The sequence below is a fragment of the uncultured Chitinophaga sp. genome (genome assembly GCF_937898475.1).
Lineage (GTDB): Bacteria > Bacteroidota > Bacteroidia > Chitinophagales > Chitinophagaceae > Chitinophaga.
Genome location: NZ_CALEJS010000039.1, coordinates 115344 through 309760, shown reverse-complemented (window position 1 = coordinate 309760; position 194417 = coordinate 115344). Strand labels below are relative to the sequence as shown.

Annotated in this window: 156 protein-coding genes, 1 tRNA gene and 1 riboswitch (1 of these 158 only partly in view); of the genes, 69 read left to right on the top strand and 88 right to left on the bottom strand. The window is 49.1% G+C overall.

Going from position 1 to position 194417, the window contains the following annotated elements:
* The first annotated feature begins 140 nt into the window (after window positions 1-140).
* The 6 genes from Q0577_RS23230 to Q0577_RS23205 all read left to right on the top strand — a co-directional run bounded on the left by Q0577_RS23230 (window position 141) and on the right by Q0577_RS23205 (window position 4568).
* Entirely contained in the window at window positions 141-515 is a 375-nt protein-coding gene (locus Q0577_RS23230; RefSeq protein WP_298740551.1) for a DUF4974 domain-containing protein, read from the top strand.
* Window positions 516-763: 248 nt separating this feature from the next.
* Window positions 764-1291, top strand: coding sequence for a sigma-70 family RNA polymerase sigma factor (locus Q0577_RS23225; RefSeq protein ID WP_298740549.1), 528 nt, complete (start codon window positions 764-766; stop codon window positions 1289-1291).
* Between the two features lie 17 nt (window positions 1292-1308).
* Window positions 1309-2478: a FecR domain-containing protein gene (locus Q0577_RS23220; RefSeq protein ID WP_298740548.1), complete on the top strand. Its 1170-nt coding sequence runs from the start codon at window positions 1309-1311 to the stop codon at window positions 2476-2478.
* A 149-nt stretch (window positions 2479-2627) separates the two neighbouring features.
* Window positions 2628-2852 (top strand): hypothetical protein, encoded by a 225-nt coding sequence (locus Q0577_RS23215; protein ID WP_298740547.1) that lies wholly within the window; start codon window positions 2628-2630, stop codon window positions 2850-2852.
* Window positions 2853-3096: 244 nt separating this feature from the next.
* Window positions 3097-3750 carry an alpha/beta family hydrolase gene (locus Q0577_RS23210; RefSeq protein WP_298740545.1) on the top strand — a complete coding sequence of 218 codons (654 nt, stop codon included), beginning with the start codon at window positions 3097-3099 and terminating at the stop codon, window positions 3748-3750.
* A 524-nt stretch (window positions 3751-4274) separates the two neighbouring features.
* Window positions 4275-4568: an NIPSNAP family protein gene (locus Q0577_RS23205; RefSeq protein ID WP_298740544.1), complete on the top strand. Its 294-nt coding sequence runs from the start codon at window positions 4275-4277 to the stop codon at window positions 4566-4568.
* Window positions 4569-4811: 243 nt separating this feature from the next.
* Here the strand turns inward: Q0577_RS23205 and Q0577_RS23200 are convergent, their stop codons facing one another.
* Entirely contained in the window at window positions 4812-5378 is a 567-nt protein-coding gene (locus Q0577_RS23200) for a carboxypeptidase-like regulatory domain-containing protein (RefSeq protein ID WP_298740543.1), read from the bottom strand.
* 44 nt (window positions 5379-5422) lie between these two features.
* Window positions 5423-6313 carry an alpha/beta hydrolase gene (locus tag Q0577_RS23195; protein ID WP_298740542.1) on the bottom strand — a complete coding sequence of 297 codons (891 nt, stop codon included), beginning with the start codon at window positions 6311-6313 and terminating at the stop codon, window positions 5423-5425.
* A 143-nt stretch (window positions 6314-6456) separates the two neighbouring features.
* Here Q0577_RS23195 and Q0577_RS23190 point away from each other — a divergent pair, with 143 nt between their 5' ends.
* Entirely contained in the window at window positions 6457-6588 is a 132-nt protein-coding gene (locus Q0577_RS23190) for a hypothetical protein (protein WP_298740541.1), read from the top strand.
* Window positions 6589-6652: 64 nt separating this feature from the next.
* On the top strand, window positions 6653-7576 hold the full coding sequence (locus Q0577_RS23185; RefSeq protein WP_298740540.1) for an alpha/beta hydrolase: 924 nt from the start codon (window positions 6653-6655) through the stop codon (window positions 7574-7576).
* A 6-nt stretch (window positions 7577-7582) separates the two neighbouring features.
* On the opposite strand, the gene Q0577_RS23180 is transcribed toward Q0577_RS23185, so the two are convergent.
* The 5 genes from Q0577_RS23180 to Q0577_RS23160 form a co-directional block, all read right to left on the bottom strand.
* The gene (locus tag Q0577_RS23180; protein WP_298740538.1) at window positions 7583-7996 is read right to left on the bottom strand and encodes a hypothetical protein; all 414 of its coding nucleotides are present in this window, start codon (window positions 7994-7996) and stop codon (window positions 7583-7585) included.
* A 13-nt stretch (window positions 7997-8009) separates the two neighbouring features.
* Window positions 8010-9047: an Atu2307/SP_0267 family LLM class monooxygenase gene (locus tag Q0577_RS23175; protein WP_298740536.1), complete on the bottom strand. Its 1038-nt coding sequence runs from the start codon at window positions 9045-9047 to the stop codon at window positions 8010-8012.
* Window positions 9048-9186: 139 nt separating this feature from the next.
* On the bottom strand, window positions 9187-9567 hold the full coding sequence (locus Q0577_RS23170; RefSeq protein WP_298740534.1) for a VOC family protein: 381 nt from the start codon (window positions 9565-9567) through the stop codon (window positions 9187-9189).
* A gap of 69 nt (window positions 9568-9636) precedes the next feature.
* On the bottom strand, window positions 9637-10449 hold the full coding sequence (locus tag Q0577_RS23165; protein WP_298740533.1) for a helix-turn-helix domain-containing protein: 813 nt from the start codon (window positions 10447-10449) through the stop codon (window positions 9637-9639).
* A gap of 6 nt (window positions 10450-10455) precedes the next feature.
* The gene (locus Q0577_RS23160; RefSeq protein ID WP_298740532.1) at window positions 10456-10824 is read right to left on the bottom strand and encodes a hypothetical protein; all 369 of its coding nucleotides are present in this window, start codon (window positions 10822-10824) and stop codon (window positions 10456-10458) included.
* Between the two features lie 12 nt (window positions 10825-10836).
* On the opposite strand from Q0577_RS23160, the gene Q0577_RS23155 reads away from it, so the two are divergent.
* Complete coding sequence (locus tag Q0577_RS23155; protein ID WP_298740530.1) at window positions 10837-11229, top strand: AraC family transcriptional regulator; 393 nt, start codon at window positions 10837-10839, stop codon at window positions 11227-11229.
* Here the strand turns inward: Q0577_RS23155 and Q0577_RS23150 are convergent, their stop codons facing one another.
* Window positions 11230-12258 (bottom strand): aldo/keto reductase, encoded by a 1029-nt coding sequence (locus tag Q0577_RS23150; protein ID WP_298740528.1) that lies wholly within the window; start codon window positions 12256-12258, stop codon window positions 11230-11232.
* Between the two features lie 169 nt (window positions 12259-12427).
* Here Q0577_RS23150 and Q0577_RS23145 point away from each other — a divergent pair, with 169 nt between their 5' ends.
* The gene (locus Q0577_RS23145) at window positions 12428-14593 is read left to right on the top strand and encodes a molybdopterin cofactor-binding domain-containing protein (protein ID WP_298740527.1); all 2166 of its coding nucleotides are present in this window, start codon (window positions 12428-12430) and stop codon (window positions 14591-14593) included.
* A gap of 13 nt (window positions 14594-14606) precedes the next feature.
* Here the strand turns inward: Q0577_RS23145 and Q0577_RS23140 are convergent, their stop codons facing one another.
* The 8 genes from Q0577_RS23140 to Q0577_RS23105 form a co-directional block, all read right to left on the bottom strand.
* Window positions 14607-16406 carry a c-type cytochrome gene (locus tag Q0577_RS23140; RefSeq protein ID WP_298740526.1) on the bottom strand — a complete coding sequence of 600 codons (1800 nt, stop codon included), beginning with the start codon at window positions 16404-16406 and terminating at the stop codon, window positions 14607-14609.
* A 108-nt stretch (window positions 16407-16514) separates the two neighbouring features.
* Window positions 16515-18053 carry a DHA2 family efflux MFS transporter permease subunit gene (locus tag Q0577_RS23135; RefSeq protein ID WP_298740525.1) on the bottom strand — a complete coding sequence of 513 codons (1539 nt, stop codon included), beginning with the start codon at window positions 18051-18053 and terminating at the stop codon, window positions 16515-16517.
* A 54-nt stretch (window positions 18054-18107) separates the two neighbouring features.
* Complete coding sequence (locus Q0577_RS23130) at window positions 18108-18692, bottom strand: TetR/AcrR family transcriptional regulator (RefSeq protein ID WP_298740524.1); 585 nt, start codon at window positions 18690-18692, stop codon at window positions 18108-18110.
* Between the two features lie 58 nt (window positions 18693-18750).
* The gene (locus tag Q0577_RS23125; RefSeq protein ID WP_298740523.1) at window positions 18751-18951 is read right to left on the bottom strand and encodes a KTSC domain-containing protein; all 201 of its coding nucleotides are present in this window, start codon (window positions 18949-18951) and stop codon (window positions 18751-18753) included.
* A 186-nt stretch (window positions 18952-19137) separates the two neighbouring features.
* Complete coding sequence (locus Q0577_RS23120) at window positions 19138-19428, bottom strand: hypothetical protein (RefSeq protein ID WP_298740522.1); 291 nt, start codon at window positions 19426-19428, stop codon at window positions 19138-19140.
* 76 nt (window positions 19429-19504) lie between these two features.
* Window positions 19505-20293 (bottom strand): DJ-1/PfpI family protein, encoded by a 789-nt coding sequence (locus Q0577_RS23115; RefSeq protein ID WP_298740520.1) that lies wholly within the window; start codon window positions 20291-20293, stop codon window positions 19505-19507.
* A gap of 144 nt (window positions 20294-20437) precedes the next feature.
* Complete coding sequence (locus tag Q0577_RS23110; RefSeq protein ID WP_298740518.1) at window positions 20438-23677, bottom strand: TonB-dependent receptor; 3240 nt, start codon at window positions 23675-23677, stop codon at window positions 20438-20440.
* A gap of 187 nt (window positions 23678-23864) precedes the next feature.
* A complete protein-coding gene (locus Q0577_RS23105) occupies window positions 23865-24248 on the bottom strand; it encodes a helix-turn-helix domain-containing protein (protein WP_298740517.1) in 384 nt (127 codons plus the stop codon).
* Window positions 24249-24353: 105 nt separating this feature from the next.
* On the opposite strand from Q0577_RS23105, the gene Q0577_RS23100 reads away from it, so the two are divergent.
* On the top strand, window positions 24354-25040 hold the full coding sequence (locus Q0577_RS23100) for a DsbA family oxidoreductase (protein WP_298740516.1): 687 nt from the start codon (window positions 24354-24356) through the stop codon (window positions 25038-25040).
* Window positions 25041-25064: 24 nt separating this feature from the next.
* Here Q0577_RS23100 and Q0577_RS23095 read toward each other — a convergent pair whose 3' ends face one another.
* The 13 genes from Q0577_RS23095 to Q0577_RS23035 all read right to left on the bottom strand — a co-directional run bounded on the left by Q0577_RS23095 (window position 25065) and on the right by Q0577_RS23035 (window position 41378).
* Window positions 25065-26315, bottom strand: coding sequence for an SGNH/GDSL hydrolase family protein (locus Q0577_RS23095; protein ID WP_298740514.1), 1251 nt, complete (start codon window positions 26313-26315; stop codon window positions 25065-25067).
* A gap of 79 nt (window positions 26316-26394) precedes the next feature.
* Window positions 26395-27069, bottom strand: a complete 675-nt coding sequence (locus tag Q0577_RS23090) for a chitosanase (protein WP_298740513.1) — start codon at window positions 27067-27069, stop codon at window positions 26395-26397.
* A gap of 21 nt (window positions 27070-27090) precedes the next feature.
* Window positions 27091-28362 (bottom strand): MFS transporter, encoded by a 1272-nt coding sequence (locus Q0577_RS23085; RefSeq protein WP_298740512.1) that lies wholly within the window; start codon window positions 28360-28362, stop codon window positions 27091-27093.
* A 79-nt stretch (window positions 28363-28441) separates the two neighbouring features.
* Complete coding sequence (locus Q0577_RS23080; protein WP_298740511.1) at window positions 28442-29032, bottom strand: TetR/AcrR family transcriptional regulator; 591 nt, start codon at window positions 29030-29032, stop codon at window positions 28442-28444.
* Window positions 29033-29177: 145 nt separating this feature from the next.
* Window positions 29178-30308, bottom strand: a complete 1131-nt coding sequence (locus tag Q0577_RS23075) for a bile acid:sodium symporter family protein (protein WP_298740510.1) — start codon at window positions 30306-30308, stop codon at window positions 29178-29180.
* 18 nt (window positions 30309-30326) lie between these two features.
* The gene (locus Q0577_RS23070) at window positions 30327-31250 is read right to left on the bottom strand and encodes an RraA family protein (protein WP_298740508.1); all 924 of its coding nucleotides are present in this window, start codon (window positions 31248-31250) and stop codon (window positions 30327-30329) included.
* Between the two features lie 29 nt (window positions 31251-31279).
* On the bottom strand, window positions 31280-32566 hold the full coding sequence (locus tag Q0577_RS23065) for an amidohydrolase/deacetylase family metallohydrolase (RefSeq protein ID WP_298740506.1): 1287 nt from the start codon (window positions 32564-32566) through the stop codon (window positions 31280-31282).
* An 18-nt stretch (window positions 32567-32584) separates the two neighbouring features.
* Window positions 32585-33811: an aminotransferase class V-fold PLP-dependent enzyme gene (locus Q0577_RS23060; protein WP_298740503.1), complete on the bottom strand. Its 1227-nt coding sequence runs from the start codon at window positions 33809-33811 to the stop codon at window positions 32585-32587.
* Window positions 33812-33970: 159 nt separating this feature from the next.
* On the bottom strand, window positions 33971-34432 hold the full coding sequence (locus tag Q0577_RS23055) for a RidA family protein (protein ID WP_298740501.1): 462 nt from the start codon (window positions 34430-34432) through the stop codon (window positions 33971-33973).
* Between the two features lie 128 nt (window positions 34433-34560).
* Window positions 34561-36117, bottom strand: a complete 1557-nt coding sequence (locus Q0577_RS23050) for a SusD/RagB family nutrient-binding outer membrane lipoprotein (protein ID WP_298740498.1) — start codon at window positions 36115-36117, stop codon at window positions 34561-34563.
* Between the two features lie 27 nt (window positions 36118-36144).
* Window positions 36145-39630 carry a SusC/RagA family TonB-linked outer membrane protein gene (locus tag Q0577_RS23045; RefSeq protein ID WP_298740497.1) on the bottom strand — a complete coding sequence of 1162 codons (3486 nt, stop codon included), beginning with the start codon at window positions 39628-39630 and terminating at the stop codon, window positions 36145-36147.
* A 27-nt stretch (window positions 39631-39657) separates the two neighbouring features.
* Window positions 39658-40710: a FecR domain-containing protein gene (locus Q0577_RS23040; RefSeq protein WP_298740495.1), complete on the bottom strand. Its 1053-nt coding sequence runs from the start codon at window positions 40708-40710 to the stop codon at window positions 39658-39660.
* A gap of 44 nt (window positions 40711-40754) precedes the next feature.
* Window positions 40755-41378, bottom strand: a complete 624-nt coding sequence (locus Q0577_RS23035; RefSeq protein ID WP_298740493.1) for a sigma-70 family RNA polymerase sigma factor — start codon at window positions 41376-41378, stop codon at window positions 40755-40757.
* A 68-nt stretch (window positions 41379-41446) separates the two neighbouring features.
* On the opposite strand from Q0577_RS23035, the gene Q0577_RS23030 reads away from it, so the two are divergent.
* The 3 genes from Q0577_RS23030 to Q0577_RS23020 all read left to right on the top strand — a co-directional run bounded on the left by Q0577_RS23030 (window position 41447) and on the right by Q0577_RS23020 (window position 46105).
* The gene (locus Q0577_RS23030) at window positions 41447-42226 is read left to right on the top strand and encodes an SDR family oxidoreductase (protein WP_298740492.1); all 780 of its coding nucleotides are present in this window, start codon (window positions 41447-41449) and stop codon (window positions 42224-42226) included.
* A 231-nt stretch (window positions 42227-42457) separates the two neighbouring features.
* Window positions 42458-43264 (top strand): phytanoyl-CoA dioxygenase family protein, encoded by an 807-nt coding sequence (locus Q0577_RS23025; protein WP_298740490.1) that lies wholly within the window; start codon window positions 42458-42460, stop codon window positions 43262-43264.
* A gap of 210 nt (window positions 43265-43474) precedes the next feature.
* Entirely contained in the window at window positions 43475-46105 is a 2631-nt protein-coding gene (locus Q0577_RS23020) for an ATP-binding protein (protein ID WP_298740566.1), read from the top strand.
* Here Q0577_RS23020 and Q0577_RS23015 read toward each other — a convergent pair.
* The 3 genes from Q0577_RS23015 to Q0577_RS23005 form a co-directional block, all read right to left on the bottom strand.
* Window positions 46047-47372 carry a sigma-54 dependent transcriptional regulator gene (locus tag Q0577_RS23015; RefSeq protein WP_298740488.1) on the bottom strand — a complete coding sequence of 442 codons (1326 nt, stop codon included), beginning with the start codon at window positions 47370-47372 and terminating at the stop codon, window positions 46047-46049. The two genes, Q0577_RS23020 and Q0577_RS23015, sit on opposite strands and share 59 nt — an antisense overlap.
* A gap of 135 nt (window positions 47373-47507) precedes the next feature.
* Window positions 47508-47810, bottom strand: a complete 303-nt coding sequence (locus Q0577_RS23010) for a hypothetical protein (RefSeq protein ID WP_298740486.1) — start codon at window positions 47808-47810, stop codon at window positions 47508-47510.
* A gap of 169 nt (window positions 47811-47979) precedes the next feature.
* The gene (locus Q0577_RS23005; RefSeq protein WP_298740484.1) at window positions 47980-48525 is read right to left on the bottom strand and encodes a YceI family protein; all 546 of its coding nucleotides are present in this window, start codon (window positions 48523-48525) and stop codon (window positions 47980-47982) included.
* 252 nt (window positions 48526-48777) lie between these two features.
* Between Q0577_RS23005 and Q0577_RS23000 the strand changes: the two genes are divergently transcribed.
* From Q0577_RS23000 to Q0577_RS22985, 4 genes are all read left to right on the top strand, one after another.
* Window positions 48778-49470: a response regulator transcription factor gene (locus tag Q0577_RS23000; RefSeq protein WP_298740481.1), complete on the top strand. Its 693-nt coding sequence runs from the start codon at window positions 48778-48780 to the stop codon at window positions 49468-49470.
* On the top strand, window positions 49454-50818 hold the full coding sequence (locus tag Q0577_RS22995) for a HAMP domain-containing sensor histidine kinase (protein ID WP_298740476.1): 1365 nt from the start codon (window positions 49454-49456) through the stop codon (window positions 50816-50818). The genes Q0577_RS23000 and Q0577_RS22995 overlap by 17 nt, the downstream gene beginning before the upstream one ends.
* Window positions 50819-50940: 122 nt before the next feature.
* Window positions 50941-51417: a hypothetical protein gene (locus Q0577_RS22990; RefSeq protein ID WP_298740473.1), complete on the top strand. Its 477-nt coding sequence runs from the start codon at window positions 50941-50943 to the stop codon at window positions 51415-51417.
* Between the two features lie 40 nt (window positions 51418-51457).
* The gene (locus Q0577_RS22985) at window positions 51458-52375 is read left to right on the top strand and encodes a bestrophin family ion channel (RefSeq protein WP_298740470.1); all 918 of its coding nucleotides are present in this window, start codon (window positions 51458-51460) and stop codon (window positions 52373-52375) included.
* An 80-nt stretch (window positions 52376-52455) separates the two neighbouring features.
* On the opposite strand, the gene Q0577_RS22980 is transcribed toward Q0577_RS22985, so the two are convergent.
* The 3 genes from Q0577_RS22980 to Q0577_RS22970 all read right to left on the bottom strand — a co-directional run bounded on the left by Q0577_RS22980 (window position 52456) and on the right by Q0577_RS22970 (window position 55650).
* The gene (locus tag Q0577_RS22980) at window positions 52456-53559 is read right to left on the bottom strand and encodes a Fic family protein (protein WP_298740468.1); all 1104 of its coding nucleotides are present in this window, start codon (window positions 53557-53559) and stop codon (window positions 52456-52458) included.
* A gap of 139 nt (window positions 53560-53698) precedes the next feature.
* Entirely contained in the window at window positions 53699-54934 is a 1236-nt protein-coding gene (locus tag Q0577_RS22975; protein ID WP_298740466.1) for an MFS transporter, read from the bottom strand.
* 32 nt (window positions 54935-54966) lie between these two features.
* A complete protein-coding gene (locus Q0577_RS22970) occupies window positions 54967-55650 on the bottom strand; it encodes a FadR/GntR family transcriptional regulator (RefSeq protein ID WP_298740464.1) in 684 nt (227 codons plus the stop codon).
* A gap of 73 nt (window positions 55651-55723) precedes the next feature.
* Here Q0577_RS22970 and Q0577_RS22965 point away from each other — a divergent pair, with 73 nt between their 5' ends.
* The 7 genes from Q0577_RS22965 (at window position 55724) to cobC (ending at window position 62707) form a co-directional block, all read left to right on the top strand.
* The gene (locus Q0577_RS22965) at window positions 55724-56374 is read left to right on the top strand and encodes a hypothetical protein (protein ID WP_298740462.1); all 651 of its coding nucleotides are present in this window, start codon (window positions 55724-55726) and stop codon (window positions 56372-56374) included.
* Between the two features lie 414 nt (window positions 56375-56788).
* A riboswitch (cobalamin riboswitch) is annotated at window positions 56789-57012 on the top strand.
* Between the two features lie 114 nt (window positions 57013-57126).
* Window positions 57127-59079: a TonB-dependent receptor gene (locus Q0577_RS22960; protein WP_298740461.1), complete on the top strand. Its 1953-nt coding sequence runs from the start codon at window positions 57127-57129 to the stop codon at window positions 59077-59079.
* 100 nt (window positions 59080-59179) lie between these two features.
* Entirely contained in the window at window positions 59180-59773 is a 594-nt protein-coding gene (locus Q0577_RS22955; protein WP_298740459.1) for a DUF6580 family putative transport protein, read from the top strand.
* Between the two features lie 9 nt (window positions 59774-59782).
* Window positions 59783-60289, top strand: a complete 507-nt coding sequence (cobU, locus tag Q0577_RS22950) for a bifunctional adenosylcobinamide kinase/adenosylcobinamide-phosphate guanylyltransferase (RefSeq protein WP_298740457.1) — start codon at window positions 59783-59785, stop codon at window positions 60287-60289.
* Window positions 60286-61311 carry a nicotinate-nucleotide--dimethylbenzimidazole phosphoribosyltransferase gene (gene cobT / locus Q0577_RS22945; protein ID WP_298740456.1) on the top strand — a complete coding sequence of 342 codons (1026 nt, stop codon included), beginning with the start codon at window positions 60286-60288 and terminating at the stop codon, window positions 61309-61311. The genes cobU and cobT overlap by 4 nt, the downstream gene beginning before the upstream one ends.
* A gap of 77 nt (window positions 61312-61388) precedes the next feature.
* Window positions 61389-62165 carry an adenosylcobinamide-GDP ribazoletransferase gene (locus tag Q0577_RS22940; RefSeq protein ID WP_298740455.1) on the top strand — a complete coding sequence of 259 codons (777 nt, stop codon included), beginning with the start codon at window positions 61389-61391 and terminating at the stop codon, window positions 62163-62165.
* Window positions 62150-62707: an alpha-ribazole phosphatase gene (gene cobC / locus Q0577_RS22935; RefSeq protein WP_298740454.1), complete on the top strand. Its 558-nt coding sequence runs from the start codon at window positions 62150-62152 to the stop codon at window positions 62705-62707. The genes Q0577_RS22940 and cobC overlap by 16 nt, the downstream gene beginning before the upstream one ends.
* A gap of 13 nt (window positions 62708-62720) precedes the next feature.
* Here the strand turns inward: cobC and Q0577_RS22930 are convergent, their stop codons facing one another.
* Window positions 62721-63302 (bottom strand): XRE family transcriptional regulator, encoded by a 582-nt coding sequence (locus Q0577_RS22930; RefSeq protein ID WP_298740453.1) that lies wholly within the window; start codon window positions 63300-63302, stop codon window positions 62721-62723.
* A 135-nt stretch (window positions 63303-63437) separates the two neighbouring features.
* On the opposite strand from Q0577_RS22930, the gene Q0577_RS22925 reads away from it, so the two are divergent.
* The 33 genes from Q0577_RS22925 to Q0577_RS22765 all read left to right on the top strand — a co-directional run bounded on the left by Q0577_RS22925 (window position 63438) and on the right by Q0577_RS22765 (window position 109630).
* Window positions 63438-64007: a MarC family protein gene (locus Q0577_RS22925; protein WP_298740451.1), complete on the top strand. Its 570-nt coding sequence runs from the start codon at window positions 63438-63440 to the stop codon at window positions 64005-64007.
* Window positions 64008-64077: 70 nt separating this feature from the next.
* Window positions 64078-64149, top strand: a tRNA-Arg gene (locus Q0577_RS22920).
* A 514-nt stretch (window positions 64150-64663) separates the two neighbouring features.
* Window positions 64664-65473: an AraC family transcriptional regulator gene (locus Q0577_RS22915; RefSeq protein WP_298740449.1), complete on the top strand. Its 810-nt coding sequence runs from the start codon at window positions 64664-64666 to the stop codon at window positions 65471-65473.
* A gap of 81 nt (window positions 65474-65554) precedes the next feature.
* The gene (locus Q0577_RS22910) at window positions 65555-67210 is read left to right on the top strand and encodes a serine hydrolase (RefSeq protein ID WP_298740447.1); all 1656 of its coding nucleotides are present in this window, start codon (window positions 65555-65557) and stop codon (window positions 67208-67210) included.
* 201 nt (window positions 67211-67411) lie between these two features.
* Window positions 67412-67738 carry a hypothetical protein gene (locus tag Q0577_RS22905; RefSeq protein WP_298740446.1) on the top strand — a complete coding sequence of 109 codons (327 nt, stop codon included), beginning with the start codon at window positions 67412-67414 and terminating at the stop codon, window positions 67736-67738.
* A gap of 164 nt (window positions 67739-67902) precedes the next feature.
* Window positions 67903-69342: a serine hydrolase domain-containing protein gene (locus Q0577_RS22900; protein ID WP_298740443.1), complete on the top strand. Its 1440-nt coding sequence runs from the start codon at window positions 67903-67905 to the stop codon at window positions 69340-69342.
* A gap of 434 nt (window positions 69343-69776) precedes the next feature.
* Complete coding sequence (locus Q0577_RS22895) at window positions 69777-70376, top strand: DUF4255 domain-containing protein (RefSeq protein WP_298740440.1); 600 nt, start codon at window positions 69777-69779, stop codon at window positions 70374-70376.
* A gap of 9 nt (window positions 70377-70385) precedes the next feature.
* Window positions 70386-71633, top strand: coding sequence for a hypothetical protein (locus Q0577_RS22890; protein WP_298740437.1), 1248 nt, complete (start codon window positions 70386-70388; stop codon window positions 71631-71633).
* Window positions 71634-71651: 18 nt separating this feature from the next.
* Window positions 71652-73058, top strand: coding sequence for a phage tail sheath family protein (locus Q0577_RS22885; protein ID WP_298740434.1), 1407 nt, complete (start codon window positions 71652-71654; stop codon window positions 73056-73058).
* A gap of 41 nt (window positions 73059-73099) precedes the next feature.
* Window positions 73100-74059: a hypothetical protein gene (locus Q0577_RS22880; RefSeq protein ID WP_298740432.1), complete on the top strand. Its 960-nt coding sequence runs from the start codon at window positions 73100-73102 to the stop codon at window positions 74057-74059.
* Between the two features lie 42 nt (window positions 74060-74101).
* A complete protein-coding gene (locus Q0577_RS22875) occupies window positions 74102-74923 on the top strand; it encodes a hypothetical protein (protein WP_298740430.1) in 822 nt (273 codons plus the stop codon).
* 39 nt (window positions 74924-74962) lie between these two features.
* Complete coding sequence (locus tag Q0577_RS22870; protein WP_298740428.1) at window positions 74963-75406, top strand: phage tail protein; 444 nt, start codon at window positions 74963-74965, stop codon at window positions 75404-75406.
* A gap of 4 nt (window positions 75407-75410) precedes the next feature.
* Window positions 75411-75890 carry a phage tail protein gene (locus Q0577_RS22865; protein ID WP_298740426.1) on the top strand — a complete coding sequence of 160 codons (480 nt, stop codon included), beginning with the start codon at window positions 75411-75413 and terminating at the stop codon, window positions 75888-75890.
* 45 nt (window positions 75891-75935) lie between these two features.
* Window positions 75936-76106 carry a DUF5908 family protein gene (locus Q0577_RS22860; RefSeq protein WP_298740424.1) on the top strand — a complete coding sequence of 57 codons (171 nt, stop codon included), beginning with the start codon at window positions 75936-75938 and terminating at the stop codon, window positions 76104-76106.
* Window positions 76106-76810 carry a hypothetical protein gene (locus Q0577_RS22855; RefSeq protein ID WP_298740422.1) on the top strand — a complete coding sequence of 235 codons (705 nt, stop codon included), beginning with the start codon at window positions 76106-76108 and terminating at the stop codon, window positions 76808-76810. Before Q0577_RS22860 ends, Q0577_RS22855 begins: the two co-directional genes overlap by 1 nt.
* Before the next feature lie 3 nt (window positions 76811-76813).
* Window positions 76814-78592 (top strand): type VI secretion system tip protein VgrG, encoded by a 1779-nt coding sequence (vgrG, locus tag Q0577_RS22850; protein WP_298740421.1) that lies wholly within the window; start codon window positions 76814-76816, stop codon window positions 78590-78592.
* A gap of 11 nt (window positions 78593-78603) precedes the next feature.
* Complete coding sequence (locus Q0577_RS22845) at window positions 78604-78894, top strand: PAAR domain-containing protein (protein WP_298740419.1); 291 nt, start codon at window positions 78604-78606, stop codon at window positions 78892-78894.
* Window positions 78895-78910: 16 nt separating this feature from the next.
* Window positions 78911-79366 carry a GPW/gp25 family protein gene (locus Q0577_RS22840; RefSeq protein ID WP_298740417.1) on the top strand — a complete coding sequence of 152 codons (456 nt, stop codon included), beginning with the start codon at window positions 78911-78913 and terminating at the stop codon, window positions 79364-79366.
* Entirely contained in the window at window positions 79366-83175 is a 3810-nt protein-coding gene (locus tag Q0577_RS22835; RefSeq protein ID WP_298740416.1) for a baseplate J/gp47 family protein, read from the top strand. Before Q0577_RS22840 ends, Q0577_RS22835 begins: the two co-directional genes overlap by 1 nt.
* A gap of 62 nt (window positions 83176-83237) precedes the next feature.
* Complete coding sequence (locus Q0577_RS22830; RefSeq protein ID WP_298740415.1) at window positions 83238-84944, top strand: tail fiber domain-containing protein; 1707 nt, start codon at window positions 83238-83240, stop codon at window positions 84942-84944.
* Window positions 84945-84954: 10 nt separating this feature from the next.
* Window positions 84955-91308 (top strand): hypothetical protein, encoded by a 6354-nt coding sequence (locus Q0577_RS22825; protein ID WP_298740414.1) that lies wholly within the window; start codon window positions 84955-84957, stop codon window positions 91306-91308.
* Between the two features lie 19 nt (window positions 91309-91327).
* Window positions 91328-94549: a hypothetical protein gene (locus Q0577_RS22820; protein WP_298740412.1), complete on the top strand. Its 3222-nt coding sequence runs from the start codon at window positions 91328-91330 to the stop codon at window positions 94547-94549.
* Complete coding sequence (locus Q0577_RS22815) at window positions 94549-96363, top strand: contractile injection system tape measure protein (RefSeq protein ID WP_298740411.1); 1815 nt, start codon at window positions 94549-94551, stop codon at window positions 96361-96363. The genes Q0577_RS22820 and Q0577_RS22815 overlap by 1 nt, the downstream gene beginning before the upstream one ends.
* 33 nt (window positions 96364-96396) lie before the next feature.
* Window positions 96397-101133 carry a DUF4157 domain-containing protein gene (locus Q0577_RS22810; protein WP_298740410.1) on the top strand — a complete coding sequence of 1579 codons (4737 nt, stop codon included), beginning with the start codon at window positions 96397-96399 and terminating at the stop codon, window positions 101131-101133.
* Window positions 101134-101164: 31 nt separating this feature from the next.
* A complete protein-coding gene (locus Q0577_RS22805) occupies window positions 101165-101653 on the top strand; it encodes a hypothetical protein (RefSeq protein ID WP_298740409.1) in 489 nt (162 codons plus the stop codon).
* Window positions 101654-101675: 22 nt separating this feature from the next.
* Window positions 101676-103079 (top strand): DUF4157 domain-containing protein, encoded by a 1404-nt coding sequence (locus Q0577_RS22800; RefSeq protein WP_298740407.1) that lies wholly within the window; start codon window positions 101676-101678, stop codon window positions 103077-103079.
* Between the two features lie 78 nt (window positions 103080-103157).
* A complete protein-coding gene (locus Q0577_RS22795) occupies window positions 103158-104558 on the top strand; it encodes a DUF4157 domain-containing protein (protein ID WP_298740405.1) in 1401 nt (466 codons plus the stop codon).
* Between the two features lie 92 nt (window positions 104559-104650).
* Entirely contained in the window at window positions 104651-105181 is a 531-nt protein-coding gene (locus Q0577_RS22790; protein WP_298740404.1) for a hypothetical protein, read from the top strand.
* 15 nt (window positions 105182-105196) lie between these two features.
* On the top strand, window positions 105197-106246 hold the full coding sequence (locus Q0577_RS22785; protein WP_298740403.1) for a polyprenyl synthetase family protein: 1050 nt from the start codon (window positions 105197-105199) through the stop codon (window positions 106244-106246).
* 17 nt (window positions 106247-106263) lie between these two features.
* On the top strand, window positions 106264-106884 hold the full coding sequence (locus tag Q0577_RS22780) for a YkgJ family cysteine cluster protein (protein WP_298740401.1): 621 nt from the start codon (window positions 106264-106266) through the stop codon (window positions 106882-106884).
* 2 nt (window positions 106885-106886) lie between these two features.
* Complete coding sequence (locus Q0577_RS22775; protein WP_298740400.1) at window positions 106887-107654, top strand: ParA family protein; 768 nt, start codon at window positions 106887-106889, stop codon at window positions 107652-107654.
* A gap of 62 nt (window positions 107655-107716) precedes the next feature.
* A complete protein-coding gene (locus Q0577_RS22770; protein WP_298740399.1) occupies window positions 107717-109084 on the top strand; it encodes an ATP-binding protein in 1368 nt (455 codons plus the stop codon).
* A gap of 102 nt (window positions 109085-109186) precedes the next feature.
* A complete protein-coding gene (locus Q0577_RS22765) occupies window positions 109187-109630 on the top strand; it encodes an SRPBCC domain-containing protein (RefSeq protein WP_298740398.1) in 444 nt (147 codons plus the stop codon).
* A gap of 4 nt (window positions 109631-109634) precedes the next feature.
* On the opposite strand, the gene Q0577_RS22760 is transcribed toward Q0577_RS22765, so the two are convergent.
* Window positions 109635-109931, bottom strand: a complete 297-nt coding sequence (locus Q0577_RS22760) for an antibiotic biosynthesis monooxygenase (RefSeq protein WP_298740397.1) — start codon at window positions 109929-109931, stop codon at window positions 109635-109637.
* 114 nt (window positions 109932-110045) lie between these two features.
* On the opposite strand from Q0577_RS22760, the gene Q0577_RS22755 reads away from it, so the two are divergent.
* From Q0577_RS22755 to Q0577_RS22745, 3 genes are all read left to right on the top strand, one after another.
* On the top strand, window positions 110046-110624 hold the full coding sequence (locus tag Q0577_RS22755) for a Crp/Fnr family transcriptional regulator (protein ID WP_298740396.1): 579 nt from the start codon (window positions 110046-110048) through the stop codon (window positions 110622-110624).
* A 106-nt stretch (window positions 110625-110730) separates the two neighbouring features.
* Window positions 110731-111612, top strand: coding sequence for an SDR family oxidoreductase (locus tag Q0577_RS22750; RefSeq protein ID WP_298740395.1), 882 nt, complete (start codon window positions 110731-110733; stop codon window positions 111610-111612).
* Window positions 111613-111622: 10 nt separating this feature from the next.
* Complete coding sequence (locus Q0577_RS22745) at window positions 111623-112114, top strand: DinB family protein (RefSeq protein ID WP_298740393.1); 492 nt, start codon at window positions 111623-111625, stop codon at window positions 112112-112114.
* 53 nt (window positions 112115-112167) lie between these two features.
* Here Q0577_RS22745 and Q0577_RS22740 read toward each other — a convergent pair whose 3' ends face one another.
* From Q0577_RS22740 to Q0577_RS22655, 18 genes are all read right to left on the bottom strand, one after another.
* Window positions 112168-114279 carry a glycoside hydrolase family 97 protein gene (locus Q0577_RS22740; protein ID WP_298740392.1) on the bottom strand — a complete coding sequence of 704 codons (2112 nt, stop codon included), beginning with the start codon at window positions 114277-114279 and terminating at the stop codon, window positions 112168-112170.
* A 15-nt stretch (window positions 114280-114294) separates the two neighbouring features.
* A complete protein-coding gene (locus Q0577_RS22735; protein WP_298740391.1) occupies window positions 114295-116100 on the bottom strand; it encodes a RagB/SusD family nutrient uptake outer membrane protein in 1806 nt (601 codons plus the stop codon).
* A 30-nt stretch (window positions 116101-116130) separates the two neighbouring features.
* Entirely contained in the window at window positions 116131-119166 is a 3036-nt protein-coding gene (locus Q0577_RS22730) for a TonB-dependent receptor (protein WP_298740390.1), read from the bottom strand.
* Between the two features lie 258 nt (window positions 119167-119424).
* The gene (locus Q0577_RS22725) at window positions 119425-121023 is read right to left on the bottom strand and encodes a DUF6377 domain-containing protein (protein WP_298740389.1); all 1599 of its coding nucleotides are present in this window, start codon (window positions 121021-121023) and stop codon (window positions 119425-119427) included.
* A 144-nt stretch (window positions 121024-121167) separates the two neighbouring features.
* Window positions 121168-122034, bottom strand: coding sequence for a sigma-70 family RNA polymerase sigma factor (locus Q0577_RS22720; RefSeq protein ID WP_298740388.1), 867 nt, complete (start codon window positions 122032-122034; stop codon window positions 121168-121170).
* A 1-nt stretch (window position 122035) separates the two neighbouring features.
* The gene (locus Q0577_RS22715) at window positions 122036-122938 is read right to left on the bottom strand and encodes a DMT family transporter (protein ID WP_298740386.1); all 903 of its coding nucleotides are present in this window, start codon (window positions 122936-122938) and stop codon (window positions 122036-122038) included.
* A 12-nt stretch (window positions 122939-122950) separates the two neighbouring features.
* Window positions 122951-123409, bottom strand: a complete 459-nt coding sequence (locus Q0577_RS22710; protein WP_298740385.1) for a carboxymuconolactone decarboxylase family protein — start codon at window positions 123407-123409, stop codon at window positions 122951-122953.
* Between the two features lie 93 nt (window positions 123410-123502).
* Window positions 123503-124297, bottom strand: a complete 795-nt coding sequence (locus tag Q0577_RS22705; protein ID WP_298740383.1) for a PhzF family phenazine biosynthesis protein — start codon at window positions 124295-124297, stop codon at window positions 123503-123505.
* A 7-nt stretch (window positions 124298-124304) separates the two neighbouring features.
* Window positions 124305-125099: a PhzF family phenazine biosynthesis protein gene (locus tag Q0577_RS22700; protein WP_298740381.1), complete on the bottom strand. Its 795-nt coding sequence runs from the start codon at window positions 125097-125099 to the stop codon at window positions 124305-124307.
* A gap of 148 nt (window positions 125100-125247) precedes the next feature.
* Window positions 125248-125445: a hypothetical protein gene (locus Q0577_RS22695; protein WP_298740380.1), complete on the bottom strand. Its 198-nt coding sequence runs from the start codon at window positions 125443-125445 to the stop codon at window positions 125248-125250.
* Entirely contained in the window at window positions 125432-125845 is a 414-nt protein-coding gene (locus Q0577_RS22690) for a hypothetical protein (RefSeq protein ID WP_298740379.1), read from the bottom strand. The genes Q0577_RS22695 and Q0577_RS22690 overlap by 14 nt, the downstream gene beginning before the upstream one ends.
* On the bottom strand, window positions 125772-126035 hold the full coding sequence (locus Q0577_RS22685; RefSeq protein ID WP_298740378.1) for a hypothetical protein: 264 nt from the start codon (window positions 126033-126035) through the stop codon (window positions 125772-125774). Before Q0577_RS22685 ends, Q0577_RS22690 begins: the two co-directional genes overlap by 74 nt.
* Before the next feature lies 1 nt (window position 126036).
* A complete protein-coding gene (locus tag Q0577_RS22680) occupies window positions 126037-127491 on the bottom strand; it encodes a carboxypeptidase-like regulatory domain-containing protein (RefSeq protein ID WP_298740564.1) in 1455 nt (484 codons plus the stop codon).
* Window positions 127492-127594: 103 nt separating this feature from the next.
* Window positions 127595-128740 carry a helix-turn-helix domain-containing protein gene (locus tag Q0577_RS22675; RefSeq protein ID WP_298740377.1) on the bottom strand — a complete coding sequence of 382 codons (1146 nt, stop codon included), beginning with the start codon at window positions 128738-128740 and terminating at the stop codon, window positions 127595-127597.
* A 133-nt stretch (window positions 128741-128873) separates the two neighbouring features.
* A complete protein-coding gene (locus Q0577_RS22670; protein WP_298740375.1) occupies window positions 128874-129893 on the bottom strand; it encodes a polyprenyl synthetase family protein in 1020 nt (339 codons plus the stop codon).
* A 59-nt stretch (window positions 129894-129952) separates the two neighbouring features.
* Window positions 129953-130966 carry a Hint domain-containing protein gene (locus tag Q0577_RS22665; protein WP_298740374.1) on the bottom strand — a complete coding sequence of 338 codons (1014 nt, stop codon included), beginning with the start codon at window positions 130964-130966 and terminating at the stop codon, window positions 129953-129955.
* A 90-nt stretch (window positions 130967-131056) separates the two neighbouring features.
* Complete coding sequence (locus Q0577_RS22660) at window positions 131057-132226, bottom strand: histidinol-phosphate transaminase (RefSeq protein ID WP_298740373.1); 1170 nt, start codon at window positions 132224-132226, stop codon at window positions 131057-131059.
* Window positions 132227-132339: 113 nt separating this feature from the next.
* On the bottom strand, window positions 132340-133920 hold the full coding sequence (locus Q0577_RS22655) for a flavin monoamine oxidase family protein (RefSeq protein ID WP_298740371.1): 1581 nt from the start codon (window positions 133918-133920) through the stop codon (window positions 132340-132342).
* 290 nt (window positions 133921-134210) lie between these two features.
* On the opposite strand from Q0577_RS22655, the gene Q0577_RS22650 reads away from it, so the two are divergent.
* Entirely contained in the window at window positions 134211-134558 is a 348-nt protein-coding gene (locus Q0577_RS22650; RefSeq protein ID WP_298740370.1) for a hypothetical protein, read from the top strand.
* 83 nt (window positions 134559-134641) lie between these two features.
* Here Q0577_RS22650 and Q0577_RS22645 read toward each other — a convergent pair whose 3' ends face one another.
* From Q0577_RS22645 to Q0577_RS22535, 23 genes are all read right to left on the bottom strand, one after another.
* Window positions 134642-138421, bottom strand: a complete 3780-nt coding sequence (locus tag Q0577_RS22645) for a glycosyltransferase family 2 protein (protein ID WP_298740369.1) — start codon at window positions 138419-138421, stop codon at window positions 134642-134644.
* Window positions 138422-138440: 19 nt separating this feature from the next.
* Window positions 138441-139733, bottom strand: coding sequence for a glycoside hydrolase family 2 TIM barrel-domain containing protein (locus Q0577_RS22640; RefSeq protein WP_298740368.1), 1293 nt, complete (start codon window positions 139731-139733; stop codon window positions 138441-138443).
* A 99-nt stretch (window positions 139734-139832) separates the two neighbouring features.
* Window positions 139833-143633 (bottom strand): glycosyltransferase, encoded by a 3801-nt coding sequence (locus Q0577_RS22635; RefSeq protein WP_298740366.1) that lies wholly within the window; start codon window positions 143631-143633, stop codon window positions 139833-139835.
* Window positions 143634-143693: 60 nt separating this feature from the next.
* A complete protein-coding gene (locus Q0577_RS22630) occupies window positions 143694-144839 on the bottom strand; it encodes a glycoside hydrolase family 2 TIM barrel-domain containing protein (RefSeq protein ID WP_298740365.1) in 1146 nt (381 codons plus the stop codon).
* A gap of 283 nt (window positions 144840-145122) precedes the next feature.
* Entirely contained in the window at window positions 145123-147021 is a 1899-nt protein-coding gene (locus Q0577_RS22625) for an ABC-F family ATP-binding cassette domain-containing protein (RefSeq protein WP_298740363.1), read from the bottom strand.
* 560 nt (window positions 147022-147581) lie between these two features.
* Window positions 147582-148517, bottom strand: a complete 936-nt coding sequence (locus tag Q0577_RS22620) for a GDP-L-fucose synthase (RefSeq protein ID WP_298740361.1) — start codon at window positions 148515-148517, stop codon at window positions 147582-147584.
* A gap of 8 nt (window positions 148518-148525) precedes the next feature.
* Entirely contained in the window at window positions 148526-149638 is a 1113-nt protein-coding gene (gene gmd / locus Q0577_RS22615; RefSeq protein WP_298740360.1) for a GDP-mannose 4,6-dehydratase, read from the bottom strand.
* 9 nt (window positions 149639-149647) lie between these two features.
* The gene (locus Q0577_RS22610; protein ID WP_298740359.1) at window positions 149648-151219 is read right to left on the bottom strand and encodes a hypothetical protein; all 1572 of its coding nucleotides are present in this window, start codon (window positions 151217-151219) and stop codon (window positions 149648-149650) included.
* Between the two features lie 61 nt (window positions 151220-151280).
* Window positions 151281-151943, bottom strand: a complete 663-nt coding sequence (locus tag Q0577_RS22605; RefSeq protein WP_298740358.1) for a sugar transferase — start codon at window positions 151941-151943, stop codon at window positions 151281-151283.
* A 4-nt stretch (window positions 151944-151947) separates the two neighbouring features.
* Window positions 151948-153165 carry a UDP-N-acetylglucosamine 4,6-dehydratase gene (locus tag Q0577_RS22600; protein ID WP_298740357.1) on the bottom strand — a complete coding sequence of 406 codons (1218 nt, stop codon included), beginning with the start codon at window positions 153163-153165 and terminating at the stop codon, window positions 151948-151950.
* A 19-nt stretch (window positions 153166-153184) separates the two neighbouring features.
* Complete coding sequence (locus Q0577_RS22595) at window positions 153185-154075, bottom strand: NAD-dependent epimerase/dehydratase family protein (protein ID WP_298740356.1); 891 nt, start codon at window positions 154073-154075, stop codon at window positions 153185-153187.
* Window positions 154076-154105: 30 nt separating this feature from the next.
* Entirely contained in the window at window positions 154106-154936 is an 831-nt protein-coding gene (locus tag Q0577_RS22590) for a glycosyltransferase (RefSeq protein WP_298740355.1), read from the bottom strand.
* 115 nt (window positions 154937-155051) lie between these two features.
* A complete protein-coding gene (locus tag Q0577_RS22585; protein ID WP_298740353.1) occupies window positions 155052-156221 on the bottom strand; it encodes an acyltransferase in 1170 nt (389 codons plus the stop codon).
* Window positions 156222-156269: 48 nt separating this feature from the next.
* Window positions 156270-158048 carry a DUF4838 domain-containing protein gene (locus tag Q0577_RS22580; RefSeq protein ID WP_298740352.1) on the bottom strand — a complete coding sequence of 593 codons (1779 nt, stop codon included), beginning with the start codon at window positions 158046-158048 and terminating at the stop codon, window positions 156270-156272.
* A 161-nt stretch (window positions 158049-158209) separates the two neighbouring features.
* Complete coding sequence (locus Q0577_RS22575) at window positions 158210-159010, bottom strand: glycosyltransferase family A protein (RefSeq protein ID WP_298740351.1); 801 nt, start codon at window positions 159008-159010, stop codon at window positions 158210-158212.
* On the bottom strand, window positions 158994-160322 hold the full coding sequence (locus Q0577_RS22570; protein WP_298740350.1) for a hypothetical protein: 1329 nt from the start codon (window positions 160320-160322) through the stop codon (window positions 158994-158996). The genes Q0577_RS22575 and Q0577_RS22570 overlap by 17 nt, the downstream gene beginning before the upstream one ends.
* Window positions 160312-161454, bottom strand: coding sequence for a glycosyltransferase (locus Q0577_RS22565; protein ID WP_298740348.1), 1143 nt, complete (start codon window positions 161452-161454; stop codon window positions 160312-160314). Before Q0577_RS22565 ends, Q0577_RS22570 begins: the two co-directional genes overlap by 11 nt.
* Before the next feature lie 12 nt (window positions 161455-161466).
* The gene (locus tag Q0577_RS22560; protein ID WP_298740347.1) at window positions 161467-162474 is read right to left on the bottom strand and encodes a glycosyltransferase; all 1008 of its coding nucleotides are present in this window, start codon (window positions 162472-162474) and stop codon (window positions 161467-161469) included.
* Between the two features lie 12 nt (window positions 162475-162486).
* A complete protein-coding gene (locus tag Q0577_RS22555) occupies window positions 162487-163476 on the bottom strand; it encodes a polysaccharide pyruvyl transferase family protein (RefSeq protein WP_298740346.1) in 990 nt (329 codons plus the stop codon).
* A gap of 24 nt (window positions 163477-163500) precedes the next feature.
* Window positions 163501-164913: an oligosaccharide flippase family protein gene (locus Q0577_RS22550; RefSeq protein WP_298740345.1), complete on the bottom strand. Its 1413-nt coding sequence runs from the start codon at window positions 164911-164913 to the stop codon at window positions 163501-163503.
* 46 nt (window positions 164914-164959) lie between these two features.
* The gene (locus tag Q0577_RS22545) at window positions 164960-166042 is read right to left on the bottom strand and encodes a lipopolysaccharide biosynthesis protein (RefSeq protein ID WP_298740344.1); all 1083 of its coding nucleotides are present in this window, start codon (window positions 166040-166042) and stop codon (window positions 164960-164962) included.
* A 43-nt stretch (window positions 166043-166085) separates the two neighbouring features.
* On the bottom strand, window positions 166086-167381 hold the full coding sequence (locus Q0577_RS22540; RefSeq protein ID WP_298740343.1) for a nucleotide sugar dehydrogenase: 1296 nt from the start codon (window positions 167379-167381) through the stop codon (window positions 166086-166088).
* A 5-nt stretch (window positions 167382-167386) separates the two neighbouring features.
* On the bottom strand, window positions 167387-169816 hold the full coding sequence (locus tag Q0577_RS22535; RefSeq protein ID WP_298740342.1) for an SLBB domain-containing protein: 2430 nt from the start codon (window positions 169814-169816) through the stop codon (window positions 167387-167389).
* A 291-nt stretch (window positions 169817-170107) separates the two neighbouring features.
* Here Q0577_RS22535 and Q0577_RS22530 point away from each other — a divergent pair, with 291 nt between their 5' ends.
* A complete protein-coding gene (locus Q0577_RS22530; protein WP_298740341.1) occupies window positions 170108-170605 on the top strand; it encodes an RNA polymerase sigma factor in 498 nt (165 codons plus the stop codon).
* Window positions 170606-170620: 15 nt separating this feature from the next.
* Window positions 170621-171745 (top strand): DUF5009 domain-containing protein, encoded by a 1125-nt coding sequence (locus Q0577_RS22525; RefSeq protein WP_298740340.1) that lies wholly within the window; start codon window positions 170621-170623, stop codon window positions 171743-171745.
* Window positions 171746-171834: 89 nt separating this feature from the next.
* Here Q0577_RS22525 and Q0577_RS22520 read toward each other — a convergent pair whose 3' ends face one another.
* From Q0577_RS22520 to ligA, 8 genes are all read right to left on the bottom strand, one after another.
* Window positions 171835-173034: a sterol desaturase family protein gene (locus Q0577_RS22520; protein ID WP_298740339.1), complete on the bottom strand. Its 1200-nt coding sequence runs from the start codon at window positions 173032-173034 to the stop codon at window positions 171835-171837.
* 115 nt (window positions 173035-173149) lie between these two features.
* Window positions 173150-174544, bottom strand: coding sequence for an RtcB family protein (locus Q0577_RS22515; RefSeq protein ID WP_298740338.1), 1395 nt, complete (start codon window positions 174542-174544; stop codon window positions 173150-173152).
* Window positions 174545-175293: 749 nt separating this feature from the next.
* Window positions 175294-175860 carry a DinB family protein gene (locus Q0577_RS22510; protein WP_298740337.1) on the bottom strand — a complete coding sequence of 189 codons (567 nt, stop codon included), beginning with the start codon at window positions 175858-175860 and terminating at the stop codon, window positions 175294-175296.
* Between the two features lie 977 nt (window positions 175861-176837).
* On the bottom strand, window positions 176838-177923 hold the full coding sequence (locus Q0577_RS22505) for a PA0069 family radical SAM protein (protein ID WP_298740336.1): 1086 nt from the start codon (window positions 177921-177923) through the stop codon (window positions 176838-176840).
* A gap of 205 nt (window positions 177924-178128) precedes the next feature.
* Window positions 178129-179907 (bottom strand): hypothetical protein, encoded by a 1779-nt coding sequence (locus tag Q0577_RS22500; RefSeq protein WP_298740334.1) that lies wholly within the window; start codon window positions 179905-179907, stop codon window positions 178129-178131.
* 68 nt (window positions 179908-179975) lie between these two features.
* On the bottom strand, window positions 179976-181409 hold the full coding sequence (locus Q0577_RS22495) for a glycoside hydrolase family 125 protein (RefSeq protein ID WP_298740333.1): 1434 nt from the start codon (window positions 181407-181409) through the stop codon (window positions 179976-179978).
* Window positions 181410-181542: 133 nt separating this feature from the next.
* The gene (locus Q0577_RS22490) at window positions 181543-181980 is read right to left on the bottom strand and encodes a nucleoside deaminase (protein WP_298740331.1); all 438 of its coding nucleotides are present in this window, start codon (window positions 181978-181980) and stop codon (window positions 181543-181545) included.
* A gap of 46 nt (window positions 181981-182026) precedes the next feature.
* Window positions 182027-184183 (bottom strand): NAD-dependent DNA ligase LigA, encoded by a 2157-nt coding sequence (ligA, locus tag Q0577_RS22485; protein ID WP_298740562.1) that lies wholly within the window; start codon window positions 184181-184183, stop codon window positions 182027-182029.
* Between the two features lie 172 nt (window positions 184184-184355).
* On the opposite strand from ligA, the gene Q0577_RS22480 reads away from it, so the two are divergent.
* The 3 genes from Q0577_RS22480 (at window position 184356) to Q0577_RS22470 (ending at window position 188580) form a co-directional block, all read left to right on the top strand.
* Window positions 184356-186005 carry an amidohydrolase gene (locus tag Q0577_RS22480; protein WP_298740330.1) on the top strand — a complete coding sequence of 550 codons (1650 nt, stop codon included), beginning with the start codon at window positions 184356-184358 and terminating at the stop codon, window positions 186003-186005.
* A gap of 102 nt (window positions 186006-186107) precedes the next feature.
* Complete coding sequence (locus Q0577_RS22475) at window positions 186108-186806, top strand: NUDIX domain-containing protein (RefSeq protein WP_298740329.1); 699 nt, start codon at window positions 186108-186110, stop codon at window positions 186804-186806.
* 442 nt (window positions 186807-187248) lie between these two features.
* A complete protein-coding gene (locus Q0577_RS22470) occupies window positions 187249-188580 on the top strand; it encodes a vanadium-dependent haloperoxidase (RefSeq protein WP_298740328.1) in 1332 nt (443 codons plus the stop codon).
* Between the two features lie 5 nt (window positions 188581-188585).
* Here the strand turns inward: Q0577_RS22470 and Q0577_RS22465 are convergent, their stop codons facing one another.
* Window positions 188586-191912 carry a methylmalonyl-CoA mutase family protein gene (locus Q0577_RS22465; RefSeq protein WP_298740327.1) on the bottom strand — a complete coding sequence of 1109 codons (3327 nt, stop codon included), beginning with the start codon at window positions 191910-191912 and terminating at the stop codon, window positions 188586-188588.
* A gap of 667 nt (window positions 191913-192579) precedes the next feature.
* On the opposite strand from Q0577_RS22465, the gene Q0577_RS22460 reads away from it, so the two are divergent.
* Together Q0577_RS22460 and Q0577_RS22455 are read left to right on the top strand one after the other, a co-directional pair.
* A complete protein-coding gene (locus Q0577_RS22460) occupies window positions 192580-193065 on the top strand; it encodes a hypothetical protein (protein ID WP_298740325.1) in 486 nt (161 codons plus the stop codon).
* 13 nt (window positions 193066-193078) lie between these two features.
* Window positions 193079-193837 (top strand): SOS response-associated peptidase family protein, encoded by a 759-nt coding sequence (locus Q0577_RS22455; RefSeq protein ID WP_298740324.1) that lies wholly within the window; start codon window positions 193079-193081, stop codon window positions 193835-193837.
* On the opposite strand, the gene Q0577_RS22450 is transcribed toward Q0577_RS22455, so the two are convergent.
* Window positions 193823-194417, bottom strand: the final stretch of a protein-coding gene (locus Q0577_RS22450) for a serine hydrolase domain-containing protein (protein WP_298740322.1). It continues 803 nt past the right edge of the window; only the last 595 of its 1398 coding nucleotides appear in the window; its start codon lies beyond the right edge, outside the window — the gene reads right to left on this strand; its stop codon occupies window positions 193823-193825. The genes Q0577_RS22455 and Q0577_RS22450 overlap by 15 nt on opposite strands.

Here is a 194417-nt window from a genome sequence, read left to right as displayed (position 1 = left end):
GCAAAGTTAGAAGAACCACTGTACCGCTAAAAGATGTACTTCGTCGTTAGCTTACGGATGGTTTAACTTCCAGAAAGGAGAATACGTACATCAAGCTGGAATTAAAACATAATGCCGAGGCTAGACAGCTAGAAGAAGATTTGAAGGAAACCTATCCAGGCGAAAACATTTCGCCTCCAAGAATTCGGAGAACGAAAGTCTTTACGGCTATCATTATCGTATTGGTACTGGCAGGTAGTGGATATTTGTTTTCGCTTGGCAGGAAATGGCAAACTGTTCCAGCAAGAGAAGAAGCAACCTACCGTTTTGAAAATAAGGCGCTTTCTGAGTTGTGCGAGGTGATTGAAAAGCGGTATTCGGTTATAGTGACTTTTGACAGGCAGGAGGTAGGAAACTATCATTTTACCGGAATGCTCGATACCGAGGCACCGCTGACAGAGTTTCTGAAAAAGCTAAAAACGACATCCGGCATTGAATATTACTATGATGAAGGTGGGATATTGCACTTTAGATAGAGAATAATTTGTCGAATGGAGTCACTGCCAGGTCCATAATATGAAAGCGTTGGAATATATCCTTGACGAGGCGGAGATATGCTCATCAGTATAAAGAAACCACTGAGTGCAGGCTCCATAGCTGCAAAACTGCTTGTTTCTCGGAGGGGAATAGCACAAAAGTGTTATTTTGTTAAGCTGATGTTAATGATTAGGCAAAGAATTTTAAATTGTGGCTAGTGCTTCATTAACAAATCCAACCTTTATTTATGAATGGACAACCTCATTCTCAGTCAAAGTCGGCAAAAAGTAGAGATAAGGTATTTGAAGTAGCGTATAAATATTACGACTATGTTCTATGGGTTGCTAAGAATAGAGTAAAAAATGAGCAGGTGGCCGAGGATATTGCGCAAACGGTATTTATTAAGTTTTGGCTAAGTACCACTTTTAGGGAAGGGGGATCGATTCGGAATTACCTTGCGCAGATATGCCATCATGAATGCTTGACCTATCTTAATAGCCAAAAGGCGAAGATAGTTGACCTTAATGAATCAGATAGTAGTTCTTTTATTGTAAATGAACATTTTTCAGAAGGGTTTCAAATTCGGGAATTTATCAATCATGTAATAGCAGATTTGCCGGATCGCTGGCGTGAGGCGTTTAGCTTGGTATTCTACCAGAATCATTCTTATCAGGAAGGCGCTCAGGCGATGAATATAAGCATCAACACTTTCAAAGATATTATGAAGCTCACCTTAAAGAGGGTGAGAAAAAAACTCGTCCATCTAAGAAGCTAGTCCATTTAAAATAGCATATGGAATATAACGACGATTATTTTTATGATCTGGTTCAGAAAAAACTAGCAGGAAACGCCAACCTGGACGAAGAGAACTATATTCATGAAGTACTCAGCCGGTATCCTCAAGCGCGAGAATTATATGATGACCTGGTAGCCATGCATGAAGACAAAAATTTTCAGGAATACCTGAAAAGTCCTGATTATGTCCACAGCAAGCAACAGTTGATGAATCGTATTCTTCACGCTGAGCATCAGCATCAGAAGAGAAAATCGTGGCTACTTGCTGCTGCGGTTATAGCCACTTTTGCTATTACTGCAAGCGTTTATTTTTTTCTGAGCTATCAGAAATCTTCTACTGAGATCCTCGTTGGTAATCAAATCACCCTACAACTGGCAGACGGTAAACAAATCAAGTTACCCACATCCAGTAATAGCGGACCTGTTTCCTTAACGGCTGCAGGAGCAATTCTCCGTGCGGATAGCACCACGCTGAATTTTACCGCCATTGAAACTGGCTCAGCTAATACGTGGAATACGTTAACAGTACCTATTGGTAAAACGTACTCCATTGTGCTCGAAGATAGTACAATTGTGCATTTGAATGCTGCTTCAAAGGTCCAGTTTCCGTTCGCTTTCACAGGGCATACGCGTGAAATAATGGTTGATGGAGAGGCATATATCAACGTTACTCAAAAGTCAAACCATTCTTTCATTGTCTATACTCCCCATAGCATCATAGAAGTACTGGGAACTCAATTTAACGTAAACACCTATGACTCTGGTGTGGTACGTGTGGCTCTGGTTAAAGGAGCGCTACGTGTTAAAGGAGAGAACCAGCAGGTCACGATCCATCCCGGCCAGGAAGCCATTTATGAGGCTGGCCGTGGCATGACGGTTCAATACTTTGAGGAAGATATCAGGATAGGCTGGCTAAAGGGCCTCTATTATTTTGAAAATCAAAAACTAGAAGATATTGCTGTTGTTATCAAACGATGGTATGGAGTAGACGTAGTTTTTGATAATGCTGCTTTAGGCAAGAAGACGTTTCAAGGTGTGCTTGATAAAAATAAGAGTCTTTCAACGTTCTTGACCAATTTAACTAGCGCTGGTTTTAGTAATGGCCTTGAAATGGAATATTATTACGAGAATGCTGTTTTGCACATTCGCCAAAAGGTAGAGAAGTAAATAAATTCCACCAACAGTTAAAATTCTACCAATCCGAGGAGCAATTTCTCCAAACCATTATTTTATTATTGACCACCGGATGGCAACTGAACGCTCAAACCATCTTTGTTGATCCGTCGAAAGGAAAGGATACCCAAACAGGCGCCGAGATGGCTCCATTGGCAACACTGGATAAGGCTGTGGCGATGGCCGCTGCTTTTTCCGGTAAAGAGCCGGTTAAGATCAAACTTTTTCCCGGACTATACGTGCTGCCGGAAAAGCTGATGATCCAGTCGCCCGCCCGCATTGAGGCCGTCACGCTTCCGGATGATGCGGACTGGCTGTCCGCAAAAATGCATTCCTCCCCGGGCGGCCGGTCCGAAAGCACGATTTGAAAATCCAGTTTTTCTCAATGTAGCCCACATTGCCGGTAACTGGAACGATGGGGTGGTTCCTGCCAGCGATGCTAGTTTTGTTTTTGACCATGTTCAGCAGGTTAAAAAGGAGAAAGTATTAGTGGTACCTGCTGAAGCATCAGGGAACAAGGCGGGACTCCCTTCGATACCGGAGGCCGATAATGTGGGAGCGGGATTGTTTAAAATCCGAGGTAGATGAATATCCCGTATTTTTGAGCTCATCATGAGTACACAATCCTTCAAAATAGACGTCTCCCCTTCCATCGGCACGGTATCTGCCAGGTACACTGCCCCTGGCAAGCCCGTCTGCATCTTCACACTGGCGCATGGAGCCGGTGCAGGGATGGATCATTCGTTTATGGAAACGCTGGCTGAGGCATTTTCAAATGCCGGTATCGCCACTTTACGGTTCAACTTCCCTTTTGCAGAAGGTAAAAAGGGCAGGCCAGATACACCAGCAGTAGCGCATGCCACCATTGCAGCAGCTATCACAAAGGCGCATGAGTTAAATCCCAAACTGCCGCTGTTTGCTGCCGGAAAATCTTTTGGAGGAAGAATGAGCTCGCAATACCTGGCTGCTAACCCGGAGGGCAATGTAAAGGGAATTGTGTTCTATGGTTTCCCTTTACACCCTTCTGGTAAGCCTTCCACTGAGCGGGCCGAACATCTGAAAGCTTTGAAAATACCCATGCTGTTCCTGCAGGGTACGAAAGATACACTGGCTACCTGGGACCTGATCGAGTCGGTATGCGGTGCTTTGAAGAAAGCTACCCTGGTGAAACTGGAAGGTGCGGATCACTCTTTTAAAGCAGGGAAAAAAGATACGATGTCGTTGTTGGTGAGTGAAACGGAGAAATGGGTAAAGAAGGTACTTTAAAGCTTTCTGAACTGCCATCCCGTACAATATTGCTACATCAGCAGCATTTTTATACGAATGTTCATATGCATGCGCACTGTTTTTTTACTAGGAGAGAAAGAGCGCGTTCCTTTACCTCTCTGCAGGATAGTAATCCTGCCGGAAACCGGGATACGCCCTTCTCAACATTACCGAAGCATTAACATGCCAATACACTCGGGCATCCCATCGCACTGCATTTCATGGCAACCGTAGTAGGACGCGCGTTAGCAGTTTCATGCGTATTTACGCTCAGCTTTGCAACTTTAATCTTATCAAGAAGCAGTTTTTTGGAGGTCTTACTTTTCATAATCGTATGTTTTTTATAAGCAGGTGAGGTGATGAATGTTTATTAAAAGTAAGTGAAATCCCATTACCTAAAATCCCGTCAAAAGGGGATTTCCGCCTGTTGTTTGGCGTGATAAGCCCCTTTATAAGTCCTGATAGGCACCCTTGAAATTGATACAGTGACGATAACTTTGTAAGCACAATAAAACAATTCCACCATGATCCTCGTTCACGACATCTTCATTGCTAAACCGGGCAACGGTTCAAAACTTGCCAAACTGTTTAAAGAAGTGATGAGTGAGAGCAAAGAGTTAGTTAACGTGATGACAGACGTTACAGGGCAGTTTAATAAAGTAGTTGTGGTGACCAAATTTGATAACCTGACTGCTTACGAAAACAACTGGGAAGAGATGCAGAAAGATACCGCGCTTATGGAAAAGATGAATAAAAAAATGGCCGGGTATCATGAAATGTATCTTACCGGGTCAAGAGAGATATACCAAATCTGGTAAGCCGGTGTTTTTAATGGCTACATTTTTCCTTCTTTTTAAAGAGGTGGGCTATCTTTTCCCACCAGGTAAGGTGATCACGCCTAAGATGGCCAGGCAGGTCCACTTTCTCATAGATGACAACTGCGCCCGTTTGATGTGATGTTGGTTTTGTTGCATACCCGGTCACAACAATCTCCTGCAGATCAGTTGCCGATTGATGCAAGGAGATAGTAATGGGAGCTAAGAGCTGTTCCGCACTTAACGTTATTTCTTTTGTGTTGTACCCCGGCTGCTAATTCTGCATGTCACTGCTGCAGCACCGGCAGGTATGGTAAACCGGAATTTCCCTGCGGCATCGGTAACGGCGCCAACTCCATTGCTTCCTGACAGGGTAATGGTAACCCCTTGTAACGCTTCATTAGTGAGCGCGTCTATCACCTGGCCTTCACAAAATCGTGGTGTATGCTCTCTGGGAACAGGGATGGTTGTCAATTGTTCCACTCCCAAGTCAGCAGCATGTGCCTTGCTATTAGCAGGAACAATGGCTGCTACCAGCGAGGCAAACAATGCAGCGGGCAGGAAAGCATGCCGTGGTTGTTGTACCGCTGCTACCAAAGCACGATTTAGCTGTACAGGCTGAAAACGTCCACAGAGTGTTCCCGGATGCTTACTGATCACAGCCAGTATTTCCTGGTCTGTCATTGCCGAGAAGTCAATTACATGCTTTTCGCAATGCAAACAAAAGCGCCCATTTGCTGCAGGTCTCATCTCATTCCAGGGCTGCGAACAGGGTTGAGGAATATCAAGGTGTAGGGAAGCTTTCCTTTTCATAGCTTACTAAATATAGTAAAAATACGATTACAAGGAAAGCGGAATTAACCGGGCAAACGGGTATGATTGAAAAATCTGAACATTTGCTGCACCGTAGGGTCAGGCGCTTCTTCCATCAGGAAATGTCCGCCTGGAAGGGCCGCACCAGATGCATCGTCCGCCCATTGTTTCCAGACAGACAGCGTATCTTCTTCGCCGCCCGGGTTGTCTCCTGCAGACCATAGTACCAAAAGCGGACATTGTATACGACGATTGTTTTCCCGGTCTTGCCGGTCGTACTCCGCATCCAGGAGGTTGCAGCGGTACTCGGCACACATGGCTGCTATCACGGTTTCCTTCTCAAAGCAACGCAGGTATTCAGCACGGGCTTCAGGCGTGATCTGTTCCGGGTCTGCCGCCCAGCTATCCAGGATGTGGTTAAGATAAAGCGCCGGACTTACACCTATCAGCTGTTCAGGCAAAGGGGCCGGCTGGCCCAGTAAGATCCAGTTTCCCATTTTGAGGGCGGTTTCGAAGGTAAAGCGCTCCATCACTTCCAGGGTGGGAATAATGTTCAGTACGGCCAGGCGGGATACTATCTCCGGGTGATCCAATGCCATACGGTAAGCTACCCTTCCTCCCCTGTCGTGTCCCGCTACAGCGAAAGTATCAAAGCCCAGTTCAGCCATCAGCTGAACAAAGATGTTGCCGTAAGCCCGTTTGGTGTGGCATTCCTGCCCCGCATCCGGATCAGGACCTGTTGAATCTCCATAGCCCGGAAGGTCGGGGAGGATCACTGTATATTCTGTGGCCAGCTGGGGAGCTACTTTATGCCATGCGGCCCTGGTCTCGGGGAAACCGTGCAGCAGTAGTAAAGGAGGCCCGCCGCCGGCCATCAGCAGATCGATAGTGCACTTATCAATTTCAAAGCTTTTATGGGTAAATGCATCAAACATGATCGAAGGATATTTCGTGAATGAACACAAATATCCCGCCACTCCTGTTTTAAAGAGATCAGTGATTTTTATATTTCCAGACCTGCAGCGGGTCTATTTTTGCTGAAAATCAAACAACATGAAAATACTACCGCCTGGATAATGTGAACACTGCACAACACAATAAAGTAGTAAAGAAGGTCTATGAAGAAGCAATGAACAATATGCCGGCTATGCTGAAGCGACTGAATATCACAATGGACCGGGGCTTATATACGGCGCTGAAAGAGCAGTAAGTTACTTGTAAGGCTATTAGCTTTTTCCTCATTTTTCTGTTATATTCAGGGAAATATTTCCGATATGAATATAAGGCACTACTTGCGGCCGCTCCTTCTACTGGCGACCGTTATTGCGCTAAGATTCCACGGTTACGCCCAGACTTCGCCGGTACAAAAGATATTCCCGGAAGGAACGATTGTCCATCCCAATATATCCTATGCCAATGATACGCTGAAAAAGCATCTGCTGGATATTTATCTTCCGCCTAGTGCGGGCAATAATACCCCGCTTATTGTATGGATACATGGAGGCGCCTGGATGCTGAATGATAAGTATGCGGATATGAGCTACATGAAGGAAACCATCCGGGGATTTATTAACAAGGGCTATGCGCTGGCTTCTATTGATTACCGCTACAGTACAACAGCGGTCTTCCCTGCGCAGATACAGGATTGCAACGAGGCCCTTGAATACCTGTATCAGCATGCAGGCGAGTATAAAATAGACAAGCATAAGATAGCGCTGATCGGGTTTTCTGCGGGTGGTCACCTGGCCTCTCTGCTGGCATTATCGGCCAATAACCAGGTAAAGGAGTTTTATCCTGCTGGTATGGCGCCTCATTTTAAGATCAAATGTGTGCTGGATTACTACGGCCCTGCAGATCTGATTGCCTTGGCAGGCAGTACTGCAGCGCCGCCGGATAATGAACCAAATCCGCTTGCCATACTGCTCGGGGCTGCTCCCTTGAAAAGGCCAGACCTGGCAAAGAAGGCGAGCCCGGCCTCCTATGTTGATAAAGATGATCCTCCTTTCTTTATAGTACAGGGTGAAAAGGATGCATCTGTGCCGTATACACAGTCTGTATTGTTAAGTTCGTGGCTGACTGTCAGCGGGGTAAAAAATCAGCTGACGATTGTTCCCGGTGCGCCGCATTATGGAGTCATGTTCGATGCGGAGAATATACGGCAACAGCTGTTTGCTTTCCTGGAAACGCATCTGAAGTAAGTGCGGTTATCCCCTTTCTTTCAACTCCTTTAACCGCTGCCTTTGCGTATCGCGGTTAAAGGAGAATACTTTCAACGCTTTTTCTTTATTGTCCGTACAGGTAATCAACCAGTCTGCTTTTGCTATCAGCATGGTCACATGCGTAGTATTGCCGGTATCCAGGCGGATCTCTATTTCTTCCAGCAGCAGATCAGTGATCACATCAAGTGCGCGATAGTCCATATTGTGCTCATCAACGAAGGCTGCAAGCTCGTCTATGGTCATCCCGTCAAAGACGTCTTTATCTTTGAACTTTGTGCCTCTGAATGCAACGCGGACCTCTTCCAATGCCTTGGAGGGATTGGATTTTTTCATGTTTATGATAGTCCGGAGGATCCTCCCCAGTTCTTCCACGATCTCTAAAATGTAATCCTGTCGCATGTTACGCCGGTTATCATTTCACGCCCAATGCCTGCTTTACGGCCGGCACCACTTTAGTGCCAAACAGCTCTATTGCCCGCAGTATTTTATCATGTGCAATATAGCCTTTTACCAATTGTCCCAGGAAACGGGTATGTCCAAACAGTTTATGCTGATACAGTATCTTATCGATCACTTCCTGTACGCTGCCAACAAACAGCGGTCCTTCAGGCATGCGCATGTGCTCAAAATGTTCCCTGGTAAGCGGCGGCCAGCCCCTGTCTTTTCCAACACGGTTCATCAGTATCTCGTAGGAGGGGAAGAATTCATCTGCCGCCTGGTCGGAATCTTCCGCTACATAGAACTGCGAGTTAATGGCCAGTTGCAGTTGCGCAGGATCGTGCCCTGCTTCCCGGGCACATCTGCGATAGAGTTCAACAAGGGGAACAAACTGGCTGGGTTTACTCCCCAGTATGGCCAGCACCAACGGAAGGTTCAGGCGCCCTGCCCGCCTGGAAGAGGCAGGTGTGCCGCCTGAGCCAATCCATATGGGTAAAGAAGACTGATAAGGCCGGGGATACACACCGCGCTCATGCAGCGGTGGTCTGAATTTGCCTTTCCACGAAACGATCTCATGCTGGTTGACGTGCAGCAGCATGTCCAGCTTTTCTTCAAAAAGCGCATCATAATCAGCGAGGCTGTATCCATAGAGCGGAAAGGATTCTGTAAATGAGCCTCTGCCTGCGAGGATTTCTGCCCGTCCGCCGGAGAGCAGGTCTACCGTTGCAAACTGTTCAAACACCCGCACCGGATCTGATGAGCTGAGCACCGTAACGGAGCTGGATAAACGGATTTTCTGTGTAACGGCGGCTATCGCTCCCAACACCACTTCGGGAGATGAGACCACGAAGTCAGGCCGGTGATGCTCGCCTACCGCATACACATCCAGGCCTATTGCGTCGGCCAGCCTGGCTTCGGCTATTATTTCCTGCATCCGCAGGTAGGATTCTTTTGCATTCCCGGAAACACCCTCCGGTTGTACTTCTCCAAATGTGCTGATACCAAATTCCATGTGCCTGTATTTTTCCTGTCCTGCAATATTAAAGCAATATGCTGAGATGTAGGACTACCCATTGCCATAAAGCGCTCCACCCTTTGGAATTTGGTATTTGAAATTTGGAATTTGGCGCTCGGTACCTGGCACTTCCCATTTACCCCTGTGGTTCCTGGTAACGTACAAAGTCTATACCGATGCCGTTGGGGTCGATGATGGCGAAATGACGGTCGCCCCAGGGCTCGTCTTTCATCTCTACGCTAATGGGTATGCCTTTGCTTTTGATGGTTTCATACCAGGCATCCACTTCATCCATTTCGATAGTGAGGTAAACACCACGGCCATTGAAGGGCTGTTGAAAGATGGGGGCCTGGGCAGGTAATCCCGGCTTCAGGAAAGCGATCTCGGAACTATGGCCGGGTGTATGCAGGAGCAGGTACCATTCGTTTTCAAATGTTACGCCAAAGCCCAGTTGCGCTACATAAAAGTGCTTAGTAGCCTGTAAATTGTCGGTGATAATACCAGCGTTCAGTTTCATAATGTTTAATTTTGACTGCTGCAAAACTACGCCGGTACAGAGGGCATACATTGTAAAAAACGGACAAACTTAATCCAGCGCTATAGCAGGCGTTAAACCGTACATGTGTTTAAACTCCCTGATAAAATGCGCCTGGTCATGATAGCCATAGTCAAAGAAAAGCTTGTTCCTGCGCAGCGCCTGACGGGATGGTTTAGCATGCAGGATCTGCTGAAAGCGCACCACTTTGCTGAACATCTTGGGTGTGTCGCCAACATAGCGCTCAAAAAGACGCCTGAGCTGTCGCGGACTGATGCCTGTCTGCAATTCTTTTTCGATAGACAATACGCCCTGTGAGCGGAGAATGATATCTACCGCTGCATATAAACGGTTATCAGGTTGGGGGTTGATACCAGCCAACAGGTGCAGCAGCAGTTGGTCCAGTGAGTGTTTTACAGATTGCAGGAAATGCTTTTCACCGGCAATATTCTCCAGCTGCTTTGCCACGCGGGGCAGAAAGGTGGATAATGCTTCTACTTTATCTGTGAGATCTCCTGCATTAATCTTAAACAATAATGGCAGGGCAGTAGGCAGGAAACGGATTCCGATGTAGTTAAACGCCCGGCCCAGCGGGAACTCCGTAAAGGCGGTGGAAAATCCCATGAGGTAGGGGTTACATGGGGCAGCTGCTTCAAAAAAGATATCCATACAGCCATCGGCCACCACCCGGTATTGGAACGCCTCTTCCAAAGGGCTGGTAGTGCTTAGCTGCCAGTAACAGAATATGTAATGCGCCAGGCGGGTATCGGGTGGGTACTCATGATAGCGCACACCGTCCATCCCTGCTTTTACGGCAGGCTGAGAAGGCCTGAAACGGTCCTTTATGACGGTGAGCGCTTTCATGTGTGTTTACAAAACTACGGATTGTTGCCGCATTTCACGCAGGTGTTTACCGGTGAGTGAATGTGGCGACCGGAGCAGGCCTGCGGGCCTTCCTTCATGGAGGATGGCGCCGCCTTTTGCGCCGCCTTCCGGCCCGAGGTCAATGATCCAGTCGGCATTACAAATCACATCCGTATTGTGTTCTATGACGATAACGGTGTTACCGGCATCCACCAGGCGGTCTATGATCTCCAGCAGGTGCCCGGTATCCGACATGTGCAGTCCCGTGGTGGGCTCATCCATGACATAAATGCTGCCTTTCTTATGCAGCTCGCCGGCCAGCTTGATGCGTACATCCCTGTTCATGAAACGGCCGGTGAGTGTGTTGGACTGCACGAATCAAAAATCATGGAACTGTTCCTGCTGCAGGCCGAACAAGCCGAGCGGCTGGCAGGCGGCGCCGCAGTAAGCCTGCACCCCGCTGACAAGGAACGTTTATATGCCGCCCGTGAATATGTAAAAGAACACATGTTTGATCCTATCAGCCTGATGCAGGTGGCCAGGCATTGCGGACTCAATGACTTTAAGCTGAAGAAGGGATTCAAGGCTTTGTTTGGAACTACCGTATTCGGTTACCTGAATGAGCTGAAGATGGACTACGGCAGGCAGATGTTGTTAGCATCTGCCTGCACGGTAGCAGAAGCAGGTTATGTGCTGGGGTATACTGACAGCTATAATTTCTCCAAGGCTTTTAAGAAATACTTTGGCTATCCGCCCGGCAAATTAAAGCAAAAGCACTGATCATCTGGCGCCCAGGGTTTCCTTGTGCAGCGGGTCTGCCATGTTCTGTACAAACCAGTGCGGATACTGTATAGCAGGCTGGGTAAGATCATCCAGTGTTTTGAGCGCTTCCGCACTGAGCGTTATATCCACTGCTTTCAGGTTGTCTTCCAGCTGATGGATCTTGCTGGCGCCAACAATGATGCTGGACACTACCGGTTTGCTGAGCAGCCATGCCAGTGCAACCTGAGCCGGGGACGCATTGAGGCCAGCGGCTATTTCTTTCATCACATCCACTATCTTGAAACCTGTTTCCCTGTCATAAGGGATGATATCGAAACCAGCGAGGCGATTGTCCTGGTCTTTCAGGTTCTCACGTGTATATTTACCACTAAGGAAGCCGCTGGCCAGGGGACTCCAGATGGTCATACCAATTCCCGCATGCTGCATGAAAGGAACCATGTCATGCTCCACATCGCGGCCCAGCAGGGAGTAGTACAGCTGGCCATTGCAGAAAGGCGCCCATCCCCGCTCCCTTTGCATTTGCCAGGCCAGGGCGGCCTTCCAGACAGTCCAGTTGGAGAAACCCACATATCTCACCTTGCCGGTCACTACCAGGGAATTCAGCGCTTCGAGGGTTTCTTCCAGCGGCGTATAGGGATCTTCCTTGTGCAAAATGTAGAGGTCTATATAATCGGTATTGAGTCGTTTCGGGCTTTGCTCACAGGAGTAAAGGATATGACGGCGGGAAAGTCCTGCCTGGGTAAGCGGCTGACCGGTGCGGAAGCCTGCTTTAGTGGCAATCACCACATCCTGTCTGCGCTTAGCCAGGGTTTTGCCCAGCATTATTTCTGACTGGCCACCGGCATAACCGTCGGCTGTATCAAAGAAGTTAATACCGGCGTCCAGCGCTTTGTCTACCATGGTTTGTGCGTCTTCCTGCGTTACTTTATATACAGCAGCCAGTGAGGGGTCATTACCGAAGGTCATAGATCCGAATGACAGCCTGGAAACAATAAGGCCTGTATTACCCAGTTTAGTATACTTCATCTGTGCGGGTTTTTAATATTAAGATAAGTTATGCTACTACAAGGGTTACGGTGGTGAATTTAAAGTACCTGTCGTGAAATAACAATAAGATAAGATTAAGCTTTGCCCCTGCCTGATTATTTTTTACTTTTAAGTACCTTGATAGCAGCTACACCTAAACCCATTCACTATGGATCAGTCCAGAAGAGATTTCCTGAAAACAGCCGGCTGCCTGACAATAGGATTTTCCCTCAGCGCTCTTTATCCTGCAGGTTCCACGATGCCCCTGCAGGAGCTTCCCGGTTCGCTGCAAAGATATCCCGGGATAGACGCCTGGCTGGAAGTACTGGCCAATGGCAGCGTGCGCGTGTTTACAGGTAAAATAGAACTGGGACAAGGCATCCGCATTGCCATTGCACAGGTAGCGGCAGAAGAGCTGGACCTTGCTATTGACAGGGTGAGCGTATCACTGGCAGAGACCGGCGTAACACCCAATGAATCTTATACTGCGGGCAGCGCTTCCATTGAAACCAGCGCCATGTCTGTTCGCTATGCCGCAGCAGCGGCCAGGCAAAAACTGCTGCAGCTGGCTGCTATGCGTTTAGGGGTACCGGCAGCGGAATTGCAGCTATCGGACGGAAAGATCCATACAAAAGACAAAAAGCGCACGCTTACATTTGCCGAAGTGCTGGACGGTAAAAAGCTGGATGGCGAGATCAAAATGCCGGTGCCACTGAAAGCGAAACAGGACTACCGGTATTCCGGTAAGCCTGTTCCCAGGCAGAACCTTGCCGCAATGGTTAATGGAGGGCCCATATTTGTGCATGACCTCCGCTTCCCGGGTATGCTGCATGCCCGCATTGTACGGCCACCGGTTTATGAGGCCCGGTTGGATCATTTCAACGAAGCGAATGTGAGATCAAAAGTACCGGAGCTGCAGAAAGTAGTTGTGAATGGCAACTTCCTGGCCGTTATCGCGAAGGGCGAATACGCGGCCATGCAGGCGCAAAAGATATTATCAGAAAACACGAAATGGACCTTTACAAAACCGCTGGAAGGCGGTAATGACCTGCCGGCCCATCTCAGAAAACTACCTGTTAAATCAGAGAGCGTACAACAAAAAGGCGAGATGCTGACCGGCGGCGCCACCATGCGTGCCAGTTATTTCAAGCCCTATATCATGCATGGCGCTACGGGCCCTTCATGTGCGGTGGCGCTGTATGATAAAGACCAGCTGCATATCTGGACGCACAGCCAGGGCGTATACCCACTGCGAGAATCCCTGAAAGATATGCTGCAGCTGCCTGCTGAACGCATCCACATCAAAGGAGTACCCGGAGCCGGCTGCTTTGGGCATAACGGCGCTGACGATGTTGCTGCCGAAGCTGCGCTGCTGGCTATGCAGGTACCGGGAAAGCATATACGTTTGCAATGGTCCCGCCAGGAAGAACATGGATGGGAGCCCTATGGCAGCGCTATGCTGATGGATGCAGCTGCCATACTGGATGCCAGGGGCAGGATCAGCCACTGGCAATATGCGCTGTGGTCTGACACCCATAGTACGCGCCCCGGCGGCAAAGCAGCCAACCTGCTACCTGCACGGTACCTGCAAAAACCCTTTGCGTCCGGCGGCTCTACCTATAGCGGAGGCGCTTCCCGCAATTCGGAACCTTACTATAATTTTCCCAACCTCGATATCAAAGCGCACACCTTCCGGGGACCGCTGCGCGTATCTGCACTGCGCAGCCTGGGGGCCTTTGCCAACATCTTTGCGATAGAATCTTTTATGGAAGAACTGGCAGTGGCCGCAGGGAAGGATGCCTATACCTTCCGGCTGATGCACCTGGAAGATGAACGGGCTATTGCCGTGCTGCAAAAGTTGCAATCAATAGCAGTGGCAAAGGAACATGGTAAGGATCATGGCATGGGCATTGCCTTTGCCCGGTATAAGAATACGGCCGCCTATGCCGCCGTAGCGGCACAGGTGCAGGTTACCCGTGGCCAGGTAACGGTACAAAAGATGTGGGCGGTGATCGATGCAGGAGAGATCATCAACCCGGATGGTATCAAAAACCAGACAGAAGGCGGTATGGTACAGGCGGCCAGCTGGACGCTGCGTGAACAGGTGCAATATGATACGCAGATCAGGAGCCTTGACTGGTTCTCTTACCCTGTACTGCCCATCAGCGAGGCGCCAGAAGTGGAAGTAGCGCTGATAAACCGCCCGACGGAAGAGCCCCTGGGTGCCGGCGAAGCGGTACAAGGGCCCGCGGGCGCAGCGATTGCCAATGCGGTGTATCATGCCACCGGGAAACGGGTGCGGGCGCTGCCGATATTGCCTGAAAAATTATTGTAATGATAGAACGCCCTTACTTCCTTGCGGTGGCCTGACGCACTTTGTTCACTTCTTCCAGTGTGAAAGGTTTGCTTTCATCTGCAAAACGGCTGGTGAGAAAAGTAAGGATGGAAGCTACAGCATGATCATCCAATACATCTCTATGGGCAGGCATTACACCGTTGTAAGTTTTTCCGTTCACTTTAATCTCTCCCTGCAGGCCGTTGAGTACAATGCTGATCAGGCGATTACGATCACCATTCACCCATTCAGATCCCACCAGTGGCGGGTAACGGTTGTTATCTCCCTTGCCATCGCGCTGGTGGCAGCTGGTACAATAAGCATTATAAAGCATATGGCCGTGCATCTGCCCCCCTTTACCCAGGTTGTCATTTATTTCGTGGGGCGTTTTGATATAACTGCGGGATTTGCGCGCTTCCATGGCTGCTAACTGTGTTTCCCCAAATTGGGTCTTGTCTCCTTTATACATCACCCGCCAGATCTTTCCCTTGTTGGATTCGGAAATATACAAGGAGCCATCAGGACCTTCTGCAAGGCCCATTGGCCGGTATACCGCATCGCTGGTATTCACGACGGTATCCACACCGGTAAAGCCATCTGCAAAGACTTCCCATTTCCCGGTTGGCTTTCCGTTCTCAAAAGGCACAAAACAAACAATATAACCGGCCTGCGGATAAGGAGAACGGTCTGTTGAACCGTGGAAAGCTACAAAAGCGCCTTTCTTATATCTTTCAGGAAACTGGTTACCACGATAGAACAGCAGATCCATAGGCGCCCAATGCCCGGGAAAACCCAATACCGGCACATCAAATTTTGAGGCGCGCCCTATTATTTTCCCATCGCCGCCATAACCTGGCTGCAACACGTTCTTCCCCTGCATATGATCAAAGTAAGCATAGGGCCATCCAAAATCGGAACCTTCTGTGACTTTCAGCAACGGCTCTGAAGGCAGTACGGCGGCCTGCCAGGAAGTGAATACCTGCGGGTAACGGGTATGAAAATTATCCATGCCGTTCATCACCACGTACAGGCAATCATCGTCCTGGTTCCAGGCGATGCCTAATACGCTGCGGATGCCGGAGGCATATTTGTAGCCATCCTGCTGCGTCTGGCCCTCCTTATCTTCATCAAAACGCCAGATACCGCCATGCCATTGCAGATCGGGAGCGGGGTCCAGACCCTTTCCACCCGGCATGCCTCCGGGACCTGCTTTGTCAATATCCTGCGCGGCATCAGTAGGCGCGCCAAAGGGCACGTACATATGCCCCTTGTTATCAAAGGCCATGGGTTTGGCCGTGTGCCAATGCCGCCGGATGTTCCCACTGGTATCATTCAGGATGATCTCTGTTCTGCTATCGGGTATAAGCTGTCCCGGTTTGAGCTTGTTCCGCAGCACCTGCCGCAACGTGGATGTGTACAGGTAACCTTTGTGGATCATCATCCCTACAGGCAACCCTCCTTCATCTTTATAGCCGCCAAAGTAAGCGATAATATCTGCCTTACCATCGTTATCCGTGTCACGGAGGCCTACCGTACCGCCGGCGCCCTGCATTACATCATTATAGACCAGCTTTACATATATATCGCCATTGGTATTTACGGTAAGGTGCCTGGCACGGCCGATACTATCCGCCACTACCACTGCCTGGAAATTGCCGGGAAGGATAAGGCCCCCGTTGTCTGGATCGCCGGGAGGCAGAACTAACGAAGTTTCATTTTTACATTGTACCAGGCTGCTGAAAATAACACAACACAAACACCACACGAGCAAGGGACGACATATTCCAAAGGCAGGAAAGGAAGATCTGTACATGCGCTTCACGTTTTAGGGTAAATCAGAAAGTGCTGCTGCATTTCTGGTCTACACTAATATACGCGAATCCGCCTGCTCTTTTAAGAAGATTTGATGAACGTAAAGCGATCAGTGATCAGATAATACCACGGCCGGTTTGGCGCCCTTTTTACGTGTGGCCATCAGCAGTAAGGGTAAGCCTAACAGGAAGATCAGGCCTACTACCAGGTAAGCATCATTAAAGCTCATCAGGTTGGACTGTTTTGTTACGCTCAGATCCAGCAGCTGCAATCCCTGGTGATAAGCCTGATCTGCAGGGGCGCCTTTGCTGGCGAAATAATGGGTATATGCAGACAGGCGTTGCACCGCAGCAGGATTATCCGGTGTGAGGTTGGACACAAGGTCTGAGCGGTGCACTGCATTGCGGTGATGCAGGTAGGTGTTGACCAGGGCAATGCCAAAAGAGCCACCCAGCTGGCGCATCATGTTATTAAGTGCAGCGCCCTGCGGTATATCTTTAGGTTCGAGCGAAGATACAGCCAGGGTGGTTAATGGTACGGTTACCACCGCCAGTCCAACTGCGCGCCACAGCAGGGCCACGGTAATATTTCCTGCACCGGCGTCCAGGTTCAGGGAAGACATCTGCCAGCTGAACAAGGCAAAAAGAAAGATACCGGATGCGATCATATACAAGGGCGACACACCCCGCTGCAGCAAGCGGGCAGATACCATCAGGCCACCGATAGCGAGACATGCGCCTGGCAATAACAATAATCCTGTTTGCGTAGGTGTAAAACCCAGTAAACGCTGTGCAAAAACAGGCGTAAGAAAAACGGAACTAAAAAGGGCAATGCCTGAAACAAATGTAAGTATGGCAGCAATGCTCAGGTTACGGCTTTTCAGCACGCGCAGGTTCACTACGGGATACGATACCCGCAGTTCCCACCACACAAAGAGGATGGTACCGAACAACGAGATCACCGTTAACCAGGTAATATAGCTGGTTTCGAACCAGTCTTCCGTTTCCCCTCTTTCCAGCACCGTTTGCAGGGCGCTGACCGCTACCGCCAGCAGGAATATGCCAAGCCAGTCTATTTTTGCAGGCGCCTGTTTGATCTTAGGCTCACCCAGCAGGGCAAAACACAACGCTGCAACAGTGATACCTATCGGCACGTTGATATAAAAAATCCAGGGCCAGGAATAGTATTCTGTGATATATCCGCCCAGGGTGGGGCCAATAGTAGGTCCTATGAAAACACCGATCCCAAATAATGCGCTGGCCACATTCTGTTTCTCTTTGGGAAACAACTCAAATACAACCGCCTGCGATACGGATAGGAGCGCTCCGCCGCCAATACCCTGCAGGAAGCGAAAGGCCACCAATACCCAGATGTTGGTGGCTTGTCCGCACATAAAGGAAAAGAACGTAAATGCAATGATAGAACCAATGTAATAATTGCGCCTGCCCAGTTTATTGGTGAGGAAGCTGGTGATCGGGATGATGATCACGTTGGCGATGGCATAGGCCGTAATTACCCAGGAAGTATCTTCTACCGTAGCGCCCAGGTTACCGCTCATGTGCGACAAGGCTACGTTCACGATGGAAGTGTCAATAAGCTCCATGATGGCCGCTACAATAACGGTCACTAAGAGTAGTGTTCTTTTCATTGCTGTAAATATTAAATTATACCGATTGGTATATTCCTGTGCAAAAAAAATTTATCACAGGTTGTTGATCAGTTGCTCTACTGACTGCATGATTGTTTTACGGTAATTCAATCTGCCGGTAAGCTTGGTGATCATGATAGCGCCTTCCAGTAAGGCGATCATGGTAAGCGCTGTTTGTTCGGCGTCTATATCTGCTTTTAACTCTCCGTTCTCAATGCCTTTGCGAACCAGGGCAGTAAGGCTGTTCTTCCAGACTGTCAAAGCCGCGGCGGCTTTCTCTTTTAATGCCTCATGTGTATCATCTGCTTCTATGGCGGTATTCAGTATGGGGCAGCCTCCTTCAGGAAAGGGACCTTTCAGGAAGTCGTTATACACTTTTACATATACCTGCAGTTTTTCCCTGACAGTGTTATACCTGCTCATCTCAGCTCTGATGAGCTGTTGTACCTGTTGAATATTATGATCAAATGCAGCGAGGGCCACTTCGTCTTTATCAGAAAAGTTTCCGTAGATACTGCCCTTTGTTAAGCCGGTGGCGGCGGTAATATCGTTCAGGGAAGTACCGGCGTACCCCTTCTTATTGAAGAGGGGCGCTGTTTTTTCAATGATAAAAGCTTTTGTCTTTTCTGCTTTGGACATGATCTCCCTTACTTTGACAGTACAAAAATATACCGTTTGGTATTATCTGCCAAATATTTTATCCCTCTACCTTCTCGAAGTCGTATCTGCCCTTGATGTAGCGGTTCAGGTATCTGCCTTTTGAGGTGGCTTTTTTCATGGCTTCGTATACTTTTCCGGGCACTCCCTTATAGTCGTATACCATACCGGATACATATACTATCCTGAGTGTAGCGGTATCAGGATCATACCTCATGCGGGCAACAACGGAAGAGGGCATAGCTATGGTATTGTTCCGTTATTGTACTATCAAAAATAAGGCCCTGGTAAAGTGTGGGAATATGGGGATCTGTTGGGACTGCCAGGGTGAGGATGGGAATACGGTTCAGGCAATTGATGGCCCCAATGACCGGGGCCACCAATCACAAGATGAAAATCAAATGTTTAGAAATATCCGGGCAGGACACTATTCTTCTTCCTCATCATCTTCATCGTCAAAGCCATCTTCATCCAGCCACTCCATGTAGGAGTAGTACCAGTCCTCCAGCTGTTCAAGCAGTTCCTGCTTTTTATCAGGGTCATTATGGAAGAACTCATCTACGTTGTCCAGCTCTTCCACGATATCTATATAGGCAGTTTCTTCGTCTTCTTCCACACGTTTGGCAAAAAAGCGGGGTTTTTCCGTGTGAAAAATGTATTCATTGTCAGGATCGGTAATAGGATCGTCGGCGATCATAAACTTAGGTAACTGTGCCATTTCAATTCATTTAGTACTCAAAAATACTCGATTCCTTGATTATGCAATCCAACAATAAAAAAATCCATGGCAGATCCTACTTGGTGAGTACCAATCCCGCTGCCGGCACCCATTTATCGTACTCCATATAAGCCGCTACTCTTCTGGCCGCTTCTTCGCCGCGTAACTTTGCCACCAGGTGTAATGCGCCATCAATGCCGGCTGATATACCAGCCGTGGTAATGACTTTGCCGTTATCTACAAAACGTACGTCGGATAACACTTTTGCCTGTGGTACGGCCTGGCGGAGGTTGTCTATGCTTTCATGAAAAGTGGTGACGGTTTGCCCATTCAGTATCCCGGCCCTGCCCAGGATGAAAGCGCCGGTGCAAACAGAAAAATAGTGCATTACGTTTGTCTGCCTGTTTATCCAGCCAATAACATCCGGATCGTTAACGGCCCTGCCCGCATTACCGCCAAAAAAGGCCAGTACATCTGCTGCGGGCGCATCGTCCAGGGTGTAATCCGGCAGTATTTTCAGCACACCCTGGGAGGTAATAGGTCCTTTTGTTTTTGACACCGTGAAGATCTCAAAATTGGCATAGTTGAACACCTCCATAGGACCGGCAAAATCCAGTACTTCTACCCCATCCTGCAAATAGAAGGCAATTTTAAGCCGCTTGCGGGTAAGGCGTTTATGTTCTTCTTCTGATTGTCTCACCAGCTCCATATTACAGTGAGGGCAGTTGCCCGGGCTGTCAAAAGCAATGGTATCACATGCATTGTTGCAGGGTGTGCAGTAGTAATGGATCCTGGACTGGGCCAACCCGTTGCTGGCCGCCAATAGCAGACAGCAAACTGCGGCATGGAAGATTAAAGATTTCATGTGGGTGGTATTTTGAGCTCAAGGTAGGATAAGCGCAAAACAATTACCGGACAGGATAGCGACATATCGGGACATTCTTTAAATGCGCATGGTCCATAACATACGGGATGCTATGGACCATGCGCTATTATTGAAGGGATGAAATCAGAATGAATACCTCAACCCCACCTGCATCTGCCAGCGGGAAGGCAGATCCGGGCTGGGGGTAAATGTTGACTGCAGGGAAGGATCGAACTGGTAAGTGGGCACATCGTTTTCGTAAAAGAAACGCAGCGGCTGGAAGTAGCCGGAGGTAGTAGCATATTTAACCACGCCCCATTTACTGCTGATCAGGTTACCGATGTTCACAAAGTCGATACTCAGCTGTATGGTCTGGTTCCGTTTGGTGCCTTTAATGACAAAGTCCTGGAGGATACGCAGATCCAGCTGGTTCAGCCAGGGGTTCTCTCCTGCATATTTCTCTGTGTACTGTCCCCTGCGGCTGCGCAGGTATTTATCCTGGTTGATGAACTGCTTGAATGCAGTACGCTGGGCGGCGGCATTCTGCATAACGCCGTTCACATCTACCAGGGGAGAGAACTGCATGATATCGATCTCTGCATCTGTGGGCACATACATCAGATCGTTGGTGTTGGTGCCGTCGTTGTTGATATCGCCGCCATACACATAGGCAAAGCGGTTGCCGGATGTGAGAGAACCAAAAAGAGAAACGGTGGTGGCCAGTTTCTTGTCTTTACCGTAGCTCCATCTTTTAGACGCGGCGGCTATGATACGGTGCGTGTTGCCATACAACGAAGTAGACAACACCGCTTCATTGGCATTGTTAAGGATCGGGTTACGGTCAAATGCATCGCTGGATATTTCAGCAGAGATAGAGCTGGCATCTTTTGCGATCAGGAAGTTATAACCCGCCATGAGAAAGAGGCCATTCCGGAAATTCTGCTGCGCCTGGAAGCTGACATTAAATTGGTAACCTACGCTGGTATTGGTAAATGCATAGACATTGTTGGCGCCCTGGTCTGCTGGCAGGTAGATCTTGCGGTTATCGCCGATGCCTGAGTTAAAAGTACCGGAGGGTGTACCCAGCTTATAGTTGCGCACCATCATGCCTTTTACGTCTTTGGTATACGCCACGTCGGTGCTGAATACTGTCCCGAAAGGTATCCGCACATCCAGTCCCAGGTTAGAGCGCCATACCTGGGGCCATTTAAAGTTCCTGGCCGTTACGTTGTAGAATGAGCTAAAGGGATTGCCGATCTGGTTACCGATCCATACAAAGGGGAAACGGCCGGTAAACAGCCCCGAGCCGCCACGTACCTGTAAGGTCTTATCTCCTTTTACATCCCAGTTAAAACCAAGGCGCGGCGAAAAGAGGGGGCTCCTTGAAGGGAAACGCGTATTGTCAACATCTTTTCCTACACCATTGGTGAGGCGGTTGCCATCTTCATCAAACATAACAAGATCATCATTATTGGCAAACGTGGGTTCTCCCTCGGTATAGGAACCTATGAAGGTGCCGTCATCATTGAAATCGGGCTGGCTGAAGCGGGCATTGAAGTAGAAGGGCATATCTACCCGCAGGCCGTATGTTAGCCTGAAGCTTTCAGACAGCTGCCACTCGTCCTGTGCATATGCAGATGCCTGGCCTACTGTCAGATAGTACCACAGCCATTTGTCGGCCGCAGCCCTGTTCCTGGCATAAGTTACAAAGGGGTCCAGCGGTGCTGAGCCAAAGATCACATTACCGCCACGGGGCACTTCCGTCAAAAAGGCATCAATATCAATATCTGCAAATATGGTTGGTCCGTAACCGGTCAGGTTGAAGGAGTTGCCAAACTTGAACGATTCAAAGGAGGCGCCCAGCGTAACGGTATGTTTATTGAAGAACAGGTTGAAGTTATTGGTGATCTGCAGCGCGTCCTGATTCAGGCGGTTATTGATAGAGAAGGGCTCGTGTCCGGCTATAATGTAACGTACGCCGTACTTGGTAATATTTATCACCGGGAAGGGATCAGAGAAGGGATTACGTTTATCCCTGAAGGTAGTGTATACTACCCTGAGCTTATTGGCTGCAGAGCTGCCGAAGCTGGATTTCAGTTCAGCACCAAAAGAATGCAGTTTGTTCACAATCTCATAACCGGCGTTCTCGAACTGCAGGGTGGTATAATCTGGTCCGCGGCGGCCGATGGCACTGGGGTGAGCGGGTTTACCTTTAGTGGCGTCCAGTCCGTTGTAGGTAAAAGAAAGGCGGTGATCGCTGGTAATGTTCCAGTCCAGTTTTACCAGCCATTTGTAACTTTTCTGGTCAAGGGTAAATCCCTGGTAAGGGCCGGTATTATATCCAAAACGGGTATTCAGTATGCTGCTTACCTGCTGCAGGTCTGACTCCAGCACGCGGGAGGTATTGCTGTTACCTGCATTGGAGCTGTTGCGTGCCACATAGCTGCTGGCCTGATCTTTACGTTGTTCAGTTTCAAAGTTGACGAAGAAGAACAGCTTATCTTTCACAACCGGACCGCCCAGAGAGAAACCTGTTTGCAGCTGGCTGAGATCCGGCACTACCTGTTTGTTCTTATCTACTTTTTTACCGGTCATGGATTCATTGCGGTAAAAGCCATATACGGTGCCCGAGAAGTTATTGTCGCCTGATTTGGTCACCGTATTTACACCGGCGCCGGTAAACCCTGCCTGTGTAATATCATAGGGGGCAATGTTCACCTGTATCTGGTCTATAGCGTCCAGTGAAATAGGCTGCGCACCGGTTTGTCCGCCGGGGGTAGGCGCATCCAGGCCAAAGGGATTATTGAACACAGCGCCGTCCAGCGAGAAATTATTATACTGACCGTTACGTCCTGCAAAGGAAAGCCCGTTGTAGGTAAAAGAAGCTGAAGGGGTTAAGCGCAGATAATCATCTGCAGAACGGGAAATGGTAGGAAGCGACCTGATGGTACGGTTGGTAATGTTGGTAGAAGCCCCTGTCTTTTTATTATCAAAAATGGCAGAACGGCCGGTAACCGTAACGTTCTTCAATTCTACCGCCTGCTCCTGCATCTGTATTTCCAGCACATTGTTCAAGCCCAGTTCAAGGAAGATATTATCCGTTACATTTTCCTGATAACCCAGGAAGCTCACTGTTACTTTATACGGCCCCCCAACCCTGAGGTTGGGAACAGTGAAACGGCCGTCTCCCTTTGTAAGCTGTCCCTGCCTGATACCGGCGTTGGCATATTCAACGGTAACAGTGGCGGCAGCAAGGGCTTGTCCTTTGGGGTCTTTTACAATACCACTCAAAGTAGCGGTAGTAACCTGTGCAAAAAGGTGTAATACGCTTAATAACAGCAATGGAAGGCCCATCAGGAACTTGTACTTCGTTTTACGTAGCATAGCGATTTATTTTCGGTTGATCGGTTGATATGCGATTGGTTGATACAAGATGGTACAGGGTTCCGTATAGATGATGACACCGGAACCTATTTGAGATTACGCCGCTTCCTATAGACTACTCCAGATAATTACAGCAAGGATTATTAGATTTTGATTGTTGATGATCACCGAATATAAGGAAAATAGATCAAACCGCTTCCGCTTTTTTCTCCTTCACACTGCTGCGTATTTTATGCCGATGCGCCTCACCCCATTGCCTTAAAGACTCTATAACATGACTTAAGGTATCACTGTAAGGGGTCAGTTCATATTCAACTACCACAGGCATGGTATCGCACACCCTGCGTTCAATGAACTCATTCATTTCAAGGTGTTTCAATTCATGAGAAAGTACTTTGGCCGATATGCCTTTTACTGCTTTCTGTAATTCCCCGAATCGTTTATGACCTTCCCGCAGGGCAATAATGATGGGGATCTTCCATTTGCCATTTAACACATACAGCGCATCCTGTACGGCGCCCAGCGCGCCCAGGCATTCTTCTGAATCTGGTTTTTCGTTACGCTTCAACATAACAGGAGGTTTTAATTTATCTGTCTTAGGGCAGTTACCTTTGGGCAAGCACTTACCTTTTGTAAGCAAATATACGTACTTTTGATGTTACAACACCTAACTAATATGAAAGTAGAAATATGGTCAGATGTAATGTGCCCGTTTTGTTATATCGGTAAACGGAAGTTCGAGAAAGCACTGGCACAGTTCCCGGGGAAGGAGCACATCACAGTAGAATGGAAAAGCTTTCAGCTGAACCCAGAGCTGGTGAATAACAGCGGACAAAGCATCCATGAATACCTGGCAGAACATAAGGGCTGGACATTGAGCTACGCCAAACAGTTAAATGAGCAGGTAAGCGGCATGGCAGCTGCGGTGGGACTGGAATACAATCTTGACAAGGCAGTAGTGGCCAACTCTTTTGACGCGCACCGCTTTGTGCACCTGGCCGCCCAACACGGACTGGGAGACGCGGCTGAAGAAAGCCTGTTCCGGGCGTACTTTACAGAAGGAAAGGATATTTCAGACCGGGAAGTATTGGCCCAACTGGGCGCCGGTATAGGTCTTGATGCGGAAGAAGTAAGACGCACCCTTTCCGGCAACACCTACGCCCGGGAAGTGCAGCGGGATATAGCAGAAGCAGCTGCACTGGGCGCAAGGGGCGTACCTTTCTTTGTGATAGACCGTAAATACGCAGTATCAGGCGCACAACCGGAAGAAGTATTCCTGAAAGCCCTTCAGCAGTCTTACAATGAGCAAGCCGCTACGGATAATAATGGCAATGCCTGTTCTATAGACGGCGACTGTGCATAATCATAATGCGGATAGGCGGCGGACTTATTGCAGTAAGCTGCCTACCACCATTATCTTACCGATGTACAGATCATTCTCCTTATACTTTGCCGGATCCTGCCCTGCGGCCGGCTTAACCAGTTTGAATTTATCGACCGGGGTAGGATCGGGCTTGAATACCACTGTATGCGTACCCTCTCCCAGTGAATCCAGTACAAAGTAATGCCTGCGGTAGTTAACGCCATATTTGTCAAAGCGGATCCTGCGGACAGGCGGCTTCCCGTCAACCGTGATCAGGGCTGCGCCCGAACTGGGTCCGATAATATCCTGCACGCCGATCGCGGTTCCTTTAAAACGGACAACCAGACTATCCTGCGGATCACCTGAGTAGATCAAATCCGGAAAAGCCGTAGCAAAACTTTTAAGCGCCGGGTCTCCTTTCCCGCTCTTCCAGCCGTTGGTTTTCTTAAAGGTGGCGGGTGAATTCTGGGCGGTTTGCTCATAACAGCCGGGCGTACGCGGTGCTGGAAGGCCATCTGACACCTGCACCCTTGCACTGTTCTTTTCCATGTCTGTAAAAGCCCTGGTAATAGTAGCGGTGTATACCTGGTGCCCGTCCACTGTAGGATGTACGCCGTCAAATGTAAACACCGTCTGGCTGCCATAATCAGTGCCTTTCTGTCCGCGGAAAACCAGCCTATGCTGCTGCAGCTGCTCCATCACGTCCCAGCTCAGGTTGATGGAGGGTAAGCCGTAGTATTGGGCCACCTGCTCGGTATATTTTACGGAACGTATCTCCTGTCCCTGCTGCAGCACTTTCAGCATTGGTTCTGAAACGGTGTAGAGAAAGCAAATATCGGTGTGCGGGTCATGTTTTTTTATCTGCCGTACAATGCCTTCCATCGATCTGTGGATGGCCACTGAATCTCCTCCATCGTTGACGGCATATTCTATGAATACCAGGTCGGGGTTATACTGCAGCACATCCTCCTGCAGGCGGAACACACCCAGGTCTGAGCCGGTGCCGCCAACGCCTGCATTAATGGCTTTGATGCGTGCCTTTGGATATTGCTGGCGGAACCACTGTTCTGTTTGTACCCGATATCCCGGGGCGGCTGTAATGCTGCCACCCAGGTAGGCAATCACCACCGGGCCACCATTCTTCAATTTAGTGAGCACATTGGGCAATCCGCGCCGGGCATGTAAAGCCGGCGGCTCGTCTGTCTTATCATACTGCTTTTCGCCATGCACTGCCATAGAAAAAGCCAGCGCCAGTACCAGGAAAATTCTGTTCATACCTGAAGTTACGGCAGCTGTTAAGAAGCTGCCATAACTCATTTCAGTACAAATATGATGCTGTTTTTCAGCGAACCTGTTAAGGTATTGTTACACCGTTGGCGCGTAGCGGTTTATCCAGCTGCCAGTTATCCTTTTTGATGGCTTCCAGGTAAGCTTTGGTACGGTATACCGTGGGATGCAGGATCTTCCTGGGGTGATTGGCCAGCCAGTTTTGCCGTACCCGCAGGTATTCAGCTATCCAGGTTTTTTCATCGCCGCCGCGTACCGGCGTGGCTTCGGGGAAGCGGCTGCGGAGGAAGGCAGGAATACTGCCTGAATGGATGTAGCTGTCGTAGATCACCAGCATACTGAGTGGAAGTGTAAACTTTTCCTGGTCAAAAAAATGAGCGGCCGGTACATAATAGAGGATCTCAAAAGTTTCATCCTGCGCGGTTCTCATCAGCGGATCTTCTTTCGCACTATCCTTTAAGAGCTGCTTAAACCGGGCGTCGTTCACCAGTGGCTTCTTGCCGATCAGGGGCAGGTATGGACTGAATTCCGCGGCATATTTGCCGCCGGCATTCACGTATCGCTGAACAATATTCTTCAGGTTACCCTGCTCTGTAGCCTGGCTTCTGCCATAAGTGATCTGCTTTGTACCATTCTTGCCATCTGCAAATATGGAGATCTGGTCATAACGGCCATCCGGTGTCCCGGTTTCCATGACGTTCACGATCTGGATGATCTTCTTTTTCTGTTGATCTGTGATCATATAGGGGTAGGGGTTTAAGGGTTATACTTCAGCTGGCAAATCTACCGTTTTTTCTGTTTGTTTTTTACCTGCGGAAGAACTAACCATGTTATTCACCAGGCGCATCATAATGATGGTGATGATCATGGCGCCGATCACTACGTCGCCCAGGTAGTTATAGTGCTCCAATGCTCCGCTGCTGGTTTGCACTACTATCAGGCCGGCTACCGCGGCGCCAATGCCGCCGGAAATCTGCTGCACGGAAGCGTTGATGCTCATAAAGGCGCCCCTGTCCTGCGGGGCAGGAACGGCTGTTGTCAATGCCGAAGCAGAGATCATACGGGTAGATACACCCAGGAACATCAGCACATTGATCACGGCTACCAGCGCAAAAGGCGTAGTGCCAAGATTAGTGTAAATGGCCACCATGGTCATGGTGATCAGGGTACCTGCCACAAAGACGTTAAACTTCCCGAACCTATCGCTCAGGCGCCCGGCCAGCGGGCCGAATATCATGGAGAATACCCCGGTAATACCATACAGCCATGTCAGCTGGTTTAATGTAATACCAAGATTGTGGGTGGTAAAGGCACTGGCAAAAGGCATCAGCATAAAGCCGCCCGTAGCCAGTAAGGTAGTAGCGGCAAACGCTAACTGGTGGCGGGGCGAAGCCACTGTTTTAAACAAGTGGGAAAAGGCATTCCTTTCTGACCTGATCTGGAGATGTGCCGTAACCGGCTTTATATATACTGCGATCACAATGCCCAGCAATACACCGAGAGCGGTGATCATCAGGAAAGGGGCATGCCAGCCAAAATGATTTGCCAGCAACAACCCGATGGGTATACCTAACACCTGGCTGGCGGCAAAGGCTGTTTGTACATACCCCATCACCCGGCCTCTTACTTCCAGCTTAAAAAGATCTGTAATGATCGCAAAGCTTACTGCGCCTACTACCCCTCCAAACAGGCCTGTAACGATCCTGGCAATAAGCAGAAAATAGTAATCAGGCGCAATGCCGCAAAGAAAAGTACCGATGATAAAACCGGTGTAAAAGAACATGAGCAGCTTCTTGCGGTCAAATTTGTCGGCAAATCCCGCTGCAAGCAGACCTGATACTCCTGCGCTGAATGCATAGGCAGATACCACCAGGCCGAATTGTGATGTATTGATCTTTAATTTTTCCAGCAGCAATACGCCCAGGGGAGACAGCACCATGAAGTCCAGCACGATGGTGAACTGCAGGATGGCCAGGACGGCTATTACAAACGCCTGGTAGGAGGTGAAGGTTTTAGGTTTGGCGGATAAAGTCATAACGTTGTTATTTTAAGATGATGTACGACGAAAGCACTCCTTAAGTGAGCGCTCATTTAGTTAACGCGGCAAAAAAAGCTTATGGCTTTAAAGCTTTCAGTACAAGCTGCAATGTTTGCAGGATCGTTTTATCATTAAGGGAAAACTTTCTGCCGGTAAAGGTTTTGCCCTGGTTATGAAATTTTATCAACTGGTACATAGGCGCGTAGGCAACGCTCCAGTATACTTCAAAGGGGAGCGGTATCAACTCTTTGCGCTCAATGGCATTGTGTACAAACTTTCCCATTACCTCCCTGAAACCTTTGCTTAATTCAGCCTGGATCTCTTCATAGTAATTGGAGTACCTGATCTGTTCAATGAACTGCACCTCCAGCGGGTGCTTCAGGTAAAACTGCATACGGTTCAGCCATTGCTTCTTTAAGCCTTCCGCAAAAGATGCATCCGGGTCAAAATCCTGTAGGCTGTCTGCCAGCATTCTTTTTGAAATATCCGTTCCCAGCTGGAAAATGAGATCTTCCTTGTCTTTGTAATAAATATAGATGGTGGCAGGAGAAACGCCCGCTGCTTTAGCCAGTCTGTTCACGCCAAAACCGTCCAGCCCTTGTTTTACCACCATCTCAATGGCCTTCTGGCGGATCATGCGTTCTTTATTTTCATCTCTTGCCCTCATGCTGGCACAAAGGTAAGTGAGCGTTCGCTCATTTAAAAATATATTTCTGAATGGATATAAAAAATGCCCTGAGTTATTGCCAGGCAACAATTCAGGGCAGCGAAAAAATATGGCTGCTGTCTCTGCTGGTAAAACGATCAACCCATCACTGAAAGATGGCCGCTTCTGCTACAGCCTCGGACTCTTCCGTGCCTTCAGGCGGCCTGCGATGCCACCAGGACGCCAGCAGGGAGCCAGTAATATTCATCACCGGCCCAAAAATGGCGGGCGCCAGTCCAACTGTAGCGATCTTTCCCATTTCTTTGGCAATGGCAGACGCCAGGCCGCCATTCTGCATACCCACCTCAATAGCAATAGTACGGCAGTCCTGCTCCTTCATGCGTATTAAACGGCAAAACCAGTAGCCCAGCGTGTAACCGGCCAGGTTATGCGCAAGCCCTGCCAGCACCAGCAATAGACCCACATTCAGCAGGCTCTCGCGGCCATGAGCGGTGATGATCACAATAATAAATGCAATAGCGGCCATGGAGAGCTTTGGCATCAGCTTGTCCAGCCAGCCGATACGGCCGCTCAGGAAATGGTTGAACACCAGTCCGCCCGCCACGGGAATGATTACCATCTTGGCGATGTCCCACATCATTTTCTGTACACTGATCTCAATGTAATTACCTGCCAGCCATTGCATCAGCAACGGTGTTAAGAAGGGCGCCAGCAGCGTAGATACTGCCGTCAGTGTAACAGAAAGCGCCAGGTTGGCCCTGGCCAGGTAAGAGATTACATTGGATGCCATGCCGCATGGCGCAGACCCTATCAGGATCACCCCTGCGGCAATCTCCGGCGGGAAACGCAGGGTAGTGGCCAGGAGCAGGCCTACCAGCGGCATAATCGTAAAATGACAGGTAATGCCAATGAACACGCCGGCAGGCATTTTTACAACGCCATAAAAATCGCGCAGGCTCATGGAGGTGCCCATGCCAAACATAATGACCTGGATCAATGGTGTGATCAATAAAGACAGGTCCCAGCCATTAGGCTTTGTAAAAGGCTGTGGGTAGAATAAAGCTGTTGTTACAGCCGTAAATATCATCAAAGTGTATACAAATCCTTTGGTAGCGGTATGCCTGTTGAACAGGATGGCCAGCACCGCCCAGAATGCGATCATGAAAGGCCCTGCCTTGGTGGTGTTACCGGTACTGAACAGGATGATATTAACCAGCAGCAGCACTGCGGCGACAATAGCCATGAACAGGCTGGGTTTATTGGAAGAGAATGACATAACGTGCGATTTAAATGCTTACCAGGTTCTTCCCTGTAAATATTGATCGAGCTTTTCTTTATTCAGCTGTATAGGCCCCGGATGCTGCTGCAGCCATTGCAGGAACTCTTCCTTGATCTTTTCCGTCCACTGGTTGTCTATTTCGCCGGGTGTGTATTTACCGGACTTCAGCATGGCGTGCCCAAACTGATCTTTCATACCAATAAAGATCGCCGTGTTGATCACCTTTTCAGCCATATGGGCCGGTATGAAGAGAATACCTTCCCGCTGGGCCAGCACCAGGTCGCCCGGCAGCACTACCGCCCCGCCTATACGAATGGGCGTGTTCAGTCCCATAAGCACCGCGTTCTTCAGATAAGAAGGGTGCCAGTCGCGTACAAAGGCATTGAACCCGTTTATATCTGCCAGCCCTTCAATGTCGCGGGCGGATGCATCGAATACCACCCCATTGCCTGTGCGGCTGAAGATGGCATTACCCAGGTTATCCCCTATCAGCGTACCTTCTGCTATCTTGCCAAAACCATCTGCCACATAGATATCGCCTTTGGTTAGCTGCTGTATGGGCCAGGAATTGGTATTGCCTTTAAATCCCTGGTTATGCCCTCTCTCCAGGATGTTCTTTTCCACATCCGGGCGGGCGGGCATATACATAGCGGTTACAGCCCTGCCCACCATGGGCGTTTCGGGGTGCAGTATTTTCCAGCCGCCTTCAAACTGGCAGTGGTAGCCATCGTTATCCAGTATGGTCCATGCTTCCTCTATGCCAATATGCTTTGCCTTTTCCAGCAGGCTGTCTGGTACCTTAGGGCGCCCATCCGGAAAGCGCGCTCCCTTCCAGGCAGATGTGAGAAAGATCAACTCTTCTTTTGAAAGGGTTTGCCCTGACAGCAGGCCAGGCAGGCAAACCAGCAGTAATAATGTTAACAGGTATGTTATCCTCATAATGGCTATCGTGTATCAGTTTAATGGAATCAATGATCTCCGGGTTCTTCTGTGGATATGGTTGCAGCAGGGTTGTAAGGCGTACCAGCCAGGCCGTTCAGATCATACACCACTTTACCGGCGCGTATGGTCAGCTCGCATTCCAGTTTCTGGTTACCATCCATACGGCTGTTAATGGCGTCAATAAAACCAAACTTCCCTTTCATTACCTGCAGGATGGCAATGTCAGCCACAGCTCCTTTTGACAGGTGCCCCAGCTCTTCATGCTGAATGGCTTTAGCCGGCTCCCAGGTAGAGGCCCTTATAACGGCTGCCACATCCATGCCCAGGTTCAGGCATTTGGACATTACGTTCAGCATATCTTTCATCCCTGCATTCATACTGGAAGTATGTATGTCTGTGCTGATAGTAGTAGGGAAAAAGCCGGCCTTCATGGCAGGCACTGCCTGTGAAAAAGCAAAGCTGGCACCGCCGTGCCCTACATCAAAAATGATCCCTTTCTTGCGGGCTTTTTCTGCAAAAGGCTCCAGTATCCCTTTTTCATTCACGATCGCCTGGCGGCTTTTCAATTGCGCATAGGCGTGCGTGAATATATCGCCTGGTCGCAGGTGCTCCATGAACAATGCTTCCAGTGATAAGGGGGGCTGCTGTGAGCCAAAGTCTACCATTACCGGTACATTGGCTATCTTACCTGCTTCTACGGCACGGTCTACCGGCGTCCATTCTGCACCTACATAATGCGCCAGCTTAATGCCCACCAGGTACGGTTTATTATGCAGGATGGTGAGGGCGGTCATTTTGGCATCCATATCTGCTGCGTTCTGTTCATACACGCCGCCACGCATGCCTTCTCCCACTATGTTCAGGAATGCCAGCACCCTGGTTTGAGAATGCAGGATGGTTTGCCGCTTAAAAAGCTCGAAGTTCTTCCAGCCGGAGCTGCCTGCATCCACCACGGTGGTAACCCCGCAACGGAAGGTAAAGCCATCCGGCGCCACTGCCACATAGCTGTTATTGAGATAACGGCCGTCTTCCGTGCCCGCAAAATTATGCGTATGCATGTCTATCAATCCGGGTGTTACGTACAGGCCTTCGGCATTGATCACTTTCTTTGCGGCAGAGGGGTTGATGCTGGCTGCTACAGCAGCGATGGAATCACCGTTAATGGCAATATCCATTACCCGGTCAATGTTGTTCTTCGGGTCTATCACATGGCCGCCTTTGATAAGCAGGCTGTATTGCTGGGCAATACATGCTCCGCTGAAAAACAGCATGCCTGCGAAGAGCAGGCACCCGTTCTTCATGAATCTTTTCATCCGATATATTTTTAAACGTTAGGACTCTGCAGACAGCGCTTCCTTCAATTTTGCCGCTACGATCTTTTCCTGTCCCGGTACCAGCATCCAGGTTGTGATGCTGATGGCGTATTTATTACCATGCTGTCCGTCTGCTACTTCGATAGATGGGGTGCCTTTGCGCAGTTTTTCCCTTAGCTGGGCGGCGGTGAAAGGCAGTTTTTGTGCATCCCATGAAACATGGAGGGTGGGAATATGATTGGCTACCGGCGGCACTTTTGTTTCCACCGTTACGCCGGGTACCGATTTAGCGGCATCGCCGATCTGGGCAATCTGTGCTTCCCATTGCTTCCATTCTTTGGCATGGTCGCGGGCTACATACAGTTCCAGTGCTACCATCATGCCCAAAATCTCTTCCTTATTCACTTTCATTCCACGCCCAATGGTATTACCCCTGGGGGGCATGCTTAACCTGGCTGCCTTCAGGTACTTTTCCTTACCCAGCAGCAGGCCGGCGCTCTGCGGGCCGCGAATACCCTTGCCGCCGGAAAAACAAACCATGTCGTATCCCATTTCCGTATACCGCCAGAGGTTTTCCACCGGCGGCACATCTGCTGCGCAGTCTATCATGGCGGGCAGGTTATGATCTTTGGCAACCTTGATCCATTCTTCCACCTGTATCTTGCCGTCATAGTTGTTGGCATTCACAAAAAAGAGCATGGCCGTCTGGTCGTTGATGGCCTTCTCCAGCTCTTCCCTTGTTTCTATCATAATCACCTTTACACCTGTGTTCTTCAGGGCATGTGCATAGGGAATGTCATGTGCTTTCTGCATGATCACTTCCGTTTTCATACCGGTACCTTCCAGTTGCGGCACCATCGCCACCTTCTTTTCGTCCATTCCTGCCAGTACGCCGGTAAGGCCAAGGGTAATGGCCGAGAAGGCGCCGGAGGTTACCACCGCATACTCGCTGCGTACCAGGGAGGCAATACGCTGGCCTGCTTTATCCTGTATCTCATCCAGCATTACATACTCTTTAGATGCATACCGGATGGCTTCCAGCACTTCGGGCAGCATCAGTGAGCCCGTCATCGCGGTATAGGTACCGGCAGCATTGATGAATGTGCGTACACCCAGTTCCCTGAAGTAGTCCTTGCCGGCTGCCGGCGCTGCTTCCAGGAAGGGAAGCACTTTGGTGGTGCCCGCCAGTCCACCCAATAGGGGAACGGCAGAAAGATTTTTTATTAAATTTCTGCGAGAGATCATACAAAAAGTTTTAAAGTTTGAAGGTTTGAAAGCCTGAGCGTCTGAAAGTTTGAACGTTTGGGATTTGAAAGTTTGAAGGACCGCTTACCTGGTAAGACCTTCTTCAAACGTTCAAACGCTCTAACGGTTAAACCTTCAAACAGTTAAACTTTCAAACGTTTACTGAGCGGCAATGCAGTCCATTTCCACCAATGAGTTACCCGGCACACCGCCATATACTGCCACCGTAGTGCGTACCGGCGGATTATTGCCAAAGCGCCCGCGGAACACCTCGTTCATACCTTTGTAGTCATTCAGGTCATGCAGGAAAACGCTTACTTTCAGTACTTTATCCATAGAAGTACCGGCTTTCTTCAGCTGCGCTTCCATTTCCTTCAGCACATGGTCTGTGTGGGACTTAATATCGCCTTCAAAATGCGCTCCTATACCGGCAATGAAAACAAGGCCATTGTGCTTGGTAATGCTGGAGAACAGGGGTACTTCCTGGTCATACACCACCCCCTCGGCCTGTTTGTCAAATGTTGCTGTACCTGAGGCAGCTTTGGCTACAGCGCCAAAACCGGCAATACCTGCGATAGACGTGAACAGTTTTTTAATAACGCTTCTTCTTTCGTTTATCATAGTTCCAAAGTTTGAAGTCTGAGGTTTGAAGTTTGAGGTGTGTTTCTGGTTGTTGCGGATAAGTAAATTTACTTAAATCTCCCTATCCGAACATCAACCTTTCACCCTCAAACTTCAGACATGTTGTATTATTTATCCCACCATACACGGGTGGTAAACTCATTCGGACCCTGGCGCTGAACCGCCTGCTGGAAGTTGGCATTGTTAACACTTTCTTCAGAAGGTGGATAGATCAGGCGCCGGGGGATGGTCCCGTTAGTAATATTGCCCGGGATGTTCACCGGTGTCAGTACCGGGAAGCTGGTACGCCGCCAGTTAGCCCATGCCTCCTGCTCGTCAATCAGTAGGGCCACCCACATCTGCGTGTGGATCTGGTTCAGTTTCTCATTCAGGCTGCCGCCGCTGTTAAAGGTATGGCTGGCCAGGTAAGCGCTGATACGCTCATTGCTGATCACGCCACCGGCACCGAATAAAGACCAGTTGCGCATGGCGGCGCTGATGCCATTCTCATAGGCTGCTGCCGCATCGCCCGCGTACCATCCGCGGGCGGCAGCTTCGGCCAGCAGCAGGTTCGTTTCAGCCGCGCTCATAATGATGAACGGCGCTGCTTTGAGCAGTATGGTATTGGGATTAGGCTCCGAATAGCTCACAAAATCAGCCGGCTTGCCCAGCAGGCCGTTAGGCATTCCCTTCTGCAGGGTAGTGCTTGTATCCGGTTTACCATTTACCCATACTACTGCAATGACATTGAGACGTGGATCGTTATTGGTTTTCAGGTAGTCGATCAGTGTTTTGGCAAACTTGCCGCCCTCCGTATTACCATCCCCATTTGCCACTGCAAAATTGTTGCTCAGCATATCATAAGAGGCGGGGTTCTGGTTATAGGTTTGCGGGCCATCGGCATACTTCATGGTGGCCCTGTCGCCATCCGTGGTAATCACACCGCCGGCAATGGCTTTCTGCACCCATGTTTGCGCCGCCGCCGGGTCTACCTTGCTCAGGCGCATGCCCAGGCGGAGCATCAGGGAGTAAGCCAGCTTTTTCCATTGTGTGATATTACCGTTGTACACAAAGTCGCCGGCCGCGAAGCTGGGTTGTGCGGCATTAAAAGCAGCGGCAGCTTCGTCCAGCTCTTTCAGCATGTCGGGATAAATGGCCGACTGCTGGTCGTAAGAAGGGGTGAAATGATTATCTGTATACCCTTTCACCGCATCACTATAAGGCACATCTCCAAAAAGGTCGGTAATGCGGTGCATGATGTACACGCGCCAGATACGGGCAATGGAAAGCTTGTTTACATTGACCTCCGCATCCTGCTGTAGCGCATTGATAACGGAATTCACTTCGTTTACCGCGCCCGGGTAAGTATTCTCAAAATACGCATAGGGGTAACTACCCTGCTGAAAATAGTATTTATCGCCCAGCCCGGGTACATCCTTGTAAGTGGCATAGTGTTGTATGGCGCCGCCTGCGCATACCATGCTGGTAGAATACCAGGTGGTGATGGTGGTGCCATAGCCACCGCTTACCCCATCCATCAATGCTTTGCTGAACAGGAATTCCGGCTGCACATTGGGTGATGCGTCTGGATTGGTATTCATTTCCTCAAAACCTTTATCACAGGCCTGTAATGCCAACACCCCCATTACAGCAACATATATCAGTTTGTTAATACTTCTTAACATATTCTCTTTGATGTAAGCGTGAAGAAATCAGAATTTCACCATCAGGTTCAAGCCATAGCTCCTGGTGCGCGGTACGCCAAAGGCTTCGAATCCTTGTGCGTTTCCGCTGGTATAGCTGGACTCCGGATCAAAATTGTCTGTCTGTTTGTATAAGATGAGCAGGTTACGCGCCACAAATGACACGGCTGCAGATTCCATTTTCAGCCGCCAGATATGAGAGATGGGCAGCTGATAGCTCAGGATCACCTGGCGCAGTTTCACGAAACTCCCGTCTTGTACAAACAGCTCCGTATAGTTCTTCAGGTTATCGTAGTAGAGGCGCAGTTCTGATACCGGTATGGTATGCGGGTTGGCATTGCCGGAAGCATCCACGCCATCCAGCACCAGGCCAGATTCCCTGCCCGGCAGCGTTTGTTTATGCAGTCCAAAGCGGGTAGCATATACATCCATGGTCGAGAATACCTTGTTACCGAACTTACCGTCTACCAGGAATTCTAAGGAAAGACGTTTGTAGTTAAATGTATTGGTCAGGCCCATGGTCCACGGTGGTACGCCGCTGCCCAGCTCTGTCAGCTCGCTTTTCAGCGGATAGCCGTTAGAGCCGTAAATGATCTGGCCCTTTTCATTACGCTGTATCTTATACCCTTTGATAATGCCATACGGGCGGCCTACTGCGTTGTGCACAAAGGCCCATCCGCCTACGCTGGCAGCCATTTCTATGGTATTCAACCCTTCTGCCAGTTTTACCACTTCGCTTTTATTATAAGCAACGTTATAGCTCACATCCCAGGAAAAGTTCTTACGTTTCACCGGTGTGCCGGTAAGCAGTAATTCCACACCTTTGTTGGTCAGTTCGCCCACATTCAGCAGGGCGTCGTTATAACCGGAAGCGCGGGATATAGCTGTACGTACAATGTCGTTGGTGGTTTTACGATTGTAAAAGGTAAGGTCCATACCCAGCCGGTTGTTCAGGAACTGTGCCTCCAACCCGGCCTCATAGGTAGTGGCGGTAAGCGGTTTCAGGCTGGAATTGGTCACCAGGTTTACGTTGTTAGACGTGGTGATCTGTTGCACGGGCTGCCCAAGGTGCCCGCCCTGAACACTGGTATATGTCTGGTTGAGGATGTAAGGATCAGGTGTTGCGCCACCTACCTGCGCCCAGGATGCACGCAGCTTTGCAAAGTTCACAAAGGAGGGCAGCTTAACGGCGTCTGACAGAATAAAGCTGGTACCTATGGCCGGGTAGAATATGCTGTTATTCTTCGGGCTCAGGGTAGAGAACCAGTCCTGCCTGCCGGTGAGCGTCAGGAATATGATGGACTTATAATCCAGATCTGCAGAGGCAAACCAGGAATTGGTGCCGGTACGGTTCCTGGTAGGTTTGGTAGTTACCGTAGCCAGGTTGGTATAGCTGTAGAAGAACGGTATTACAAACTGCGCACCGTCTATTGCGGTCATATCGCTGGAATACCTGCGGCGGTTGCCGCCTGCCAGGAAGTTCAGGCCTACCGTGTTCCAGAATTTCTGGTTGTAGTTCAGGGTAAGCATGGCATTGGTTTCTGCCACGGAGATCTTCCTGCCGCTATACTCGCCGGCGGCACCCTGCGTATATACAGTACCGGTAGGAATGATGCCGGTGAAATCGTAGTTAAAGAAATCACGCGCTACCGTACCTTTTACAGACAGGTTGCTCAGCAGATCGTACTTGATACTGGCCTGGCCTATAAAACGGTTCTTGTTGTCGTTATTCTGAAAACGGTTCACCACAAAATAGGCGTTGGAGGCGTAGGGTGTTTCGTTCCACTGTATCTCGCGGCCGCTGGCGTCATAACCGGGATCCATAGAGCGTATGTCCACGGTATTGGCAATCATGTATACGGCCCAGTTGGGGTTGCCGGGCGCATCGCCCGAGCTGGGCCTGTTCTTGGCTTCTTCCACGTTGTATTGCGCCACTGCCTCAATGCTGATGCGTTTCCCGAGGTAGGCATTCACATTCAGGTTGGCGATCTTCTTATTAAGAGAAGAGTTAGGCAGGATGCTTTTGCTGTCTGTATTAGACAATGAGAAGCGGTAGTTGATGGATTCAGTACCACCGGTAAAGGCAATGGTATTGATCCAGGTGCTGCCCGTGTTGTAGAAGTTCTTGATATTGTTTTTCTGCGGTGAATAGGGATGTTGTTTACCATCAAACTGTGTATACAACTGGCCATCCATAGGGGTGCCGAATGAACGGCGCCCCCAGTCAATGGCCTGCTGCTGTGTGGCCGGCTTTACTCCTCCGTCGCCTTGTCCGTACTCATACTGCCAGTCGGGAATAACCGCGGGGTCTTCCAGTGTCAGGGTGGTGTTGTAGTCAACCCCTATACCTTTTCTTGCCTTTCCTTTTTTAGTCGTGATGAGGATCACACCATTTGCCGCACGGGAACCGTACAGCGCCGCTGCAGCGCCCCCCTTTAATACGCTCATGGATTCTATATCATCCGGGTTAATGCCGGCAATACCATCGCCCCGGTCTACGTTCAAACCGCCACCGTTGGTGGTGGGACTTCCGCCCGGATTGGTGTTGTCAATAGGCATACCGTTTACCACATATAAGGGTTGGTTATCGCCATTCAGCGAGGTATTACCACGGATGATCACGCGGCTGGAACTACCGGGGCCGCTTGCCAGGCTGGTAGCGTTCACACCGGCGATCTTCCCGCTCAGGGCATTGGCCACGTTGATCTCTCTAGCACGGGTAAATTCGCTGCCGCTTACTTCGGTTACTGCAAATGGCACCGCTTTCTTTTCTTTTCGTATGCCCAAAGCCGTTACTACCACTTCTGAGAGCGATTTGTTTGTATCCTCCAGCTGGATGGTCACCATGTCATCGGGATTACTCACCGTGAACTCCTGCTGTTTAAAGCCGATGGAAGAAATGATCAGCACCAGTGAGCCTGTCTTGTTCCCCTCTTTGAGGGTCAGCTCAAAGTTGCCGTCTCCATCTGCCATGGTAGCTGTGCTGGGGTTACCCTTCACATAAACGGTGGCGCCTGGTATGGGGCTATTGTCTTTGGATGACAGTACACGACCCTTTACCTTATCTGCAAAGAGCAGGATACTGAACAGGCTTGACAGGCTGTCAGCATTTACACTCGGGTTGAATATGGAAAATTGTTTGTCGTTAATACGTTTGAATTCCAGGCGCTGATCCATCAGCAGTTGTTTAAGGGCTGCTTCCGGCTGCATTTTCTCTGCTTTGTCCAGCACATCGGCCGGGACGGTCTTTCCGTCCAGCAGGCCTTCGCGGTAGGCAATCCGGATATTATGAAAGCGCCTTAAACGGTCCAGTGCTTCTTTTAAAGAAATGGACGCCCTGTTGGATCTTCCACCCTGGGAAGAAACAATGTGAAACGGAGAGGATGGACGGGAGGCATACACTTTATCATTTTGCGCAATTACAGGTTTTCCCATACCAAACGTGAGGGCACAGCAAAGGATGCCCAAAAAAAGATTTTGGTCTGTTCGTCTCATGTCTTTTTTTTTAGCAGATAATTCCCGCTACCTACCTAAATAAAACACCAGATGTTTTTCTGAAGATTTGTTCACCTTTACGTTCAGCGTAGTTGAGATAACAGTCAGTAATTCGTCTACATTGGCAACATTGATCTCACCCTCAATATTCAGTTGCCGGATTTGGTTGTTGTCTGTCTCAACTGTGTAGCCATAGTTGTCTTGCAGTGTTTCGATAATTTCTCCTAACGAGGCATCGGTAAAAATAATTTCCTTCCTGGTCCAGTCCTTTAGCTTTTCTGGCCTTTGTAATTTTTGGTTGCTTAGCAGCGATTTGCCGCCGTATTCTACATAATCTCCCGGTAGCATCACGATAGCCGGCCTATCGGAATTACCGTGGTTTTCAACTTTTATCTTTCCGGTGATAAGTCCGATATTGGTCTTTCCGCGGCGGCTTTTCACATTGAAAGAGGTGCCCAATACCTCTATGGTGATGCCCTCGCTGTGCACGATGAAACGCTGGTAGGGTTTTACGTGCTGTGTGTCTTTGTTAATATGGGCCACATCAAAAAAGGCTTCGCCTTCCAGCCATACTTCACGCGGTGTAGTAGTATCCCATTTGTCTGCATAATGCAGGCTTGAATTTGCATTTAGTATTACAACAGATTGATCGGGCAGGGTGATGGTGCGCTTCTCACCATAATCTGTTGCGATCACCTGTTTGCGGTTCAGCAGCTGCAGGGCCAGCAGGCCGGTGGCTGCTATCAGCAGCAGGGAGGCTGCGATCTTCATCCAGGGCCGCAGCCATTTTACTTTTCCTGTTGTGGCAATAACAGGCTGTTCCTGTATGGTGGCCGTGATCCTGGACAGCAGCTGCGCCTTACGGTTGTCTGCTGTTACCGTATCCTGTGTACGGTAGGCCTGTATAAACTGCAGCGCCTGTCTGTAATGTTCTGCGCTGTCAGGGTATGCCTGGGGGAAAGTCTCCCAGAAGCGGGCAGTTTCCGGATCATTTTCCACCACGCCGCCAGCCCATTTGACAAAAGCATCATCGTCCAGAAAATCCTGTATTGTATATGAGATGTATCTGTCCTTTTGCATGCACGAATGAGCTGTTTAATACTAATAGACAAAAAGAGGAAAAATTATCCCTCCGAATCCGGAAAAAATTTAAAAATAATTTCACCTTGGAGTAAAATGCAGCACAGCAGGGCGAAAGAGCGCTTACTTAAAATACGCTGCAGGTTCTCCAGGGCCTTATATAATAGTTTATAGGCAGAGTTGGTGCTGATACCCATAATGTCTGCTATTTCATCATAAGAAGCGCCTTCATAAAAGCGCAGGAAGACGATCTCCTGCTGGCGGTCTGACAACTGGCTTATCATGGCAGCCACCTGCATCCGCAGTTCCTGTTCTTCCACTTTTAAGGGCAGCTCCTGGTTAAAGGTTACGTTAAAGCTGCCGCTGGATATGGCGCCGTCCAGGTTCACCAGTTTTGACTGCAACTGCATCTTTCGGAACAACATGGTACGGAGAGACTTAAACAGGTAATTTTTAACAGATGCCGGTGCGCCCAGATTATTGCGGGAAGTCCACAGCTGTACAAAGAGATCATGGATAGCGTCGTGTACCTGGTCGGTATCCCCGGTGAATTTGGCGCCGTAGTTATTCAATGGCGCATAAAATTCCTCATACAAAGCCGTATAAGCTTCCCAATCGCCTTGTTTAAACGCATTCCACCATATTATATGGCTATCAGCTGCATGCACCGGCCTTAATAATTAAGTGTTTGAAAAGGAGGATGGATAATAATACAAAAAAATTCTAAATTACCAGCATGTCTTCGTATGCCCTTATTACAGGTGCCAGCAGAGGAATTGGCCGTTCACTGGCTACATTGCTGGCCCGCCGCAAATACAACCTCTTACTGGTAGCCCGCTCCTCCGATGAATTGGCAACGCTGGCTGCAACGCTGGCTGCAGAAAATGGCATTGAAGCACATTACCTGGCGCTGGACCTCAGCCTGCCCGGCGCCGCACAACAGGTATACAACTGGTGCACTGCGCAGCAGTTCAGCGTAAGCCTGCTGGTGAATAATGCCGGCTACGGTGTATGGGGGTATTTTGATGAACTGCCGTTGAACGACCAAAGTAATATGCTGCAGCTGAATATGCAGTTAGCAGTGGAACTTAGTTATTATATCATCCCCCTGCTGAAACAACATCCCAAAGCATATATATTAAATGTAGGCAGTACCGCTGCTTACCAGGCAGTGCCTACCATGACTTTGTATGCAGCCTCCAAATCGTTTATGCTGAGCTTCAGCCGTGGATTACGCTATGAGCTGAAACGCACGCAGATCAGCGTAAGCTGCCTCTGTCCCGGACCAGTGAACACTCATTTTATAGAAAGGGCTAAAATGCAGGCCATACAGGCTACTGCAGAAAAATTCGGTATGACGCCCGACCTGGTGGCAGCGCAGGCACTGAAAGGATTATTTGCAGGGAAAGCGGAGATCATCCCCGGCACGCTCAATGCCATCAGCGCGCTGGGCGCCCGCCTGCTGCCCAAAGCCATGATCGAACGGATTGCCGCAAACCTCTACAAAACCAAATAAGTTTCCGAAAAAATATTTACCCCCTGATTGTTTTCTGAAATATTTACTTACCTTTACCCTACAAAACAAGTAGACTAATAGATGTACCCAGCTACTACCATACGCTTACTTACATTAACAGCCAGGCAACACTGCAGCACTGGTTGTTGTTGTTGTTAATTCCCATACTCCACCACTCGCCGGCCCGGCGAAACACTCATCTTTTACAAAATCATTAAACCAATCATTCAAATGAACACACAGTATCCAAGGTTTACCTTGTCAGGAACACTCACCAGTGAACAGCATGATTTTTTTGAAGAACATGGATTCATCCATTTTAAGCATTTTATTGACCCCGGCACCGTACAGGCCATCATAGATGCCGCTGAACAGGTGCAGCGCAAATGGATAGCCGGTAATGTCACTAAAGTAAATGGCGTACCCATCAAATATGGCCGTGACCTCAACGGCAATACTATTGTACAGCGATTTGCATTCATTAACCAGCATGCGCCCCTGCTGGCTGAACTGCTGCGCGATCAGCGGTTTGAAGCACTGCTGGACCTTATAGGCCCGGGCGCCCGCATTGGTGCGCATGAAAAGGATGGTATGGTGTTTAACCATTATGTAAACGGGCCCCTGAGCAAGTTTACCAAAATGGGCTGGCATACAGACGGTCTGCGCGACCTGTTCTACGGCACCCGCCTGAACCCCATGCTGAACGTTGGCCTGCACCTGAGCACGCAGCAGGCGGAGAACGGCGGTCTGCGCATCATTCCCGGCACACAGCGCCAGAACCTTTTTAACTTCCTGTTCCGTAAACTATATTTCCTGGATCATACCGAAGATCCGGCAGAAGTGGCGATCCTGCCCGAAGCCGGCGACCTTACCGTACACGATGGCCGCCTGTGGCACCGCGTAGCACAATCACAACGCAGCGGGGAAGAAAGCCGCCGCCGCGTGATCTACATACCGATCATTGCAGGTAAGTATGCCCCCAAGAATGAAAGCAGCCCTACCCAGTTCTACCAGCGCTTTGCAGGCCTCGTGAGGTAAAGGGAGAACCGATGGTCCATGGCCATAGTCCATAGTAATGTCTTGCATGATAATTGCGGGAAAAGCATTTGCCAGGCATATAGCTAAACGTCCATGGACAATGGACCATTGACCATGGACTATTCCCAAGCAAACGTTAAAAACCGTTAACACGCTTCAGTAATAGGGCAAAAAGACTTATTATTGAACACGTAAAATGGTATGTGATTGATGAACTATCCCGGTAACAGTTCTTTTACGCGATCTGTCAAGGGGAAGGTGGTTATTGCCTTCCTCGCGGGTTGTATTGCCCTGGGCCTGGCGTGGATAGTTAGCCAGACCGCCTTCAGGGAAATGCTGCATACCGTTAAACAATTGTCGGAGCCTAATGAAAAGCTGCGGATCGTAAATGCCCTCTTCCGCGATATCACCCAGCTGGACCAGCTGCAAAAAAGACAAGCCCTGCTCCAGGCTAATTCCTACAAAACATTCCTCGACGAATCCAAAAGCCTGCGGCAGACCATGGACAGCCTGCAGGAACTGTATAGCGATAACCCGGAGCAGGTGATCCGGCTGGACTCTATGAAACGGCTGCTGCTGGAAAGGGATAAGCTGTTCCTCAACTACCTGCAGGTAAGGCAGGGCCTGGTCAATAATAACGACCTTACCAAACAGATACAAACCCTGTCTCAGCTGATCCTGAACTATGCCCCCCAGATAGACAGTACGGTTATCACCACAGAAAAGAAAGTATCTACCACTTTTATATATCCTTCTGATTCTGCTGCCGCCGCCTCAAACGAGGAAAAGGTGGAAGCCCCCTCCGTAAAGAGCGGCTTTTTTGCCCGCCTTTTCGGCAAAAAGAAACCGGAACCGCAACCTTCTGAAGAGACCGAACAACCCAGGCAGACCCCTACCCGGATGGTCACCGAGGAAGTGAACGTGAAAATAGATACCCTTGCCCTGGCCAAACAGGACAGCATTATGTGGGAGGTGGAAAAGGCCATGCAGGACTATGAAAAGGAACGCCGCCTGCAGAGCAGCCGCTTCGTGAACCGTGAAATAGAACTGGCCAACGCCAGTAATGTGCTCACCAGCCAGATGCTGTCTATCCTGCAGGAAGTGGAAAAGGAAGTAGTGAAACAGGAAGCACAGAACAATATCCAGGCCCGTAACGTGGTAAGCACCAGCGTCATGCGGATCAGCGCCATTATGGGCGTATTCCTGCTGCTGATGGCCATACTGGTGTACCTGATCCTTACAGATATTGCCAAAAGCAACGCCTACCGCCAGCAGCTGGAAATCGCCAAAGAGGAGGCGGAATACCACGGCATGGCCAAACAACGCTTCCTGGCCAACATGAGCCATGAGATCCGTACACCGCTGCAGTCCATTATCGGCTATGCCGACCTGCTGCGGCAGCAGGACAAGCCCTCCAAACGGCATATTGAAGCCATTTTCCACTCGTCAGAACACCTGCTGCATATCGTGAACGAAGTGCTGGATTACAGCCGCATCATCTCCGGCAAGTTCACTTTTGAACGGCGTGATTTTGACCTGCATCAGCTGCTGGAAGAAGTGATCACCGTGATGCGCCCGCAGGCAGAAAAGAAGCTGCTGCCGCTGGAGCTGCACAATAATGTTGCCGGTAACGGTTTTATAACCGGTGACCCCTTCCGCCTGAAACAAATGCTGTATAACCTGCTGGGTAATGCCATCAAGTTCACGGAAAAAGGGCATGTAGGTTTGACAGTAGACGAAGCCCCGGGTGAGGAAGCGGGTACTACCCTGCTCACCTTCACCATCAGCGATACAGGTTCGGGCATTACCCCCAAAGACGTCCGGCGCATCTTTAACCAGTTTGAACAGGCGGGAGAAAGCTCTCACCAGAACGGTACCGGTCTTGGACTGAGTATCGTGAAGGCCCTGACCGAAGCGCAGAACGGCACCATAGAGGTGACCAGCGAACCGGGAGCAGGTTCCCGCTTCGCGGTACAGCTGCCATTTGTAAGAGCCCTCAGCGTTCCGGTGCAGCAGTATACGGAAAGCAGCCCTGCCTCCAGCCGCTTTACCGGCAAGGTATGGGTGGTAGACGATGATCCCTTTATCCTGCATTTGTGCGCCGCTATTTTTGAGAAACACGGTATTTCCCACACCTGCTTCCAGCTGCCCGAAGTGCTGCTGAATACGCCCTGGGATGACAATGTTTCGCTGATCCTGGCAGACATGCGTATGCCCGGCCTTAACGGCGCGGAACTTTGTAAGCGCCTGCGCACACAGATACCCGAACATGTGAAGATCTTTGCACTCACTGCGCAAGCCCTGCCCGAAGAAAGGGAAGCCGTGCTGCAGGAAGGCTTTGACGGCCTGGTAATGAAACCTTTCAGGGAAAGCGAGATACTGGCCCTCCTGGATGATCATACCCTGCTGCAGGACGAAGACTTTTACGATTACGAAAATGAACAGGATGAGGATGATATTGACCTGGCCGCCCTGGAAAAGCTGACCTTTGGCGACAAAGCACTGCTGCAGAAAGTGCTGGAACGTTTTGTGACCGATAACCGGAATGATCTTGAATTGTTATGCACCGCAGCCAAAGAAGTAGATATGGAGCAAATCAGCCTGCTGCTGCACCGGATGGCGGGTAGAACTGCCCAGATAGGAGCCGGTGAGCTGGCAGCCCGGATGCGGATGCTGGAGATCGCTTTACAGCGTGATACCGTACAACCGGGCGATGCCATTGCCGAAGTAAATACGTTAACAGAAGGTATAAAAGCTTTACTGGATAAAATAGCAAACCTCACTATCCCTCAATCTGGTACTTCTCCATCTTTTTATAAAGCGTCTTACGATCAATATTAAGCAGCCTGGCGGCCTTGCTTTTATTATTTTTTACCTGCCGGAGTATTTCCTGGATCAATTCCTTCTCATTCACCTCATTGAGCGCTTTCAGGTCAGTACCCTGCACCCTGGGCATCTGGTTAACAGACAGCGTCATTTCATCCGGCAGGGACTCCATGCCCGCTGTTTCCCCTTCGGTCAGCAGCACCATCCGGCGGATCACGTTCTTTAGCTCACGCAGGTTACCCGGCCAGTCGTACTGGCGGAAGGTGGTCATGGCACCGGAAGAAAGGCGTTTAACATGCTTGCCCAGCTCCTGGTTGGCCATTTTAATAAAGTGCTGGGTGAATATCTCCAGGTCTTCGTCCCTTTCACGCAGGGGCGGCACCTCCATTTTAAACTCATTGAGGCGGTGATATAGATCTTCCCGGAAATTGCTTTTCCCGGGCTGCAGCAGCTCGTTGGTGGCAGTAATGATACGAACATCCACCCTGATCTGCTGGGTGCTGCCAATGGGCTGTATCACCCTTTCCTGCAGGGCCCGCAGCAGTTTTATCTGCACCTCATAGCTGAGGTTACCTACCTCATCCATGAAAAGCGTGCCCCCGTTGGCCGCTTCAAAAAGACCTTTCTTATTCTGCAAGGCGCCGGTGAAAGCGCCCTTTACGTGGCCAAACAGCTCACTGGCGGCCAGCTCTTTGGAGAGTGCGCCGCAATCCACTGCTATAAAGGGCTTATCGGCCCGCTTACTGAGGCTGTGAATGGAGCGCGCCACATATTCCTTACCCGTGCCGCTTTCGCCCAGGATCATGACAGACATGTCTGTAGGCGCCACCAGTTTAATATATTCATATAGTTTGTGGGAAACTTCACTGTTGCCTTCTATAAAGCCGGACAATACTTTCTGGGCGGCCACCGGCTCGTCTACCTTACGGTTCAGGGCTTCGTTCAGCACCAGCAGCAGCTCATCCGCGTTCACCGGTTTGGTGATATAGTCAAAAGCGCCTGAACGCATAGCCTGTACGGCAGTACGCACATCGTTGAAGCTGGTCATGATGATGGCGGGTATCTGCATGCCGCGCTCCTTGGTGGCTGCCAGCACTTCAAGGCCGTTGCCATCTGTGAGACGGTAGTCCAGCAGCAGCAGGTCATATTCCTTTTTTTCCAGCGCCTTAATGCCGCTCTTTACGTTATAGACAGCATCCACTTCATGGCCGTGCTTCTTTAAAAAGCCCTCCAGGATCTGTGAAAATGTAGTGTCATCCTCGACTAATAATATATTGGGCATAGCATCTATGGGTTCTGGTAGTCCGTTTAACTGTAATATTAGTCAACATCTACGGATAAAACAAAAATAGAGAAGTCCCCCCGTCCGGGAGGACTTCTCGTTTTATTCTACTGCATGTCCAGGGCTCTTCAGTGATCAGGCAACTACCTTACCGTCTTTGTCGAGCTTAACAGTTTTGGCTTCTTCACCTTTCTTCAGCTCAACTTCGTAGTACTCGGCGCCGGAAGCTGGTTTTACCATGAAAGCTTTTTCAGCTTTCCACTCCTTGTAATCGTCACCAGCCAGCGCAGCCTTTACGGCATCCGGCAGTTCTTCTACTTTAACGGGTGTTTTTTCGTCCTGAAAGTTTACGATAGCAACATCTTGCTTATTGTTGGCATAGACTGTAACGGTTCCTGCCACAGCGAGGAACGCCATTGATAGCATCAGTTTTTTCATTGCTCAAAGTATTTAGGTAAGCAAAAAGTTTAACACCTGTATACTATTAAAAGCATGCCATCAATGTGCTAAAACGTAAGCGCACTGATTATTACGGGTTTAGTGCATATCAATGCGTATAGCGAACACGTTGCTGCTGAGGATGTACTCCCGAACCTGCTGACAAAGTCTACACATTTGCGCCTACAGGTACTTCCTGTACCAGCTGTATGTTCATGTGCAGCTTTACTTCATCGCCCAGAATAAGGCCGCCGGCTTCTGTGGTGGCGCTCCAGCGCAAACCATAGTCAGAGCGGTGCAGGCGGCCATCCAGCTCAAAGCCTGCCTTTACCTGGCCCCATGGGTCGCGGGTGCTGCCATTGTAGGTAACGGTGAGCTCTATACTGTGGGTGTGATCGCGGATGGTAAGATCCCCAATGAGCCTGAAGTGGTGATCATTTACCTTTTTTACCTGCTTTGAAACAAAGCGGATGCGCGGAAAGCGCTCGCTGTCAAAAAAGTCTGCAGTCTTCAAATGTTCGTCCCGTTGCTGATTGTGCGTAGTAACACTGTTTACATCAGCTTCAAAAATGATACGGGCATCGTGAAAGTCCTCGCTGTCGGCATGCACAGTTCCTTCGAAACTGGTAAAGCTGCCGCTTACATTAGTGATCATGAGGTGCTTTACTTTAAATCCGATTTCGCTGTGTGAAGCATCAATTTTCCAGGTAGCCATATTATTGAAGGTTTTTGTGTCTGTTATCTGAACTTGTCCATAAAAATACTTGTTGTAACATTTATGTGTATTGCACAAATTGCCGGAAAGCGTGGACTTTTTTCCTGTCCGCACATTTTTAACATTTCTTTATAAAAATCGCTTGAAAACTACTGTGGCAGGCACTTTCACAAGTATTGTCACATAGCATGTCCGTATATTAAAAAACGCCGCTGCCCCGAAATTTATTATTTTCATCCAAACCGGAACGGCATGAAGATATTATTGGTGGAAGACGAACCCAATGTGGTATCCCTTATAAAAAGGGGCCTGGCAGAGAACGGATATGAGATCAGTGTGGCAATGGACGGCCTTTCCGGCCTGCAGATGACCACTACAAATGATTTTGACCTGATCATACTTGATATTATGCTGCCCGGTATTAACGGCGTGGAAATATGCCGTAAGATCCGTAAACAGAATGAGCAGGTGCCTATTATGATGCTGACGGCATTAGGTACCACAGAAAATATTGTGAATGGACTGGATAGCGGAGCAGATGACTACCTGGTTAAACCTTTTAAGATCGCCGAGCTCAATGCCCGTGTTCGCGCGCTGACCAAACGCATTAAAAGCCATTCGCCGGAGCATAATATCCTGCGGATAGCCGACCTGGAGCTGGACACTGCCTCAAAATCGGCAAAGCGCAATAACAAACAGCTGAGCCTGACAGCCACAGAGTACCGCCTGCTGGAGTTCCTGATGAAACACCAGCGCCGCGTATTATCCCGCATAGAGATCCTGGAACATGTATGGGATATTGATTTTAACCTGGGCACCAATGTAGTGGATGTATATGTGAATTACCTCCGCAAGAAAATTGATAAAAACTTTTCACCTAAACTGATACATACCGTTGTAGGTATGGGCTATGTAATGAGGGAGCAAAATGAAGATACAGAATAAGATCGCCATTCTCTTTACAGCCTTAACCGCGGCCATCATGCTGCTGGTAAGCCTGTTCATCTATTATTTTGCCTCCCGCAATACCTTCCAGCACTTTTACCACCGCATGGAAGTAAGGGCTAAAATAGTAGCCCAGGCCACCATGCAGGAAGATACGGGGAATACACAGCTTTACATCCGGGTAAAAGAAGAGCAGCTGGAAAACCTTCCGTTTGAAAAAGATTACTTTCTGCGCCTGAAACCAGACACCCCCCAGCTGGCAGAGAAATCTCCCCTGCCCCTGCCTGCCTATTTTTATGAACGAGTGCTGCAGGACGGCGGGGCCCGCTATCACCTGGGCGGCACTTTCTATGTAGGTTACTATGCAGGTAAGTGGCATAATTTTATAGTGGTCACCTCTGCACAGGATGTATATGGCATGGAAGAGCTGCATGGCCTGCGGCGCGTGCTGGTAACCGGCTTCCTGGTATTTACCGTGCTGATGTTCACTGCAGGTAAGCTGTTCAGCCGGCAGATATTTCAGCCCATCCGCACCATTGTACAGAATGTACAGAAGATCAGCGCCAACAATCTTCACCTGCGCCTGGACACCGGCAACGGGAAAGATGAAGTAGCTGAGCTGGCCCTCACTTTTAATGATATGCTGGCCCGTCTGGAAACCACCTTTGAATCGCAGAACAACTTTATCAGCAATGCCTCCCACGAGTTCAGAACGCCGCTCACCATCATCAGCGGAGAAGCAGAGCTGGGCATACAGAAAGCCGGCGCATCACCCGAGCTGGCGGCTTCCTTCCAGCTGATACTGGCGGAAGCAGAACGGCTGGACCACCTGGTGAGCAGTTTGCTGAGCCTTGCCCAGACAGGATTTGACGGCAAGAAGATGCAGTGGGAGCTGATCCGCCTGGATGAACTGCTATGGTCTGTAAAGAACACTGCAGACCAGATCTACCCCGGCAACAAAGTATGCCTGGACTTTAACCAGCTGCCGGAAGAAGCGGATAACCTGAGCACGGAAGGCAGCCTCACTTTGTTAAAACTGGCCATCAGCAATGTAGTGCTCAACGCCTGCAAATATTCCAACAACCAACGGGTAATCTTACAGCTCACCGGCACCCGTAAAGTGCTTACCGTAACCGTTATTGACCAGGGCATTGGTATTCCGCAGGCAGAGATCCCGCAGGTATTTGTGCCCTTTTTCCGCGCCTCCAATACCAGCGAATATGAAGGCTACGGTATCGGCCTGCCCCTCACCCTGAACATCATCCGCCTGCATAAAGGCTCTATTGAAATAGAGGCCAAAGAAATGCAGGGCACAACTGTAAAAATTCACTTGCCAGTGAAAGTTTAAACGTTTCAACCACTCTAATCTCATTTTAATCTTTTCCTCATTGCATTTTAATCCGGCTCTTAGACCCTGCTAACCCCGCGGTTGTTCCTTTGTGTTATCAAACAATCACAAAAAACAAGCGTATGAAGAATATTTTAATTCCCACCGATTTCAGCGTCCGCTCTCTCGACCTGGTGAAGGCAGCCGTATATGCAGGCATCAATGAGCCGATGAACATTTTGCTGGTACATTGCTTCAAGATGTCTGATGATATACAGGAGCTGATGGCCCTTTCACGCCGCAGGAAAGATTACGGGCACATCAGCGATGAGTTCAAAAAAGTTTGCGCCCAGCTGCAGGAGCGGTATCCCGCCCGCATCAATGATATCCGCGTAGAATGTTTTTATGGCAGCACCATTGCCGTTTTCAAGAACTACCTGTATGCCAATAACATTTCACTGATCATATATGATGAACATTTCCGTTTTACCAAGGTGAATAAAAGCAGTATAGATCCGCTGAATATCATCCGGAAATCCGGTTGCGCCCTGCTGCCGCTCACACCCGGACGGGAAGAGCACATACGGGTAAAAATATACCAGCCCTCCCAGGCGGTATAACCGGTTGGTACCATTACTTATTCATTAAAAATTGTGTTGTATGCTACTAAAAGAGAATATTCCTTTTGGTTACGTGTTCGGTAAAATAAAGTATGAGCTGATATGGATAACGCTGTATGCCGTTGGCATCGCCATCTACCATAACTTTCATATTACCCGTATATCCATTCCCATTGCCATTCCCGCTATATTGGGCACCGTGATCTCGCTTTTGCTGGGCTTCCGCTCCAACCAGGCCTATGAACGCTGGTGGGAAGCACGCATCATATGGGGCGCCATCGTGAATGATTCACGCAGCCTTACTCGGCAGCTGCTCACCTTTACCAATTATGCCGAGGATACACCGCCGGAAGTGATCCGCTTCCGCGAGCAGTTTGTCAGGCGGCAGATAGCCTGGTGTTACTCTCTGGGTCAATCCCTGCGCAAACTGAATCCCATGGGCGGACTGGACCGCCTGCTCTCCAAACGGGAGCTGGAACATATCTCCCGGTACGACAATAAACCGGTGGGACTGCAGGAGCTGCATGCCATGGACCTGGACTATGCCCTGAAACAGGGATGGATCAACCGTTATCAGCAGGTACAGCTGGACAGCACGCTCACCAGGCTATGCGATTCCATGGGAAGATGTGAACGCATCAAGAACACCATCTTCCCGGCTACATACAGCCTGTACATACACCTTACGCTTAACCTGTTCATCATCCTGCTGCCTTTCGGGTTGATAGAGTTTTTCGGAGTGATCGAAATTCCGCTGGTAGTTGCCATCGCTGCATCTTTCCTGCTCATTGAAAAGATGGCCATTCACCTGCAGGATCCTTTTGAGAACAAACCAACCGATACACCGGTAACCGCCATTTCGAGGAACATCGAAAAAGACCTGAAGCAAATGCTGAAAGACTGGCAGATACCTCAGGCTCCGGAAATGGAACCGGCAGAAAGGTTTTATATACTATAATACTCGTTTAAATACCCAGTAGCAAACCGGTTCAGATGTAAAATATCTGGCCGGTTCTTTTATTGAACCTGGTACAGCTATCAGAAGTTGATGGAATAGTGGATGCTGCGGGTTTTCCCTTCGCTTTTCAGGGCGCCCAGCTCAACAAGTTCCTGCAGGTCTCTTGTTGCGGTAGCTTTTGAGGTTCTTGTGATGGAGATATACTTTCGTGCTGTCATGCCCCCTTCAAATCCTTCCGGACCGGCTTCCAACATTTTCCTGATTACTTTCAGCTGGCGCTCGTTCAGATTATTTTTGAAGCGGTCAAAGAACCTGGTTTTCAGGATGGTCAGGTCAATCAGTTGCCTGGTCTGCTGTTGCGCCTCCAGCACCGTGCCAACAAAGTAGTTCATCCAGGCCGTAATATTATTACTGCGCTGCGCTGTTTCCAATGCCTGATAGTATGCACTTTTGTGGCGCTCAATAGTGGCAGACAGGCTTAGCAAAACAGGGCGGCCGATGGTCTGCGACAATGCCTTTTCCGCGATAGCCCTCCCTATACGGCCATTGCCGTCTTCAAACGGGTGAATGGATTCAAAATACAAATGAGCAATAGCAGCCCGCACAGATGCTTTCGTGATCTCTCGTTTTCCTCCCGGGGCAGTGTCATTGAACCATTGAATGAAGCGATCCATTTCCTCCGGCACCCTTGATGAAGGGGGCGCTTCAAAATGTATTTTTTCTTTACCCACACTCCCTGATACCACCTGCATCGGCGCTTCATCCTTGCGCCAGGCGCCGGTATTTATTCCCCTGCTATGTTTCAGCAATGCCTTATGCCAGCCGAAAAGCTTTTCTTTTGTCAGCTCCTCCTTATAGGTATTCCTTACATCCACTACTAATTCACTAACCCCCTGCGCCCGTTTATCCTTTACAGGATCAGGACTTATATTCAACCCAAGCTGATTACGGATAGATGATACCACATCCTGCCGGCTGATATATTCTCCTTCAATGGCAGAAGTTTTAATCGCTTCAGCAATTAATGTATTGGTAATGGCTTCCTGCTGCAGCGCTTCAGGCAGCATATTGAGCATACCACTCACATGACCGGTTTCCTGCGCAAAAGCCAGCAGTATATTTTCAATCTTCCCGGGGTCAAACTTAAAATCCGGCCAGTCAGGTTGTTGCCAATTGTATAACATATGCCTGTTATTTAAATAACATGAGCCGATTGCTCTTCAAAATCGGCTCAAATATAGGCAAAAAATGAGCCGATTAATTATTTAAATCGGCTCATGAAAATATAATTACTTAAATATCAACATTTTAAAAGGATAGGCTTTACGCATGCTTACGCTCCACGTTGGGCAGTAAACCGGTCAGCAATCCTATCAGCGGTAACCAGGCGCAAACATGGAACACGTAATTGATACTGGTATGATCTGCCAGGCGGCCCAGCACGGCAGACCCGATACCAGCCATACCGAAGGCCAGGCCGAAGAACAGGCCTGCTATCATCCCTACTTTACCCGGCACCAGTTCCTGCGCATATACCAGGATGGCTGAGAAGGCGGAAGAGAGGATAACGCCGATGAACACACTTAACACCGCCGTCCAGAAAAGGCTTACATGCGGTAACAGCATGGTGAAGGGCGCTACACCCAGTATGGAGATCCAGATTACGTATTTACGCCCGATGCGGTCGCCTACCGGTCCGCCGATGAAAGTTCCCGCCGCTATGGCAAACAGGAAGATGAACAGGTACAGCTGGGCGCTTTGCACGGAAATATGAAACTTATCTATCAGGTAAAAAGTGTAGTAGTTGGTCATACTGGCCATATAAAAATACTTGGAGAAGATCAGCACCAGCAGTATGACCAGGGCGAAAGCGACCCTGCCTTTTGGCAGCGCTGCCTGCGCATCGCCCCCTGCTTTGCGCTTCGGCTTTGCACGATGCCGGTTCTTCTTATACCAGGCTGCAATATTCAGCATCACCACGATGGCCAGCAATGCCGCCAGCGAGAACCAGATCACGTTGAACTGTCCGAAAGGCACGATGATCATCGCAGCCAGCAAAGGGCCCAGGGAGCTGCCGGCGTTACCGCCAAGCTGGAACAGGGATTGCGCTGTACCATGGCGTCCGCCGGAAGCCATATAGGCCAGGCGGGAGGCTTCGGGATGGAACACGGCAGACCCCATACCTACCAGCGCCACCGCCACCAATACCAAATAAAAATGGTTGGCCACCGAAAGACAAATAAGACCGGTTAGGGTAAAACCCATACCGATGGCCAGTGAATAAGGCTGCGGGCGACGATCTGTAAAAAGCCCTACCAGCGGCTGAAGGATGGATGCCGTCATCTGGAAGGTGAGTGTGATCAGCCCGATCTGGGTAAAGCTGATATGCAGCGAATTCTTTACTACCGGGTAAATGGCCGGTATCAGGGATTGAATGGTATCATTCAGTAAGTGAGAAAAACTGAGGGCCAGCAATATGGAGAATACCGTTTTCTCTGCTGCCTCCCTGGCAGCGGGGGGCACGGCCGTTGTTGCTGTTTCTTTTGTTTCCGTTTCCATAATAAAAAGTAGTCTGTTAATACGATAGGTTGTTACTGCTCTTTCTCCACCATGTTGTCGGTAATACGGGAGGCCCATTGCCAGGCTTTCTCCGGTTGCTGATCAATGATGCTTTTGAGCAAATGCTGATGCAGTTGCTGCGTTTCGGTAAACGACCCTGTTGAGGTGAATATCGAAACGAAATGCTTTTTCAGATGTTCTGCCACTGTGCTGTAGAGGTCTGCCAGGATGCTGTTCCGCGCCGCAGCCGCTATGCTGCGGTGAAAATCAATGTCCGCCTGTATGCACTCCTCTACCTGGTTAGCGAGGGCCGCTTCTTTCCGCTTTTTCAGGAAACCCTGCATCTGTTCAATATCTTTTTCGGTACGGTGCAGCGCTGCTTTCTGGGCAATTTTCAGTTCCAGCAGCTGGCGCACTTCGTTCAGGTCATTGAATTCGGCACGCTTCAGGCGTTGCGACCAGGGCTCTGCATTGTCTGCAACCGATTCTACAAACGTGCCCAGCCCCTGTTGTACGCGCAGCACCCCTGCATTGGCCAGGATGCGTACCGCTTCGCGGATGGTGGAGCGGCCTACCCCGAACTCCTGCATCAGGGCAGGTTCCGGTGGCAGCTTATCCCCTGGTTTGTACTGCCCCAGGGAGATCTGCTGCTGTAAGCGCTGGGCCACTTCATCGGCCAGGCTTAATCTTTTTATGGGAGGTAATTGACTCATCATATCATCTGATGTTTCAAAGGTACAGAGAAAAGTTTAATTTTCCTACCTTTGCACCCTCATTGAAGATTATCGGATGAAAGCATTTAACATTTTTATTCTTTACAGGCTGCCGATCGGTATCCTGCTGTTGATAGGCGGTATAGCGCTGGGCGCTACTGTAGGCTGGTGGGAAGCTACTATTCCCCTGCTGCTGGCTGTTATCTGCCTGGTGACACATTTTATGTTCGGCCCCATGCGCCTGGTACAGGAAGCCGTAGAAGCCGGGGATGTAGAAAAGGCTATGGGCCTGATGAACAAGGTGAAATTCCCCAAACTGCTGTATAAACCCATCCGCTCCGTATACTATTTCATGCAGAGTAACCTGGCTATGTACAACCAGGACCTGGACAAGGCAGAAGCAGCCGTTCGCCAGAGTATAAAAAGCGGTAGCCCCATGAAAGAGTATGAGGGTATGCAATACTTCCAGCTGGGCACCATCGCTTACCAGAAAAATGACCTGAAAACGGCCGATCAGAACCTGAAAAAGGCAGTAAGAATGGGCCTTCCCGATAAAGAAAATATGGCCGCCGCGCTGCTCACCCTGGCTTCTATTGCCATGAGCCGCCGCGACTTTAAATCTGCCAAAGACCTTTTCCGCCGCGCCAAGGCGCAAAAGCCTACTACCGCGCAGATTGTCAGCCAGATCAAGGAAATGGACAAATATATCTCCCGTATGCCGGGTTGATCTACATAATTAACCGCACTAAAAAGGGCGTATCGTTGTTCGATACGCCCTTTTTTAATGCCTTTTTGCCGCCCTAACCGCATCCCGGCCGTGTATGCTCCGCCGCCACCCTCGTTTATTCCTATTGGTAATAACGCTGAAACGCTTGCCAGTACTAGCTAAACCCTGAGATGTCTCCTTGTTATTCCCTTATTAATCCCTTACTGATCCCTTATTGATCCCTTCCTATTAAGGAAGGAGATATCTCCGGAAGTATAAGTGATGAGAAAGCAATAAGGAAGGAATGACCCAAAATTCCATACAACTTTGCAAAGCCGCCTCCGCCGGGCCCCCCGGGCTTAGCAGCAAGGCTACTACCCTGTATGATCGTATTTTACCTGTCTGACACGGTTTGAGAATTCCGCATTTTGCCTTAGGTTTGCTGCCGCATTTGGTTCCCGGCGTGATCACCGGGATTAAAATGGGAATCCGGTGTAAATCCGGAACTATCCCCGTAGCTGTAATCCTGCCTCCCGGTTCACACCGGGATGCGATTTTCCGGGCTTCTAACAAGCCACTGTCCCGACACCAACCGGGGTGGGAAGGTATCCCGGAAAAGCAGGAGAGTCAGAAGACCTGCCAGGTGCATCAACATCATTAAACGCTTTCGGGTGAAAGGCCAAGGATGTATGCACCTGCAAGGGTGCCTGTATTCTTTCTTCTTAACATCTCCGGCAGCGCATATTCATCATTTTTAAAGCTTTAACAGTTTTATGCGCAGGAAACTTTACTCCACTATCCGGGTTGTTGTCATGTTAACGGTTTGCACACATGCCAATGCCCAGGACTCATCCCGTGCCAACCATTTAAATGAAGTGGTGGTAACGGCAACCAAATTCGCAAAAAGAGCCGGTGAGAGCGGCAAGGTAGTGACCGTGATCTCTTCTGACTACCTGCAAAAGAACAGCGGCAAATCCCTCGGTTCCATCCTTAACAGCCAGGCAGGGCTTGTAGTGAACGGCGCAGAAAACGCCCCTGGCACCAACCAGGACGTATACATGCGGGGCGCCAGCGCAGGTAATACCCTGATACTGATAGACGGTATCCCGGTAAGCGATGCTTCACAGATCTCCAATGCCTTTGACCTCAACTTTATACCGGTAATACAGATAGACCGGATCGAGATCCTCCGCGGCAGCCAGTCTACCCTCTATGGTTCTGACGCCGTAGCCGGTGTGATCAACATCATCACTAAAAAGCCCGGTGAAAACAAAGTGGGTATCAGCGCCAATGGCGTCTGGGGTACTTACAAAACCCGGCAGGGCGGCGCAGGAATTAACGGCAGCATCGGCAAATTTTCCTACCTGGGCGGATACCAGTACCTCAACTCCGATGGATTCTCTTCTGCCTATGACAGCCTTCATACCGGCACTTTTGACAAAGACGGATTTAAGCGCCACAGCGTATTCGGCAAGGTGGGTTACCAGGTTAGCAATCGCTGGAAACTGCAGTATATGATGAACTGGAGCGATTATAAAACCGCACTGGACGAGGCCGCGTTTATTGACGACCAGGATTACAGCATGCGGAACAAATACCTGCTGAACACCATCAGCAGCCGTTACGAATTCAATAAAGGCAGCTGGATCATCTTATACAGCTATCAACGCAATAAGCGCCACCTGCTGAATGATTCCGGCTACATTGCCAAGTCAGATTTTCCCAGCAAATTTTACGAAGGCAATTTTACCTCCAACACTCACCAGGCAGAGACCTACGTAAACTGGGATGTGACCCGGGAACTGCAGATATTGGCGGGTGCGGAGTTCCGTACCTCCAACACAGACCAAAGCACGCTGTTCGTGGATGAGTTTATGGCTTATCCGCCCAGCAAGCTGTCTGCCGACAGTGCCCATACCCGGCAGTTCAGCCACTATGCCGCACTGCTGCTGCATAACCTGGGCGGCTTTAACCTGGAGATAGGCGGCCGTTTCAACTACCATAACATTTATGGTAACAACCAGACCATCTCTTTCAATCCTTCGTACCTGATCAACAACAAGCATAAGGTATTCATCAACATTTCATCTGCATACAAGGTACCTACGCTTTACCACTTATATTCTGAGTATGGCAATAAAGACCTGCAGCCGGAATCCTCCATCAACTACGAAGGCGGTTACCAGGGCGCACTGTTCCAGGACAAGGTAAACCTGCGCGTAGTTGGGTTCCAGCGCGAAACCCGCGACCTGATCATCTTTTATACAGACCCGGTTACCTACCGCGGTATTTACCGGAATGCCGACAAACAGAAGGCCTACGGAGGAGAGCTGGAAGCCAGCTGGCAGATCATAGGAGGCCTGAACCTGCGCGTAAATTATACCTACGTTAACGGCAAGCTTACCCAGCAGGATACCAGCTATTATAACCTGTACCGCAGGCCCAAACATGCGCTGAATGCCGAACTGGGTTACCAGCTGACACCAGGTTTTTACATCAGTGCGCAATACAAATACATCAGCAAAAGATGGGAAAGCGTATTTGGAGAAGGCGACCTGCCGCTGGGGGATTACTACACGCTGGGCGCATACGCAGAATATAAGCTGGGACAGTTTTTCAAAGTGTTCGGTGATTTCCGCAATATCACGGATCAGCAATATTTTGATGTAAGAGGATATACTGCCAGGAAATTTAATTTTACCGCCGGAGTGGCAATTAATTTATAAATTACGCAGAAGGACGCTGCATGCTGAAAGCAGAACGCAGGGCGATTTAGCTTTTAGCTGCTGGCGGTTAGCATGCAGCGTCCTGCATAAAACCACAACTATGTTACTGAGGAATCTTAATCCGCGTATGGGTGTGCTGCTGCTGTTCATTGCAGCCGCCGGTATTTTGAGGATATTGGGAGAAGGTCACGTTACCCCCTTTTCCAACATCAGCCCTATTGGAGCAATGGCCTTATTCAGCGGCGCCTATTTCAGCAATAGCTGGAAATCCTACCTGTTTCCGCTGCTCACACTTTTTATCAGTGATGTGGTAGTGCAGCAGCTCTTCTACCCCGAGTTTGCCAACGGAGGATTGCTTTACCAGGGCTGGGCCTGGACTTATTGCGGCTTTGCCGCCATGGTACTGGCGGGACAGCTGATCATCAAAAAAGTGAACATCGGGAATATCGTGGTAGCGGCAGCGGCAGGTGCATTTGCACACTGGCTGATTACAGATTTCGGCGTATGGCTTGCCGGCTGTACAGACCCTGCCACCGGTGAACTATATACGAAAGACGCAGCAGGCCTGCTGCGATGCTATGCCATGGCCGTTCCTTATATGAAATTCATGTTCATTGGCAACCTTGTTTACGGCGTGATCTTCTTCGGAGGATTTGAGCTGATACAACGCAGGTTTGCCGCCCTGGCGAAATAAGCTCCCACTATGATCCAACTTATTACAGGAGGCGCCCGTTCGGGAAAAAGCAGCTATGCTCAACAACTTGCGCTGTCACTGGCAGAAGACCCGATATATGTAGCCACCGCCAAGATCTGGGATGATGATTTTGAAGCGCGTGTAAAGCGGCATCAGCAAGACCGGGGTCCTGAATGGACCAATATCGAAGAGCAGTTATACGTTAGCCTCTTACCGCTGGAAGGACGGGTAGCGGTGATCGATTGCGTTACCCTCTGGCTCACCAATTTATTTATGCAGCATAAGCAGGACGTGGATACGGCCCTGTATAGTATACAACAAGAGATCAACGCCCTTCATAAAAAGAACGCCACGATCATTATAGTGACCAATGAGATCGGCATGGGTGTACATGCAGACACTGAAATCGGGCGAAAGTTCACCGATCTGCAGGGCTGGGCCAACCAGTACATTGCCCAGCGCGCACAAAAAGTGGTGTTAATGGTATCGGGCATACCTGTAACAATTAAATCATGAACATCTCTCCCCTTTCCCGCGCTCTGGAAGCAGCGCTACAGGAAAAAATTGACCAGAAAACCAAGCCGCCGGGATCACTGGGCAGGCTGGAACATATTGCCCTGCAGGCAGGTCTTATTCAGCAAACGCTTGAACCGGCTATCATTAAACCTACCATCGCCGTATTTGCCGGCGATCATGGCATAGCCGCGGAAGGCCTTGTAAATCCCTATCCGCAGGAAGTAACAGCGCAGATGGTGTATAACTTCCTGCACGGCGGAGCGGCCATCAACGCCTTGTGCCGCCAGCTGCAGGTTGAACTGGTGATCGTGGATGCAGGCGTGAATCATTCCTTTCCCCCGCATCCCATGCTGAACCATTGCAAGATCGGTTTTGGCACACGTAATTACCTGCACGAAGCCGCCATGACAATAGCAGCGTGTGAACAGGCGATGAATGCCGGCGCCGAGATCGTACAGGGTGTACATCGGCAAGGTTGTAATACCATCGGCTTCGGGGAAATGGGTATTGGAAATTCTGCGGCGGCAGCATTGCTGATGAGCTGTTATACCGGCCTCCCGATAGCCGCATGCACGGGAGCAGGAACGGGCAGCACGCCCCAGCAGATTGCCAGAAAGACCGTGATCCTGCAGGAAGCATTGAACCGTCACGGCGTACCGGAAGATCCCCTTGCTGTACTGGCCACTTACGGCGGCTTTGAAATAGCCATGCTCTGCGGAGCTATGCTGCAGGCAGCAGCCCTGAACATGATGATCGTGATAGACGGGTTTATTGTTACCGCAGCGCTGCTGGCCGCGCATCGCCTGCAGCCAGCCATAACAGATTACTGCATCTTTTCACACAGCTCTCACGAAAAAGGCCACCGCGCCATGCTGGAGCACCTGCAGGTGCGCCCACTTTTACAACTGGATATGCGCCTGGGCGAAGGCACCGGCGCAGCCCTGGCTATGCCCATTATTCAATGCGCCACCGCGTTCTTAGAACAGATGGCCAGTTTTGATAGTTTAAGTTTGAAGTCTTGAAAGTTTGACAGGGGCTGATTACCTGTACCTCCTTCAAACCTTCAATCTGTTAAACACACAAATGTGTCTTGTTGATTATGCAACAGCAATGGTTATTATTGCGGACTGCCGTTATGTTTTACACACGTATACCTGTTGGCGGCAACATGGGGCATGGACTGGATCTGCTGAATAAGGCCACGCGATACCTGCCGCTTATCGGCTGGATCACGGGCGGGGTGATGGCGCTGGTGCTCTGGGGCGCCAGCCTGGTGGCCCCGTGGACGATCAGTATCCTTTTTTCGCTGATCGCGGCTATCTGGACAACGGGCGCTTTTCATGAAGATGGCTTTGCAGATATGTGCGATGGATTTGGCGGCGGCTGGACCAAAGAGAAGATCCTGCTGATCATGAAAGACAGCCGTATCGGCACTTATGGTATGCTGGGACTGCTGCTGCTGATGCTGCTGAAGTTCTTTGCATTACAATCTCTGTCCCTTGAACGGGCGCTGATGGCTATCATCATTGCGCAACCCCTGAGCCGTTTTGTGGCCGCTACCATTATTTACACACTTCCTTATGTAAGAGAAAATGAAGACAGCAAAGCAAAGCCGGTTTCCAAAGGTATCAGTGGCGGAGAGCTGGCGCTGGCGGGCTGTTTTGGACTGCTCCCACTGGCGGTGACCGTCGTCCTTTTCCAGCATTACATACTGCTTTTACTGCTGCCCGTATTATGGTTGGTACGCGCTTATATGAGCCGCAAAATGCGCCGCTGGATAGGCGGTTACACCGGCGATTGCCTGGGTGCCGTACAGCAGGTTAGCGAAACAGTTGTATATTTGTTCCTTTGCATTGCAGCATGGATATATACCTGATCCGGCATACCACGCCGGCCATTGAACGAGGCACCTGTTACGGATTTGCAGACCTGGATGTAGCCAGCACCTTTACTGAAGAAGCTACCCGCGTAAAATCAATGTTACCCGGCAAACCCTTTGCCGTATATGCCAGCCCCCTGCAACGCTGCAGCAAGCTGGCCCGTTTCCTTTTTGAAGACAATTTCACCACAGATGACCGCCTGAAGGAATTAAACTTTGGCAACTGGGAGATGCAGCGCTGGGACGATATCGGCCCCAATGCTTTACAGTCCTGGATGGATAACTACGTATATACACGTGTACCGGGAGGCGAAAGTTATGAAGACCTCTACCAGCGTGCGGTTGCCATCTTCCAGGAAGTGATTGCCCGTGGCAGGGATGCCGTGCTGGTAACCCACAGCGGCGTGATCCGTTCCCTGTTGGCCTACGTTACCCAAACCCCGCTGGAACAGTCGTTTGAATTACGGGTAGAGTACGGACGTGTAGCCCGCTTACGGGTGGAGCATGGGAAAGTGGAACTCTTAGGGGTGAATGAATAAGGTGGGCTGATCTTCAGTCGCTTTCCAGGAAGAAGTATACTACAAGTATTTTGGCGTCTTCTTCGCCGATATTGGTGGGTTTATGGCCCAGACGGCCGTCAAAGAAGAGGGAGTCGCCGGTGTTAAGGATATACTTTTCGTTCTCTACCTGGTATTCTACTTTGCCCTGAATGATGTACTTATATTCATAGGCATCTGTTTTTACCAGGTGGTTGCGGCGGGCGCCTTTCTTCAGTTCCAATATCACGATGTCTACCGGGTAATGCTTAACACTCCTGGTCAGTACCCGTTTGTAGAGGAACCCTTTAGCCGCCTCTTTTTCAAATACCTGGTAAGCGGCTTCCTGTTTGATAATCACTTTACTGCTTTGCTGTTCGGCGCCGATTTCATGGAAGAACTCGTTCAGATCGAGGTTCAGGGAACGGATGATATTGATGAGCACCAGCAGGGAGGGTACGGTACGGTTATTTTCTATCTGGGAGATGAGGCCTTTGCTTACTTCGGCTTTATCGGCCAGTTCCTGGATGGTGATGCCTTTAGCCTTTCTTTTTTCTTTGATCTTAGCGCTGATCTGGATAATGATATCTTCGGTCATATATCAGTAAATTATCATATCAGGTCACAAACAACCCAAACAAAGAAAGAAAATAGATGGTCAATTAGCAACTTTTTTAACATACTATGGCCATTCATATAATAAATTATATTTGTATAAAATATATTAACCAGCATGTTCAGCCTAGACCAGATACTTGCTATTACGTTTACTTTATTTGCCGTTATTGATATTGTGGGGTCTATCCCCGTGCTGATCTCCCTGAAGGAAAAGCTGGGGCATATAGATGCGGGTAAGGCCACCCTGGCATCCGGTTGCCTCATGGTGGGCTTTCTGCTGGTAGGCGAGCCGTTCCTGAAGCTGATGAGCGTGGATGTGCATTCTTTTGCCGTGGCGGGTTCCATTGTGATCTTTGTGATCGGGCTGGAAATGATCCTGGGGATAGAGTTCTTCAAGAGCACGGAGGCCGATAACAAGACCGGCAGCGTGGTACCTATTGCGTTCCCGCTGATAGCCGGCTCGGGTACGCTAACCACGATCATGTCGCTCAAAGCCAACTTTGGGGAATACAACATCATGGCAGGGATCCTCATTAACCTGGTGATCATTTTCCTGGTGCTGCGTTCCCTGAAGTGGATAGAGCGTATACTGGGCAAGGCGGGGCTGATGGTGGTTCGTAAGTTCTTCGGGGTGATCCTGCTGGCTATTGCGGTGAAGATCTTCAAGAGTAACCTGAACATGTAGAAATGGTTTTGTAATTCAGGGCTAAAAAGCTTAGTTTTGCCATCCTTTCCCTGAAACGGGATATGGAGCTGGCCTCGTAGTACAATGGATAGTATAAGAGTTTCCGAAGCTCCAGATACAGGTTCGATTCCTGTCGAGGCTACGAGTTTAAATATCAAAGGCATTCAAATGAATGCCTTTGATGTTTCCGCCATATTACCAATGCACTTGTCAGGCGCAGCATCAGTATATGTTCTGGAGTAAGCAGAAGTCTCCATAAGCTGTTCTTTCCCCCGCGGACCATCACCCTCCCGCTCCACTTAACATATTTGAAGTCAAGCGTACTTTGCCTTTTGTATTCTTATTGCAATTGGTTTATGAAATGTTCTTAGCCAGGTAAAACGATAAATTTCGCTGTCACCTTGGTAGTCAACTAAGACTAAGTGTAGTTTGTCCCTATTGGCTTTTGAGCTTGTGTTTGGAGAATTAGTCTGTGCAATAGCACTTGCCGTCAAAAACAATAGTAATATAGATTTGAGGATTGTCATCTTTTCCGCTTAACGTTAAACAGCTTGCTGTTGTGCCGATATCAATCAAGCGTAAATGTTACAGCAATTTCCAAAATTTTTATATATTTTATCCTTATTTGGTGATACTCTAAAACGCACCACTACCTCATGAAACATTTACAAACAGGGGAATTTTACGGAAACACCAATAAAACCATCGATCTGAACGGGGTGGTCCTCACAGATACCGAATATACACACGATAAAGTTGACTGGCACTATCACGAGAATGCATATTTTACCTTCATCCTCCAGGGAAATGTAATTGAGGGAAACAAAAAGGAAATATATACCTGCTCCGCTGGCAGTTTACTATACCATAACTGGCAGGATCCGCATTATAATATCAAACCGGAAGGTTTTACAAGGGGATTTCATATAGAGCTGAAAGATTCCTGGTTTAAGAATTTCTCCTTTAACAGCGATGCTCTACAGGGAAGCATTAACATCCGGAATCCGGACGCAAAATTCCTGTTATACAGGATCTTTAAAGAAACAAAAACCTGGGACGATGTATCGGCGCTGGAAATTCAAAGCCGGCTGTTGCAGGTGTTAGCCATGATGTATGATGACAGCAGATCTGCACATCCTGTTAAACCGTTATGGGCAGTGAAGGTAGGCGAAATGCTGCGCGACGACCTCGCCCAAAGCTACCGGCTGGACGAGCTGGCTTCCGCCCTGGGCATCCATCCTGTTCATCTTTCCAGGCATTTTCCCAGGTATTTTCATTGCGGACTGGCTGAATACGTAAGAAAACTCAGAGTGGAAAAATCGCTGACCCTCCTGGCCAATAAAAAACTGTCATTAACAGAAGTGGCCTTTGAATGCGGGTTTTCAGATCAAAGCCATTTCAACCGTTGTTTCAAGGACATCATGGGCCTTACCCCTTTTAGTTTCAGGAAATCATTACATAGCTAAAGTAACGCCCATGTTAATTTCATTCTATTTTTACTGCCCCCGGTACTATAGCTTTGGACTTCATTTATCTCAATACCCGACATGATGCGCATTTTCCTGGTAGTAAGCTGCCTGTTAACGATTCATACGGTACAACTATCTGCCCAGATAACAGACATAGTGAAAACGGAAGGTATGACTTCCAGCCTCCATCAGGAGCATATTGGTAAGATCTTCTTCACTTCAAAGAACATCGCTACTTCCAGACTGCACGCGTCAGACTTCCTGGATACCTATAAGCTGACAAATAAAAGCGATCTGTTCTTCATCGCTTTTATGGGAAATTCTATCACTAACTACCTGCATCACATCGCTCCTTCCCTGCCAGCTGATTCGCTTGTTAAGATCGGGAACTACCAGTTCACTTTATTTGTTGATGACCAATTGATCTATCAGAGCAACCTGTTTCCCGGAGCGCCTTATGCAAAGATCCAGGATACGGCAACGGTTATTAACAAACCTTTTATCAACAACACAAATGGACATGGATTATGGAGTGAATCCTTCTGGAACAGGTTTATGCATGCCGGGGGAGACAGTGCGCTAACCGAAGGCCCTCATACCCTGAAAATGGAAATACGGCCCTATTTAAACACCGGCGATATCAAGGTGGGCGAACTGATTGCCAGTGGTAAGCTGCAACTGCTTGTGGAGCGGAAACCTGTTATCAATACTGCGGCTATCAGCCTCCGCCCTGTAAAGCCCTATAATGGTTTTGAAGTTTCAAAAGAGCGTTTTGACTCAGACAAAATTAAAACACTGAAAGGCAGTATTGATGAAGGCATTTTTAAAAAGATCAGCAGCGTAGTGGTGATTAAAAATGGCAAACTGCTGATAGAAGAATACTTCAACGGTGAAGACCGCCATACCCTGCATGATCCCCGGTCTGTCGGAAAATCATTTGCATCTACCCTGATAGGTATCGCCATTGCAGAAAAGCAGCTGCCATCTGAAGATCAGCCATTGAAAGCGTTTTATAAGCTAACGTCTTTTAAAAATTATTCACCGGCAAAAGAAAACGTAACGCTGAAAGACCTGCTCACCATGAGCGCTGTATTTGATGGTGATGATGAAGATGGCAATTCTCCGGGCAATGAAGAAAATATGTACCCCACGGATAACTGGGTGAAATTTGCGCTGGACTTACCTGTCCGGACCGATACAACCAAAAATGAATGGCATTATTTTACTGCAGGTGTAGTGCTCCTGGGCGATATTCTGAATAAGACACTTCCCGGCGGGCTTGAAAAATATGCCGATGAAAAACTGTTTACACCTTTAGGCATTACAAACTACAAATGGCAATACACACCGCAAAATGTGCCCAACACCGCAGGCAGTCTTCAAATGAATGCACTGGACTTTGCGAAGTATGGACAATTGTATAAAAACGGCGGAAAATGGAATGGTCAGCAAATACTGCCAAAGGAATGGGTGCGGAAATCGTTCACCAAGCATCAGCAAATAAGTAACCGTAGCAATGAGTATTATGGATATTTGTTCTGGAACAAATCTTTCCAGGTAAAAGACCAGTTGTATGAAGCCTTTTATTGTGCAGGCAACGGTGGAAACTATATTGTGATGTTCAAAGATCTGCCCCTGGTTATTGTGGTAACAGCTACTGCTTATGGACAACCCTATGCACATCCGCAGGTAAACAGGATGATCACGGAATATATATTGCCGGCTGTATTATAGCCTCTTCAAGAAGATATGAAGGCCGCATCGAAAGAATTTCCCTAACCTCATCATGGCATCGCTGACAAACAGGATGGAAAGTTCCTGCGGGTCTTACCTTGGAGGCGCAGGTATATTGCCCCACATCCCGGTGTTCAACCGGCAGATACAACCACTTATACATCTACCATCCATTCGGAAGTAGATTCGTATACCGGCGAAGTGACCCTGAGCTCCGCAGGAATCCCTTCGGTGATCAGCCTCTCTATGAGAAGACGGGTGTTCGGTATCAGGTTCAATGCCACAAATTTTACCAGCGGCACGCTGATCGCTGACTTTAACGGATGGATGCCTGCCGGGTACCTCACGCCTGCCGAAGCCGCCTCCAACCGGTACATCTATACGGCTGATGATTTTCACTGGATAGAAGTACCCGGAGAATCAGCCGATGACCTGACCCTGAAATGGGAAAAAACCGGTGGCGGCGTTGTTGTGCTGGCGTCAGGGAAAACGCATTTCAAACGGACATCAACGTTACGGTGCCCTTAGATGGAGCGCCGGTGTCGATGCCATTGGATAGTAACTGGATATCGGCGGAAGAGGTTAACCGCTGATGATTTTATTGCATAATACCATAAGACAGCCGGAGAATATTCTTCGGCTGTCTTATGGTCTTGTTTCGTATATTTAGCAAATACGGAAAACCCGATACAATGACCTTATTTGCTAAATTGAACCTGGCAGGAGCGCTGATAGCTTTTGCCTGCCATACCACTGCACAGACAAAAGATCATAATATCGATGCACAGATAGACAGCATATTTGCGGAGTACAATACCACACCCGGCGTTGCCGTAGCAATAGTAAAAGATGGCGCTGTTGTATTCAGGAAAGGATACGGACTGGCCAACCTGGAGTATGGTATTCCCATCACCCCGCAAACCGTATTTCACGTTGCCTCGGTATCCAAGCAGTTCACGGCGTATTCCATCTATCTTCTAAAGGAACAAGGTAAGCTTTCCCTGGAAGATGATGTGAGAAAATATATACCGGAGCTTCCGCAATACGGCAAAACCATCAGGATAAAACACCTGCTTGCACACACCAGCGGTTTGAGAGATCAATGGGCGCTCCTTACCCTGGCGGGCTGGCAAATGGAAGATATCATCACCACCACGCAGATCTTAAAGCTGGCTGCAAAACAAAAACAGCTCAACTTTGAACCTGGTACCATGTTTCGCTACTCCAATACCGGATATACACTCCTGGCGGAGATTGTGAGCAGGGTTAGCAAACAAACCTTCGCGGATTTTACTGCAGCAAATATCTTCAGGCCTCTGGGTATGCAGCATACCCGCTTCAATGACGATTTTCACAACGTTGTAAAAAACAAGGCGCATTCCTATGAAATGATAAACGGCCGTTTCATTGAAAGACCGCTGCATTACAGCACGGTTGGTGCAACCAGCCTATTAACCACTGTGGAAGACCTGGCAAAGTGGGTGAACAATTTCGACCACCCTGTAGTGGGCAATGCGGCGTTGATAGCAGCATTCAATGATGTCTCCCTGTTTGATAATGGTCAGCCGGTAATATGGGCCGCCAGTGCGGGCGATACTACCTATCATGCCAAAGGACAGCTGCTGTGGAAACACAGGGGATTAAAAGTAAGAAGTCATGGCGGACACGATGCAGGCTATCGTGCCGTGCTGATCAACTTCCCGGAACAAAGGTTGTCCGTCATCACCCTGAGTAATAACGAGCACTATACCATGATAGCAAAAGTGCTACCGGTAGCCAACCTGTTCCTTGCAAATGAATTGGCAGCAGCAGCGCCTCCCGCCACTACGGTAAACCAGGCCGCAATGGCTGAACAGGCGGCCGGCTATCACAACACCTTATCCGATTATACCGGTAAATATCACAGTGATGAATTATCTACAGACTATAACGTTACAATAAAAGATGGTAAGCTGATACTGACACATCACCGCTTAAATGATATGGAGCTGAAGCCTGCAGGGAAAGATGAATTTGCAGGCGAGAATGACTTCGCCTTTACCATCAGGTTTGTAAGGGACAGGCAGCAGGTAACAGGTTTCGAGATATCGAATTTTGGTGTACAGCACCTGCGGTTTACGCTGGTACATTAACAACGCCGGTATAAGCATACTCCAATATACCATTACTTATATCGCCGCTTATCAATACATTAAAAAAACTTTTGAACAAATGAAAAGTATTATTTAGTTTTGGCCCACTTAACCATATTCCTGTTTAATAACCTTAAGTAGGAAGATGATGTTTAACCTCTAAAAAACCTCTAACAAAAAAATTAACCTCATGAAACTCAAAATGCTATCCCCGATCCAATGCATAGTCTCGTGACCCGCAACTTTACAAAGGATCCACAACAAAGCTGACAGACACCACAAGATTAAACTGCAATGAATTGTTTGTTATGATATCCCCAAGATATCTGCAAATCCCTATGCTTGCAGCACTCTTGTCTGCACAACATCCTGACAGATGATGTGTAGCTATCAGCGTACACTAAACACTTTTGCCCCAAATTAATCATCTAACAATGATTGATGCTGCTTTTGCTTTGCTGAACAACCAGCTGGCCGCATATATTGAATCCATGGGAGGCGACAGGTTGGATGTGATCATGGCTAATATTGCCGCCATAGACGCAACTAACAGCAATATAGACCTGGAACGAAAAGTAATTCTGAGTCTTGTGAATATCGAAGAAGAAGCCGCATTGAAAAATGCCGGCCCCCTCTACCGGAATGTAAAGACCCTGAATTATGTGAATCCTCCGATCTATCTTAACCTGTACTTACTGATCACTGCCCACTATGAAAAATATGAGGATGCACTTACCAGGCTTTCCAATGTGATACAGTTCTTCCAGGGCAAGAACAGCTTTACGCTGAAGAACGCTCCACCAAATGACATGCTGCTGAACCCCGATACGTATGAAGATATACAGCTGCACCTGGAGATGTTCTCTCTTTCTTTTGAACAGCTGAACCACCTGTGGGGATCACTGGGCGGTAAACAATGGCCTTCCGTGCTTTATAAAGTACGGCTTGTGAAGATCACTGAAAACAGGATCACCGCACAAGGTCCGCTCATTGAGCAGGTACAGACAAAAGACAATATTATCACCGCTGAATAACAGACCCCGATGTCATTTGCCACAACATATAAACGGCTGGCTGCCGTTCATATACTGCACCCCTGGTACCTGGATACAGAGCAGCAACGCTACTATGAGCTGTCTGCCGCAGACCAGGATGCCGTACTTACCGCGCAGCTGCAGACGGGCCGTTATGATCTGCTGCAGAACATGCTGCTGGAACCAACGCCCGCTACCGCCGCACTGCTCCGCGGTCATAAAATGGTGTACCGCCAGCAGGCACAAGGACTTCTGCTGGGCATTGCAGTAGCAACAACCACCAAAGACGGCGAATTACGTTACCGCCCGCAGATCGCCCCTGATAATAATCTTCGCCTGCAATTCTATATAAGGATCAAAGATCCTTTACTGCTCTCACGCAGTAATCTTCGCATCAATCCTGTATTTCCTGCTATTTACTATTTCACCAACGACGGCAGCACCGCCGGTAAAGCATTCCCCTCTCTTTCTGTGCCCATGCAGGACTTTGCAGATGGCCGCCTCTATGAGATGGGTGAAACGGCCGTTGTAAATGGCGCGCCCTCCCAGGCCTTAACGCCCACCCACACGGCTGCGCAGGGATGGCTGGCATTGACAGACAGGCAATACATCAGTGAATATGACCGCATTTTACTGCCGTTTCATTTCAGCTACAGAATTGAAACGGCAGGTGTAGAGGAAGCCAGTTTTGAACTGAAACAAGGCGCCGCCATTATCAAAACACTTTCGTTCCAGCGCCCGGAAGGTTTGCAGGAAGTAACACTGGATTTCCGTGCAAAAGGAAGTGAAGCGCCGCCGGAGAACGGCATATATACATTGGCAGTCAGCGGCAGCAATAACTATGAGCGCACTTACACGATATATCTCAACAACACCCTATACCGGCCGGATGTATGGGGTCTGCTGGATATCGTGCTGCACACCACTGATCCTGCATTCAGCCTGCTGGATGATGAAGGACTGCTGGCAGCGCCTGCCCACCCGGTGTTTGAACTGCGCTTCCTGAACAGGGCCGCTTATTTTAAATACTACTTCCAGCAAAAAGAGCCGCCGGTAACAGATCCGGCCTGGAATGAACTACCGGCTCCCGCTGGTATCCGGAAAGTGATCATCAGCAAACAACCTATCCCTTTAATACGCGCCTACCAGCAGATCAGCTATGATACCGTGCAGCTGCCCAATCCCGATGGAAGCCTGATCAGCAGGCAGGATGGCCGTATTTGCGCCGATACGATGTTAACAAGAATAAAACTATAAACAATAAAAATCCAGATTATGCCGAACAATACGTATTATACACCAGGCGTGTATGTAGAGGAGATCTCAAAGTTTCCCCCATCGATCACAGCTGTACAAACAGCTATCCCGGCTTTTATCGGTTACACACAGACAGCCAAAAAAGACGGTCAGAGTTTAATTAATGTGCCCCTGCGCATCAGCTCCCTGCTGGAGTTTGAAAGCTACTACGGAACCGCGCAGCCCGAAGAGCACCTGCTGACAACAATAGAAGAGGAAGCAGGCACCACCCGCTACAACGTGTCGCTGCCAGACACACAGGCCAAACCAGCCTCCAAACACCTGCTGTACTATGCCATGCAGCAATTCTTTGACAACGGCGGCGGCCCCTGCTACATTGTTTCTGTTGGCACCTACCTGCCGCTGGGCACCCCCATTACTGATGGCGCAGCCTTTACCAAAGCGCTGGATGAACTGAAAAAGCAGGATGAACCTACCCTGATCGTGATCCCTGAAGGACAGGGCATGTCGGTAGATACCTACATCCCCATCATCCAGAACGCACTGGCACAATGCGCATTGCTGAAAGACCGTTTCACCATCATTGACCTTACCCACACCGGTAAAGGCCTGAAAACCGAAGGAGAGATCCTGGAAGCCGCAAAAGCATTCCGCGATAAAATGTCTGCCACCGCAGAAGAGCTGCGTTTTGGCGCAGCCTACTTTCCCAATATCCGCTCTGCTTTCAATTATGTGTATGACGAAAGCAAGATCAAAGTAGTGATAGATGGCGCAGAAAAAGAATTCAGCACCCTGACCAACCTGCAAAAGGCCAACGTAAGGCTGGCAATCGACAACTTCTCCATCTACCTGCCGCCCAGCGCATCCGTCGCCGGTGTATATGCCCGTGTAGATAATACCCGCGGTGTATGGAAAGCTCCTGCCAATGAAGTACTGAAATCTGTTTTCGAAGTAACCTGCGATATCAACGACCAGATACAGCAAAATCTGAATGTGGATGTGGATAATGGTAAATCCATCAACGCCATCCGCTTCTTCACCGGCAAAGGCGTTAAGATCTGGGGCGCACGTACACTGGATGGCAACTCCAATGAATGGCGCTATGTATCTGTACGACGCTACTTCAACATGGTGGAAGAATCAACCAAAAAAGCAACAGAGCAATTTGTATTTGAGCCCAACGATGCCAATACCTGGGTGAAGGTAAGGGCCATGATAGAAAACTTCCTCACTAACCAGTGGAGAGCAGGCGCACTGGCCGGCGCAAAACCCGAACATGCCTTCTATGTGAAAGTAGGTATCAACGAAACCATGACCGCCTTCGATATCCTGGAAGGTAAAATGATCGTGGAGATCGGCCTGGCAGTAGTACGTCCTGCAGAATTCATCATCCTGCGCTTCAGCCATAAAATGCAGGAATCCTGATCTGATCTAACCCCTAATGTTCACATTTAAACTGCTGATACATGCCAGAAGATAACAAGCAACACCAATACCCGCCGAATCACTTCCACTGCTCACCAGAGAAGCCCTCACAATACGACCTGGTGCTGAAACAGTACGGCAATTCGCTGAAGGAAAGCCTGAAGAACGCCTCAGATATCCTGATCACCAAAGCAACGGATGCCAGCACCAAAAGCGCAGCGGTATGTACTGATCGGAGGATCAGCGATAAGCTGTCTGCCGCATTGAAAGAATACAATTTCCTCAGCATCTGCATAGGCGCTTACGCCAGCAAAGACCTGGAACTGCTGCAGACGGTGGTGGCAGAAGACGTAGCCCGCTACGAAGCATTGAACACGGCCTACACTGCCGCTGTTAATGCGATCAAGGCCGCCAAACAGAAAATAGCCAAGGTGAACACCCTGGCCTGTAAGCTGAAAGACGCCGTACCTGATTCCTGCAACTCGGAAGAGCTGAAACAGATCAAGGAATGCCTGTCTAAAAACGGTAACAAAGGACAGCAGCAGGACAGCCTGGAAGAAAGTGTACACAAGATAGTACACCAGGCGCATCACATTACCAACCAGGTAGACGACTTGTCTGAATCTGCCGTGAAAGTAGCCGGCATCAACGCCTTTATCAACATTGCCAGCCTGACCCCTGCCGCTGCCCTGATCAAAGAAAAAGGTACGGCCTTCATCACAGATGTAGACGCTAACCTGAAAGCGCTGCAAACACAGTACGACAGCGCCCGCCAGACGCAGGCAGATGCACTTAAAGCGCTCAGCACCGCTACCACAGACAAATACAAGGCATGGATCGTGAAAGACGGTCTGGCCGCCACCGCCGAATTTGTAAAGGATAACGATTGTGATCATGACTGCCGTTCGCTGGACGAAATAGCCAAGGAAGCAGAACAATCTTTTAACCGCTGCTGCGGCAGTGATGATGATGAAGAGGGAGGCGAAGACAACCCGGCCTGATCCCCGCTTTCATGATACCGTTCACCCTAAAAAAAGAATAAAATGCCTAATCATAATCACGACAACGACTCCGTACAAGAATACCTTGACCGGCTCCAGCAAGACCTCGCCGTGGCCACCGCGGCATTGCTCCTGGCACAGGCGCAGGAGAACCAGAAAAGCAGCGAGCTGGCCAAGAAAACTCAATGGTCTGCCCTGTTGAAACAGGTGCTGGACCTTTTGAAAAGAACCAACCAGCTGGGTATGACCTACATCCGCACTGTACAGCGCGTACGCAAACAGGGCGAGAAAATAGGCGAGAATGCTGAACTGGGCATAGAAGCCATGGAAATACTGATCTGCCAGATCAAGAAACTGACAGACTGCACCGAGGTGCTGAAAACCATGATCAAAACCCTGCTGGACCGCATCAACTGCACCATTACCGGTAAGGATGATGGCATCTTCGCCACCCTGAAAGCCCTGCGGGATGCAGTAGATGAAGCCCTCACCGGCGTAAAGGATGCCGTAACCGCCCTGCTGAATGCATTGAAAGCACAGGAAGAATTGTGGGTAAGCATTGCCGGCGACAGAGGCCTGGTGTACCAGCTGAATGGCCTGTCAGAACACATGCTGAAAGGCCAGAAACCCGACATCGAAGACTGCGCTTCCTGCAAACCCAAACAAACACCGCTGTTCCCTATGGACGACCCGGATTGCGATTTCTACTCACAGACAGAAGAACAGTACGAGAAAGTAGAAAAACAGATCGCCGTACTGCGCGAAGAACTGGAAGAGGCCACCTGCAAACGCGAAACCGCCCAGGCCAGGAAAGACGCCCTGCAGAAAGCTTTCGATGCTGCAAAAGCCGCAAAGGCCTGTTAAGTAAATCATCAACATTCATCTAACAAAAAATAGTATAACATGGCAACGTATCCACTTCCTAAATTTCACTTCCAGGTTGAATGGGGTGGCAAGAATATCGGGTTCACTGAAGTGACAGGGCTTACCGTAGAAACGGAAGCGATAGAATACCGTCATGGCGCCAGCCCTGAATTTCACAAGACCAAGCAACCCGGCTTGCAGAAATACAGCAACATCACCCTGAAACGCGGCACCTTCAAATCAGACAACGAATATTTTGACTGGTGGAAGGAAACCAAATTTTTCCAGGAACAGGCAGGCCAGTACCGCCGCGATATCACCATCAGCCTGCTGGATGAAACACACAACCCCATCATCGTTTGGAAAGTGAAGAACGCATGGCCCATCAAGGTACAGGCAGCTGATCTGAAGGCAGACGCCAACGAAATAGCAGTAGAAAGCGTGGAGCTGGTACATGAAGGTCTGGTGATCCAAAACGACTAAGCCCATGGCAGCACCGGTATCACATACGCCTCCGGCCGGGATACACTACTATCCCCCGGTAGGCTTCCACTTCAAAGTGGAGTTCCAGTTCCGGGACAGGACAGACCTGGACATCCTGTTCCAGTCCGTTTCCGGGCTTAACAACCAGATGCAGACCGACACCTTGCGCGAAGGCGGTGAAAACCGCTTTGAGCACGTAGTACCGGTAAGGAACAAATGTACCGACCTGGTGCTGCGCCGCGGCTTGCTAAGCCCGCAGCAGTCCAGGATCACCGAGTGGTGCCGGCAGGCCTTCAACGATTTTATCTTTGAACCTGTTGACCTGCTGGTAACCCTGCTGAACGAGCAACATAACCCGCTCATGACCTGGAACGTGCACCGCGCCTGGCCTAAGAACTGGAAGATAGCAGACCTGAATGCAGACAAAGGAGAAGTGGTGATAGAAACGTTTGAACTGAACTACAATTATTTCACGTTCAGGTAAAACACCACTTCATTCCATACATCAGCACATTCATAAATCACTACCATGCCCGTAGAAATAAAAGAACTCGTGATCAAAGCCGTAGTGAACGAGAACGGCAATAACGCCGCTGCCAGCGCAACAGCAGCGGGGCAGGACAGCGGCTCGCAGGATGCGATAATCAAGCTCTGTGTAGATAAGGTGCTTGAAATATTAAAAGATCAAAAGGAAAGATAATGGGTAACGCCAACGTAACGAAAATTGTGATACGGCCCTTCCTGAACCAGAAACAGGATCAGCGTGCAGGAGAGGATTTCACCATCCCGGTGAACCCGGAAAGCTATTCACAGGCCTACAAGATAGAGCTGAAAGAAAAGCCCGCCGGCGGCAACCAGGGCAGCGCTCCTGAGTACAAGTTCACCTCTCCGGAAGAACTGAAGCTGGACTTTACGTTGGATAATACCGGCACCATCGAGGGAAATGTGTATGATGGCACCCCCGTACCCAAACAGGTGGAAAAACTGCTGGCTACCGTATACAAGATGCAGGGCGAAGCCCACCGGCCCGGTATACTGAAGATCCAGTGGGGTTCTTTCTTTACGTTCGACTGTGTACTGTCCAGCCTTGACATCAGCTATGTGCTGTTCAGGCCTGATGGCGAACCACTCAGGGCCAAGGTGAGCGCCAGCTTCAAGCAGTATACCGAACCGCAGATCAGGTCAAGGCAGGAGAATAAAAAATCGCCGGACCTTACCCGCGTTATAAAGGTAGCTGATGGCGATACCCTGCCTAACCTGTCTTACAAAAGTTACGGTACACCCAATTACTATCCCCAGGTGGCTTACGCCAATAAACTGATGAGCATACGCACACTCCGTACCGGTGATGACCTGGTGTTTCCGCCGGCGCGTACAGATGCACAGAACCAGACAACCTCCTGATAAATGGCAAAGATATCTCCTAACGACAGGATCATTCCAACTCCCGGCGTACATGACTATACGCAGGTAGAGATCCACATCAACGGCGGCAGGGTGAATAATCCTGACTATCACGTGCAGGCTGTAACGGTAACAAAGGAAGTGAATAAGATCCCTTCCGCCCGTATCACACTGCTGGATGGAGATCTGTCTGCAGAGAAATTTGCCGTCAGCGAAGGAGCAGACTTCATACCCGGTAACAAGATAGAGCTGAAAGGCGGACGGGATGGACAACAAAGCTCCTTTTTCAAAGGAATCATTGTAAGACATTCCATCCGCGCCGGAGAGAACGGCAGGTCCTATCTCATGCTGGAATGCAAGGATGAAGCTGTACAGCTGACCCTGGGCAGGAAGAACCGCTATTTCAAAGACGTGAAGGACAGCGACGCCATGCAGACTGTACTGGGTTCACACGCCGGCAGCATTGAGGCTACCAGTGTTACACACAAGGAACTGGTACAATACTACTGTACTGACTGGGACTTTGTAATGAGCCGCGCAGAGATGAACGGCAGGGTAGTACTGGTGCAGGACGGGAAAGTGGATGTAAAGGCGCCCAAAGTGGGATCAGCCGCTTTAGTGCTGGCCTACGGTTCTACCATCGAAGAATTTGAAGCGGAAATGGATGCCCGCACACAATGGCAGCAGGTAAGCGCCAGCTCATGGGACTACGCGCAGCAACAGCTGCTGAAAGCAGATGCTTCCAGCAGTTCCTTTTCAGAAGCAGGTAATCTTACAGGCGCTACCCTGGCAACAGCGGTATCCCCTGCAGACCTGCAGCTGCGCCACAGCGGACTGGTAAGTCAGCCGGAGCTCAAAGCCTGGACAGACGCTTTCCTGCTTAAAAGCCGCATGGCCAAGATACGCGGCAGGGCCAGGATCACCGGTTCTGCCGCGGTGAAAGCCGGCGATACCGTGGAGCTGAAAGGGCTGGGCGCCCGCTTTAACGGACTTGTATATGTGAGCGCCGTAAGACATGAGATCGTTTCTGACATCTGGCAAACCCACCTGCAGTTTGGTATTTCACCGGAATGGTTTCACCAGCAGCCCGATGTGATAGAAACACCAGCTGCCGGCCTGCTACCCGCCGTACAAGGCCTGCAGATAGGCAAAGTAGTGCAGCTGGAAAGCGATCCTGACGGAGAACACCGCATACTGGTAAAGCTGCCTACACTGGACAACGAGGCCAAAGGTACCTGGGCCAGAGTAGCATCATTGGACGCAGGCGACCAGCGCGGCTACTTTTTCCGTCCTGAGATCGATGATGAGGTGATCGTAGGCTTTGTGAACGGAGATCCGCGTTTTGCTGTGGTGCTGGGCATGTTGCACAGCAGCGCCAAGCCGGCCCCTGTAGAAGCCAAAGACACCAATCATATCAAAGGCCTGGTAACCCGCAGCCAGATGAAAACGATGTTTGATGATGAGAACAAAGTGATGAAGATGGAAACGCCCGCCGGCAATTTCATAGAGCTGAGCGAGAAAGACAAGGCCATCACCATCCAGGATCAGCATGGCAACATGATCAAAATGGAAACTGCAGGAATTACCATCAAGAGCGCCAAAGATATTGTGATGGAAGCAACCGGCTCATTCTCATTAAAAGCCGGTACAGATGTGAAAGTCGAAGGAATAAATATTACAGAGAAGGCCAGCGCCAATATGGAACTGAGCGGCGGAGCCAGCACCAAGCTGACCTCTTCCGGTATACTGGAAATTAAAGGCAGCCTGGTAAAGATCAATTAAAACCAAACACAATGCCTCCGGCAGCAAGATTAACTGATATGCATGTTTGCCCGATGAGCACCGGTCCGGTACCGCATGTAGGCGGTCCCGTTACAGGCCCCGGCGTGCCCACCGTGCTGATAGGCAATATGCCCGCGGCGGTAGTAGGCGATATGCTGGTATGCACCGGCCCGCCCGATGTGATCGTAAAAGGATCGGCCACTGTACTGATAGGCGGCAAGCCGGCAGCCCGTATGGGCGATTCAACAGGGCATGGCGGCACTATTGTGGCCGGCCTGCCAACGGTGATGATTGGAGGATAGATCAATCTGAAAGCATATGGCAGAAGGAAAAGATTTTCTAGGTAAGGGCTGGTCATTCCCGCCCACCTTTCATAAAGATAATGGTGAGACAGACTGCTACGTAAAGATGGTAGCGGCACGGGAAGATATTGAACAGAGCCTGCACATACTGCTCTCCACCAGTTTAGGCGAGCGGGTAATGCAGCCGCTGTACGGCTGCAACCTGGAAGATTACCAGTTTGAACCCATGAGCAGCACCCTGGTAGGATTTATCAGGGACCTGGTAACAAAGGCTATACTGTACCATGAAGCAAGGATCACGGTAGAAAATATTACCGTGTCTCAGCCGGATTCATGGGATGCCATCCAGGGCTATTTACGGATCAACATAGATTATATCATCAGCGCCACCAACTCCCGCTTCAATTATGTATACGACTTCTACGTAAGGGAAGGCAGCGCTGATGGATTGCAATCAACGACAGGACTATAATGAGCAATACTGATAATATAGCAAATACGCTGATACGCGATGGCGCCAGCCAGCAGCAACGCATGGCAGTAGTAGCAGAAAATGCGGTACTGTCTGCCGGGTATGTGAAGCTGGATGAGCGCAGCACGGCAGACCTGTTAAGCCTGTTGTACCGCTATGCAAGGTTTGTGCTCTACTATGACGAGCGCGATTATGCAGGGCAGACAGCCGGTTCGCAGCTGCTGCCAACAGGCGACTGGCAGGCTTTCTTCAGGAACAATGCGCCTTTCCAGTATGCTTTTATACAGCAGTTTGACACAGCCGCGCTGGAAAGCAGCTACAACAGCACCCGCGCCCGGCAGGATAAACAGTTTGCGGAGAGCGGTCACTGGCCCCTGGTGAACAGCATTCTCGCCGTAGCCATACAGGTGAACAGCTGGTACACTACCCTGCATGCACTGCAGCAGGAAACCGCCCTGCGCCGCATGCTGAAAGCACTGATACAAAATGATCTGAGCAAGGCCTTACAACAGCTCATTGCCGTAGGTAACACCTTTAACGCGGTGGATGAACTGCCCTACACCGCTGAACTGCTGCAGCTGGCCGGACAGGAAGAAGACATATGGGGTATCAGGTCTCCTATGGTACGCCTGGCGAAAGATGCCTACCTGGCTAAGCTGGCCCCCTACCCCCGCAGGCAGCGGCAACAAACACTGGTGCAGCTGGATGAGCTGTTCCAGTTGTTCTTCAAAGGTGTGCAGCAGGTGCAGCAGTTCGCATTGTCCAATTTTGAAGAAACCCTGACCGGTAATGACCAGGAACATGCGCCTTACCAGGGCCTTTTATATGCCTTCCTGGAAATATTCAAAAAGGTCAAAGACGGGCGCAATGGTCTGAATGATATTACCCGCCTGCACCTGGATTTTTTCTACAAAGAGATCCTGCAGCTGAAGCACCGCCCGCATGTGCCGGATCATGTGCATGTGGTAACTACCCTGGCCAAACAGGTGGAAACCTTTCTGCAGGCTAAAGACACCGCTCTGAAAGCCGGCAAGGATGCCAGCGGTAAAGAGATCATCTTCCTGACTGAAGAAGATGTGGTGCTGAACAAAGCTACGGTAGCAGAGATGCGCACACTGTCAAAAGACAACTTCTCTACACTGTATGCAGCGCCCAAAGCTAACAGCGCAGATGGCCTGGGCAGCGCTTTCCAGGACCCCGCCAATAATAGCTGGCCGGTACTGGGAGCCGCCTCCTGGATCAGCAAGAACAACCCTGCTGCCGGCCCCCAGCACTATCCTTTTGCGCTCAGCGGCTTTATGCTTTCATCTGCCGTATTGCTGATGAAAGAAGGCACCCGCAAGATCACTGCGAACATTACCTTACAAAACCTGGACGCAGACGCTACAGCGCTGAACAGCGTACTGAAAGACCTGCTGCGGGTACAATATACATCAGATAAGGGCTGGACCACGGTAGCTGATCCCGCCATCACTTATAACAATGGTACGCTCAGCATCGTTATCAGCCTGCTGCCAGATGCGCCGCCGGTGCTGCGGCCAGACGAAAAGAAACTGCTGATAGCTTACCCGGTAACCGCCCCGATGCTGCGCATCCTGTTCAACCAGCAAAAACAGTCTGCGCTGAAGACAAGCAGGTGGTACGACCTGTTGAGCCATGCAGTAATAAGCGGCGCTGATATCAACGTGGAAGCCTCCGGCTTGAAGCAGGTGCAACTGAGTAATGATGACGGTCCGATAGATCCCAACAAAGCCTTTGCCCCTTTCAGCAGCATTCCTAAAACAGAAAGCAGCTTTTATCTTGGCAGCGATGAGGCTTTCCGCAAGCACCTTACCAGTATGACGCTGGCCGTTAAATGGGAAGGCCTGCCTGCTAATTTTACAGAACACTACAAGGGATACAATCCCAATCCGCCGATAAATAACACCAGCTTTACCGTAAAAGTGGAAAAGCTGGAGAATGGTCACTGGAAAGATATGCCGGCGGGCATGAATGCCCTGCCCCTGTTCCAGCAAAGCGGTACCACCCTGGCAGCAGACAATAGCTTCCAGCTGGATGTAAGCACTCTGCCGATGCTGGAGCAGGAAACAGCCCTGGCTCCGTACAGCAATGCATCGCTCTACGGCTTTGTACGTTTTAAACTGAACCGGCATTTTTATCACCAGGAATATCCTGCTATACTGGCCATGCAGACCCTGCGCCTAAGCGATCCTAAGATAGCGGAGAACTGGAGCAAGGTGCAGCAGGCGGTATACCGGGGAGACCCGGCACCGCCATTGCGCGGACTGTGGCAACAGGCGGGGGACAGTTATAACGCGGCCTGGCAGGCTGACGACAAGGCGGATCATCTGAACGCCACTCCCAGCGAGGAAGATCTTACTGACCTGCGCCTGAAAACACAGGATACCGTAGACAAATCCAATAGCGTGATCTCAAAATCAGGTGAGATCTACAACCTGATATTTCCGGTGGAAGTAGTGCCAAACGCTGACCTGATCGCCATTCCCAAACAGCCCTACACCCCATCCATCAGATCATTCTCACTAAGCTATACTGCTGATGCAGGCGTGAACGATATTGTGCTGCTGCACCAGTACCCCTATGAAGAAAGTAATTACAAACCGGTGCCCACCACTACCTCGAGCCTGATGCCGGTGTTTGATGATGAAGGCGCGCTGTACCTGGGCATTAAAGATGCCGTGCCCGGCGCCAACCTGTCTCTCTTATTCCAGCTGGCAGCGTTCAGCGCAGACCCTGATATACCTGCTGCGAATGTATACTGGCAATACCTGTCGGGCAACGAATGGAAGCCCCTGGCAAAAGATACGGACGTGATCAGCGATACCACACAATCCTTACTGACATCAGGCATTGTTACGATTGCCCTGCCGTGGGATGCAGACCTGCAGCATACCATATTACCCTCCGGCCTTCACTGGCTGAGAGTTGCGGCAGCCAGCCATACTACCGCCGTGTGTGAAGCCATTGTAATAGCGGCGCAGGGCGCCCGTGCAGTGTTCAGTAACCAGGACAATGGTCTTACCCGTCTGTCAACAGCATTGCCTGCACAGCGCATCAGCGCACTTGCAGTACCGCAATCCGCTGTCAAAAGCGTTGTACAGGACTTCCCCTCCTTTGGTGGCAGAACAGCTGAAACAGATGCACAGTTCTATGTACGTATAAGCGAACGCCTGCGTCACAAAGGAAGGGCTATCAACATATATGATTATGAAAGACTCGTGCTGGATGCATTCCCCGATATCTATAAAGTAAAATGCATACCCCATACTAAAATATGCCGCAATGATGCAGGAGCAGGAACGCCCCTGCAATCACCGGGATGGGTAACACTGGCCGTAATACCGGAAATAACCGGCTTTGCTCCCGGCAGCCGTTTCCGCCCCAAGGTAAGCCGCATATTGCTGAAACAGGTAAGTGACTACCTGCAGCAGCGTACCTCCGGCTTTGTTCGGGTACAGGTGATCAATCCCAATTACCAGGAAGTGAACTTCAGCGGTAACGTAAAATTCAAAAGCGGTAAGGATAAACAGTTCTACAAAAGCCTGCTGGAAACAGACGTGCAAAGTTTTTTGTCGCCCTGGATACTGACCGGCTCACAGGACATTGTATTTGGCAGCACCATCATGATGTCTTCTGTACTGCAGTTCATTGAACAACGGAGTTACGTAGAATATGTGACCGAATTTAAGATGTTCAGAACAGGGGGGCCACCGGAGCAGGGCATCACGGCAGACACGCCCTGGTCTATACCGGTGGCGGGTACACAAAACTATGTACCATTACCCTGAACAATAGAAAACAACCAATAAACCCAACAACAATATTCATTCAACAACTAAAAGATATTCTCATGGCTATTACATCAAGAGCAGCCCTCAAAGCACAGTTCAAAACGGGAAGCGTGCCTACGGCCCAGGATTACTTCAACCTGATAGATTCCGTTCTGGTAAAAAGGGATGATGCATTCTTTGGTAAATGGCAGCCCGGTATCAGCTATCATGAGTCGGATGTAGTGATCTATAATAATGCCTTATACAGCCTGGTGCCGGAGGGAGCCAAACCCTGCGGCTGTGACGACGATGACCAACCGGATCAGACGGATCCTTCCGGGGCCTATTGTTCCATACTGCCGCCCGACCAGGATAAAACACACTGGCAGCTGCTGGAGCTGCAGATCGAAGACGATGACTGGGCCATTATCCGCGCAGCAAAAGACAGCGGTGAACTGGATATCATGTATGCCAAGGTATTTGGCAAAATAGGGATGGGCACAGAACAGCCGGCGGCACGGGTACATATACACGATGACCGCAACAACGGCGATTACCTTTTTGCGCCCGACCAGTCTGCCGCACCGGAATTCATCATCCAGCAATCCGGCGAGGCGCCCCGTCATCTCTCCCAGAGCGTGGCCGAAAACAAGGCGAAGTTCACCACCGATACGGAAGGCTTCCTCTTCCAGCCGGCAATACAGCCTCCGCCGGTGAATGAAGAGGAACTGGTAAAAGAACAAACGCCGGACACTGCTTCCACACCGGTGTTCATTACCTCCCTGCAGGGAAGGGCCGCCACCGGTATTGGTACAGTAACCCCTGAAGCAGCGGTAGATGCCCAGCAGGGGCCTGATGCCAGAGTGCTGCTGGCACCTCTCAAAAAAGATGCACCCGAAATAGCTTTCCTGCACAAAGGCGAATACAACCTGCGCACCTGCTATGTGAACCGCCTGGATGCCGCCAGCACCCAGTTCATTACCAATGCGCCGGAAGGCTTCTATTTCAGAAAAGGGCTGACAGACTGCAACAACTATCCTATAGGCGAGGAATCCGCAGCAGAGACGGTATTGTCTATCAAACCCGATAACAAGATCGGCAAAGTGGGCATCGGGACTGAAACTCCGCATACCCAGCTGGAGGTTACCGACAATATTTCCGGCCGCATACTTGTGAGCCTGGAAAAGATCAACCCCGCTTTCTCTGTTGTGAACCTGCGGCCCAAAGGCGGCAAATCCAACTACCTGACCATCGGCGCTGATAATGATTTCGGTACCCTGATCACCGATTCTCCCGGCGGTTTTGTTTTCCGCAAAGGAGGAGAATATGGGCTGCATGATAACGAGATCAACCTGAACCAGGGAGACGACCTGCTGACCATCAGGCCGGACGGTAAAGTAGGTATCGGCGTATCGCCCCGGCAGTATGAGCTGGATGTATTTGGCAATGCCCGCCTGTTTACCCTTTACCTGGATACTGACCTTAAAAAGGTGCAGGACCCCAAACCGCTGGACAATGTGCTGAACCAGGTAATGAAGCTGAACCCCATTCGCTTCCGCTGGAACAGCAAACGCACCAGCTGCTCTGACAAAGATGAGCAAGTGGGCTTCCTCCCGCATGAAGTGGAGGAAGTATTTCCCGAAGTGGTAAAAACACATGATGACAATACCAAGGCCCTGGCTTATCCCAACCTGGTAGCTGTGCTTACAAAAGCGATACAGCAACAGCAGGAACAGATAGCAGCACTGGAAAAACGCCTGGCACGCCTGGAATCAGGTAACAAGTAATACCCGCCCCATGGAGGATATAAAGATCATAACGACAGAAAAAAACAGCGGCTTCCCGGAGTACATTGATTTTGCAACGCTTCGGCAGGAAGGCATAGATCATATTGCCGCTTTCTCCGGCAAGGTGTGGACAGATCATAACCTGCATGACCCCGGCATTACCATCCTGGAAGCATTGTGCTATGTGCTGACAGACCTGGACTACCGCACCAAGCTGGATTTTAAGGACCTGCTAGCCAGGCAGGGCAATGCAGCGGAAAACAACTTCCTCACCTCTGCACGCATACTGGGTAATAACCCGCTCACCGTAACAGATTACCGCAAGCTACTCATCGATATCAACGGCGTACGCAATGCATGGCTGGAAAAAGCCACGGAAGATGAATATACCCTTAGCTGGAACTGTGAGTCCGGTAAGCTGCAAAACTCCCCCCTGGTGGAAAACCTGCGCAAAGTACCGCTGAATGGCCTTTACAAAGTTTATATCGAGCCGGATGATGTATATAAGTCCGCCTATGTAAAGGATGCCTGCGGCAACGACGTTTTCCCCATTGATGAAGTGTTGCATACCGTGAAAGAACGTCTGCACCGCTACCGCAACCTTTGCGAAGACTTTGCAGAAATAGCGGTGCTGCGGGAAGAGCGCATCAGCCTCTGCCTGCATGTGGAATCCAAACCGGACTATGTTCCGGAAGATCTGCTGGTAGAAATATTCAGCCGCATACAGGACTTCTTTTCTCCGGCGCCGCAGTTCTATACCCTGCAGCAATTGCTGGACAAGGGCCGCAGCATGGAAGAGATCTTTGAAGGTCGCCCCTATGACCTGGAAAATGATACCGTTGTACAGCAAAACGGCTTCATTGATACCCGGGAGCTGGAAGCGCTGGAACGCCACCGCGTTATCTACGCATCTGACCTGTACCGCATTATTATGAGCGTGCCCGGCGTAGCCGGTATTACCCGCCTGATCATGTTCACCGATGCCAATGGAGGTAACCCCAATACCGCATTTGAACTGGGGCAGGAATGGAGCCTTACGCTACAGGACCATCACCGCCCCGTGCTGGATCCTGAGCAATCTACCGTGATCTTCTTCAAAAACAGACTGCCTTTTACGGTGGATCCTCAAAAGGTGAAAGGCCGCTATATCAGGAACATATCGGACTATAATAAATCCGCAAAGAAAGCCGAAGAGCTGGACACGAACATTCCGCAGGGCAGGCAGCTGAACCTGGCGGAATATCGCTCCGTACAATACGAGTTTCCCCGTGTGTACAATATTGGCAAGCATACTGTACCTCCGGACGCACCTGCCGAACGCAAGGCACAGGCGCTGCAGCTGCAGGCCTACCTGCTGTTCTACGATCGCCTGCTGGCAGACTACTTTGCCCAGTTGGCCAACATCCGTCACCTGTTTGCATTATCCCCCGGCAGCGATGCCCCTCCACATACTTACTTCACCGCAGACCTGGCAGGTATTCCACAGCTGCCTGAACTGCTGCGCGGCTACCAGCATGCCGGCGGGGACGGCACACCTTACAGGGGTATGCCCCTGGCGTATGTACCCCGAAGTGACGATCCTTCACAACACCGCTACTACAGCTCTTTATATATACGGGAGGAAGCCATTAACCGCATCCTGAACGCATGCAACAATAATAATATACAACCGCTGGCAGGACAGGATGAGGAAGGCAATTATTATTACTACCTGGAAAGTAACCAGGAAGTGATCCTCCGCGGTATCCAGCACTTCTCCACGAAAAGGGATGCACTGCGCGCCGCCAGGGATGTATTATTCCTGGCAGGCCTGCCTAATTCCTACAGCCGCATCAACGACCGTGAGAACGAGCAGTATAGTTTTGACCTGGTATATACCGACAGTGGTTATACGGAGATGATCACCGCGCTGTACGAAACAGCAGAAGCCTATAACACGCGGAAGGAAAAATTCCTGGATCATTTGCTGGCCCGTTTCTCAGAAGACTTTACCGACTATGTGCTGATGATGTATGCACTGAACGGCAAAAAGAATGATCCGGCCCTGAACATCCGCGACAAAAGCAATTTCCTTTCTGCCTACCCGGCAATCAGCGCATACCGCTCCCGTTCATTCAATTACCTGGAAACGCAGAACGGCTTGCCGGTAAGCGGCTTACAGGAACGGGTTTCAAGGCTGATCGGGATCGAGCACGATCCCTCCGCCTCTCTTAATAATTTCGATATTGTAGCAGTGAGCGATGGCTATATCTTCCGCGCCAAGCTGCCCGGGCAAAGCGATGAAGATACGCCCCTCTTCATCAGCCGCAGCATCTATGCATCTGAAAATGATGCAACAACGGCTTACCAGTTTTTCCTGCACGCGGCCACTGAAAAGAGCTACTATAAAAATTATGGCTGTACAGGCGAGCAGGTGTACGGCTTTTACGTACAACATCTGCATCGCGATAAAGACGGTAAAGAGTGGTGGCTGGATGTATGGCACCCCGTAGAATACACCCATAGCGGGAAGAGAGATGCGATACAGGACTGGATCATACAGTACTTTGCCATGAAGGGAAAGTATACGCAGCTGATACGTTTAAACGAAGGGTATTATTTTCTGCTGCGTGATGATAACGGGCAGCTTTTATTCCGCAGCGTGCAGGGTTATGAAACACCGCAACAGGCTTATACTGCCTGCTTTAACACCCTGGAACTGCTGCAGCAGCATATCAGCTACCGTGTTCGCTACCGTGCCGAAGCAGCCAGCTACCTGGTGGAGATCATTGATCCGCACGCACAGCCTGTCACAGCACTGACCCGTTATCCGCGCGCTTTCAATGATGAGGCCAGCGCGACAAAAGTGATGTTGCAGCTGCAGCAGTTCTACCAGCAGAAATACCTGCTGTACCAGGAAGAATCTGAACGTTCCTCCAGCTGGAAACTGCACTATAAAGGAGCGCCTGCCTGGGAAAGCTTTGCCACCTTCAAACACGGCAACCAGCTACGCCCTGCCTTTATCCAGTTCCTGGAACTGGCGGTTGCAGCAGACAATTACATTCCCGTAAAAAGCGATAAGGACAATTACAGCTTCCAGGTAGTACGCAGGGAAGTGCTGACGGAAGATGATACAGAGCTAAGCGTACAGACCGTAATGGGCATACACCTGCAGGAGTATGCCACGGAAGCGGCCATGCAGCAGGCCATAGCGGAATACGCAGCCTTATTCAGCCAGATATGGCAATCCATCCGGGACACATCCACCCAGGCAGACAGCGCCTACTGGGATCTTTGTAATGCCGACCTGGTATGGGAAGTGGTAAAACATGGTCACTACTTCTTCAGGATAAAAGACAAAGAAGAAGTACTGCTGCAGGAAACCAGGGAGTACAGCAGCCTGGAAGCAGTGCGTAGCGCCTTCTATAAAACGATCCAACTAGGCAGGCGTTTTGAGCACTATCAACCTACTATAACAGATGGCTGTACCTACAGCTTTATAATAGTGAATGAGCAAGCAGCACCGCTGGCGCAGCATCCATCCGTATACTTCAGCGAGCAGGAAAGAGACCTGGCGATACAAAGGGTGATCCGCTTCCTGCAGCAGCACGGCGCTGCGTTGGAGGTAGTACAGCTGCCTGGCGCATGGCGCTATAACTGGCAATGGTTATCCTGCGGCAAGGGCTTTCCTGCAACAGCGCTGGAAGGGCTGGATGAAGTACATGATGAACAGGAAGCCAGAGACAGCCTGACCCAGATGATGGAGCTGGCGGCTAACCCTGCTAATTATGAACACGTGGAGGAAGACGGCGCCTGGCACATATGGCTGCGCAGCGGTGAACAAGGCGGCGGTAACCGCCTGGCCAGACATCCTGGCTCCTACCCCTGCGAGCAGCAGGCGCTCATGGCCATTGAACAGCTGGTAAGCTGGGCGCAGAACGACCTGGATAAACAAACCGGCATGGAGCTGACAAGAGTATTTGCCAGCAGCCATCCCGGACAGGCAGTAACAACACAAGACAGCGGTTTCCGGCTTTGGGACCGCAACTACCGCGTAGCCGCCTATTACCGCCAGTTCAGCTGCGCAGCCGATCGTGATGCGGCATTGCAGGCGCTCTGGCTGCAATACCAGCAACAGGAACCGGCTTATACCGTGATATATACGGAAAAGAACGGCAGCTTTGGCTTCCGCCTGTTTAACCCACAAACAGGCATATACGAATGGGACAGCATTCAATCCTACACTTCGCAGGCTGCAGCTGCAGAGTGCGTATATGAGTTGCTGCAACTGCTGGCTTATACAGGCAACTACTGCCGGCAGGATGAACCTGCCGCCTGCCTGTATACCATCACTATCGGTAAGGTACTGCTGGATATCTACTACGCTGCACAGCGGACACCGGATCCTAATGAGTCCAGGGAGACTACTGACTGGGCGCGTTTGAACGAATTCATTTCCAGTATTCCGCAGGAGAGTGAAATGTTCTACCGCTACACTAATCATGCGGAAGGCTGCGCTTACGGTTTCCGGATGATCAATCACAACCGCTACCGCGTTGCGGCCCACACCGGCTGGTATCACAGCACAGCCAAAAGAGAAGAGACCCGTACTGAACTGCTGGCAGACGTAGCTTGCAAAAGAGAGTTATACAGCTGGATACTGGCTACTGCAGGCGTTAGTACTCCTGCCCCGCAGGAGGCGGCAGCAAAGGATGACGTTAGTTTGCTTCCCTGCTACTTCCCCCATCCTGAACTGATCGACATAAAAAGGTTGTGGCTGAACGCCGACAAGGATATGCCCCTGCAAACGGAATGGGAATTGGTAACAGAAGAACTGCCTTACGAAGCAGGCCTCCTGTACTATTACCAGCTGGTAGAGAAGAATATGGATGGTAAATCCTGTCGCGTGATCTGGCACAGCGTCAACAGATACCCCGATGCCTGCGAAGCAGAAACCGCAGAAGGATTTCTTTACATCTACCTGTTGGAGCTGGCCCGCTCTGCCGCCTCCTACTGGTATAAAAAAGTGCCTAAAGAGGAAAATAAATATACCCTTTCACTCAAAGATATCAGTGGCGAAGTGATAGCAGTAGCGCCGGGCATTATATGTGAAGAAGACCTGGAAAAAGATAAAGCCGCCCGCATGCTGAATGCCATGCTTTACCCCATAATGGAGAACCGCACCGGCTATTCTTTCGAGATCAACAGTGTATGGCAGCAGATGACCGGTGCGGGTGAAGCTACTTACGATTATAAGACCGTATGGCAGGGACTGAATGTATACAGCACACCTGCAGAAGCCTTTACCGCCTTCAGGCGTGCAGCAGAACTGCTGCACGATCTGCGGAATTATCAGCGTGTGGAAGACAGCAACTGCGGACCGTTTGGTATTGAGCTCACAGATCCGGCACAGGTAATTGCCGAACACCCGCTGGCCTACAGTACGCAGGCAGCCAGGGATGCCGCCATAGCAGCTACGCGCAGTGCTATCAATGCAGAAGGATTTCATGTGCTGGAACACATTCTTTTGCGCCCGCAACAGCAGGATCGGGTTTATCATCCGCTTTATCTCAAATGGAATTTGGCCCTGCAGCCTGAAGGAGAAAACCCGGTAGCAATAACGCTGGAGCTGACCGCACGTACCACTTTCGACCAGCCGGGAAAAACGGAGCAGGAAGCATTTGTGGCAGCGCTGAAAGCTACCCTGGCCCAGAATGAAGGGGAGGAAGACGCCATCTACATCGAGGAATATGACAACCGGTATGTTATTACCTGCTGGGACAAACAGCAGGTAATGATTGCCAGCGGCACTGTATATAAACAGGATTCCGAAGAGCATCTTTGCGATATACTGGCTTCACAACTGAGAGGGCTGATCGATGCGGCCAAAGCCAGCGATGTACTGGCAGCGGATATTACAACGGCTGCTACTCCCCTGCTGACCATTTGTCCTGAAGAAGACATCTGCAGGCTGCCGGCACCTGACGCGAACGACCCTAACAGCAGCTATTGCGACACCACTTTTATGGTAGACCCTTACTCTTTCCGGGCTACCGTGGTACTGCCGGGATGGCCACGCCGTTTCCAGTCGTCAAGATTCAGGCAGTTCTTTGAACAAACCCTGCGCAAGGAAGCGCCTGCGCACATACGCCTGCGGATACTTTGGGTAAGCCCGCAGGATATGTACAACTACGAAAAGGCCTGCCTGGCATGGCTGCGGTCATTTGAATGGACCGGCGGCTGCGACTATACACAGCGCCTGCGGGAGCTGACCAGCATTCTGCAGTCAATGAGAACCATTTACCCTGCTACCTCCCTTTTTGATGAAGGCGGTGACGGAGACAGCCAGGTTATTTTATTAGACGAAACATTGTTGGGATTATAAATAATAAAACGCTTTACTAATGATACTTAATTCACCTACCCACTATCCTGTTTTCAAGAAGGGGCAGCCTTTAAGGAGCGATGATCTGAATGACCTGATCAGCTACCTGGAAGCAGAAGAACTGGATACCAGGGTATTTCTTATAGGCACCGGTATCTTCTACGGACTGATGCCCAGCTGGAACGCGAATCAAAAGCAACTGGAATTAACGCCCGGTGCGGGGGTTACTTCTGATGGTTTCCTCCTGGCAAAAGACGGCTTTACCAACCTTGTTTACAAAGGCATACAGGGTGTTAGTAATATTCCCTACAGCGGTGGCAGCATTCCTGTAACGGTACTTACAACCGCCGCTACAGACAATGACAAGCTGGAAAACCTTATTACCCAACAGCAAGCCGTAGTAATGCTGCGCCTGAAGGCAGAGGATACCACTAAATCAGATTGTCTCAGCAGCTATGATAACAACAGTGTACGGAAAGACATCAGCGTAGAAGTGGTACTGGCCCTGCAACAAGACCTGGAGCAGGCCAGCGAACAGTGGCGGGTGCAGCATACCGGCTCTCAGTCAGGAGAAGATCTTTTCATTCACCGTTTTGGATATACCGGCGATCAGGAAGCAGGTGCGACCATCTCCTTCAGCAGCTTTACAGACTGGAAGAAAGTAAAAGACAATTTTGACGCAAGATGCGCCGCAGCGGAGGCCACTATTGCGGCTGTATACAATGACGTATACAATGATTATGCAGAAATACTGGAGGCGGCACTGCCCGCCAATCCCCTGGCTGACATGGCACAGCGGCTAAAGGAGGCAAGACAGCGTATCAATGCAGACGACAATGATCTGTCATGGCAGCTGCCTTACTACTACGACTACCTGAAAGACCTGATCAGTGCCTACCAGGAGTTCTCTTACACCGGGTTTAACACCCTGTACCTTACACCGCTTAAAACGCGTTTTGAAAAATATCTTTCACTGGGCGCCTGCACCGGCGACCAACCGGAAGCGTTCCGCATGGGTCTTTACCGCCCACCCTTTGCAGATGCGGACCGCTCTACCATGGAAAAACTGCGGCTCTTACTGAAACGCATGATCCATATTGGGCAGGTGAGCAATACTATATTCACCGCGAACGGCCAGCTGCCGGGTACTGTCAGCATAACACCCAGCGCCCTGCAGGCAGCAGCATTAAGCCGTAAAGCAATTCCCTTCTACTACCGCGACCGTAACCTGGCAGGAGGCATCAAAAGCCTTTGGAACTATGAAGCCATGCAACAGCAACGTCTGTTCAGCATCCCCGGTGTAGATGATGCCACCGATAAAAAACTGCTGCTGCGGGATATGGACGCCTATCAATTTTTCCGTACGCAAGGCTATATTGGTAAAACCGCCCAGCAGGCGCAGGAAGCAATTATTAAAGCCCGGAACGACCTGCACCTGCCCTTTGATATAAAACTGGTGTTCCTGGGCACTGACGATACAGCTGCCTCCCTCATAGAGGGAGAAAGCGCCTGGTTTTCTGACCTGGGCCTGCTGCTGGAAAAAGTGGTGAACGACATTCGTTGCAGCGCTGAATGTGGAGAAAACTATGAGAACGCTATATTCGAAGGCACGTCTGCCGATATGAACCTTGGCCAGATGTTTGAAGCGCTGGGGCGTTTCTTTAGCGGCGTAAAGCAGGATACCTGGACGCAGTGGGTACGTGAAAAATGTGCGGCTATATGCAGGCCCAACTTACCTGGCATTGCCGCTGCAGCAGCACCTGCCGATACGGAATTTAGCTGTTGCCCCCTGCACCTGAAGATATTGTTTGACCTGTATACAGAATACAGCCGTAGAAAAGCAGAAGTGCTGGAAGAGCTGTTCTTCCACAAATTTGCAGCCAGGCACCCCGGCCTGGAGCACAATGCCGGCGTGCCGAAAGGTGGCACCCTGGTGCTGGTGTGTGCGGCAGCAAATCCCAGCAGCGACAAACACGAAGTGTTCGCTGCCATGCTGCGCAACCTTAAATCGCTGAATGAAGCAGCCAAGGCAACCCTGCTGCTGGAAGCAGCATCCTTGTCAGACTATATCGTAGTGGCAGATTTCTGCCTGCCTTACATCTGCTGTTCCAAAACACCCAGCGTAAAAATAGAATTGCAGCAGGTACAACCGGTGGCTGATTTTGAAATAGTGGGCGAACCAGTAGCATTACCAGAGGAAGCGGGTAAACGATTCAGGTTCCACAACCTTTCCAGCAACGCCACCGTGTACAAATGGGAATTGTTTGACTTCAGGGGCCAGAAAACAGACGAAAAGATCACCAACAACCTGGCAGATGATATTACGTTTGATATGAAGTATGCCGATGGCGTAACCTATCTGGTGCAGCTCACCGCCAGCAGGGGACCGCTGTTCCAGCAGGTGGCCAAGCCAGTGGTTTTCTGTCCCGGCCGGAAAAGCCTGCTGTTGGAAGATGCCAAAGGCAACAACAAGTTCAGCTGGAAGAAAGATACCGAGGTCATTGAACTGCAGCTGAAAACTGCGCCCTACGGCGGAGAATTCTACCTGTATAAGAATACCGGTGGTAATGAGTGGGAATATGTAAGCGATAACTATACCATTCTCTGGCTGGATAACAAGCTGGCGGTTGAGGTGATCTATGACGAGCTGCCCGTGGGCACTTACCGCCTGGATTACGCCTTCCCGCAATGTGATATTACCATTTCATTCAGCATTGCTATTGAAGAAGCAGATAAGCCATCAGACAATACCCGTCTTGTTAATGAAACAACTACTACAGACCCCTCCGCTGATATAACCAAAACCTTCAACCGCCGCCTGCAGCAGTACCGCAAAGCGGTAAGTACTATAGGCGACGAAGATAAGACACTCGCCAAAACAGAGAAGTTCGGCAAAACAGAAGCTTTCCTGCGCTTCAGTGGTAAGCTGCCCGAACTGCATAACCGTTATGCAGACGTGTTGAAATCTTTGCAGACAGGTTTAGGCAATGCAGGAGAGAAACGCCTGCAGCAGGTGTCAGACATGGCCATCTACAGCACCGTCTTTTATCTGGACCGCTTACTGGCAAGCGCGCCCGATACGCAACCGGAGGAAGCGCAAACCCTGCTGCCGGAAGCGGCAGGGTTAATCAGGGGCCAGGCAGACGGTCTCAAACGCCTGCAGGAAGTGTGGGATACCGCTGCTGTAGCTAATGAACAGAACAGCGGATCCATCAAGGTCTATAAATCATTACTGAGCTGATGACCCAGCATCATACCATAGGAAAATTGTCGCTTGAACTGGAACTGCCTTCCAGGCAGAATGCCATGGCCATACAGGAGAAAATAGGCGCTGTTTGTAAGGACAGCCTGGCAGATGCATTGCAGGAACTGCTGGACAGCTGGACAGATACAGGCACCCTGCTGCGTGTAGAGCGACTGGAAATAGACCTGGGCCCATGCACTGCACAGCAGCTGGAAAGGGAACTGCCGGAAAGGATCATATTGTACCTGCGGGAACGTTACCCTGCCCTGCGACAACAGCCATCGCTGGAAACGGGTATGGAGCGCTACCCTATGACCCATGGTTATTTTGACAGCTGGCTGTACTTCCTGGAGTATGGACTGCTGCCGCATACCTCCCCCGTACAGGATACGGTTGCATGGGAAGCGGGTGTGCTGGGAGTACTGGCGACCGACACATCTGCATTGGAAAGATGCAGGCGCGTGCTGGAGACCCAGCCTGCTGCCATCAACAGGATGGTGCTGCAGTTCAGCCGGCAGTTTATCCGGCAATGGATCCAGGCATATGCAGGTCCGGCGCAGCAAGCGGTAATGCAAATGGCAAAAGTATGGGAACATTGTTGTGATGAGGCAGCGTTTATAGCCGAGTTACGAAAGGCGGCAGACATTGCCGGTGTTACGCTGCCATCACTACCAGATAAAAGTATTCTCCAGCGTAGCCTGGATGCGTGGAGCATACGGCAGATCATATCATCATCGCCGGCTCGTGAACCTGCAGCATGGTTAGAACAGCTGATCGCTTTAAGTTTCGGCACAGCACAACTACCTGCATATGTGCATGTCTTACGACAACTGCCATCAATACCCGGCGAGGGCAGTGCATTGATGAAAGCAGCACTGGTGGAACTGCATGACAGACATGTAGCTGCAGCTAAGATCAGTCAGCCGGCAAAACCGGCTGCCCCACAGCCTGATAACAAAGCTGCTGCAACAAAAGACAATAGTGAGGCGGCGCAACGATCAGCAGCAGCCGGCGAAGCAGCTGCTATAGCTGGCGAAGCAACTGATGCTGAACGTACATCAGTAAAGCAGCAAAGGGATAAAGGAGACGCGCGCACTGACCAAACAACAAATGATGCAGTAACACCAGCTGATGCCAGGGAGCCGTTTACAGCAAGTGTAAACGATAATGGCACTGACATTTCAGCAGTAGCACCACCGGTTCAAAGCAGCGATGCTGTGCATGCGCGGCAAACCACCGCAACGGATGCAAAACCGACAGGCACAAACAAAGAAGAGCAACGAAAAAAAACCGGTAGTCCCCCGCAAGGGCTCAGTACCTACATCAATAATGCAGGACTGGTATTACTGCATCCCTATCTGCATATCTTCTTTGATACATTAGGCCTGCTGGAAAAACGTGCTTTCAGGAGCGCTGCCGCACAGTATAAAGCAGTACAGCTGCTGGGGTTCCTGGCCAGCGGCGACACCAATATACCGGAATATGACCTGGTGTTTCCCAAGCTGCTCTGCGGCCTGTTGCCAGAAGACCCGGTAGACCGTTTTGTGGAGCTGACGGCATTTGATAAAACAGAAGCTGATCAGCTGCTGGAAGCGGTGATCAATCATTGGAATGCCCTTGGCGGTACATCTGCAGACGGACTACGCGGCAATTTCCTGATGCGGGAAGGCAAGCTGCAATGGCAGGGAGATGAGTGGAGGCTGCGGGTAACCCAAACCTCCTATGATCTGTTGTTAAACCGTCTTCCCTGGGGCCTCAGCGTAATACGCCTGACCTGGATGCCCTGGGTGCTGAAGACCGAGTGGGCGTAAACAATGAATAGTTAATCCTAAAGAACAATTATAGTGGTAAAAGCCACAGATACAAAAAGCAGTGCGCATCAATCGCAGCAAAGCCAGCAAACGCAGGGGCAGCCTTTCTTTAACAAGGAAGGTGGAGACGTATTTTTTCAGCCTGAAGCGGAACAGGCTACTCCATTCTTTGTTCAGCCTAAATTAAATGTAACCCAGCCAGGTGATGCCCTGGAAGAAGAAGCGGATAGAACGGCGGAAGACCTTGTTCAGCGAAAGCCGATTTTCGACAGTATGGCTGCAGCCGATGAACCCGAAGAAAATATTCAGCGCAAAAGCGAAGAAGAGAAAGAAGCATCCGAACAGGAGCAGTACTTGCAAATGAAGGAAGAACCCGAAAAAAAGGATGATGAGGAACTGCTGCAGCGAAAACCTGTTTTTGACAGTATGGCTGAACCGGCAGAAGAACAAGCAGAAGAGCAGTCCCTTCAGATGAAAGAAGAGCCGGAGAGAAAAGATGATGAAGAACGTTTATTACAGCGGGAAGAATCGCCAGATGCGGTACAGCCGCCCCCGGTACCATCGTCGGCTCAGGCAGCAGCTGCCGCAACGCCTCCCCCCTCCGGATCAGCGCCGTTAACATTTCCCAAAGAAAAGAACCAGGCATTTGATTTCAAGCTGGCGCCACAACAGGAAGGTATGGATTGGTTTTCCATGACACGACCTTTCTCAGCCAGGGGCGCAGAACATTTACAGCCTGGCAGCGCTGATGCAATTAACCAGCGCTGGATGCAGACCTACATGTTAACCCAGGGTTTGTTAGGACCATCCCTCGCTACCCGGGCCGCTAATATGGCAACACCCATGGCTGTGGATAATGCCCTGAAGCGGGATTATCCCACCAGGAGTGAACAAACAGACCAGGCATTGGGCAGCTCGCCGGTAGGCGGTAGTGTTACACTTTTCCAGTTCAAGTTAACCGTCAACACACCGCAGGACAAATACGAGAAAGAAGCCGATGCTGTAGCAGATGAAATTGTACGGCGTGATGCGACTACAGATAAGACCACTCCCACACTAACAGACGGTGCCAGTCTTTTGCCCCGCATATCACGGCTGGACAGCAACGCTCCGGGCAGCGAAAGGAATACCGGGCAAGCGGCACAGCTAAAACCGGGACTGCCTGCAGCAGAAAGAGACACCCGCACAGGATCATCCTCCGTAGAGGAACGCCTGGCGGCCTCGAAGGGAAGTGGCGCTCCATTACCGGATGATACGCGCGTCGCTATGGAAGGCCCTTTGGGCGCTAAACTGGATAATGTACGCGTACATACTGGCAGCAACGCCGTACAAATGAATAAAGACCTGCGCGCACAGGCATTCACAAACGGCAGGGATATTTATTTCAATGAAGGTAAATTTAACCCTGGCAGTGCTGATGGCAAACGCTTACTGGCACACGAACTTACACACGTAGTACAACAAACCGGCGCTGAAGGCAAAGCAACGGAACGCAGCGCAGCACCGGTGGAGGATAAAGCAGCTGTTACTGCAGCTGACAGCAGTAAACCCGCTGCTGGAAAAGAAGCAGTAACAGCAGAACAGCCTGCGGTAAATCAAAAGGCCAATAACCAGCCCGCCACTGAAGGCAGCGCGGATGGTAGCGCAGATGGAGCAGGTGTCAACGGCGAAACTGCAGTAATGGCGCCTGCACCGGAATCACCGGCTGCAGCAAGCGCAATAGCCGCCCTACCCGGCGCTAAAGCCGGAGGCAGTGGAATAGATAAAGGCCCCGAGCTGGCAGTAGATGCCTCAAAGGTAGCACCCATGCCTTCTTTTGAAGAACTCCTGGGCAGTGTACCGGATGAGGAACCTGCCAGTGCAGCAGAACAAACCGGATCGGCTACTGGTGAGGATCTGACCCCACCTCCTGAAGAAAATAACGGAGGAGAAGCTCTCAACATTCAACGCCAGCAAGAGGATGGCGAAGAAGGCAATTTCATGCCGGAAATGCAGGCAAGCGAAACAGCCGCCGACTCAGAAGAAGAAGCCGGGCCACAGTCTGTATTCAGCGCGGATGGCATTATACAACAGATCAGCGCACACGCCCAGGCCAGGCAGCAACAGGTGCAGCAGGAAGCAGATGCAGTGAAAGCAGATGCTATACTGCAGGGCAACCTTTTAAGGAATACGCTCCTGGGCATCGTCGAGGAAAAAAGGAATACATTGCGGGCAAACTTCGCAGCCCGCCGTGTGGCACTGGAAACAACCATCACAACAGCAGACGGGCAGATAACAGAACGGCTTACCCAACGTACCGCCAGCGTTGAAATGGCCGGCCAATCCAGTAAAGACCGGCTGACAGCAATATTTGCAGATCACGAAACAAACTTAGATACCCTGGCAGAAGACAAGGTGACGGAAGTAGAAGACATGACCACTACCAGCCAGGAAACCGTCAATAACAGGGTAACCGAACAAGTGGCTGCTGCAAGAACACAAGGCGCCCAAAAAGCGGCTTCCTTTCCCTCAGATGAAAGAGGGATGGAACAGCGAAATGCCGCAATTGGAGTGGCTAATGAAACAGCCAGGGAAATTGAATCGAAAAGACCGGAGCTGCTGGACGCTATCGCAGAACTGACGGCCGACATTCCCGCCTCCTTTGTAGAGCAGGCTACGGAAGCAAAGAGCGGCCTGGCAGATACCTTGCAGGAACTGCATGATAATGTAGACGACCAGGTAGCAGATGCCATCAGCACCCTGGAAGATCAGGCAGACCAGGCGCGCGACCTGCTGCAGCAACAGGCGGAAAGCGCCAGGGAACAGCTGGACAACCAGGAACAGCAGGTGATGGACCAGCTGGATCAATATGCCCTGCAGGTAGAAGACCAGGTGACCAGCGGCGTAGATGAAGCAATAGCGCAAACAGATGCAGCACTTCCTGATGTGATCACCCAATTGCAGCAGATAGAAGCAGAATCTACCGCCACACTGTCTGCAGTGGAAGATCCTGACCCGGCCGCAGCACAGGACTTTGGCAACGAAGTGATGGCCTACCTTAGCCAGGTAGCTGATACTGCTATAGGCGGCTTCCGGGAAACAGCGGCTGTACTGAGCGGAACATTTGCAGAAAAGGTGGGCACTACCCAGCAGGCGCTGAACAACATGGAAGCAGATGTTGAAACCCAGCTGCAGCAATTTGATGAAGGCGTAGATACAAGTATAGAGGAGCTGCTGCAAAACCTGGATACTTCATTTGATGATATCACAACCGGGCTGGCAGAATCCTTCAGCGAATCTGAATCCAGCGCTGAAACAGAACTGCAAACATCCTATACAGACCTGGAATCAGCTTTCAATGAGACCATCTCAGAGACCCGCACCAAAATTGACGAAGCAGTTAACGAAGGATTAGCGAAAAATGATGAAGCGCTTGCCGGGCTGGGTGCCAAAATGCAGGAAGCCGCCGATGATGCCGCATGGGATTATGATCATCCGGTATTGTCTACCATCCGCGACGTGGGCATGTTCATCGTCGGAGTGATCGCAGCACTGGTAGTGCTGATTGCTGTAGCCATCGTGGTGGTACTGGCATTTAAGGCTATCGTAGCCGGGCTTATATTCCTGGGATTATCTGCTGCCGTAGCTGAATTTATCGTGGCATTAGCAGCCATCGCACTGATCGCATACGGTGTATACGAAGCTTACCAGGCCCGGATGGAAAGAGGCGCCGCCGGCGGATGGGGCACATTCGGAATGGCCCTGCTGGACACCATTGGCGTAACTGATATCTATAATGCCTTTGCACAAGACGGTTTGTCACCATTCCAGCGCGGCTGGCTGTTTGGGGAAGGTGTATTTAAGTTCGTTACCACTATCCTGATGGTAAGGGGCGCCTGGAAATTTGTAAGATCGGGCGGTTTAAGGAATGCATGGCAAGGTTTGTTCAGAAGAAGACCGTTCAGATGGGGAGGCTTCGGCAGAAGGGCCAGGGCGATCGGTAGATGGGCCAGGAGCGGTATCCGTTCTGTGGGAAGGATGATAGGCAGCGCCGGAAGAAGCATCGCAAGGGGATTGCGCTCAGCCGGAAGAGCCATCCGCGACTTCTTCAGAGATCCGCTAAACAGGAGAGACACCCGTGGCAGGTCACCGGCACGCAGGTTGGACACCGGCGCCAAAACCGGAGAACCCGCAACTCCGGAAACTATCAGGCAAGGCACTGTAGCGATGGAAGACCACCCGCAGTATGCTGAGCTGATGGCCGAAGTAAGAAATAAAGGATTTGAGGTCAGAGAAATACCCGGAGACCCGCATGTATCTGTAGTGGAAGTGGTGAATGAGGCGGGCGAAGTGATAAGGGTTGAAAAAGTGCTGTTTGTGCGCAGGGGAATGCGCTTCCTGGATCTTGAACACGAAGTGGGCCATATCCGCCAGGTAACAGAAAGGTTTGGAGCAGATAAGGTACTCCCGACAGAAAGGGTCATGGAATATCCCGATGGCAGAAGAAAAGTGCTGACATCCGGAGAGTTTATGACCGAATGGCAAAACCCTATTGTAGAATACCATAACAGGCTGGTTGAATTTATCCGGCTGGCGGAACGCGGAGCGGATGAATCACTATTGAGAGAACATGCAAGGGGAGTGGCAGAATGGAGACAGGCATACTGGAATAAAGGACTGAAGGGAGGAAGAAGCCCATCGCGGAGAGAGTGGACCAACACCCACTTCGGCGATATAGGCGAGCTGCAGACGCGATACAACCAGCTTGGAGGCTCGGGATATGAACGATAAATTGTAAATTACAAATGGAATGATTGCTATTATGAGCGATAAAACAATACATATCAGGCATCAACCCCTGGAAGAAGAAGCATCCGTTGCTGCTTTATTTGAAAACATATTTGATATAGGCTTCAGCCCTCTTTTTCATATTGGCTTCATTCCCGCTGTGAACAAAGATGATCTTGCACACCTGGATGATATACTGCCCCGGGATTTTGACAGTATTAATACCGAAAAGGAAGCAAGACTCATTACGCTTCTGCAGTTTGAATACGTGATTACCAACAACCCTGCAGGCGGATCTGCTGAAAAAGTGGACTACCTGTTCGATGGCAGCGAACGTTCAGTAACGCTGCTGTATGTAGACGATACCACATTCGGTAAATTCAACCAGGAACTGCAGGAACTGGCCCCTGAATTCGGCGATGTACGCTTTGGTCATCCGATCGGCAGATATGCACGCTATGGCGTTGTCAGCTACCTGATGAAATGTCTTGACAGCGGTATGATTAAAACGCACAATAATTGAACATACATCATCTCATAAGGTTATGAAATCCAGGCTTCCAAAGGACAGGCTGCAGCCTCCCAGGCAGGACAACAATCCCTTCTTTGATAAGAACAGGGACAATCACCTGCTTAGCCAGCCGGGAAACACCAGTTTTTTCACTAAACCTGTACAGGCCCGCCTGCGCATTGGACAACAGGATGACGCTTACGAAAATGAAGCAAACCAGGTAGCGGCAGGTATGTTTGGTGCAACAGGCATGTCCTTACCTGCACAAGCCCCCGCTGCGGCACCTGCACAGGCAGAACCGGATAAACAGCGGGCCGCCACGCTGGAAGGTGAGATCAATGATGCGAAAGGTGGCGGACAATCTTTACCGGCTGATGTAAAAAGCCATATGGAGCCTGCATTTAATACAGACTTCAGCCAGGTAAAAGTACACACCGGTAGCAGGCCCGAAGCTTTGACCAACCGGATCAATGCATATGCCTTTACGTACGACAACAATATCTTCTACGGCAAAGGCCAGCAACCCGGAGTGAACCCGTTGACCACCCACGAGCTAACCCACGTGGCGCAACAGCAGGGAGGAACAAACCTGTCGTCCCAACCGGCCTACCCACCAGGTAAACAGGCCCAAAGCAACAGTGCCGTTTTCAAAAAAGATACCGGTGAGTTCACAAGTACAGATACCAAAGAAAATCTCAGGGGTGGCAAACGGCAGCAGCAAAAAGTATCCAAACAGGAAAGCCCGAAAACACTTCGCTCCTGCAGTAGTTCACCTTCGTTCTCCCCTCCCATTGGTCATAAGAACACGAAACTGAAAGGTATTTTTGGCGACTTCGAAGTGGAGCATGGATTGGATAAAGCGCCGTCTGCCAGCGGTTTTGGTGATTATTTTTTTAAAGTGGAAATGACACCCAACGAAAAGACCAAGGGCAGTAAGATCGCCTTTGTACAAACGGTAAGATCTGGAGCGCCTGGTGGAAAATGGTTCACTAAAAAAGAAGACCCGAATGTTGGTGAAGACCGCGCCAAACGTACTACCGCTGAAGGATGGCGGCTTGACAGGGCCAACCCGGCAAAAGATAAAACACCCTTCTATGGAATGGCCAAGGATGCCAGCGGTAAGCTAACGCAACGGTCAACTACCAGGATAGGCGAATTTGGCGGAAACACCGCTATGATGAGGGATGTACCCGGAGTAGCCGACCCTGATGCCATGCAGTTTGCCGCTACCGCCATGGATATGAGCACAGGGGTCAATTATGGCACAGTGGCATGGGGATATGAATATGACAGCTCTAAGAACTACTATAAGGAAGAAACCCCCAGGCTGCTGGATCCGGCAGACCCCAGAATGAAAGGCAGGGACGAAGCGCTCAAAAAGTGGAATACGGCAATAGCCACTCCTGCCAGTGGAATAGATAAAGTGCCAGGCATATAAGCCTTTTCTTCCGGACAATAAATTGTAAATTCCAGGAGGAATAAACGTAATTTTAAGCAACCATAATCCCTTACGGTAATGAGATCCAGGTTACCTAAAGATAGAAGACAGCCCCAAACAGACAGCACCCCGTTCTTCGATAAAAATGCTGATAATAAACTGGTTGACAACCAGCAGGGGAACAGCTTCTTCAGCAAACCCGTTCAGGCAAAGCTGATCGTTGGCCGGCAGGATGACGCCCATGAAAATGAAGCGAACCAGGTTGCATCCACCATGTTCACCGGCACCAGCATTTCATTACCCTCACAACCATCAGCCCCGTCCACCACTGCAGCAGAACCGGATAAAGACAGGGCCGCTGCCCTGGAAGGACAGATCAATGAGGCCAAAGGTGGAGGGCAGTCTTTACCGGGTGATGTAAAGGGTTATATGGAGCCTGCCTTCAATACGGATTTCAGTAAAGTAAAAGTGCATACAGGCACCAAAGCTGAAGCATTGAATAAACAGATCAATGCATATGCATTCACCTACGATAATAATATTTTCTACGGCAGGGGGCAGGAGCCCGGCGTGAACCCGCTGACCGCCCATGAACTTACTCATGTGGCACAGCAGCAGGGAGGCACAAGTATGTCTACCCGGCCGGTATATCCACCGGCAAAACATACCCAGAATAACAGCGCTGCCTTCCGGAAAGAGCTCGGCGGGTTTACCAGTACTGATACAAAAGAGAACATCTTTGGGAAACAACAACAGCAACAAAAAGTATCCAGAACAGACAGCCCCAAAACGATGAGGGCCTGCTCCAGTTCTCCATCCTTCTCCCCTCCCATCGGGCGTAACAAAACTACCCTGAAAGGTACCTTTGGTAATTTTGATGTGGAACATGGATTGGATAAAAAACCTTCTGCCAGCGGCTGGGGCACTTATTTCTTTAAGGTAGAGATGGACCCGAATGAAAAAACCAAAGGCAGCAAGATTGCATTTATACAGACAGTGAGAAGAGGAACAGCAGCCGGAAAATGGTCTACCACCAAAGACGACCCGGGCATGACCGAAGAGCGGGCTAAGCGGGCAACAAAAGATGGATGGCGGGTGGACAGGGCCAACCCGGCCAGGGATAAAACGCCCTTCTACGGAATGGCCAAGGACGCCAGCGGCAAACTGACACAGAAATCCACTACCAGGATAGGTGAGCATGGGGGCGCCAAACCCATGATGCGGGATGCCCCGGGTGTACTTGATCCAACCGCTATGGAGTTTGTAGCTACAGCAATGGATATGACATCAGGCGTAAATTACGGATCCATATTATGGGGCTTTGAATACGACAGCTCCCGCAGTCATTACAAAGAACAAACGCCACAACTGCTGGATGCCACAGATGCCCGTATGAAAGGAAGGGATGAAGCCTTTAAGAAGTTTAATGATGTTGAAGTCACCTCAACAAGCGGAGTGGATAAAATACCAGGCATATGAAATATACACGCTCATTGCTGCCGGGCGTGATGCTTTGGCTGCTTTTTTACTCGTCAGTAAGCGCATACTCGTGTATGCCCAAAAACCGAACTATGAATAACAGTCATGACACCGCCATAAAAGCAACTATAAAAGATATGCTGGAAGAAAGCCGGCGCCATTTTTCTGCAGACGTGCTTAAAAGCGGGAAAAAGCTGGAGGCACAGCTGCAGGAACAGCTGCCCGAACCCAGCCACTTTACACCCATAGAGCTGTTCTTTATGGCAGAGATCTCACCTGCTTTTAAGCAGATAGTAGACAATGCCTCATTACAGGCAGCCTATTGTGCTGCGCTGAAACAGCTGCAGGCCGACTGGTGGAATGAACCTGGTATGACAGACAGACCAGTGACGCAACATTTGCTTGCCATCCCTTCCATACAGGATGGCCTGACAAAGGTATTAGCCGATAACACGCCACTGAGCTATGTGGAAGGAGAATCCAACACCGAGGCGATAGACCTTCAATGGCAACGCGGTGACCTGGCCGCAGGGCTGTTGGCAAAGATCTATGGCAGGGAATTCGATCCCCGGGCCCCGTTGCCGGAACGTCTGAAAGCAAGAGAAGCATTACGTAAAAAATAGACGATCAAAAGCCCCATGTTAACTCCCTTTACAAATGATATTAAAGCAAAGCTGTTTGCACATATTCCCCCGGATTGGCAGGCACTGAAATACATTGCCGAAAAGTGGATGGAAAAAGATCTGCCTCCTGAAACCGGCATCCCCATGGCCTGCTGCCAGTATGCAGGCGGTAATGCCTTGCAGGCTACAGGTGTAACTGCCGCACTCCTGGCCGGTGCTATCAGCCTGCGCATACTGGATGATCTTAGTGATAAAGACCGTGTAGACACCCTTTGGAATGTGGCAGGAGAAAACCGCGCCTGGAACTTCGCATTCGCCTTTAAAATGATCTCCCTGCAAATATTGCACACGGCCATTATCGATAATGAAAGGCGCAATCATGTACAGGAGGTGTACCTGGATAAACTTATGCAAATGGGCGCCGGACAGGATATGGACCTCAGCAACCGTGCCGCTACGTTCGAAAGCTACTGGAAAATGATGGATCTGAAAGCCGGTACGCCCTTTGGCTGCGCCGCCTGGCTTGGAGCAGTGGCAGTAAGCGCCAACCGTGACATCTGGAATGCCTGCTATGCCTACGGCCACCATCTGGGCCTTGCCATCCAGATATTAAATGACAGAGAAGGCATCTGGTCGGGCAAATCAGTGTCAGACCTCGACAGGGGAAAAGTGACCCTGCCCCTGCTGTATGCACTGTATTGTGAACATACGCATAAGGAAAGGGTACAGGCAATAGTAAATGAAGGAACGGTAAGCACACATGCGTCCTGGCTGCGCGGCGTACTGGAAGAAATAGAAGCGCCCCAATACCTTGTATGGGCAGCCTGGCAGCACCGCAGTGAGGCGCTGGCTGCCATACAGAATGGCGGAGGTAAAGCAGCGGGCGCCCGGATACTGGAAGCATATGTAAACGGCATCTTTGGCGACCTGGTACCGGATGGGACGCTGACCAACAGCCAGGCATTTGCGCTTCCGCAGGCGGATGTATCTGCTGACCGTAATAGCGTTCCCAATAAGGATGCTGAATACAGATCAGCATCACTGCGATTAAGGCAGCGTATATAACTTCAAAATGAATGATGATGAACGAACAATCAAATAAAAACGGACCGGAAAACGACGGCCTGGAATACCAGCTGAAGCTTTCTAACTTTTTCATGCATACAGAGCTGAGCAGGATCTCCAGCAAAATAAATGAAATAGATGCATTCCTGAACGGCGTAGCAGACCTCCTGCTGAAAAAACACATCATCCGGGAAGATGACCTGGCCAGCTCAGTAGCAGCCAACAAAACTGAGATGATCGAGAAGAACACGATCTTCCTGCCAAGGATCGCTACCAGGAAGGATGATCCCGATGCCACCTTCATGCCCGTAAACTGCCAGGAAAGACTGCACATCTGCAAAGCCGCCTGCTGCAAACTGCATTTTGCACTCACCCAGGAAGAAGTGGAAGCCGGCCATGTAAAATGGAACCTGGGAGAGCCCTACTTCATACGCCAGAAAGAAAACGGCTACTGTGCGCACAACGATGGCAAAGGCTGCTGCAACATCTACGAAAACAGGCCTGTTGTTTGCAAATACTATAGCTGCAGGAATGATAAACGGATCTGGAACGATTTTGAGAAAATGGAACTGAATGAAGAATGGATCGGGCAACACCTGCAGGGCGGACAAATGGTGGCCTTAAACAATACCCTATAATTATGCGAATAATATCTGTAGCTATACAAAAAGGCGGTTCCGGCAAAACCACCACAGCGCTCAACCTGGCCGCCGCATTACAGCAGGAAGGACATCGCGTATTACTGGCTGATCTTGACCCGCAGGCCAACCTTACCCAGGCATCCGGCATAACGGACGAACCTCCGCAAAGCATATACGAACTGCTGAAGCAGGCCGCAGAGGGAGCATCCACCCTAACCCGCGATACCATCATCACAACGGGTCCCGTACCGGTATTGCCCGCGTCTTTGTCACTGGCAGATGCGGAAATGGAACTGGTTAGTATCTATGGCCGGGAACATCTGCTGAAACAGGTGCTAGCCCCCTTACAGGATGACTATGACTATATCATTATTGATTGCCCTCCGGCTATGGGCATGCTGACCGTGAACGCCCTTGCGGCATCCTCCTATGTGCTGATTCCTATGCAGGCAGAGTTCCTTCCCTTTAAAGGCGTACTAAGCTTCATGAAGCATTTTCAGCTGATTAAAAAACATGTCAATAAGCAACTGGAACTATTAGGCCTGGTGCTCACAAAATATGATGAGCATAAAAGTATGCACCGGCAGATCAGGTTACAGCTGGAGGAAATATACAACGGTAAAGTTTTGTCAACCGCCATCCGTAACAACATTGCCCTTGCCAAAGCCCAACAGCAGGGTACGTCTATCTTTCACTTAGACAAACACTGTAATGGCGCCAGGGATTATCTGCAACTGGCGCGCGAAATACTGAAAAAGTTCAACTGATCCTCTTTCGGATCTATCAATCCTGAATGAAACAAACCAGCTAAAACTGACGAAGGATAAACATGTTTACAAGTTCTGAAAATGCAATCGTACTAAACGAGTACCTGCAATGGCTGCAGTTGGCTGTTACCAACCGGCTGCAACAATATTTCAATAAAGAGGATCAACCGGCTGAAGGCATTAGTTCAACCGAACCCGCCCCTCCGGTAATAAGTTATCCACAGGCGCCCTTACCCGCTTTTATCAGTGAACACGCGCTGAACCTGCGCGAGCAACAGCTACTCTTATTGGCACTGGCGCCTCATATCAGTCCTGTTTTTTTTGACGAAATCATACAACAGTACATTCCCAAAGCCGGCGACTTTCCACAAATAGGCGGCGTACGGGGCGCCCAGTTCCGCGGCTTTCTGCCTACCGGCGAAACTGCGCTCTTCCTCCTGGCCGGCAACGCACTCGACCAACGGATGGAAGTAAAACGGCTGCTGCAGGAAGAACGCCTGTTTGCCGGCAAACAGATACTGCGGCTGGAAAACCCTCCTGAAGGCGAGCCCATGATGAGCGGCAAGATCGTGCTGTCGCAGGAATATGTAGACCTGTTCCTGACAGGCCACTATACAAGGCCCCGCTTCGGCGCCAGCTTTCCGGCAGACAGGATTACCACTCCGCTTGAATGGAGTGATCTTGTGCTGAATGCCCAGACCCGGGAACAAGTACAGGAGCTGAAAAAATGGCTGCAGTATAAGCATGCCCTGCTGAAAACCAACAAACGACTCAAACCCGGTTACCGCGTAATCTTTTATGGCCCCCCGGGCACCGGCAAAACATTAACCGCCTGCCTCCTGGGAAAACCGGAAACAAACAATGGCCAGGAACTGGATGTATACCGGGTAGACCTCTCACAGGTAGTATCCAAATTCATCGGTGAAACAGAAAAGAACCTCTCTAAACTTTTTGACAAAGCAGAACATAAGGACTGGATTCTGTTCTTTGATGAAGCAGATGCGCTGTTTGGCAAACGTACCAACATCCGCGATGCACACGATAAATATGCCAACCAGGAAATATCTTACCTGTTGCAGCGTATCGAGAACTATAACGGCCTGGTGATCCTGGCCACCAACTTCAAGAGCAATATAGACCCTGCGTTTGCACGGCGCTTCCAGGCCATTATCCACTTCCCGATGCCTAACCAGGCGGAACGCCTCACCCTGTGGAAGATGATCCTGCCAGATCACATGCTGCAACAGCAGGGCACGCTGGAACGCCTGGCTGCCGCCTATGAACTGCCGGGCGCATCTATTATTAACGTGGCACAATACTGCTTCCTCAAGAATATGCAGCCAGATGGCTCCATTGCGCCGATCTCAGGCGCCGACCTGGAAGAAGGCCTCATCCGCGAGTTCAATAAAGAGGGTAAAGTATATAAATAAGTTTGTCGCAGGCGGCCTGCTAAAATGTCTCTTTCGCACCCCATGGGTAATCGGCACATGCCTGACCTTTGTGTTATAATCATTTACTAAAAAACCATAATGATGGAAACACTGGAATACAAAATCGACATCAACGCCCCAAAAGAAAAAGTATGGAACACCATGCTCCAACTGGACACCTACAAACAATGGACAGACGTAAGCTGGCCCGGCTCCACCTATGTAGGCGAATGGAAAGAGGGACAGGCTATACGCTTCCTGGGTGGCGAAGATCAGGGCGGTACCTATGCAGAACTCCATGAAGTGCGGCCGTATGAACGCATTCACGCAGTGCACTCGGCGGTCATCGCACCTGATGGCGCTTTAGACAAGGACAGCGAGATGGCAAAGGGTTGGGTAGGCAGCACAGAAAGCTACACCTTTACCGAAAAGGACGGTAAAACAGAAATAAAAGTACATATCAAAACCAACCCTGCCTGGGCATCCATGTTCGATGAAGGCTGGCCTTCCGCACTGGAAAAACTGAAAGAGATCTGCGAACGCTGAGGCGCTAATAATAAGCGCCCAGCTCTTCTACATGCACAGTTACCGGCTGTTCATCACAACGTTCCCTGATGGCAGCCCTGAAGTCTTTGAAGGCAGGCAGCGCCGCAAACAACTGATCCGCAGCCCTGTCTTCAAAAGCGGCTATGTGCACAAAGCTTACACCATCGCTTTGCCTGTACACGCTATACTGTACTCCCTCAGGCAACTGTCTGAAAAGCTGTTTGAATACCTGTTTGATCAGTCTTTCATTTTCTTCCGCCTGATCAGCTTTTACCCGGTAGCTAAGCATCACGCGTTTCATAGATACATTGTTTTAGTTAGTACAGGCAAAACTAAGGAGGCAGCAAAACTTACGAGGGATGCAAACCTGCCAATTTAAGGGGTCATTCTTGCCAGTATTTCATAATTTAGACGCATGTTCAGCGTTTTTCGTGCGTACCTGTCTGACAAGATCCAGTTAAGTGATGAGGATTACCGGATGATTGAGTCCGTCAGCATGTTTAAAAAACTGCGCAAGCGGCAATACCTGATGCAGGAAGGAGACATCTGGCGCAATAATGCATTTGTTTGCCAGGGACTATTGCGTACCTACCGGGTGGATGATAAAGGGGTGGAACACATCATCAACTTTGCCATGGAAAACTGGTGGATAGGCGATCGCGAAAGCCTGGCTACCGGCAACCCTTCCGGCTTTAATATCGATGCACTGGAAGATTCCGTTGTACTGCTCATCAATAAAGAAAACTTTGACAGCCTCTGTAAAAAGCTGCCGCCACTGAATGACCTGGTACATACCATTATCCACAGAAGCTTCATTGCCTCACAGAACAGGATCAATGCCTTTCTGAGCTATACCGCAGAGGAAAAATATATCTATTTCCGTGATAAATATCCAGACTTTGCCATGCGCGTACCCCAGCAAATGATAGCATCCTACCTGGGCATGACCCCTGAAACACTCAGCAGGATCAAAAGACAGATCGCCAGAAAATAGCGCCAATTGATCTATGATAAGAAATTTCTTATCCTGCCTCAATGGCCGGTGGGTATTCCTGTCGCAATTTTGTGTTGTAAATCATTCATCATAAAATCAACACAAAATGAGCAAGATAATCTTCATCACAGGTACCAGTTCAGGCTTCGGTAAACTCACAACCATTACACTGGCCAAAGCAGGCCATACCGTTATAGCTGGTATGCGCGGCAGTAATGGTAAAAATAAAGCCGCTGCCGATGAGCTGTCCGCCCTGCCCAATGTAGAGATAGCCGAGATCGATATTACCAGCGACGCCTCTGTAAATGCAGCCATACAGCAAACACTGGCCAAACATGGCAGGATAGATGTGCTGGTCAACAATGCCGCTGTATCCGGTTTCGGGCTGTTCGAGGCCTACTCGATAGATCAATGGAAGAACATGATGGACGTAAACCTGTACGGCATCGTACGCACCTACCATGCGGTATTACCTTCCATGCGGGAGAAAAAGAACGGCCTGATCATCAACCTTACCTCCGGCGCCAGCGGTCATACCCTGCCTTTCATGGCGCCTTACCTGGCCTCCAAATTTGCCGTAGAAGCCATTACAGAAGGAGCGCAGGATGAGCTCAGACAATTCGGAATCGACAATGTAAGCATCCAGCCAGGGGTATATCCTACTGAAATGAACAATGGTAGTAAGGCTGGCATTAATTCCGACAGGCCTGAGATTACCGCTGCCTACGAGCCCGGCGCTTCTGCATTGTTCAATGCAATTGGCTCAGGGCTGTTTGGCAAGATGACAGAATTCAATATGGACCCGCAGGCTATTGCTGATGGCATCCTGGAACTGGTAAACATGCCCAGAGGCAAACGCCCCCTGCGTTTTCCGCTGGACGCCATTGCACAAGGTACCGATAAAGAATTCATCCAGGCAAGGGCTGAGATTAAGGAACGCTGGAGCAAAAACTACGGCTTCCATGCCGCCTTGTACGGTCAACATTAAACACATGCTTATGAGCACCTCCTCCTCACCTGCCACAGCGCTTATTACCCAGGTAATAAGCGCCTGGCAGTTGCAGAACCGCAGGGTGAATAATATCATCAACAAACTGACTGCGGAAGAATTTTACCAGGAAACCGCCCCCGGCCGCAACAGCGGCATTTACCTGCTGGGCCACCTGATCGCGGTGAACGATACCATGCTGCCACTGCTGGGATTGGGAGAAAGATTGTACCCTGAACTGGATGAGCCGTTTGTGCACCGCCCCGATAGGTCAGGTCAGCAATTCCCCGCGCCTGAAATATTAAAAGGATATTGGCAACACCTGAATGATATACTGACCATGCATTTTACTACCCTGACACCCGATCAGTGGCTGACAAAACACAACGCCATATCTGAAGCAGATTTTGCAGACCATCCGCAGCGGAACAAACTGAATGTGCTGCTGGGACGTATAGTCCACCAGGCCTACCACTCAGGACAACTGACATTTCTGTTGTAAAAATAAAAAACGGCAGACAGTCAAAACTGTCCGCCGCTATCAACCAGTGCTACCTACAATGGATAGAACGATACAGCGGCGCCCCCACTTGCAGCCAGCTGCAGTGTAAGGGTACTGTTGCCGTCTACAACCATTTCATAAATGCGATAGGCTTCAGGATTGGTTTTCCAGTCGGCGCCGGGCGCATCTGCATAAATAACAGCCCGGTATTGCTTCCCTTTGTCCAGGAATGATAAGGGCACAGCTGCCGTTCGTGCATTTTCATCTGTAATGGCGCCCAGGAACCAGTTGTGCTTCCCTTTTTCTTTACGGGCAATCGTAATATAATCTCCCGGCTCTGCTGCAATGATACGCGTATCATCCCAGTCAACCGGCACCTCGCGTATAAAGCGGAAAGCATCAGGATGTGCTTCATAATTCTCCGGCAGGTCTGCCACCATTTGCAGGGGGCTGTAGATAGTTACATACAAGGCCAGCTGTTTGGCCAGGGTAGTATGTACCGTTCTGTCGGGCGCATGGGGCGCATAATGCCGCAGCTTAAAGATGCCGGGTGTATAATCCATGGGGCCGCCCATCAACCTGGTAAAAGGCAGTATGGTTTCATGGTCGGGTGCATTGCCATTGCTGAAAGCATTGTATTCATTTCCCCGGCCTGCCTCTGAAGCCATCCAGTTAGGATAGGTACGCTGTAAACCGGTTGGGCGGGGCGGTTCATGCGCATCGATCATTACCCGGTATTGCAGCCCTTTACGCGCTACCCGTTCATAGTGGTTCACCATCCATTGCCCGTCATGATGCTCGCCGCGGGGAATGATCCTGCCTACGTAGCCGGTCTTCACCGCATGATAGCCAAAGGCATTCATAAAACGGAAGGCGGTATCCAGCTGCCTTTCATAATTGGTGGCAGCACCGGAAGTTTCATTGTGCATGATCATCTGCACACCTTTAGAAGCCGCGTATTGCTCAATTTCCTTTACATTAAAATCCGGGTAGGGCGTAATAAAATCGAATACATCTTCCTTCCAGTTGCCGAACCAGTCTTCCCAGCCCGTATTCCAGCCCTCTACCAGTACGCCCTGGATGCCATTGGCGGCGGCAAAATCTATATACCGCTTTACATTGGCAGTATTAGCACCGTGGCGGCCATTAGGTTGCAGCACATCATCCTTTCCCCGTGCAGCATCATCTGCATAGTTCCAGGTACTTTTACCGGTCTGCATTTCCCACCACACCCCTACAAATTTCATAGGACGCACCCAGGAGAAATCTGTTGCGGAAGGAGCTTCATTCAGGTTCAGGATTATCCTGGAGGCCAGTATATCAGTAGCCTTATCGCTGATGATAATGGTGCGCCAGGGCGTGGTACAAGGACTGTGCAGGTACGCCTTATTGCCTACCGCGTCAGGTACCAGCCGTGCAGACAGCTGGTGGCTGGCCCCGTCTACATGAAGTTGCATAGCCGGATAGTTGATCAGCGCCGCCTCGTGAATATTTATATAGATATTGTTGCCGGTCTTCAGCATCAACGGCGTTTGTACTGCAAAGGGATCAGGCACGGTACGCACCGCAATATCTGCAGCGGCTTGTACAATGCGGCTGTTATTTACCTCGCTCAGCCGGGAAGTAGTATAGGCATATTCGTTACTATCATAATCCCCAGGTATCCAGAAGACAGTGTGATCTCCGGTGAGATGAAATTCCGTCAGTTCATCTTTCACAACAAAATACTTCAGCCCTGACTGTTGCGGAAACTCGTAGCGGAAACCTACACCGTCTGCAAACACCCGGAATACAATATCGAGCAAACGACCTGGCGCATTCTGCTGTTTGAGGTGAACGGTGAGCTGCTCGTAGCTGTTGCGGATGTTGCGCTCCTCTCCCCACACCGGCTCCCAGGTTTCATTCACTGACTTTCGCTCCGTACCGGTAATGGTAAAGCCTTTGTAAAACAAACTGTCTTCCGCCAGCACAAAGCCCTGCCGTGATGGTGCAATAAGCTGATGCCCCTTATACAAAACCGCATAACGCGGGCTTCCTTCGCCATCAAGCGAAAAGGATAGGCGGATATTGTCCCGGTCTACCTGCAATGGCGCCTGCTCCTGTGCAGATCCCTGCAGCAGGCTACTGCAAAGTAAGATGATCAAAAATAATTTTCTGGATATCATATGCTCAATTAAAGATTAGTACCCGGGATTTTGTATCATCTTTGTGTTTGTATTGATCTCGTTCACAGGAATGGGCCATGTGTATGATTTGGCATCACTCCATTTAATTGGCCCGCCTACCAGCGATGTAGCATAGTAAGCTGCTTCTGCGCTGCCTATACGCCAGCGGCACACATCAAACCACCAATGCCCTTCACCAAACAGTTCTGCCCATCTTTCATAGCGCAGCGGGTTATTGGCCAGGTTGGGATCAGTAGCCATTGTGGTGGCATTAAGACTGGCGTAATCTACGGGAGATGCTGCATTTACCGGGTAGTCATAGGCCCGCCGTTTTACCTTATTGATATACTCCAGTGCCGTAGCGCCTTCGCCTGAGTTTACACAGGCCTCTGCATACAGCAGGTATACATCTGCCAGGCGCAGCATATAATAATTAGCGGCATCTGCAGCCGCCTGCCTGTTAAAGATGGAATTATCATATGTAACGAACTTGCGCAGGCTCCAGCCATGGTAAACAGGTTTCAATGCAGCGCTGATAGCAATAAACTTGCATACCGGCCGCCAGTTGACACCATCATTACTGGCAGAATCAAGCCAGGGTTGCAGGGCAGCTACATACAGGCGTGGATCTACTGTTTTGTTGATACGGGCTGCGGCAGACTGCTGACGGTACGCAGGATCCATCACTTGCTGCGGGTTTCTGTAAGAGGCCGGCTTACTGTTATCATAGGCAGGATTATCTACCAGGGTATATACCGGCTGTTTAAAACCGAAACGTTGTAAATTTTTATCGTTGAAGAACTCATTGCAATAGCCCAGGCCTACACCCTGGTCTTCGGTACCATTATCTCCCAGTATGCTCGGCGACCATATCAGGCCCTGGCTGGTGGTCAGGTTGGTATTGAAACTGAAGATACCATAACCACCTAGTGAGTTCCGGTCTACATTGATCTCAAAGAGCGACTCTTCATTGAATTCATTGGCATCATCTCCATTAAATGCGTCCCGGTATTTGCTGAAAGGCATCAGTGATTTACCACTATTGTTGATCACATCCAGCAAAGTGGTTTTGGCGGCTGCCCAGTTTTGTGTAAATACATAGGCTTTCCCCAGCAGTGCCTTGGCAGCCCATTCTGTTGCACGTCCTTTATCAGGCCCGCTCCATTGCGTGCCTTTCAGCAGGGTGACCGACTGCTGCAGATCATTGATGATCAGGTCCCACACCTCGCGGGTGGTTTTCCGTTCCACCTGTGTGGCTTCCAGTGTGCTGGCGGTAGCGGTAATGATAGGTACCCCCATCTTATCGGCCCCGGCTCCATTGGCGCTGATGTAGCTTTCGCCATAAAAGCATTCCAGGTAGAAATAGTACAGCGCGCGCAAAAAATATGCTTCTCCCCGCATCTGGTTGATCTGCTCTTTTTCATTGGATGATGCATAACGCTGCTCATAGAAATCTGCCCTGTCCAGGAACACATTGGCACTCTTGATACCGCGGTACAAGCCCAGCCACAGGTTATTGGCGTAGCTGTTGGATGTACTGAGGTTATTAACGCTCAGCTCTGTCCACGACTGGTCTCCTCCATAGGCTAATTCTGCTACATGCTCACTGCCCGCAAAATCCTTGCACAGCAATTCAAAGCCGTGCAGTTCCATAGAACGGATATTGCCATAAGCAGGTACCAGTATACCAAACAGGTTGTTTAAGGTGGTAGGGTAATTAAGGCTGCTGTACACATCTGTGCGGGATACTTCATCCGGTGCCTTGGTGCAGGCGGCCAGCAGCACCAGCAACAGGGTGCTGATATATCGGAGTGACATCATACGCTTTATCATTGTTTTTCATTTACAGGTTTAGAAGGTGAGATCCAGGCCTACAGAGTAGATACGTGCATGCGGATATTGCCATACTGCGTCTATGCCCCTGGCGGTGATACTACCCGCCAGCTCAGGATCGATACCGGAATACTTTGTAATGGTGAACAGGTTGTTGCCCATTACGTAGATACGGGCAGATCTGACAGCTATCTTTCGCAGCCATTCATCCGTAAAGGAATATCCCAGCTGCAGGTTCTTTAGCTTTAAATAAGCGCCACTTTCCACGAAATAGCTGCTGGACCTTGAGTAGTTACCGTTCGGATCATTGTTGTCAATACGCGGCTGATCCGTTACCTGGTTCTCGCCCAGGAAGGATGCACCAAACACTTTACTGGTGGTATTGCCATCTGCAAAAGGATAGGAAGCATAGGCCTTTACACCGTTAAAGAGATCCACCCCCGCTACCCCGTTCCACAACATGACCACATCAAACCCTTTCCAGTCAAGACGGATATTGGCGCCGTATACCAGTTTGGGATTGGGGTTACCTAATTCAGTCCGGTCCCTATCATTGATCACGCCATTACCATCCGTATCGGCAAATATGAGATCGCCGGGACGAGCAGTATAGCCTTCCTGCTGCGCATGTTTGCTGATCTCATCTTCCGTACGGTAAATACCTTCTACCTTATAACCATAGAACTGGCCAAAGGGCAGGCCTGCTTTGGTAATGGTAATAGGCTGGTTCACCATAATGCCGAAAGTGGCATTTCCATAGTTGTTGTTACCATCAAGAATAGGATTGCTGTTGATGTTATCCAGGTTCAATACTTTATTCTTATTGAAAGCGCCGTTCACACTCAGGCTGTAACCCAGACCGCCTGTTTTGTTCTTATAGCCCAGCACTATTTCCAGGCCCCGGTTCCTCACAGACCCGATATTGGTATAGAAAGGCACGGTAATACCGGAGCTGATGGGGATGGGCAGGCCGTACAGCATGTTCTTCGTAGTCTTGTTGTACCACTCTACCGTGAAAAACAGCTTACTGTCAAACAGCTCTGCATCCACCCCCACGTTGCCTTCATATACGCTTTCCCATTTCACATTGGAATTGGGAATGAAGGTGGGACTTACACCAATAAAAGGCGATCCGCCGGGTGTGAAGTTCTGCGCATTGACCAGGTCAAAAGTGGAAAGGAATTTATAGCCCCCGATATTGCTGTTACCCAGCACACCGTAGCTGCCTCTCAGCTTCAACTGGTTCACCTGCGGCAGGGCATTGCGGAAGAAAGGCTCCTCGCTGATACGCCAGCCGGCAGAACCTGCGGGGAATACGCCATACTGGTTACCCGGACCGAAAACAGTGAAGTTACCATCGCGGCGTATACTGCCGGAGAGGTAATAACGGTTATCGTAATTGTAATTCAGGCGGGCAAAGGTAGATTTGATCAGGCCATTGGGATCATAGCTGCCTGCCACCGTAGCCTGCGATGCAGAGGTTTGTATAAAACTGTAAGAGTTGCCCCCTACGGATGTTTGTGTGGCATATTGTGAATTGTAGGTGGTCTTGAATTGCTCATACCCTGCTACCGCGCTGATGGCATGCTTACCAAATGTATTATCAAAAGACAGGGTATAGTTATACATGGTGGTGGGCTGCGTAATGTTATATTTCTGCAGCTGGTTGATGGTGGTGGATACGCTGCCAAAATTATACGCATCCTGGAAGTAGCTCTGGTTCTCTGTGTAATGGGTATATCCGAAAGTGGTGCGGAAGGTCAGGAAAAAGGGCAGCTGGATCTCCGCAAAAGCATTAGCCTGCAGGTTGAATTTGGTGTTCTTAATGTCCGCCGTCAGGATCTGCCCCACCAGGTTAGGACCGCCAAAACCAACGGGCGATTTTCCCCACGGACTTTTAGGATCGGTCTTATCATACACGGGCATAACAGGAATGGAACGGAAAGGCGGGTTGATGGCCGTTACTACTTCCGGTTTGGTGCTCCTGCTCCATACGTACAACTGTTCTCCCAGTTTGATCCGTTTGCCCAGTTTGAGATCCGTATTCACCCGGGCGCCAGAGAGGTAAGAAGTATTATTCAGGTAAATGCCGTCCTGCCCGTTGTAAAAGGCAGACACATAGTAATTGATATTCTGAGCGGATCCCGATACAGACAGGTTGTAATTCTCCTCCCTGCCGTTGCTGTACAGTTCTTTTACCCAATCCGTATCCGGCAGAGTATCAATGTTCACGTTAGAAAGGTAGTTGGGATCCAGCAAACGTTTCAGCCGTACAAAATCATTCCTGTTCAGCAGCTCCAGGGTAAGCGGTTTCGTAACGCCATACCTGGCAGAGAAATTGACCACCGGCTTTGCACTTTGGCCTTTTTTGGTGGTGATGATGATCACCCCGCCTGCAGCAGCGGAACCATAAATGGCAGCGGCGCTGGCGTCTTTCAGCACATCTACGGATGCAATGTCCTGGATGTTGATATTATCTCCCGACTGACGAACACCATCCACGATATACAGCGGGGGCGCATTATTCAGGGAAGATACACCGCGGATAATGATACTGGCAGTAGCATCCGGCGCACCGGAGCTTTTTACCACTTCCACGCCCGCCATCCTGCCCTGCAGGGCTTCCTGCACATTGGTAACCGGCAGGCTTTTAATATCTTCTCCCCTGGCGGATGCTACCGCACCGGTGAGGTCTGTACGCTTTTGTGTACCATACCCCACCACCACAACAGCATTGAGTAATGTTTTCTGTGGCTGCAACCGGATGTTGAGTGTATTGGCGGCGCCAATCGCCACTTCCTGCGTTTCAAATCCTACGTAAGAAATAAGCAGGCTGGCGGCAGATGGGGGAACCGTAATTGTAAATGCGCCCCCTGCGCCGGTGGAGATACCGTTCCTGGCGCCTTTTACAACAACGCTTGCCCCTATAAGCCCGGCGCCGGTTTCATCAGCTACCGTACCGGTGATACGGCGGTCCTGGGCATAGGCCCCATACGTGTGTAAAAGGATCAGCAAACCCAAAAGGAACGTGGAAAGCGATCTGATTTTTTTCATAACAAATGTTTGGTTGTGTTTAGGGATTGATTCCAAAAGCCGGGATCTGACGTTGTTGCTTTAGCGGAACTTTTTGTATCAGTGATCACCGCATCAAAGAAAAACCGGCGGGGAGCGACAGTCAAATTATATGGGGAAAGTATAAGAATTAAAGGGTCAACACGCCAATAGCTGCGTTGTAAGCAATTGATAACAACAGGCTTGTAAAAATATTATACTAAATAATATATATCGGTATCCTATAGTAGAAAGGAGTATTTATACGGCTTTAATTTCCATTACGCGCTTCTCAAATTCTTCATTGGGCACAACAGAGCGGTTCTTTATTTTGGTTTTATAAGTGGTGATGGTGTTCACAGAATATTGGAGGATATGAGCTATTTTTTCGTTATCATGAATACCCATCCTGATCAGTGCAAAGATCCGGAGGTCAGTATTCAGCAGCTCATTTTCTTCCAGTACCTGCTGATCTTCTTCCCGGAACATGCTGTTGAACACCGTTATAAAATTGGGGAACAGCTTTAAAAAGGCATGATCAAAATGCTGTACCAGCTCTTCCTTCTCTTTACGCAGGTTGATCCTGGCAATGAGGGACTTGATCTCATCCAGTTTACGGTCTGCCAGCTTCTGTTCCAGCGACTTCTTGAACTTTTCCATCTTGTCATAGAAAGCGGCGTTGAAGTTGAAGAAGTAGCCAATATACTTCTCCTTTATCTTGTTGGCATCTTCCAGGCGCGCATTGGTTTCGGCCAGCTGCCGGTTGATCTCCAGTTCCTTGATGTGCGCCTGCGTAATGGTCTTCTGCGCCAGCTGCAGCTTTTTTACCTGTCGCAGTATGATCAGGCCCAGGCCAATGATCAGTAATAGCAGCAGGGTTACCGTAGTGGCATAGAACAGCAGCTTCCTCTTTTCCGTTTCTACCATACTTAGTTTCTGGGCCTCAATAAGGGGCAGTATGGCGCTCACCTGCACCTTGCGCTGCCGTGCCCCATAAAAAGAGGCGTCTGCAATGGCCTGGTTAATACAAATGGAGGCATGCTTCACATCTCCTTCCTTATATAAGAGGCTGGCCAGGTTAAAGGCAGCCGAAGTTTCTTTGGTAGATGCCTGTATATCTGCAATGGCCGCCGTGGTAAGCAGCTGTATAGCGCTGTCTGTCTGCCCGTTGCGGATATACAGATCGCTGAGGGTGGAGGTGGTTACAGCTACCTGGTGAGGTGTGAGCGCAGGGCGCCTCAAGATCTCCGTAAGCATGCGGAGCGCGCCAGCTTTATTATTGGCCTTCAGCTCTTTCAGTCCGCGATAGTAGGCTGCCGCATAGGTATTTGCAGGCAGCAGGGACAGGGCAGAATCAATATAACGCCCACCCAGTACGTTATAAACCGGTGTATGGTATTGATCATTATCAAAATCGCCCAGGTCATAATAATAACGGCCCAGTAGTGCGTAGTATTCTGCCTTGCCGCTATCGGGCAGCTGCTGCACATTTACCGCGGAAAGAGAATCCAGTGTTTCCTTATACATACCTGAAGACAACAGCGAAAAGCCCAGCTTGATCCTAGCATAGGCTAAACGGGCAGGATCATTCAGCTGCAGGGCGGCCTCCCGCAGCTTCCGGGCATAGTGATAGGAGGAGTCGAACTGGAACAGGCGGTATTCCTCATACAGGCTTTTATACAGACCAAATTGTGCAGACAGATCATCCGGGCGAACATTGCCCAGCAACTTCTTGATGCTGTCTATCCGCCGCTGCTTTCCCGCATCATACCGGCCAGCCTTCTGTATAGCATTGCTCAGCTTTTGCAGCTGCAGAGCCCTGTTGGACTGAGCAGTTACACCGCCCACCAGCAATAGCATACAAATAAAAAAGTAAAGCTGCTTCCTGAGAGGTAATAAGGAGTTGTGTGTGGAACCGGGCCGCATAGTACAATTTTAAATAACGTGTAACCCGGCAAATATATTCCAAAAATGACACACCTTAAGTTTCGTCTGTTTAAACGCTCATATCTGCCTCCCCTTTCCTGCCGTCTCCAGTTCTATATTCCGGAGCTTATCGGGGTCAACTACGGTGCTGATCTGGCAGATCTCCCCGCTCTCCGGTGAGATACCCAGCACCTGGCAGGATATGATCTTTCCGTCAACATAGAACAGGAGCGCCGGCTGGTGATTGACCGTGGTAGCTATAATGCGGGCGTTTACCTCAAATTTGTGATAAACATATATCAGCAGATCTGCCACTTCATGAATACCCCTGCATATCTTCTTCACCACATTTACCTTGCCGCCGCCATCGGCATAGAAGGTAATATCTTCTGCCAGCAGATCCTCCAGGCGTTCGGTGTCTCCACCCCTGATGGTGTTCACATATTTTTTAAGGACCTCAGACGGCACCGGTTCGCGGTGCAGCTTTACCGGTTGCCTGGACTGACTCAGCTTGGTTTTGGCACGGCTTAACAATTTCCTGGACAACTCTACCGTGCCAGACAACACTTCCGATATCTCCTGGTGTGAATAGCCAAAGCCTTCTTTCAGGATGAACACCGCCCTTTCTTTTGGATTTAATTGTTCGAGCAGGATCAGTAATGAATAGGATACAATATCCTTCAGGTTGATATTGGTATCTGCCAGTTCGGTGGCCACAGGCTCGGGCAGCCATACTTCACCGTAGCTCACCTTCTTCCGCCGATTACGGAGATTGATGGCATGATTGATCACTGATTTTATCAGGTAATTCTTTTCATTCTCCACACCTTCCCGGGGTGTTGCCACATAATTGGACAACACATCCTGGATTGCATCTTTGGCGTCTTCTGCAGAGCCAAGAATATTGTAAGCATACGGAAACAAAATCTGCTGATAATCTTTCACCTTATACCGTTTTTAATTCTTTACGAAGTGCATTGAGGTTGATCAATACAATAGCTGCAAGGATCAGCGCAATACCCAACCACTGTATAGCGAGCACCTGTTCATGCAGCAATATATACGCCATACTTACCGACACCGGTATTTCTATGGAGATAATGATAGACCCCAGGCCAATGCCTGTTCTGGGCATCCCTACGCTGAAGAGCAGTGGCGGCAGGATGGTGCCAAACATTGCAAGCAGCAGGCCCCATTTCCAGAAAACAGAGATTTGAAAACTGGCAGGCCATTGTGGGATGGCTATCAGCAATACCAGTGTAGTAGCGCCTAACAATGTCCAGTAGCTTTTTTGCTGCGGAGGCATTTGCAGTGCAATCCTGTTAGACACAAACAGCATGATGGTATAGGTTACGGCAGATGCCAGTCCCCAGAGAATGCCGCGAATGTCCAGTTTCCCGCTGTTATTGATCGCATTAGTAGCCAGTAAGGTGCCTCCCAGTATAATAAGCATGGCCAGGAATTTGCTTTTAGAAGGCCAGCGCCTTGTCAATAGTGCTTCCAGCACAATCCCCATCCAGATGGTTTGCATCAGCAACACCACGCATACAGAAACGGGAATATACTTTACTGCCATATAATAACAGGTACCTGTAAGGCCATAAGCCGTTCCGCCAATAACTAATTTCAGCCGGTCGTATTTTTGTACAGGCGCTGTATACTGCCTGTTGCTGCTTTTAAACAGGGTGATGATACCCAGGGCCAGCAGGCCCAGGGTATATTGCGCTACAATCACCTCTGTAGTAGTATAACCTTCATTATAAGCCAGTCTTACAAGTGTTGCCAGTACTGCGTAACACACCGCGCCTGTGATTACCAGCAACACGCCTTTTAACATTCCGGTTCTCATCGCCGTATCATTTTAATGTTGTCCTGCTTCGTATTTACCCGGTACAGTACCAAAGGCCTTATTAATACGGTTCCATGTATTGATCTGTGCAACCGCCAGTGTGAGATCTGCTATCTCTGCTTTGGTGAAATGCTTAGCCAGTTCGTTAAACACTTCATCGCTCACATGCTGGCTGTTGGCATTGGTAAGCACTTCTGCAAAAGCCAGTACGGCTCTTTCTGCTTCGCTGTAATAAGGCACTTCTCTCCATGCGGCCAGGGAATGTAAACGTATTTCGGCTTCACCCAAGTTGATAGCTTCCTTATGATGCATATCCAGGCAGTAGCCGCAGCTGTTGATCTGTGATACCCGGTAATTCATCAATTCCCGCAGCTTCGGGTCAACACCAGACTTTTTCAGATAGAATTCGGTCTTCATCAACCCATCCATCAATCCTTTGTTCACTTCCTGGTAAGAAATTCTCTGTGTCATATACTTTGCTTTTTGTTTTGAACAATGTTGTTTGATATATAGACACAGGTATTCCACGAAACGTGACAAAAAAACAAAGAAAGTTGTAAATAATTAATTGTCAATATACAGCGTACCAGACATATAGGTTTTTGCGCTACCGGAAATCAATACTCGCGATCCCGCATCTACACAATACAGCGTCCCTCCCCTTTCAGACAACTGTAAGGCTTTCATTTCTTTCTTATTCAGTTGCCCGGCCCAGTATGGGATCAGGGAACAATGTGCAGAGCCGGTCACCGGGTCTTCAAAGTGACTGGCCTGCGGTGTAAAAAAACGGGAAACAAAATCGATCTGCCGCCCCGGCGCCGTAATGATCACACCTCCGGGATCAATATTGATCTGGTCTATAAGCTGCCGGTTGATCCGGATATCACGTACATCCTCCTCCGACGCATACACCAGCAGGTAATCACGCGCCTTCAGTACGGCAACGGGCATACGATCCAGTGACTGCCTGATAATGTCCGGCAGTTCTGCCGGCAGCGGTTTTCGTGAAGGAAAGTTCAACGTGTACAATCCATTTGCTTCACTTACTTCCAGCTGCCCGCTTTCAGAGCGGAACACCATATTCTCTCCCGGGTACCCCAGCATGGCTTTCAGTACATGCGCAGTAGCCAGGGTAGCGTGCCCACAAAGGTCCATTTCTATTTCCGGTGTGAACCACCGCAACGCAAAACGTGCTCCCTCCGGCACAAAGAAGGCCGTTTCAGGCAGCCCGTTCTCTTTAGCTATCTGCTGCAACTGTTCATCCGGCAACCACTCCTCCAGCACCACCACTCCGGCAGGATTGCCGCCGTGCAGGCGATCGGTAAATGCGTGCACAATAAAAAACTTCACTGACAGCATTTCTTAATTAATTATTAATTATATAGGCTCCCCTGATCAGCGTCACCGCCTGTCCGGATAAAAGCACCCGGTCACCATCCACCTTCACCCTGAGAGCGCCGCCACGGGAAGAGGCCTGGTAGGCCTGCATTTCGGGCTTTCCCAGTTTGGCAGACCAGTAGGGCGCCAGGCAGCAATGTGCAGATCCGGTAACGGGGTCTTCATTGATGCCGATGCAGGGAGCAAAGAAACGGGAAATAAAATCATACCCCGAACCTGCTGCGGCTTTGGCAGTAACAATCACTTTAGGATATGGAGTTAGCCGGGCAAAATCCGGACACACATCATACACCTCGGCTTCAGTAGCTACTTCTACCAGGTAACGATTGAAGACATCTATTGTGTGAACAGGTGTTACACCCAGTATCTCCTGCACCTCCTGTGGCAAATGTACGGTGTGCCCTGTAAGTGAAGGAAAGTTAAGTGTGATCCAGTCTTCATTACGAACAGCTGTCAGCCGGCCACTCTGGGTGTCAAACCGGATCTCCTGCAGCGGATCTGCCAGGCCCTGCTGCCAGAGCGTATGCGCTGTAGCCAGGGTAGCATGGCCGCACAATGGCACTTCGGTAAGCGGTGTGAACCAGCGCAGATTGAAAGTGCCCGCTGCCTGTGATACAAAAGCGGTTTCGGCCAGGTTATTCTCTGCTGCTATCTGCTGCATGGTAGTTTCAGGCAGCGCGCTATCAGTGATACAAACCGCTGCCGGGTTGCCTTTAAAGGGCTGGTCGGTAAACGCATCTACCTGGAAAAAAGGTATCTCCATCCTGTTATATTGTTTTAATCCAACGCGAAATTCGGCAAAATAACAGTGGCAATACAGATGCAGATTTTGAAATTTCGACCATATCAGATAACCTTCTCCTGCGGGCGCTTTAACCCCGCAATATGGCAAGATAGTGGGTTCAGGCGGCTTACACCTGTATATAAAAATGATCTTCATCTACCCGGAAATCATCTTCACTCATCTGCATCAGTGTGATTGTTTTCCACTCACTACCCGGGTAAATGAACCCGAAACGGTCTGGCCCCAGGGTTACTTTCACCGGCATGCGGAAACCCGGTACCTCCGCCTGCCAGCGGTATTTTAATTGCAGATTAGTGCCCTGCACTTTCAGGGCTATATTTCCCAAAATGCCGCTCAAAGCAGGCCAACATGAGCTTTACCTGTGCAAACATGGCTTTGGCCATCTCCAGGTGGTAAGGCATGGCGTAATAATTAAGTGTAAGCGTATCCTTACCGCTGATATACACGTCATCAAAGTGTGCGTACTTACCAAAGCAGAAGGTGGCATTATAATTATTAATGGGATAAGAGAGCGCCCAGTCATAACGTGTTCTACCTGGCCCCGCAGGTGTTTTTCCCGGGAGGCGGCCATTGGATATATCTGTAAATCCATTGGAGATGGTGATGCTGATAAGCATGCTGTCCGGCTCATCAGACAAATGATCTTTGCAGGGCCGCCACAGGCTGGCGCCCGAGCCCTGTATCCAGGGGGTTTCCCTCTTCATCTTTATCCCAGCGTACGCCGCCGTTCATGGGAATACTGAAGTCGGGCACCTGGGGCACACCCTCATAGTATACCGTTATTGCTTCTTCACTGCCCACCGGCAATTCCGACGGAAACGAAAGAAATACTGCATCATACTCACGGCTGAAGGTTAGGGCCTGGTTCCGGTACAGTATTTTTTCTATATGCATATTAACATACAAGGTCCAGCTGCAACTGTTGGAGCGGCTCCTTTACAGCAAACCGGACCTTGCTGCTGCCCCTGATGGAACGGCTATCAGGCATCACCTCCACATCCAGCTGGTAAAAACGAACATCATAACAGCTGCGCAGGGGTGATAGCATGCCCCGCAGGGTATCTGCCCGGGTAAAACCGTTCTGCCGGTTGGATACCTTTTTCAGCACGGGAGCCGGCTGACTAACCGAATCTGCCTGCAGTGCATCGGGCAGCACCGGTAACAGGATGTTATAGTTTTCCCAGAAGCTGGCATCGTATTCATTGCCCACCTCATTATTCATAGACGACTTGTCGTTGCTGACACCACTGGTAAAACGGTCTGCCTGCTCCGTATCAATGCCTGTTACCAGCAGGTAAAAATCTCCTGTCCACGGTACATTGTGCATGCCTCTCTTTTTACTGTTCACCACACAGTCCCAATGACGCGCCACCGTGCTGAGATAAGTTTTATTACGGTACTGTTTATAGGTGACCACCAGTGTAAGCCTGGTAAAATCAAATGTGGCCTTATTCACTTTTGACATGATGGTGTATCTGATACCTCCCTTCTGGTGTGCGTTTATATAATCAATACCAGCTGGGGTGGTTTCAATTTCGCAGCGTACCAGCGCCAGAGAACTTTCATCAATGTAAAGCTTTGCCGTTACTATTGCCTTCCTGTTATTGTCTTTTGGCTGCAGGGAAAGCACCAGCAGCTTGCGGTCGCCCTCCTGAACGGTTTCCTGGTAGTCACAGTTGTAGTAGCGGAAATTACGTTCATTCAGTATGTTGCGTTTGGCGTCCAGGTATTTCTGCAGGTCTTCGTTCAGGGAGGAGTAGGCGGTATTCATTATATTACCGATCCAGTTATACAGTTGCGGGTCTTTACTCCAGTCCACCTTTTTCCTGCGGCCCTTCAGAATACGGATCTGGTCTTTACGGTCCCGGTTGTTGTGATAGGTTTTATAGATATCCAGTACCGATTCATTGAAATTGATGGTATCTCCCGCCAGGCAGATATTCTCCCGGTAAAAAGCCGTCAGCCTTACATCTGCGGTGTCATAATTTTCGGGTATCCTGCTCACCATCTGCTGCATGATGGCAAGGCCGCTACGTGCGTTCACAGATACCGCCGGCAACTGGTATACCGCCGGTTCCAGCTGCATATCCATATCCTGCCGGCTGCCACGAGGCAGGGGTATTGCCAGCGTTTTATAACCAATGCAGGATATGAGCAGGGTATCTTCCCAATACCTGTCTGCTATGTTGAACACAAATTCTCCTCTGGCATTGGTAGCCGTACCAATACCGCCTTTTTTAAGCTGGACATTGGCATATATAACAGGCTGTTGGCTTCCGGCGTCTGAAACCCTTCCGGAAAGCATTCTGAACTTTTCCTGGGCGGACAGCCGGGTAGCTGCCAGGAGCATTAGTAACAAACAAGACCAAAGCTGGTGTTTCATCATTTTTTTTCTGGCAAAGCAAGTAGTTTCAGGTTTCCGGGTCTACTCAAATCCGGACTTGAGCACTATTTTACTGCTCATTTTCCTGTTTTGAGGCTTCCTGTAAACATTGCTGCATATATTCCCGGGGCGACATTCCCGTATGGCTGCGGAAGGCGCGCTGGAAAGTTGCCTGCGAATTAAAGCCGGCGTCCAGGGCCAGGCCAAGGATGGTCATATTATCCTGTCCCGCCTGACCTATCTTCTGCTTAAAAGCCGCTACGCGGTACCCGTTCACAAATTCATTAAAGCTTCTCTGCAGATGCTGATTCAGCACCAGGGAGATAGTTTTCTGCGGCAACCCGGTATGACGAGACAGCATCGACAGGTTGAGCTCGGGCTCCAGGTACAGGTGGTCCTGTTCCATAGCTTTCCGCAATAAGGGCACTGCCTCCGCCACCAGCGCTTCAGGCGGGGGCGCAACGGCTTTCCGGCCGGCGGGTATGGCTTGTGGCGCCATCAGGTAGCCTTTTAAGCCCAGGCAGTAGATCAGCACCACCAGCGGTATATATACCGGGTACCAGTCAACCATGTTCAGCACCTTGTCTGTTAGTGCGGGAATCACGTAAGGCACCAGGTAAATAAACCAGATCACCTGGAATACCAGGAAAAGACGGATAAACTGCCTCAGCCACTGGCGGTAGACCATATTTTCCGTTCCCGTGCGGGCAAGGTACCTGGCGGATAACCAGAGATAAACCGTAATGGAAGCCCAACGGGGGATATCGGCATAAACATTATAGTCATCTATAAACTTTCCCCAGGCCTGGGGCGGCGCCTCCACCAGGCCCGTCATCACCCCGCCAAAATAAATAACGGTACTCAGTTCCGGCATTAGGTCTATGATCACCGGCAAAAAATGCAGCCGCTGTTTCCTTCCCAGTTTGAAAGAAGGCTCCATACTGCTCCTCACGTAAAAATATAACAAGGGGCCTACCGGCATCACAATTACCAGGGGTATAAGGTTGCCCAGGAGGCTTAACAGCGGATGATTGGTGAACCAGGAAGATTCAAAAAGATAAAGATTAAGACAGGCCAGCGCGATCAATAATATAAGGACGCCCAGGAAGCGGTTAGGCAGGGAGCGTTTCTTTGAAAAAGAGAGCAATACGCTCATGATAGCTCCCTGAAGGAAGCCCAACAGCATCAGTACATGGAAAAATTCGGCGAAGCTCATAGCCCGGGGTTTGGGCTTTAAAGATAAAAATATTCCGGGTTCCGGAGTAGGCAGCCTTTCCAATACAATTTTATCTGTCTTCTCCTAGGCTTCTCCTTGTCCAGTACCATTTTGGTTAAAATAGCATCACTGTCTAATACCCCCTGTTCAGCAACAGGTCTGCCAGTTCAAATAAAGGTTGTTTATTAGCCGTTACCACCGTCATATCCTCCAGGTGCTGCAAGGCTGTCTGGGTAAAGCGTTCCTTTTCGCGCAGCGCCCATTCATCCACCTTACAATCCTGGTACAGCTGCAGCATGCGGGGCACTTTATCGGGGCTGTTGGAAGACAGGAGTTCGTTGAGGCAGGCCCGTTGTACGGGACTCGCAAATTCATAGGCTTTCAACAGCAGAAAGGTCTTTTTATTGGTGATGATATCACCGCCAAGCTGTTTGCCAAATTTCCCCGGGTCGCCAAAGCAGTCCAGGTAATCATCCTGTACCTGGAAGGCGATGCCTACATGTTTGCCAAAGGCATAAAGGTGCTCCTGGTCTTCGCTGCAGGCGCCTCCTATAATACCGCCCATCTGCAGGCTGGCGGCCACCAGCACGGAAGTCTTCAGGGTGATCATCTTAAGGTAGTCGGGATAGGAAACGGCCTCCAGGGGCATGTTTTCCAGGTCCAGGTCCATTTGCTGACCCTCACATACCCCTAAGGCCGCTTCTGTAAATACCGCTGTCACTTTTTGCTTATAGCGGCCCTGCATACAATTCAGGTATTCAAATGCATACAACAACAGGGTATCACCAGCCAGTATGGCGGTGTTGGTATTATACCTCACATGGATAGTGGGCTTGCCCCGCCGCAGGGGGGCACGGTCCATAATATCATCGTGTACCAGGGTAAAGTTGTGATAGAGTTCTACGGCATTGGCGGCCAGGAAGCTGTCCAGCTGCAGGGGACCAATAAGCGCATTACCCATCAGGCATAGTACCGGGCGTATACGTTTGCCGCCATTGCTGAGTGTATAGTCTATGGCATCATAAAGGGTGGCAGGTGTTTCAGGGAAAAGACGATCACTGAATTGCTGTTCAAAAGCCGCGAGGAGGTCTTTGAAAGAGGTGGGGTACTGCGCTCCGGCAGCGGTATTCTGAGGGGAGGGATGGGCATCCATAGCCGTACGATTTATACTAAGATAACCATCCCTCCTGAAATGACACCGCAGTCAGTGCATTACTTCTGCAGCACCATCACACCATTCATCATGAATGTGCTGCCGCCATCTGCCACAATATTGTATACGGGCTGCACGCCGCCCGCTGCTTCCATTTTATTGAATACGGTAAAGGTCTGGTAAGTATGGGTGTTTTCATCCTGGCAGATGATCTGCTCCCCTTCGTTGATATCACCCACCCGTTTTTTGCCGCTGGCCGTCATCATCGGGTGGTTGGGTGTAGCCTGCAATACCCGGCTGCTGATGTGTACTTCCGTACCATTGGCGGTGGCCTGCTCCCGGCCTGCTACCACCAGCAGGCTGGTAATGGCATAGTTCTTTGCCTCGTGGGCCACCAGCGCTTTTACGCGGACGGTAGTAGCCCGGTGGCTGCCAGGATCTACGGTCACCACCTGGTCTCCGGGGCGGATATCTTTCAGGGCCCTGGTAGCCCCATCTGCCATGGTTACCTGTTGCGTACCGGGGAAGCAGATGTTATTACTGTAAGTGCCTGATTCAGCCTTGAGGTTCTTTCCCTGGTTGGCGGCTTTATATAGCTGGAAACCGAATTCTTTTGACAATACATAAGACAGCTTCAGCACAAAGTTCTTTTCTTCCTTATCAATAGCGTGTATGTCTTCAAAGTATTTCCCCCAGATAGCGGCATCTGCGCGGAAGCCTGGCAGTACTGCGGTATAAAGCGTGCCTTTCTCGTTGGTGTAATAGATCATGGTACCCAGTTCCTGCATACCGTCTTTGGCAATCAGCTTGTAAAGATCGATCCGCTTTTTGAGGCCATCATCGCCCGTGATGAAATAAGGCTTGCGCATTTCATAACGATCCAGTACATACGTATTTTCAAACTTTACATAAGTATCATTGTCGAGGTCTTTAACCTTAAAGGCCTTGGCTTTGGCATACTCTTCTGCACTCAGCGCCCGCGGCGTCTCTGCCGGGGCAGTAGCTGCGCCGCCCTGTGCCATTGCCATACAGGCAAGGCACATGAATATAACTGACAAAACAATCTTTCGCATATATCAACATTGGAATTTAAACACTGAAACCCGCATACCGAACTTTGGAATATGGTATTTGGAATTTGGATACTGGAATTTGGAATTTCCCTAAGACAGTTCTTTGAATGCAGCGGCAAAAGCCTCCATTTCGTCCATACGTCCTATACTGATACGGCACCATTCCTGGTTATTGAACTGCCAGTTGCGTAAACCAACCCCGCGTTTCATCATCTCCTCCACGAAGCGTTGTCCGTCCATCTTCAGCGGGAACATCACAAAGTTGGCTACGGAAGGAATGTATTCATATCCCTCTTCCTTCAACACCTTATAGAGATACTCTTTACTGGCAATGGTTTTCTTCAGCGCATCCTGCAGAAAAGGCTGATCCTGGTAACTGGCAATGGCAGCCGGTAATGCCAAAGCAGAGATGGCGTATTTATCTTTTGTGAACTTTTCCATATTCTGCAGGATGGATGGCTGGGAGATGATGTATCCCACCCTTAAGCCGGCAAAACCATACAGTTTGGAAAAAGTTCTGGCCACGATGAGGTTTTGTCCTTTCTTTACGCCATCTACCAGGGTAACAGACTGCGGATCGGGCAGATAGTCTATGTAAGCTTCATCTACAAAAACGGTCACCTTTTTGGACACTCTTTCGCAGAAGGCTTTCAGCTTTTCCGTATCCACGGCGGTAGCGGTAGGATTATTGGGATTGCAGATATATACCAGTTTGGTATCAGCATTCACCGCTTTTTCCATGGCATCCAGGTCCATTTTATAGTCGGCTGTCAGCGGCACTTTGATCCATTTGGCGCCCAGGCGTTCGGCGCACTGGGGCAGATCTTCATAAGTAGGATCGCCGGTGACTACATTTCCGCCGTCTTTACAGAAGCAGATGGCCGCTGCCATCAGCAAGGGAGAAGACCCTGCGGATAACAGCAATTGCGCTTTCTGTATGCCTTCAAAAGCGGTTATCTTTTCTTCCAGTTCTCCCAGGCGCATAAAGGGATACTGGTAGCTGTTGGCAATACTGTCTATAATAGCCTTTTTGGCTTTATCAGAAGGCCCGAAGGGATTCTCGTTGGCAAAGAGGCGGGCCTTCAGCTCTCCGGGCGCCTGTGCCTGAAACTCGGCATCTGTCAGTCTCCTGGAAGTATTGTGTTTAACGCCAGGGGCGGTCATGGCTGCCAGACCATTCCAGGCGCCGGCCATAAAAGGCAGGCTCCCCGTTGCCAGGGCGCTGGCTTTGAGCCAGTCGCGCCGATTCATAGAGGACATAAGAATTACAGGTTTAATTGTTGAACGTTTGAAACGCTTGATTGTTTGAAACGCATATTTTGGTTGGTAATACTAATACTGTTGGTAATTTCCGGTTTCACCGCCTGCCCTGTCTAGTGTGTTTGCGGATAGCTCAGCCGCTGGTCTGTTACCCTTGCATGTACGGCCGCAACTACGCTCCTGGCTGATTCAAAAGCCCCAGCCATCCAAGCATTCAGGTAAGTCATGTGCTCTCCTGCAAAGTATACCTGTTTATCGGGCATCAGCAAAGCCTTGTACAGTGTTTGCCGGCTTTCCGAATCATACAGGGCCCAGCCGCCCATACTGTAGGGTGTTTTATGCCAGCTCACAGAAAAGCCCGTCTCAAATTCCTTTGTATACTGCGGGTGTATCATTGCGCCCTTTTCCAGCGCCAGCTGCTGCCGTTGCTGATAAGTTAATGCGCTTACCTTAGCCGCTGTCTCGTTGAAATTGTAATACCCCAGCAGGATCCCTTTCCTGCCCAGGTAATCATTGGAAGGGTAGAAGATCTGCGTTAACTCGTTATTGGTGTGGGTAATGCCACCGTAAATGCCTTCATCTTCCTCCCAGAAACGTCTTTTAAACTGCAGGCCCATTTTACCCGTTACCATATAAGGCACATAATCAATGGCCCTGCTTACATCAGAAGAAAAGTTGTGATCAATATTACTCAGCACCGGCAGCGGAATGGTACAAATGCAAAGATCTCCGTTCAGCTGTTTTTCGCCGCTCTTATCCCTGTAGGTGATCTTTACCCCATCTGCCTGGTTGTGGATGGCGCTCACCTCGCAGCCAAACTGAATGAAGGGCGCCACCTTCTTTTCCAGTGCGGCAGATATGCGGTCCATCCCTCCTACTGCCTGGAACATGGTCATCTGCAGTTCGTAGGTATATTCCGCCACATTATAAAAATCAGGATCCATCAGGCCCGAACTGATAATGTCTGTCAGCCGGTAAGGGTCTGCTATCTTTCCCGCCTGCTCTCCCGCTCCCGCTGGCTCAATATAGCCGCGGCGGCTGGAGGCTTTGTACAGTTTATCTATATTAAGGCCTCCTTCAGCCCGCAGGTATTCAATAATCTTTGCTGCGTCTTCCTTGCTCAGTGCGGCATCTACCTGGTGCTGGTCAATGGCTTTGGCCAACATTTCCGTGATGTAGCCGCGCACATCATTATGGATCTCGCGTATTCTGATCTTTTTGTTAGACAGCGGTCCTTTGCCTTCGCTGAAATAATAAGCCGCTTCGTTTACGTTGTTGTATACCTGTAAGGGTACGCCCAGCTCACGGCAGTAATGCAGGGTTAATGCATGATGGTGTGGTATACGCGATGGGCCTGCATTGAAATATAGTCCGTTATCAAAAGCAGCCGTTTGCAGCGGCTGTCCCTGCTCCTGCAGGGTGGCGCCTTTACGGACGCTCCAACACCTGCCCCCTGCCCGGTTCCTGGCTTCCAGTATGGTGCACTGATAACCCAACTTGCTTAATTCATAGGCCGCCGTCATGCCCGCCAGGCCGGCGCCTAAAATAATGATGCGTTTGTTGTTACCGCTTCCGCTCAGCTCAAAAGCATGCGCCGGCGCTGTTTTCAGCAGCCCCAGCGCCATCATGGCGGGGTAGGCGGCTAATGCTGACTTACCTGCTGTAGTGAGAAACTCCCTTCTTGAAATTGGCATTACCCTAATGCATTAATAAAAATTCTATGTGGAAAATTTACGAAAAATGGAGCACTTTTAAGAAGAAAATACATGAAAGGAACAAGGTTTGAGGTTTGAGGCTTGAAGTTTGAGCATCGTTTGACGTTAAAAGTTAGTATTTAGCGTCAGGAATTAGTCATTAACGTTAGGGTTAGCGATCACTTCTCCACCTTTAACATTTAACTAACATCAAACCTCAAACTTCAAACGTCAAACGCATTTCAGTGGCATTATTATTGGATATTTGTGAACATAAAATCAGAGCTTTTATGAAAACGATGAAAAAACTGCAGGTCATGTTATTTGCGGCTGCCGTAGCGGTATCCGGATCACTGATCGCAACCAGTTCATATGCACAGGGCGTTGACAGCGCCATCAGGAAAGTGGGACATGCTGGTAAAAAGGTAGGGCAGACAGGCAAGAAGGTAGGACAGAAAACTGCATCTGTTGCAGTGAAAGGAGCCTCCAAGGTCGCTGATAAAACCTATAAAGGAAAAGAGGGCCCTAACGGTGAAACGGTGTACATCGACAAAAAAGACCGCAAGTACATAGTAAACGATAAGGGCAGGAAGATTTACCTGGACGAATCAGATATCCGCGATAAGCAACCGGATTAATACATCCAGCACCATAATAGAGAAAAAATGCAGCGTGATGATATCTCATCCACTGCATTTTTCATTTTAGAAGCCCACACCTATTATCTTATGGGAATATTCAGATCTGACAAGGCAGTAGCAGAGCGTTCTCCCTGGATAGCCAGCAGGTACAGCTTATAGTTTTTCGGATTATCAGGAATGTCCAGCTTCAGTTCTGTACCCTCACCCGCCCATTGCATTATCAGCGGGTTACCCCAGCGGTCTACACGTACCAGCCGCCACTCATAACGTATATGCTGAGCGTCTGATTTAGGCGTAGCCCATTGTTGCCCCTTGCGCACCAGGGCCCGGTAAGTAAGCGTAGATCCCGGTTTGGCCAGTTGTGCGGGGCGGAGTATCTTCAGCTCCGGCAATGCGTTATCCGCTTTTTCTTTGCCCCAGCGCTGTCCCAGTTCATACCAGTCGGGTTTATAGCGCCCCCAGTGATCCACCAGCCCGTCAAAAGACAGGTAGTCCTTCTCCCCGGTATCCTGCCAGGCATAGATGAATGTGCTCATAGGCAGAGGCCCTGTCATTTTGTACTCCGGTACGGATATACGGCTGATAAAGCAGGGTACCTCCAACTTGTTGATGGCGGCCAGACCGGTAGTATCGCTGCTTATGATCAGTCCGAAAGCATCTATCTCCGGCAATTGTAGTTGCAGCTGCTGTAAGGTAGCTGCCAGTTCTTTATTCAGCGGCACTTCCATGGTAACGGGCCGCTGAGGGTCTATCGCTTTGATACGGAGCAGCAGTTTCTTTAACCAGGTAATATAAGCCTGCTGCTGGTAAAGCAGCGAAGGTTTGTAATACCGGTCTGCCAGCTGTTGCCACAGCGTATCGGCAATATTCCAGGCTACAATGTTTTTATGATCTTTCAGGTCTTTGACCGTGGCCACAATCTCATTTGATAGCTGAGATAGTTGTGGCATATCCCTGATCACATCCGTCAATTCGGGCACATCAAAGCTGTAGTGTACCCGGATGTGATAATCAGCCGCCAGTGAAAGGATGTTTCTGTCATATACACCGGGACCTTCACGACGGATGGTATTGATACCTACCCGCTGCATGCCTTCAAAATCATTGATAATAGTTCTGCGGGTAAGCGCATGAAAATTCTTATACCAGTGGCGTCCTTTCTGGTAATGTATGCCATGCACATCGGCAGGCAGTGGGCGCCTTTCTCTTGTGGGGGTGTTATACACCGCCATCAGCGGTATCATTTGATTCCGGTGAACAGAGCGGTAGCCTCTAGAGGCCTGATATTTCCTGGTGCTTGTAAAAAAGGCGCCGGGATCCTGCAGCTTCCAGTGCAGCGCTGTATTTTTTGCACCATTAGGCAGGTTTCTATCTACATCGGAATTAAATAATACAATGCCTTTTATCTCTGAAAACTGCTGGTCTATGGCCACAAAGGATTCCGAGAGCCATTTTTCCTGACCTCCTTCCTCGCGCAGTGATCCTGTTTCTGCCACCATAACGGGAAGGCCCGAACGGAATAACGGGTGGCGGTGAAAAGGCGCGTACAGCTGTTTAAAAGTGTAAGCCGTACTGTCAGGATTAAAGGAGCCGTAATTCAGGCAGGTAACGCCCAGCCAATCCACGTAGCCCTCGCCGGGGTAATAGTCGTCTATGTGTTCTGCCCTCCAGGGGTTCCATACCCATATTACATTATTGGCTTTATGCTGTACAAAAAAATCATGCACATACTTCCAGGCTTTCTTAAAATCTTCAGGGGTGTTGCCGCCGCTGGTAGACCATGGATAAAAGGGATTATCCGCCTCATGGGCAAAACGCAGGTACACCGGCCTGTTAAGCGATCTTACCTGGAATGCAAATTTTTCCAGGTAACGGTCAAAGTGACCTGTGTAGATATACGACAGCATGAATTGTTCCCCGGCCGCCGTTCCGTTCTTAAAAAGCCCGGCCCAGGGCTCCCAGGTGATCATGGGATAAGAGCCGTTCCTGTAAATAGAGTCTGCCAGTTTCAGCGGCACATAACACTGCGCCTCATCGCCCCAGGGAATATAGAGCGAAACAATATTGAAGTGGGTGTAATAACGTTGCTGATAGTCTTTCACCTGCTTCATAACGCTAAGTCCGCCAGGCTGCGCAGGACTGAAAATACCTGAATAAAATACATGCTGCTTATAGCGGTAGCGCGGTACATGCCCCGGGAAACGGGCGGCGCTTGTCAGGAAGTACAAAGCAGAGAAGGAAATAAGCAGCACCAGCAGCAATGCAACACTGCGGATACCGTCGTACATACCATGACGAAAATCCCACAGGAATTGCTTCACCACTTTCCATCCGTTAAACAGCTCTTTCATGAAACTGAGACGGGCCCTTAATCGGAGCATATCATTCCTGCGGCTGATCACGATATTGAACAGCATGATCAGGCAGTTCATACCTGCAATACCCGCCATCACCAGTATGTAAGGGTTCCAGTCAGTATACAGTCCGTATATAATAGCTCCCAGCGATACCAATGCCACTATACCATTGGGTATATTGAGCTTCCAGTTATCCGATTCGCTGTCATCTTTAGGGGTTGGTATATACGGTATTTTTTTCCGGATGATGGTATACACCAGGCCCAGTATGTAGATCCACCAGGTGCCTATCAGCAGTAAGCCGCCTAATGCATGGTTGCCCCTTTCATTCTCTCCCATTACCCACCGCTGCACAAAATGCCGGATAGCCATGGTGGTAGTCAGGAAGGGTGCGCTCACCAGTGCAAAGGACAGCAGGTCCATGCGGAAAGGAATGAGGCCCAGCGTAAGTGAGAGCACAGGCACCAGGAAGTTAACCAGGAAGATCACGCCTGAAAAATAGTGGAAGGGTATTGTAAAATAATGGAGGCGTTGCCGCCAGGTAAAGTGCTTATACAGTTTCGGGTAGGTGGTAACCAGCAGTTCAAAGGTACCGCGCGCCCATTTCAGCTGCTGTTTGTAGTAGGCTGATAAAGTAGATGGCACAAGGCCATAGGTAAGCACTACCGGTACATATACTGACCGCCATCCTTTGGCGTGCAATTGCATGGCCGTATGCATATCTTCAGACAAGCCGGCCGCATGCCCGCCGATGGAATCCAGCGCTGTTCTGCGGAAGGTGCAGTTGGCGCCAATAGCCAGTACGGTGCCATAACGGTTCATGGTCATCATCATAGGGCCGTAGAACTGAAAGGTTTGCTGGGCGGCCCCTTTGGCAATAAGGCTGTCCTTCATGTTATCATACGCCTGTACTATCTGTACAAAACCTACTCCATCATCTGAAAAATGCGGAACAATATGATCCAGGAAGTCGGGCCGCGGCACATGATCAGGATCCAGCACCACACAGAGTTCTCCGTTTGACTGCCTGAGTGCATTGTTGATGTTGCCCGCTTTGGCATCTACTTTTATGGTGCGGGTAACATGGCGCACACCCAGGCGGCGGCATAATGCTTTCAGGTAAGGATCATCTGCCTCATCACAGAGATAAGTAGTATGTGGATAGCGGATAGCCTGTATAGCCTTCAGTGTCCGCTCTATCATGGGGTAAGGTTCCCCTGCACAAAACGTAGTAAAGATGTCTACCGTAAATTGCTTTGTTGCCGGCGGTGTATGCGGCACCGTTATATACATATAATGATACCATTCGTGTAATACCCGCAGGCAATTAAAGACGGTGGTGATGATCAGCAGCCAGTAAAAAGGCGCATATCCTACCTGCAAAGGGTTGAGCAGGCAGTATAGAAAATACGCCATACTGCAAACGCCGATGACGATCATGAGGCGGAGCGACCAGCGCTCTATCAGCGATGGAGGGTTAGCTTTTTTGGGTGGTACATGCATAATTTAAACTTTCACATAACTACTCAACTACATAAAAAGGCGTGTTGGCCGTGGAGAAATTTCCGTAGCCGTCCATCACCTTTGCGTATATTCTATAGGGGCCTTCCTTCACGGGGGCCTTAAATGTCAGGCGTAACTCGTTACCGGCAGCGAGTACCGTATCCAGCATTGTGAGCGGCGCCTGCTGCAGTTCTCCAAACCAGTGCTCCTGCAGTATCTGCCAATGTACTTTAATTGAGTCTGCCGGTTTATCTTCCAGGAGCAATTCAGCGGTTTGCTTTTCACCGGATGGAAGCACGATATTGTCTCTTGCACCCTTGTTATTCAGTAACATATACCTGATATGCGGTGGCCGATGGGCAGGCCGTTTGCCGGTCCACAGGTATTGTATAACACCCACAACTTCTGTAGATGCATTCCCTTCATCAAATATGCTGAACCAGGTAGGCGTTGTTTCCAGTTTCTGTCCCCAGTAAAAAACCAGGGCGCCCAGGAACCTGGGATTATGCTGTGGCAGCTGCGTGTATAGTTGCTGGTAATGTTCCGCTTTCTTGGTGCTGGTATTTTCAATAGGCGCTTCCCAGTTGGTACGTTCAGATTCCCATGGGCCATAAGCGCCCCATTCGGTGATCAGAAAAGGTCCTTTCCAGAGCCAGGCATACCATTTTAACTGATCATTCAGCAACTCCAGTTTACCGAACGTGTTGATGGAAATAAGATCCAGGTCATGCACTTTCCACTTGATCATCATTACCTGTACAATGTTGAGATTGGGCATAGTAGCGGTAACGGGATGATTGGTATCCGTAGCATGGATCATATCAAGCAGCCGGTTGTAGGTTTTATAGAAAGCACTGTATCCCGGTTTCCAGGTAAAGTTCAGCTCATTGCCCAGGCACCACATCAGCAGTGCAGGGTGGTCTTTATACCGGCGCACTGTCTTTTCAAAGGCCCGAAACTGGGCTGCTGTTTTGGCGGTGTCTTTATAGAAATAATCCAGGTAGGCGCTAACGGGCATGGATAGACCAACGATCACTGCCAGGTTATTACGCTGTGCCTCATCCAGTATAGCGGCCAGGTTGACCGTATCCCAGGTACGGATGGTATTGCCGCCTATTTCGCGCAGCTTTTCCAGATGTGTGTAGCCGGAGGCGCCTTTTACACTAAAAGGTTGGCCGTTTCGGTAAAGTACATATTGCTCCCCTTCCTTGTTGACGTATACGGTTCGGTGCTTAACAGATTTTGAGGGGGTAGTATGGCAATTCATCAAAAGAAGGGAAAATACCCAGTAAAGGTTCTTCCGCTGTATCATGGCATCAATAAATTCGATATGGTTGTATTGTCTCCCTTAAATTAAAAAACAATCCGTTTTTTGACGGTACTTGTTTAAGCACTTTTCGTGCCGGTTTTCTTAATGTGGCCTACCATTTTTATATAAAAGCGGAATATTGAGCCGGGAATAGGCGGTTACTACATCATTACCCTTTGCGGCAACCAGGTATAAGCGGTATTGGGAGGGCCTTGGAGGAATGGTAAGTTGTATTGAAGGACCGCTGCCCACACGCTCCATCGTCACAGGGTTGCCCCATTCATCAGTTCTGACCAGGTACCATTCAAAGTGAATACCGGCATCTGGAAATCTACTGGCCAGTTGCCACTGCTGCTGATCGATGATGGCCTGATAGGTAAGGCGGCTGTCTGCCGAAGTAAGGGCTGCCGGGCGGAGTATCTTTACCGGTGAAAGTGTTTGCTGCAGGCGGCGCTGTCCCCAAAGTTTCTCCACCAGCGCCCAGCTGGGCTTGTGACGGCCCCAGTGATCTGCTATACCGTCAAAAGTAAGGTAGTCCCTGTCATGTATATCCTGCCAGTTGGTTAGAAAAACATGGTCGGAACGGATGTTCATTTTGGCATACAGTTCCGGTTGTACCTGGCTGATAAACCAGGGCGATTTAAGACGGGCCGTTGCTCCCCAACCGCTGGTATCCGTGCCGTTAATGATCAGGCCAAAGGCGCTGACAGCCGGCAGTTCCTGCTGCAGCCTTGCCACCACGTTTTCTACATCACTATTAAGCCTTACATCCATCGTGATGGGACGAACACTGTCCAGTGCACGGATGTGCGACAACAGTGTTCTCAGCCAGGCAGTATAGACTGCCTGCTGATAGGTGAGCGTAGGTTTATAAAACAGTTCTTCCAGCTGCTGCCAGATCGTATCAGATATATTCCAGGCAATAATATTGGAATCGTTCTTCAACTTTTTCACTGTGGCCACGATCTTATCGGCAGCTTTGGAGAGTTTATCCTGGTCGGCAATAAGGTCAGATACATCCGGAGCAGGAAAGCTGTAATGGATCTTCATATGCAGCTGTCGTGCCACCGCGCGGATGTTCCTGTCGTACACCCCGGGGCCTGTACGTTTAATAGTATTAATCCCCAGCATTTTCATGTCTGCAAAATCTTTCTCTACTGTTCTCCGTGTTAGCGCATGCAGATTCCTGTACCAATGTTTGCCTTTTTCGTAATTCACACCACGGATATTGTCCGGAAGCTTCCTCCGGGGTAATACTGCAGCGGTGTAAGACGGCAATACAGGCATTGCGTGGTAAGGAGCAGAAAGTCCATGCCACTTACGGGCATGATACCACGCCATGGCGGTAAAGAAAACACCGGGCGTATCTATCTGCCAGTTCAAAACTGCTCCCTGTGTTCCGGCCGGAAGGTTGTGATCTGCAGCCGTATTGAACAATACCAGGGCTTTTATCTCTTTAAATTGATCTTCTATAGCAGTAAGGGTATTGTCTAACCACTCATCCTGGTTGCCCGCTCCTTTTAGCGAACCTGCTTCAGCCACCATCACTGGTATATCAGTATTAAAAAGCGGCAGCCGGTGGAAGGGCATGTATAATTCCTTAAAGGAATACGCTTTACTACTGTCATTCAGCGATCCGTAGTTCAGTGCTGTAACCGCCAGCCAGTCTACATAAGCTTTACCTGGAAAGTAAGCATCCGCATTTTCTGCTTTCCAGGGGCTCCATACCCATACTGCATTGTAAACGTTCTTCTGCTCAAAGAAACGGTGTACGTACTGCCAGGCACTTTTGAATGCTTCCGGGGTGTTTCCACCGCTGGCAGACCAGGGATAGAAAGGATTATCCGGTTCATGCGCAAAGCGCAGGTATACAGGCCTGTTCAGCTCTTTTACCTGGTTGGCAAATCTTTCCAGGTAAGCATCATACTGGCCGGATGCAATGCGGGCCAGCATTCCCTGATCGCTGTTAAGGGTTTTATCCTTAAAAAGCGCCGCCCAGGGTTCCCAGGTGATCATAGGATAAGAGCCATTATCATAAATGGAATCCAGCAGTGAACGGGGCACCAGGCAACGTTCCTCGTCGCCCCAGGCTATATATAGCGAGATGATATTGAAGTGGCAGTTATACCGGGACTGGTCATCCTGTATCTGTCGCATGGAGGTAAGGCCATTGTTTCCAGACGGGCTGAAGATCCCCGAATAAAAAATATCGCGTTTGAAAGCCGGCTTACCCGTACGTGTGGGTAGTTTGGAAGCAGCCGCCATGAACAGGAGGGTAACGGTAAACATGCAGATCAACAGCGTCAGCGCAAACTTCCTGATAGCGGTATACAGGTCATGCCTGAAATGCCAGAACCGCAGCTTCAGCGCTGCCGCATAATTCAGCACGGTGCTGACCGTTTCATGATTATTTTTAAAACGTATCAGGTGGAGGCGGCGGCTGATGCCGATGTTGAACAACATGATCACGCAGTTGACAAGCGCGATACCAGACATTACCCAGGCATAGGGGTTCCAGTCTGTATACAGCCCGTAAACAATCGCCCCCGCTGATGCCAGTGCAATAATGCCGTTGGGGATGTTCAGGCGCCAGCTGTCTGGTTCACTGTCGTCCTTCGGTGTTGGTATGTACGGGATCTTTTTGCGGATAAGCGTATACACGAGGCCCAGGATGTAGATCCACCAGGTGCCTATTAACAGTAAGCCCCCTACGATATGGTTGCCCCGTTCATCCTCGCCCATTACCCAATGCTGTACAAAATGACGTATACCTAATGTAGCGGTAAGGAAGGGTAGCGCTATCAGGGCAAAAGACAACATGTCTACCTTCAGGGGTATGATGCCCAGTGTAAGTGAAAGAATGGGCACCAGGAAATTGATCAGGAAGATCACCCCTGAAAAATAATGAAAAGGAATAGTAAAATAGTGCAGTCGCTGACGCCAGGTAAAATGCCTGAACAGTCTGGGAAAAGTGGTGATTAACAGCTCGAAGGTGCCCCTGGCCCATTTCAGCTGCTGCTTGTAGTAAGCGCTCAGCGTTGAAGGTACCAGTCCGTAAGTAAGCACCGCGGGTACATATACCGATTTCCATCCTTTGGCATGCAGTTGCATGGCGGTATGCATATCTTCAGACAACCCGGCCGCATGACCGCCAATAGCATCCAGCGCTGCCCGGCGGAAAGTACAGTTGGCGCCAATAGCCAGCACCGTGCCGTAGTGGTTCATGGTCATCATCATGGGACCATAGAACTGGAAGGTTTGCTGGGCAGCCCCTCTTGCTATCAGGCTGTCACCCTGGTTGGAGTAAGCCTGTACCACCTGTACGAACCCTATCTGCTCATCTGCAAAATAGGGAATAACGGCATCCAGGAACTCGGGCACCGGTACGTGGTCAGGATCCAGCACCACACACAGCTCTCCGCTGGAATGCTTCAGTGCATTGTTGATGTTCCCCGCTTTGGCATCTACTTTCAGGGTACGGGTAATATGATTTACGCCCAGGCGGCGGCACACTTCCTCCAGGTAGGGATCGTTGGCTTCATCACAGAGATAAGTAGTATGCGGATACCGGATTGCCTGTATGGCTTCCAGCGTTTGTACGATCATCGGGTAAGGCTCCCCTGCACAGAAGGTGGTGAAGATGTCTACCGTGAATTGTTTTGTTAGCGGCGGTTCAGGCGGCACTGTTATATAGAAGTAATGATACCACTCATGCAATACGCGCAGGCAGCCGAAAAAAATGCCTGCCATAAGCAGCCAGTAAAACGGTGCATACCCTATTTGTAACGGGTTCAGCAGGAAGTACAGGAAAAACAACATGGATGCTATGCCAATGAGTATCATCAGCCTGATGGCAAACAGATCCCTCCGGGACGGAGGTGGAGCTTTCCGGGGTGCGGCCATTCAATTGTTTTTTTTCCTGGGTAGGTGCTTTATCATCCTCTATTATAAACGTCCGAACCGTTAATCCTGTTCTACCACGTAGAACGGCGTATTAGCGGTGGCAAAACGCCCATGGCTGTTCAACGCTGTTACATAGATCCTGTAAGGACCTTCGGACAACGGCGCTTTAAATGCCAGTTTATTACCGGAGTTATTAATCACTGTATCGAATATTTTCATGGGTGGGCGGCGCAGCTCAGAAAACCAGTCTTCCTGCCATACTTCCCAGTGCAGCGAGAGCCCGGGTGAAAGCGTATCCTGCATCAGCAAGGTGGCGCTGGCAACGCTGTCTGATCTGAGCATAATGTTATCTGCAGCACCCTTATTGTTTAACAGCATATACTGCACATGGGGGGCATTACTGGCAGCTGGCTGGCCCGCCCACAAAGCCCTGATTACGTCTACTGCTTCTGCTGGCCTTCCTTTTTCGTCAAAGAGGCTGAACCAGGTGGGGGTTACCTCCTGCTTCTGCCCCCAGTAAAATACCAGGGCGCCTAAAAAACGGGGATTGTTCACCGGGAGATAGCGGTACAGCTGTCCGTATTGTTCCGCCTTTTTGGTACTGGTATTCTCAATAGGAGCGCCCCATGCTGTTCTGTTAACTTCCCATGGACCATAGGCGCCCCATTCGGTGATCAGGAATGGCCCTTTCCAGAGCCATGCATATTTATCCAGTTTTTGCGACAGGCGATTCAATTCGCCGAATATGTTGAAGGAAATAACATCAAGCTGGTGCACTTTCCATTTTATGAACAACGCCTGCCAAACGCTGAAATTTACCATAGTGGTAGTTACGGGGTGATCGGGATCTGTATCATGGATCATGTCCAGCAGGCGGTTGAATGTTTTAGTGAAGGGCCGGTAACGTAGTTTGAAAGAGAATGCCGGTTCATTGCCCAGGCACCACATCAGCAAAGCGGGATGGTCTTTATAGCGTTGGACTACCTGTTTGAATGTGCGGCAGGCGGCAGCTGTTTTTAGAGTGTCTTTATAAAAATAGTTCAGCGCATCACTCGAAGGCAGCGGAAGGCCCGCAATTACAGCCAGGTTGTTACGTTGGGCCTCGTCCAGTATAGCTTCCAGGTTCACCGTATCCCAGGTACGGATAGTATTGCCGCCGGCCGCTTTAAGTTCAGCGAGGTGTGTATAGCCGGATGCGCCTTTCACAACAAAAGGTTGCCCGTTACGGTAAATTGTATATTGTTTACCATCTTTTCGGATAGATACTTTTCGATGATGTGTATCTGGCGGGGAAGTATTACAGCGGATAAAAAAACACAGTGCAATAATTGTAAAAGTTAGTATAAGCCAGTGTTCCCCGCCGGTTCTCTTCCATTGTCCCATGCAACCCGTGTATGATGTATGACTAAACTACTCTTAAGTTAAACTATTTATCCATTTTATCAATAACACGTTTGTATGGGGACAATTACGGCAGAGCACGGCAGGGTCAGCCTTCCAGCTCACTCAGTTCCAGCCATCGCATGCCTTTTTCGTCCAGCAGCTGCATTACTTCTCCCACCCGCCGGGTAAGAGGTTCCAGTTGTTCGTAAGGCAGGTTGCCGCTGGAGAGCTGCTGATCGATGGATTGTTTTTCAGCTTCCAGTTTGGCTATTTCCTGTTCCAGCTGTTCCAGCTCGCGTTTCTCCTTATAGGATAACTTGCGCGGCTTACCGGCATCAGGGGCAGATGCGGTGGCGGTACTGCTAACGGTAGCTGTGGCGGGAAGTTCTTTGGTACTACGGCTTTCTTCTTTTTCCCATTCGCGGTATTGGGTATAGTTACCGGGAAAATCGCGTACTACGCCATCGCCTTCAAATACAAAAAGGTGATCTACCAGTTTATCCATGAAGTAGCGGTCGTGGCTCACAATGATGATACAACCCTGGTACTCCTGCAGAAAATCTTCCAGAATGCTCAGGGTAGGCAGGTCCAGGTCATTGGTAGGTTCATCCAATACCAGGAAGTTTGGGTTACGGAACAGTATGCTGAGCAGGTGCAGCCTTCTTCTTTCACCGCCGCTCAGCTTAGACACATAGGTGTACTGCTTTTCAGGCGGGAACAGGAAGAGCTGGAGGAACTGGGCGGCGCTTACTTTGGTGCCGTCTGCCAGGGGAAAGTATTCTGCAATACCTTTTACAAATTCGATAATGCGCATATCTTCCTTCAGTACCAGGCCCTGCTGGTTATAGTTACCAAATACTACGGTATCGCCTATATTAATTTTACCGGAATCAGGTTGTTCCTGTCCCAGCAGGATATTCAGGAAGGTGGATTTACCTACGCCATTCTTACCAACTACCCCTATACGTTCGCCTTTTTTGAAGGTATAGTCAAAACCTTTGAGGATGGCAAGGTTACCATAAGCCTTATAGACCTTTTTCAGCTCAACGATCTTTCCACCCAGGCGGGTCATTTTCACGTTCAGTTCCAGCTGCTGTTTTTCTATGCGCACACTGGCTTTTTCCTTTACATCATAGAAAGCGTCGATACGCGACTTAGCTTTGGTGGTACGGGCCTTGGGTTGCTTGCGCATCCATTCCAGTTCCTTACGGTATTGGTTGCGTGCTTTTTCTACGCTGGCTTTCTCGCTTTCTTCACGGGCGGCCTTTTTCTCCAGGTAGTTTTCATAATCGCCTTTGTAGATAAAGAGTTGCTGCTGATCCAGCTCAATGATCTCGTTACAAACACTGTCCAGGAAGTAGCGGTCGTGCGTTACCAGTAGCAGGGTTACGTTTTCCTGGTTCAGGAAACTTTCCAGCCACTCGATCATGGATACGTCCAGGTGGTTGGTCGGTTCGTCCATGATCAGCAGGGTATGTTTATGTTCAAAGCCGATATCGATCAATACTTTGGCCAGTGCTACACGTTTCAGCTGTCCGCCTGACAGTGTACCCATTTCCTGGTCCAGGTGGTGAATATTCAGCTTGCCCAGTATCTGTTTCACTTTGGCATCGAAGTGCCAGGCGCCCAGTTCGTCCATTTTTGCAATGGCGGCTGCAAGCCGGGCTGTGTCTGGTTCACTGTCATCGTCGGTAAGGCGTTCATATTCTTTGATAGCGTTCAGCACGGGGTGATCCTGGGCAAAAATATTGGCCAGTATAGATTTGTTCAGGTTGAAAGCGGACTGCTGTTCCAGCATTACAACGGTCACCTCTTTATGTACCCATACCTTTCCTTCATCTGGCATTTCCTTTCCGCAGAGAATACGCAGCAGGGTGGATTTACCGGTACCATTCAATGCCACCAGTGCAATTTTGTCGCCTTCTTCGATATGAAAAGAAATATCCCTGAACAGCGGCTTTTCACCATAAGATTTTGTAAGCCCTTCTACCGTTACGTAATGCATGGGGCGAAGATAGTAAAACTACTTGCTTATAATTGGCATATGGATTGTGATTAACAGAAATTGGCAGTTTTTTATTGTATAATATAAAAACTTTTTGTACATTGAATTAGCACCTACCCATACCATGAGATAAATCTGTAGCCGGAGGTTCTGACTGTAGTATAGTATCTGCTCAATTGGGATGAATATCCTGCCAGCTGCTATACGGGATCGGCCTTGAATCCATTTGTTTATCTCTTACTAGCAATCTGCTGCATGTACCCTGAGGGCGTAAAAAAACCCCCCGTTACTGACGGGGGGCCAAGCGCTTTCTGCCGATAATGCTTTTTAATGGTATTTCGCCAATAGAGACATGACCGGTTTAGACGGTTTTATTTTTCCGGAACATACCCGGAACTGCGTTTACAAGGGTATACAACGCAGTAATGCCCAGAATAACAAGCAAATGCAGTAGGATAACAGGCATAGATGTCCAGTTTAAATTGATGCAATGTATGCTACTAATTTAAGGTAATTTTTTGCCTGGTAGCACTACCATTTCGTGCTATTATTCTTATCGCCTATTGTAGGAGGCCGGCGTTCACAACTCCTTTATATACCTCGCGGATTCCATCTTCCAGCGATATCTGTGCTTTCCAGCCAAGCTCATGTAATCGGGAAACGTCCATTAATTTTCTTGGCGTACCGTCTGGTTTGGAGGTATCAAAAGCAAGATTCCCATTGTACCCTACAATTTGCTGTATCAACCGCGCGAGGTCCGCAATGCTGATATCCTCTCCTACGCCTATATTGATCAGGCCGGGTTCGTTATAATGCTGCATCAGGAAAAAACAGGCTGCAGCCATATCGTCTGCATGCAAAAATTCTCTTTTGGGTGAGCCGGTGCCCCAGATCACTACTTCCGGAGCGCCCGTCTCCTTTGCCTCATGGAACTTGCGGAGCAGGGCGGGGAGCACATGTGAGTGCTGCAGGTCGTAGTTATCGTTGGGACCGTACAGGTTGGTAGGCATTACCGAGATAAAGTTACAACCGTACTGGTCGCGGTAAGCATCACACATTTTGATACCCGCTATTTTGGCGATAGCGTATGGTTCATTAGTGGGCTCCAGCAGGCCTGTAAGCAGGTATTCTTCTTTCAGCGGCTGTGGGGCCAGTTTGGGATAGATGCAGGAAGAGCCCAGGAACATCAGTTTCTGTACGCCTTTGACATAAGACTGATGAATGACGTTGCTCTGGATCATCAGGTTATCATAGAGGAATTCCGCCCGATAGGTGTTATTGGCTACAATGCCGCCTACCTTAGCTGCCGCCAGAAATACATAGTCCGGCTTTTCCTCCGAAAAGAAAGCGGCTACTGCATACTGGTCGCGCAGGTCCAGTTCCGAAGAAGTCCTTGTAACAATATTATTGAAACCTTCCCGTTGTAGCTTTCTCATAATAGCTGAACCCACCATGCCGCGGTGTCCTGCCACATATATTTTCTGATGCTGTTGCATGTTATTTCCTATTCGAATTGGTTCAATACTTTGTAACCTGCATCACTCAGCAGTTTCTCTCGGCGGAACAGCTCAGTATCGGCTGTCACCATTTCTTTCACTAATGCTGCCAGGTCATATTTAGGCTTCCATCCCAGTTTACTTTGTGCCTTGCTGGGATCTCCTATCAGCAGATCTACTTCCGTGGGGCGGTAATACCGGGGATCAATAGCCACTACTTCCTGCCCGGTGCGGAGGTTAGAAATACCGGCATCAAAACTGCTCACAATGCCCTTTTCATTTTCACCGCTGCCTTTAAACTCGATACCGATACCGGCTTCAGCAAAGGCCAAACGTATAAATTCACGTACAGTAGTGGTAATACCGGTGGCGATTACATAATCTTCGGCCTGCTCCTGTTGCAGTATAAGGTACATGGCATCCACGTAGTCTTTTGCATGCCCCCAGTCTCGTTGTGCATCCAGGTTTCCCATAAACAGCTTATCCTGCATACCCAGCGCTACTTTAGCCACGGCCCGGGTGATCTTGCGGGTAACGAAAGTTTCTCCGCGCAACGGGCTTTCATGATTAAAAAGAATGCCGTTACAGGCATACATGTTATATGCTTCGCGATAGTTAACGGTGATCCAGTAGGCGTACAGCTTGGCTACACCATAAGGGGAACGCGGGTAAAAAGGCGTTTTTTCTGATTGCGGTACTTCCTGCACCAGGCCATACAGCTCTGATGTTGAGGCCTGGTATATCCTTGTTTTTTCAGTCAGGCCAAGTAAACGTACTGCTTCCAGTATTCTAAGGGTGCCTATTCCGTCTGCATTGGCGGTATACTCCGGTGTTTCAAAGCTCACTTTTACGTGGCTCATGGCGCCCAGGTTATAGATCTCATCAGGTTGCACTTCCTGGATAATACGAATCAGGTTAGTAGAATCCGTAAGATCGCCGTAATGGAGCTTGAAATGTACATTCTGCTCATGAGGGTCCTGGTAGAGGTGATCTATACGGTCGGTATTAAAAAGAGAACTGCGGCGTTTAATGCCATGCACGTGGTAACCCTTGTGCAGCAGGAGATCTGCCAGATAAGCGCCGTCCTGACCGGTAATCCCGGTTATAAGTGCTGTTTTCATGTAAATGCGTTAAAAATCGTAATACAATTGCCTGAACGTGCTACGCAATCCTACCTGGAATATAAGCTCACTGGTGCGGCCAAGGTCATTGCTTTCCCGGCGGGCAACTACGGATGCTTCCAGGCGCAGGTTATACTTCGGGTTCAGCAGAAAAGCGAGGGTGCCCTGCAGGTAAAGCAAATTAGTGGAAAGCCCGTTGCCGATCTTGTTATCATAATCCTGGGTACGGGTTTCGTATGATTTGAAGATATCCTTCCCGAAATTAGTACCAGCAGTGTCCAGTCCATAGTGAGCATACATTAATTCTCCACGCAGGAACCAGCGTTTATAACGGTAATCCGCAATATTGACCCACTCTACAAAATTGGCCCCCAGGGAGTGTGCAAGTGGCTGATTATAGTGTCCGTAGTTATTCAATGAAGTACGTTGTGAGTAGGTGAAAGGCCGGGCAGCGTTTACTTCTGTAAGACCATTCAGGTTGGCCACCTTAAAAAGGTTGTTAGAACGGAAGCCCAGCTGGCCTGCGAACTTATTACCCCACCAACCGTTTCCCTTGGTGAATTCGCTCAGTTTGAATTCGTCCAGGAGGAATTGACCATAAATGGCGCTGTTACGGCTCACGGCATACTTTGCATTCAGGCCTAGGATCGCATTATCTGAGGATCCTACAGAAAACTCAACCGGACGCAGGAATATGATAGGGTTGATATAGCTCATATCAAAACCCCGTTTACCTGTTGAATCTGAATCCTGCCAGATGACCCCGCCAAAGAGACCTAAAGAGATTTTCTTGCTTACATTCCAGTCAAGATAGTTGAACACGCCCCACTTTTTCCTGTATCCGTTATCGTAAGAGGCCTTGGGATAGCGCATGTCTATGAACTGGGCCCACATGGTGGTATATTGTATACGGCCAACGTTAGCTACTATTTTAAAAAAGGGGTAGTTGAAAGGTACATCAGATAGCAACATGGAGCGGTAGCCGTCGCCAATGAAGTTTTTGTCATATCCCAGTTGGAAGTCAAAATGTTTACCGGCTTTATAATTAATGAGGGCGGATGCGTAGGCGAAATCAAAAGCCTTGCCATTGCTATAATCCTTAAATTCCCCCTGCCCCGGCACTACACGCGTTGCACGGCCAAACTGGTCAACGTACTTAGGGAATTTTCCCTGGTTCTCATAAAACTCAGTATAGAAGGTAAGGTTATTGCCTATTTTACCACCCGCCACCACTCCACGGGTATTCAACCAGGTAGTACCGTTCCTATTGCTGTGACCTACCAGGAGATCGGGTAGGATACTAGCGTAAAACTCATAATCATCTCCTTTATATTCCAGCAGATGTTCCTGAAAAAGCTTACGGTGAAACCAGCTTTTTTTGCTGATAGTATCATCTGTTGGTAATGCAAACACGGGTTGCACCATGTAGTCTCTAAGGGAAGAATGATAACTGCTGCTATCCGATGTAGGCTGGTAAAAACCCAGTGAGTACTGGCGCCCGGCGCTTTGGGCGTGTACATCAATCATTGTCACAAGGGAGAAGATTGTCAGCAGGGCGAATACACGGAGTTTTGGAAGCATAAATAAATGTTTGTAAGCGAATGAGCAAAGATATGCATTAAATAAAACTTACACTCAAATGCTAGAACCGCCGTTCCGGCAGGTCTTTAAACACTTTATACACCAGTTCACTCTGGGGCGCAATGATTGCCCATACAGTCAGGAAAACGATCAATACATCTGTTTTAAGCGACTGGTGATCCTGGTACCACATTTCAAGCGCACCTTTGTAAGGTGCAATCACCCGGCCATAAAACTCAAAGGGAGGCTCTTTAGCCTCAGATATGAGTTTTTCCTCATCCCTGAAAATAATAGAACCTATTCCTGTAATACCAGGCTTCGAATTATAAATTCTGCTTTTGACATCTTCCGGATAAAAATCGAATGTTTTCTGTACAAGTGGTCTGGGCCCCACAAAACTCATATCTCCCTTTACAACGTTTATTATCTGAGGAAGCTCATTGATCTTGGTCATACGAAGCCACTTTCCAAATGGAAATACTCTCGGATCATTACGGGTTGTAATTGTGCCTGTACCAATGTTAGGGCTGTTTTTTAACATGGTGGCGAACTTAAATATGTCGAAATATTTATTCTTATAGCCTATACGTCTCTGTAAATAAAATATATACCCTTCACCCGTAAACTTTAAAATAATACAAATGGGTAACAAAATAGGGAGCAGCAATATTAGTAATATTGTAGATCCCGTCAGGTCAATCAGTCTTTTAATTACTTTGTACATATTCTTACATGTGTTGATCCAGGTTTTTGTTCTTTTCAATATGCTGGAACGTGGGCAGTAACCTGTTCAGCAGGTGAACAAGATCTTCCTTGGTTGCTTGTGCGCTGAAGGTACTTTGCAAGTCTGATATAATACTATCCAGTTCTTTTTGGTCTCTGCAGAATGCATTTTTGATTACTCCCAATGCGCTGAACCTATCCATATCCAGCTCTTCTTCTGCAGTGTAAAATTCTTCAAAAAGCTTTTCTCCTGATGTCTCGCTTTCAAAAAGATATAGCGGATAAGTATTGGAATTGTTACCAAGTGCTGCCGCTTTGGCTCTCGCTTCTTCTTCGGTTTTGCACACATCAGCCTGAAAGCCCAAATGTTGAAGGAATGCTTTGGCAATATCTGCAAAGTTCACCAGGTCCTTTTCGGGATCAAGCTTTGGAAAAAGAATTTCTCCTGAATTACCCAGCATACAGGCAATCAGGCAAATTTCTCCCGATTCGGCCGGAGAAACAAAATATCTCCTCACATCAGAGGGAGAGGATAACGGCTGTTTTTTCATTATTCTTTCAATGAAGCCCGCCGGAAGACTTCCATTAGAAAACGCAACATTTGCAAATCGTGCGGTTGATATCTTGATCTGGTTAGAATATGCGAGGATTACTTCCTCCATCAATTTCTTGGAGGCCCCCATAATATTTACGGGATTAGCAGCTTTGTCTGTAGATACGCAAAAGAAATGTTGCGGTGGGGTTTTCAGCAACATATCAAGGAACCTCTTTGCCTTCAGCACATTATTGTCGATCATCGCTTCGATGGAAAAGATGTCCTTTTCACTGCGTACATGTTTGTGTGCAGCGAAGTTTGCTACTATATCAAACGGGCCCTCATTCATGAAGACCTTTTCAAAGACCTTATCGCCAAAATTAATAGGGTAAGAAATAAAATTTTTCGGCAAACTTACGTCGTTCCGGCTTCTGCAATCACGTACCAGTTCTGTTAAACCGTTTTCATTAATATCAGCCACCACTAATTTGCCAGGTTTATAGCGAAGCAACGCCTTAATATAGGAGGAACCGATGGTACCGGCGCCACCTACAACCAGCACAGATTTGCCAGCTATTCTTTCAAACAGCTCGTCTTTGTAATTCTCGAGATCAGCAGCCAACAGACTTTCTTTTCTACCTGTTACCTTGGCCGCAATGAACTGCTCCAAATCTAGCAAAGCTTTCATATTTACGTGTATTTAGAATTTAAACTTTGGATTGAACTGAGGCTTTAAACCATTGAACCATTTCATGAATGCCGTCTTCAGTAGCGACGGGCGGAGTAAAATCAAGCGTCCGGTTGGTATTTTCGTTTTGTACAACAAATGACCCGTATAGTCTCGCGTACAAAGCAGGTTTCATTTTCCTGAGCAACATTTTAAAAAGCCCCGGCATGGCTACTGTATTGGCTCTTCTTTGCATGCTGTTTCGCATTGCCTTCACCAGCAAACCTGTAGATACTGGTTTAGCGTCACCTGCAACAAATATACCCTCTGCCTGACGTTCAATAATAGTATTGATCAACGCTATCAGATTATCCACAAACACAACACTCCGCTGATTGTCTGAACTGCCGAACGGAAGCGGCATACCTGAGTCAGACAAATGCAGCAGCTTCAGCATGTTACCCTTAACATGCGGTCCGTATACCAGGGGAGGCCTGACAATCGCCACCTTAAATGCCACTGATGACTGGCTTTGCAGCCATTGCTCTGCCATGAGTTTGCTTTTCCCGTAAGGATCGGTAGGATGACATGCTGATTTTTCATCAAATACCTGGTTAACTTCATCCCCGTATACCTTGGTTGAACTAATGTATATAAAGTGCCGTACACCCTGCTCTATTGCGTGAACAGCAAGCAGCCGGGTAAGGTCATAATTTACATCATAATAAATCTTATCCGGTATAGGAGTCATTTCATGGGCCTTTCCAGCCAGGTGAACAACAACGTCAACCCCGTTCCAGCTGACCTGATCGAACCTGGGTTCCCGAAGGGACAGTGGAATTATTTTATAGCGCGTCTTGTTATATTCTACAAATCTGCTACCGACAAACCCACCCGCTCCCGTAATAATGATTACATACTCTTTCTTCATATGGTGTAACCAGGTTTTAATGATCGTTTTTCAGCGGCCCATCTTAGCTGTGAGCATACGATCAGATCTTTTATTACCGTTCCTATACCATCCCCATTTACTAAAGTAGACAAAAGCACTTTTCATAAAAATGATCATCAGCTTAAAGCTTTTATGTGCTCCTCTGGCATAGTGATGATAGATAACTGCATGCGGGAAATATAAGGTTTTATAATATTTTGCAATTCTCCTGGTAAGGTCCGCATCTTCAAAATACATAAAGATCCGGTCGTCAAAATATCCTGCTTTTTTAAGCGCAGCTGTTCGTATAAACATGAAACATCCGGATAAAAAAGTTGATTCCATGATTTGGTTGTAATCCCTGTCCTTATATTCAAATGCATCCAGTCTTTTTCTAAAAGGTCCTAATAGAAATGAAGGCACGAACCTTCTCAAAAAAAGGTCCAGTGGTGTGGGATCCAGCTTACAAAGATGTTGTACGGAGCCGTCAGGATATAACACTTTGGGTAATAGCTGTCCTACATCGGGCGTTTTCTCCATAAAATCATACAAGATCTCCACCTGCCCCTCGTTAAAATAAACGTCTGGATTGAGCACTATATGATAGGGCGCTTCGTCTACCACGGTTCTCAAGGCAATGTTATGGGCTTTTCCAAAACCGAGGTTTGCACCATTGTATATATATTCTATTCTCGGATCCGCAATAAAGTCTGCCAGGTCCGTTTCAAGAATCCTGTCCGGAGAATTGTCGAGTAGATATAATTTAATCCTTTTCCTGGTTTTCAAAAAACTGCTGATGGCAGCCTTTACAACCTCATTATTTTTATAAAGAACTATAGATGCAGTAACATCGTATTCCATATATCCTTTTACATTATTACCCCAAAAAAGGGTAAAATTAGGAAATATAATCCGAAATTATTTGACTGAAAATCAATAGGTAAGGATTTATTAAAGTCGACAATACATGAAAAGGTCAGGCAGATAGTGCTGTCCCGGCCTTCTTAAACAGTTGCTTGTACCAGTCCTTTTTCATGCAGGGCCGTTCTATTAAAACGAAAAAAACACTGCTGAACATCAGGATGAAGACCAAAAGGATTGCTCCGTGAATGATGCTGTCTAAAAAGTACCACCGTGTAAACTGAAAACGGACAGTGTAATTCCCGATCATCGATATTATCGCGTAGTGCAATAAATAGATACTGTAACACATACCTCCGATAGTGGTTAACCATTGATTGCTAAAGACCTCTTTCCAAAACGAAGTAAAGAACACAAGGTAATAGAACAGGAAAATAATGAACGGCAGGATAAAGGCCCAAAGCCAGCGGTAAACCATGTCAGCCTGGGCATCTATATGTACCAGCCATATACTGGCCAACAGCACACATCCTCCTCCTATAGCTACAGGACCGGGTATATGTTGTTGCCGCGGAACCAGGTAAAAATCAACTAACAGAAAACCAATAAGAAAAAACTGGATGTCATTATACAGGGACCGGAATGCCGGCTGGTAAAAATGCTGAAGCATCACAAAAATCAAGATAGCGCCGACTATCAAACACCGTCTTGCCCATGGAACCCTGAGCTTAAACAACAGCGCAAGCAATGGCGCAATAATATAGAACTGAACCTCTATTTCCAGGCTCCAGGCCACTACATTTATAAGCGGTAGCACTTCCTTTCCGTAAACGAGGTTATGAGTATAAGTAAGTGAGGCGGCAAGGCTCGGGAACAATTCTTCCAGCGTATACTTATGAACAACAAAAACATTTGCCAGGAAGAGCATGATCATTACCAGGATATATGGTGGCTCCAGACGGGTAATTCTCCGTATAAAATAATGCTTCAGGGATGGGAGCGTTGCTCCCTGTATATAATGCCTGGCAAACGGGAGGGCAAGGATAAAGCCACTGATCGCAAAAAAAAGAGGAACCCCATAATATCCGTTAGCAAGTGCCCTGCCAATGAAAGGATAACTTCCATCGTTATATACATGATGGTTCTTTTCCCCAAGGAAAAGGTGCAAATGGTATAAAATTACCGACGCTATCGCTATGAATCGCAAACCATCTATTTCTGGGATAAACTTGCCGGATGAAGTTGTACGCTGTAATCTTTTTAAGATTAGTTGGCTTTTTGACATAAACAGGGAATATATACAGCTGCTATAGTTTACTTAAACGGGCGCAAGTTATTTCATTTTTTGTAAAAAACCCGTAACAGGCTCCTGCTTACTATCCTTCAGATATTGGATACCCGCACCTTTTACGCGCTGGCTGAACCTCTCCTGTACCTTATCTATATTAATACCAGCTTCGGAAACCCGTGGTTGATTGCTGTTGAACAGTGTGCGGGCCATACGTCCTGCAGTAGATGAACCCGCATTGAATGATTTAAGAATAATATAGTCTACCGGAATTCTGGCCAGTCTGACACGGTCCAGGTACACCTGGTTATTGGAAACAGCATTCTCTGCCTTCTGCAATATTTCGTCGTACTGTCTAAGATATGAAGACTGTAGGAATGATGAGCTGTAAGCAAGCGCATCTGCGCTTAATTTCAACGTCGCTTTCTCTTTAAACAGATTGGTTCTCATTGTATTGATGTAATTCAATATAGCACCCGAAGCCGGGCCATAAAACCCATTGCAAAAGTCGTTTACCAAACTATCCTGATTAAGGTTAGGCTTCCAGAGCAATTTTGACAATACAAATGTCTTCAATTCTTTCATATCACCCCCTGCCTGATTGATACCTTGCGCCAATACATACTTAACCCCACTCTTCTCGTAGAACCGGAAGTTCTCTGAAAAAGTTTGAAGATTGGGATACGGTGCCAGCACATCCTGGTAATTGGCATAATAGTCCCAAACAAAAAGATTCCTGTTTGTAAGGTTTCCCCACTGCCGCATGTAATCTGCATAGATTTTATTATGTGGATTTTTCTCAAAGCTCAGTTCCCGGGTTGTCTTGGAAGGAGCATAGACAATAAGCACATTTGCTGCCGGTTTAATATTGGAAGGAGGTTGAATCGTTTCCCGGAAGGCGAAAGTTGCAATTGTTTTATCAGGAAACACTTTCGCAACGTCATTTATAGCCTCCAACAGTAAGCCGCTCTTGGCGCCATACTTCTTATACGCCGCCTGACATTGGTCGCACTGGCAAAAGATACCCTCGTCCTCCTGCCCAACCATCCAGTATTCTGCATTAGGCTTCTGCTGCATCCGCTTCCTCAGGCCATCTATAATTATCTGACGGATCGCTTTGTTGCTAAAGCATAGCTGCGAAGGAGTCCTTTTGCCATTTACTACTGAGTAATATTCGGGATGCTGTTTATAGAAGGTTGCGGGAGGCACCAGCCAGAAGGATGAATGACCAAACAATCCCCAATCCGTATTTTTATTTTCCATTATATGGGTGATCTTATGCCAGTCCATATACAGATCATCATAAGCTATACTGGAGAAATTATCCCGTATTTTGAAAACAGGGTTCTCAACAATATCGGTGTTTCCCGGAACGGTCACATTGTCTGTCTTGGGAATATTCATTGCACCAGGGGTATAATAATTGATATGAAGGAATTTCTCAAGGAAGCTATACACGCCATATAAGGTTCCCCTCTTCATCTCCCCTGCTATATATAATGATCCGTTACGGGCCCTGATAGCAAAACCGTCATTAGTTACACCTGCTGTAATCCTCTTCTGCTTGGTCTCTTTGGTTCCTCCTATATAGATCGCATTCCGGGACGCACTCTGCCCTTCATTCTTTATTGGCAGCTGAACGCCGGTGGCTTTTGAAAAATATTTCTGAAGTTCAGTGGCTGCTGTTTGCTCAACCTTGGATGCTTGCGCCGGGATAACAATTTGATAGGCGCTTTTATTACTCTGGACAAGGGCTAGGTTTTGTCCGTTGATACTATTACATCCCATTAAAAGGATGCTAAGCATAGTGCAGAGATGTCTCATATTTCTAATGCTTTATCCTGGAATACATTAAATGCCTTCTAATATGTAATATGGTTAAGCTTCTATGGACACAAAAAAAGAGCCAATATTATATGGTGTACAATGCGGATTGGTTAGGTACGCCCTCATCAGAATACATCATAACTATTTCATTGTCAATACTATTTTTGTCTTAATTTAACTATGAGTATCCTGCGGAGGTATTTAAAGTAAGAATATGTTAACGCAAAATAACACTCCAGCCTTCCAATTACCCCCAGCTCATGTGCTTTCCGGATATTCTTAAGCTCGCCCCTTTCCATTTCCCGAAGGTTAGAGGATAAACCGGAAAATCCAAAATGCGGCTTGTTTCTCCCGGTGATTACCAGGCTTTGGTTCAATAATACACAGTGATGGTCTTTGCAAACCCTGATCCAAAAATTGCCTTCTTCAGAATAACGCTGACTTTCTTCAAAATAACCCACTTTATCCAGAATCGACCGTTTGAAGATGACCGTAGGAGTAACAAAAAAATTCTTATACAGCAATAACCTGGACGATATAGGCGTGAGGTTTGCAAACTTTTTAAAAAAGAAACGTTTGAAATGTTCGTCATTCCGGTTTGTGCCGAGAAAATCAATATCCGGATGCCTGTTAAGGATCTCGAGCTGAGTAGCCAGCTTATCAGGCAGCCATTCATCGTCAGCGTCCAATAAAGCTATGAGGCTTCCCTGGGCTTTCCGCATGCCGGCATTCCGGGCTGAGGACGCCCCGCCATTAGGCTTATCGATTAGTGTGATTTTTTCATCTTTAAACTCTTCAATAAGATTTTGAGCTACAGCTAAAGAATCATCGCGTGATCCATCATTGACAATAATTATTTCAAAATCTTTGACGGTTTGGCGTAGTACAGACTCTACTGTCCCTCTGATGGTATCAGCGGCATTGTATAAGGGTATAATGACACTAACTAGCGGCTTCATATTGATGATTGATATTTTGATCTGCACATTTATATCTGATAATATAGTAAAATAAAATACTTAGATAAAATGTGTCGGTAAATCCCTTTACATTCAATGTGAGTAAGAAAATAAACGAGCATATAAAAAACCTAAGCAGAAAATGGCTATGCCTGTTGATATAACTGCATACTGCTATAGGGAGAAACTGAATAAGCAGGTAAACAATTGTTCCGGGAATACCAAAATAGTAGATTAGCCGCAGGTAGCCTACATCAGTGCCCATGTAATATCGCGCAGGATCAAGCGGATTCATATAATAGCCGTCACCCATCACATAGGTGCTTAGGTTCTCCGGCCAGATAAACATATCTTTTAACTCATCTGTAGATGCCGACTTTACACCCTCTCCCTGGGCATAATTAATAAACAGCTCAAAGCCAAATTCCGTGGCATTTGATAAAAGCTCTCTTGATTCCTTTGACAGTAAAAAAACCATGGAACCCATTAGCATAAGAATCACCAAAAGGCTGCCCAGGAATTTAAAAACACTTTTTGATATGGTTATCCTGGTAATGGAGGAAGGCCAAAATAACAGTGCTAAAGCCATGATCATTCCGATCAGGGTAGTTCTTGCCATCATCGTGCCCAGCACGAATAATAATATAAAAGCAACTGCATAAAAAAAGATCATAGCAGGTTTGTGACGTCTGACCCTGAGAAGTGTGGCCAATAGAAACAACATATACCCATGCACGATCCCTGATCCAAAAAAGTTCGACCCAAATCCTACCAACCTGAAGCTCGTAAATCCGCCAAGACGCTCATCGGTTAACTCATCAATATTCTGTATGCCAATTAGAATATTGTACAATGCAGGAGACAGAAACATTCCAAGGGAAATCAAAACCTGCATCAGGCCGGCAATAATAACATAATTCCCTACAACATAAAAAGACGGCTCTTTATACACTTTCTTAAAAGCCCAGACAACAAAGTAGCCCGATAACAGCATATATATAAATGACCCTGCATACTTGATAAAGGATGCATCATTTGTAGCATTAACAAACATACTAAAACCCGAAACCAATGCCAACAATATAATCAACAGGCTTAACAAAATGATCTCACGATGTATGCGTATGTTGCCGGCAACATGATCTTTTAACACCTGTATAGACAGTAATACCATACCAAACAAAGTGAACAGTATCCTCGAACCTATACCTGCCGGCAACCCTTTCAAAGGAACTGAATAGATATAAAAGAAAACTATTAACTGCAATAAAATTATGCTTATGGCATTATGGTAAGTACGTTTAACTTTCATAATAGGTAATATGACCGTTTACACTTCTTTCCAGCGAAAACTGTTGTGCTGTCTCCCGTGCTTTAACTCCCAATGCCGTCCGAAGCTCGTTGTTTCGCATAACAAGCAATAACATAGACGCCAAAGTATCACTGTCAAACGTCGGGTATAGCACCCCGTTATTCATATGATCAATAAACTCATTAAAAACCTGGATGTCGGATGCAACCACAGGTATTCCCATCGCCATCATCTCAATCAAACCTATACCAAAACCCTCATATTCAGAAGGGAATGCACCAATATCGGCAACCGACAATATTTCGGGGATATTGGTAACATTACCAAGCAGCACTACACTTCTCTCAAGCTGGTTTTCCTGAACATAGTTTTCAATGGCCGTTCGCATTTCTCCATCTCCTGCAAAAACAAGTTTCACCCCTTCTTCTTCGGCACGTATCTTTTTAAACGCCTTTAAAAGAGTGATATGGTTTTTACCAGGCACAAGCCTGGCGGGATAAACAATCGCCAGTTCATTTTCGCTCAGTCCCAGCTTTTCTTTAGAGTAACTGTACTTATTCCTGTCGAATACTTTCAGGTCTACCCCATTGGGAATACACCTGCTTTCAAAAGCGTAATTCTTATAAAACTTCTTATTATTGTCATTGATTTCGGCAGAAACTCCTATTAATTTGGGCTTTGCCAACAAAAATGAAACCTTCTCAAACAGACGTTTTATTCTCGAAGAAAAACTGTGATTACTATAGTGAAGCCCTGAAGTATGAATGGAATGAAAAATCTTTGCAGATACTTTAGAGCCCTTGATGGCTATGTTTGCAAGAAGTAACCGGTGGATATTGGAGTGTGTATGAATAATATCAGGATTATATTGCTTTATATACGAAATCAGCCGCGGCACACCTTTAAACAGGAATAAAACAGACCTGAGACCAATAATATCTCTCTCAGGGAAAGGTAAAGCATAAAACCCGATATTTGAGTTCAGCTGACTTTTAAAAGGATTATTATCACAAGACAACGTTACAAACGTTATGCTGTATTTCTCCGGGTCAAAAGAATTACATAGATCAACTACGATCCTTTCCCTTCCTCCTACACATAACGAATCCAGGATGACTAGTACTTTTCGCATAACATTTAGCAACTATCCTATTTTACGTATTATATGTTTCATAGTATGTTTTGGAGACGCCGTAAACAATTGCCGGATCGCCACCAATTTAACATTTATGCCATTCCTGCTGCTTTTCACTATACTTAACAAGGCATTTGTATAGTATTTGTTGATGATCTCTCTAAATACACCTGTTGCATATTTACCACATACTTTGTTCCTGGCTATTAATCCGTTCTTCCAGCTCTTCAGCGTTTTCACATCATGCGCCGTAACCGGCACATCCCAATCGCCGATTATAAAGTTGATATGATGCCTTACATACTTCACGTCCAACCCCAGATATGCCGCATTATCCTCCAGAATTTTACAGAGCAATGCGCTATACATATCCCTTTTCTTACTGCTGTAGTTAGCGTCATGCATCCTGTACTTCAGGAGGTATTCCGGAATATTAGCTCCCTTACATAATTTGGACACCCTTATCCAGAGATCGTAGTCTTCGGCCGGCTCCATTCCTTCACGGTACCCGCCACACTCAATCAATACAGAGCGGCGGATCATTACAAGCGGATGAGCAACAGGTGTGCGGAACATTAGTTCAATGCGCCATTCTTCCGGATCAGTTGGACAAATATTCTTCCCTATGACTGCACCCTTGTCATTTATAAGTTGACAATCCGCTCCGCAAATACCAATATCGCTATGCTCATCCAATAATGCAACCTGCTTCGAGAGCCGGTCTGCCATACATATGTCATCGGCATCCATGCGGGCAATATAAACTCCCTCAGCAAGTTGCAAACCCCTGTTGAGGGTTTTGACTATACCTGAATTAACTTCATTTCTGAAATACTTAATCCTGCTGTCACTATAGCTTTTAATGATAGCAGCCGAATTATCAGAGCTGGCATCGTCAATAATAATCAGCTCAAAGTCGGAAAATGTCTGTGTTAAAACACTCTCTATTGCATGCCTCAGAAATTTATCACCGTTATAAACAGGCATCAACACCGATACTTTGGGTTTCAATATCATTATGCCGTACTATTATTTTAGTAGTTCAATGTTTTTAAATTCCTTTAACCAGGTATTATAGAACCCTTCTATTTTGCCGTAAGAATTATCCAGCAGCAACACTTTTTTATTTAACAACACAGCCAAAATTAACCCGTGTAGTCTCGTGGTCACTATCGTATCGTATTCATTTATGAACCGGATACCGGTCTCAATAAACTTCTTTCTGTTTCCGGACGATTTCAACCCGAACTCTGGGTTCACGAGGCGGTTGAGTACGGGAACATTTATAAGTTTACCAGATAACCGTTTTTCAATTATCTCCCCATACACTTTGTACATTGAAAAGGTGTCGCTGATATTATAGGTTGGCCAATCTTTGACGTCAGCCTCGCCGGTAATCTGTTTCTTTACATTGTTTTCATTAAAGCCATTGGCCAGTTCCTTATCTGTTCTCCGCATGATTAACGTTCTCCCTGTAACCCTTTCAGACAAATAGTTACTAAGGTCCATACAGAAAGCCATATCAGGGAGTAACAGCAATTTTTTTGTATCAATGACTTTACTCAAGGCATCTAGGGAAACCGTATCCCGCACACAGACATGTATGTCTTCATGAACGTTAAATATCTGCGCATCTCCCTTCAACAAAGATTTATCCTTATAAAAGATCGTTTGCGGAAAAACAATGATCCTGTTGTGCGGAAATTGCTTCACCACATCCAGCCTGAACTTTTGTACTTCAGGATAGATATCGCCAAAGTTACCTCCACCATGCAGAAGGATTACCGCATCTTTTGGTATCCTGTCCGGCAGGTATGTGTAATGGTTGCAGGAATAAACCATCTTGTACGGCACGTAGTCCTTCAGAAAATCAAGCTCCCCCTGCCATATAAGGTTATCGCCGATGTTACGGTGATTGGGAACATCGAGTAACACGTAGTTATTGTTTATCAAAGGCTGAAGCGCATCTGCAATTTTCTGCTTTAAGCCTTTTATCTTCTCTATATTATAAAACTGCATATACCTAAATAATTACCTAAAGTGTTATGATCGGCCCAATTTGGCCTTGATAAGGCCAAAGGTCTGCTGTAACATGGGCATATTAATGAAAAAAGTATAAAGTAATGATATAACCAATAGTACCCAGATCAGCAGGTCGCTTTCATATACATACAGCACAACAAATGAGCAGACAAACAAAATCAGGAACCCCATCAATGGCTTAAGTTCTAAACTTACCCGTAGATGCTTACGGGTATCAAATACCCTGATAAGATAAAGAGATATAAACCCAAGCAAGGTTCCTGTAGCCACACCAAAAAGCTTACAATACCTCACCAGCAGCAGTGCTACCAAAAGGTTAATTATTCCGGCCACCAATGTTGTCAAAAATATTTTCCTTGTACTCTTTAGGGTCAGGTAAATAGTGCCATAAAAACCGGAAAACGTTGAAAAGGCAACCGCAAGAAAGAGAATGGGCATATATCTCCAGGCATCGAAAAAACCAGGACTGATCAATATCCCGATTATAAATTTAGAGCACAATGCCAGCAGGAGAGCGGCAGAAAGCTGCATGATCACCATCTTGTTGAATACTTTTGAAAAAAAAGCATCCCTATCCTTGTGATGAAAATTAAGTATAGCGCTTTCCTGCCACGCCATAATCAACACTGAATCGATCATCACCATAATAGCCGGAAACCGGTTGGCCACACCGTAAATTCCATTTGCATCCATACCCAGGTATCCCAGAATAATATACTTATTCGCCGAACTTATCAGCCACCAGCTGATGGTGTTAGGTACCAGCGGCCAGGAATATTTCAACAGCTCGCCAATCTGCTTTATTGAAAACCTGTGTAGTTTAAAATACCTAAACAGATTTTTCTTATATACTAAAAAAATGCTCGCTGCAATATTTGCAAAAATAGTAGAGATGAACAGCGCCGTTACTCCCATACTGAACACCGTCAGCAACAGCACATTAAATATGAGCAACACGGCCGAGAAAATGATACCGCTCATAGCAAATAGCCTGTTCTCCTGCAATCCACGAACACTTAGCTGTATTACAGGCAATATGGCGGAGGTAGCCAGCAAAACCAGCAGTACCCCATACTGCCGCAATCCGAAAAAAAGACCTGTCAGTAAAACCAATGCAGCGATCACGATATTGAAAAACACCAGCAACCAGGCATTGGTTATCACGCTTTCCTTTAATTCCTCATTGTCTTTTGAGTCCAGAAGCCATCTGAAAATACTGTCTGAAAGCTGCATGGTGATAAGGGGTACAAGCAATGTGACAGTGGTCACAACAAGGTCATAAAATCCAAACTCGTCTTTGCTGAGATAATAACTGTAGAGAGGAACCATAATAAAACTCAGGACGCGTGAGCCGAGGTTGCCAATCGCATAAATTATGGTGTTCCTGATTATTTCTCTGCCCCTTTCTTCCATCTTTACAAACAGCTTGGTTAATCACTTTACATGTATATGGTGGCGTTTAGCCTCTACCTCTCATAGTGTCGCTATAGATTTTACGGGCAAGCAGAAATACCACTATTAGAAATCCTCCCAAAATTCCTCCAAGTATAATTCCCTTTGCCTTACCCAACCGCTCCTTCTTCAGTGGCAGAATGGGCCTGTCCACAATCTGTATAACGGGGGTTTCCTGCGCCATGGCGATCTTGCTTAGCTCAAGATTCTTAACCACCTCCGCATACATAGTCTGCAACATAAATTTGTCTCTTACTGCCAGCTCAGTATTCACTCCGGCAGCTTGTCTGGCAGGATTAAGGTTCAGATCTTGTATGGCCGCCGCTGAATAAGTCTTGCGGTTCAACAGCTTCTCCAGTGAATCTGCCTGTTGCTGCAGCCTGTCAATATTGATCTTATTATGCCTGGTCTTTGTATCAATATAGAAACTGCCTGCCTGATCTACGATATGCTGTATAAATACCTTCGAGAAAACCTCGCTGGCAGAGATACACTGGACTTTAATAAAGCTTAACTTCTTATCCAGCTTTTCTACTTTGTACTTTCCTTTTACAATCTGTTCGTGGATAACATTCAACACGCTATCCTGCACTAAAGAAAATCCTTCCCTGGTTTCGGTAACAGGGAACTTCAATGTTCTCAGTTCCGGGCGTTTCCACTTATCACGCAGTTCATAAGCATCAATATACAATTCCGCCAGGCTCATGGTCTTTCCCTGATATGTAACGGATGAAAGCAGGGCTCGTTCAATCATCAACCTTGATTTTAAAAACTCTATTACATTGTCTCCCTCAAAAACACCGGTTCCACTGCCTCTGCCGCCAAGATCAATACCAAACTGGCTCGCCAGACCTGCGTAAGCGCTTAAGGGACTTGAAGAGTTATCCTCTACAACAAAAGTAAGCTCTCCCTTATAATCCGGTTTGTCCAATAATGACATAGTAAGGCCAATACCAGCGCCAACCAATCCCACAATTATTATGGTAAGCCACTTACTCAACAGGTATTTCCACCAATCCTGTATTTTCAGTATCAGGTCTTTTAGTGTTACTTCATCTTCCTGAAAATGCTGTTGTCTGGTATTTTCCATTTTTTATCGTAAAATGAACTATGATTTGCCGATCCAATAATTATTATAGCCTGGCATCCACAATCTCTCTGTTAAGAAAAGCCTTTGTATCAAATACCACCGCGTTATTACTGCTCTTTAATGCGCTATAATCCAGTTTTCTGAATGCTTCATGGGCAACTGCCAGAATAATAGTATCATACCTTTCATTCAATTCATGCACCAAAGCAAGCTCATAAGCTACTTCCACATCTTCCTTTATGGCATAGGGATCATATACATGTACCTCCAGTCCGAACTGCTGCAGCTCCCGGTAGATGTCGATTACCCGCGAATTTCTTATATCGGGACAGTTCTCTTTGAAGGTGATACCTAGTATCAGGGCCCGGGCGCCCTCTATTTTATGCCCCTTGCGGATCATCAGTTTGACAACTTTGTTCGCTATAAACATACCCATATTGTCGTTCACCCGGCGTCCGGACAAAATGACGTGAGGATGATATCCCAGCGATTCAGCCTTATAAGTAAGATAATACGGGTCCACTCCTATACAGTGTCCTCCGACGAGCCCGGGTTTAAACTTTAGAAAATTCCACTTGGTAGCCGCAGCATCAATAACATCCATCGTGTCAATGCCCATTCGATCAAATATCAACGCAAGTTCATTCACAAAACTAATATTCAGATCCCGCTGCGCGTTTTCGATCGCCTTGGAAGCCTCCGCTACCTTGATGCTGGGCGCCTTATATGTGCCAGCCTCGATGATGTTGCGGTAAAGCAGATCCACTTTCTCGGCTGCCTCAGGAGTAGAGCCTGAAGTTACCTTTTTAATACTAGTAAGCGTATTGATTTTATCTCCGGGATTAATTCTTTCGGGAGAATACCCGCAGTAAAAATCAACATTATACCGGAGCCCCGACACCTTTTCCAGCAGCGGTACACAGTCTTCCTCTGTGCAGCCCGGATATACCGTAGATTCATAGATCACAATATCGCCAGGCTTTAAAACGCCGGCAACCGTCTCGGTGGCAGACAAAAGAAAACGCAGGTCCGGGCTTTTGAACTGGTTGACGGGCGTAGGTACTGTTACAATAAATATTTTGCAGCGCCTTAGCATTTCCCGGTCAGAGGATAGCACCAATCCTTTATCCTGGTCCTCTTCGTTCTTCTGCAGTACCACCCGGCTTAATTCTATGGGGTCCACTTCACCGGTATGGTCCTTCCCCTGCTGCAACGCCTTTACGCGCTTTTCGTCTATATCGAAACCCGTAACACGATACTTCTTCCCGAAGGCTACCGCAAGCGGTAAACCAACATAACCAAGTCCGATTATAGCAATTTCAGGCCTGAGAGCATCCATATTTTCTATTTAATCCTATCCAATAACGTCACAACAATCAAGGCTATTGACGCCAGACCGCTTGCTAACCCGATAGCCTCCTGCCCACTTAGCCCTTTACGCTCTCTTTTGGTAGGTACATATATTTCCGCTCCCGGCTTAACTTTCGGATAACTATTAAAGAACAGCACCTTACGGGTGTTTTTCACCTCACCGTTAGCATAAACTATGTAGCTCCTTCTCTTGAGCGCCTGGGTAGTAAACCCGCCGGCGCCACGGATGTAGTCTCTGAAACCAATATTCCTTTCAAAGCGTACTTTCTTCGGGAAGTATATCTCCCCAAATACCTGGACCGTCTGTAACTTCTTGGGAACTTTGAGAATATCCCCTTCTTCTACCAGCAGGTCGTATTTAGATCCGGGATTTTTCAGTATCTGGTCCAGGTTAATGCCCAGCAATTGTTCTTTACGCTCCATAGCGCTCTTCAACCGGAGAATGTCCGAGCTGTCCTGCATTTTATTATAGAACACCTCCAGCTTATTGGTGAGGTAAGCACTGTCCGACTCATTTACAAATGTTTTACGCAGCAATACTGCCCCTTCGGGATACGCTTCAGGGCGCAGCCCGCCGGCACGGCGGATCACGTCAGAAATACGCTCCCGCTTTGAGTTAATAGCATATTGCCCGGGGTATAAAACCTCGCCTCCTATCTGCATATTGGCTTGCTCCATGTAGGAGGGCGCTTTGCGCACCATTACCTCGTCAAAAGGCTGCAGGCCAAATGCTGCCGCACCGGGATTATTGGCCAGATCAGCATTGATATCAAACTGCTGGATGATCGCCATCCTGGTATCCGATGAATCTGCACCTGAACGTATACGTCTGGATATCTCCACATGTTTCAGAGATGCTGCATCTCTCAACCCCCCGGCTATCAATATCAGATCCTCCAGCTGCATACTATCCGCATACACATACTGTCCGGGTTGATTTACCTCTCCGTTTATCTTTACCTGGTACAATTCGCGCAGTCCCATCTTCGAGTATACAATCACGCTGTCCTCCCGCTGCAGGCGCAACTGCTGGCGGCCATTTACCACGTCAGCCACGTTAAAGCTGACCATGGCGGGGGTGTAATCTGCCTGCAGGCGGCGGATCACCCCGCGTGTAAGTGCCGCTTCCTCTTTTACGCCATCCGCCTTGCGGATAAGATCGCCTACCGTCATTCCCTCCTCAAGGGCATAATCACCCGGGTGGAACACTGCACCTGAAATGGTTACCCGGTTGGTAAAACGTGTCAATATTGAATCTACAAAAAACTGGTCGCCTGATTTTGGCTGAAAGCTGCTGATCTGGTCAGCGGGGATGTTTACTACCTCGCGCTGCCGGTTATTGATCCTGTTAGCACGGATAATCTCCCGGTAGGCTTTATCTGTATACCCGCCCGCATATTCCAATATCTGCTGCAGGGTTTCATTCTCCTTTGCTTCAAATATAGCCGGGCGTTTCACCTCACCTGTCAGTTCAACACGGGTTTTATACGGATTAACCTTTACAATATCCTGATCCTGCAATACAATGTTATTGGTAAGATCTCCCCGGGTAATAAAATCATACAGGTCAAATGTAGCCGCTGTTTGCCCATTGCGTATCACCTGGATGTTACGGAAAGAACCATTTTCACCCGGACCGCCAGATACATAAAGTGCGTTCGCTACCGTTGCAAGGCTTGGCAGGCTATATGTTCCGGGACGTTCAATTTCACCAATGAGCAATACACGTATACTGCGGATGTTGCCGAGAGACACCTGTACAAAGGTGTTTCCTGTTTTAATACCGCCATAAATGCTAGAAAGCTGCTTGGTGATACGAACGCGCGCCTCCTCCATTGTCAGTCCATTTACATAAACGGGGCCCAGGTAGGGAATGCGGATATATCCGTCAGGAGTTACTTTCAGCTGGTGCTGCACCTCAGAATAACCATATACGTCTATAAGTAACTCATCATTTGTGGCTATGCGGTAATTAGGGGGAGTAGGCATCCGTAGATTGGGCTCGAAGGTCAAATTCTTATTGCTGAACAACTCTGTACCAAAGATCTTTCTCCGCCGAAGTTCCCGTTCAAAATCCTCTTTACTCCTGAGGCGCCGAAGCCGCTGGTCCCAGTAATCAGTTGTATCATTTACCTGGCGGGACGATTCGTCAACGGTTTCTGTACTCGTGTCCCGTCCTGCATTATCCGCCAGTTCCTTATCCAGCCCCATTGCCTGTATCCTTGCCTTCAGCTTTGTCACCTCCGCATCCGGTATCCCATTCTGTGCCGCATACTCATCCACCTGGTCAAAAGTGATCTTATTCTTCTTCATTTCACTTACCAGCTGCCGTACCTGGTCGTCAGACAGCTGATCCACCTTTACCTGCTTCAACTGGTCCCTCGACATTGTAGCCGTTGGCACCTGAGCATGGGTAACACCTATAAACCCTATCAATAAACACAGTTGTAACAGTATTATTCTCCTGAGCATGAATTCAAAAATGACTTTCTCGATTAATTAACAAAACCTCCATCCAACCTATTTTACCCCGCGGGGCATGGGCAAATCAGGTGCAAATCTATTAAAAATAACCTATTTGCATTAGCTGAATGAAAATCAGCAAAATAATAGTTTCTCATTATATATCAACCCGCTATTTTAGGATTTCCCGCTTTTTTTGTTTAAATTAGCTATAAGTAAAATCAGTCAAAAATGTCTTCCCCCGAATTTGCTGACCTGTTGCTGCATCAGTCTGACTTCCTGAAGCCTTTTGCAATAGTGCTTACCAGAGATTCGGAAACCGCACGCGACCTCTACCAGGAAACCATGTACCGCGCACTCGTTCACCAGGAAAAATATATGGAAGGCACCAATATCCGGGCCTGGCTCTTCACCATCATGCGGAACCTGTTCATTAACCATTACCGCCGCAAAGCCAAACAACAGCTTTTCCAGGACCATGTAGCCCGCGACCTCGCCCTGCTGCAGCATTCCTACGTTAACAACGAAGCCGAAAGCAGCCTGCGGATGAAAGATATACAATACGCTATTTACCGTCTTCCTGTCCTCTTCAAACGCCCTTTTCTACTGTATTATGAAGGTTTTAAATATTATGAAATTGCCGATATGCTGCACGAGCCTATGGGAACCATCAAAAGCCGTATCCATTTTGCACGGAAAATGCTGAAAAGACAGATCACCTCCTATTAATTTCCGCTTAACTTAATGAGCCAACCTACACAACGTTTCCTATCGCTGGATGTATTCCGCGGCCTTACCGTGGCCGGGATGATCCTTGTCAACAACCCGGGCAGCTGGTCTTACGTATACACGCCGCTAAAACATGCACACTGGCACGGCTGTACGCCTACCGACCTGGTATTTCCCTTCTTCCTCTTCGCAGTAGGCAATGCCATGAGCTTTGCCATGAAGAAATACGAAACTCAGGGCCACCAGGTTGCGCTGAGGAAAATATTAAAACGGACATTGCTGATCTTCCTGATTGGCCTGGTGCTCAACTGGTTCCCTTTCTTTAAATGGGAGGGCGAACAGCTGGTAGTCAAGCCCTTATCTCAGCTGCGCATCCTCGGCGTACTCCCCCGTATAGCCCTCTGCTACGGCATAGGCGCCCTCATTATCCACTTCGCAGGCGAACGCCGGGCCTTCTTCATAGCCGGCTGTATCTTACTGGTCTACTGGTGGATCCTGCTGGCTTTCGGGCAGAACGATCCTTACAGCCTGGAGGGTTACGCCGGACTACGGCTGGACAAGTGGCTGCTGGGGCCTCAGCACATGTACCGGGGCGAAGGCGTACCCTTTGACCCCGAAGGTATCCTCAGTACCCTCCCCGCAGTATGCAATGTGATCTTCGGCTACATCGCCGGCTCCTATATCCAGCAGAAAGGAAAGGATTTTCCCATGTTATGCGGTCTGCTGATCAGCGGCTGCCTGCTGGTGTTTGCAGCCCTCTGCTGGGATTTGGTGTTCCCCATCAATAAGAAGATCTGGACCAGCTCCTATGTACTGTATACCGTTGGTATTGCCCTCCTGCTGCTGGCCATATTAATGTATGCAATAGAATTCAGGGGCTGGAAACGTACCGCTGGCTTCTTTGAGGTATATGGCAAAAATCCTTTGTTCATCTACGTAATGTCCGGGGTGCTGGTAAAACTATACTTCCTGGTTCGCACCGGGCCCAATCAGAACCTCTACGGCTGGCTGTACGAACATATATTCCGGCCCATCGGGGGCAATTACCCGGGCTCCCTGCTCTTTGCCCTGTTCCATGTAGGCCTGTTCGGACTGCTGGGCTGGTGGATGGATAAACGTAAGATCTATATCCGGGTGTAAAAAGATGCAGGTTACGGACGGATTCAAACCGCCGTGAAGGTTTTGCGGACCTTTACCTCGTCTCTCGGCCACGTAACCTGCATAGTATCTTAAGCGGGTGCGCCGTACAAAAGGCGCAGATAGCGTTGTTCAATAGTTGCCTTAAAATAAAGGATCAGGGGCTGCACCAATGCCGCCGTCCACAGTAAGGCGGGATGCGGCCAGCAGTAATACACGGCAATAAACACCACCAGCAAACGGGCATACTCCAGGTAAAACACCCATCTGCGCTGCTCCAGTATAGCGCCGCTGTTCACCAGCGTTAGCAATATCACCAGGGTAATACATACCTGGATGAACACCGGCGCCTGTTCTTCCAGCAACAGGAAAAAGAACAGCACCGCAATAATAACCGCCGTCTGGCCCAACACATAATGCTGCAGCCGCCGGGTAGCTGCACCGGTACTGTTGCGGAACAGAAAACGCTCCTCCAATACTGGCCTGATGCCCGGGTTAATGTGATCCGGCTTCCCGAATACCACCTTCCATTTCTGTTTCCAACCCTCCGCCCTGCGGTAGGCATACACAATCTCCAGCAGGAAATGAAAGTGCTGCCACAAAAAACTATGGCTGTTGAGCGGCTTCGTGAGGCCATACTCCGGCTCCTCATCTTCCGCTGCAAAAGTGCCGAAGATCTTATCCCAGATGATCAGCACATCGCCATAGTTCCTGTCAAGATATTTTTCATTGCTGGCATGATGTACACGGTGATGAGAAGGCGTAACCAGTATATACTCCAGTATGCCCAGCTTCCCGATAGTACGGGTATGGATAAAGAAAGGATACAGGCCATGCACCAGCTGCACACTGATGATCATAGCCGGCGGAAAACCGATCACCGGCAATACAGACCAGAACATCATCCGGGCAAATGCCTGGAATACCGTGATGCGTGCAGATACCGTATAGTTAAAATCTTCGCTCTGGTGGTGCACCACATGAGCGCCCCACAGGATGTTTATCTCGTGCGCCAGGCGATGGTACCAGTACCAGATAAAATCTGTACAGATCAGCAAGGCTATCCATAACAGTACGCCGGAGCGTATGTCAAAGACACCGAAATGCCGGTGCAGATAATCATAAACAAAGTAAAAGATGCCCACCGTAAAGGTGTCCAGCAGACGTTCGGCAATGCCGACATTCAGATTGGTGATGGAATTACTGAAGGTAAAATACTTCCATCCTTTTTTACGCGCCACCCAGTATTCTATTCCCATAAAAAACAGGAACAGCGGAATGGCCCAGGCCATGTGATTTAAATGCATAGGATCTGAGCAATCAAAATAAGGTGGTGGTAAACAGCTACAATAATAAGGTATTTATTTTAATTACCCTACAATTTTTGTAGACTTTATACCTGCCTTCTTATTCCGCTGCCATCCGCACAATCTTCGGGCGGAAACTTCCTATCACATCTACCAGGCTGCTTTGCGCCGCCATCACTTCACTGATATTCTTATACGCCCGCGGCGCCTGGTCTGGCCCACCGCCAAACAGTGTTACGGCCTGCTCTTCCAGTTGGCTGCCCAGCTCCTCTTCAGAAATAGCAGCTGCTGCCTTTGCACGAGACATGCGGCGCCCTGCTCCATGCGCGGCAGATTGCAGGGAACGCGCTTCTCCCCTTCCCCGCACAATATAACCGGATGCTGTCATAGAACCCGGGATAATACCCATTACTCCTTTACCCGCAGGCATTGCGCCTTTACGGTGCACAATCAGTTCCTGCCCGTTGTGGATCTCTTTCCATGCAAAATTGTGAGGCGTCTCTATTCTGGCCAGCAGTTGTGCCCCCATGGCCTTCATAAGACGGCTGTGTATAAGATGATGACTGGCGCTTGCATAACTGCCCGCCAGGTTCATAGACCGCCAGTATTCCTGCCCTGCCTCGGTATCGAGCTCCAGCCAGGCCAGGTGCTGCGCGGCAGCAGGTAAGGAGCACAGCTCACGGGCAAGGCGGGTATAATAAGTGGCTACCTGTGCGCCCAGGTTACGGGAACCGGAGTGAGACAACAGACCGATATAGGCGCCCGGCGGCAGGTTAAAATCATTCGTGCCGCTGATTTGCACAATGCCCCAGTCAACAAAATGGTTACCGTCGCCTGAAGTGCCCAGCTGCAATGCGGCTCTTTGCTGCAGGCGGCGCAGCAGCGGCAGCTCGCGGAAAAGCGGATGTTCCAGCACTGTATCCTCTGCCGGGGCCTCCCATTCTCCACTGCAGCCAAAACGGGTGTGTTGCAGGAGCGCCTGCTCAAAACGCGCGGCCCGTTTCTCCAGCTGACTTATCGGGAGGTCCAGTATGCTAAGACACATGCGGCAGCCTATGTCCAGCCCTACGCCATAAGGTATCACCGCATTATTCGCCGCGAGCACGCCGCCAATCGGCAGGCCATAACCCTGGTGTGCATCGGGCATCAGCGCCCCGGCTACTGCCACGGGCAAACGCACCGCATTGTTCATTTGCTGAATGGCCCCTGTTTCAATAAAGCCCGCGCCATATATTTCATAAGGCACCGGAATTTCTTTAAGGGGGGTGTCCTTATCCCCCGGGGTTTCCATCAACCGCCCCGCTACTTTCCTGAGGGCGCTGTCAGAGAGATAAGATAAAGGATCGGTCAGTACCTGTTTAAGGATGTGCAGGGCGGCTTCTTCAGTATGGTGTTTGAACTGCTGTTCCATAGCGCTGATGGCCAGGTTTATAACGGGCCCCTCGGGGAACCCGATGCTACGAAGTGCTGTACAGGTAAGTTTCAGTCTTGTCATAACAGTAGCAGATATGTTTGTTTACAATTCATGGTGGAAAAGGCTTGTTTCATTTTCCGTATTCAGTGCTTTACCAGTGCACTCGCAGCCCTTGTTTGCTGCCGGCCCCTGGTAAAGTTGAATACAAGACATCAAGCGTTACGGCGCTTTTGAATTGGGATCAATGCAAACAGAGACGAAAAAATATCTTACAAAAAAGCCCTGCTCGTTATACACGGGCAGGGCGCTTAAATAACGTTTAGGTCTATATTACGTTATCGCATACCTTGCCCTGTTGACCCTGACATTGTCAAGGTCAAGCCCGAACCATTTCCATATGTTTTCCGCTATCCTGATCATACTCCACCTGGTAACAAAAAAGCCCGGCTTTTCAGTAAGCCGGGCTTTTCGTTATATACATAAATCACTTTGATCTATCGATAATAATAACATGCCCGGCACCTACGATTGTCCACCTTCGCGGATGGCATCGCTGATTGTATGTTAGTATGAATGTATCGCATGTTATGTTTGTTTTATGAAAAATTAACGGAGCAAAGATACAGTGATTATTATAGATAGTACAATTTTTCACCGTCTTTTTTTTGAAAAGGTCCATAGCCCATGGACGATAATCCGGAACAATTTCTCCGTCATATAGCAACTGTATTGCGCATTCACTGCGGACTATTAACCATGGACCATGGACCCAGATATAAATGAACTCCGAAAGCAGGATTAACAACAACAGATGAGGCTTGGTCGACCGTTTATATCAATTCCATGCTGGTTGCAAACTGCTTCTGCAGGCGTTGCAACTGGCGGATATGCCTTTCAATATGTTTGGTCAGGAAGTAGATATACTGGTAGATATCCAGCTTGCCCAGGTTGTTTACAGACATATTCGTAAACACCAGCAACCCTTCCCCGTTCTGCAACAGGCTGAGGTTATACCAGCACTGTGCAAACTGTTGCTTCAGCAATGCCCTGATCTCCTGCATGTCTTTCATGCCGGTAGGCTCCATGTGATCGGGGCGGATCCATCCAAAAGATTTACTGCCTATCACATCTATCTGCTCAAACTTGTTGAAGTAGTCGCCGGGCAGCACCACATTGTGGCCGTTCTTCTTACGTTCCAGCGCCCTGCGTGTTGCCTTGTTGATGATCAGCAACAGGAAATAATTGGTAAGGCTGATGTGCTCCAGCACTTCGTGAGCGTTCCACTGATCCGGGCCGGGTTTAAAATCCAGTAAAGCCGGCTCTTTTTCAAACCAGGTATCCAACTCTCTGAAGTTGGTAAGCAAAGCCTCTCTTACAACTTGAATAACGTTTCTCATGATCTCACTATTTGGGGTTATGCACCTTCCTGATCCTAGTGTATACGGGCTAGTACATAACTATATGAATATTTAAAACAAAAAACCCGGTTCGCTGTATCAACGAACCGGGTTCCTATAGCAAAACTAGGGCCGTTTTACTATCGTATTCCTGGTCCGGTTGATACCTGGGGCACAACATCTCCTGTACGTGTTATCCGCATGCCTTTTGGCAATAATTTAACACGATCGACAGTTGCTGGTTGCTTTGTTTGGTGCTCAGTCATCATTACTTTCTCTCTAAAGCAAAAAAAGTCCCGCATTTTCTCTGCGGGACTTTCTGTTATATCACTTGATAACTTATTCTGTTAACAATTGGTGCAACATGCCCGCAATCCGCTCCTGACCTGCTTCTTTAGCTTACAGGACACCGCAGAAATTGTATGTTGAAGATTGCGTGACATTTTTTCTCTTTTGCTGTTACAAAGATATTTTTATTTTTTCACTACACAAAATTCGCCAGCGTTTTTTTTGCTGAATTAATAATTTTTTTATAAATGGCGCGTTGCTGCCTGTAAATGGCGGGGGAAAGTAAGGTGATTAGCTATTACTGCTTAAATAATAGATATAGATGTTAGTATGCAGTATGCAGTGTTCAATATTCAATATTCAGTAATCAATAACCAGTTGTCAGTTATCAGTTGCCAATGGTACCCGCTCAGGCCCAAACGTTTCCAGTAACAATGGTCTGCAGTCCACTGGCCACAATCCATACCGCGGGTGTTCAATGCTTTTGCCCGCCACCATAAACGGTACGGCCTGGAGCCCGTGGTCCGGAGACGGATCATTGTTGGCGGCAGACATCTTTGATTGGGTTATGTCTGTTACATCATTATTACTATTTGCTTACCCCCGGATCATCCATACTCCGCTAAATACGCTCATCTGAAAACGCGCTGCTGACAACTGATAACTGACTATCGTCAACCTCCAATTGATCAAAAAAGCTTTAACTGTGGCGTTGGACGCTGGAACAACGATGTATTAAACTCAAAACGTTCATTATTAAGACCATACTTTCTGGCATGCACCTTGAACTGCTGGCGGATCAGATCAGCTATATTACCATCGCCCCGCATCCTGCGGCCAAATTCGCTGTCGTTCACCTTTCCTTCATGCATGCTCTCTATCATATGCCACACTTTGTCCGCCCGGTCGGGGAAATTTTTGTATAACCAGTCGTTAAAAATAATCTTCACGGCATCATTCAAACGCACCACCGTGTAACCTGCAAACTTTGCCCCGTTCTGCGCCGCCATCTCCAGCAGCTGGGGCATCTCATGATCATTGAGGCCGGGGATCATCGGCGCCGTCATCACCCCCACCGGTATGCCTACCTCACTCAGCTCTTTCACTATCCGGAAGCGCTGGGCCGCCGTAGTGGTACGCGGCTCCATTTTCTGCCGCAGGTCTTCCTGCTGCGTAGTAATAGACACGTATACACATACCAGCTTATCCTGAGCCAGCTTCTGTAAAAGGTACTTATCCCTGAGCACCAGGGAGTTCTTGGTGATGATGCCCAGCGGCTGCTTATATTCCAGCGCCACTTCCAGCAGCTGGCGGGTGACGAACATCTTCCGCTCCAGCGGCTGATAACAGTCTGTATTACCGGAAAGACTGATGGGTTTAGGCACCCAGTTCTTATTATCCAGGAACTTGCGCAACAGCTCGGGCGCATTACGCTTCACAATAATCTTGCGCTCAAAATCAAGTCCGGCACTCAGGCCCCAGTACTGATGGGCATTACGTGCATAACAATAGATGCACCCATGCTCACAGCCCTGGTAAGGGTTCATGGAATACCACATCCCTACATCCGGACTGTCCACCTTATTTACCAGGGTCTTGGCATGCTCCTCTATCACCTGGGTAGGTACATCCGCCTGCCACCATTCGTCTATTCCCTCCGGGTGCTCCTGTGCATACTCAGTATTCAGAAATTTGTTCTTAGGATTCAGTTGCGCGCCTCTTCCTTTATAATATGGGTTTTCAGGTGCACCACCTTCCACGAAAGGCAATGTCATATACTAACATTTTTAGTAAAACTACTAAACATATTAGTAACCTGCAAATAAAAGTTTTGGTTTAAGGTTTGAAGTTTGTTAAAAGTTAGATGTTTGGAAACAAGTCTATCTATCATCCAGCCAATCTGGCAATGCTTGATTAGCCAGGCCACCTGCCCCTGCACTTCCAACCTCTGACAAACTTCAAACCTCAAACATCAAACTTTCAAATTATGCCCATCTGCTGCATAAGGAAAGTAGCGTTCTTATTGTGCGCAACGCCTTGTCGGATTCTGTAGTCAAAAAAGAGGTGGTTGTCCTGGATGGTGCTTTCAAAGCAGAAATTCCGGATACTTTGCGGGTAGCTTTGCTCCATCTGGCCCAGCTCCAGGTCGTGCGTGGCAATCATACCCAGGCAGTTGTACTCCAGCAGGTGGGTAATGAGCTGCCGCGATCCGGTCAGCTTGTCTGCTGAGTTGGTGCCCTTTAATATCTCATCCAGCAGGATGAACACCTGTTCTCCGCGCTGCAAAGCCTTTACTATCTGCTGCAGCCGCAGCAGCTCCGCCTGGAAATAAGAGGTATGACGGGCAATGGAATCCCTGATACGCATGGAGGTCATAATATGCAGGGGGGTGAACGAAAATGCTGCTGCGCATACCGGGGCGCCGCACATCGCCAGCAGCAGGTTGCTGCCTACGCTGCGAAGGAAAGTGCTCTTACCGCTCATGTTCGATCCGGTAATGATCAGGAAATGCTGCGGACGGCCAACTGTAATATCATTCACCACGCATTCCGCTGCGGGGATCAGCGGATGGCCCAAAGCGGTAGCAGCTAAACCAGGCTCCTTATTCAATTCCGGGTAGATATTGGCGGGGTGGTTAAATGCAAAGGCAGCCAGGCTGTTCAGGGCTTCCATACGTGCTATTACCTGCAGCCAGCCGGTTACTTTATCGCGGTACTGCACTTTCCATTTCTCCAGGCTGAAAATACAATGTATGGAATATAGCAGGAAGGAGTTCAAAAAAACAGATATTATCAGGTTAATATTCTGGTCAAGGGCATTGCTGATACGCGCCAGGCGGTTCAGTGCAACATCCGCCACTTTTGCCTCCGCCTGCTGGTCCTGCAGCAGGGCTGCTGTTCCAAACGGTTCCGCTTTTACCATATGCAGCAGCTGCGCAAACTTACGGAGAATGGGCTCCTTGCTGGTGAGATGCATATGCTGCTCCTTCATACCTTTGGCGTACTTGCCCAGTATGATCCAGTTAATGATCAGGAAAATAGTGGCAGGCATATAAAGCTGCGTATACGCATAAATGAATATGCACGCAATAAGACAGGCGGGACTTACCCAGCTGATAACCCGCAGCCATTTCTTTTCCAGGAATGTAATGGGCAGGGCTAACCAGGTTTGTAAAGCGGCCCGGTCGCCCGGCTTTTCACCAGCCAGCGTGGCATGAGCGCTGAACAGCTGCCGGAACTCCACCTTGGGCGCCAGCTCCCGGATGGCTTCCTGCCGTGCTTTTATCACAGCGGCATCCTGCGGGGGACGCTGCAGGGTGTCAGCCAGCTGCTGCCGCCCCATCAGCGTACCGGTTCGGTTCATATGCTGAAACAGCGACGCGGGGCCAAATACATCGAGGTCGGAACTAAAGGGATGCTGCTCATCCACCCAATCATTCCCCCCGTCAAACTGCGACTCGTTGGTGGCCAGGAGGTGCTGCTCCTTTTCATTCAGCGCTTCCAGGGTTTGCAGCAATTGCAGATGGTCTTTTACTTTCTGGTACCGGGCCAGGGCCACAATAAATACCGCCAGCAGCGCACCCAGGGGTAGCAGCCATATGGGCGGAAAGTTCTTTGCAATGTATTGCCAGGCGCACACCAGCATCCCCACAAAACATACCAGGCGAATGACACTGAGCAACTGCAGGCTGCCGCGGGCGTCCAGTATCTGTTGCCTCAGCTGGTCTAAACGTGCTGCATATATTTTTCCGGGATGCATAGCGGGAGATGATTAACGGGGTGAAGTTAAAAAGCGTGAAGGGCCGGGCAGCCCTTCACGCGGAAATATTATAAAGTATACTGCCGTTTCAGCAGATCGGGGTACTCCTGGCTCACTTTCATGATCAGTTCTCCAAATAACGTATTAGCCCATGCAAACCATTTACGGGTGAACTTCTTCGGATCATCCTTGTGATAAGACTCATGGATAAAACCGGTATCGCCATCCGTATTGCGCAGGGTGCGGAGACATTCCGCAATCTCCTCTTTATTATTGCTGGTGAGGGCTTTCATGATAATGCTCATAGGCCAGATATAATCTACCCCGGTATGCGGACTGCCAACACCGTCTCCATATTTCCCTTTATAGAACCAGGGGTGAAAACTGCTCCATACAAAATGGCGGGCCGTCTGGTACAGCGGATCATCTGCCGTAGTATATCCCAGGTAGGGGATAGACAGGAGGCTGGGCACATTGGTATCATCAATGAACAGGCGGTTGCCAAAGCCATCCACCTCAAACGCATACATATGCCCCAGGTGCGGATGCTCTACCACAGCGTAAGCCTTGATGGCCCTGTCCACTTCATCTGCCAGCGCCGTACATTCCTTCGCAAATGCACTGTCCTGCCATACGGTAGTGCTGATCTCCGCCAGCTGCCGCAGCGATACTACCGCGAACATGTTGGATGGGATCAGGAAGGGGAATACCGTAGAATCGTCTGACGGGCGGAAAGTAGATACGATCAGGCCCACCGGCAGAATGGGGGCGCCATAACCGCCATTGGCCACCGTGTCTGATTGTATGGGCGTGGTACGCTGGAACTTGTAAGGCCCGTTGCCGTCTTTCCGCTGCTGCTCCTTAAAGGTCTTAACGATCAGGGCCGCTGCCTTGCGATACTGATCATCCAGCACCTTGGCGTCGCCGCTGATCTTCCAGTAGTTATAGGCCAGGCGCACGGTATAGCAAAGCGAGTCTATCTCCCATTTACGCTCGTGCAGCTCGGGCTTCATATCGGTATGATCTTTTTCCCACTCACTGCCGGTTGGCCCTTCGTTGAAGGCATTGGCGTAAGGGTCTATCAGGATGCATTTGGTCTGACGGTTAACTACCCCGGCAATCAGCTGCTGCAGGGCGGTTTCCTCTTTTACCAGTGAAAGGTAAGGCCACACCTGTGCGGTGGAGTCGCGCAGCCACATGGCATGAATATCACCGGTAATCACAAAGGTGTCCGGCTTGCCATCCACCATCCTGAAACTAACGGTGGTATCCAGGGTATTCGGGAAGGCATTCTCAAATATCCAGGCCAGCTTCGGATCGGCAATCTGCTTTTTGATCCCGGCAATAGCCTTCTCTACCGCCTGGCTGGTGAACTTACGCTTGGCCAGTGGGGGGCGTTGTGATACATACCCATCCCAGCCGAGTACCTTTTTCGGGAAGCCCAGGCCTACAGCGCCCGCCAGCAGGCTGCTGTTACGGATAAAATCTCTTCTTGCTACCATAAGATTAATGCTTTACAGATGCACAAGATAGAAAAAAGTTTGAGCTTGGAATTAATCGGGTCAGATCACAGGCTTTGAAGTGAACAGCGGCAGGGGGAATACATTTAAAGTTCAACAAGCTGAAAGAATAAGCTTATCTCCTTTTCTCAAAAAAAGTTTTTACCAGCTGCAGGCTCTCTTCACCACCCGGGCCCTGCTCCAGCCTCGTCTTGGGGTGAAAGGGCGACTGCTCCCCCGTAGAACGGCGGTAGCTGTGCTTATCGTCCCGCGCAGCATAAACAATGCGGCCTATTTTACTCCAGTATAAGGCGCCGGCGCACATCAGGCATGGCTCCAGTGTTACATACAAAGTTGCCTCCATAAGGTATTTGCTGCCCAGGAAATTGAATGCGGCCGTTAACGCCAGCATTTCCGCATGGGCAGTACAATCATTCAGTCTTTCTACCTGGTTATAGCCCCGGCCAATTACCTGGTTGTTCATCACCACCACAGCTCCTACGGGAACCTCGCCATCGTCAAAAGCCTTGCGCGCTTCCTTCAGCGCCTGCTGCATGAAATGTTCGTCTGTCATTATTAATTGAGCTATTAGCTGTTGGCTGTCAGCCCTTAGCCAAAAGCTAAATGCTAATAGCCAGGAGCTTAATAAATTCGTCTTCTGTCAATACCTTAATCGTATTGATCTTCTTTGCTTTTTCCAGTTTGCTGCCTGCATCCTCTCCTACCACCAGGTAATTCAGCTTGCTGCTTACGCCGCTGAGGATCTTGCCCCCCTGCTGCTCTACCAGTTCTTCCGCATCGCTGCGCTTTAGTTTTGACAGGGTACCGGTGAACAGGAATGTTTGTCCGTCAAGGCTGCCGCCCCCTACCTGTGCCGAGTTGGTATTCTGCAGGTTCACACCCAGCGATTCCAGTTTTTTAAGCACTGCTACATTGTCTTTATTGTCAAAGAACTGGCGGATGGAACCCGCCACCTTGGGACCAATATCTTCCAGCGCCAGCAGCTGTTCCTCGCTCCACTCCGTATAGTCGAGCAGGTGGCTCACCGCATTGGCCAGTGTTTTGGCCGTAGTCTCTCCTACATAACGGATGCCCAGCCCGAACACCAGGCGGTGCAGCGGCTGTGTTTTGGAGTGCGCTATGGCCTCCTGCAGGTTGGACAAAGATTTTTTTCCAAAGCCTTCCAGCTGTTCCAGCTTACTGAAATCCAGTTCGTAGATACCGGGAATATCCTTCATCAGTCCCAAAGTATAGAACTTGCGCACATTGCTTTCGCCCAGGCTGCGGATGTCCATGGCGTCTTTGCTCACAAAGTGGATCATACGCTCTATCACCTGTGCTTCACAGTTGATATTGGGACAGCGCCACACACTTTCCCCTTCAGGCTTCTCCAGCCTGCTGTTGCACACCGGGCAATGTTTGGGAAATACAATATCTTCTTCTGATCCGTCGCGCAGATCAGCCACTGATTTAACAATGTAAGGGATCACATCTCCTGCCCTTTCCACCAGCACGGTATCGCCTATCTTCAGATCTTTTTCCCTCACTACGTCTTCATTGAAAAGAGAGATGGAACCCACCGTAACACCACCAATAGGCACGGGATCGATCTTTGCCACCGGCGTTATAGAGCCGGTTCTGCCTACCTGGAACTCTACCTTGCGCAGCTTGCTGGTGGCCTGTCTTGCCTTGAACTTATAGGCAATGGCCCAGCGTGGATGGTGGGTGGTCATGCCCAGCTTATCCTGCAGCGCATAATCATTTACCTTGATCACCATCCCGTCTATTTCATAGGGCAGGTTATCGCGTTCGTGCTCAAAGGCATTGCAATAGTCGATCACCGCCTGTATGCCTTTTACCACCCGCTTTTCCTTGGAAGGACTGCGAAAGCCCAGTTCAGTAAACAGGTCCAGCGTATTGCTGTGCGTAGTGATCTCTTTGGGTTCTGTTACGCCCTTCTCCATTACGTGATAACTCATGTGGTAGAGAAATGCTTCCAGGCCTCTTTTAGCTACTTCTTTCGGATCTATGATACGCAGCGAGCCGGAAGCCGCATTACGCGGATTAGCCAGTGGCGGCAGGTTTTCCGCGGCACGCTGATCGTTGAAGGCCTTGAAAGTATCTTTGTTGATCAGTACTTCTCCCCTGATCTCTATGGTATGGACACCGTACTTACTGAATTTGGCCGCAGGCGGAATGAACTTGATCTGCATAACGTTCTGCGTAATATCTTCCCCTACCACGCCATCGCCGCGGGTAAGGCCGCGCACCAGTTTATCATCTTCATACAGCAGGGAGATACTGGCCCCATCAAACTTCGGTTCTATGCAATATTCAATTTCCGAAAGACCGGAGAGCTCACGTGCTTTACGGTCCCAGTCTATCAGGTCATCTGCGTTATACGAGTTATCAAGGCTCAGCATCGGTACCAGGTGAGGTACACTGGGAAATGCTTTGGCAGCGCCTCTGGTAGCTTTGGTGGCTCCCGGCGAAGCAGCCGCCAGTCCCTGGGCCACCTTCTGCGTAGGTGAATCCGGACTAACCAGGTGGGGGTTCTCCTTTTCCAGTTGTTTCAGCCAGGCAAACAGCTGATCATATTCATAATCGCTCAGCACCGGGTCGCTCTGCACATAGTAGCGCCAGTCATTGTAGATGATCACGCGCTGCAATGCCTCCATCGTTTCTTCAGGATTATTCAGCAGCTGCTGTTTAGCATGCCTGGCCAGCAGATCCTTAGCCAGTCTGGAAAGGGTGATTTCTATTTCCTTCGTATACATATTGTTCAAAACTGTGTGTAAATTTAAGTCATACGTTTGAGGTTTGGGGTTTGAAGTTTGAAGTTGGTGGCAAGTGAGTGGTTAACTGCAAGCCGCCCTGCCTTGACAGTGGTCCGATACTTTCAACATCCAGCCAGCTTCAAACGTCAAACTTCAAACATTAAACTTATCTATGCAACGTCTGTCCTTCTGCTTACTAGCCATCCTATGCTGGAGCTGCAACACCCGCAAACAAGCCGATCTTATCATTCATCATGCAGTGATCTATACCGTGAACCAGCAATTTAGCCAGGCGCAGGCCATTGCTGTGAAAGACGGTAAGATCCTGGCCCTGGGCAGCGACAGTGAGATACTGGATCAGTATACCGCTCGCCGCGTGGAGGATGCCGGCGGCCATTTTATCTACCCCGGCTTTATTGATGCCCATGCCCATTTCCTGGGATACAGTATCAGCCTGCAACAGGTAAACCTGGCAGGCACCCAAAGCTGGGACGAGGTTATCCGGCGGGTACAATCCTTCACTGCCACACAACAGCTGCAGGCTGCAGACTGGATACTGGGCCGCGGCTGGGATCAGAACGACTGGGAAGACAAAAGCTTCCCGGATAAATCCAGGCTGGACAGCCTCTTTCCGCATACCCCTGTGTTACTGGGAAGGATAGATGGCCACGCTGCCATTGCCAACCAGGCAGCCCTGGATGCCGCGGGCATTAAAGCCGGACAAACACTCACCGGTGGTGAGATAGAGGTGAAGAAAGGCCGGCTTACCGGCATCCTGGTTGATAATGCTGTACGCCTGGTACAGGAAAAAGTACCTCCTCATTCCGCCGCCTTCCTGCAGAAAGCACTGCAAAGCGGCGCGGCTAATTGCTTTGCCGCCGGACTTACCACAGTGGCAGACTGCGGACTGATGAAAGATGAAGTGCTCCTCATAGACTCCCTGCAGCAACAGCAGCAGCTGAAGATGCGGATCTATGCTTTGCTGAGCGACAGCTCCGTGAACTATGATTACTACCTGCCCAAAGGTCCTTATCGCACAGACCGCCTGCACGTAGGCGGGTTCAAGTGTTATGCAGACGGCGCCCTGGGATCGCGTGGCGCCTGCCTGTTGCAGGATTATACAGACAGGCCCGGATGGAAAGGCTTCCTGCTGCGCGACAGCAGCTACTTCGCCGCCAGGGCCGCACAGCTGATCAATACTAAATTCCAGCTTTGCACACACGCCATCGGCGATTCCAGCAACCGGGAAATACTCCGTATATACGCCTCCGTGCTTAAAGGCAAAAATGACCGCCGCTGGCGCATTGAACATGCGCAGGTAGTAAATCCGGCAGACATGAACCTGTTTGGTGAGTATAACATCATCCCTTCCGTACAGCCTACTCACGCCACCTCTGATATGTACTGGGCAGGCGCCCGTTTGGGAACTGACCGCATCAAACATGCTTACCCCTACCAGGAGCTGCTGAAACAGAACGGCTGGCTGCCCCTGGGTACCGACTTCCCCGTGGAAGATATCAGTCCATTAAAAACCTTTCTCGCCGCAGTAGCCCGTACAGATACCAGCGGATACCCCGCAGGCGGTTTTCAGCCGGAGAATGCGCTGAGCCGTAAAGAAGCCCTGCAGGGCATGACCATCTGGGCCGCCAGAGGATGCCTCGAAGAAAAGAGCAGGGGCAGCCTGGAACCCGGCAAGCTGGCAGACCTGGTGATACTTGACCAGGACCTGCTGCAGGTACCCATGCAAGAGCTCATGCGTACCCGGGTGCTGGCTACCTACAGCGGAGGAGAACAGGTATATCAGGCAGCGGATACAAAATAAATATCCGCTGCTGCACTGTATTTACAGAAAATTGTTTAACTTTTTAATGCCATTCTCTGATGTAGTTACCGGGATACCCTGAAAATTCCACGTTTATCTGTTATGCAGACAAAAAACATCAATGCGCATCTCACAGAGATCCAAGACTATTTTAACATGGCCGTTTCGGTAGACTGTGTGATCTTTGGTTTTGATGATGACGAGCTGAAAGTACTGCTGATCAAATCTGACCTCAAAGAGTTCAAAGACAAATGGTCCCTCCTGGGAGATGTGGTGCAACCCGGCGAAGAGCTGGACCAGGCAGCTTACCGCGTACTAAAATCACGCACCGGGCTTGACAAAGTGTACATGGAACAGGTACACACCTTTGGCGGCGTACACCGCCACCCCGCTGGCAGGGTGATCACCGTAGCCTACTACTCCCTGGTGAACATCGAACAGAATATACTGAAGAAACACGGTAATGAACTGCATTGGCACACCCTCAAAAAAGTACAGGACCTGGCCTTTGACCATAAACAGATACTGCAATGCTGCTACGAACGGCTCAAACATAAGGTCATTGAACAACCTGTAGGCTTTAACCTCCTTCCTGAAAAATTCTCCCTCCGCGAACTGCAAAACCTCTACGAAGCTATACTGGATGTGAAACTGGACCGGCGCAACTTCCGCAAAAAATTCCTCTCCATGGACCTGCTGATAGACCTCAACGAAGAAGAGGACGATGTTCCCCACCGCCCTGCCCGTCTCTATCAATTCAATTTTGAGAAGTACGATATGAAAAGGAAAAGGTACTTTTAAAAAAAACTTTTTTTTAACAAAAAATTAAGTTAAGATTGTGTAGCGTTTACACATCTGACGCTGAATTGATTGGACGCCAATTTGAACGATAACCATTATCTGCTGATCGCTTAAACCTTATTTTAGATTCGTTATTATTTCATACCGCTATTCTGAACATTCATTGTTACCTGGTCACCCAATCGGATCTGCTATTAGCATATCGCTGATTTGTATTATCGGGTTTTACTGTAAATGCTCTTATAATTCCACGTCGTGAAAACTAGCGTCTATACGCAATCGCGCCGAAACCTGTTACTTTACTTTCCCCTGTGCTCAGTGCTTTGTACAGGGGAAAGTAGTAACACGCTCTCCCTCTCTCCCTTCCCCTGCAACAATATTATGTAGTAAGCCGTAATAATAATAACTTGGTGTTGTTTCGGAAGAAAACAAGCCGCACGTTATGTTTAAAAAGTATAGTCTATACCTGCTGACGGTACTGCTGTGCATCAGCGCCTGCCGCCAGCCAGCAGCGGATAATGGCCACTCCATAAATGATCCCCTGCTTTATTCCAGGACGGTGAAGCAATTGACGGATGTGATTGTACACGACATTTTCTCTCCACCCGTAGCCAGCCGTATCTATGCTTACGCCACCATTGCCGGCTACGAGGTGATCGCCCACTCAGGCAAGGGATACCACTCCCTGGCAGGTCAGCTGCACGGCCTTACGGCCACGCCCCCTCCCGCAGATACCGCCGCGGTCAATTTTCAGCTGGCATCCCTGATCGCCATGGCCAACACGGGTAAAGCCCTGATCTTTTCCGAAAATGATATGCAGCTGGCAATCGACTCCCTGCAGCTGATTGCCCTGCAATCCGGCCTGAGCGCCGAAAAGGTACAGCAATCTGCCGCCTACGGACAGCAGGTGTCAAAAGCTATCCTGGACTGGGCTAAAGGGGATAATTACGCGCAGACCCGTTCTGCAGTGAAATATACCGTTACCAGTGAAGAAGGCCGCTGGGCTCCCACCCCGCCCGCTTACATGAGCGCCATAGAGCCCCACTGGAATGAAATGCGGCTCATGGTGCTGGACAGCGCCAACGCCTTTACCGCGCCCCGCCCCCCTGCCTTTAACATGAAAGACAGCAGCAGCGGTTTCTATAAAATGGTGAAGGAGATTTACCTCATCGGCAACAACCTGACCCAGGAACAGCGTGAAATAGCCGATTTCTGGGATTGTAACCCCTATAAGGTAAACCTCTCCGGGCACGTATCGTTTGCCACTAAAAAGATCACTCCCGGCGGCCACTGGATCAATATATGCGGTATTGCCGCCCAAAATGCACAGGCAGATTTCAACAAAACCGTTTGCACCTACGCCAAGGTGGCAATAGCCTTAATGGACGCCTTTATCGTTTGCTGGGATGAGAAGTTCCGCAGTAACCTGATCCGCCCGGAAACAGTGATCAATAAATACATGGATGAAGAATGGAAACCTTACCTGCAAACACCACCTTTCCCCGAATATACCAGCGGCCATAGCGTAGCATCTACCGCATGCGCCGCGGTGCTTACCCAGCTGTATGGCAATTCACTGGCATTCAATGACAGCACTGAAATTGAATTTGGCCTGCCACCCAGGCACTTCAGCAGCTTCCTGGCCGCCAGCGAAGAAGCAGCCAAAAGCAGGTTGTATGGCGGTATTCACTTTACCCCCGCCGTAGTGTATGGCATTGATCAGGGAAGGCTGGTGGGAGAAACGGTGGTAAAAAGGCTGAAGATGGAGCCGTAATAAACCTACATACTCCTCCTGTACTGCCCTCCTACCTCATACAACGCATGCGTGATCTGCCCCAGTGAGCAATGCTTCACCGTTTCCATCAATTCCGCAAACAGGTTGCCGTTCTTTACCGCTACCGCCTGCAGTTGCTTCAGGGCCTCCGCGCTCTTATGCGCATGCCTTTGCTGAAACGCCTCCACTGATTTGATCTGGAACTCTTTCTCCGCAGTGGTAGAACGGATCACTTCTGCGGGAATGGTAGTAGGCGAGCCGTTCTTGTTCAGGAAGGTATTCACGCCAACAATAGGATACTGCCCGGCATGTTTCAGGGATTCGTAGTATAAGCTCTCTTCTTGGATCTTGTTGCGCTGGTACATTCTTTCCATGGCGCCCAGCACACCGCCGCGTTCCGTGATGCGGTCAAACTCCATGAGCACGGCTTCTTCTACCAGGTCTGTCAGTTCTTCAATAAAGAAAGATCCCTGGATGGGATTCTCATTCTTAGCGGTACCCAGTTCCTGGTTGATGATCAGCTGGATGGCCATGGCGCGGCGTACACTCTCTTCCGTGGGCGTGGTGATCGCTTCATCATACGCATTTGTGTGCAGCGAGTTACAGTTGTCATAGATGGCATACAATGCCTGAAGCGTGGTGCGAATGTCGTTAAAGTCAATTTCCTGTGCGTGCAGGCTGCGTCCGGAAGTCTGTATATGATATTTCAGTTTTTGCGAGCGGTCGTTTCCTTTGTATTTATACCTGATGGCCTTGGCCCATATACGTCGGGCCACACGGCCAATCACCGCATACTCGGGATCCATGCCGTTACTGAAGAAGAAGGAAAGGTTAGGTGCAAAATCATCAATGTGCATACCGCGGCTCAGGTAGTATTCTACATACGTAAAACCGTTGGCCAGCGTAAAGGCCAGCTGCGTAATAGGATTGGCGCCTGCTTCCGCGATATGATAGCCGGAGATGCTGACAGAATAGAAATTACGTACGGCATGATCAATAAAATAAGCCTGTACATCTCCCATCAGTTTCAGGGCAAATTCTGTAGAGAAGATACAGGTATTCTGTGCCTGGTCTTCTTTCAGGATATCGGCCTGCACGGTGCCCCTTACCGTACTCAGGGCATGCGCCTTTATCTTTTCATACACCTCTTTGTCCAGTACTTCATCGCCGGCTATACCCAGCAGCTGTAAACCCAGGCCGTTATTGCCATTGGGTAAATCGCCGTTGTAATGCGGCAGCGGATGATCTTTGAACTTTTCCCGGATGCGGGCCTCCACCTGTGCGGCGAGCCCGTTCTCCGCAATATATTTTTCACACTGCTGATCGATGGCGGCATTCATGAAGAAGGCCAGTATAATAGGCGCCGGACCGTTGATCGTCATAGACACGGAAGTCTTGGGATCGCAAAGATCAAAGCCGCTGTACAGTTTCTTGGCATCATCCACCGTAGCAATACTCACCCCGGAATTGCCTACTTTACCGTAGATATCGGGGCGGTAAGCCGGATCCTCACCATAGAGCGTAACACTGTCAAAAGCAGTGCTGAGGCGTTTTGCCGGCTGATCCAGCGATACGTAGTGAAAGCGTTTGTTGGTCCTTTCCGGACCGCCTTCCCCTGCAAACATACGGGTAGGATCTTCCCCTTCGCGTTTCAGCGGAAATACGCCCGCTGCATAAGGAAACGCTCCCGGCAGGTTTTCCGTCAGCTGCCAGCGGAGAATATCGCCCCAGTCTTTATACGCAGGTAAACTGATTTTAGGAATGCGGGAATGTGACAGGCTTTCTGCGTACAGGGGCAGTTTGATCACCTTAGCCCTGACCTGGAACTCATAATGATCTGCCTTGTATTGCTGCTGCAGCGCAGGCCACTCCGTGATCAGTTTATAACATTCGGGATGCAGCTGCTGCAGCAGGTGTGTTTTGATGTTATTCAGTTCATCTGCCGCTTTCAGCTCTTTCATGGCCAGTATACCTTCTACCTGGTACAGCTGCGTAGCCAGCGCGCATTGTTCGTTCACCCAGCGGCCATAATCGTGTATGGCTTCCGTGATCTCTGAAAGGTAGCGCACCCGGGCAGGCGGGATGATCTGTGATTTGGTAGTGGTATCATTGGGGCGTTCATGTTTCAGCGGAGCGCCAAAATGAAGGCCTTTCTTCTCTTCTATAACATGTACCAGTTTTTCGAAGAGCTGGTTAATTCCATGATCATTGAACTGGGAAGCAATCGTTCCTACCACCGGCAGGTCTTCGTCTTTAGCCGTCCACAGGTTATGATTGCGTTTGTATTGTTTGCGCACATCATGCAGGGCATCCAGTGCGCCGGCTTTATCAAATTTGTTGATGGCGATCACATCTGCATAATCCAGCATGTTGATTTTTTCCAGCTGGGAAGCCGCGCCATATTCCGGCGTCATTACATACAGCGACACATCGCAGTAATCGGTGATGGCCGTATCGCTCTGCCCTATACCGGAGGTTTCCAGGATGATCAGGTCAAACCCTGCCTGTTTGCAGATATCCACCGCTTCCTGTATATGTTCACTGATGGCCTTATCGCTTTCGCGGGTGGCCAGTGAGCGCATATAGGCCCGGGGATGGTGGATGGCGTTCATCCGAATACGGTCGCCCAGCAGGGCGCCGCCGGTCTTTTTCTTGGAGGGATCTACCGAGATAACGGCAATCGTCTTATCTTCATAGTTGTGCAGGAAACGGCGCACCAGCTCATCTGTCACGCTGCTCTTTCCTGCGCCGCCCGTACCGGTGATACCCAGTACGGCCGTGTTGCCGGGAGCAACCGGCTGCCAGTTTTCCAGCAGGTCATTTTCCGCAATGGTGATGGCCTGTGCGATGATCTTGTATTGCGCGCGGGATAATTCCTGCAGCTGGCCGTTCAGCCTGGCCACGGTCTGGAAATCACATTGCCTGATCACATCTTCGATCATGCCTTCCAGGCCCATATGGCGGCCATCGTCCGGAGAATAGAGGCGGGTAATGCCATAGGCATGCAGCTCTTCTATCTCTGCAGGCAGGATGGTGCCGCCACCGCCACCGAATATTTTGATATGCCCGCAGCCTTTTTCGCGCAGCAGGTCATACATGTACTTAAAGAATTCTACGTGTCCGCCCTGGTAAGAAGTAACGGCTATGCCCTGGGCGTCTTCCTGAATGGCGCAATCCACGATCTCTGCCGCCGAGCGGTTGTGCCCCAGGTGTATCACTTCTGCCCCCTTGGCCTGCATGATTCGCCGCATGATATTAATAGCGGCATCATGGCCGTCAAATAAAGATGCTGCTGTTACGATCCGTATTTTATGTTGAGGTGTATAAGACATATCCGTTTTCTTCCTTTTAGTAAAGCCGTCGGCTGCAAGTTACGAAAATAGGGACTGCTGCCCTTCCGGCATGAAAGCGGGCACAAAATTAGTGGCTGTTAAAGCGGAATCTATCCATATTGGAAAATATTTAACAGCAAAGTGCATTGGTTGATAATCTTCTACATTGATCATTGCTTTAGCGGCTGGCCCTACCCCCTGACAGTCCTTTGGGGTCAGCTATACTACGGATTTTAGTGCATTCCTTCTTGCTGGTAGCGGGTTTCCGCTGCCTTTTCATGTTGTATTGCTGTACAGCAGGGTGTTTGATAGGAGATATTCCCTTGTTGAGCCCTTATTCATCCCTTATTGATACCTTGTTCATCCCTTCTTTATAAAGAAGGAATTATCTACGGAAGCAGGTGGAATGGAGAAAGATTGTAAAAGGAATGTCCTTCTCCCTGCCAAAAGCTCCGTACCGGCTCCTAAAAGGATCGCCCCCGGATCCGACAAGGTCGTTACCCGGGGGCGATATTCCCCTCAGTAGTAAAACAGGCCGGTAGCCCCGGTCAGTTCATACTGCACAAAGGCCGCAGCTTCCGCAAATGCACACAAAAAAGGTACCTGGTAATTTTAAACAGACTAAGACATTTGGCGTAAATTGCCGATAACATTGGTTTACGCACCTATGCACAACCCCTTGAAATTACTTTTTAAAGACGCGCTGGATGAGCTGACCCTGCAGGGCCACCGCTACTATGTTCGCCAGTCTTACCCACGGGGCAGGACCAGCAAGATAAAGGAAGCATTCCTGCTTACGCCCTACCGCGAAGCGGAAGACGCCGACCTTCATATGCAGGCGATCGCGGCGGATCATCGCAGGCAGCGCTACAATATAACTGATCCCCTGGACAGGAACAAGCTGTATATCGCGGCCAGCCAGCCTAACGGCTATCATGTATACCTGAACCACCTGCGGGAGCGCGAATGGCAGCCAGACGCACAGCTGACGGCCTGCATCAAAAAATACATTAACCTGTATACCGGCTGGAAACCGGGCAGGAACACACAGATAGACGTTCGGCTTACATTGCAATTTGGTGAATTGCTTATTAATTTGCAGCATGGAAAAGATACAAGACAGATCTCTCTTAATGAGCTTGAAAAAATTTAATCCCTGACCCCTTATGTGCTATCATCTCTCCTTTTCTTCTGACATCGCATCTATCTATGCCTTACTTCCTGAGCTGGACAGCAGCGCTATGGACATCGATTTTACGGCTACCTATCACATGGTGGGACAGGCCTATCCCAAATGGCCGGTGATCACCAACGAAGGCGGACAACTGAAGCTGAAAAAATTTGAATGGGGCGTTATTGCTCCCTATATGAAGGCGGACAACCTGAAAAAGGAACGCAACTGGATGCTGAACATCCGCAGCGAACGTGTAGTGGGAGACAAAAATTCCTACTGGCACCGTATACGCCAGAACCGCTGCCTGATACCTGCTACGGGCTTTTATGAGTTCAGGGATGTTGGCTGGAAAAAGAAAGTGCCTTACCACATCAGGTTAAGAGAACGTAAGGTGTTCCTCTTGCCGGGGCTTTTCAACTACTCGCATATACCGAATGCCGACGGAGAGCTGACGGGTACTTTTGCGATCCTGATCCGCAGCGGCAATGAAGTAATGCGGCACATTCACAACTCCGGCGATAATCCGCACCGCATGCCGCTGATGCTGCCCCAGGAGCTGGAACGTGAATGGCTGAACCCCGTACTGAACGATCTTGACATGCAACGGATCTTTGATTATGAGATGCCGGCTGAATCACTGGAATACTGGCCGGTAAAATCACTGTACAGAACCGACCCTTATGATGAACAGGTACTGGCGCCCGAAAATTACGAAGGCCTGCCGCCATTGATACCTTTACGGCTGTTTTAGTTTGTTGGGAGTGGCCTCCGCATGTCCTTTCCCAGGGCTCAGTTCCAGCGAGCTTACATGATCCTCTATGCCGGGGAGACTATCCTCCGGCGCCTCATAAGCCTCTTCCCGGCTGTCCGTATTGTTCCAGTTGAAGGGGAACAGTTGTATGTTGAGCTTAAAGATCTCCACCGCTTCTTTCTTTTTGCCTTTGTTCAGCAGTACATAACCCAGGGTGTTCAGGTCATGCTTTGTTAGCTGGTAGCCGGGATCTTTCTGCTTCTTCTCGTTCACAACCGCCATCGCGTTCTCGTAGCCGCGCCGCAACAGCGTACGGCGAAGGTCCCTGATCACCAGCGGATGTTTATAGCCATAGCTCAGCCATTGTGTTGCCCAGGCGGTTTGCCGGCCAAAGAAAAGGTGCAGTATATCGGCCATCATATCAAGACCGTTACGGTCATGGGTAAAGTATACCAGGCTTTCGCGGCTATCCGGGAAAGCCATGAAGAAACATTTATAGTCGCCATTGTCTCCCCAGTGCCAGATGGCCTTTCCCTTTTCGTTCTGCTGGAGGCCAATGCCCAGTCCCCAGTCTATATAC

What these genes read in the sequence shown, in the direction of transcription:
- Q0577_RS23225 (WP_298740549.1), top strand. Translation starts at nt 764, where the DNA reads ATGAATGGACAACCTCATTCTCAGTCAAAGTCGGCAAAAAGTAGAGAT.
- Q0577_RS23220 (WP_298740548.1), top strand. Translation starts at nt 1,309, where the DNA reads ATGGAATATAACGACGATTATTTTTATGATCTGGTTCAGAAAAAACTA.
- Q0577_RS23215 (WP_298740547.1), top strand. Translation starts at nt 2,628, where the DNA reads ATGGCTCCATTGGCAACACTGGATAAGGCTGTGGCGATGGCCGCTGCT.
- Q0577_RS23210 (WP_298740545.1), top strand. Translation starts at nt 3,097, where the DNA reads ATGAGTACACAATCCTTCAAAATAGACGTCTCCCCTTCCATCGGCACG.
- Q0577_RS23205 (WP_298740544.1), top strand. Translation starts at nt 4,275, where the DNA reads ATGATCCTCGTTCACGACATCTTCATTGCTAAACCGGGCAACGGTTCA.
- Q0577_RS23200 (WP_298740543.1), bottom strand. Translation starts at nt 5,378, where the DNA reads ATGAAAAGGAAAGCTTCCCTACACCTTGATATTCCTCAACCCTGTTCG.
- Q0577_RS23195 (WP_298740542.1), bottom strand. Translation starts at nt 6,313, where the DNA reads ATGTTTGATGCATTTACCCATAAAAGCTTTGAAATTGATAAGTGCACT.
- Q0577_RS23185 (WP_298740540.1), top strand. Translation starts at nt 6,653, where the DNA reads ATGAATATAAGGCACTACTTGCGGCCGCTCCTTCTACTGGCGACCGTT.
- Q0577_RS23180 (WP_298740538.1), bottom strand. Translation starts at nt 7,996, where the DNA reads ATGCGACAGGATTACATTTTAGAGATCGTGGAAGAACTGGGGAGGATC.
- Q0577_RS23175 (WP_298740536.1), bottom strand. Translation starts at nt 9,047, where the DNA reads ATGGAATTTGGTATCAGCACATTTGGAGAAGTACAACCGGAGGGTGTT.
- Q0577_RS23170 (WP_298740534.1), bottom strand. Translation starts at nt 9,567, where the DNA reads ATGAAACTGAACGCTGGTATTATCACCGACAATTTACAGGCTACTAAG.
- Q0577_RS23165 (WP_298740533.1), bottom strand. Translation starts at nt 10,449, where the DNA reads ATGAAAGCGCTCACCGTCATAAAGGACCGTTTCAGGCCTTCTCAGCCT.
- Q0577_RS23155 (WP_298740530.1), top strand. Translation starts at nt 10,837, where the DNA reads ATGGAACTGTTCCTGCTGCAGGCCGAACAAGCCGAGCGGCTGGCAGGC.
- Q0577_RS23150 (WP_298740528.1), bottom strand. Translation starts at nt 12,258, where the DNA reads ATGAAGTATACTAAACTGGGTAATACAGGCCTTATTGTTTCCAGGCTG.
- Q0577_RS23145 (WP_298740527.1), top strand. Translation starts at nt 12,428, where the DNA reads ATGGATCAGTCCAGAAGAGATTTCCTGAAAACAGCCGGCTGCCTGACA.
- Q0577_RS23140 (WP_298740526.1), bottom strand. Translation starts at nt 16,406, where the DNA reads ATGTACAGATCTTCCTTTCCTGCCTTTGGAATATGTCGTCCCTTGCTC.
- Q0577_RS23135 (WP_298740525.1), bottom strand. Translation starts at nt 18,053, where the DNA reads ATGAAAAGAACACTACTCTTAGTGACCGTTATTGTAGCGGCCATCATG.
- Q0577_RS23130 (WP_298740524.1), bottom strand. Translation starts at nt 18,692, where the DNA reads ATGTCCAAAGCAGAAAAGACAAAAGCTTTTATCATTGAAAAAACAGCG.
- Q0577_RS23125 (WP_298740523.1), bottom strand. Translation starts at nt 18,951, where the DNA reads ATGCCCTCTTCCGTTGTTGCCCGCATGAGGTATGATCCTGATACCGCT.
- Q0577_RS23120 (WP_298740522.1), bottom strand. Translation starts at nt 19,428, where the DNA reads ATGGCACAGTTACCTAAGTTTATGATCGCCGACGATCCTATTACCGAT.
- Q0577_RS23115 (WP_298740520.1), bottom strand. Translation starts at nt 20,293, where the DNA reads ATGAAATCTTTAATCTTCCATGCCGCAGTTTGCTGTCTGCTATTGGCG.
- Q0577_RS23110 (WP_298740518.1), bottom strand. Translation starts at nt 23,677, where the DNA reads ATGCTACGTAAAACGAAGTACAAGTTCCTGATGGGCCTTCCATTGCTG.
- Q0577_RS23105 (WP_298740517.1), bottom strand. Translation starts at nt 24,248, where the DNA reads ATGTTGAAGCGTAACGAAAAACCAGATTCAGAAGAATGCCTGGGCGCG.
- Q0577_RS23100 (WP_298740516.1), top strand. Translation starts at nt 24,354, where the DNA reads ATGAAAGTAGAAATATGGTCAGATGTAATGTGCCCGTTTTGTTATATC.
- Q0577_RS23095 (WP_298740514.1), bottom strand. Translation starts at nt 26,315, where the DNA reads ATGAACAGAATTTTCCTGGTACTGGCGCTGGCTTTTTCTATGGCAGTG.
- Q0577_RS23090 (WP_298740513.1), bottom strand. Translation starts at nt 27,069, where the DNA reads ATGATCACAGATCAACAGAAAAAGAAGATCATCCAGATCGTGAACGTC.
- Q0577_RS23085 (WP_298740512.1), bottom strand. Translation starts at nt 28,362, where the DNA reads ATGACTTTATCCGCCAAACCTAAAACCTTCACCTCCTACCAGGCGTTT.
- Q0577_RS23080 (WP_298740511.1), bottom strand. Translation starts at nt 29,032, where the DNA reads ATGAGGGCAAGAGATGAAAATAAAGAACGCATGATCCGCCAGAAGGCC.
- Q0577_RS23075 (WP_298740510.1), bottom strand. Translation starts at nt 30,308, where the DNA reads ATGTCATTCTCTTCCAATAAACCCAGCCTGTTCATGGCTATTGTCGCC.
- Q0577_RS23070 (WP_298740508.1), bottom strand. Translation starts at nt 31,250, where the DNA reads ATGAGGATAACATACCTGTTAACATTATTACTGCTGGTTTGCCTGCCT.
- Q0577_RS23065 (WP_298740506.1), bottom strand. Translation starts at nt 32,566, where the DNA reads ATGAAAAGATTCATGAAGAACGGGTGCCTGCTCTTCGCAGGCATGCTG.
- Q0577_RS23060 (WP_298740503.1), bottom strand. Translation starts at nt 33,811, where the DNA reads ATGATCTCTCGCAGAAATTTAATAAAAAATCTTTCTGCCGTTCCCCTA.
- Q0577_RS23055 (WP_298740501.1), bottom strand. Translation starts at nt 34,432, where the DNA reads ATGATAAACGAAAGAAGAAGCGTTATTAAAAAACTGTTCACGTCTATC.
- Q0577_RS23050 (WP_298740498.1), bottom strand. Translation starts at nt 36,117, where the DNA reads ATGTTAAGAAGTATTAACAAACTGATATATGTTGCTGTAATGGGGGTG.
- Q0577_RS23045 (WP_298740497.1), bottom strand. Translation starts at nt 39,630, where the DNA reads ATGAGACGAACAGACCAAAATCTTTTTTTGGGCATCCTTTGCTGTGCC.
- Q0577_RS23040 (WP_298740495.1), bottom strand. Translation starts at nt 40,710, where the DNA reads ATGCAAAAGGACAGATACATCTCATATACAATACAGGATTTTCTGGAC.
- Q0577_RS23030 (WP_298740492.1), top strand. Translation starts at nt 41,447, where the DNA reads ATGTCTTCGTATGCCCTTATTACAGGTGCCAGCAGAGGAATTGGCCGT.
- Q0577_RS23025 (WP_298740490.1), top strand. Translation starts at nt 42,458, where the DNA reads ATGAACACACAGTATCCAAGGTTTACCTTGTCAGGAACACTCACCAGT.
- Q0577_RS23020 (WP_298740566.1), top strand. Translation starts at nt 43,475, where the DNA reads ATGAACTATCCCGGTAACAGTTCTTTTACGCGATCTGTCAAGGGGAAG.
- Q0577_RS23015 (WP_298740488.1), bottom strand. Translation starts at nt 47,372, where the DNA reads ATGCCCAATATATTATTAGTCGAGGATGACACTACATTTTCACAGATC.
- Q0577_RS23010 (WP_298740486.1), bottom strand. Translation starts at nt 47,810, where the DNA reads ATGAAAAAACTGATGCTATCAATGGCGTTCCTCGCTGTGGCAGGAACC.
- Q0577_RS23005 (WP_298740484.1), bottom strand. Translation starts at nt 48,525, where the DNA reads ATGGCTACCTGGAAAATTGATGCTTCACACAGCGAAATCGGATTTAAA.
- Q0577_RS23000 (WP_298740481.1), top strand. Translation starts at nt 48,778, where the DNA reads ATGAAGATATTATTGGTGGAAGACGAACCCAATGTGGTATCCCTTATA.
- Q0577_RS22995 (WP_298740476.1), top strand. Translation starts at nt 49,454, where the DNA reads ATGAAGATACAGAATAAGATCGCCATTCTCTTTACAGCCTTAACCGCG.
- Q0577_RS22990 (WP_298740473.1), top strand. Translation starts at nt 50,941, where the DNA reads ATGAAGAATATTTTAATTCCCACCGATTTCAGCGTCCGCTCTCTCGAC.
- Q0577_RS22985 (WP_298740470.1), top strand. Translation starts at nt 51,458, where the DNA reads ATGCTACTAAAAGAGAATATTCCTTTTGGTTACGTGTTCGGTAAAATA.
- Q0577_RS22980 (WP_298740468.1), bottom strand. Translation starts at nt 53,559, where the DNA reads ATGTTATACAATTGGCAACAACCTGACTGGCCGGATTTTAAGTTTGAC.
- Q0577_RS22975 (WP_298740466.1), bottom strand. Translation starts at nt 54,934, where the DNA reads ATGGAAACGGAAACAAAAGAAACAGCAACAACGGCCGTGCCCCCCGCT.
- Q0577_RS22970 (WP_298740464.1), bottom strand. Translation starts at nt 55,650, where the DNA reads ATGATGAGTCAATTACCTCCCATAAAAAGATTAAGCCTGGCCGATGAA.
- Q0577_RS22965 (WP_298740462.1), top strand. Translation starts at nt 55,724, where the DNA reads ATGAAAGCATTTAACATTTTTATTCTTTACAGGCTGCCGATCGGTATC.
- Q0577_RS22960 (WP_298740461.1), top strand. Translation starts at nt 57,127, where the DNA reads ATGCGCAGGAAACTTTACTCCACTATCCGGGTTGTTGTCATGTTAACG.
- Q0577_RS22955 (WP_298740459.1), top strand. Translation starts at nt 59,180, where the DNA reads ATGTTACTGAGGAATCTTAATCCGCGTATGGGTGTGCTGCTGCTGTTC.
- cobU (WP_298740457.1), top strand. Translation starts at nt 59,783, where the DNA reads ATGATCCAACTTATTACAGGAGGCGCCCGTTCGGGAAAAAGCAGCTAT.
- cobT (WP_298740456.1), top strand. Translation starts at nt 60,286, where the DNA reads ATGAACATCTCTCCCCTTTCCCGCGCTCTGGAAGCAGCGCTACAGGAA.
- Q0577_RS22940 (WP_298740455.1), top strand. Translation starts at nt 61,389, where the DNA reads ATGCAACAGCAATGGTTATTATTGCGGACTGCCGTTATGTTTTACACA.
- cobC (WP_298740454.1), top strand. Translation starts at nt 62,150, where the DNA reads ATGGATATATACCTGATCCGGCATACCACGCCGGCCATTGAACGAGGC.
- Q0577_RS22930 (WP_298740453.1), bottom strand. Translation starts at nt 63,302, where the DNA reads ATGACCGAAGATATCATTATCCAGATCAGCGCTAAGATCAAAGAAAAA.
- Q0577_RS22925 (WP_298740451.1), top strand. Translation starts at nt 63,438, where the DNA reads ATGTTCAGCCTAGACCAGATACTTGCTATTACGTTTACTTTATTTGCC.
- Q0577_RS22915 (WP_298740449.1), top strand. Translation starts at nt 64,664, where the DNA reads ATGAAACATTTACAAACAGGGGAATTTTACGGAAACACCAATAAAACC.
- Q0577_RS22910 (WP_298740447.1), top strand. Translation starts at nt 65,555, where the DNA reads ATGATGCGCATTTTCCTGGTAGTAAGCTGCCTGTTAACGATTCATACG.
- Q0577_RS22900 (WP_298740443.1), top strand. Translation starts at nt 67,903, where the DNA reads ATGACCTTATTTGCTAAATTGAACCTGGCAGGAGCGCTGATAGCTTTT.
- Q0577_RS22895 (WP_298740440.1), top strand. Translation starts at nt 69,777, where the DNA reads ATGATTGATGCTGCTTTTGCTTTGCTGAACAACCAGCTGGCCGCATAT.
- Q0577_RS22890 (WP_298740437.1), top strand. Translation starts at nt 70,386, where the DNA reads ATGTCATTTGCCACAACATATAAACGGCTGGCTGCCGTTCATATACTG.
- Q0577_RS22885 (WP_298740434.1), top strand. Translation starts at nt 71,652, where the DNA reads ATGCCGAACAATACGTATTATACACCAGGCGTGTATGTAGAGGAGATC.
- Q0577_RS22880 (WP_298740432.1), top strand. Translation starts at nt 73,100, where the DNA reads ATGCCAGAAGATAACAAGCAACACCAATACCCGCCGAATCACTTCCAC.
- Q0577_RS22875 (WP_298740430.1), top strand. Translation starts at nt 74,102, where the DNA reads ATGCCTAATCATAATCACGACAACGACTCCGTACAAGAATACCTTGAC.
- Q0577_RS22870 (WP_298740428.1), top strand. Translation starts at nt 74,963, where the DNA reads ATGGCAACGTATCCACTTCCTAAATTTCACTTCCAGGTTGAATGGGGT.
- Q0577_RS22865 (WP_298740426.1), top strand. Translation starts at nt 75,411, where the DNA reads ATGGCAGCACCGGTATCACATACGCCTCCGGCCGGGATACACTACTAT.
- Q0577_RS22860 (WP_298740424.1), top strand. Translation starts at nt 75,936, where the DNA reads ATGCCCGTAGAAATAAAAGAACTCGTGATCAAAGCCGTAGTGAACGAG.
- Q0577_RS22855 (WP_298740422.1), top strand. Translation starts at nt 76,106, where the DNA reads ATGGGTAACGCCAACGTAACGAAAATTGTGATACGGCCCTTCCTGAAC.
- vgrG (WP_298740421.1), top strand. Translation starts at nt 76,814, where the DNA reads ATGGCAAAGATATCTCCTAACGACAGGATCATTCCAACTCCCGGCGTA.
- Q0577_RS22845 (WP_298740419.1), top strand. Translation starts at nt 78,604, where the DNA reads ATGCCTCCGGCAGCAAGATTAACTGATATGCATGTTTGCCCGATGAGC.
- Q0577_RS22840 (WP_298740417.1), top strand. Translation starts at nt 78,911, where the DNA reads ATGGCAGAAGGAAAAGATTTTCTAGGTAAGGGCTGGTCATTCCCGCCC.
- Q0577_RS22835 (WP_298740416.1), top strand. Translation starts at nt 79,366, where the DNA reads ATGAGCAATACTGATAATATAGCAAATACGCTGATACGCGATGGCGCC.
- Q0577_RS22830 (WP_298740415.1), top strand. Translation starts at nt 83,238, where the DNA reads ATGGCTATTACATCAAGAGCAGCCCTCAAAGCACAGTTCAAAACGGGA.
- Q0577_RS22825 (WP_298740414.1), top strand. Translation starts at nt 84,955, where the DNA reads ATGGAGGATATAAAGATCATAACGACAGAAAAAAACAGCGGCTTCCCG.
- Q0577_RS22820 (WP_298740412.1), top strand. Translation starts at nt 91,328, where the DNA reads ATGATACTTAATTCACCTACCCACTATCCTGTTTTCAAGAAGGGGCAG.
- Q0577_RS22815 (WP_298740411.1), top strand. Translation starts at nt 94,549, where the DNA reads ATGACCCAGCATCATACCATAGGAAAATTGTCGCTTGAACTGGAACTG.
- Q0577_RS22805 (WP_298740409.1), top strand. Translation starts at nt 101,165, where the DNA reads ATGAGCGATAAAACAATACATATCAGGCATCAACCCCTGGAAGAAGAA.
- Q0577_RS22800 (WP_298740407.1), top strand. Translation starts at nt 101,676, where the DNA reads ATGAAATCCAGGCTTCCAAAGGACAGGCTGCAGCCTCCCAGGCAGGAC.
- Q0577_RS22795 (WP_298740405.1), top strand. Translation starts at nt 103,158, where the DNA reads ATGAGATCCAGGTTACCTAAAGATAGAAGACAGCCCCAAACAGACAGC.
- Q0577_RS22790 (WP_298740404.1), top strand. Translation starts at nt 104,651, where the DNA reads ATGAATAACAGTCATGACACCGCCATAAAAGCAACTATAAAAGATATG.
- Q0577_RS22785 (WP_298740403.1), top strand. Translation starts at nt 105,197, where the DNA reads ATGTTAACTCCCTTTACAAATGATATTAAAGCAAAGCTGTTTGCACAT.
- Q0577_RS22780 (WP_298740401.1), top strand. Translation starts at nt 106,264, where the DNA reads ATGAACGAACAATCAAATAAAAACGGACCGGAAAACGACGGCCTGGAA.
- Q0577_RS22775 (WP_298740400.1), top strand. Translation starts at nt 106,887, where the DNA reads ATGCGAATAATATCTGTAGCTATACAAAAAGGCGGTTCCGGCAAAACC.
- Q0577_RS22770 (WP_298740399.1), top strand. Translation starts at nt 107,717, where the DNA reads ATGTTTACAAGTTCTGAAAATGCAATCGTACTAAACGAGTACCTGCAA.
- Q0577_RS22765 (WP_298740398.1), top strand. Translation starts at nt 109,187, where the DNA reads ATGGAAACACTGGAATACAAAATCGACATCAACGCCCCAAAAGAAAAA.
- Q0577_RS22760 (WP_298740397.1), bottom strand. Translation starts at nt 109,931, where the DNA reads ATGAAACGCGTGATGCTTAGCTACCGGGTAAAAGCTGATCAGGCGGAA.
- Q0577_RS22755 (WP_298740396.1), top strand. Translation starts at nt 110,046, where the DNA reads ATGTTCAGCGTTTTTCGTGCGTACCTGTCTGACAAGATCCAGTTAAGT.
- Q0577_RS22750 (WP_298740395.1), top strand. Translation starts at nt 110,731, where the DNA reads ATGAGCAAGATAATCTTCATCACAGGTACCAGTTCAGGCTTCGGTAAA.
- Q0577_RS22745 (WP_298740393.1), top strand. Translation starts at nt 111,623, where the DNA reads ATGAGCACCTCCTCCTCACCTGCCACAGCGCTTATTACCCAGGTAATA.
- Q0577_RS22740 (WP_298740392.1), bottom strand. Translation starts at nt 114,279, where the DNA reads ATGATATCCAGAAAATTATTTTTGATCATCTTACTTTGCAGTAGCCTG.
- Q0577_RS22735 (WP_298740391.1), bottom strand. Translation starts at nt 116,100, where the DNA reads ATGATGTCACTCCGATATATCAGCACCCTGTTGCTGGTGCTGCTGGCC.
- Q0577_RS22730 (WP_298740390.1), bottom strand. Translation starts at nt 119,166, where the DNA reads ATGAAAAAAATCAGATCGCTTTCCACGTTCCTTTTGGGTTTGCTGATC.
- Q0577_RS22725 (WP_298740389.1), bottom strand. Translation starts at nt 121,023, where the DNA reads ATGCTATTGCTGGTGGGCGGTGTAACTGCTCAGTCCAACAGGGCTCTG.
- Q0577_RS22715 (WP_298740386.1), bottom strand. Translation starts at nt 122,938, where the DNA reads ATGAGAACCGGAATGTTAAAAGGCGTGTTGCTGGTAATCACAGGCGCG.
- Q0577_RS22710 (WP_298740385.1), bottom strand. Translation starts at nt 123,409, where the DNA reads ATGACACAGAGAATTTCTTACCAGGAAGTGAACAAAGGATTGATGGAT.
- Q0577_RS22705 (WP_298740383.1), bottom strand. Translation starts at nt 124,297, where the DNA reads ATGCTGTCAGTGAAGTTTTTTATTGTGCACGCATTTACCGATCGCCTG.
- Q0577_RS22700 (WP_298740381.1), bottom strand. Translation starts at nt 125,099, where the DNA reads ATGGAGATACCTTTTTTCCAGGTAGATGCGTTTACCGACCAGCCCTTT.
- Q0577_RS22690 (WP_298740379.1), bottom strand. Translation starts at nt 125,845, where the DNA reads ATGAAGAGGGAAACCCCCTGGATACAGGGCTCGGGCGCCAGCCTGTGG.
- Q0577_RS22685 (WP_298740378.1), bottom strand. Translation starts at nt 126,035, where the DNA reads ATGCATATAGAAAAAATACTGTACCGGAACCAGGCCCTAACCTTCAGC.
- Q0577_RS22680 (WP_298740564.1), bottom strand. Translation starts at nt 127,491, where the DNA reads ATGCTCCTGGCAGCTACCCGGCTGTCCGCCCAGGAAAAGTTCAGAATG.
- Q0577_RS22675 (WP_298740377.1), bottom strand. Translation starts at nt 128,740, where the DNA reads ATGAGCTTCGCCGAATTTTTCCATGTACTGATGCTGTTGGGCTTCCTT.
- Q0577_RS22670 (WP_298740375.1), bottom strand. Translation starts at nt 129,893, where the DNA reads ATGGATGCCCATCCCTCCCCTCAGAATACCGCTGCCGGAGCGCAGTAC.
- Q0577_RS22665 (WP_298740374.1), bottom strand. Translation starts at nt 130,966, where the DNA reads ATGCGAAAGATTGTTTTGTCAGTTATATTCATGTGCCTTGCCTGTATG.
- Q0577_RS22660 (WP_298740373.1), bottom strand. Translation starts at nt 132,226, where the DNA reads ATGTCCTCTATGAATCGGCGCGACTGGCTCAAAGCCAGCGCCCTGGCA.
- Q0577_RS22655 (WP_298740371.1), bottom strand. Translation starts at nt 133,920, where the DNA reads ATGCCAATTTCAAGAAGGGAGTTTCTCACTACAGCAGGTAAGTCAGCA.
- Q0577_RS22650 (WP_298740370.1), top strand. Translation starts at nt 134,211, where the DNA reads ATGAAAACGATGAAAAAACTGCAGGTCATGTTATTTGCGGCTGCCGTA.
- Q0577_RS22645 (WP_298740369.1), bottom strand. Translation starts at nt 138,421, where the DNA reads ATGCATGTACCACCCAAAAAAGCTAACCCTCCATCGCTGATAGAGCGC.
- Q0577_RS22640 (WP_298740368.1), bottom strand. Translation starts at nt 139,733, where the DNA reads ATGATACAGCGGAAGAACCTTTACTGGGTATTTTCCCTTCTTTTGATG.
- Q0577_RS22635 (WP_298740366.1), bottom strand. Translation starts at nt 143,633, where the DNA reads ATGGCCGCACCCCGGAAAGCTCCACCTCCGTCCCGGAGGGATCTGTTT.
- Q0577_RS22625 (WP_298740363.1), bottom strand. Translation starts at nt 147,021, where the DNA reads ATGCATTACGTAACGGTAGAAGGGCTTACAAAATCTTATGGTGAAAAG.
- Q0577_RS22620 (WP_298740361.1), bottom strand. Translation starts at nt 148,517, where the DNA reads ATGCAACAGCATCAGAAAATATATGTGGCAGGACACCGCGGCATGGTG.
- gmd (WP_298740360.1), bottom strand. Translation starts at nt 149,638, where the DNA reads ATGAAAACAGCACTTATAACCGGGATTACCGGTCAGGACGGCGCTTAT.
- Q0577_RS22610 (WP_298740359.1), bottom strand. Translation starts at nt 151,219, where the DNA reads ATGCTTCCAAAACTCCGTGTATTCGCCCTGCTGACAATCTTCTCCCTT.
- Q0577_RS22605 (WP_298740358.1), bottom strand. Translation starts at nt 151,943, where the DNA reads ATGTACAAAGTAATTAAAAGACTGATTGACCTGACGGGATCTACAATA.
- Q0577_RS22600 (WP_298740357.1), bottom strand. Translation starts at nt 153,165, where the DNA reads ATGAAAGCTTTGCTAGATTTGGAGCAGTTCATTGCGGCCAAGGTAACA.
- Q0577_RS22595 (WP_298740356.1), bottom strand. Translation starts at nt 154,075, where the DNA reads ATGAAGAAAGAGTATGTAATCATTATTACGGGAGCGGGTGGGTTTGTC.
- Q0577_RS22590 (WP_298740355.1), bottom strand. Translation starts at nt 154,936, where the DNA reads ATGGAATACGATGTTACTGCATCTATAGTTCTTTATAAAAATAATGAG.
- Q0577_RS22585 (WP_298740353.1), bottom strand. Translation starts at nt 156,221, where the DNA reads ATGTCAAAAAGCCAACTAATCTTAAAAAGATTACAGCGTACAACTTCA.
- Q0577_RS22580 (WP_298740352.1), bottom strand. Translation starts at nt 158,048, where the DNA reads ATGAGACATCTCTGCACTATGCTTAGCATCCTTTTAATGGGATGTAAT.
- Q0577_RS22575 (WP_298740351.1), bottom strand. Translation starts at nt 159,010, where the DNA reads ATGAAGCCGCTAGTTAGTGTCATTATACCCTTATACAATGCCGCTGAT.
- Q0577_RS22570 (WP_298740350.1), bottom strand. Translation starts at nt 160,322, where the DNA reads ATGAAAGTTAAACGTACTTACCATAATGCCATAAGCATAATTTTATTG.
- Q0577_RS22565 (WP_298740348.1), bottom strand. Translation starts at nt 161,454, where the DNA reads ATGCGAAAAGTACTAGTCATCCTGGATTCGTTATGTGTAGGAGGAAGG.
- Q0577_RS22560 (WP_298740347.1), bottom strand. Translation starts at nt 162,474, where the DNA reads ATGATATTGAAACCCAAAGTATCGGTGTTGATGCCTGTTTATAACGGT.
- Q0577_RS22555 (WP_298740346.1), bottom strand. Translation starts at nt 163,476, where the DNA reads ATGCAGTTTTATAATATAGAGAAGATAAAAGGCTTAAAGCAGAAAATT.
- Q0577_RS22550 (WP_298740345.1), bottom strand. Translation starts at nt 164,913, where the DNA reads ATGGAAGAAAGGGGCAGAGAAATAATCAGGAACACCATAATTTATGCG.
- Q0577_RS22545 (WP_298740344.1), bottom strand. Translation starts at nt 166,042, where the DNA reads ATGGAAAATACCAGACAACAGCATTTTCAGGAAGATGAAGTAACACTA.
- Q0577_RS22540 (WP_298740343.1), bottom strand. Translation starts at nt 167,381, where the DNA reads ATGGATGCTCTCAGGCCTGAAATTGCTATAATCGGACTTGGTTATGTT.
- Q0577_RS22530 (WP_298740341.1), top strand. Translation starts at nt 170,108, where the DNA reads ATGTCTTCCCCCGAATTTGCTGACCTGTTGCTGCATCAGTCTGACTTC.
- Q0577_RS22525 (WP_298740340.1), top strand. Translation starts at nt 170,621, where the DNA reads ATGAGCCAACCTACACAACGTTTCCTATCGCTGGATGTATTCCGCGGC.
- Q0577_RS22520 (WP_298740339.1), bottom strand. Translation starts at nt 173,034, where the DNA reads ATGGCCTGGGCCATTCCGCTGTTCCTGTTTTTTATGGGAATAGAATAC.
- Q0577_RS22515 (WP_298740338.1), bottom strand. Translation starts at nt 174,544, where the DNA reads ATGACAAGACTGAAACTTACCTGTACAGCACTTCGTAGCATCGGGTTC.
- Q0577_RS22510 (WP_298740337.1), bottom strand. Translation starts at nt 175,860, where the DNA reads ATGAGAAACGTTATTCAAGTTGTAAGAGAGGCTTTGCTTACCAACTTC.
- Q0577_RS22505 (WP_298740336.1), bottom strand. Translation starts at nt 177,923, where the DNA reads ATGACATTGCCTTTCGTGGAAGGTGGTGCACCTGAAAACCCATATTAT.
- Q0577_RS22500 (WP_298740334.1), bottom strand. Translation starts at nt 179,907, where the DNA reads ATGCATCCCGGAAAAATATATGCAGCACGTTTAGACCAGCTGAGGCAA.
- Q0577_RS22495 (WP_298740333.1), bottom strand. Translation starts at nt 181,409, where the DNA reads ATGGTAGCAAGAAGAGATTTTATCCGTAACAGCAGCCTGCTGGCGGGC.
- Q0577_RS22490 (WP_298740331.1), bottom strand. Translation starts at nt 181,980, where the DNA reads ATGACAGACGAACATTTCATGCAGCAGGCGCTGAAGGAAGCGCGCAAG.
- ligA (WP_298740562.1), bottom strand. Translation starts at nt 184,183, where the DNA reads ATGTATACGAAGGAAATAGAAATCACCCTTTCCAGACTGGCTAAGGAT.
- Q0577_RS22480 (WP_298740330.1), top strand. Translation starts at nt 184,356, where the DNA reads ATGCAACGTCTGTCCTTCTGCTTACTAGCCATCCTATGCTGGAGCTGC.
- Q0577_RS22475 (WP_298740329.1), top strand. Translation starts at nt 186,108, where the DNA reads ATGCAGACAAAAAACATCAATGCGCATCTCACAGAGATCCAAGACTAT.
- Q0577_RS22470 (WP_298740328.1), top strand. Translation starts at nt 187,249, where the DNA reads ATGTTTAAAAAGTATAGTCTATACCTGCTGACGGTACTGCTGTGCATC.
- Q0577_RS22465 (WP_298740327.1), bottom strand. Translation starts at nt 191,912, where the DNA reads ATGTCTTATACACCTCAACATAAAATACGGATCGTAACAGCAGCATCT.
- Q0577_RS22460 (WP_298740325.1), top strand. Translation starts at nt 192,580, where the DNA reads ATGCACAACCCCTTGAAATTACTTTTTAAAGACGCGCTGGATGAGCTG.
- Q0577_RS22455 (WP_298740324.1), top strand. Translation starts at nt 193,079, where the DNA reads ATGTGCTATCATCTCTCCTTTTCTTCTGACATCGCATCTATCTATGCC.